The 227,281-nt window shown below is 61.3% G+C and carries 219 protein-coding genes, 1 tRNA gene, 3 pseudogenes and 1 riboswitch (2 of these 224 only partly in view); of the genes and pseudogenes, 92 read left to right on the forward strand and 131 right to left on the reverse strand.

All coding sequences use genetic code 11. From position 1 onward, the window contains the following. On the forward strand, positions 1-289 hold the 3' portion of the coding sequence (locus tag IMCC21224_RS17380; RefSeq protein WP_047996415.1) for a phosphodiester glycosidase family protein. Its footprint begins 461 nt before the window's first position; only the last 289 of its 750 coding nucleotides appear in the window; the start codon falls outside the window, past its left edge; its stop codon occupies positions 287-289. A 126-nt stretch (positions 290-415) separates the two neighbouring features. Next, on the forward strand, positions 416-1,093 hold the full coding sequence (locus IMCC21224_RS17385) for a hypothetical protein (RefSeq protein WP_047996416.1): 678 nt from the start codon (positions 416-418) through the stop codon (positions 1,091-1,093). Between the two features lie 98 nt (positions 1,094-1,191). Here IMCC21224_RS17385 and IMCC21224_RS27240 read toward each other — a convergent pair whose 3' ends face one another. The 3 genes from IMCC21224_RS27240 to IMCC21224_RS26640 form a co-directional block, all read right to left on the reverse strand. Further along, the gene (locus IMCC21224_RS27240; RefSeq protein WP_369796032.1) at positions 1,192-1,542 is read right to left on the reverse strand and encodes a PepSY domain-containing protein; all 351 of its coding nucleotides are present in this window, start codon (positions 1,540-1,542) and stop codon (positions 1,192-1,194) included. Between the two features lie 349 nt (positions 1,543-1,891). Continuing rightward, positions 1,892-2,374 (reverse strand): copper chaperone PCu(A)C, encoded by a 483-nt coding sequence (locus IMCC21224_RS17395; protein ID WP_047996417.1) that lies wholly within the window; start codon positions 2,372-2,374, stop codon positions 1,892-1,894. A 67-nt stretch (positions 2,375-2,441) separates the two neighbouring features. Beyond that, on the reverse strand, positions 2,442-2,861 hold the full coding sequence (locus tag IMCC21224_RS26640) for a hypothetical protein (protein WP_156178324.1): 420 nt from the start codon (positions 2,859-2,861) through the stop codon (positions 2,442-2,444). Positions 2,862-3,012: 151 nt separating this feature from the next. On the opposite strand from IMCC21224_RS26640, the gene IMCC21224_RS17405 reads away from it, so the two are divergent. After that, positions 3,013-4,359, forward strand: coding sequence for a TldD/PmbA family protein (locus IMCC21224_RS17405; RefSeq protein WP_047996418.1), 1,347 nt, complete (start codon positions 3,013-3,015; stop codon positions 4,357-4,359). Next, complete coding sequence (locus IMCC21224_RS17410) at positions 4,346-5,119, forward strand: 3'(2'),5'-bisphosphate nucleotidase CysQ (protein ID WP_047996419.1); 774 nt, start codon at positions 4,346-4,348, stop codon at positions 5,117-5,119. Before IMCC21224_RS17405 ends, IMCC21224_RS17410 begins: the two co-directional genes overlap by 14 nt. A 35-nt stretch (positions 5,120-5,154) precedes the next feature. Here IMCC21224_RS17410 and IMCC21224_RS17415 read toward each other — a convergent pair whose 3' ends face one another. Next, complete coding sequence (locus IMCC21224_RS17415) at positions 5,155-5,931, reverse strand: hypothetical protein (RefSeq protein WP_047996420.1); 777 nt, start codon at positions 5,929-5,931, stop codon at positions 5,155-5,157. Positions 5,932-6,143: 212 nt separating this feature from the next. On the opposite strand from IMCC21224_RS17415, the gene IMCC21224_RS17420 reads away from it, so the two are divergent. Genes IMCC21224_RS17420 through lpxK form a run of 3 tightly spaced genes read left to right on the forward strand, consistent with a single transcriptional unit; the run spans position 6,144 to position 8,584 of the window. After that, a complete protein-coding gene (locus IMCC21224_RS17420) occupies positions 6,144-6,383 on the forward strand; it encodes a DUF4170 domain-containing protein (protein ID WP_047996421.1) in 240 nt (79 codons plus the stop codon). Positions 6,384-6,386: 3 nt separating this feature from the next. Next, positions 6,387-7,598, forward strand: a complete 1,212-nt coding sequence (locus IMCC21224_RS17425; RefSeq protein ID WP_231582112.1) for a 3-deoxy-D-manno-octulosonic acid transferase — start codon at positions 6,387-6,389, stop codon at positions 7,596-7,598. Continuing rightward, positions 7,598-8,584 carry a tetraacyldisaccharide 4'-kinase gene (gene lpxK, locus IMCC21224_RS17430; RefSeq protein WP_047996422.1) on the forward strand — a complete coding sequence of 329 codons (987 nt, stop codon included), beginning with the start codon at positions 7,598-7,600 and terminating at the stop codon, positions 8,582-8,584. The genes IMCC21224_RS17425 and lpxK overlap by 1 nt, the downstream gene beginning before the upstream one ends. 10 nt (positions 8,585-8,594) lie before the next feature. Here lpxK and IMCC21224_RS17435 read toward each other — a convergent pair whose 3' ends face one another. Further along, positions 8,595-9,455 carry an N-formylglutamate amidohydrolase gene (locus IMCC21224_RS17435; protein WP_047996423.1) on the reverse strand — a complete coding sequence of 287 codons (861 nt, stop codon included), beginning with the start codon at positions 9,453-9,455 and terminating at the stop codon, positions 8,595-8,597. 145 nt (positions 9,456-9,600) lie between these two features. Here IMCC21224_RS17435 and IMCC21224_RS17440 point away from each other — a divergent pair. Both IMCC21224_RS17440 and ykgO read left to right on the forward strand, forming a co-directional pair. Beyond that, positions 9,601-9,675 (forward strand) — tRNA-Val (locus IMCC21224_RS17440). 85 nt (positions 9,676-9,760) lie between these two features. Continuing rightward, positions 9,761-9,886, forward strand: a complete 126-nt coding sequence (gene ykgO / locus IMCC21224_RS17445) for a type B 50S ribosomal protein L36 (protein WP_047996424.1) — start codon at positions 9,761-9,763, stop codon at positions 9,884-9,886. A gap of 168 nt (positions 9,887-10,054) precedes the next feature. Here the strand turns inward: ykgO and IMCC21224_RS17450 are convergent, their stop codons facing one another. The 10 genes from IMCC21224_RS17450 to IMCC21224_RS17495 form a co-directional block, all read right to left on the reverse strand. Then, a complete protein-coding gene (locus IMCC21224_RS17450) occupies positions 10,055-10,705 on the reverse strand; it encodes a 5-formyltetrahydrofolate cyclo-ligase (RefSeq protein ID WP_047996425.1) in 651 nt (216 codons plus the stop codon). Positions 10,706-10,779: 74 nt separating this feature from the next. After that, positions 10,780-12,459, reverse strand: coding sequence for a peptidoglycan-binding protein (locus IMCC21224_RS17455; protein WP_082135259.1), 1,680 nt, complete (start codon positions 12,457-12,459; stop codon positions 10,780-10,782). Positions 12,460-12,521: 62 nt separating this feature from the next. Beyond that, positions 12,522-13,742 (reverse strand): phenylacetate--CoA ligase family protein, encoded by a 1,221-nt coding sequence (locus IMCC21224_RS17460; protein ID WP_047996426.1) that lies wholly within the window; start codon positions 13,740-13,742, stop codon positions 12,522-12,524. A 29-nt stretch (positions 13,743-13,771) separates the two neighbouring features. Beyond that, entirely contained in the window at positions 13,772-14,167 is a 396-nt protein-coding gene (locus IMCC21224_RS17465; RefSeq protein ID WP_053079030.1) for a hypothetical protein, read from the reverse strand. Between the two features lie 25 nt (positions 14,168-14,192). Continuing rightward, a complete protein-coding gene (locus tag IMCC21224_RS17470) occupies positions 14,193-15,017 on the reverse strand; it encodes an ABC transporter ATP-binding protein (protein WP_047996427.1) in 825 nt (274 codons plus the stop codon). 71 nt (positions 15,018-15,088) lie between these two features. Beyond that, positions 15,089-16,387, reverse strand: a complete 1,299-nt coding sequence (locus tag IMCC21224_RS17475; RefSeq protein ID WP_047996428.1) for an ABC transporter substrate-binding protein — start codon at positions 16,385-16,387, stop codon at positions 15,089-15,091. 60 nt (positions 16,388-16,447) lie between these two features. After that, positions 16,448-17,524 (reverse strand): branched-chain amino acid ABC transporter permease, encoded by a 1,077-nt coding sequence (locus IMCC21224_RS17480; RefSeq protein WP_047996429.1) that lies wholly within the window; start codon positions 17,522-17,524, stop codon positions 16,448-16,450. A gap of 122 nt (positions 17,525-17,646) precedes the next feature. After that, complete coding sequence (locus tag IMCC21224_RS17485; RefSeq protein ID WP_047996430.1) at positions 17,647-18,600, reverse strand: branched-chain amino acid ABC transporter permease; 954 nt, start codon at positions 18,598-18,600, stop codon at positions 17,647-17,649. A gap of 16 nt (positions 18,601-18,616) precedes the next feature. Further along, complete coding sequence (locus tag IMCC21224_RS17490) at positions 18,617-19,429, reverse strand: ABC transporter ATP-binding protein (protein WP_047996431.1); 813 nt, start codon at positions 19,427-19,429, stop codon at positions 18,617-18,619. Between the two features lie 115 nt (positions 19,430-19,544). Then, complete coding sequence (locus IMCC21224_RS17495; protein ID WP_047996432.1) at positions 19,545-21,509, reverse strand: AMP-binding protein; 1,965 nt, start codon at positions 21,507-21,509, stop codon at positions 19,545-19,547. Positions 21,510-21,813: 304 nt separating this feature from the next. Between IMCC21224_RS17495 and IMCC21224_RS17500 the strand changes: the two are divergent. Further along, positions 21,814-22,069: pseudogene (locus tag IMCC21224_RS17500) on the forward strand (helix-turn-helix domain-containing protein); the annotation flags it as partial. Between the two features lie 6 nt (positions 22,070-22,075). Here the strand turns inward: IMCC21224_RS17500 and IMCC21224_RS17505 are convergent. From IMCC21224_RS17505 to fdhF, 4 genes are all read right to left on the reverse strand, one after another. Beyond that, positions 22,076-22,534, reverse strand: coding sequence for a DUF2383 domain-containing protein (locus IMCC21224_RS17505; protein WP_047996433.1), 459 nt, complete (start codon positions 22,532-22,534; stop codon positions 22,076-22,078). Positions 22,535-22,624: 90 nt separating this feature from the next. Further along, positions 22,625-22,783, reverse strand: a complete 159-nt coding sequence (locus IMCC21224_RS28260) for a hypothetical protein (RefSeq protein WP_197089221.1) — start codon at positions 22,781-22,783, stop codon at positions 22,625-22,627. A 76-nt stretch (positions 22,784-22,859) separates the two neighbouring features. After that, positions 22,860-23,855 carry an HNH endonuclease gene (locus tag IMCC21224_RS17510; protein ID WP_231582113.1) on the reverse strand — a complete coding sequence of 332 codons (996 nt, stop codon included), beginning with the start codon at positions 23,853-23,855 and terminating at the stop codon, positions 22,860-22,862. A 41-nt stretch (positions 23,856-23,896) separates the two neighbouring features. Further along, the gene (gene fdhF, locus IMCC21224_RS17515) at positions 23,897-26,683 is read right to left on the reverse strand and encodes a formate dehydrogenase subunit alpha (protein WP_047996435.1); all 2,787 of its coding nucleotides are present in this window, start codon (positions 26,681-26,683) and stop codon (positions 23,897-23,899) included. A gap of 249 nt (positions 26,684-26,932) precedes the next feature. Here fdhF and IMCC21224_RS17520 point away from each other — a divergent pair, with 249 nt between their 5' ends. The 4 genes from IMCC21224_RS17520 (at position 26,933) to IMCC21224_RS17535 (ending at position 30,547) form a co-directional block, all read left to right on the forward strand. Then, entirely contained in the window at positions 26,933-27,592 is a 660-nt protein-coding gene (locus IMCC21224_RS17520) for a histidine phosphatase family protein (RefSeq protein ID WP_047996436.1), read from the forward strand. A gap of 51 nt (positions 27,593-27,643) precedes the next feature. Further along, on the forward strand, positions 27,644-28,705 hold the full coding sequence (locus tag IMCC21224_RS17525) for a saccharopine dehydrogenase (protein WP_047996437.1): 1,062 nt from the start codon (positions 27,644-27,646) through the stop codon (positions 28,703-28,705). After that, a complete protein-coding gene (locus tag IMCC21224_RS17530; protein WP_047996438.1) occupies positions 28,702-29,841 on the forward strand; it encodes a saccharopine dehydrogenase C-terminal domain-containing protein in 1,140 nt (379 codons plus the stop codon). Before IMCC21224_RS17525 ends, IMCC21224_RS17530 begins: the two co-directional genes overlap by 4 nt. A 118-nt stretch (positions 29,842-29,959) precedes the next feature. Further along, a complete protein-coding gene (locus IMCC21224_RS17535; protein ID WP_047996439.1) occupies positions 29,960-30,547 on the forward strand; it encodes a PEP-CTERM domain protein in 588 nt (195 codons plus the stop codon). Positions 30,548-30,620: 73 nt separating this feature from the next. Here the strand turns inward: IMCC21224_RS17535 and IMCC21224_RS17540 are convergent, their stop codons facing one another. Both IMCC21224_RS17540 and IMCC21224_RS17545 read right to left on the reverse strand, forming a co-directional pair. Next, positions 30,621-31,799 carry a hypothetical protein gene (locus tag IMCC21224_RS17540; protein ID WP_231582114.1) on the reverse strand — a complete coding sequence of 393 codons (1,179 nt, stop codon included), beginning with the start codon at positions 31,797-31,799 and terminating at the stop codon, positions 30,621-30,623. A 235-nt stretch (positions 31,800-32,034) separates the two neighbouring features. Further along, positions 32,035-32,688: a peroxiredoxin gene (locus IMCC21224_RS17545; protein ID WP_047996441.1), complete on the reverse strand. Its 654-nt coding sequence runs from the start codon at positions 32,686-32,688 to the stop codon at positions 32,035-32,037. Between the two features lie 165 nt (positions 32,689-32,853). Between IMCC21224_RS17545 and IMCC21224_RS17550 the strand changes: the two genes are divergently transcribed. Continuing rightward, positions 32,854-34,293, forward strand: a complete 1,440-nt coding sequence (locus tag IMCC21224_RS17550; RefSeq protein WP_047997244.1) for an aldehyde dehydrogenase family protein — start codon at positions 32,854-32,856, stop codon at positions 34,291-34,293. Between the two features lie 221 nt (positions 34,294-34,514). On the opposite strand, the gene IMCC21224_RS17555 is transcribed toward IMCC21224_RS17550, so the two are convergent. The 7 genes from IMCC21224_RS17555 to IMCC21224_RS17585 form a co-directional block, all read right to left on the reverse strand. Further along, complete coding sequence (locus IMCC21224_RS17555) at positions 34,515-35,162, reverse strand: RluA family pseudouridine synthase (protein ID WP_047996442.1); 648 nt, start codon at positions 35,160-35,162, stop codon at positions 34,515-34,517. A 153-nt stretch (positions 35,163-35,315) separates the two neighbouring features. Next, positions 35,316-37,751 carry an FAD-dependent oxidoreductase gene (locus IMCC21224_RS17560; RefSeq protein WP_047996443.1) on the reverse strand — a complete coding sequence of 812 codons (2,436 nt, stop codon included), beginning with the start codon at positions 37,749-37,751 and terminating at the stop codon, positions 35,316-35,318. A 95-nt stretch (positions 37,752-37,846) separates the two neighbouring features. Continuing rightward, positions 37,847-38,470: a LysE family translocator gene (locus IMCC21224_RS17565; RefSeq protein ID WP_047996444.1), complete on the reverse strand. Its 624-nt coding sequence runs from the start codon at positions 38,468-38,470 to the stop codon at positions 37,847-37,849. A 3-nt stretch (positions 38,471-38,473) separates the two neighbouring features. Continuing rightward, positions 38,474-38,842 (reverse strand): GFA family protein, encoded by a 369-nt coding sequence (locus IMCC21224_RS17570; RefSeq protein WP_047996445.1) that lies wholly within the window; start codon positions 38,840-38,842, stop codon positions 38,474-38,476. A 4-nt stretch (positions 38,843-38,846) separates the two neighbouring features. Then, on the reverse strand, positions 38,847-39,467 hold the full coding sequence (locus IMCC21224_RS17575) for a LysE family translocator (RefSeq protein ID WP_047996446.1): 621 nt from the start codon (positions 39,465-39,467) through the stop codon (positions 38,847-38,849). After that, positions 39,467-40,039 carry a helix-turn-helix domain-containing protein gene (locus IMCC21224_RS17580; RefSeq protein WP_047996447.1) on the reverse strand — a complete coding sequence of 191 codons (573 nt, stop codon included), beginning with the start codon at positions 40,037-40,039 and terminating at the stop codon, positions 39,467-39,469. Before IMCC21224_RS17580 ends, IMCC21224_RS17575 begins: the two co-directional genes overlap by 1 nt. Before the next feature lie 126 nt (positions 40,040-40,165). Continuing rightward, positions 40,166-40,624, reverse strand: coding sequence for a GAF domain-containing protein (locus tag IMCC21224_RS17585; protein ID WP_047996448.1), 459 nt, complete (start codon positions 40,622-40,624; stop codon positions 40,166-40,168). 290 nt (positions 40,625-40,914) lie between these two features. Here IMCC21224_RS17585 and IMCC21224_RS17590 point away from each other — a divergent pair, with 290 nt between their 5' ends. The 3 genes from IMCC21224_RS17590 to IMCC21224_RS17600 all read left to right on the forward strand — a co-directional run bounded on the left by IMCC21224_RS17590 (position 40,915) and on the right by IMCC21224_RS17600 (position 43,697). Further along, entirely contained in the window at positions 40,915-41,253 is a 339-nt protein-coding gene (locus IMCC21224_RS17590) for an STAS domain-containing protein (RefSeq protein ID WP_047996449.1), read from the forward strand. After that, complete coding sequence (locus IMCC21224_RS17595) at positions 41,228-41,761, forward strand: ATP-binding protein (protein ID WP_231582115.1); 534 nt, start codon at positions 41,228-41,230, stop codon at positions 41,759-41,761. Before IMCC21224_RS17590 ends, IMCC21224_RS17595 begins: the two co-directional genes overlap by 26 nt. 358 nt (positions 41,762-42,119) lie before the next feature. Beyond that, positions 42,120-43,697: a gamma-glutamyltransferase family protein gene (locus IMCC21224_RS17600; RefSeq protein ID WP_047996450.1), complete on the forward strand. Its 1,578-nt coding sequence runs from the start codon at positions 42,120-42,122 to the stop codon at positions 43,695-43,697. A gap of 46 nt (positions 43,698-43,743) precedes the next feature. Here IMCC21224_RS17600 and IMCC21224_RS17605 read toward each other — a convergent pair whose 3' ends face one another. The 3 genes from IMCC21224_RS17605 to IMCC21224_RS17615 all read right to left on the reverse strand — a co-directional run bounded on the left by IMCC21224_RS17605 (position 43,744) and on the right by IMCC21224_RS17615 (position 46,439). Further along, positions 43,744-45,114, reverse strand: a complete 1,371-nt coding sequence (locus tag IMCC21224_RS17605) for a glutamate--cysteine ligase (protein ID WP_047996451.1) — start codon at positions 45,112-45,114, stop codon at positions 43,744-43,746. Between the two features lie 66 nt (positions 45,115-45,180). Beyond that, positions 45,181-45,717, reverse strand: coding sequence for a hypothetical protein (locus IMCC21224_RS17610; protein WP_047996452.1), 537 nt, complete (start codon positions 45,715-45,717; stop codon positions 45,181-45,183). Then, positions 45,714-46,439, reverse strand: a complete 726-nt coding sequence (locus IMCC21224_RS17615) for a 16S rRNA (uracil(1498)-N(3))-methyltransferase (RefSeq protein ID WP_047997246.1) — start codon at positions 46,437-46,439, stop codon at positions 45,714-45,716. Before IMCC21224_RS17615 ends, IMCC21224_RS17610 begins: the two co-directional genes overlap by 4 nt. 12 nt (positions 46,440-46,451) lie before the next feature. Between IMCC21224_RS17615 and ubiA the strand changes: the two genes are divergently transcribed. From ubiA to IMCC21224_RS17635, 4 genes are all read left to right on the forward strand, one after another. Further along, positions 46,452-47,420 carry a 4-hydroxybenzoate octaprenyltransferase gene (gene ubiA / locus IMCC21224_RS17620; RefSeq protein WP_047996453.1) on the forward strand — a complete coding sequence of 323 codons (969 nt, stop codon included), beginning with the start codon at positions 46,452-46,454 and terminating at the stop codon, positions 47,418-47,420. Positions 47,421-47,478: 58 nt separating this feature from the next. Beyond that, positions 47,479-49,392, forward strand: a complete 1,914-nt coding sequence (locus tag IMCC21224_RS17625) for an OmpA family protein (protein ID WP_047996454.1) — start codon at positions 47,479-47,481, stop codon at positions 49,390-49,392. Continuing rightward, on the forward strand, positions 49,379-49,705 hold the full coding sequence (locus IMCC21224_RS17630; protein ID WP_047996455.1) for a hypothetical protein: 327 nt from the start codon (positions 49,379-49,381) through the stop codon (positions 49,703-49,705). The genes IMCC21224_RS17625 and IMCC21224_RS17630 overlap by 14 nt, the downstream gene beginning before the upstream one ends. Positions 49,706-49,834: 129 nt before the next feature. Beyond that, on the forward strand, positions 49,835-51,052 hold the full coding sequence (locus tag IMCC21224_RS17635) for a TIGR03862 family flavoprotein (protein WP_047996456.1): 1,218 nt from the start codon (positions 49,835-49,837) through the stop codon (positions 51,050-51,052). Here the strand turns inward: IMCC21224_RS17635 and holA are convergent. The 3 genes from holA to leuS are packed head-to-tail and all read right to left on the reverse strand — an operon-like array spanning position 51,021 to position 55,094. Beyond that, a complete protein-coding gene (gene holA, locus IMCC21224_RS17640; RefSeq protein WP_047996457.1) occupies positions 51,021-52,046 on the reverse strand; it encodes a DNA polymerase III subunit delta in 1,026 nt (341 codons plus the stop codon). The two genes, IMCC21224_RS17635 and holA, sit on opposite strands and share 32 nt — an antisense overlap. Beyond that, complete coding sequence (lptE, locus tag IMCC21224_RS17645) at positions 52,043-52,543, reverse strand: LPS assembly lipoprotein LptE (RefSeq protein WP_047996458.1); 501 nt, start codon at positions 52,541-52,543, stop codon at positions 52,043-52,045. Before lptE ends, holA begins: the two co-directional genes overlap by 4 nt. Beyond that, complete coding sequence (leuS, locus tag IMCC21224_RS17650) at positions 52,530-55,094, reverse strand: leucine--tRNA ligase (protein WP_047996459.1); 2,565 nt, start codon at positions 55,092-55,094, stop codon at positions 52,530-52,532. Before leuS ends, lptE begins: the two co-directional genes overlap by 14 nt. Before the next feature lie 259 nt (positions 55,095-55,353). On the opposite strand from leuS, the gene IMCC21224_RS26645 reads away from it, so the two are divergent. Together IMCC21224_RS26645 and IMCC21224_RS17660 are read left to right on the forward strand one after the other, a co-directional pair. Next, the gene (locus IMCC21224_RS26645) at positions 55,354-57,468 is read left to right on the forward strand and encodes a CAP domain-containing protein (protein WP_082135260.1); all 2,115 of its coding nucleotides are present in this window, start codon (positions 55,354-55,356) and stop codon (positions 57,466-57,468) included. Between the two features lie 120 nt (positions 57,469-57,588). Next, a complete protein-coding gene (locus IMCC21224_RS17660; RefSeq protein WP_047996460.1) occupies positions 57,589-58,848 on the forward strand; it encodes a glycosyltransferase in 1,260 nt (419 codons plus the stop codon). A 37-nt stretch (positions 58,849-58,885) separates the two neighbouring features. Here IMCC21224_RS17660 and IMCC21224_RS17665 read toward each other — a convergent pair whose 3' ends face one another. Beyond that, positions 58,886-59,383: a DUF3576 domain-containing protein gene (locus IMCC21224_RS17665; RefSeq protein WP_047996461.1), complete on the reverse strand. Its 498-nt coding sequence runs from the start codon at positions 59,381-59,383 to the stop codon at positions 58,886-58,888. A gap of 269 nt (positions 59,384-59,652) precedes the next feature. Between IMCC21224_RS17665 and IMCC21224_RS17670 the strand changes: the two genes are divergently transcribed. From IMCC21224_RS17670 to IMCC21224_RS17680, 3 genes are all read left to right on the forward strand, one after another. After that, positions 59,653-60,624: a porin gene (locus tag IMCC21224_RS17670; RefSeq protein WP_047996462.1), complete on the forward strand. Its 972-nt coding sequence runs from the start codon at positions 59,653-59,655 to the stop codon at positions 60,622-60,624. A 73-nt stretch (positions 60,625-60,697) separates the two neighbouring features. Next, positions 60,698-62,167, forward strand: coding sequence for a sulfotransferase (locus tag IMCC21224_RS17675; protein ID WP_047996463.1), 1,470 nt, complete (start codon positions 60,698-60,700; stop codon positions 62,165-62,167). Further along, positions 62,158-62,823, forward strand: a complete 666-nt coding sequence (locus IMCC21224_RS17680) for a YggS family pyridoxal phosphate-dependent enzyme (protein ID WP_047996464.1) — start codon at positions 62,158-62,160, stop codon at positions 62,821-62,823. Before IMCC21224_RS17675 ends, IMCC21224_RS17680 begins: the two co-directional genes overlap by 10 nt. 96 nt (positions 62,824-62,919) lie before the next feature. On the opposite strand, the gene IMCC21224_RS17685 is transcribed toward IMCC21224_RS17680, so the two are convergent. The 6 genes from IMCC21224_RS17685 to IMCC21224_RS26650 form a co-directional block, all read right to left on the reverse strand. Continuing rightward, positions 62,920-63,480: a F0F1 ATP synthase subunit B gene (locus tag IMCC21224_RS17685; RefSeq protein WP_047996465.1), complete on the reverse strand. Its 561-nt coding sequence runs from the start codon at positions 63,478-63,480 to the stop codon at positions 62,920-62,922. A 4-nt stretch (positions 63,481-63,484) separates the two neighbouring features. After that, entirely contained in the window at positions 63,485-64,057 is a 573-nt protein-coding gene (locus IMCC21224_RS17690; RefSeq protein ID WP_082135261.1) for a F0F1 ATP synthase subunit B', read from the reverse strand. Positions 64,058-64,145: 88 nt separating this feature from the next. Beyond that, the gene (locus IMCC21224_RS17695; protein WP_047996466.1) at positions 64,146-64,370 is read right to left on the reverse strand and encodes a F0F1 ATP synthase subunit C; all 225 of its coding nucleotides are present in this window, start codon (positions 64,368-64,370) and stop codon (positions 64,146-64,148) included. A gap of 73 nt (positions 64,371-64,443) precedes the next feature. Then, entirely contained in the window at positions 64,444-65,214 is a 771-nt protein-coding gene (locus tag IMCC21224_RS17700) for a F0F1 ATP synthase subunit A (RefSeq protein WP_047996467.1), read from the reverse strand. After that, entirely contained in the window at positions 65,204-65,545 is a 342-nt protein-coding gene (locus IMCC21224_RS17705; protein WP_047996468.1) for an AtpZ/AtpI family protein, read from the reverse strand. Before IMCC21224_RS17705 ends, IMCC21224_RS17700 begins: the two co-directional genes overlap by 11 nt. Positions 65,546-65,849: 304 nt before the next feature. Then, positions 65,850-66,383, reverse strand: a complete 534-nt coding sequence (locus tag IMCC21224_RS26650; protein WP_304413793.1) for an OmpA family protein — start codon at positions 66,381-66,383, stop codon at positions 65,850-65,852. Between the two features lie 298 nt (positions 66,384-66,681). Here IMCC21224_RS26650 and IMCC21224_RS17715 point away from each other — a divergent pair, with 298 nt between their 5' ends. Then, on the forward strand, positions 66,682-67,017 hold the full coding sequence (locus tag IMCC21224_RS17715; RefSeq protein WP_047996469.1) for a metalloregulator ArsR/SmtB family transcription factor: 336 nt from the start codon (positions 66,682-66,684) through the stop codon (positions 67,015-67,017). A gap of 20 nt (positions 67,018-67,037) precedes the next feature. On the opposite strand, the gene IMCC21224_RS17720 is transcribed toward IMCC21224_RS17715, so the two are convergent. Beyond that, positions 67,038-67,937: a DMT family transporter gene (locus tag IMCC21224_RS17720; RefSeq protein ID WP_047996470.1), complete on the reverse strand. Its 900-nt coding sequence runs from the start codon at positions 67,935-67,937 to the stop codon at positions 67,038-67,040. After that, entirely contained in the window at positions 67,922-68,803 is an 882-nt protein-coding gene (locus IMCC21224_RS17725) for a LysR family transcriptional regulator (RefSeq protein ID WP_047996471.1), read from the reverse strand. Before IMCC21224_RS17725 ends, IMCC21224_RS17720 begins: the two co-directional genes overlap by 16 nt. Before the next feature lie 129 nt (positions 68,804-68,932). Between IMCC21224_RS17725 and IMCC21224_RS17730 the strand changes: the two genes are divergently transcribed. From IMCC21224_RS17730 to IMCC21224_RS17795, 14 genes are all read left to right on the forward strand, one after another. Next, the gene (locus IMCC21224_RS17730) at positions 68,933-69,514 is read left to right on the forward strand and encodes an FMN-dependent NADH-azoreductase (RefSeq protein WP_047996472.1); all 582 of its coding nucleotides are present in this window, start codon (positions 68,933-68,935) and stop codon (positions 69,512-69,514) included. 331 nt (positions 69,515-69,845) lie between these two features. After that, positions 69,846-71,333: a signal recognition particle protein gene (gene ffh / locus IMCC21224_RS17735; RefSeq protein WP_047996473.1), complete on the forward strand. Its 1,488-nt coding sequence runs from the start codon at positions 69,846-69,848 to the stop codon at positions 71,331-71,333. A 193-nt stretch (positions 71,334-71,526) separates the two neighbouring features. Next, positions 71,527-72,054 (forward strand): GNAT family N-acetyltransferase, encoded by a 528-nt coding sequence (locus tag IMCC21224_RS17740; protein ID WP_047996474.1) that lies wholly within the window; start codon positions 71,527-71,529, stop codon positions 72,052-72,054. Further along, positions 72,051-72,623: a GNAT family N-acetyltransferase gene (locus tag IMCC21224_RS17745; protein WP_053079033.1), complete on the forward strand. Its 573-nt coding sequence runs from the start codon at positions 72,051-72,053 to the stop codon at positions 72,621-72,623. Before IMCC21224_RS17740 ends, IMCC21224_RS17745 begins: the two co-directional genes overlap by 4 nt. Then, positions 72,623-73,228: a GNAT family N-acetyltransferase gene (locus tag IMCC21224_RS17750; RefSeq protein WP_047996475.1), complete on the forward strand. Its 606-nt coding sequence runs from the start codon at positions 72,623-72,625 to the stop codon at positions 73,226-73,228. Before IMCC21224_RS17745 ends, IMCC21224_RS17750 begins: the two co-directional genes overlap by 1 nt. Continuing rightward, positions 73,221-73,532 carry a chorismate mutase gene (locus IMCC21224_RS17755; protein WP_047996476.1) on the forward strand — a complete coding sequence of 104 codons (312 nt, stop codon included), beginning with the start codon at positions 73,221-73,223 and terminating at the stop codon, positions 73,530-73,532. Before IMCC21224_RS17750 ends, IMCC21224_RS17755 begins: the two co-directional genes overlap by 8 nt. A 48-nt stretch (positions 73,533-73,580) precedes the next feature. After that, positions 73,581-73,967, forward strand: coding sequence for a 30S ribosomal protein S16 (gene rpsP / locus IMCC21224_RS17760; protein WP_047996477.1), 387 nt, complete (start codon positions 73,581-73,583; stop codon positions 73,965-73,967). A gap of 199 nt (positions 73,968-74,166) precedes the next feature. Beyond that, on the forward strand, positions 74,167-74,529 hold the full coding sequence (locus IMCC21224_RS17765) for a DUF1428 domain-containing protein (protein ID WP_047996478.1): 363 nt from the start codon (positions 74,167-74,169) through the stop codon (positions 74,527-74,529). A 234-nt stretch (positions 74,530-74,763) separates the two neighbouring features. Continuing rightward, positions 74,764-75,567 carry a MipA/OmpV family protein gene (locus tag IMCC21224_RS17770; RefSeq protein WP_047996479.1) on the forward strand — a complete coding sequence of 268 codons (804 nt, stop codon included), beginning with the start codon at positions 74,764-74,766 and terminating at the stop codon, positions 75,565-75,567. A gap of 101 nt (positions 75,568-75,668) precedes the next feature. Then, the gene (rimM, locus tag IMCC21224_RS17775) at positions 75,669-76,181 is read left to right on the forward strand and encodes a ribosome maturation factor RimM (protein WP_047996480.1); all 513 of its coding nucleotides are present in this window, start codon (positions 75,669-75,671) and stop codon (positions 76,179-76,181) included. Further along, the gene (locus IMCC21224_RS17780) at positions 76,178-76,981 is read left to right on the forward strand and encodes a hypothetical protein (RefSeq protein ID WP_047996481.1); all 804 of its coding nucleotides are present in this window, start codon (positions 76,178-76,180) and stop codon (positions 76,979-76,981) included. Before rimM ends, IMCC21224_RS17780 begins: the two co-directional genes overlap by 4 nt. Before the next feature lie 111 nt (positions 76,982-77,092). Further along, the gene (locus IMCC21224_RS17785; protein WP_156178325.1) at positions 77,093-78,268 is read left to right on the forward strand and encodes a hypothetical protein; all 1,176 of its coding nucleotides are present in this window, start codon (positions 77,093-77,095) and stop codon (positions 78,266-78,268) included. Positions 78,269-78,654: 386 nt separating this feature from the next. Next, positions 78,655-79,212: a gamma-glutamylcyclotransferase family protein gene (locus tag IMCC21224_RS17790; protein WP_047996483.1), complete on the forward strand. Its 558-nt coding sequence runs from the start codon at positions 78,655-78,657 to the stop codon at positions 79,210-79,212. Then, positions 79,212-80,456, forward strand: coding sequence for a DUF2254 domain-containing protein (locus IMCC21224_RS17795; RefSeq protein WP_047996484.1), 1,245 nt, complete (start codon positions 79,212-79,214; stop codon positions 80,454-80,456). Before IMCC21224_RS17790 ends, IMCC21224_RS17795 begins: the two co-directional genes overlap by 1 nt. A 48-nt stretch (positions 80,457-80,504) precedes the next feature. Here IMCC21224_RS17795 and gltX read toward each other — a convergent pair whose 3' ends face one another. Together gltX and IMCC21224_RS17805 are read right to left on the reverse strand one after the other, a co-directional pair. After that, positions 80,505-81,842, reverse strand: coding sequence for a glutamate--tRNA ligase (gltX, locus tag IMCC21224_RS17800; RefSeq protein ID WP_047996485.1), 1,338 nt, complete (start codon positions 81,840-81,842; stop codon positions 80,505-80,507). Positions 81,843-81,906: 64 nt separating this feature from the next. Further along, entirely contained in the window at positions 81,907-83,235 is a 1,329-nt protein-coding gene (locus tag IMCC21224_RS17805; protein WP_047996486.1) for an MFS transporter, read from the reverse strand. Positions 83,236-83,309: 74 nt separating this feature from the next. On the opposite strand from IMCC21224_RS17805, the gene thpR reads away from it, so the two are divergent. Together thpR and IMCC21224_RS17815 are read left to right on the forward strand one after the other, a co-directional pair. Then, positions 83,310-83,852 carry an RNA 2',3'-cyclic phosphodiesterase gene (gene thpR / locus IMCC21224_RS17810; protein WP_047996487.1) on the forward strand — a complete coding sequence of 181 codons (543 nt, stop codon included), beginning with the start codon at positions 83,310-83,312 and terminating at the stop codon, positions 83,850-83,852. A 73-nt stretch (positions 83,853-83,925) separates the two neighbouring features. Next, positions 83,926-84,282, forward strand: coding sequence for a metallopeptidase family protein (locus IMCC21224_RS17815; protein ID WP_231582116.1), 357 nt, complete (start codon positions 83,926-83,928; stop codon positions 84,280-84,282). 28 nt (positions 84,283-84,310) lie between these two features. Here IMCC21224_RS17815 and IMCC21224_RS17820 read toward each other — a convergent pair whose 3' ends face one another. Together IMCC21224_RS17820 and IMCC21224_RS17825 are read right to left on the reverse strand one after the other, a co-directional pair. Then, entirely contained in the window at positions 84,311-85,351 is a 1,041-nt protein-coding gene (locus IMCC21224_RS17820; protein WP_047996489.1) for a glycosyltransferase family 4 protein, read from the reverse strand. 6 nt (positions 85,352-85,357) lie between these two features. Then, positions 85,358-87,019, reverse strand: coding sequence for an NAD+ synthase (locus tag IMCC21224_RS17825; protein ID WP_047996490.1), 1,662 nt, complete (start codon positions 87,017-87,019; stop codon positions 85,358-85,360). 157 nt (positions 87,020-87,176) lie between these two features. Between IMCC21224_RS17825 and IMCC21224_RS17830 the strand changes: the two genes are divergently transcribed. Both IMCC21224_RS17830 and IMCC21224_RS17835 read left to right on the forward strand, forming a co-directional pair. Next, the gene (locus tag IMCC21224_RS17830) at positions 87,177-88,577 is read left to right on the forward strand and encodes an MORN repeat-containing protein (RefSeq protein WP_047996491.1); all 1,401 of its coding nucleotides are present in this window, start codon (positions 87,177-87,179) and stop codon (positions 88,575-88,577) included. A gap of 278 nt (positions 88,578-88,855) precedes the next feature. Next, complete coding sequence (locus tag IMCC21224_RS17835; protein WP_082135262.1) at positions 88,856-90,484, forward strand: 2-isopropylmalate synthase; 1,629 nt, start codon at positions 88,856-88,858, stop codon at positions 90,482-90,484. Between the two features lie 120 nt (positions 90,485-90,604). Here the strand turns inward: IMCC21224_RS17835 and IMCC21224_RS17840 are convergent, their stop codons facing one another. From IMCC21224_RS17840 to IMCC21224_RS17850, 3 genes are all read right to left on the reverse strand, one after another. Further along, on the reverse strand, positions 90,605-92,140 hold the full coding sequence (locus IMCC21224_RS17840) for an alkaline phosphatase (RefSeq protein WP_047996492.1): 1,536 nt from the start codon (positions 92,138-92,140) through the stop codon (positions 90,605-90,607). 143 nt (positions 92,141-92,283) lie between these two features. After that, positions 92,284-94,080, reverse strand: a complete 1,797-nt coding sequence (ggt, locus tag IMCC21224_RS17845; protein WP_047996493.1) for a gamma-glutamyltransferase — start codon at positions 94,078-94,080, stop codon at positions 92,284-92,286. Positions 94,081-94,242: 162 nt separating this feature from the next. Further along, a complete protein-coding gene (locus IMCC21224_RS17850; RefSeq protein ID WP_047996494.1) occupies positions 94,243-95,229 on the reverse strand; it encodes a D-glycerate dehydrogenase in 987 nt (328 codons plus the stop codon). A 106-nt stretch (positions 95,230-95,335) separates the two neighbouring features. Between IMCC21224_RS17850 and IMCC21224_RS17855 the strand changes: the two genes are divergently transcribed. Then, entirely contained in the window at positions 95,336-95,869 is a 534-nt protein-coding gene (locus IMCC21224_RS17855; protein ID WP_047996495.1) for an SH3 domain-containing protein, read from the forward strand. A 16-nt stretch (positions 95,870-95,885) separates the two neighbouring features. On the opposite strand, the gene IMCC21224_RS17860 is transcribed toward IMCC21224_RS17855, so the two are convergent. Continuing rightward, on the reverse strand, positions 95,886-96,545 hold the full coding sequence (locus tag IMCC21224_RS17860; protein ID WP_231582117.1) for a dimethylsulfonioproprionate lyase family protein: 660 nt from the start codon (positions 96,543-96,545) through the stop codon (positions 95,886-95,888). A gap of 131 nt (positions 96,546-96,676) precedes the next feature. Further along, positions 96,677-98,128: a DUF6880 family protein gene (locus IMCC21224_RS17865; RefSeq protein ID WP_047996496.1), complete on the reverse strand. Its 1,452-nt coding sequence runs from the start codon at positions 98,126-98,128 to the stop codon at positions 96,677-96,679. A 126-nt stretch (positions 98,129-98,254) separates the two neighbouring features. Here IMCC21224_RS17865 and IMCC21224_RS17870 point away from each other — a divergent pair, with 126 nt between their 5' ends. Further along, the gene (locus IMCC21224_RS17870; RefSeq protein ID WP_047996497.1) at positions 98,255-99,730 is read left to right on the forward strand and encodes a PLP-dependent aminotransferase family protein; all 1,476 of its coding nucleotides are present in this window, start codon (positions 98,255-98,257) and stop codon (positions 99,728-99,730) included. Here the strand turns inward: IMCC21224_RS17870 and IMCC21224_RS17875 are convergent. Continuing rightward, positions 99,727-100,767 (reverse strand): FAD-binding oxidoreductase, encoded by a 1,041-nt coding sequence (locus IMCC21224_RS17875; RefSeq protein WP_047996498.1) that lies wholly within the window; start codon positions 100,765-100,767, stop codon positions 99,727-99,729. The two genes, IMCC21224_RS17870 and IMCC21224_RS17875, sit on opposite strands and share 4 nt — an antisense overlap. Before the next feature lie 64 nt (positions 100,768-100,831). Here IMCC21224_RS17875 and mnmD point away from each other — a divergent pair, with 64 nt between their 5' ends. Both mnmD and IMCC21224_RS17885 read left to right on the forward strand, forming a co-directional pair. Continuing rightward, positions 100,832-101,521, forward strand: coding sequence for a tRNA (5-methylaminomethyl-2-thiouridine)(34)-methyltransferase MnmD (gene mnmD, locus IMCC21224_RS17880; protein ID WP_047996499.1), 690 nt, complete (start codon positions 100,832-100,834; stop codon positions 101,519-101,521). After that, a complete protein-coding gene (locus tag IMCC21224_RS17885; RefSeq protein WP_047996500.1) occupies positions 101,518-102,384 on the forward strand; it encodes a DMT family transporter in 867 nt (288 codons plus the stop codon). Before mnmD ends, IMCC21224_RS17885 begins: the two co-directional genes overlap by 4 nt. On the opposite strand, the gene IMCC21224_RS17890 is transcribed toward IMCC21224_RS17885, so the two are convergent. Then, positions 102,381-104,342, reverse strand: coding sequence for a lytic transglycosylase domain-containing protein (locus IMCC21224_RS17890; RefSeq protein ID WP_047996501.1), 1,962 nt, complete (start codon positions 104,340-104,342; stop codon positions 102,381-102,383). The two genes, IMCC21224_RS17885 and IMCC21224_RS17890, sit on opposite strands and share 4 nt — an antisense overlap. 144 nt (positions 104,343-104,486) lie before the next feature. Between IMCC21224_RS17890 and dapA the strand changes: the two genes are divergently transcribed. Next, the gene (gene dapA / locus IMCC21224_RS17895) at positions 104,487-105,365 is read left to right on the forward strand and encodes a 4-hydroxy-tetrahydrodipicolinate synthase (RefSeq protein WP_047996502.1); all 879 of its coding nucleotides are present in this window, start codon (positions 104,487-104,489) and stop codon (positions 105,363-105,365) included. A 116-nt stretch (positions 105,366-105,481) separates the two neighbouring features. On the opposite strand, the gene IMCC21224_RS17900 is transcribed toward dapA, so the two are convergent. From IMCC21224_RS17900 to ribA, 10 genes are all read right to left on the reverse strand, one after another. Further along, positions 105,482-106,819, reverse strand: coding sequence for a pitrilysin family protein (locus IMCC21224_RS17900; protein WP_047996503.1), 1,338 nt, complete (start codon positions 106,817-106,819; stop codon positions 105,482-105,484). After that, positions 106,816-108,159 carry a pitrilysin family protein gene (locus tag IMCC21224_RS17905; protein ID WP_047996504.1) on the reverse strand — a complete coding sequence of 448 codons (1,344 nt, stop codon included), beginning with the start codon at positions 108,157-108,159 and terminating at the stop codon, positions 106,816-106,818. The genes IMCC21224_RS17900 and IMCC21224_RS17905 overlap by 4 nt, the downstream gene beginning before the upstream one ends. A 122-nt stretch (positions 108,160-108,281) precedes the next feature. Then, positions 108,282-108,806, reverse strand: a complete 525-nt coding sequence (locus tag IMCC21224_RS17910; RefSeq protein ID WP_082135263.1) for a DUF3035 domain-containing protein — start codon at positions 108,804-108,806, stop codon at positions 108,282-108,284. Positions 108,807-108,858: 52 nt separating this feature from the next. Further along, entirely contained in the window at positions 108,859-109,344 is a 486-nt protein-coding gene (lspA, locus tag IMCC21224_RS17915; protein WP_047996505.1) for a signal peptidase II, read from the reverse strand. Next, positions 109,341-109,493, reverse strand: coding sequence for a hypothetical protein (locus IMCC21224_RS27925; RefSeq protein WP_156178326.1), 153 nt, complete (start codon positions 109,491-109,493; stop codon positions 109,341-109,343). The genes lspA and IMCC21224_RS27925 overlap by 4 nt, the downstream gene beginning before the upstream one ends. 7 nt (positions 109,494-109,500) lie before the next feature. Next, on the reverse strand, positions 109,501-111,090 hold the full coding sequence (gene purH, locus IMCC21224_RS17920) for a bifunctional phosphoribosylaminoimidazolecarboxamide formyltransferase/IMP cyclohydrolase (RefSeq protein WP_047996506.1): 1,590 nt from the start codon (positions 111,088-111,090) through the stop codon (positions 109,501-109,503). A 24-nt stretch (positions 111,091-111,114) separates the two neighbouring features. Next, the gene (locus tag IMCC21224_RS17925; protein ID WP_047996507.1) at positions 111,115-112,866 is read right to left on the reverse strand and encodes a heparinase II/III family protein; all 1,752 of its coding nucleotides are present in this window, start codon (positions 112,864-112,866) and stop codon (positions 111,115-111,117) included. 174 nt (positions 112,867-113,040) lie between these two features. Next, on the reverse strand, positions 113,041-113,556 hold the full coding sequence (locus IMCC21224_RS17930) for a L,D-transpeptidase (RefSeq protein ID WP_047996508.1): 516 nt from the start codon (positions 113,554-113,556) through the stop codon (positions 113,041-113,043). Further along, on the reverse strand, positions 113,553-114,554 hold the full coding sequence (locus IMCC21224_RS17935; protein WP_047996509.1) for an LLM class flavin-dependent oxidoreductase: 1,002 nt from the start codon (positions 114,552-114,554) through the stop codon (positions 113,553-113,555). Before IMCC21224_RS17935 ends, IMCC21224_RS17930 begins: the two co-directional genes overlap by 4 nt. Positions 114,555-114,625: 71 nt before the next feature. Further along, positions 114,626-115,717, reverse strand: coding sequence for a GTP cyclohydrolase II (gene ribA / locus IMCC21224_RS17940; protein ID WP_047996510.1), 1,092 nt, complete (start codon positions 115,715-115,717; stop codon positions 114,626-114,628). 153 nt (positions 115,718-115,870) lie between these two features. Here ribA and IMCC21224_RS17945 point away from each other — a divergent pair, with 153 nt between their 5' ends. Together IMCC21224_RS17945 and IMCC21224_RS17950 are read left to right on the forward strand one after the other, a co-directional pair. Next, positions 115,871-116,557 carry a response regulator transcription factor gene (locus IMCC21224_RS17945; RefSeq protein WP_047996511.1) on the forward strand — a complete coding sequence of 229 codons (687 nt, stop codon included), beginning with the start codon at positions 115,871-115,873 and terminating at the stop codon, positions 116,555-116,557. Between the two features lie 268 nt (positions 116,558-116,825). After that, positions 116,826-117,914 (forward strand): transglutaminase-like domain-containing protein, encoded by a 1,089-nt coding sequence (locus IMCC21224_RS17950; RefSeq protein WP_053079034.1) that lies wholly within the window; start codon positions 116,826-116,828, stop codon positions 117,912-117,914. Between the two features lie 87 nt (positions 117,915-118,001). Here IMCC21224_RS17950 and pnp read toward each other — a convergent pair whose 3' ends face one another. Then, positions 118,002-120,146, reverse strand: coding sequence for a polyribonucleotide nucleotidyltransferase (gene pnp, locus IMCC21224_RS17955; RefSeq protein ID WP_047996513.1), 2,145 nt, complete (start codon positions 120,144-120,146; stop codon positions 118,002-118,004). 532 nt (positions 120,147-120,678) lie between these two features. Between pnp and IMCC21224_RS17960 the strand changes: the two genes are divergently transcribed. After that, the gene (locus IMCC21224_RS17960) at positions 120,679-122,076 is read left to right on the forward strand and encodes a hypothetical protein (protein ID WP_047996514.1); all 1,398 of its coding nucleotides are present in this window, start codon (positions 120,679-120,681) and stop codon (positions 122,074-122,076) included. Positions 122,077-122,577: 501 nt separating this feature from the next. On the opposite strand, the gene rpsO is transcribed toward IMCC21224_RS17960, so the two are convergent. The 4 genes from rpsO to truB form a co-directional block, all read right to left on the reverse strand. Continuing rightward, a complete protein-coding gene (gene rpsO, locus IMCC21224_RS17965; protein ID WP_047996515.1) occupies positions 122,578-122,847 on the reverse strand; it encodes a 30S ribosomal protein S15 in 270 nt (89 codons plus the stop codon). Positions 122,848-123,026: 179 nt separating this feature from the next. Next, positions 123,027-124,118 carry a calcium-binding protein gene (locus IMCC21224_RS17970; RefSeq protein ID WP_047996516.1) on the reverse strand — a complete coding sequence of 364 codons (1,092 nt, stop codon included), beginning with the start codon at positions 124,116-124,118 and terminating at the stop codon, positions 123,027-123,029. A gap of 103 nt (positions 124,119-124,221) precedes the next feature. Continuing rightward, positions 124,222-124,737, reverse strand: coding sequence for a DUF1643 domain-containing protein (locus IMCC21224_RS17975; RefSeq protein ID WP_047997254.1), 516 nt, complete (start codon positions 124,735-124,737; stop codon positions 124,222-124,224). 7 nt (positions 124,738-124,744) lie between these two features. Continuing rightward, positions 124,745-125,650 carry a tRNA pseudouridine(55) synthase TruB gene (gene truB / locus IMCC21224_RS17980; protein ID WP_047996517.1) on the reverse strand — a complete coding sequence of 302 codons (906 nt, stop codon included), beginning with the start codon at positions 125,648-125,650 and terminating at the stop codon, positions 124,745-124,747. Positions 125,651-125,840: 190 nt separating this feature from the next. Between truB and IMCC21224_RS17985 the strand changes: the two genes are divergently transcribed. Further along, positions 125,841-126,716: a bifunctional 2-polyprenyl-6-hydroxyphenol methylase/3-demethylubiquinol 3-O-methyltransferase UbiG gene (locus IMCC21224_RS17985; protein WP_047996518.1), complete on the forward strand. Its 876-nt coding sequence runs from the start codon at positions 125,841-125,843 to the stop codon at positions 126,714-126,716. Positions 126,717-126,719: 3 nt separating this feature from the next. Here the strand turns inward: IMCC21224_RS17985 and IMCC21224_RS17990 are convergent, their stop codons facing one another. From IMCC21224_RS17990 to IMCC21224_RS18020, 9 genes are all read right to left on the reverse strand, one after another. Continuing rightward, positions 126,720-126,905 (reverse strand): Trm112 family protein, encoded by a 186-nt coding sequence (locus IMCC21224_RS17990; RefSeq protein ID WP_047996519.1) that lies wholly within the window; start codon positions 126,903-126,905, stop codon positions 126,720-126,722. After that, positions 126,902-127,549: an LON peptidase substrate-binding domain-containing protein gene (locus tag IMCC21224_RS17995; RefSeq protein ID WP_047996520.1), complete on the reverse strand. Its 648-nt coding sequence runs from the start codon at positions 127,547-127,549 to the stop codon at positions 126,902-126,904. Before IMCC21224_RS17995 ends, IMCC21224_RS17990 begins: the two co-directional genes overlap by 4 nt. Before the next feature lie 27 nt (positions 127,550-127,576). Next, positions 127,577-128,491, reverse strand: a complete 915-nt coding sequence (locus tag IMCC21224_RS18000) for a co-chaperone YbbN (protein ID WP_047996521.1) — start codon at positions 128,489-128,491, stop codon at positions 127,577-127,579. 122 nt (positions 128,492-128,613) lie between these two features. Next, positions 128,614-129,402: an exodeoxyribonuclease III gene (locus IMCC21224_RS18005; protein ID WP_047996522.1), complete on the reverse strand. Its 789-nt coding sequence runs from the start codon at positions 129,400-129,402 to the stop codon at positions 128,614-128,616. Positions 129,403-129,516: 114 nt separating this feature from the next. Then, the gene (bfr, locus tag IMCC21224_RS18010) at positions 129,517-130,002 is read right to left on the reverse strand and encodes a bacterioferritin (RefSeq protein ID WP_047996523.1); all 486 of its coding nucleotides are present in this window, start codon (positions 130,000-130,002) and stop codon (positions 129,517-129,519) included. Further along, entirely contained in the window at positions 129,950-130,243 is a 294-nt protein-coding gene (locus tag IMCC21224_RS27245; RefSeq protein ID WP_082135337.1) for a bacterioferritin-associated ferredoxin, read from the reverse strand. Before IMCC21224_RS27245 ends, bfr begins: the two co-directional genes overlap by 53 nt. A gap of 84 nt (positions 130,244-130,327) precedes the next feature. Next, positions 130,328-130,843 (reverse strand): hypothetical protein, encoded by a 516-nt coding sequence (locus IMCC21224_RS18015; protein WP_047996524.1) that lies wholly within the window; start codon positions 130,841-130,843, stop codon positions 130,328-130,330. Positions 130,844-130,845: 2 nt separating this feature from the next. Further along, positions 130,846-131,010: a hemin uptake protein HemP gene (gene hemP, locus IMCC21224_RS27250; RefSeq protein WP_082135264.1), complete on the reverse strand. Its 165-nt coding sequence runs from the start codon at positions 131,008-131,010 to the stop codon at positions 130,846-130,848. Positions 131,011-131,012: 2 nt separating this feature from the next. Further along, positions 131,013-131,198, reverse strand: a complete 186-nt coding sequence (locus IMCC21224_RS18020) for a hypothetical protein (RefSeq protein ID WP_047996525.1) — start codon at positions 131,196-131,198, stop codon at positions 131,013-131,015. A 289-nt stretch (positions 131,199-131,487) separates the two neighbouring features. On the opposite strand from IMCC21224_RS18020, the gene IMCC21224_RS18025 reads away from it, so the two are divergent. Beyond that, positions 131,488-132,375, forward strand: a complete 888-nt coding sequence (locus IMCC21224_RS18025; protein ID WP_047996526.1) for an NAD(P)-dependent oxidoreductase — start codon at positions 131,488-131,490, stop codon at positions 132,373-132,375. Between the two features lie 61 nt (positions 132,376-132,436). On the opposite strand, the gene IMCC21224_RS18030 is transcribed toward IMCC21224_RS18025, so the two are convergent. The 3 genes from IMCC21224_RS18030 to tcuA are packed head-to-tail and all read right to left on the reverse strand — an operon-like array spanning position 132,437 to position 135,799. Next, positions 132,437-133,291, reverse strand: coding sequence for an oxaloacetate decarboxylase (locus IMCC21224_RS18030; RefSeq protein WP_047996527.1), 855 nt, complete (start codon positions 133,289-133,291; stop codon positions 132,437-132,439). Next, positions 133,288-134,394, reverse strand: a complete 1,107-nt coding sequence (tcuB, locus tag IMCC21224_RS18035; RefSeq protein ID WP_047996528.1) for a tricarballylate utilization 4Fe-4S protein TcuB — start codon at positions 134,392-134,394, stop codon at positions 133,288-133,290. The genes IMCC21224_RS18030 and tcuB overlap by 4 nt, the downstream gene beginning before the upstream one ends. Continuing rightward, a complete protein-coding gene (gene tcuA / locus IMCC21224_RS18040; RefSeq protein ID WP_047996529.1) occupies positions 134,384-135,799 on the reverse strand; it encodes an FAD-dependent tricarballylate dehydrogenase TcuA in 1,416 nt (471 codons plus the stop codon). Before tcuA ends, tcuB begins: the two co-directional genes overlap by 11 nt. 557 nt (positions 135,800-136,356) lie before the next feature. On the opposite strand from tcuA, the gene IMCC21224_RS18045 reads away from it, so the two are divergent. From IMCC21224_RS18045 to IMCC21224_RS18070, 6 genes are all read left to right on the forward strand, one after another. Beyond that, positions 136,357-137,439: a tricarboxylate transporter gene (locus tag IMCC21224_RS18045; protein ID WP_047996530.1), complete on the forward strand. Its 1,083-nt coding sequence runs from the start codon at positions 136,357-136,359 to the stop codon at positions 137,437-137,439. 79 nt (positions 137,440-137,518) lie between these two features. Beyond that, complete coding sequence (locus IMCC21224_RS18050) at positions 137,519-139,531, forward strand: tripartite tricarboxylate transporter permease (RefSeq protein ID WP_047996531.1); 2,013 nt, start codon at positions 137,519-137,521, stop codon at positions 139,529-139,531. A 10-nt stretch (positions 139,532-139,541) separates the two neighbouring features. Beyond that, the gene (locus IMCC21224_RS18055; RefSeq protein ID WP_047996532.1) at positions 139,542-140,642 is read left to right on the forward strand and encodes a 4-oxalomesaconate tautomerase; all 1,101 of its coding nucleotides are present in this window, start codon (positions 139,542-139,544) and stop codon (positions 140,640-140,642) included. 52 nt (positions 140,643-140,694) lie between these two features. Continuing rightward, entirely contained in the window at positions 140,695-140,961 is a 267-nt protein-coding gene (locus IMCC21224_RS18060) for a hypothetical protein (RefSeq protein WP_053079036.1), read from the forward strand. Between the two features lie 19 nt (positions 140,962-140,980). Next, on the forward strand, positions 140,981-142,657 hold the full coding sequence (locus IMCC21224_RS18065; RefSeq protein WP_047996533.1) for a thiamine pyrophosphate-binding protein: 1,677 nt from the start codon (positions 140,981-140,983) through the stop codon (positions 142,655-142,657). Continuing rightward, positions 142,654-143,643: an NAD(P)-dependent oxidoreductase gene (locus IMCC21224_RS18070; RefSeq protein ID WP_047996534.1), complete on the forward strand. Its 990-nt coding sequence runs from the start codon at positions 142,654-142,656 to the stop codon at positions 143,641-143,643. Before IMCC21224_RS18065 ends, IMCC21224_RS18070 begins: the two co-directional genes overlap by 4 nt. Here the strand turns inward: IMCC21224_RS18070 and IMCC21224_RS18075 are convergent. Beyond that, positions 143,609-144,550: a LysR family transcriptional regulator gene (locus tag IMCC21224_RS18075; RefSeq protein ID WP_047996535.1), complete on the reverse strand. Its 942-nt coding sequence runs from the start codon at positions 144,548-144,550 to the stop codon at positions 143,609-143,611. The genes IMCC21224_RS18070 and IMCC21224_RS18075 overlap by 35 nt on opposite strands. 65 nt (positions 144,551-144,615) lie before the next feature. Between IMCC21224_RS18075 and IMCC21224_RS18080 the strand changes: the two genes are divergently transcribed. After that, positions 144,616-145,380 (forward strand): sulfite exporter TauE/SafE family protein, encoded by a 765-nt coding sequence (locus IMCC21224_RS18080; protein ID WP_047996536.1) that lies wholly within the window; start codon positions 144,616-144,618, stop codon positions 145,378-145,380. 131 nt (positions 145,381-145,511) lie between these two features. On the opposite strand, the gene IMCC21224_RS18085 is transcribed toward IMCC21224_RS18080, so the two are convergent. The 7 genes from IMCC21224_RS18085 to IMCC21224_RS18115 all read right to left on the reverse strand — a co-directional run bounded on the left by IMCC21224_RS18085 (position 145,512) and on the right by IMCC21224_RS18115 (position 152,712). Beyond that, positions 145,512-146,531, reverse strand: coding sequence for an LLM class flavin-dependent oxidoreductase (locus IMCC21224_RS18085; RefSeq protein ID WP_047996537.1), 1,020 nt, complete (start codon positions 146,529-146,531; stop codon positions 145,512-145,514). 303 nt (positions 146,532-146,834) lie between these two features. Further along, on the reverse strand, positions 146,835-147,107 hold the full coding sequence (locus IMCC21224_RS18090; RefSeq protein WP_047996538.1) for an amphi-Trp domain-containing protein: 273 nt from the start codon (positions 147,105-147,107) through the stop codon (positions 146,835-146,837). 15 nt (positions 147,108-147,122) lie between these two features. Continuing rightward, positions 147,123-148,427 carry a metallophosphoesterase family protein gene (locus tag IMCC21224_RS18095; RefSeq protein ID WP_047997256.1) on the reverse strand — a complete coding sequence of 435 codons (1,305 nt, stop codon included), beginning with the start codon at positions 148,425-148,427 and terminating at the stop codon, positions 147,123-147,125. A gap of 27 nt (positions 148,428-148,454) precedes the next feature. Continuing rightward, positions 148,455-149,141 (reverse strand): histidine phosphatase family protein, encoded by a 687-nt coding sequence (locus IMCC21224_RS18100; protein WP_047996539.1) that lies wholly within the window; start codon positions 149,139-149,141, stop codon positions 148,455-148,457. Beyond that, positions 149,134-150,210: an HprK-related kinase B gene (locus tag IMCC21224_RS18105; protein ID WP_047996540.1), complete on the reverse strand. Its 1,077-nt coding sequence runs from the start codon at positions 150,208-150,210 to the stop codon at positions 149,134-149,136. The genes IMCC21224_RS18100 and IMCC21224_RS18105 overlap by 8 nt, the downstream gene beginning before the upstream one ends. Beyond that, positions 150,207-151,088 (reverse strand): GAK system ATP-grasp enzyme, encoded by an 882-nt coding sequence (locus IMCC21224_RS18110; protein ID WP_047996541.1) that lies wholly within the window; start codon positions 151,086-151,088, stop codon positions 150,207-150,209. Before IMCC21224_RS18110 ends, IMCC21224_RS18105 begins: the two co-directional genes overlap by 4 nt. Continuing rightward, positions 151,081-152,712 (reverse strand): aminoglycoside phosphotransferase family protein, encoded by a 1,632-nt coding sequence (locus tag IMCC21224_RS18115; RefSeq protein WP_156178327.1) that lies wholly within the window; start codon positions 152,710-152,712, stop codon positions 151,081-151,083. The genes IMCC21224_RS18110 and IMCC21224_RS18115 overlap by 8 nt, the downstream gene beginning before the upstream one ends. Positions 152,713-152,943: 231 nt before the next feature. On the opposite strand from IMCC21224_RS18115, the gene IMCC21224_RS18120 reads away from it, so the two are divergent. From IMCC21224_RS18120 to IMCC21224_RS18125, 3 genes and pseudogenes are all read left to right on the forward strand, one after another. Next, complete coding sequence (locus IMCC21224_RS18120) at positions 152,944-154,125, forward strand: GAK system CofD-like protein (RefSeq protein WP_047996542.1); 1,182 nt, start codon at positions 152,944-152,946, stop codon at positions 154,123-154,125. Between the two features lie 194 nt (positions 154,126-154,319). After that, positions 154,320-154,526 (forward strand): annotated as a pseudogene (locus IMCC21224_RS28570) (IS5/IS1182 family transposase); the annotation flags it as partial. Positions 154,527-154,837: 311 nt separating this feature from the next. Then, positions 154,838-156,208, forward strand: coding sequence for an aspartate aminotransferase family protein (locus IMCC21224_RS18125; RefSeq protein ID WP_047996543.1), 1,371 nt, complete (start codon positions 154,838-154,840; stop codon positions 156,206-156,208). 43 nt (positions 156,209-156,251) lie between these two features. On the opposite strand, the gene IMCC21224_RS18130 is transcribed toward IMCC21224_RS18125, so the two are convergent. From IMCC21224_RS18130 to glpD, 10 genes are all read right to left on the reverse strand, one after another. Continuing rightward, positions 156,252-157,403 (reverse strand): iron-containing alcohol dehydrogenase, encoded by a 1,152-nt coding sequence (locus tag IMCC21224_RS18130; protein ID WP_047996544.1) that lies wholly within the window; start codon positions 157,401-157,403, stop codon positions 156,252-156,254. Between the two features lie 5 nt (positions 157,404-157,408). Further along, a complete protein-coding gene (locus tag IMCC21224_RS18135; RefSeq protein ID WP_047996545.1) occupies positions 157,409-158,386 on the reverse strand; it encodes a class 1 fructose-bisphosphatase in 978 nt (325 codons plus the stop codon). 15 nt (positions 158,387-158,401) lie between these two features. Then, positions 158,402-159,889 (reverse strand): glycerol kinase GlpK, encoded by a 1,488-nt coding sequence (glpK, locus tag IMCC21224_RS18140; protein WP_047996546.1) that lies wholly within the window; start codon positions 159,887-159,889, stop codon positions 158,402-158,404. 147 nt (positions 159,890-160,036) lie between these two features. Further along, positions 160,037-161,758 carry an ABC transporter substrate-binding protein gene (locus IMCC21224_RS18145; protein ID WP_047996547.1) on the reverse strand — a complete coding sequence of 574 codons (1,722 nt, stop codon included), beginning with the start codon at positions 161,756-161,758 and terminating at the stop codon, positions 160,037-160,039. 70 nt (positions 161,759-161,828) lie between these two features. Beyond that, positions 161,829-162,101 (reverse strand): DUF2160 domain-containing protein, encoded by a 273-nt coding sequence (locus IMCC21224_RS18150; protein WP_047996548.1) that lies wholly within the window; start codon positions 162,099-162,101, stop codon positions 161,829-161,831. A gap of 21 nt (positions 162,102-162,122) precedes the next feature. Continuing rightward, positions 162,123-162,989 carry a carbohydrate ABC transporter permease gene (locus IMCC21224_RS18155; protein ID WP_047996549.1) on the reverse strand — a complete coding sequence of 289 codons (867 nt, stop codon included), beginning with the start codon at positions 162,987-162,989 and terminating at the stop codon, positions 162,123-162,125. Continuing rightward, complete coding sequence (locus IMCC21224_RS18160; RefSeq protein WP_047996550.1) at positions 162,990-163,862, reverse strand: carbohydrate ABC transporter permease; 873 nt, start codon at positions 163,860-163,862, stop codon at positions 162,990-162,992. Further along, entirely contained in the window at positions 163,862-164,956 is a 1,095-nt protein-coding gene (locus IMCC21224_RS18165; RefSeq protein WP_047996551.1) for an ABC transporter ATP-binding protein, read from the reverse strand. Before IMCC21224_RS18165 ends, IMCC21224_RS18160 begins: the two co-directional genes overlap by 1 nt. 10 nt (positions 164,957-164,966) lie before the next feature. Continuing rightward, positions 164,967-166,055 carry an ABC transporter ATP-binding protein gene (locus tag IMCC21224_RS18170; protein WP_047996552.1) on the reverse strand — a complete coding sequence of 363 codons (1,089 nt, stop codon included), beginning with the start codon at positions 166,053-166,055 and terminating at the stop codon, positions 164,967-164,969. Between the two features lie 25 nt (positions 166,056-166,080). Beyond that, a complete protein-coding gene (gene glpD, locus IMCC21224_RS18175) occupies positions 166,081-167,685 on the reverse strand; it encodes a glycerol-3-phosphate dehydrogenase (RefSeq protein ID WP_047996553.1) in 1,605 nt (534 codons plus the stop codon). A gap of 267 nt (positions 167,686-167,952) precedes the next feature. On the opposite strand from glpD, the gene IMCC21224_RS18180 reads away from it, so the two are divergent. Continuing rightward, on the forward strand, positions 167,953-168,738 hold the full coding sequence (locus tag IMCC21224_RS18180) for a DeoR/GlpR family DNA-binding transcription regulator (RefSeq protein ID WP_047996554.1): 786 nt from the start codon (positions 167,953-167,955) through the stop codon (positions 168,736-168,738). Here IMCC21224_RS18180 and fliP read toward each other — a convergent pair. Genes fliP through fliF form a run of 4 tightly spaced genes read right to left on the reverse strand, consistent with a single transcriptional unit; the run spans position 168,729 to position 171,988 of the window. After that, the gene (fliP, locus tag IMCC21224_RS18185) at positions 168,729-169,454 is read right to left on the reverse strand and encodes a flagellar type III secretion system pore protein FliP (protein ID WP_369796033.1); all 726 of its coding nucleotides are present in this window, start codon (positions 169,452-169,454) and stop codon (positions 168,729-168,731) included. The two genes, IMCC21224_RS18180 and fliP, sit on opposite strands and share 10 nt — an antisense overlap. An 8-nt stretch (positions 169,455-169,462) precedes the next feature. Next, entirely contained in the window at positions 169,463-169,756 is a 294-nt protein-coding gene (locus tag IMCC21224_RS18190) for a FliM/FliN family flagellar motor switch protein (protein ID WP_047996556.1), read from the reverse strand. After that, a complete protein-coding gene (locus IMCC21224_RS18195) occupies positions 169,749-170,354 on the reverse strand; it encodes an ABC transporter ATP-binding protein (RefSeq protein WP_047996557.1) in 606 nt (201 codons plus the stop codon). Before IMCC21224_RS18195 ends, IMCC21224_RS18190 begins: the two co-directional genes overlap by 8 nt. Continuing rightward, positions 170,354-171,988, reverse strand: coding sequence for a flagellar basal-body MS-ring/collar protein FliF (fliF, locus tag IMCC21224_RS18200; protein ID WP_047997258.1), 1,635 nt, complete (start codon positions 171,986-171,988; stop codon positions 170,354-170,356). Before fliF ends, IMCC21224_RS18195 begins: the two co-directional genes overlap by 1 nt. 122 nt (positions 171,989-172,110) lie before the next feature. Here fliF and IMCC21224_RS18205 point away from each other — a divergent pair, with 122 nt between their 5' ends. From IMCC21224_RS18205 to IMCC21224_RS18215, 3 genes are read left to right on the forward strand one after another with little or no spacing between them, the layout of a single operon-like run. Further along, entirely contained in the window at positions 172,111-172,608 is a 498-nt protein-coding gene (locus IMCC21224_RS18205; RefSeq protein ID WP_047996558.1) for a flagellar basal body-associated FliL family protein, read from the forward strand. Positions 172,609-172,622: 14 nt separating this feature from the next. Beyond that, positions 172,623-172,988 carry a hypothetical protein gene (locus IMCC21224_RS18210; protein ID WP_047996559.1) on the forward strand — a complete coding sequence of 122 codons (366 nt, stop codon included), beginning with the start codon at positions 172,623-172,625 and terminating at the stop codon, positions 172,986-172,988. Next, positions 172,985-173,635 carry a MotE family protein gene (locus IMCC21224_RS18215; RefSeq protein ID WP_047996560.1) on the forward strand — a complete coding sequence of 217 codons (651 nt, stop codon included), beginning with the start codon at positions 172,985-172,987 and terminating at the stop codon, positions 173,633-173,635. The genes IMCC21224_RS18210 and IMCC21224_RS18215 overlap by 4 nt, the downstream gene beginning before the upstream one ends. A 35-nt stretch (positions 173,636-173,670) precedes the next feature. On the opposite strand, the gene IMCC21224_RS28980 is transcribed toward IMCC21224_RS18215, so the two are convergent. After that, positions 173,671-174,042 carry a transposase gene (locus IMCC21224_RS28980; RefSeq protein WP_369796050.1) on the reverse strand — a complete coding sequence of 124 codons (372 nt, stop codon included), beginning with the start codon at positions 174,040-174,042 and terminating at the stop codon, positions 173,671-173,673. A 160-nt stretch (positions 174,043-174,202) separates the two neighbouring features. Here IMCC21224_RS28980 and IMCC21224_RS18230 point away from each other — a divergent pair. Further along, a protein-coding gene (locus IMCC21224_RS18230) for an IS3 family transposase (RefSeq protein WP_156178119.1) occupies positions 174,203-175,341 on the forward strand; the annotation gives its coding sequence in 2 pieces (ribosomal slippage) (positions 174,203-174,443 and positions 174,443-175,341; 1,140 coding nt in all). A gap of 422 nt (positions 175,342-175,763) precedes the next feature. Here IMCC21224_RS18230 and IMCC21224_RS18235 read toward each other — a convergent pair. From IMCC21224_RS18235 to IMCC21224_RS18255, 5 genes are read right to left on the reverse strand one after another with little or no spacing between them, the layout of a single operon-like run. Next, positions 175,764-176,933: an enolase C-terminal domain-like protein gene (locus tag IMCC21224_RS18235; protein WP_047996561.1), complete on the reverse strand. Its 1,170-nt coding sequence runs from the start codon at positions 176,931-176,933 to the stop codon at positions 175,764-175,766. Then, on the reverse strand, positions 176,930-178,348 hold the full coding sequence (locus IMCC21224_RS18240; protein ID WP_047996562.1) for a lyase family protein: 1,419 nt from the start codon (positions 178,346-178,348) through the stop codon (positions 176,930-176,932). Before IMCC21224_RS18240 ends, IMCC21224_RS18235 begins: the two co-directional genes overlap by 4 nt. Continuing rightward, complete coding sequence (locus IMCC21224_RS18245) at positions 178,345-179,700, reverse strand: adenylosuccinate lyase family protein (RefSeq protein ID WP_231582118.1); 1,356 nt, start codon at positions 179,698-179,700, stop codon at positions 178,345-178,347. The genes IMCC21224_RS18240 and IMCC21224_RS18245 overlap by 4 nt, the downstream gene beginning before the upstream one ends. A 28-nt stretch (positions 179,701-179,728) precedes the next feature. Beyond that, a complete protein-coding gene (locus IMCC21224_RS18250; RefSeq protein ID WP_047996564.1) occupies positions 179,729-180,715 on the reverse strand; it encodes a TAXI family TRAP transporter solute-binding subunit in 987 nt (328 codons plus the stop codon). Between the two features lie 20 nt (positions 180,716-180,735). Next, positions 180,736-182,853 (reverse strand): TRAP transporter permease, encoded by a 2,118-nt coding sequence (locus IMCC21224_RS18255; protein WP_047996565.1) that lies wholly within the window; start codon positions 182,851-182,853, stop codon positions 180,736-180,738. A 112-nt stretch (positions 182,854-182,965) separates the two neighbouring features. On the opposite strand from IMCC21224_RS18255, the gene IMCC21224_RS18260 reads away from it, so the two are divergent. From IMCC21224_RS18260 to metG, 9 genes and pseudogenes are all read left to right on the forward strand, one after another. After that, a complete protein-coding gene (locus IMCC21224_RS18260) occupies positions 182,966-183,682 on the forward strand; it encodes a GntR family transcriptional regulator (RefSeq protein ID WP_047996566.1) in 717 nt (238 codons plus the stop codon). A gap of 306 nt (positions 183,683-183,988) precedes the next feature. Further along, a pseudogene (locus IMCC21224_RS27255) lies at positions 183,989-184,852 on the forward strand (transposase); the annotation flags it as partial. A 277-nt stretch (positions 184,853-185,129) separates the two neighbouring features. Further along, positions 185,130-185,663: a diaminobutyrate acetyltransferase gene (gene ectA, locus IMCC21224_RS18275; protein ID WP_047996568.1), complete on the forward strand. Its 534-nt coding sequence runs from the start codon at positions 185,130-185,132 to the stop codon at positions 185,661-185,663. A gap of 46 nt (positions 185,664-185,709) precedes the next feature. Beyond that, positions 185,710-187,002, forward strand: a complete 1,293-nt coding sequence (ectB, locus tag IMCC21224_RS18280; protein ID WP_047996569.1) for a diaminobutyrate--2-oxoglutarate transaminase — start codon at positions 185,710-185,712, stop codon at positions 187,000-187,002. A 5-nt stretch (positions 187,003-187,007) separates the two neighbouring features. Continuing rightward, complete coding sequence (locus IMCC21224_RS18285; RefSeq protein WP_047996570.1) at positions 187,008-187,403, forward strand: ectoine synthase; 396 nt, start codon at positions 187,008-187,010, stop codon at positions 187,401-187,403. Beyond that, positions 187,404-188,828, forward strand: coding sequence for an aspartate kinase (locus tag IMCC21224_RS18290; RefSeq protein ID WP_047996571.1), 1,425 nt, complete (start codon positions 187,404-187,406; stop codon positions 188,826-188,828). A 366-nt stretch (positions 188,829-189,194) separates the two neighbouring features. Further along, on the forward strand, positions 189,195-190,424 hold the full coding sequence (locus tag IMCC21224_RS18300) for an MFS transporter (protein WP_047996573.1): 1,230 nt from the start codon (positions 189,195-189,197) through the stop codon (positions 190,422-190,424). Between the two features lie 71 nt (positions 190,425-190,495). Beyond that, positions 190,496-192,172, forward strand: coding sequence for a calcium-binding protein (locus IMCC21224_RS26660; RefSeq protein ID WP_053079037.1), 1,677 nt, complete (start codon positions 190,496-190,498; stop codon positions 192,170-192,172). Positions 192,173-192,334: 162 nt separating this feature from the next. After that, positions 192,335-194,053 carry a methionine--tRNA ligase gene (gene metG / locus IMCC21224_RS18310; protein ID WP_047996574.1) on the forward strand — a complete coding sequence of 573 codons (1,719 nt, stop codon included), beginning with the start codon at positions 192,335-192,337 and terminating at the stop codon, positions 194,051-194,053. A gap of 346 nt (positions 194,054-194,399) precedes the next feature. On the opposite strand, the gene IMCC21224_RS18315 is transcribed toward metG, so the two are convergent. The 3 genes from IMCC21224_RS18315 to IMCC21224_RS18325 all read right to left on the reverse strand — a co-directional run bounded on the left by IMCC21224_RS18315 (position 194,400) and on the right by IMCC21224_RS18325 (position 198,417). Further along, positions 194,400-196,577, reverse strand: a complete 2,178-nt coding sequence (locus tag IMCC21224_RS18315; RefSeq protein ID WP_047996575.1) for a peptidoglycan -binding protein — start codon at positions 196,575-196,577, stop codon at positions 194,400-194,402. A gap of 3 nt (positions 196,578-196,580) precedes the next feature. Next, on the reverse strand, positions 196,581-197,807 hold the full coding sequence (locus IMCC21224_RS18320; RefSeq protein WP_047996576.1) for a biopolymer transporter ExbB: 1,227 nt from the start codon (positions 197,805-197,807) through the stop codon (positions 196,581-196,583). 79 nt (positions 197,808-197,886) lie between these two features. Then, a complete protein-coding gene (locus IMCC21224_RS18325; protein WP_047996577.1) occupies positions 197,887-198,417 on the reverse strand; it encodes a gamma-glutamylcyclotransferase in 531 nt (176 codons plus the stop codon). A 66-nt stretch (positions 198,418-198,483) separates the two neighbouring features. Between IMCC21224_RS18325 and IMCC21224_RS18330 the strand changes: the two genes are divergently transcribed. Beyond that, entirely contained in the window at positions 198,484-199,461 is a 978-nt protein-coding gene (locus IMCC21224_RS18330) for a DUF2125 domain-containing protein (RefSeq protein WP_047996578.1), read from the forward strand. Between the two features lie 74 nt (positions 199,462-199,535). Then, on the forward strand, positions 199,536-200,807 hold the full coding sequence (locus IMCC21224_RS18335; protein WP_047997260.1) for an acetylornithine deacetylase/succinyl-diaminopimelate desuccinylase family protein: 1,272 nt from the start codon (positions 199,536-199,538) through the stop codon (positions 200,805-200,807). Between the two features lie 129 nt (positions 200,808-200,936). On the opposite strand, the gene panC is transcribed toward IMCC21224_RS18335, so the two are convergent. Then, positions 200,937-201,773 (reverse strand): pantoate--beta-alanine ligase, encoded by an 837-nt coding sequence (gene panC / locus IMCC21224_RS18340; RefSeq protein ID WP_047996579.1) that lies wholly within the window; start codon positions 201,771-201,773, stop codon positions 200,937-200,939. Beyond that, entirely contained in the window at positions 201,770-202,633 is an 864-nt protein-coding gene (panB, locus tag IMCC21224_RS18345; RefSeq protein WP_047996580.1) for a 3-methyl-2-oxobutanoate hydroxymethyltransferase, read from the reverse strand. Before panB ends, panC begins: the two co-directional genes overlap by 4 nt. Positions 202,634-202,841: 208 nt before the next feature. On the opposite strand from panB, the gene IMCC21224_RS18350 reads away from it, so the two are divergent. The 6 genes from IMCC21224_RS18350 (at position 202,842) to IMCC21224_RS26665 (ending at position 208,531) form a co-directional block, all read left to right on the forward strand. Further along, positions 202,842-204,278, forward strand: coding sequence for an ABC transporter substrate-binding protein (locus IMCC21224_RS18350; RefSeq protein WP_231582151.1), 1,437 nt, complete (start codon positions 202,842-202,844; stop codon positions 204,276-204,278). A 623-nt stretch (positions 204,279-204,901) separates the two neighbouring features. Continuing rightward, positions 204,902-205,402, forward strand: a complete 501-nt coding sequence (locus IMCC21224_RS18355; protein ID WP_047996582.1) for a YbjN domain-containing protein — start codon at positions 204,902-204,904, stop codon at positions 205,400-205,402. Positions 205,403-205,437: 35 nt separating this feature from the next. Beyond that, on the forward strand, positions 205,438-206,253 hold the full coding sequence (proC, locus tag IMCC21224_RS18360) for a pyrroline-5-carboxylate reductase (protein ID WP_047996583.1): 816 nt from the start codon (positions 205,438-205,440) through the stop codon (positions 206,251-206,253). Continuing rightward, a complete protein-coding gene (locus IMCC21224_RS18365; RefSeq protein ID WP_047996584.1) occupies positions 206,246-206,584 on the forward strand; it encodes a tRNA-binding protein in 339 nt (112 codons plus the stop codon). Before proC ends, IMCC21224_RS18365 begins: the two co-directional genes overlap by 8 nt. A gap of 144 nt (positions 206,585-206,728) precedes the next feature. Continuing rightward, positions 206,729-207,856 carry a beta-ketoacyl-ACP synthase III gene (locus IMCC21224_RS18370; protein WP_047996585.1) on the forward strand — a complete coding sequence of 376 codons (1,128 nt, stop codon included), beginning with the start codon at positions 206,729-206,731 and terminating at the stop codon, positions 207,854-207,856. A gap of 225 nt (positions 207,857-208,081) precedes the next feature. Then, complete coding sequence (locus tag IMCC21224_RS26665) at positions 208,082-208,531, forward strand: hypothetical protein (protein ID WP_053079038.1); 450 nt, start codon at positions 208,082-208,084, stop codon at positions 208,529-208,531. A gap of 98 nt (positions 208,532-208,629) precedes the next feature. On the opposite strand, the gene IMCC21224_RS18380 is transcribed toward IMCC21224_RS26665, so the two are convergent. Beyond that, the gene (locus IMCC21224_RS18380) at positions 208,630-209,829 is read right to left on the reverse strand and encodes a bifunctional 2-polyprenyl-6-hydroxyphenol methylase/3-demethylubiquinol 3-O-methyltransferase UbiG (RefSeq protein WP_047996586.1); all 1,200 of its coding nucleotides are present in this window, start codon (positions 209,827-209,829) and stop codon (positions 208,630-208,632) included. Positions 209,830-209,980: 151 nt separating this feature from the next. Further along, on the reverse strand, positions 209,981-211,540 hold the full coding sequence (locus IMCC21224_RS18385) for a bifunctional UDP-sugar hydrolase/5'-nucleotidase (protein WP_047996587.1): 1,560 nt from the start codon (positions 211,538-211,540) through the stop codon (positions 209,981-209,983). Between the two features lie 167 nt (positions 211,541-211,707). Here IMCC21224_RS18385 and IMCC21224_RS18390 point away from each other — a divergent pair, with 167 nt between their 5' ends. After that, positions 211,708-212,046, forward strand: coding sequence for a DUF952 domain-containing protein (locus IMCC21224_RS18390; RefSeq protein WP_047997262.1), 339 nt, complete (start codon positions 211,708-211,710; stop codon positions 212,044-212,046). After that, entirely contained in the window at positions 212,046-213,113 is a 1,068-nt protein-coding gene (locus tag IMCC21224_RS18395) for a quinone-dependent dihydroorotate dehydrogenase (RefSeq protein ID WP_082135338.1), read from the forward strand. The genes IMCC21224_RS18390 and IMCC21224_RS18395 overlap by 1 nt, the downstream gene beginning before the upstream one ends. 9 nt (positions 213,114-213,122) lie before the next feature. On the opposite strand, the gene IMCC21224_RS18400 is transcribed toward IMCC21224_RS18395, so the two are convergent. The 4 genes from IMCC21224_RS18400 to rpsA all read right to left on the reverse strand — a co-directional run bounded on the left by IMCC21224_RS18400 (position 213,123) and on the right by rpsA (position 216,491). After that, positions 213,123-213,785 carry a phosphoribosylanthranilate isomerase gene (locus tag IMCC21224_RS18400; RefSeq protein WP_047996589.1) on the reverse strand — a complete coding sequence of 221 codons (663 nt, stop codon included), beginning with the start codon at positions 213,783-213,785 and terminating at the stop codon, positions 213,123-213,125. Positions 213,786-213,889: 104 nt separating this feature from the next. Next, complete coding sequence (locus tag IMCC21224_RS18405) at positions 213,890-214,240, reverse strand: lipopolysaccharide assembly protein LapA domain-containing protein (RefSeq protein WP_047996590.1); 351 nt, start codon at positions 214,238-214,240, stop codon at positions 213,890-213,892. 4 nt (positions 214,241-214,244) lie between these two features. Then, positions 214,245-214,526 carry an integration host factor subunit beta gene (gene ihfB / locus IMCC21224_RS18410; RefSeq protein ID WP_047996591.1) on the reverse strand — a complete coding sequence of 94 codons (282 nt, stop codon included), beginning with the start codon at positions 214,524-214,526 and terminating at the stop codon, positions 214,245-214,247. A gap of 285 nt (positions 214,527-214,811) precedes the next feature. Then, a complete protein-coding gene (gene rpsA, locus IMCC21224_RS18415; protein WP_255347997.1) occupies positions 214,812-216,491 on the reverse strand; it encodes a 30S ribosomal protein S1 in 1,680 nt (559 codons plus the stop codon). 127 nt (positions 216,492-216,618) lie between these two features. On the opposite strand from rpsA, the gene IMCC21224_RS18420 reads away from it, so the two are divergent. Both IMCC21224_RS18420 and IMCC21224_RS18425 read left to right on the forward strand, forming a co-directional pair. Continuing rightward, the gene (locus IMCC21224_RS18420; RefSeq protein WP_047996593.1) at positions 216,619-216,972 is read left to right on the forward strand and encodes a hypothetical protein; all 354 of its coding nucleotides are present in this window, start codon (positions 216,619-216,621) and stop codon (positions 216,970-216,972) included. Positions 216,973-217,080: 108 nt separating this feature from the next. Continuing rightward, entirely contained in the window at positions 217,081-217,683 is a 603-nt protein-coding gene (locus IMCC21224_RS18425; protein ID WP_047996594.1) for a hypothetical protein, read from the forward strand. A 74-nt stretch (positions 217,684-217,757) separates the two neighbouring features. On the opposite strand, the gene IMCC21224_RS18430 is transcribed toward IMCC21224_RS18425, so the two are convergent. From IMCC21224_RS18430 to miaB, 11 genes are all read right to left on the reverse strand, one after another. Beyond that, on the reverse strand, positions 217,758-218,372 hold the full coding sequence (locus IMCC21224_RS18430; RefSeq protein ID WP_047997263.1) for a d(CMP) kinase: 615 nt from the start codon (positions 218,370-218,372) through the stop codon (positions 217,758-217,760). Positions 218,373-218,400: 28 nt separating this feature from the next. Further along, entirely contained in the window at positions 218,401-219,753 is a 1,353-nt protein-coding gene (gene aroA, locus IMCC21224_RS18435) for a 3-phosphoshikimate 1-carboxyvinyltransferase (RefSeq protein ID WP_047996595.1), read from the reverse strand. A gap of 104 nt (positions 219,754-219,857) precedes the next feature. After that, the gene (trmB, locus tag IMCC21224_RS18440; protein WP_047996596.1) at positions 219,858-220,571 is read right to left on the reverse strand and encodes a tRNA (guanosine(46)-N7)-methyltransferase TrmB; all 714 of its coding nucleotides are present in this window, start codon (positions 220,569-220,571) and stop codon (positions 219,858-219,860) included. Positions 220,572-220,663: 92 nt separating this feature from the next. Further along, entirely contained in the window at positions 220,664-221,845 is a 1,182-nt protein-coding gene (metK, locus tag IMCC21224_RS18445) for a methionine adenosyltransferase (RefSeq protein WP_047996597.1), read from the reverse strand. Between the two features lie 7 nt (positions 221,846-221,852). Further along, positions 221,853-221,900: riboswitch (SAM-SAH riboswitch) on the reverse strand. 40 nt (positions 221,901-221,940) lie between these two features. Next, positions 221,941-223,434 (reverse strand): apolipoprotein N-acyltransferase, encoded by a 1,494-nt coding sequence (gene lnt, locus IMCC21224_RS18450; protein ID WP_231582119.1) that lies wholly within the window; start codon positions 223,432-223,434, stop codon positions 221,941-221,943. Continuing rightward, positions 223,427-224,365, reverse strand: a complete 939-nt coding sequence (locus IMCC21224_RS18455; RefSeq protein WP_047996598.1) for a hemolysin family protein — start codon at positions 224,363-224,365, stop codon at positions 223,427-223,429. Before IMCC21224_RS18455 ends, lnt begins: the two co-directional genes overlap by 8 nt. Positions 224,366-224,390: 25 nt before the next feature. Continuing rightward, positions 224,391-224,903, reverse strand: a complete 513-nt coding sequence (ybeY, locus tag IMCC21224_RS18460; RefSeq protein WP_047996599.1) for an rRNA maturation RNase YbeY — start codon at positions 224,901-224,903, stop codon at positions 224,391-224,393. 55 nt (positions 224,904-224,958) lie between these two features. After that, positions 224,959-225,921, reverse strand: a complete 963-nt coding sequence (locus tag IMCC21224_RS18465) for a PhoH family protein (protein ID WP_369796034.1) — start codon at positions 225,919-225,921, stop codon at positions 224,959-224,961. A gap of 180 nt (positions 225,922-226,101) precedes the next feature. Then, positions 226,102-226,410 (reverse strand): hypothetical protein, encoded by a 309-nt coding sequence (locus tag IMCC21224_RS18470; RefSeq protein WP_047996601.1) that lies wholly within the window; start codon positions 226,408-226,410, stop codon positions 226,102-226,104. A gap of 12 nt (positions 226,411-226,422) precedes the next feature. Continuing rightward, positions 226,423-226,965: an OmpA family protein gene (locus tag IMCC21224_RS18475; protein ID WP_082135339.1), complete on the reverse strand. Its 543-nt coding sequence runs from the start codon at positions 226,963-226,965 to the stop codon at positions 226,423-226,425. Between the two features lie 290 nt (positions 226,966-227,255). Next, positions 227,256-227,281, reverse strand: the end of a protein-coding gene (miaB, locus tag IMCC21224_RS18480; protein ID WP_047997266.1) for a tRNA (N6-isopentenyl adenosine(37)-C2)-methylthiotransferase MiaB. Its footprint extends 1,312 nt past the window's final position; the window shows 26 of its 1,338 coding nt (coding positions 1,313-1,338); its start codon lies off the right edge, out of view — the gene reads right to left on this strand; its stop codon occupies positions 227,256-227,258.

Consider the following 227,281-nt stretch of genomic DNA (forward strand, 5'->3'; position numbering starts at 1 on the left):
GCTGGTCATCGACGGCAAACTGCACCCGCGGTTTCTGGTCGACAGCACATCGCGCTACATCCGCAACGGTGTCGGAACCAGCACCGACGGTCAGACCGCAATCTTTGCCATTTCAGAGCAGCCAGTGACGTTTCATCAGTTCGGGCGGCTGTTTCGTGACGTGCTGAAACTGCCACAGGCGCTGTTTCTGGACGGCAATATATCGCGACTTTACGCGCCGGACCTCGGCCGTTCCGATATCGGGCGCTGGATGGGGCCGATTGTCGGCGTGGTCACGCCGACCGAATAACGCCCCCTGCATGGGGTCTGGCGACGCGACAAAAGTCTCTGGTTCCTTCTCTCTCCACGTTATGGTCTTGTCCTTGTATCGAAGGCTGAACAACGGCCACATCACACGCACCACGGGAGAAGAGAATTGGATCAAAAGGTCATTGGCACGGGTATCGTCGCGCTTATCGTTGGATTTGCGCTTGGAAATGTCACTGCCCCACGCGGCGCGGATATGGATGCAATCGGCAGCCTCATCGACGACCGCCTGGCCACCTCAACCGAAGCCAATACAGCGCTGAGCGCAGGCGTTGATGGGCTGGGTGATCGGCTTACCGCGATCGAAACCAAGATGGCAGAAGGCGGCACCTCGGCGCTGGATGCGATCAGCAGTCTTGGCGGCTCCATCGAGACGGCGATTGCCAATCAAAGCGGCAGCATCGGTGATCAGCTTGCCGCGCTGTCCGAAAGCATAGCCAATGTCCCAGCAGCCCCCCCTGCCCCGAAAGCAGAAGCGGCACCCGAGAACACTCAAGAAGCTCCGGAACCAGAAAGCGCCGAATCCGCGTCCACCGCTGACGACGCCCCCGAAGCCGAAGGGTTCAGCGTCGGCCAGACCGCACTGTTTGACGACGGAAAGACGCGGGTGTTCGTTTCTGGAATCAGCGCCGACGGCGCATCGGCGCGCGTCGCGTTGAATGGTCTGACCCTCGAATCCGTGACGGCGGGTCAATCACTGCCGGTGGGCGATGACAGCGGCTGTTCGGTCACTATCGATAGCATTTCGCAGGGTCGCGTCGCATTGGGTTATGGCTGCGATTCCTGAACCGCAGGGCCCGACCGGGAAACGTCATCCCCGGACGGGCGCTGATTTCAAATGCAATGCAACAACCGCGCCGCCCCAAAGCAGGTCGGCGCGGTTGTTTAGTTGAGGATGCGCCGCATTGCAGGAATACGCGGCAGGATCAGAACATCCAGCACCAGCATCGCCAACAGCGTCAGACCCGCCAGCGGGAACGCCAGTGACACCGCGAGGCCGACCAGCACAGCACCCTGCCACAACGGCATGTCACGGGGCATCGGCGGTGCGGCCAGACGCGCAGCACCGGACGGGCGGCGCATCCACCACATCACAGCGCCGCTGAGACTGACAAAGATCACCGACAGACAGAACAGCGTGTTCAGGACGATGTTCCACCAACCCATATCGCCCTCGTGTAACGCGATCCCGACCGCCATGCCCTGCCCGTAAACCGAATAGTCGGCAAAGCGCACATCGGCCAAATTCCCGTATATTGATCAAGGTGAACGGTGCGGTCGTCAGTCGGGTGAATGCTGTCATTGCGCATCGAATCGCGCGAGATCGTCCAGACGCCATCGTCGCTCTGCGGCAGGTTCAACTGAAAGCAGTTCTCGAACCCGATCTGGTGTGCGAAACCCGCTACGGTGTCCAGCGTCACCGGGACAACCCCGTCACAGCCAGCATGATAAGGAACGGAATGACATAAAGCCCGGCATAGCAATGCCAGCGCCATACCGCGAAATAGAACTTCTGACCCCGGCTGCCGATTCGGCACGCCCCAGAATCTGTGGGGGATCGATGGATACCATCTCTGTCCCCGCCTCAGTGACCGGCGCCGTGGGCGCTGTGATCCATGTCATCAGAGGCACCACGTGCTTCGACGTTGAACATGACATCGAGGTTGCCCGCGTGCTCAAACACCAGCGTCGCTGGGATCTTTTCGCCGACCTCAAACGGATCACCGTCCAATCCCATGAACATCACATGCAGGCCACCCGGTTCAAAGGTCACCGTCGCTCCGGCAGGAATGACGATCCCTTCAACGTGGCGCATACTGGCCACATCGTTCTGCATATCCGTCGTGTGCAGCATCACACGCGGAAACGCCGCCTCGACGGCCAGCAGCCTGTCGTCCCCGGCCCCAGTGTTGGTGATCGACAGATACCCGCCGCCCGTCATTGCGGTTTTGGGCGTCGCAAACGCCATCGGATGTTCGATCACCAGATCGCCCACCTTGAAATCATGCGCCGATGCCGCATGCCCGATTACGATTGCAGCCGCGACTGCCAGAATACGTGTTGTCATGAGTGTTCTCCACACCTGCCGCCCTGCGGTGCAGGGCGCTATTGATTGATCCGAAAAGTGAGGGGGTTCAGATTGTTGGAGGTGCGCGGGCGGCCCGCGAAAGATCAATCCGCCCGGACGGCGGACGTTCGGCTGACACCCGGCACGGGCTGGCGGCGGATCGCAGGATCGGGCGTGTGATGTCGGCCTCAACCGGGGCAAGGACCGCAGCATGCACCAGACGACAGGCATCGCAGTTCTGTGACCCGCTATGCGACGTGTCGCCGGACTCTCCGCATAGGTCATCCAAAGATCCGCCAACCTGAACATAAGCCAACAGAGATGGATCAAGGTTGGGGGCCGAAAGGCGATGCGCAAAACCCGAGCTGGCCATCGCGACAAACGCAATGAGCACAAACAGCCTTGAGAGAACTCCGGGAATATGTCGCGTCATTGGGTTTTTATAGGCCGCGATGCGGCGTCCCGCCAGAGTTTCATAGTGCGGCATTCCGCCCGCCCGAAACATCCCATTCGGGCATCACATGTTGACCGCGCCTGCGCCAACCCAGCCGGTTACTCGGCCCGACACAGCCCTCGAACCCTTGCGCAGGGGCGGCAGTCGCCATAGGTCTGCGTCACAGAATTTTGCCGGAGCGCCCATGGCCCACGATCTTGCATCCCTCACCCACGCCTTGCTCGATGCCGCACGCAAGGCCGGCGCGGACAGCGCCGATGCCTTTGCCATTGACGGAACTTCGGTGTCGATCGACGTGCGAAACGGCGGGCTGGAACAGGCTGAGAGGGCCGAGGCCATCGACATCGGGCTGCGGGTGCTGATGGGCCAGCGCAGCGCCAATGTCTCGGCGTCGGACGTGCGCCCCGAAACGATGGAGGCAATGGCCCTGCGCGCCGTCGCCATGGCCCGCGAGGCACCCGAGGATCCGTATATCGGACTGGCCGAAGCAGACCAGTTGGCCCGCGACTGGGACGCAGACGCGCTCGAACTGTTTGACGACAGCCCGGAACCCGCACCCGCCGCGCTTGAGGACGACGCCCGCCGCGCCGAAGCCGCAGCCCTTGCTGTCACCGGCATCAGCCAGATCGACGGCGCATCGGCGGGCTATGGCGCACAGCGTATCCACCTTGCCGCGACCAACGGCTTTTCCGGCGGCTATGCGCGGTCGTCGCGATCCATCTCTTGCGTGGCCATTGCGGGCACCGGCACTGGAATGGAACGGGATTACGACGGCGACAGCCGGATTTTTCAATCCGACCTGCGCCTGCCCGAAGATATCGGCCGCACCGCCGCGGCCCGCACGCTGGACCGGATGTCCCCCCGCAGGCCAAAGACCGGCGCCTATCCGGTCCTGTTTGACGAACGGATCTCATCGTCGCTGATCGGTCACCTGCTGTCTGCCATCAACGGTTCCGCGATTGCACGCGGTGCGTCCTGGCTGCTGGACGGGATGGGAACTCAGGTCCTGCCCGCGCACCTCTCCCTGACCGAAGATCCGCTGCGTCCGCGCATCATGGCCTCTCGCCCGTTTGACGCCGAGGGGCTGGCCACCCGCCCCCGCACCATCGTCAAAGACGGCGTGCTGACCGGCTGGACCCTTGATCTGGCCAATGCCCGCAAGCTGGGGCTGCAATCCACCGCCAATGCCGCGCGGTCGACGTCGGGCGGGCCATCACCCGCGCCGTGGAATGTCGCCCTGACCCAGGGGAGCGAAAGCCGCGAGGAACTGATCGCCGCCATGGGGACCGGGTTGGTTGTGACCTCGATGATCGGTGCGACGATCAACCCCAACAATGGCGATTATTCCCGTGGCGCTGCCGGGTTCTGGGTCGAAAACGGTGCCATCGCCTATCCGGTGTCGGGCATCACCATTGCCGGAAATCTGCGCGACATGCTGCGCAGCTTGCGCCCGGCGAACGACGCCCGTCCCTGGCTGAGCCGCGTGGTGCCATCGCTGCTGGTCGAAGGACTGACCCTTGCCGGGGAATAGCGACCTCGATCTGCTGATCCATGCGGCACATGAAGCGGCTCGGGTTGCGACCACCTATATCGGCGGCCCGCTCGATGTGACTCACAAGGCGGATGACAGTCCGGTCACGGCTGCGGATCTGGCGGTGAACAGCGTGCTGCACGACATTCTGCGCCCTGCCCGCCCGGACTATGGCTGGCTGTCAGAAGAAAGCCCCGATGACTCCGCCCGACTGTCCGCGCCCCGGACCTTTATTGTCGACCCCATCGACGGCACCCGCAGTTTCATCGAAGGAGAAGAGACCTGGGCGCATTCACTAGCTGTGGCAGTTGGCGGGCAGATCACAGCTGCGGTGGTTTTCCTGCCGCTGCGAGACAAGCTTTATACAGCCAGCCGGGGCGCGGGCGCCGCATTGAACGGCACGCCCATCCGCGCGTCCGCGACCGATGCGCTGACCAACGCCCGCCTGCTGGCCACGCGGCCCAGCCTCGCGCCGCTGCACTGGCCACGCGGCGCGCCGGATGTGCGTCGCTCCCATCGCCCGTCTCTGGCCTACCGCATGGCCCTAGTCGCCGAGGGGCGGTATGATGCGATGCTCACGTTTCGTCCGACCTGGGAATGGGACATCGCCGCCGGCAGCCTGATCCTGTCCGAAGCCGGTGCCTGCGTCAGTGACCAACGCGGCGCGGCGCTCCAATTCAACAACGCACGGCCGCAGGCTGACGGCGTCGTGGCAGGTACGCCTACGGTCTGGACCGAGATTCACAGCCTCTTGCGCTAACAGTTTGGCCAGCCTCCTGCCAGTCGCGCGAAAAATCACCCCGGAAAGATCTTGCCCATCTCAGCGTCGAAATGTGCCCAGCTCATGGTCGCGCGGTTGCCCGCAAACCCGTGGTAGTGCGACTTGCCCGACGAATTGGGCAGCCCGGCCCAAATTTTCGCCAGATTGTCCATGAACTGATGCCGCTCCATCGCGCCGCTGCGCATCGCGATCAATCCCGCCTCGACCAGCAGCACATCCGCCAGCAAATCCTGCACCGGAGGCGAAAACACCTGTTGCAGCGACACCCCTTTTTTCGTCACCAGACGTTTCAGCGTCGCGGGAATGAACTGATACCGTCCGATGGCATGGGGCTGACCCGGCGTGTCGTCAATCCAGTCGTAAATCTCGGCGATGGTCATCTCGGTCGGACGTCTGGCCGGACGTTTCGTGGCCCCGTGCTGCACCGCGTTGTACCCGGCCTGACGCGATTCTGCATGGCCGATCAACTGGCGGATGCGCTCGACCGGGGTGCCGGACAGGGCCGAAATTCCGGCCCAGCCAGACGGTATCAGGCGCCTGGGCGAGCGCGCAAAAAGGCTGGCACCCTGCTTGTCTATAAACAGGCTCGACACGCGCCGCGCACCGTCCTCTGCCGCAGTCGGGCCGACATCCTTGATCAACGCCGAGCGCCGACCTGTCGCCGGGATCAGCGCACCGCGCGACCCGAGGAAACCATCATTTGCCAACAGCGAAACCCGGTCGGCCATTGCCGTATCGGGACCCACCAGGACCAGAAGAACCAGTAAAAACGCCATTCTTGGCAAAAACATCCGGACCTCATTCCAAAGGGGATCATTCTGTAAAGACCATGACGACCGATAGTTGAAATTTAGTTGCCCACCGCGCGGTCATTGGGGTCTACCCTGCAGAATACGTTGCAACCCTGAACAAAACGAATGCATGCGCGGCGCATGGTGGCACCATGGCTTGACCTGCGGCGCACCTTCGCTAAGGGTCGCTGTCAGTAGGATAGGAGACGCCCATGCAACGCCTGCATCTTGTGTTCGGAGGAGAGCTGGTCACGCCTTCGAAGAATCAGTTCAAGAATGTCGATGACATCCACATTGTCGGAATCTTCCCGAATTACGACAGCGCCTATACCGCCTGGAAGGCAGAGGCGCAGCGCACCGTCGACAACGCCCATATGCGGTATTACATTGCGCATCTGCATCGTCTGCGGGACGAAGAAACCGATGCGTCGGCCACCGAGAAGCTCGGGTAATCCTTGCCAGAAATTCCCTTTAATTTGCGCACATACCTGACATTTCAGCGGGGCAAGGCGCGTCTTGCCCCCGATCCCGGCTGGCCTTCGCGCCCCGCAGGCCCACTGCTTTGGGCTCATGCCGGGACCGAGCGTCAGCAGCGCGCGCTGGCCACGCTCTGTACCCGGATTTGCCATCAACGCCCGCAGCTCGGTCTGCTGATGACCCATCCCGGTGTCGCAGCAGAGAACACCCGGATCTGCACAGCACATCTGCCGCCAGAAACCCAGGCCGACACCGAACTCTTTGCCCGCCATTGGTCGCCGGATCTTTGTCTGTGGGCTGATCACGGGTTACATCCCGCGCTGACGTATTTCACATCAGCACATGGATGTTATCAGGCGCTGATTGATGCTGCGGACGCGCCATGGACCACCCCGGCGCAGCGCTGGCTACCTGACAGTGCACCGGCAACGCTGGCCCGGTTCGACACCATCTTTACCACAGATCAGGCCGCCGAGCGCCGATTGCGGCGCTTGGGCATCCCCGAGACCCGGTTCGAGCGCGCAGGGCCGCTGATCGAATCGACAATGACTTTGGATTGCTCTCACCGACAACATGCCGAAATGGCCGCGATTCTATCCGGGCGTCCGGTCTGGCTCGCTGCACATATGCGTCCGACTGAAATCGCGATTCTGTTGACCGCGCATCAGCGCGCCTCGCGGTTGAATCACCGGCTCTTGCTGTTCCTCTGCCCCGCAAACCCCCAGGAATACGAGGCGATCGACCTGCAACTGAGAAATTCAGGCATGCGGTTATGTCATTGGGAGGACGGAGAAACTCTGGACGAAAATACGCAGCTTGTGCTTGCGGGCGGACCGGAAGAGCTGGGCCTTTGGTTCCGGCTCTCGCCTCTGGCGCTGCTGGGCAGTTCGCTGGTGTCCGGCTACGGTGGCACCAACCCGCTGGATGCGGCGGCATTGGGATCGGCGATCCTGTACGGACCCAATGTGGGCAGACATCTATCCACGTATTCCCGGCTGGCCGAAGCAGGGGCGGCGCGCATCGTCAAGGATGTGGACACCCTGACCGCCGCAGTGTCGCAACTGATTGCCCCAGACCGCGCCGCCGCCATGGCGCATGCCGGATGGGATATTGTTTCGGCGGGTGCCGCGATGGCAGACAAGGTGGTTGACCTGGCGCTGGATGTGCTTGACCGGGCCGGAGCACACTGATGCGCGCACCCGCCTTTTGGGACACAACGCCAGACGCGCCAGACTGGCGCGCCAGATTGCTGGCGCCGTTGGGTGCGGCCTATGCCGCAGCTACGGCGCGCAGGCTGTCCCAGCCCAGCCTGCGTCTGCCAGTACCGGTAATCTGCGTTGGCAACATCAACGCCGGCGGCACCGGCAAAACCCCGACCGCGATTGCACTCGTCCAGCGCCTGATCGCGCGCGGCGCGACACCGCATGTGGTGTCGCGCGGACATGGCGGCACGCTGACTGGTCCGGTGCAGGTCGATTTCACGCGCCACGATGCGGCGCAGGTCGGGGACGAACCGCTGCTGCTCGCCGCCTTTGCACCGACCTGGATTGCGCGTGACCGTGCCGCAGGGGCACAAGCTGCCGTCGCCGCGGGGGCGCAGGTTATCGTGCTTGACGATGGGTTCCAGAATCCGGCGTTGCAGCAGGATCTGTCGCTGGTTGTGGTGGATGCGGTCGCGGGTTTCGGCAATGGGCGCTGCCTGCCAGCCGGCCCGCTGCGCGAACCTGTCGCGACGGGGCTGGCCCGCGCCGACCTGCTGCTGTCGATAGGCGCAGCGCAGGCGCAGACGCGCTTTGCCAACCTTTGGGGGCCGATGCTGACCCTGCCGCATCTGACTGGCGCGCTTGAACCGTTGCAGACCGGTATGGATTGGCATGGACTGCGTACACTGGCCTTTGCCGGCATCGGCCATCCGCAAAAGTTCTTTGCCACTCTGCGCGGACTGGGGGCCGATCTGATCCGGACCGAGGCGCTGGACGATCATCAGCCGCTGACACCCGCTCTGATGACCCGGCTGGAGAACGAGTCACGCCTGCTGTTCGCTCAGCTTGTCACCACTGAAAAGGACGCGGTCCGCCTGCCCGACAGTTTTCGATCAAAAGTCCTGACGCTGCCGGTGCGGCTGGTGATCGCAGATCATGCCCTGCTTGATGCCGCACTGGACCGGGTGCTTTAGGTCAACGGATCTATTCCGCCGCCAGCTGCTGATCTTCATTCCCGATTGAAGCAATCTCAGAAATCACGCCGCGCAGAAGTCGCCGGAAGGCATGAAAGTTATCATTTGGGCGAATCGCGACCTCGTCCATATAGATGGCGCGATCAATCTCGATCTGGACGGCATGCTGCCCGCGTGACGGACGACCGTAAGCCTGAGTGGTGTAGGCCCCCGCAAAAGGTGCATTGCGCGCGACCACCAGACCGGCGTCCGAAAACGCCGCTTCGATAAAATCAACGATCGCCATACCCGCTGACGCGCCGAACCTGTCGCCCAGCACAATATCCGGCCGTCGCACGCCCGAGCGCGCAACGCCGTCCACCGCCTCGTGCGGCATGGAGTGACAATCCAGTAGTATCGCCTCGCCAAAGGTCCTGTGCGCCTGGGTCAGCAAATCTTCGAGCTGGGCGTGATATGGTCGCCAGTAGCCACTGATTCGCCGCTCGGCCTCGCTCATTGGCAGCTTGCCGCGATAGATCGCACGGCCATTGGCCACCACACGCGGCACCACACCCAGCCCGCTGGCGACTCTGGGATTGTGGCTGCTGCGCCGTACCCCGTCGATCAGCGCGGGGTCCAGTTCGTCCGCGCTGCGGTTGAGATCAAGAAAGGCGCGCGGTGCACCAGCCTTGAGAAAAGGCGCGCCAAACTGCGGCGCGCAATCAAACAGCCTGTCAACATAGGCATCTTCGGACGAGCGGATCGAATGATCGTCCAGCAATGTGTGTCGCAGAAAGGACCACGGGTAGTCGCGTCCACTGTGCGGCGATGCAAAGACCACACGCGAGGTTAGTGCGTCTGGACGGTAAAGGTGGTAGGCGACCTTTGGCATTTGCGCTCCTCTTGACGGTAGCATAACGCTATTTATTGCAATGCCAAAAGCCCTTGATCCTTCCTGCGACTCCTTTTATAGCACGCGAACCGGCGCGGCTTTCCGCGCCCCGTTTGTTTACGGGGCAGGCGAACGTGACGGGCATGGGCGGTTAGCTCAGCGGTAGAGCACTTCGTTGACATCGAAGGGGTCACAAGTTCGAACCTTGTACCGCCCACCATGAGATCACCAATCCCGGACAAGATGTCCGAGATTAAACGCAACAAGTCAGGCGCTCGCGCGCCGCGCCAAGAGGAGAGACCACCATGAAGGTCAAAAACTCGCTCCGCTCGCTCAAGAGCCGCCACCGCGACTGCCGCGTTGTGCGCCGCAAGGGCCGCGTCTATATCATCAACAAGACGCAGCCCCGGTTCAAAGCCCGCCAGGGCTGAACCTGTCCAGGCGACGGGTTATGCGATCAAGCCACCCCTTGCCGGGTGGCTTTTTTCGTTTCGGCCATGCGTGATATCCAAAGCTGCCGGGCGGGATCGCGACAAATGCCCGCCCCGAATCACCAGCCTAAATGGCGCTGCTGGTTACAGCACGCCGTCGCTGCCGGACTATGTGCGGCACGATCCGTCCCCCAGCAGCACGGTCTGCATCCTGATATCCCAGCCTTGGGGAAAGATTGTCGGAATCCGGCAGAAATCCTGACCCACGGCAATTGTGTGTGGCAACGGATCGCTGGCGGCGAGCGTCATATCATAGTACCCGCCGCCGTTGCCCAGCCTGAACTGCGCCTCATCAACCCCGAGCAGCGGTACAATCACCACATCTGGACGCACAGCCTGCGGGTCCGCTGGCACCGGAATGCTCCAGTCCCCGCGCATCATGCGGCATCCCGGCGTCCAGCGGTGAAACGAAACCGGTGCGCCCCGCTGAACCACCACTGGCAACGCCAGATTTGCCCCACGGGCGGACATCGCTTTCATCCACGGGCGCAAATCCAGCTCGCCGCGAATCGGCCAGTACGCTGCGATCACCAGTCCCGAAGCATTCGGCAACAGCGCGTCCAGCCCTGCGTAAACCCTGTTCGTCTGCGCCGTCCGGTCCACCGATGTCATTCCTCGGCGCAGATCATAAAGCCGACTGCGCTCGGCCCGGCGAAAGCGGTCAAGATCGCGCCTGGTTGCCGCGTCGATCGCGTAACCACCCACCATCTCATCGGCAAAACAGGGCGGGGTTCCACCTGTGTCGTCGCTATCGTCCATCTATCACCTCGCCCCATGCGCACCACTTGCACCGATTTGACCGGCCGAGCGGACCGATCAAGCGCGACATCCAGTCAACGCAGCAGCGAATCCGCCAGCAGCCGCACCACCGTGCTCTGGTCGAGATACCCGGTCACCTGCAACTGGCGCGCCTCTTGATAGCGGCGAATGGCGCGGCGGGTCTTGTCGTCAAACTCGCCATCAACATTGCCGGGCTTCAGGCCCAACGCCTTCAGGCGGTCTTCGGCAATCCGTCGGGCGGCATTGTTCAGGTTCAGCGCAGCCTCAGCCGCCTCACCCCGCGCAATCAGTTCCTGTTCTTGGGACGGTTGCTGCAGCGCGTCGATTTCGGCCTGGGCCTGACCAGCAAAGGCACCCTGCGGAAACGCCGTCAGATAGGCCTGGAAATCGCCGACACTGCCACCCTGCCGTGCCTGATCCCACGCCTCGCGATCACGACCCGCGGCTTGCGCGCGCTGCTCTTCCTCAAATACCTCCAGCCGCTCCTGCGCCACTTCGGCAAAGACGCCGTCCGGGTAACGCCCAAGATAGGCGCGCAGCCCCGGCGCATCGCCGCGTGATCCGGTTTCGTCCCAATAGGCGCGGTCAAGGCGCTCCAATTCGGCCTGACGGGCTTTGGCCTCTTGCTCAAGCTCGGCGGCGCGGCGTTCGGCCTGCGCGTCAAGCCGGGTGATCTGCTCACGTTCAAGATAGCCGGATTGGTCAAACCCGTTGCTGGCCTGCCATGCCTTGACCGCGCCGCGCGTACCGGGCCCAAACAACCCGTCGATACCGCGCGTATTGTAGTCCAACAACGACAGATCGCGCTGGATTTCGCGACGGGCCTCGCGGTTCAGGCTCAGCGCCTCTTCGGCCAACCGCTCGGAACGGAACGGCTCGGACTCGATTGCGGCGACCAGATCACGAGCCTCGGCGGCATGTGCCCCGTTAGGAAAGGCCTGGAGGTAGGTGCGATAGCCAGACACATCATCGCGCGCGCGGGTGGTTTCCCACAGCCGTTCATCCCCGGTGCCATCGACGACCTGCGTCGGGGCCTGCGGTGCGGGCGCCGAGGTCTCACGCTCTGCCACCGGGACAAAGACATAGCCACCCGGCGCGTATCCATTCACGATCAACCCAGCCTCGCGCGCGGCACCCAGTACCTCTGCGCCCGGCTTCACCAGTTCACGTCGGGCAAAGCGGCCCAGATCGGACCCGTCACCGCGAATCACCGTCACGCCCTGCGGCACCTCAAACGCGCCAAGGCCTCCGCTCAGGAACCGACTATCCAGAACATCACTGTCACTTTCCCCCAGCATGAGCAGTGACTGCCCGGGATAAGCCGCCAAAAGACCCATCACCGACGACAGCGACAGTGCGTCACCCATCACCGCCGCTTCGTCCAGCGGGCTGGCCAGCTCGACCGGCAGAAGATAGCTGTCGGTCGCGGAATGCGCGAACCGACCGGCAAGGATCACTGCAACCCGTTCGGTCCCGTCATCCAGTCCAGCGACAAATCGGCCCAGCGCCTGACGCATCTGCGTGGCTGTGCCTTCGCCCAACTGCACCACGTCAAACCCCTGCGCCTCTAGCGGGGCAGTGGCGTCCATCACATCCGCGCCGCCACCAAACACATCCAGCATCGAATAGCGGCTGTTGCCGACAATCAGCGCCTCGCTTTGCGCCGCGGCATCGGTACCAAGGGCAAGCGTCAGCGCCAAACAGCCAACGCTGCCTCTGAGAAATCTGGTCATCGTGAACACTCCCTTTTCTAGTTATGTCAGGCACAACGCGCGAAAGGGGCGAAAGGTCCGCCTTAGTCGTAGCGTCGCGCATCCTCGATCACCAAACCATCGCGCGGCAGGGTGCCCGGGGCAACAATCTCGACCGTACCCTTGAGCTTGAGCAACTCAGCCACGCTGGCCTCAATCCCCGGAATATCGTCAGCTGCGGATTCAAGCTGTACGGTCATCACATCCATATCGCCCTGACGGATGGCCACCACACGGGCACGCTGCACAGTTGCGTGACGGGCCACAAGGGCGGCGACCTGTTCAGGGCGCACAAACATGCCCTTGATCTTGGTGGTCTGATCGGCGCGCCCCATCCACCCCTTGATCCGGGTGTTGGTGCGGCCACAGGGGCTGATCCCCGGCAGGACCGCACTCATGTCCCCGGTGGCAAAGCGGATCAGCGGATAATCGGGATTGAGGGTCGTGACCACAACTTCGCCCACCTCGCCCTCGGGGACAGGATCGCCGGTGCCGGGGGTCACAATCTCGACGATTACATGCTCGTCAAGGATCATCCCCTCCATCGCCTCACTCTCGTAGGCGATGCTACCCAGATCGGCTGTGGCATAACATTGCAGGCAGGCGATACCCCGCCCGGCGTAATACTCCCGCAGCGACGGGAACAGCGCGCCGCCCCCCACGGCGGCACGGGTGATGCCCAAAGTCAGCCCCATCTCATCGGCTTTTTCTAGGATCAGCTTGAGGTAATCCGGCGTCCCGGCATAGGCCGTCACACCGACATCCGCAGCTGCACGGACCTGCAATTCGGTCTGTCCCGTGCCCGCAGGCAACACCGCCGCCCCGACCGCGCGCGCGCCGCTCTCAAAGATCATCCCGGCCGGCGTCAGATGGTAGCCAAAGCAGTTCTGCACGATATCACCCGGCCCGATGCCGCAAGCATGCAGGAACCGGCCCATGCGCCACCAGTCGTGCTCGGTCCCGCCGGGTTCATAAATCGGCCCCGGAGACTGGAACACATGCGCAAACCCGGACGGCCCCCGCGTTGCAAAGCCCCCAAACGGCGCTGCCTCGCCCTGCGCCGCCCCAAGCGCCGACTTGCGCAGCACCGGCAAAGCAGCCAGCGCCTGAGCGTTCGTAACAGCAGCCGGGTCGATGCCGCCCAGCATCCCAGCGTACCCCGGCAAACCCTGCGCGCGGGCAATCTGCAGCGGCAACGCTGTGGCCAGTGCTGCAACCCGTTCATCCACGCTGCGTGTTTCCAGCGCATCGAAATAGCCCGTCATGTCCTGCTCTCCTTGCGCCGTGCCACCGCTTATTCGGCGAGTGTTTGAAACGGCTTGGTCTTGTCCACGATGTGGGTGGTGTAAATCGTGATCGGCATGTCGCCCGCCACGGTCAGCCCACCATGCACGACTCCCTCGGCAAAATTCAGAGGCGTATCAGCGGCAAAGGGCACCTCTTTGCCATTAGGCAGGATCACCTGCCCGCCCACCGCCACGACCGAGTTTTCGTCCCCCGGGTGGGTGTGCTTCGGGATATAGCCACCCGGATGAATCACCAGCTTGGCCAGCACAACCTCCATCACGTCCGACCCTGACAGCGGCTTACGGCTAAGTTCAGTCCGCTCGATCAGATCCTGAGCGCCCGCAGGCAGTGCCAAAATCACCGCAGCAACCAGTGCCGCACCTACAGTCACGATACGTCCCATCTCAAACCCTCTTGGTTACAGGGGATCACGCCAGCCAACGCTTGCGGCGGCGATAACTGCGCACGTCGCGGAATGATTTCCGCCCCTCGTCCGACATGCCCAGATAGAATTCCTTCACGTCTGGATTCTCGCGCAGATCCGCGGCCAGACCCTCCATCACCACCCGACCGGATTCCAGAATGTATCCTGTATGCGCAAACCGCAAAGCCACATTGGTATTCTGTTCGGCCAACAGAAACGATACCCCCTCATTTTCGTTCACCGACCGCACGATCTCGAAAATCTGCTCGACCAGTTGCGGCGCAAGGCCCATCGACGGCTCGTCCAGCAAAATCATCTCGGGGCGTGACATCAGCGCGCGACCTATGGCGCACATCTGCTGCTCGCCGCCGCTGGTATAGCCTGCTTGCGATCTGCGCCGCTCCCGCAAACGCGGAAAATATTCGTATACCATCTGCAGATCCGCCTCGACTGCCGCCTTGCCGTCGCGCCGTGTATAAGCCCCGGTCAGCAGATTCTCCTCAATCGTCAGATGTTGGAAACAATGGCGCCCCTCCATCACCTGAATCACGCCTTTGCGGACCAACTCGGCGGGGTCGCGCCCCTGCACCGTTTCGCCCTTGTACAGGATCGACCCCTTGGTCACCTCTCCCCGCTCCGACTTCAACAGATTGGAAATTGCCTTGAGCGTGGTCGTCTTGCCCGCGCCATTCCCCCCCAACAGCGCCGTGATCCCGCCCTTGGGCACCGACAGCGACACCCCCTTGAGGACAAGAATCACGTGATTATAGATCACCTCGATATTGTTGACCTCAAGCAGCGCGTCGCGGGTGGGGGCAGCGTCCAGCATGGCTCTTCTTCTCTTTAAAATACGCAAATACCCCGGCGGCGACGCAAAACCGCCGCCGGAGATGGCCCGCCTTAGCTATCCGCGTCGCATGTCTCGGACACGGCCCATGGTTCGTTTGCGACGGCGTACTCAGCCGCCTCCTGAGCCTCCAGCGGCGTGATCGCATCCGCCTCAGCCATCATAAGCTCACTGACCTTGACGAACTTTGCACCATCCCATTCCAGCATCCAGCCTCCGGAATGCCCGGTGTGATTGGCGCAGGTGGTCTGGAACGGCGGCACCATGCCGGTCATACCCAGCTCGGCCAGACGTTCATCGGTGAGGTTCAGGTTTTCAAGACCCCAGCGCAGATCCCCCGGCGAAATCTCGGCCTTTCCGGTGTGGTCCTGCGCGGCCTTGATCCCCTCGGCCAGGATCATCGAAATCACCAGCCCGCGCGAATAGAACACGCCCTGCATTTCCTCTTCGTTGGACAGGGTGTCGCCCGCGTCCACCACATGTTTCTTGATATCCGCCATCACCGGCGCGTCCAGAACCGGATAGCTAAAGCTGATCGACTTGTAGCCCTTGCCATCCTCACCAACGATCTTGAGATCGGCGTCATGCCCCGACCACCAGACGCCAACCATGTTCTCCATCGGGAACCGGGTCTTGACCGCTTCGGTAATGGCGCCGGCGTTCATCGCGCCCCAACCCCACATCACGACATAATCCGGGCGTTCGCGGCGGATCTGCAACCACTGCGCCGACTGGTTCTGCATCTCCTTGAGCCCGACCGGAATCGGCAACAGCTCAAACCCAAGCTCAGCAGCCTTTTTCTCCATCAGCGGCAGCGGCTCTTTGCCGAACGGATGATCAAGGTGCAGGAACGCGATCTTCTTGCCCTTAAGATCGCCTTCTGTCTCAAGATATTGCAAGATCATGCTGGCAGCATCCCAATACGACGCCGGTGTGTTGAACGCCCACTGAAACACCTTGCCATCGGCCATCGGACTGAACCCATAGCCGGGCGCGAGGATTGGTATTTCGTCAACATTGGTCTTAGGCAACACCTGCAGCGTGATGCCGGTTGACCAGGGTTGCGTCACCAACGCTGCCCCTTTGGTCTTTTCATAACATTCCACACCCTTTTCAGTGGAATACCCAGTCTCGCATTCCTCGAAATTCACCGGCACCCCGCCGATGCCGCCGTCGCGCGCGTTCAGCATCAGCATATAATCGCGCTGGCCGTTCATCAGCGGGATACCAGTCGCCGCAAATGGCCCCGTCCGGTAGCTAAGGTTCGGCGTATAGAGTTCCTGAGCCGCAGTGGACGACCCGATCACGGCGCCCATGGCTGCCACAGCTGCCAATTTCGCAAAGTGTCTCATCAAAGTTCCTCCCATTGATGCGTCTTGCCCCGCCTGGGGCAGGATCTTGTTCGGCCACCGCTAATGCGGGAATGGCCAGATAATGAGCTTCTCCCGGATAAGCGCCCAAAGACGCGCCAATCCATGCGGCTCGATAATCAGGAAAAAGACGATCAGCCCGCCGACTATCATCACATTCAGATGCTCGACCATGGCCGAGGAAACCGGAATACCCAACGCCTGCGGCAGCGTGCCCAGGACCACCGGCAACCCGACAATCAGAATGGCGCCCAGATAATTGCCCAGGATCGACCCCAGCCCGCCAATAATCGCGATAAAGAGGATGCGAAACGACAGCGGGATATCAAACAGATTCGGTTCCGCCGCACCGCGCCACATAAAGACGAACAGCGCCCCCGCAACGCCAACAATATAGGATGACACCATAAAGGCGGTCAGCTTGGATTTCATCAGGTTGATGCCGATCAGCTCGGCGGCGATATCCATGTCGCGCGTCGCCTTCCACGTCCGCCCCAACGTACCGCGTGTCAGGTTAATGCAAAGCACCGTCATCAGGCTAACGATCCCCAGCACGACAAAATACTGGGTGACGGAACTGGCCTGCGGTCCAGCGATGTAGACGCCGAACATCTTCAGGTTCGGCACCTGAATGGCCCCCGAAGCATTGTAATTATAAAGCCAGGCCCATTTCTCGAACAGCCATACAAGGAAAAATTGCGCCGCCAGCGTGGCAATCGCCAGATAGAACCCCTTGATCCGCAAGCTGGGGATGCCAAAGGCGACGCCAACCCCGGCGCTGAACACCCCCGACAACAAGATCGCCACCAGCGGGTTCATCCAGGGCATCAGCGTCACCATCTTGTAACACGCATAGGCGCCCACACCCATGAACGCCGCCGTTCCTAGCGAAAGCTGCCCGGCATAACCCGTCAGGAGATTCAATCCCATCGCCGCCAGCGCATAGATCAGGATCGGGATCAGCAAGGTCTGAAAGGCGAACTCACTCGCCAACAACGGAAAAATCACCCAGGCAAAAACCAGGATAATCCCCAACAACACCGCATCCTGGCGAACCGGAAACAGAGCCTGATCCGACTTGTAGCTGGTCTTGAATTGTCCCGCCGTTCTGTACAGCATCCGCGTCTCTCTCCCCCACCGCCCCAAAGGGCTCCTTGATCTTCTTCTCTTCTCAAATACGCGCCCGCCGCGGGCGTCCCGACATGCCCCTCAGAACCATCGGTGCAATCGGCAAAGCCCCCTTACACCCGCTCGATGATCTTCTCCCCGAACAGCCCCTGCGGCCGGAACAACAGCACAATCAAGGCAAGAACAAAGGCGAACCAGGTCTCGGTATTGCCGCCCAACAGCGGCTGTCCCCAATAAATCTCGAACAGCTTTTCCAGCATCCCGATCATCAACCCGCCAATGATCGCACCGGTGATGCTCTCCAGACCGCCCAGCATCAGCACCGGCAACGCCTTGTAGGCAATCACCTCCAACGCAAAGCTGACACCGGCCCGCGCGCCCCACGCAACCCCCGTAACCAGCGCGATGATCCCGGCGATGAACCACACCAGCACCCAGATCGTCTGGAGCGAGATGCCCACCGACAGGGCTGCCTGATGGTCGTCGCCCAGCGCGCGGATCGCCCGCCCCATCCGCGTCTTGTTCAGGAACAGCAGGAGGGCCACCACCAGCAGCGCCGCCACCGCAACGGCAGTGATATCCTTCTGCTCCAAGATCAGCAGCCCACCCCATGGCTCCAAAACAACAGAGCCGGTCGGAATGCCCAACTCTTCGGTGATCATCACCTTGTTCTCACCACCAAAGATGATCTCACCCAGTCCAATCAGAAACAGCGTAATCCCGATCGTCGCCATGAACAGAATGATATCCGGCTGCCCCACCAGCGGACGCAGCACCACCCGTTCAATACTTACGGCCAGCCCGAACATCACCGCCAGCGTCAACACCACCGAAATCCAGGCAGGCACCCCCTTCGCGTGCAGGCCCACCAGCGTCAGCGCGGCAAAGACCACCATGATCCCCTGTGCAAAGTTGAAAATGCGCGACGAGCGGTAGATCAGTACAAACCCCAGCGCGATCAGCGCATACAGGATGCCCGAAACCAATCCCTCCCACAGAACCTGCAACAGGAAATCCGGCGCCGCGAACATATCGGCAAACGGTTGGATGAAAATGTCGTTCAGCATGTCGTCTCCTCAACCGTCAATGTGCCACCCCAAGATAGGCGTCGATCACATCCTGATTGGCACGCACCTCATCGGGCGTGCCATCGCCGATCTTCTTGCCGTAATCCATCACCACAACGCGGTCGCTGATATCCATCACCACCCCCATGTCATGCTCGATCAGCGCAATGGTGGTGCCAAATTCGTCATTCACATCGAGGATAAAGCGGCTCATGTCTTCCTTCTCTTCAACATTCATTCCAGCCATCGGCTCGTCCAACAGCAGGATCGACGGCTCAGCCGCCAAAGCCCGCGCCAACTCCACCCGTTTTTTCAAACCATACGGCAACCGACCGACCGGCGTCTTGCGAATGCTCTGGATCTCAAGGAAATCAATCACCTTTTCGACCACCTCGCGATTGGCCAACTCTTCGTCACGCGCCTTGCCCCACCACATCGCCTGCGACAGAATCCCCGCGTGCATATGGGTCAGCCGCCCGGTCATGACGTTGTCCAACACAGTCATACCCTCAAACAATGCGATATTCTGGAACGTCCGCGCGACACCCATCCGTGCCACCTCATAAGGTTTCATCGCCGGACGACGGGCGCCCTTGTACCAAACCTCCCCCTCGCTTGGCGTGTAAAACCCCGAGATGATGTTCAGCATCGACGATTTGCCCGCCCCGTTGGGACCGATGATGGCGCGGATCTCCCCCTCGTGAATATCGAACGAGATGTCCTCAATCGCCACCAACCCGCCAAACCGCAGGGTGATGTTGTGCATCTCCATCAACCTGCCGCCAATTTGACGACCATCCGCGGTGACGTATCCCCCGGTATCCTTCATCCGCATTTCTTCTCTTCCAAAATACGCAAATCCGAACGCGCAACCCGAACGAACGGAAACATCAAATCCCCCACGGGATGGCGGGTGGGGCGTCGCCGGCAGGCGCGCGTCCCCGTCATTGCGCAGCCATCAGGCGCGGCGCGACCGGCATGACCTTTGCATCGCGGATCATCAGCGTCGCCTTGATCAGGCCCTTGCGTCCGTCCTCATAGGTCACTTCGGTCTCGGTATAGACATTGTCCGCCCCACCAAAGAGCGCCGACACCAGATCCCCGAACTTCTCGCCAATGATCTTGCGCCGCACCTTGCGGGTTCGGGTCAACTCGCCGTCATCCGCATCCAACTCCTTGTGCAGCACAAGAAAGCGGTGGATCTGACAGCCCGACAACATCTGATCCTGCGCCACGCTGGCGTTAACCTCTTCCACATGGCCCTGAATCGCATCCAGCACCTGCGGATGCCCCGCAAGCTCCTGATAAGACGCATAGGCGATGTTGTTGCGTTCGGCCCAGTTGCCCACAGCCGTCAGGTCAATGTTGAGAAAGGCGCAGCAATGATCGCGCCCCGCCCCCATCACCACGGCTTCCAGAATATTGGGATAGAATTTCAGCTTGTTTTCAACGTATTTTGGCGCAAACAGCGCACCATCCGCCATCGCGCCCACGTCCTTCGCCCGGTCAATGATCCGCAGATGGCCGGAACTTTCCTCGATAAAGCCCGCATCCCCCGTCGCGACCCAGCCCTCGGCATCCTTGGTGTCCGCCGTGCTGTCGGCGTTTTTATAATACTCCACAAAAACGCCGGGCGAGCGGTAAAATACCTCGCCATTCTCCGCGATGCGGATCTCGACCCCCGGCGACGGCACCCCTACGGTATCCGACCGCACCTGCCCGTCAGGTTGCTGGGTGATGAACACCGATGCTTCTGTCTGTCCATAAAGCTGTTTCAGATTGATCCCCAGCGCCCGATAGAAATCAAAGATTTCCGGCCCGATCGCCTCACCGGCGGTATAGCCGACGCGCACCCGGCTCAGACCAAGCGTGTTCTTGAGCGGACCAAAAATCAGAAATTCGCCCAGCCGGTATTTCAAACCGTCCATTACCCCGACTGTGGCCCCGTCCAAGAGGCTTGGCCCAACCTTACGGGCATGCTCCATAAAGGACCGGAACATCCACTGCTTGAACGCCCCCGCATCCTCCATCCGGATCATGATGCTGGTCAGCTGCGTCTCAAAGACGCGCGGCGGCGCAAAGTAATAAGACGGCGCAATCTCGCGCAGATCCGTCATCATCGTCTCGGCGCTTTCGGGGCAGTTGACGCAGAACCCCGTCCAATAGGCCTGCCCGATGGAAAAGATAAAATCCCCGACCCAGGCCATCGGCAGATAGGCCAACACCTCTTCGCCGACCTTTAAATGGTCAAATTCCGACGACGCCTTCGCCGTCTCAATGATGTTGCGGTTGGACAGCACCACGCCCTTGGGCTTACCCGTCGTTCCGCTGGTATAAAGCATCACACAGATGTCGTCGTAGCCCAGCCGATCGCGTCGCCGGTTCAGCTCTGGCTCGAGTTTTGCGCGGGCCACGCGACCTTGTTCCTGTACCTGACGATAGTCATGCAGATGCGAATGATCGTATTTCCGCAACCCACGCGGGTCGAGGCAGATCATCTGTTCGAACTGCGGCAGCGCATCCTGCACTTCGATCACCTTGTCGACCTGCTCCTGATCGGCGGCGATGACGATCCGGGCACCGCAATGTTCCAGCACATAGGTCATCTCTTCGGCAGAGGCGTCCTGATAGAGCGGCACAGGCACGGCCCCCACCATTTGTGCCGCCGCCATCGACCAATACAGATAGGGACGGTTGCGCCCGACCACAGCGATAAAATCGCCGGGCGCCACCCCCATCTGCAACAACCCCAGCGCCAGCGCCTCGACCTCGCTCTGGGTCTGGGCCCAAGTCCAGGTCTGCCAGATGCCGTACTCCTTTTCGCGATAGGCCGACGCAGTGCCGTGCAACATCGCATTGCGCCGCAACAGCGCCGGAATCGACCGCAGGCCCTCTGTGCCCTCGGACATATACGCCAAGTTGTCTCCTCCCAGATGCCCGGTATCCAGACGATCCTTCTGTGTCCGTTTTCGGACGATGATCGCTGTTGCGCGATTCTGAATCCATTTGGACAGGGTCCAGCGTGGCGGTCAACTTTTTCCTGATCATTTCCCAATTCTTACGCATTGTACCAGCTCTTACGCATTGTACCAGCTCCTCCCCGACCCTTTGTGCCGGGTCATGGGGATGCTAGCCGTATCTGTGCGTCTCTTGGCGTGACAAGGATCTGCGCGCATTCGCGCCCGCCTGCGCGGCCAGCGGCAAAATGCAACCGGCACCGAGACACCGTTTTCCCATGCCCAAGGCGAGGTCTGCGGCTGTTCCTGCAAAGCCCGAACCGCATGATCTCGCGCGCGTTCATGCAGGAAAATCTGAGGGGGGGGCGACCGGGGACAGCTTTGATCGAGCAATGGATGCGCGGATCTCGCGGTTGCATTCCAAGCTGCGCGTAGACCCGAAAAACCCGCGCCCGATCAAGACGATCTACGACGCGGGCTATCTGTTTCTGGGCGACGTCACCTGGTCCTGAGAGGAGTCAGCCGATCTGCCGCGTATCGTCCAGCAAATCCTGCAATTCACCGCGCATCGCACTGACGTCCCGATGATGGTGCCCTTCGGGAAGATAGGTCAGCGCCGCATCAAAGCCGTTGAGCACCTCGGCCTCGTTCTCGCGGATGCTGCCCATCACATCGGCGTCGATTTCCTCGAACAGCGAACGAGTCACAACTGCCGCCTTGTTCACCGTCGCCATCACGCCACCATCGGTGTCCGGTTCAGCGCCCAGCGCTGTCAGGATCGCGGCCAGCCGGTCGGTATGCTGGTAATGCGTCTCGCGAAACTTGAGAGCGGTGCTGCGGAATCCCGGCGCGGCCTTGTCGACCATGGCGTCGAATCCTGCGCGGGCGTCGACGGTGCGCGACAGCACCTCTTGCAAGGCAACGATCTGCGGGTTGGTTGCCGGCGCGGGGACGACGGTCAGGTTTGTGGTCTGCATCGATCTTTCCTCCTTGGGTCACATGACCCGACAAGGAAACACCGCCACCGCCGATCCTGTTCCGCGCCCCGTTGCGCAATCCGGCGGGTTTCAGCCGATCATCTGGCGCAACAGCGGCAAAACCGTCACCGCAAAGATCCCCACAATCACCCCGATAGCGAACCGCACCGGCGCCCGCCCCAATCGTGGCCCGGCCCATCCCAGCCCGCCGCAGACCAACGCATAAAACACCAGTGCAATCGGATCCATTCCAGCCCCTCAGCCATCGTTTTATTTAAGACTAAGCCAAAGGATACCTATCTGAAAAGGCCGCGGTTGACCTGCATCAGTGCACTTGCCCAAAAATATGTTCGCGATGATAGCTCAGATAGTCGGGATGTGGCCGGTGCCTCGGATCTTCGGGCAGTAACAAACGCTGTTCCGGCGCCAGCAGACGACGAACCGTTTCAACTGGAACCTTATTGTGTGACACGAGGATACGGTGATCCTCGGAAACCGAGATCAGTCCGCGATCGAACATCCAGTGCAGTGTGCCCGACAGCGCCAGACCGTTGCGCACAACATCGGCCCCCCCGTCGCTGACTGGGCGTATGTGCGCCGCCTCAACCTCGGGCCGCCCATAGCCATTGGTCAGCGACAATCCCGAAATGGCACAGCGCCCGGCGTAGGCCGCCTTGACCTGCCGCGCGAACGAAGCGTCCCGATATTTCCGCGACGCCAGCACATCCCTACGCGCATAATCGACCGGAGCATCGTCAAAGATCGTGCCAGGTTCGGCAAAACCCGTCGACGCAGACACGGGCAGCGGCCCGGTGCGGGGAAACGTGACAGGCATGTCGAGCGGACGCAAACCCGCGTTAATGATCGCGGCAAATTCCGTGTCCGGCAAACGGCGCACCGCCAGCGTGTTTGCCCCTGCCCGGAACGGCTTGCCTGTGACATCGCGCAACATGCTTTCAAAGGTCAGCCCGACGGGGTCCAGCCTTGGCACGACCCTCTCGAATCCCCATAGTGTTGACCGGTCCATGACCGCAAAATACCAGCCTGCACGAGAAGGATCCTCGATAACATCGGCGACTTTCTGAACCGCCACATAACCAAATGCGCCCTTTCCGCTCTCATAGAAAATTACCCAATCGCCAATCGTTTCACGTACTTGCTCAAGGTACATTTTGGGGAAATTATAAACTTCGCCCGGTCGATCCGCGTAGATCGAGTCAGAATTCTGGATGAAAATCGCCTTGGACATACGCGCAATAATGAGCCTGTCACGCAGCCCTGCCAAGGGGCGCTTGTGACCAATCGCGCAGCTTCTAGACAAGGGAGTATCGTGGCAGGAGACACTTTGCCCCTGCGGACGCCTTACTCCGCCGCGACCTCGTCTGCTTCGACGACCCGTTCCACTTTCACCGCCGAGAATTTGAACTCGGGGATCTTGCCATAAGGATCCAGCGCCGGGTTGGTCAGGATATTGGCGGCCGCTTCGACATAGGCAAATGGCAGGAACACCATGTCGGGCGATACCGCCCGGTCGGACCGTGCCATCACTTCGAGCGATCCGCGCCGTGTCGTCAGACGCACATGACCGCCCGGCGCGACCCCCAGCTTGCGCAGGGTGCTGGGATGCAGCGAACAGTTCGCCTCGGGCTCGACCGCGTCCAGCACCGACGCGCGCCGCGTCATCGACCCGGTGTGCCAATGTTCCAACTGACGACCGGTGGTCAGGATCATCGGGAACCGTTCATCCGGCATCTCAGCGGGTGGTGTGACGCGCGCGGGCGTGAACTTGGCCCGCCCAGCGCGGCGCGGAAAGCCATCGCCAAAGACCACTGACTGGCCCGGATCGTCGGGACCAGTACAGGGATAGGTCACGGCCCCTTCACCCATCAGACGGTTCCAGGTGATGTGATGCAGCGACCGCATCGACATCTTCATTTCGTCAAACACTTCGCGCGGATCGTCGTAATCCCAATCAAGGCCGATACGCCGCGCCAGATCAATCGTGATCTGCCAGTCTTCGCGCGCCTCGCCCGGTGGCGGCACGGCCTTGCGCGCCATCTGCACGGTACGGTTGGTGTTGGTCACGGTTCCGGACTTCTCGGGAAAGGCCGAGCTGGGCAGGATCACATCGGCAAACATCGCGGTTTCGGTCAGAAAGATGTCCTGCACCACAAGGTGGTCCAGATGCGCCAGCGCTTTGCGGGCGTGTTCTACATCCGGGTCGGACATGGCGGGGTTTTCCCCCATGACATACATGCCCTTGATTTCGCCGCGATACATCGCGTCGATGATTTCGACCACAGTGAGGCCCGGATGATCCTCGATCTCTGTGCCCTGCCAGATGTGACGGAAGAGGTCGCGCACGGCAGGGTCCGTGACCGACTGATAGTCCGGCATCACCTGCGGGATCAGCCCGGCATCGGACGCACCTTGCACGTTATTTTGTCCACGCAGCGGATGCAGACCGGTGCCCGGCCGCCCGACCTGACCGCAGAGCAGCGCCAGAGAAATCAGGCAGCGCGCATTATCAGTGCCGTGGATGTGCTGACTGACGCCCATCCCCCAAAAGATCATTGCCCGCGACGCGCCCGCATATTCGCGTGCGACCTGGCGGATCGTCTCGGCGGGAATGCCGCACAGCTCGGCCATACGCTCGGGCGCAAAGGCCCTGATATGGTCGCGGAACTCAAAGAAGCCTTCGGTGAAGCCCTCGATATACTGCCGATCATAAAGCTTTTCCTCGACAATCACGTGCATGATTGCGTTGAGCAGCGCGACATCCGTACCGGGACGGAATTGCAACATATGGTCTGCGTGGCGTTTGAGGCCAACCCCACGCGGATCCATGATGATCAGCTTGCCGCCACGCTTGGCGAACTGCTTGAAAAAAGTGGCGGCGACCGGGTGATTCTCGACCGGGTTGGCACCGATGACAATCGCCAGATCGGCATTCTCGATCTCGTTGAAACTGGCTGTGACGGCGCCCGATCCAACGTTTTCCTGCAGGGCCGCGACCGACGAGGCGTGGCACAGCCGTGTGCAATGGTCGACGTTGTTGTGCTTGAACCCCTGACGGATCAACTTTTGAAACAGATACGCCTCTTCGTTGGTGCATTTGGCAGACCCGAAACCGGCCACAGCATGACCGCCGTAAAATGAGCGCAGATCGACCAACCCTTTGGCAGCGAACTCCAACGCCTCGTCCCACGTCGCTTCGCGGAAATGGGTCAGCACATTGCCGGGGTCGACGTTCAACCCCTTTTCCGGCGCATCGGCGCGACGGATCAGCGGTTTGGTCAGGCGGTGCGGGTGGTGGATGTAATCAAAGCCGAACCGGCCCTTGACGCAGAGGCGACCTTCGTTTGCGGGGCCGTTGATACCCTCGACATTGCGGATCTTGCCGTCCTTGATCTTGAGGCTGACCTGACAGCCGACACCGCAGAAAGGGCAGACAGAGTTCACCTCTTTGTCGAAATCCTTGCTGTCGCCCTGTTGCTGGGCATCGACCACCGTGGCGGGCATCAGCGCGCCGGTCGGACAGGCCTGCACACATTCGCCGCAGGCGACACAGGTGCTGTCACCCATCGGGTCATCCAGATCGAACACCGGGTAGGCGTCGTGACCACGTCCCGCCATGCCGATCACGTCGTTGACCTGCACTTCGCGACAGGCGCGCACGCAAAGGCCGCACTGGATGCAGGCATCAAGGTTGACGCGCATCGCGATATGGCTGTCGTCCAGCAACGGAATGCGTTCGGGTTCGATCGTCGGCAGGCGACTTTCGCTGACGCCATTGGCGTCGGCCATGTCCCACAAATGCGACGACCGGTCATGCGCTGCCTCGCGGTCTGGCTGATCGGCGAGCAACATCTCGACCACCATCTTGCGCGCCGTCTTGGCGCGCGCGGACTGGCTGACCACAACCATGCCGTCAACGGGTTCGCGGATGCACGAGGCGGCCAGCACACGCTCGCCCTCAATCTCGACCATGCAGGCGCGGCAATTGCCATCGGGGCGGTAGCCCGGGGCCGGTTTGTGGCACAGGTGCGGGATCACCAGGCCACGGCCATGCGCGACCTCCCAGATCGTCTCACCCTTGCGGGCTTCGACCGCTTCGCCGTCCAGGGTGAATCGGATGGTATCGGACATTTTGCGCCTCCAGAGCTTTGGTGCAGGTTAGACCATGCCCCCCTGCGCCAGAGATCGTCAATCGCGACTCCTTGCCTAGAAAACGCGCCACAAGGTTTCCGATCCGCGCCCCGATGGCCATGTATCGCAACACCAAGCGGACAAAACAGTTATATCCGACCGCATCGGCGGGGGCGCCTGCGTCCTGTTGCGTCATCCTTTCCATTTTTGCGACCCGCCCCTAGACCGGTGACCAAAAAGGGGCACATCATGAGCCACATTACCCTCGTGCGTCACGGACAGGCCAACACCCAGGCGCGCGACGAGGCCAGCTATGACCAGCTCAGCGAACTGGGCTATCGGCAGTCACGCTGGCTGGGCACGCATCTGCGCAACAGCGGCGACGTTTTTGCCCGCGTCTACACCGGCACCCTTATCCGCCACGTTCAAACCGCCGAGGCCGTCGCCGCCCCCTGCGCCGATCCCCCCGTGCAGGACGCCCGTCTGAACGAGCTGGAGTATTTTACCATGGCGCAGATCATGCTGCGCCAGCATGACATTCCCGTGCCGACGGATCGCGAAAGTTTTCTGGCGCATCTACCCTTGCTCCTGACGCTCTGGCGCGGAGGGCAGTTGAAAGACGCGCCCGAATCGTTTGCCGCCTTCGAAGCGCGGGTATCCGCAGTTTTGACCGAAATCGCCGCCGGGTCAGGGCGCGCGTTCGTGGTCACCTCGGGTGGGCTGATCGCCATGTCGATGCGCGTCTGCATGGGGCTGAGCATCTCGGCGCTCGCCCATGCCAGCCTGATGATCAAGAATACCTCGATTCACCAATACCAGCCGCTTCCCGGCGGCCTTGCCCTGACGCTGTTTAACGCCACTCCGCATCTTGATGCGCCGGACCGACACACGGCGCAGACTTTCCTTTAAGTAGGGTCCAAGGCGGGTTAGCTTGCGCGCCAAGACAGGGGTATATCTGCCATGACACATCTGTGGGTGCGCGCCGAACAGCGCCAGAACGAAGAACGGATCGGAATCACCCCCGAGGGGGTCGCAGACCTGATCGCCCTGGGCATCAGCGTCACCGTCGAACATAGCCACCAGCGCGCCATCCCCATCGAGGGCTACCTTGCCGCAGGGGCCACCCCTGCCCCCGAAGGCAGCTGGACCAGTGCCCCAGACGACGCAATCATCTTTGGCCTCAAGGAATTGCCGACCGATGGCACGCCGCTGCGCCACCGTCACATCCTGTTTGGCCACGCGTTCAAGAGGCAGCCCGACGGAGAGGTGCTGCTGCGCCGCTTTGGTGCCGGGGGCGGAACCCTGTTTGATCTGGAATACCTCACCGATGCTGACGGTCGCCGGGTTGCGGCGTTTGGCTACTGGGCGGGCTATGCCGGCGCCGCGGTGGCGCTGCGCTGCTGGATTGCACAGCAGCAGGGGGCGTTGTGCGCCCCGCTGCGCACCCTTCCCAGCGCGGCTGCGCTGCGGGCAGAGCTACAGGATGATCTGGCCGCGCTGGGGAGCAAACGGCCCGACGCCATCGTGATCGGTGCGCTGGGCCGCGTCGGAACCGGCGCCACAGATCTTTGTACCCAGATGGGCATGACAGTTACGGGATGGGACATGGCCGAAACGGCGCATGGCGGCCCGTTTCCCCAAATCCTGGACCACGCGATTTTCCTCAATTGCATCCTCGCGCGTCCCGGCACACCGGTCTTTGTCCCGGCCACGGTCACAACCGCCGCGCGGGCCCTGCGCGTTATTGGCGACATCGCCTGTGATCCCGACAGCGCGTTTTCCCCGATCAAGGTTTACGACCGCACAACAAGCTGGGACAGCCCTGCATTGCGGGTCCATGATGCGCCGCCGCTCGACGTGACGGCGATCGACAATTTGCCATCACTGCTGCCGGTCGAATCGTCACAGGACTACGCCGCGCAACTGCTGCCCACCCTACGCACACTCGGCACGCTAGACGCGCCGGTCTGGCAGCGTGCGGCTGAGCTCTTTCGCAATCACCTGACCGGGACAAAGCCATGACCATCCACTGGTGCGGCACCGGCCCCCTCGCGGTTCCGGGTCTGCGTCGGTTGATCATCGCCGGACACGAGGTCACAGTCTGGAGCTGCTCGCTTGATCAGGCCGAGGACGCGATCGGCGCACTGACCCAGCGTATCCACGAATATGAACCCGACGCGCTCGGAACCGAATTGCAGCCCGGTGACGTTCTGGTGTCGCTGCTGCCTGCCGCGCATCACGCGGCGCTGGCTGAGCTGGCGCTGACGCGCGGCGCGCACTTTATCTGCGCCTCATATCTCACACCCGAATTGCGCCGCCTGCACGCGCAGGCCCAGCTCAAGGGGGTGTGCCTGATGGCCGAGGTCGGATTGACCCCCGGCGTTGACCACCTGCTGGCCCATGCGCTGGTTGCCGGCTACCGCGCCAGTGCCGACTACGATGCCAGCAACCTGCTTTCGTTTTCGTCGTGGTGCGGAATCCTGCCCCGGTACAGCAATGCCTTTCGCCACAAATTCCGCGGCCAGGCCCAATCGGAGCTGGACGCATTGCGCACCCCCTCGCGATCAATCCGGCAATTCACGTCACTGGACATGACCCGCCCATGGGAGGCGCTGACGCGCTACAGCGCGCCGCTGCCTCAGCCGGAAACCTTTGAGGTTTTTCCCAGCGGCGATTCGCTGCCATATCTCGATACCTACGCGTTTGACCCCACCTGGAAGGTGCGCAACTTTGCCCGTGGCACATTGCGTCTGTCAGGCTGGGCGGACGCCTGGAACGAGGTGCTGGCCCGCATCACAACCTTGGACCAAACCACAGACGACGACCTGCGGGATCTGTCGCAAGCCCTGACACGCGATCACAGTTTTGCCCCGGAGGAGCCGGATCGCGTTGTCCTCTGCGTGTCGCTTTTGGCCGAGGCCGAGGGGCGCGCGGTCTGGCACCAAACCTATGTGATTGATGCCTGGGGGGATACACGCGGCCCAGCAGAGGCTAGGCTGGTCTCGACATTGGTGTCGCTGGCAGCAGAGGCGGTAATGGCCCGCCAGATCGCGCCCGGTATTTCAGCCGCCCCGGCCGATCCCCGTTTGGTCATCCGCTGGCTGGACGTCGTCGACAGCCAAGCACAGCATATGATGTTGAACAACCACATCACCTAAATTTCTGGCGCCGCGCGATTTGCGCCACATTTGTGACTTTTTATTTAAATACACCGCTTCTGTAAATCTGAAGTGGGCCTTTTTGGCCGCCCCCCCCTGTACTGAAAGAGATACCTATATGAAACATTCCTTCCGCTCTGCACTATTTGCCGTAACGCTATTGGCCGTTGCCGCCCCCGCCCATGCCGCTGTCGTCAAATATGGCGGCACCGGATCGCTGGGTGCCGGAAACATCACCTTTGAAGGTGGCGGCGCGACCACCGACTGGGACAGCAGCCGTCCCGGGGTCTGGACCGACGCGGTGACCGACCCGGCATCGGACTGGGTTCATCTGGATGGCACCGCAGGCACGTTTGTGTTTGAATTCGACCTGTCTGGCTATGACCTGTCGACCGCATCGGTCCAGGTCGACTGGAGCGCAGACAACATCGGGGTCGCCTATCTGAACGGCAATGACGTGACCGGTGAGTACACTGACTACACCGCGATTTCGTCCTTTACCCTCGATGACGATGCGCTGTTCGCCTCTGGCGCCAACCTGATGCGGTTCGTCGTCACAGGTGATGGCCGCACTGACGGTTTCCGTGCAGCCATCGCGGTCACTGCGGATCTGGCCGCTGTACCGCTGCCCGCGTCACTGCCCCTGCTGTTGGGTGGCTTGGTGCTGGTCGGCGCACGGCGCAGAAAATCGCGCGCTGCCGCCTAAGACATTTGCGCCCGCCAACAGGATAAGCTTCTTTTGGCGGGCGTTTTTTGGCCTGTGGCCACATCAAACCAATCTATTCGACCGGACGTCCGAACAGGACGATACAAAGACCCAGAAGGCTGAGGGCAAAGTATCCCGACGCCTTGATCCTTGCGCCCCTGGCCTGTGCGCTGCGGGCCGCGATCAGCGCTTGAAGTCCATAATACAGCGCAAACGCCCGCGAGGCGTAGGCGATGATCTGGAACACATCCGCGCTCCACGTCAATGCCAGACCAACCCCGACCAGCAACACATATCCCTGACGATGCGTGACCCGGCCATGGGTCAGTTCAGCGATCAGACCGCCCGATCCGCTGGTGTCAGCCACCGCCGCGCTGAATTGCGCCGCAAGCGCCGCCGCCACCAGCAATACGGGCAGGACCGGGGCGACAACGCGCATCATATCGATGATCGCCGTCTCTTCCAACGTTACGCTGCCTGCCGGAAAGACATAGGCCAGCAGCAGCATGTAGACCATGTAGATCAGCGTCGCGAGGAGCTGCGCCAGCCGCATCGACCGGATTCGCGTCGACGCATCATAGCTTGCTCCAAGATAGCGCGATGTCTCAAACCCCTGCACCGTCACGATCAGTCCGAATGCCAGCGTCAGGGCACCCAAACCGGACACCGTTGGCGACGTCCACAGCAGCGCGTCGTCGGACACACGATCAGCAAAATACCATGCCAGACCGACCAATAGCCCTGCAATGATGGCCAGTTTGATGCCGACCGTGACCTGCTCCATCCGCTCAAGTGCGGAAAAGCCGCGCAGCCAGCCCACACTCAGGATCAGCAACAACATTGCGGTGGTCAGCAACCGCGCGTGCAGCGGGTCGTTCCACGAGGTCAGACTGACCCCAAACGAGCCAAAGAGGTTCAGGTAGTAGGCCACCGACACAAAATAGGCAAAAGCCAGCGCCCACGAGGCCGCCGTTTCGATCCGCTGCTCACCCAGGGGGCGTTGCGGGCTGTGGTCGATTTCAGCAATGTTGCGACGGATCGCCGCCCCAAAGGCCCAGGCCACAAGGCACAAAACCACCATTATCAGCGGAGCGGCCCAGCCGTAGGATGCATTCAGGATCGGTCCCAGCACCAGAAACCCGCTGCCGATGATCGAGGCCAGAGGCGTGATCGTCGCCCGCCAAGTCACCGATTGCGCCAGCCGGGGCCACAGCAGCACACCAGCGGTCGCCAGCACGGCCAGTAATATCAAAGCATTTTCCATGGTGACCCTCGCAGCACCGACATTGCGATGCGCATCCGCGTATCTGCCATGCAACTTACCTGCCTGCCACATGTTTCCCCGACATGGGCAGACCGCAAGATCCCGCCGAACATTCAAGGCCGCCCCAGAGTCGAACCGGGGCGGCCCTGCTTGATCTTTTCAAATTTTCGGAACGCGCGACCCGCTGAATATTATTCTGAGCGATTCAGCGCACACTGCGCGCTTAGTCGGGCAGCTTTGCCATCCGCAAATAGGGCAATACGGTATCGAACGTGCCAAATTTTGCGGTGGCATCCTCGGCGCTGACCGTCGCGGGGATCACCACATCCTGACCAACCTGCCAGTTCGCCGGCGTCGCCACCGTGTACTTGGCCGCTGTCTGCAACCCGTCAAGCGCGCGCAGCACCTCAGCAAAGTTCCGACCGACATTCATCGGATAAGTCATCGACAACTTCAGCTTCTTATCGGGGCCGACGATAAACACCACACGCACCGTGGCGGAATCGTTGGGTGTGCGGCCATCGGGCAAATAGGCCTCGGCCGGGAGCATATCGAACGCCTTGGCCACCGCCAGCCCGTCATCAGCGATAATCGGGAAACCCGCCTTTGTCCCAGCGACCTTTTCGATATCGCCCTTCCATTTCTTGTGATCCTCGACCCCGTCGACCGAAATCCCGATCACTTTGGTACCACGTTTTTCCCATTCGTCCGCCAGTTGCGCCACAGCGCTGAATTCCGTGGTGCAGACGGGGGTGAAATCCTTGGGATGCGAGAACAGGATCGCCCAGCTGTCGCCGATCCAGTCATGCAGTTTCAGCGTGCCCTGGTCAGTTTCAACCGTCAGATCGGGAATCGTGTCGTTTATGCGCAGGCCCATGATCAGCCCTCCATGTTTGAGTGTCTCTGACACAACCTAGTGACACTTGCGCCGCTTTGCATCCCCCTTGAAGCAGCCCCGGCGCAGTGACAATATATGATCAAATTCCTGCATGCTGGGCCGATCCGCCCCTGCGCGCACCATCTCACATACGGGAGAACCGAGATGATCGAGAAACGCCAGTTCTACATCAACGGCGCCTGGGTCAATGCCATCGACGGCACCGACCATCAGGTAATAGACCCCTCGACTGAAGACCCCTGTGCGGTGATCGCCCTCGGTGGGCAGGCCGACTCCGACGCCGCCGTGGCCGCAGCCAAGGCCGCTCTGCCCGGCTGGATGGCCACCCCACCGGCCGAGCGGATCGCGCTGGTCGAAAAGCTGCTCGAGGTGTACCAATCCCGCGCCGAAGAGATGTCGCAAGCGATGAGCCTTGAGATGGGTGCGCCCATCGACATGGCCCGCTCGGACCAGACCGGCGCCGGGTCCTGGCACCTCGCCAATTTCATCACAGCCGCCAAAGCATTTGAGTTTGAGGCACCGCTGAACGATCATAGCCCCAACGACCGTATCATCCACGAGGCGGTGGGCGTTGCAGCGCTGATCACGCCGTGGAACTGGCCGATGAACCAGGTCACGCTCAAGGTCGGCGCCGCCGCCGTCGCGGGCTGCGCCATGGTGCTGAAGCCGTCCGAGGAATCGCCGCTCAACGCGCTGCTCTTTGCCGAAATGATGGACGAGGCCGGATTTCCGCCGGGAGTGTTTAACCTGATAAACGGCGATGGCACCGGCGTCGGCACGCAACTGTCATCGCACCCTGATGTCGATATGGTCAGCTTTACCGGTTCGACTCGCGCGGGTAAGCTGATCTCGAAAGCTGCAGCCGAAACACTGAAACGCGTGCACCTTGAGCTGGGCGGCAAGGGTGCCAACCTGATCTTTGCCGATGCCGATGCAAAGGCAGTGAAACGCGGCGTGCGTCATATGATGGAAAACACCGGGCAATCATGCAACGCGCCATCACGCATGATGGTCGAGGCGCCGGTCTATGACCGCGTGGTGACCGAAGCCGCCGAGATCGCCACCGCCACCAAGGTTGGCCCGGCCTCCGAACCCGGTCGCCACATCGGCCCAGTGGTGAACGCCCTGCAATGGGGCAAGATCCAGGATCTGATCCAGAAAGGCATCGACGAAGGCGCCCGCCTTGTCGCTGGCGGCACCGGACGTCCCGAAGGACTGAACCGAGGTTTCTTTGTTCGCCCCACGGTATTTGCCGACGTGACCCCGGATATGACTATCGCACGCGAGGAGATCTTTGGCCCGGTCCTGTCGATCCTAAAGTTCGACACCGAAGAAGAGGCGCTGCGCATCGCCAATGACACCCCCTATGGCCTGACCAACTACGTCCAATCGGCGGACGACGCCCGTCGCAACCGCCTCGCCCGGCAGCTGCGCTCGGGTATGGTGGAAATGAATGGCCAATCCCGCTCAGCCGGGGCTCCGTTTGGCGGCATGAAACAGTCCGGCAATGGCCGCGAAGGCGGGAGCTGGGGCATCGCCGACTTCCTCGAAGTCAAGGCCGTCTCGGGCTGGGCCGCCGAGTAAGCTGACCGCGCGGCGCAAAACAACTGCGCCGCGTAGAGCCCGAGCTTGCAATGCGTATTTAAAAAGGGAAGAAGCCTAAAAGAGAGGTCAGCGGGCCAGCTATGGCTGCCTTAACGATACGGAATAGTAGCGTTTCGACCCAACGTTAGATCCGGTCCATTCCGCCTTGGCTTCTTCTCTTTAAAAATACGCTCTTTCGCCCCGTCGCGGTAAAGCAGCGTTCAGAATGGCGCGGGACAACGAAACCGGATGCCTTCGCCGCCATCCGGATGACGCAACCGCAGTTCCTGCGCATGCAGCATCATCCGGGGGTAGGCCCCGCTCGTTTCAGGCGCATATAGCGGATCGCCCAAAATAGGGTGCCCCAACGCCACCATGTGCACCCGCAGCTGATGACTGCGCCCCGTATGCGGCATCAGCTGCACCCGGCTTTCGTCGTCCCCCGCCCGTAGCACGCGCCAGTCAGTAAGCGCTGCGCGCCCTTCGGCGTGGTCGACCTTTTGAAGCGGCCGGTTCGGCCAATCGGCGCAGATCGGCAGATCCACGGTGCCGGTCTTTGGCTCCAGCCGCCCGGCCACCCGCGCCAGATAGGTCTTTTTCGCTGTCCGTTTTTCAAACTGAAGCCCGAGGTGGCGCTGCGCATGCCGCGTCAGCGCAAACACGATGACACCCGAGGTATCGCGGTCGAGCCGATGCACCAGCAGAACCATGGGAAACGCCTCTTTCAGCCGCTCGATCAGGCAATCGGCCAGACCCTCGCCCTTGCCCGGAACGGACAAAAGCCCCGCGGGTTTGTCGACCACCAGGATTTCGTGATCGTCATGTAGCACCCGGATCGGGTCCTGCGGCGGGTCATAATGCGTGTCCATCCGCCCCTAGTGGCAAAAGCAGCCGGTCCCTGCAAGGGCAAGCGAACGCCCCCTGGCCCGGTCCATCAGCTCAGAGCCCCGGCGTTAGCGCGACGAGCAAAAGCGGTGGCGACCGAAACCAGCTTCGACCAGCCTGCGGCTAGGCACGCCGCGTCACGCCCGGAGGCCAATGTTTTCTGGGTCCCAGAGCGGCTGGCCCGGTTGCACCACGGCACTGTAGCGCTGGCCGTAAATCTCGACTTCCAGCTCGGTGCCCGCCACGGCCAGATCCGCCCGCAGCATCCCCAACGCGACTGAGGCGCCGACGCGGTAGCCCCACGCGCCGCTGGTCGTCTCGCCGACTACAGCGTCGCTGTGCCAGAGGCTGGACATGTAGGGCGCATCGCAATCCCCTGCGTCGATCAACAGCGTCACAAACTTTTTGGCAGATCCCTGCTGCTGTTCCGCCTGCAATGCCGGTTTGCCAGGAAATTCCTTGTCCCAACGAATGAACCGGTCCAGCCCGCCTTCGAGCAAGGAATAGTCGGTCGAGAGGTCCCCCTTCCATGCGCGGTACCCCTTTTCGATACGCAGGGAATTGAGGGCAAACATGCCAAAAGGTGTCGCCCCTGTCCCCGTCACAGCATCCCAGATCACCGGAGCATCGTCGGTCATGCAGTGGACTTCCCACCCCAGTTCCCCGGCGAACGACACCCGGAGCAGCACACACTCGCACCCGCAAACCTGGGCCTGCTGAAAAGACAGCCACGGCAAGGTCAAATCCGCATTCGTAAGTGGTGCGAGAGTATCGCGCGCCTTTGGGCCGGTCACCAGCAGGCATTCGTATTTGTCACTGCGGTCATCGACCTTGACCCCATCCGGCAACCCCCGCTGCAACACGTCGCGGTCATGCCATTGCGCCACTGCGGCAGTGATCAGCCAGATGCTGTCATCCGATTGCGGGATCACCGACATCTCGGTCAGGATGCGTCCTCTGTCATCGGGGAAATACGCCAGCCCGACGCGACCCGGCTTGGGCAGATGCGAACAGGTCAGCCGATCGATATGCGCCCGTGCGCCGGGTCCTTCTACAGCCAGCCGGGTAAAGCCGGATATCGCGAGGATGCCGCAAGTGTCGCGCACAGCCTCGCATTCTTGTTGCACCCGCGCCGCCCAGGGGCCGTTTCGATCCCATGTCTGACTGGCCGCTTCTGAGGTGTCGTCGCCTGGGGCCGCAAACCAATTCGCACGTTCCCAGCCGTTGTAGGCACCAAACTGCGCCCCGACCCGTTCCAATCGGGACTGCAGTGGCGAGAGGCGTTTGTTCCGGCCTGCGGGCCACGTATGATGCGGAAAGTGCATCGCATATTCATGGCCATAGGTTTCGACCGCTTTGGCGTTGCAATAATCCTGATCGACATAGCCAGTGTAGCGGCGCGGATCGACAGCCCACATATCCCATTCGGTGCAGCCTTCGGTGATCCATTCGGCCAGCACCTTGCCCGCGCCCCCTGCCTGCGTGATGCCAAAGGTAAAGACGCAGGCCTCGTAGGCGTTTGGCACGCCGGGCATCGGCCCGATCAGCGGCAGACCGTCGGGCGCATAGGGGATCGGCCCGTTGATGACCCGCCCCACGCCAGCCGTGCCCAGGATTGGAACGCGGGCCATCGCATCCTCGATATACCATTCCAGCCGGTCGAGGTCGTCGGGGTACAGTTGAAACGAAAAATCCTCGGGCATGGGATCGTCGGGCGTGACCCAATGCGGTTTGCAGTTTCTCTCGTACGGGCCAAGGTTCAGGCCAAATTTCTCTTGCCGCAGGTAATAGGAACTGTCCACGTCGCGCAGCAGCGGCAACTTGCCGTTTTCTTTGGACCAGGCCTCAAGCTCGGGCACGGGTTCCGTCAGGAAATACTGGTGGCTCATCACGGTCATCGGCACGGTGCGGCCACCGTAGGGTTTGAACCACTCACCAACCTTTTGCGCATAATAGCCCGCCGCGTTGACCACCTTGTCGCAGCGGATTTCGCCTTTTTCCGTCTCGACCACCCATTCGTCGCCTTCGCGGCGCACGCCGGTTGCAGGGGTGAACCGCAGGATCTGCGCGCCCATCTGACGCGCGCCTTTGGCCAGCGCCTGTGTCAACTGTGCGGGGTCGATGTCACCATCGTCGGGATCATAGAGCGCCCCGGCCAGATCGTGGGTCTCCATAAACGGATAGCGGTCCTTGAGGTCCGAGATCTGCATCATCTCAAGATCCAGACCCTGATACCGTCCCATACCGCGGGCCCGTTCAAACTCCATCACCCGCTCTTTGCTGTGGCCCAGCCGGATTGACCCCGAGACGTGGTAGTTCATCGGGTAATCAACCTCTTCCCCCAGGGTGCGATACAGTTCCAGCGAATAGCGCTGCATATTCATCACCGCCCAGGAGGTGCTGAAGGATGGGCAGTTGCCCGCGGCGTGCCACGTGCTGCCGGCTGTCAATTCGTTCTTTTCCAGCAGGACACAATCGCTCCAGCCCGCCTTGGCCAGATGATAGAGCACCGAAACGCCCACCGCGCCCCCGCCGATAATCACCACGCGGGCTGTCGTCGGAAAATCTGCCATGGTCCTGATCTCCTGTCCGTCGCCGGAGCGCTTTGTGGCCACCGGGATTGTTTAGGGTGTTGTAGTCTGTACGCGTATCAAAGCGGCGTTCGGGGTCAGTTCACAGCCAGCCGGGCTGCCAGACCGCCAAAGATCACAGCCGATATCCGGTTCATCCGGCGTGCATTGCGCCGCACCCGCGCGGCGAGCAATCCGGCAAAGATCCCATAGAGCCCGTCCGTCACCACCCCGCCCAGCGTCAGTAGCGACCCCAATATGATGATCTGATGCCAGACCGGTCCAATTGCCGGATCGGCAAATTGCGGCAGAAAGGCCAGAACAAACAGCCCGACCTTGGGGTTCAGGATATTGGTGACAAAACCACGCCGGAACGCACGCAGGATATCGGCGCGTCCCGCACGTTCGGGCAAGGCGCCGGTGTCGGTCCAGGCCTTCCAGGCAAGCCATGCCAGATAGGCAGCCCCGGCATAGCGCACCACATCCAGCGTCGCAGGCGAGGCCGCGACCAGCGCGGCCAGTCCCGCCGCCGCCATCATCACATGCACCAGTACGCCAAGGGAAATGCCGCAGGCCGCTGCAACCCCTGCGCGCGGGCCACCCGATACCCCGCTGGCGATGGTGAACATCATGTCCGCGCCGGGCGTCAGGTAAAGCAGCATCGACGCCCCCATAAAGGTCACGATGGTCCAGAACTCCATTCCTAGGGCCGTCTCAATCATCGCTTAGTCCTTTTGTGGCAGGCCGTCCGACAGGGTGTAATAGTCCCCGCGATCTGAGGTGAAGATATGCTTTTCCAGCGCCAGCCCGGTTGGCCCGTCGATGGCGCCCAATGCAAAACTTATCATGGTTTCGCCGGTGCCCTGCCAGAACAGGAACGCGCCGCAGGTCGGGCAGATGCCGCGCCGGGCGCGGGGGCTGGCGTGGAACCATGTAACCGGTCCCGCGATGATGATCTGGTCCTGTGGCACCTGCGCTGAGGCCCAGATATGACCCGACATCTTGCGACACTGGCGGCAATGGCAGGCCGACGCGCCTGTCGGCGCTGCGTTGACCGTAAAGGCGATGTTTCCGCAGCAACAGCTTCCTCGCATTGGTCTACCTCCCTAGCGGCAGGGCACTGGCGCCCAGCAACAGCCCATAGATTATAAAGCACCCCGCCATGATACGACGCACAACGCGGTTGCCGACCGCCCCCAGCGCCGCCCGCCCCAGTGCTGCACCCAGCGCAGTATAGGTACAATAACTGGCGGCTGTGATGCTTAGTGCCGTTGGCACGATAACCCACATCTGCGTCATCACCGGCACATCCGGCTGCACAAATTGCGTGAACGCCGCAAGGTAGCCCGCAACTGATTTCGGGTTGATCGTGGCGATGGCCAGCGCCCGGAGATAGATCTGGCCCGCCGGTGCCTCTGTTGCCCGGAACGGCGTTTCGGCCGCGATCCAGCCGCGTACACCCATCCAGATCAAAAAGCCCGCGCCGATAATCTTGGCCACCAGAAACCCGGTCGGAGAGGTGGTCAGCAGTGCCGTCACCCCCACCGCCGACAGGCTGAGGAACAGCAGCGATTGCGTGAGGATTGCCGCCACGCCCCACAGGGCGCGGACAAAGCCCAGCCGCATGCCGTTCTGGATGCAGTTGACTGCGTTCGGTCCGGGTGAGGTGACAAAGACCACCCAGAACAGCGCAAAAATGGTCCAACCCTGAAATGACATCAATACACCGGCGGCGCGATGACCCAGATCGCCACGGCGGGGTCATCATAAGGGTTGATCCAGCGAAACGGCTCGCCTCGGATGCGGAAACTGTCGCCGGGGCCAAGGGTGAAACGGCGCGGCCCGACTTCAAGGTCGAGCCGCCCGGACAACAGATAGCCGACCTCTTGGGTCGGGCGGGTGACGGGTTCATCGATTGCGGAATGTGGCTCGAACGTGGAATGCACCATTTCGAAATCATCCGTCAAATCGGGGGACAACAATTCCTCGATCAATCCAGCGCCGCGCGATCCTATGGCCCGGCGTGCCCCCTTGCGCACGACCCACCCGGCCTCGTCCGCGGAGGCCTGCGTCTGTCCGAAAAGCATCGAGACCGAGATATCCAGCGCAGCCGCGATGTGGCGCAGATCAGTCACAGAAGGCTCCGAGAGATCGCGCTCTACCTGGCTCAGCCATCCCACCGAGCGGCCAAGACGAGTTGCGAGATCCGCCAGTGTAAAGCTCCGTGCCTTACGCAGGGTCCGCAGATCGGCCCCAAGGCTGCGCGACAGGTCAGGCTGGCTATGCTGCATCCGGCGATTCCCGTGAAAATGTAACTCACATTTTCAGGTTGCGCGATGTCTCGTGAAATTTCAAAGGAAAATTTCACGAGCCGTGCAGGTTTTGATGTTGCCTGCCTGAAAACCCGTCATGTCGGCTCAGATTGCATTCCGAAAGCAGTCAGTCAGAATAGCGCTCAGAGCGTCGGCATCGCGCTGTGTGAATGCATCGGGCTGGTTGCTGTCAATATCGAACACACCCAGCAATTGACCCGCATTATTCAGCACCGGCAGCACCAATTCCGAACGCGTGGAACTGGCGCAGGCAATGTGGCCGTCAAACGCTTCGACATCAGAAATCAATTGAACAGAGCGCGTGCGCGCCGCCGCACCACAGACGCCGCGCGAAAAAGGGATCACCAGACAGCCATGGCCACCCTGATAGGGACCGATTTTAAGCGTCTCGGGCCCTGTGACGCGGTAAAAACCTGTCCAATCGAACCGATCGTCGGAGTGATGCACTTCGCAGGCAACGGTAGCCATCAGGGCCACGCTGTCTGTTTCGCCTTTGGTGAGGGCAGCAATGGTTTTTGCCAACATCGGGTAATCAATTTTCATCCTGTGCGCCTGCTGCATCGTGGTGACATTGCGTATTTCGAAAGAGAAGAAGCGCAGAGTATCGCAGATGTCCAGATCCGCTCGATGGCAAGGGCTGTGCCGTCGACGCACAAGGCTAAGTCTCCGCGCCGCAGATTGCAGGATTTCAATGCGTTCATCTGGGGCACGTTGATCCACACCGCATCTTTGATCACCATGCAGTGCATGAATCTTTCCGTCACTGACTGCTGCATACTGATTGGTAAGGTTTGCGGCATAGCCTGCAACCTGTTTGCAACGGGATGGACGTCATGGACCTTATCAGCAGCCGAATCAACGAGACCCAAGTTGTCACGGTCAACGGATCCCGTATCGACGCATCAGTCGCGATCCAGTTCAAGGACAGGATGCGTGAAATCACCGCGGAGTCCGACGGGCGAATTGTGCTGGACCTGCACAAGGTGGCATTTATCGATTCCAGCGGGCTTGGCGCAATCGTTGCGGCGATGAAGCAATTGTCGAACAAACAAAAGCTTGATCTGGCCGGTCTGACACCAACCGTGGACAAGGTATTTCGTCTGACTAGGATGGACACCATCTTTGCAATTCACGCCGACGCCATCAGTGCCACAGACCACCGTGCCGTGTGATACATCCTGTGGTGCGCCCCGGACAAACGCCGAGCCCGTCGGCTCAAGCGCGCCGGAACCGGCAGATGAGCCGGATATCCTCGCGCTGGAGCTGATCCTGAACACCTGTAACACCGATGTTCGCGCGTGCCTGGTACACGTGGAGAGCAAGCTGAGCGCGGCCGGGCTGCCCCCAGATGTTGTCGGCAAGGTTGAGGTCGCCCTGGCCGAGGCGCTCAACAATATTGTCGAACATGCTTTTCCTGATGAGGCCCATGGGAAAATCCGTCTGCATCTGTCACTCGCCGGGGCCACGTTGACGATTGCCCTTCGGGATGACGGCGTACCTCTGCCGGGCCTGACCCTACCGGCGGGCAAGGCCGCCCAGATTGATGTGCCCCGCGAAGATCTGCCTGAGGGCGGATTTGGCTGGTTCCTGATCCGATCACTCTCAAGCGGCGTGACCTATACCAGACAACGAACGCAGAATCACCTGACCATCCGCTTTGATCTCGGCAATTCCGGATAGGTCTCTATCTGATCGGTTTCGATGCTGATACTTTCGCCCCCTTTCAATAGAACCTTATAGACTTCAATATGTTATTGAATTCCAGATCTGTAGCAGAGCTCAAAAGCTTTGCCGAGCGCCTTTAAATCGCCTTGATCCGTCCTGATTCAAGCCCGAAACAGACGTCATACATAGCCTTGTAGCTGCAAATAGCTTCCCTCGGCGTCGCGCCTTAACAGCCCCCACCCAGTGTGCGACGTCGAGGAACTTATCTATTCAGCGGCTCCTGATCTTTCCCCCACAACTTGGCATGGACCAAGATTGACCTTCGCGGTGCGCGGCCTATTCTTGCCGCGACCAAGGCAAGGACACTCAAAACATGCGCGACTTTCACTTCCCCGGCCGTTCCGCCGTGCTGGCAACCAATGGCCTTTGCGCCACATCGCACCCACTCGCCGCCGAAGCTGCCGTTGGCATTCTGCGGCAAGGCGGCAACGCGATGGACGCAGCCATTGTCGGCGCAGTGCTGCTGGGCCTGTGCGAACCGCAGATGACCGGAATCGGCGGCGACTGTTTTGCGCTGATCTCGCCCGCTGGGAGCGACGACATCATTGCCGTGAACGGGTCGGGCCGCGCGCCTGCCGGGGCCAACGCCGCCGCATTGCGCGACGCAGGCCATGCAACCGTAGCCATCGGCGGGCCCGAGGCAGTGACCATCCCCGGCGCGATGGATGCCTTTTGCACCATGTCAGACACCTGGGGAAAACTCGGGATTGCTGACGTGCTTGCCCCGGCGATTCGCTACATGGACGACGGTGTGCCGGTTGCGCCGCGTGTCGCGTTTGACTGGGGTAATGATGTCGGCACGCTTCAGGGTCACGGGCGCAAACATTTCCTGATGGATGGGGCTGCGCCAAAGGTTGGTGACATCTTCCGCTTGCCCGGTCAGGCCGAGGTGTTGCGCCGCGTCGCAGCCCAGGGGCGTGATGCGTTTTACACCGGTGAGGTGGCCGAGGACATGCTGGCCGCATTGAACGGCATGGGTGGTGTCCACAGTCCCGACGATTTTGCCGCCGCAGCGACGACCACTGCCGACGCGATCAGCGGCACCTACAAGGGGCGCGAATTGTGCGAGCATCCGCCAAACGGTCAGGGTGCGACGGCAATCCTGCTGCTCAATATCCTGTCGCAGTTCGACATTGCATCAATGGACCCGTTTGGTGCCCAGCGCGCCCATATCGAGGCGGAAGCGACCAAGCTGGCCTATGACACCCGCAATCGCTTTGCCGCCGATCCGCAGGCGATGACGCGGCTGGACCACATGCTGTCGATGGAAACGGCCGAACAGCTGGCGGCGCTGATTGACCCGAAACGCGCCATGCCCAGCGCCACCACGATTTCCGAGGCAGTGCACAAAGACACGATCTATATCACCGTGGTCGACCGCGAACGCATGGCCGTGTCGCTGATCTATTCGATATTTCATGGCTTTGGCTCGGGCATCGCGTCCGAGAAATTCGGCATCCTGTTGCAGAACCGCGGCGCCGGATTTTCATTGACGCCCGGCCACCCGAACGAAATGGCCCCGGGCAAGCGTCCAATGCACACGATCATTCCTGGCATGATTCGCGACTCCGGCCGGGTGTCGATGCCGTTTGGCGTGATGGGCGGACAGTATCAATCCTGCGGCCACGCCCGCGTGGTTAGCAACACCACCGATTTCGGCCTCAGCCCGCAAGAGGCGCTGGATGCACCCCGCTGCTTTGCCGAAAATAATGAATTGAAGGTCGAGCGCGGCTATTCCGACGCGGTGCGGGCCGAACTGTCGGACATGGGCCACAAAGTGGTGATTCCCGACACCGCCATCGGTGGCGCGCAGGCGATCCTGATCCATGAGTCTGGCGTGCTCGAAGGGGCGTCGGACCCGCGCAAGGACGGATGCGCCATCGGCTACTGAACAGTCAATGCCCCCGGACTTGCACCGGGGGCATACCTGCCAAAGCTCAGTAGCTGTATTCGCCGTAGATGCGATTCAAATCGCCGTTCCAGTCGCCATGGTAATGGTCGAGCAGTTCGTCAGCAGGTGTCTTGCCCGTCTCAAGGCTTTCCTTGAGCGCGTTGAGGAAATGCGTCTCGTTCGGGACCAGACCACCGGCACCCGTCCGCGCGCGGGCCTTCAGACCCTCGTCGGACAGCGCGACAACTTCGCGTGCGAGGTCGTGCATCTTTATGTCGCCGACAACCGCCTGCAATCCCTGTTCCGACGCCGCGACACGCAGCGCCTGACGGGTTTCAGCGTCCCAGCCCTTGGCAATATCCCAAGCTGCATCCAGCGCGCCCTGATCGTACATCAGACCAACCCAAAAGGCGGGCAGCGCACAAAGCCGCCGCCACGGGCCACCATCCGCACCGCGCATTTCGATGTATTTCTTGACCCGTGCTTCGGGGAACAGGGTTGTCAGGTGATCAGCCCAGTCAGACAGAGTCGGCGTTTCACCCGGCAGAGCGGGCAGTTCGCCTTTCAGAAAATCGCGGAACGACTGACCCAACGCGTCGATATATTTTCCGTCGCGGTAGACAAAATACATCGGCACATCCAGCGCGTATTCCACCCAACGCTCAAAGCCAAAGCCGTCCTCGAACACAAAGGGCACCATGCCGGTGCGCGCAGGGTCGAGATCACGCCAAACCCGGCTGCGCCAGGATTTGTGACCGTTTACCTTGCCCTCAAAGAACGGTGAATTGGCGAACAACGCCGTGGCGACCGGCTGTAGCGCGATAGCTACGCGCATCTTCTGCACCATGTCAGCCTCGGACCCGAAATCCAGGTTGACCTGCACGGTGCAGGTGCGACGCATCATCACCCGGCCCATGGTGCCAACCCGCTGCATGTAGCTGTCCATCAGCTTGTAACGCCCCTTGGGCATCAGCGGCATGTCTTCGTGCTGCCAGACGGGCGCGGCCCCCAGACCTATGAAACCGACACCCACCGCGTCTGCGATATCCTTGACCTCGGCCAGATGCTGATTCACCTCGTCGCAGGTTTGGTGAATGGTTTCGACCGGTGCGCCCGACAATTCCAGCTGCCCGCCCGGTTCGAGCGACACATTGGCGCCGTCCTTGACCAGCCCGATCAGATGCCCGCCTTCAACCACCGGCTCCCAGCCGTGGCGGTCGCGCAGCCCCTCAAGAACCGCCCGGACAGATCTTTCGCCCTCGAACGGAATGGGGCGCAGGGTGTCCTTGCAATAGCCGAATTTCTCGTGCTCGGTGCCGATGCGCCAGTCATCGCGCGGCTTGCAGCCGTCGGCCATGTATTCGGCCAGCTGCGAATGATGTTCGATCGGGCCGCCGCCGGATTGAGGAATGGACATCTGGGGTGCTCCGCTCTGCTTGGATCTGTTCTGGTCGGTCAGGGATGGGCGGAAACGCCCGGGGTGTCAATGCAGCCACTTGGCCGACGTATCCGCCCGCGCACTGCGCCAGATCAGCACCGTCGCGGTTGCCTGCCGCTGCAATTGCCGCAGCATATGTTCGGTCCGGATGCCGGGCAGCGTCGCAAAGGCATCAAACAGCGCATCCGCCCCGGTGGCGGTCACGGGAATGTGCAGTGGCGCCTGCCCCGGCTGGACCAGCACCCAATGGGCAGGTCGCTCAGATGGATCAAGGCTCAGGGCGTCCAGTTCGCTTAGTGCGACAACACCACCGTTGAGCGGGCCAAAATAGCTGATCCGGCCTTCGGTGATATCGACGATCCCCGGCCCGCCGCTGCCGCCCGCACGGCCAAAGCGCAACCGCTGGAGCCCGGCAAGGATCATTGCAACGCCGCCCAGCGCCACGGCGTACCCCACCCAATGCAGCAGCCCGCCGCCGGTGAAAAAGCCCCAGTAAAGCCCCAGCAGCAGCACCGCGCCCCCCGCCATAACGTCGCGCCAGCGCATCAGGGCTTTGGAGGCTTCGGGGCGGATCAGGCTCATTGCCAGTCTCCCAGCGTCGTTTGCCACAGGGTCAACGCCGCCACTGCCGCTGTGTCCGCGCGCAGGATTCGCGGACCCAGCGCCACAACCGCCGCGCCCGGATGTGCCGTCAGGCGCGCCCGCTCGGCTGGGGAAAATCCGCCTTCAGGCCCGATCAGGATGGCCCAGGGGCTGCCCGGCTCACCGTTCAGCGCCGCTACACCGCGTCCCGCCGCACCTTCGTCACAGAACATCAGCCGCCGGTCCGCTGGCCAGTCCGCCAACAGCCGGTCGAGCTTTTGCAGCGCCGTCACTTCGGGCACAAAGGTGGCGCCGCATTGCTCGGCGGCCTCAACCGCGTGGGCTTGTAGGCGGTCCTGTCGCAGCCGTTCGGAATTGGTATAGTCGGTTTGCACCGGCATCACCCGAGCCGCGCCCATCTCAACCGCCTTTTCAACGATGAAGTTGGTGCGCTCTTTTTTGATCGGGGCAAACACCAGCCACAGATCCGGCGGCTGCATCTGTGGCGCGGCCTGTTCCTCGGGCACCAGAATGCCACCGCGCTTGCCCGCCTCGGCCACACGTGACGTCCATTCGCCGTCGCGCCCATTGAACAGTGCAACGCGCGCATCAACCTCAAGTCGCATAACCCCAAAGAGGTAATGCGCCTGTTCCCGCGTCAGGGGAACCGGTTGTGCCGGGGCCAGTGGGTGCTCTACAAACAATCTGATTTTTGCTCTCATGAGGCGCAACATATGACCGAGCTTCCGACAACGCCAGAGGTCGGCACAGGACAAGTCGCGGATGCTGTGACTGGCAACTGGGTCGATCGTCTGGCCCCTGCGGCGACGCGCCCCTATCTGCGCCTTAGTCGCGCCGACCGGCCCATTGGCACCTGGCTGCTGTTGCTGCCCTGCTGGTGGGGTCTGCTGCTGGCGATGCTGCACGACGGACAGGCCAGGTGGGAGGATCTGTGGATCTTTGTCGGTTGCGGAATCGGCGCATTCCTCATGCGTGGCGCCGGCTGCACCTGGAACGACATCACCGACCGCGGCATCGACGGCGCGGTGGCACGCACCGCATCCCGGCCGATCCCGTCGGGGCAGGTGACAACGGTGCAGGCACTTCTCTGGGCGATCACTCAATCGCTGATCGCCTTTACCATCCTGCTGACATTCAACGTGCCCGCGATTCTACTTGGCGTGTTGTCGCTGCTCCCTGTCGCGATTTACCCCTTTGCCAAACGGTTCACATGGTGGCCACAGGTCTTTCTGGGCGTTGCGTTCAACTGGGGCGCGCTGTTGGCATGGACTGCCCACACCGGCCGACTGGAGGCACCTGCTGTGCTGCTATACCTTGCCGGCATGGCGTGGACGCTGTTTTACGACACGATCTACGCCCATCAGGACACCGAAGATGACGCGCTGATCGGGGTGAAATCAACCGCCCGACTGTTTGGCGACAACTCTCCGCGCTGGCTGGCGTGGTTTCTGGTCATCACCGTAGCGCTGATGGGATTCGCGATTATTGGCGCTGTACCACGGGGCGAAATCCTGATGCTGGTTCTGTGCCTCGCCGGGCCGTGGGCGATGGGCTGGCACATGATGTGGCAGCTGCGCCGCCTGAAAACCGATGACACCGAACGCCTGCTGTCGCTGTTCAGATCCAACCGCGACGCGGGCCTGATCCCTGTGCTCTTTTTCGCCGCCGCACTTTTCGCATGATTGCGCCCCCCGTCCTTGCGGCGTATCAGAGGTCAACTTTGACGGAACCGGAGCGCCCATGCGCCTCTCTTCGCTCTTTACCCTGTTGGGAACATTTGTACTTGCGGCAGTGCTCAGCCTTGTGGCCGCGTTCTTCGCGGTCCGCCTGATCGAGGACAGTTCAATGATCGGCGTGCGCGCCGAACTGGACCGCGACGGGCTGACCTGGACCCAGGTGGACGCCAACGGCCTGCAACTTTTCGTGATCGGCACCGCCCCCTCCGAGGCGCTGCGTTTCCAGGCGCTCAGCGCTGCAGGCCGGGTCGTAGACACCACCCGCATCATCGACCAGATCAACGTCGAGGACAAAACTGCTGCGGCGCCGCCCCGGTTTTCGATCGAGATCCTGCGCAATGACGCGACTGTCTCGCTCATTGGTCTGGTCCCTGCCGACACAGACCGCGAGCGGCTGATCGCGGATATCACCCGGCTTGCCGGAACAGACCCGTTGGTGTCGGATCTGTTGGAAACGGCTGACTTCCCGGAACCCGAAGGCTGGGACGACGCGCTGCATTTCGCCGTCACCGCGCTGCGCAACCTGCCCCGCTCCAAGATATCGGTGACCGCCGGCGAAGTTGCCGTCAAAGCCAGCACCGACAGCGAAGAAGCCCGCCGCCGGTTGGAATCCGATCTGGCCCGCCGCGCCCCTGATGGGCTGAAGCTGGCAATGGCACTGTCCGCCCCGCGCCCCGTCATCACCCCATTCACGCTGCGGTTTTTGATCACGCCGGACGGCGCGCGGTTCGACGCGTGCTCGGCCAACACAGAAGAAGGCCGCAGCCGCATTCTTGCCGCAGCGGCGCAGGCGGGGCTGCAAGGCAAGGCCACGTGCACCATCGGACTGGGTGTGCCGACCCATCGCTGGGCCGAAGCGGTCGAAATGAGCATCGCGGCCCTGGCCAAGCTCGGGGGGGAGTCGCTGACCATCTCAAACGCGGATGTGACGCTGATCGCACCCGAAGGGACCGACCCGGACCTGTTTGACCAAACCATCGGCGGGCTTGAAAACGCGCTGCCGCCGGTTTTTGCACTGAACGCAGTGCTGCCAGAAATCCCCGAGGTCAAGGCAGATCAGGGCCCCCCGGAATTCACCGCGACGCTCAGCCCAGAAGGTGCAGTGCAGCTGCGAGGGCGGATCAATTCCGAGATCGCCCGCACCACCGCTGAAAGCTATGCCCAGGCGCGGTTCGGCTCGTCCGTTGTGCGCACCACGGCCCGGGTCGACACCGATCTGCCGCAGGACTGGTCGATGCGCGTGCTCGCCGGACTCGAGGCGCTGGCAATGCTGAACAATGGCGCAATGACCGTGACGTCCGAAGCCGTGGCAGTCTCAGGCAATACCGGCAATTCCAGCGCCGGGGCCGAGGTCGCGGGCCTGCTGTCGGAAAAACTGGGCGAAGGTGCAGAGTTCAATATCGCCGTGGTCTATCAGGAAAAGCTGGATCGCTCGCTTGGCATTCCCACACCCGAAGAATGCGAAGCCAAGATCGTCGAGATCATCGGCGACCGCAAGATCACCTTTGAGCCTGGCGCCGCGACGCTCGACGCCTCTGCCAAGGATATCCTCGACGAAATCGCCGAGCTTCTGCAGCTTTGCGGCGATATCCCCCTTGAAATTCAAGGACATACTGACAGCCAGGGCCGCGAAGTGATGAACGAACTTCTCAGCCAGGAACGGTCGCAGGCGGTTCTGGACGCGCTGCGCACCCGCCGGGTGCTGACTGCGTCCTACCGGGCGCGCGGCTATGGCGAAGATCAGCCCATCGCCGACAATGGCACCGAATCAGGCCGCGAGGCAAACCGCCGCATCGAATTCCACCTGATCCGGCCCGACCCGGTGCCGGAGACGGAAACCACACTCGAAACCATCGAAGATGAGGCCGCGGTCACCGAAACGCCCGCCACAGAGGACACCCCGGATGAACAGAACTGAGTTTGTGGTCGCAACGGCTATCATCCTGTTTGTGGCTTTTTGCTTGGGGTGGTTCGCCAATTGGCTGATCCACCGCTTTACCCGCGTCAGTCAGGCCGATGTCGATCAGCTCGAACGGATGAGTCAGGAACTGCACGAGGCCGAGGAAACCCGCGATCAGGCGATCACCTACCTGCAACAGCGCGAGGCCGAGCTGACCAACCAGCTAGCCCAGACCGAAGCCGAGCTGACCGCGGCGATGGAGGGGTTGCGCGACGCCCGCTACGAGGCCGAAGAACTGCGCGCCTATGTCGAAAAGTACAGCGCCAGCTAAGCCCGATTCTGGCCGCCGGCCTGTCGGGCGGCTTGCGTCGCCGCGAACCCTGTCGGAAAATGCCCAAAGAGACGCCGAGAACGTGGGGACGCTCTATGTCAGTGAACACTCGCGCCACGATAGATCACCATGACTGACGCGCTTGTCATCGGCGGCGGGCCGGCCGGGCTGATGGCAGCGCAGGCGCTTCTGGAGGCTGGCCGCAAGGTGATCCTGACCGAGGCCAAGCCGTCTCTGGCGCGCAAACTTCTGATGGCTGGCAAATCGGGCCTGAACCTAACCAAATCCGAGGCCGCCGATCAGTTTCTAACCGCTTACGGCAGCGGCGCGGAGCGGCTGGCGCCAATGCTGGCTGCGTTCGGTCCGGCGCAGGTTTCGGAGTGGGCCACAGATCTGGGTCAGCCGCTCTTTACAGGGTCGACTGGACGAGTCTTTCCATCGGCGATGAAGGCATCGCCGTTGCTGCGCGCCTGGCTGCTGCGCCTGAGTGGGCTGGGGTTGCAGACGCGCACCCGGTGGCGCTGGACGGGTTGGGACAACAACACGGTCATGTTCGACACTCCCGACGGCGTTGAGATGCTGCACCCCGCGGTCACGGTGCTGGCTTGCGGCGGCGCGAGTTGGGCGCGCTTGGGATCAGACGGCGCTTGGGCGGATTGGCTGCGATCGGCGGGGATCGACCTTGCACCGTTTCAATCGGCCAATTCCGGGCTGTCCGTGGCGTGGTCCGGACATATGGCAGCGCATTTTGGCAGCCCGCTCAAGAATATCGCGCTGCATGCAGGGGATATGTCCAGCACCGGCGAGGCGGTGATTTCATCCCGTGGGCTTGAAGGCGGAGGGGTTTATCCCCTGTCCCCGGTGTTGCGACAAGGGGCAGCGCTGATGATCGACCTCGCGCCCGCGCTGGATCACGCGGCATTGACGACCCGCCTGTCCCGGCCACGCGGCAAACAAAGCCTATCGAACCACCTGCGCAAAACCCTGCGTCTTGGCCCTGCGGCGCAGGCGCTGGTGCAGGAATGTGCCCGTCCGCTGCCGTCAGAACCCGCAGTGCTCGCTCAGTTACTCAAGGCGCTACCGATGCCGCATCAGGGCCTGCGTCCGCTGGACGAGGCAATCTCGACCGCCGGAGGGGTGCCATTTGAGGCTATGGATGACAGCCTGATGCTGAATACCCGTCCCGGCACCTTTTGCGCCGGGGAGATGCTGGATTGGGAGGCGCCGACCGGGGGATATTTGCTCACTGCGTGCCTTGCCACTGGCTTCTGGGCCGGGCGACATGCCGCTCAGTACGGGTTGGCCAACGGCCGTGTCAGCGCCGCGCCAGCATCGACAGCCGGATAAAGGCCCGTTCGACCAACGCCATTGTCGGCGCGTGCTGCCCGGCGGAACGCAGCTCAAGATCTGTATCGGTCAGCACGCCCAACGCCATCTCAAGCTTGGTCATACCCCACCCCTGCGCCTGACGCTGCATGACTTCGCGGCGGGGACCAAAAATCGGCGGGCGGGCACGGGCAATGCCCTGCGCCGGACCGCCGGGATCCGACGCCGCAGCATATAGCGCCCGAAAATGCCGAATCGCCATGATCACCAGCGTCACCGCATTGCTGCCCTGCGCCTGTAGCCGTGCCATCACCGGCCCGATCTCGGCGGTGCGGCCTTCGGCGACGACATTCAGCACCTCATCCACCGCCGCCTCGGTCGAAGACGGCGCACATAGCGCCACCTCGGTCGGAGTCAGCGGTGCGGTATCTCCTAATTTATAGAGCGCGACCTTTTCCACCGTCTGGCGAAAGTCACCGGGATCAAGCGTGCGCGCCAGCGCCGTCAGCGCATCCATGGCGCTGCGGTCGACCTCGCGGAGGCCAGAGCGGGCCAAATCCGCCTCGATTTCGGCACGAGATGGCGGATCGTTGTAAATCCCGACGGCATAGGCCGTTTTGTGCCCCTCGAACAGCTTGCGCAGGGCAGACGTCGCCTTGAGCGCGCCCGCCGTAACAATGATCTGCGCATCGCCGGGCTGCCAGTCCTCAAGCGCGGCAGCGACAGGTTTGGCCAGACCATCAGCGGCATCTTCAACAAAGGCAACGCGGGGACCGGGGAAAAAGCTCTGTGCCTTGACCGCGTCAAGCAGCATCGCGGGATCTTTGCGCAAATCACCTCCGAGGAGTCTGGTCAGCCGCATTTCGGTTTCGCCCTCGGGACCGATCAGGGCCGCGATGACCTGCTGACGTTTCAGGGCGACACGCATCGCATCCTCGCCATAGATCAGCAGGCCGGTTTTGTCCGGATCAGGCCGCGCGAAATAGGCGGGCGCATCACGGGGGCTCAGCTTCATGTCGACCCGTCAGTTCCGGTCAGATCGGGCGACAGCAGAATCAGCTGGTCGATGATCCGATCTGCCAGCATCACCATCAACTGCGCTGTCGCATTGCGCTGCGAGGCCAGAATAGACACATTCGACCCGGTGGCGGAATAACCGGTAAAGGCGACGATCTGACGATCCGCCAGTGCAACACCCGTGGCATCGCGCAGAGTGTAATTCGCCCGCCCCAGCAGCCGCGTCCGAGTCGTCGATCCGTCCGAGGCGATGGCCTGCCCTTCGCTGTCGACTTCGATCACAACCGACAGCGTATAGCGCCCGCCGGTGCTGCGACCCAGCCGCTCTTCGATCCGCTGGGTCAGCAAATACGCCTCGTGGGTGTCGGGGGCGTCGACCAGAACCTGCCCCTGCAACCGATGTGCCGCCCCTTGCGGACCATAGGCAGGCGTGAACCCGCAAGCCCCCAGAGCCAGCGCAGACAACAGGAACAGGCGGCGGTTAGATGACGACATTCACAATCCGTCCGGGCACAACGATCAGTTTCTTGGGCTGGGTGCCGTCCAGCGCCTTGACCACAGCATGATGCGCCAGCGCCAGGGTTTCAACCTCGGCCTTGGGCATATCGCGGGGCACGGTGATTTCGCCGCGCCGTTTGCCGTTGACCTGAATCGGCAGGGTCACGCTGTCTTCGACCATCATTGCAGGGTCCGCCTGCGGCCATGGTGCCTTGGCCACCAGGCCCTCTCCACCCAGAAGCTGCCAGATTTCCTCGGACAGATGCGGGGTCATTGGCGCCATGAGCTGTGCCAGAACCTTGGCGGCTTTGCGTTTGGCAATCGCGCCGGCGTCAGATTTCTGCAAGGCGCTGGTAAAGGCATAAAGCCGCGCGATCGACGCGTTGAAGCCAAAGGATTCGACCCCCATCGTGACATCGTGGGTGGCCTTGTGCATTTCACGCAGCAACGCCTCGTCCTCACCGGGTCTGCCTTTGGTGTCACCTACCGCGGCGATCTCGGACGCGATACGCCAGACACGGGCCAGATGTTTCGAGGTCGCCTCTGCCCCGGCGGCGGTCCATTCCACATCCCGTTCGGGCGGGCTGTCGGACAGCACGAACCAGCGGGCGGAATCCGCGCCGTACTGGCTGATGATTTCGACCGGATCGACCACGTTGTTCTTAGACTTGGACATCTTGGCCGAGGGGATCACCTGCACCTCCGCGCCGCTGTCCTTCAGCACCATCTTGCCGTCACGCGGTTCAACCTCTTTGGGATAGTGATACTGCGGGCGGCCATCGTCGCGGGTGGTCTGGTAGATCGCGTGCGTCACCATGCCTTGGGTAAACAGCGCGTCGAACGGTTCAACCGCCGAGGCGGGCAGATGCCCAGTCTTGTGCATCGCGCGGGCAAAGAACCGGGCATAAAGCAGGTGCAAAATCGCATGCTCGACTCCGCCGATATACTGATCAACGTTCATCCAATACGACGCCTCATCCGGGTCGGTCGGTGTGGTGGCGTTGGGCGATGTGAAGCGGGCGAAATACCACGAGCTGTCGACAAAGGTGTCCATCGTGTCGGTTTCACGCTTGGCCGGTTTGCCACAAGCCGGGCAGGCGCAGCTGCGCCAGGCGTCGTGCCGATCCAGCGGATTGCCGGGGATGTCGAAACTGACATCGTCAGGCAGCTTGACGGGCAGATTTTCCTTTTTCTCAGGCACCACGCCACAATCGGCGCAATGCACCACCGGAATCGGGCAACCCCAGAACCGTTGCCGCGACAGGCCCCAATCGCGCAGGCGGAATTTTGTCACGCCTTGCCCGACGCCGTTCGATTCGCAAAATGCAATGGCGGCGTCGATGCCTTCGGTCCCGGTCTGCCAGGCCTCACCAGCAAAGCCTTTGACATAAAAGACCTGTTCAGTCTTGGTCGGCACATACGCGACTTGCAGTTCGGTCGGGCTCTCCTCGGACGGCAGATAGGTTGCGACGATGGGCAGGTCATATTTGGTGGCAAAGTCGAAATCGCGCTGGTCATGCGCCGGGCAGCCAAAGATCGCGCCGGTGCCGTAATCCATCAGGATAAAGTTCGCCACGTAGACCGGCAATTCCCAAGCGGTGTCAAAGGGATGACGGACACGCAAGCCAGTGTCAAAGCCGCGCTTTTCGGCTTTTTCCATCTCTTCCTCGGACGTACCCATGCGGCGGCACTCAGCGTTGAACGCGGCCAGTTCGGCGTTGTCCTTTTCAAGCTGCTTGGCCAGCGGGTGGTCCGGCGAGATGCCAACAAAGGATGCGCCCATCAGCGTGTCGGGACGTGTGGTATAGACCTCAATCCGGTCAAAACCCTCAGGCGCGTCGATGGTGGAAAAGGCGAATTGCAGCCCGCGCGATTTACCGATCCAGTTGGCCTGCATCAGCTTGACCTTGGCCGGCCAGTTGTCGAGCCCGTCGAGCGCAGTCAGCAGATCATCGGCCATGTCCGAGATTTTAAAGAACCACTGCGTCAGTTCGCGCCGTTCCACAACGGCACCCGACCGCCAGCCGCGCCCATTCTCAACTTGTTCGTTGGCCAGAACGGTCATGTCGACCGGATCCCAGTTCACCACCGCGTTCTTGCGGTAGACCAGCCCGGCATCAAGCATATCAAGGAAAAGCGCCTGCTGCTGGCCGTAATATTCCGGGTCACAGGTCGCGAATTCGCGGCTCCAGTCCAGCGATAGGCCCAGTTTTTTGAACTGCGCCTTCATCGACGCAATGTTGCCGTAGGTCCAGTCACCCGGATGCACATTGCGCTCAATTGCGGCATTCTCGGCCGGCAGGCCAAAGGCGTCCCAACCCATGGGATGCAGCACGTTGTGCCCGGTCGCCAGTTTGTAGCGCGCCACGACATCGCCCATCGTGTAGTTGCGCACGTGGCCAATGTGCAGATTTCCCGACGGATAAGGGAACATCTCGAGCACATAGTATTTCGGTTTGTCGTCAGACCGGCGGGCCTGAAAGGTCAGGGCATCATCCCAGGCCTTTTGCCACTTCGGCTCGATCTCGGCGGGGTCATAGCGCGACATCATTTTTCCTTTGCTGCGCAACAGGCATCGGTGCTGGCCCCGGTTGATAGGTGGATGCGCCCCCATCGTCCAGTGCCTAGCGCCGCTTAGACGCCCCCGGTCCGCCACCATGCGTGCATAATTTGGTCAAACTTGACCGCTATCCAACAAGGGTTGCGGATCGTTCCCGTGACAATCAAGGTAATGTGACTGGTCGGCCTGGCGTTCCCACCGCCGCGCGACCCCCCCAAAGGGCACGCGACAGGAAAGAAATGACAGTATGATGTACCCCTCTGCTTTCGAACAATACCTGCTTGAGCTGACCAATCAGGCGCGGATAGATCCGCAGGGTGAATTCGACCGACTGATCACCGATGCCGCGAATCAGGTTGGAGTGACGTCCGAGATCACTGCGGCGTTGCAGTATTTCGATGTCGATATGGATGTGCTGGCGACGCAGTTTGCCTCGCTCACTCCTGTGGCCCCGCTGGCCTGGAGCAGCGCACTCGCCACGGCCGCGGACGGCCATACCGCGCTACTGATCACGACGGACAGCCAGACCCACCAGACCCCTGGCGAAGCTGGCATTCTGGCGCGGGCGCAGGGCGCGGGATTTTCGGCCAACTACGTCTCTGAGAACGTCTACTCCTACGCCTATGATGCGCTATTCGCCTATGCCGGGTTCTTTATCGACTGGGGCAACACCGCGACCGGGATTCAGACAAATGTCAGCCACCGGGTGAATATCATGAACCCGAGTGTCTATGAGGTCGGCATAGGGGCACGGGCTGAAAACGACAGCGCCACGGCCGTTGGCCCCTTTGTCGTGACCCAGGATTTTGGCCGCAACAACTCTTATCAGGCGCAGATCGTTGGCGTGGTCATTGATGACGCGGATGGCGACGCCTTCTACGATATCGGCGAGGGGATGGGCGGCGTCACCGTCACTGTGACCCCAACCACGGGCAACGGCGGCAGTGTGACTACCTCCACCTGGAGCAGCGGAGGCTATCAAATTCAGGTCAGTGCCGGCACGTATACGGTCACCTTTTCCGGCGGTGGCCTGCTGGGACCAGTATCCGAGACCGTCACCATCGGCGCATCCAACGTCAAGGTCGACGCGCTGGCCCCCGATACAGCCCCCGAGCCTGAGCCCGAAGACCTGAACCCCACCCTCAGCGTCAGCACCCGGACGGTCAGCGTGGCTGAAAACAGCACCGGCGCGCTTTTATCCCTCAGCGCAAGTGACCCTGAGGGCGGCGCGCTAAGCTACGCCATTTCCGGCGCCGATGCAGACCTGTTCCGCATCACCGGCAACACATTGTTCTTTTTGGCCGCTCCTGATTACGAATCGCCTCAGGATACTGGCGCAAACAATATCTACAACGTCACCCTCAGCGTGACGGACCCCGGCGGTAACAGCGCCACTGCGGCTGTGGCCATCAGCGTGACCGACGCTGTCGAAATTGCTCCGACCCCGGTCACAAACCCCACGCCGATCAACCCGGACCCGAAAGAGGCCGCAGGCCAGGTCGACCCTGTTCTACTAGCCGGGGACAATGGCCCGGACACTCTGATCGGCGGCGAGGGCGACGATACCCTTGCCGGTGCAGGCGGCAACGATGTGGTCAGTGGCAACGGTGGCAATGACAATATCTCTGGCTCGGACGGCAATGACACATTGTCGGGCGGCGCGGGTGACGACCAGATCGGCGGTGGACTGGGGAACGACAGCATCACCGGTGGCACGGGCAACGATGCCATCGGGGCTGGACAGGGCGACGACTTTGCCGCGGGCGGCGAAGGGAACGATGTGGTCAATGGCGGTGCCGGGGATGACACGATCTTTGGCGAGGCTGGCAATGACACCGTTGGCGCCGGATTCAACGACGATGTGGTGTCGGGCGGCGCGGGTGATGATTCCCTTGGCGGCGGTTCCGGGCGCGATACGCTGTTCGGTCACGCCGGACGCGATGCCATCGGCGGCGGCGAAGGCGATGACGAGATCGACGGCGGCGCCGACAACGATTTCCTCGCAGGGGGTGGGCGCAACGACATCGTGCGCGGCGGCACCGGGCAAGACACGATCAATGGCGGCGAGGGCAACGATACCCTGACGGGCGGCGCCGGGGCGGATGTCTTTGTGTTTAACAACTTCATCGCGGACGAAGTGGACCTGATCACCGATTTCCAGACCGGTGTCGACATGTTCCGTCTCAGCGGCATCGCCAACGCGCCGGGTAGCGGTCTGGCAGGCAAACTGGACGCGCTGGACGTGAGCGACATGATGATCAACGGGGTAGACGGGGCGTCGTTTACCTATGACGGCCACACAGTGCTGATCGCAGGTGTGTCCGCCGCGTCGCTTAGCCTCGACGATTTCATCTTTAGCTAAGCACAGCCAGGTTGGGCGCAAATGCGTCATGGGGGCAGCCGCAATCTGCTGTCCCCCGCTTGGCCCCGGACGCATGCTGTGCCACAACCTGTTGGCACCCGGCAAAAAGGGCCCCCGGCGATGAAAATCCTTTGCATTCACCAAAATTTTCCCGGCCAGTACAAACATTTGGCCCCGGCGCTGGTTGCGTTGGGCCATCAGGTGGTGGCGCTGACCCCAAAAGTTGACAAGCCCTCGCGCTGGAACGGCGTCGCGATCGTACCCTACAAGATTTCAGGCCGCAGCACCCCTGGCATCCATCCCTGGCTTCAGGATTTCGAGACCAAGCTGCTGCGCGGATCAAGCTGCTATCAGGCCGCGCTGGCCCTGCGTGCCAAAGGGTTCATGCCCGATGTCATCCTCGCCCATCATGGCTGGGGCGAGAGCCTGTTTCTCAAGGATGTCTGGCCCGAGGCGCGTCTGGGTCTGTATTGTGAACTCTATCATCTCTCGACGCCGCCATTCATGAACTTTGACCCGGAATTTCCGACCAAGGCCCCCGAACTCGACGCGTTGCGGCTGCGACTTAAGAACCTCAACAACCGCTTGCACGAAGAGGTCATGGATGCCGGAATCAGTCCAACCCGGTTTCAGGCGTCGACCTTTCCGAATAAATTTCAAGACCGGATCACCGTGGCGCATGACGGCGTCGACACAGATCTTGTCGCGCCTAACCCGGATTCCCAGCTGACCGTCACCGACGGCCGAGTCCTGACGCGCAATGATGAGGTTGTGACGTTTATCAACCGCAACCTCGAACCCTATCGCGGCTACCACATCTTTATGCGCGCCCTGCCAGAGATCCTAAAGCGGCGCCCCAATGCCCAAGTCGTGCTGCTGGGTGGCGATGAGGTCAGCTATGGCGCCAAGGCCCCCAAGGGCCAGACCTGGAAGCAAATCTACATCGACGAGGTGCGGGGCCAGATTTCCGACGCCGACTGGGCACGCGTGCATTTCCTGGGGCGCGTGCCCTACGCACAGTTCCTATCAATGATGCAGGTCAGCCGGGTACATGTTTACTTGACCTACCCGTTTGTGCTGTCGTGGTCCCTGCTCGAAGCGATGAGCGCCGAATGCGCGATCCTTGCCAGTGATACCGCCCCGGTGCGTGAAGTGGTGAACGAAGATGAAAACGGCTGGCTCACGGATTTCTTTGACCACGCGGCCCTGACAGACCGGCTTTGTGCCCTGCTGGACGATGCTCCGGCGCGGGTGCGGATGGGTAAGGCCGCCCGCGCCTTTGTTCGGGAACGCTATGATCTAAAGTCAGTCTGCCTGCCGCAACATATTGCCTGGGTGGACGCACTGGCCGGAACTATACCGCGCCCGCCTTGCGATTAGCGCCGATTGCGCGACGCATCCATTCAGGCAATCTGTTTCAGAACCGCGAATCTGCTTCGCGCAACTGGCGCGCTCGCGTCAGGATCGCATCCTCGACCGCACGGACCGTGGCGGCGTCCGCCGGACCGGACTGGGTCTGAATCGAGATATTCAGCGACCGTGCGTCAAGCGCCGGGTCCGACACCAGAATCGTCGCACGGTAAGACCTGCCGCCCCCCGGCGGCGTGCCGAATCCGGTGGTGATCACCCCGGTAAAGGGATCGACCGACTGCACCGGCAGGAAATTCAGCACTTCAAGCGATGCGTTCCACAGATATTTGTTTACCGACCCAATCTGGCCGAAATCAGGGCGCTCGCGGAACAGGTCAAGAAATGTCGATTTCGGGCGGCCCTTGTCGCCATAGACGATATCGTCCGCAATCTCGGACGCGGGCCGCGTCTCAACTGGTGTTAGGTCCGGCCCCTGCGCGCAGCTGCTTAGCACCAACAGGACAACCGGCACTATACCGAGCGATCTGATCCGCAAACTGTCCATGATATTCCACTCCTGCCGGTCTTTTAAATCTGACAATTCCATACCTGCCCTGCTACCCTGCGACAAGCCGAAGTTCTTGTCCATCGCATGGCCACCATGAGGCATCCCCATACCGGTCAAAGGCTTGTGGCAAATGCGCACCACTGAAGCACTTGTTGGACAGCGGCTTTTTGGATTGCTTGCAATGACCACACCACGAAGAGCATAGAGCTTGTATCAAGGCCGGGTATCCGGATTGGTACGTGCCTTACGAACACATGAGGGAAACAATGAAAAAGATTCTTTTTGCTACCACCGCGCTGGTTGCATCCGCCGGTATCGCATCGGCACAAGACCTGGGCGTTGCAGTGTCCGGCTTTGCTGAAATGGGTATCTACAACCCGAGCACCGAATTCTCGGACACTCAGTTCTTCACCACGATCGACGTAACTTTCCGCATGACAGGCGAAACCGACAACGGTTTGTCCTTCGGTGCGACCATCGATCTGGACGAAGCTGCTGACCGTAACAACGTCGGTCGTTTTGAGCGTCCCTTTGAGCAGGGCGGCGAGAACATGTTCGTGTCCTTCGGCGGCGCAACCCTGACCATGGGTGACACCGACGGCGCATACGATCGCATCGTTCCGGAAATGAACCTTGCCGGTGCTGGTTCGATCGCCGATGACGAAACCACTCACGTTGGCTTCAACGCCGGCGCATTCCTCGACGGTGGCGTTCTGGGCTCCGATGGCCAAATCGCTCGCTTTGACTATGCTTACAGTGCCTTCACCTTCGCTCTGTCGCTCGAGCAGGTTGCCGACGGCGCAAAAGTTGCCGGCGCTGGCGAAACCATCATGGGTCTCGGTGTGGGTTACTCGGGTGAGTTCAGCGGCGTAACTGTTACCGCCGGTCTGGGTTACCAGTCGCTGGAAGACTTCGCTTCTGAAACCGGTGTTGGCGTTGTCGCTGGCTTCTCCAACGGTTTCTCGGCTGGTGTGACTTACACCAAGTACGAAATCGATGGCGGCACCGACTTTGACCACGTTGGTCTGGGTGTAGGTTACTCGATGAATGCTCTGGCAGTCGGCCTGAACTGGGGTCGTTTCGAGGATGACAACGGCGTAGAGGAATCCGGCTACGGCCTGGCAGTCAACTACGATCTCGGCGGCGGCATGGTTGCTCAGCTTGGCTACAGCCACGACGAGTACTTCAACAGCACCGAAGACAACCGCTGGTCGCTCGGTGTGGCTATGTCCTTCTAATCTCATCTGAGATAGATTTAAGGGAAGAGCGGGCTTCGGTCCGCTCTTTTCTTTTTTCAGGAGACTGCTTTCCATGCTGCCGCTATCCACCCCGCAGAAAGCTGGCCTGCAACGTCAGGCCCAAGCCGCAATCGCCCGGGCAAACTGGCCACAAGCGCGCAACGCCTTGAAACAATTGGCTCTGGCCGAACCGCATCGCGGCGACTATCCGTATCAGCTTTCGCAAATCGCGTTTGAAGAGGGTGATCGCGCTGCCTGCCTCACCCTGCTTGGCAAGGCGCTGGCCCTCGCTCCGACGAACACGACGCTGCTTGCCGCGGCAATTGATCGGTATCGCCATTTCGATTTGCCGGACAAGGCACTTGCCGCATATGACAGACTTATCGACGCAGATCGCAGCGCGACCAAACCGCGGGCAGACAAGGCGCATTATCTCCAGCTTCTTGGCCGCTTTGACGAGGCCGAAACACTATTCCGCAAGCTGATCAAACAGCACCCGCGTGAAACAGAACTTTACCGGATTTTCCTTGGCACCAAAAAGCTGGCTCTTGGCGACCCGATTGTTCGCGCGATGGAGAAGCTCTGGGCGGTTCGGGAGCTCGATGACCGACGTCGCATGAACCTTGGCTTTGCGCTAGCCAAGGTGATGGAGGATACTGGGCAAACCGCCCGAGTCTTCGCGTATCTGCGCCGTGCCAACGACCTGCAACGCAAGGACGCGCCCTTTGACCGCAGCGCGCAGGCGCGCGAATTCGCAAAGGTTCGGGCCGCACAAAACGCTCTTCCAACCGCTCCTGTGGGGGCTGACCTACCCATGCGTCCGGTTTTTGTCACAGGTATGCCGCGCTCCGGTACAACGCTGGTTGAACGTATCCTCGCCGCGCATTCCCAGGTCACGGCGGGTGAGGAACTCGCCCTCGCGCTCAAGCTCTCTTACCGCATGTTCGGTGCAGGCGAGGCGATGCGCCCGCTTAACACAGAGCCGCGAGAGCGCCTGCGCCACTTTGCCGAGAGCTATGTAAAGCTGGTCGGCCGCGATCTGGGTGAGGCAACCCCGGTCTTTACTGATAAATCCATCCAGAACCACCTGATCTACGGGCTGCTGAACGCGACGCTTCCGGGAGCCCGGATCATCGTGGTTCACCGCGACCCGCGCGATATTGCGCTGTCGATCTACAAGAACCACTTCAACACCGGGACGCATCGCTATTCGAGCAATCTTGCGGACATCGCCGAGGTTATCAAACGCTTTCGCGATAGCGTGGCCCATTGGAAAACCCAGCTTCCCGGCGTCCTGCATGAAGTGCATTACGAGGCGCTGACAGCTGAGCCGGAGGCGCAATCACGTGCGCTGGTCGCTGCTGCCGGACTGGACTGGGAAGACGCCTGCCTTGACTTTCACAACGCCGGCGGCACCGTTCGCACACTTAGCGTCAGTCAGGTCCGCCAGCCGATCTATCGCGGCTCGTCACAGGCATGGCGAAAATATGAAACCGAACTGGCGCCATTTTTTGACGCCTGGGGAGATACACCATGGGACTGAGCGAGATTCGTGACCGTCTGGCCAAAGCCGAGGCCGCGAGCGGCCGCGATCCTGGTTCGGTGCACCTGATTGCCGTATCCAAGGTCCAGCCTGACAGCCGCGTCCTAGCGGTGCTGGAACAGGGCCAGCGGCTGTTCGGCGAAAACCGGGTTCAGGAGGCTGCGGGCAAATGGCCGGAATTTCAGAACATATATCCAGACGCCAAGGTTCATCTGATTGGCCCTCTGCAAAGCAATAAGGCGCGACAGGCGATGACGTTGTTTTCCGCGATCCATACGCTCGACCGGCCCAAACTGGCGAGTGCCCTGGCCCGTCTGGCGCAAGAGTTGGGCACCTGCCCCGATCTGTTTGTCCAGGTCAACACCGGCGAAGAGTCTCAGAAAGCAGGCGTTGCCCCCGCCGACACCGATGCCTTTGTCGCGCAATGTCGCGTGCTTGACCTGCCGCTGGCCGGGTTGATGTGCATCCCCCCTGCCGAGGAAACACCATCGCTACATTTTGCGCTGCTGGCCAAGCTGGCGGAACGCAACGGGTTGGCTGGTCTCTCAATGGGAATGAGCGCCGATTTCGAAGAAGCCGTGAGCTTTGGTGCGACTCATGTCCGCGTAGGCTCGGCCATTTTTGGGGATCGGACCACCGACAGCGATCCGCACTAATCTTCGGCGCGGATCGCCCGGCACCCACCAACAGATCTAGAAGGCAAAAGGCCCGTCATCGCTGCCGGGCCTTTTCTATTCCAACGAAACCGCGCGTCAGTGCAGCTTGGCGCCCACTTCGGCAATCGCGTCGTCGATCAGCTTGGATGCGTCTTTTGTGCTCATCTGCTTGGCGACCACGTCCTTGGCGGCAGCCACGGCCACAGTGATGGCACGATCGCGGACATCTTTGACAGCCGCAGCCTGAGCCGAGGCGATCTGATCTTCGGCAGCCGCGAGACGGCGTGTCAGAGTTTGCTCGACATCGGCTTTGGCCTGAACGGCGGCCTCTTCAGCCTCGACACGGGCATGGGCCACGATGCGATCCGCCTGATCCTGGACTTCACGCTGTTTGCGCTCGTACGAGGCCAGAAGCGACTGCGCCTCTTCGCGCAGGGCGCGGGCTTCGTCCAGCTCGCTGCGGATACCGTCGGCACGCTTGTCCAGCATGCCGCCCATCAACCCGGGCACCTTGTAGTAAATCAGGACGGCGATGAACAACAGAAATGCCAGCAGCACAATAAAGTTGGTATTGTGCAACGAAAAGAATGCGTCACCGGCAGCAAAGGCCGGAGTGGCCAGCAGCGACAGGGTAAGGCCGGTCAAAAGTTTACGCATGGCGTTATCCCTTCATCCGATTGGCGACGGCATCAGCAACGGTCGCGGTGTCTGCATTGCTGCCCATGGCGGCGACCAGCGCCTCCGCAGTGTCTTTGGCCACCACTTCGACGTTTTCCATTGCAGAGGCTCGGATCTCGGCAATCGCCTTGTCGGCTTCGGCGGTCTTTTCGGCGATCTTTCCATCCGCTTTGGCCAGTTCGACCGCGGCGGCTGCCTTGATCGAATCGCGCGTTTTGAGCGCGATGGCCTGCGCTTCGATACGCGCGTCGGACAGCGCCTTTTCGTAGGCCTGTTCCGCCTCGGTCGCCTGACGCCTGAGGTCTTCGGCCTTGGCAATATCGTTGGTAATGGTGCCCTGACGCTCGGCCAGAACGGCCGCAATGCGCGGCAGCGCAATGCGCGAGAGGACAAAGTAGATGGCCAATAGCGCGAGGACCAGCCAGAAGATCTGGTTGCCCCAGTGGTCGAAATTCAGCTGCGGCATGCCGGGCGCAGATGCAGCGTCATGAGTCTGAACGCCCATCGCGTCGGCCAATCCGTCACCGGCGGCGCTGTGTGTGTCTTCGGTTGCCATGATGTCGTCCTCTGTCGGAAGCTGTCTCTACAACGGGCGGCCTGCATCTCTGCGAAGCCGCCCGAGCGTAAGGATGCGTTTCCGCGTCTTAGACGGCGAACATCAGCAGAAGGGCGACGAGGAACGAGAAGATCCCCAGCGCTTCTGCAAACGCGATGCCGATGAACAGCGTGGCTGTCTGGCCGGGAGCGGCCGAGGGGTTGCGCAGCGCGCCGGCAAGGAAGTTGCCTGCTACGTTGCCCACACCGATTGCGGCTGCGCCGGAACCGATTGCTGCCAGACCTGCGCCGATATGTGCGAGTTCGCCTTCCATGAGATATCTCCTTACGATTGGAAGTTTGAGTATAGGGTTGTTGCGGTGGGCAGGGTGGCGAACCACCCCACCATCAATGGCTTGGGTGCAGCGCATCCTTGAGATACACGCACGTTAGGATCGTGAATACGTAGGCCTGGATAAAGGCCACCAGAACTTCGAGCCCGTACATCGCCGAGATCGCCACAATCGACAGCGGCGAGATGGCCGCGATCGCGGCAAAGCCCGCGAACACCTTGATCACCGCGTGGCCGGCCATGATGTTGCCAGCGAGACGAATGGAGTGGCTGACCGGACGTACAAAATACGAGATCAGTTCGATGATCGCCAGGACCGGGCGCAGCGCCAGCGGCGCGCTCGACACCCAAAACAGACCCAGGAAGGCGGTGCCATTCTTGATAAAGCCAAGCACGGTGACAGTCAGGAAAACGGCCAGCGCCAGCACAACCGTCACGGCAAAGTGCGATGTCGTCGAAAAGGACATAGGCAGCAGCGCAAGGAAGTTGGCGAAGACAATGAACATGAACAATGTCATGATATAGGGGAAATATTTCAGGCCATCCTTGCCCGCGACATCCTCGACCATCTTGTAGACAAAGCCATACGCCAGCTCGCCGATTGATTGGGTGCGCGTCGGCACGATTGACCGCTTGGACGATCCCATCACCATCAGGGCGATAACCGCCAGAACGGTCAGTGCCAGCCACAGCGTAGCATTGGTGACAGTGAACATTCCGACCACACCGTCGCCGAACAACGGCTTGACGATGAACTGGTCCATCGGGTGGAATACCAGTCCGCCGCTTTCGGCTGCGTGCTCTACACCTTGCGCTTCAGTCGCCATTGCGGTTTCCCTCATCCTGTCCGGCCGTTTCGACCAGTTTCGTCTTCTGGATCTCTTGGGCGCTGCGGATCATCGTTTTGACCCCGGCCGCCAGACCCAACATTGTGAACAGCACCATCAACCAAGGCAACGTCCCCAAAAGAGTATCGAGCCCGTATCCGATGCCAAAGCCGATCCCAAGACCGGCCACCAATTCTATCACCATCCGCCAGGCTAGATTTGCCTGTGAATAATGCTCCTCCTGATGCGGAGTTTGAGCCGTCGCAGCCTTGGCGGCTGCAATCCGCGCGTCCAGATCGGCCAGTCGCCGCGTTGGATCGGGATCACTCATTCTCATCGCCCCTTTCGGACCTTGGCGTTGTGCTACGCGGCAGGCGCGCCTGAGTCAAGTCGCCCATACGATCCCATAGAAGACTGTAATAAAACAATAATTCCAGGCGAAGCGCGGTCAGAACTGGCGACAGACACTACAGAGCATATTCAACCCAACGGTTGAGCATCGCACCAGCCACTCACAGCAGCCGCCCATCAAAAAGGCGCGCCTAAATTGACGCGCCTTTCATATTTTACCTAGGCCGCTTCCGAAAGGTGATGACTACTGTCATGCCTCCAGCTTGAGTGGCCCGAAAGCCCGATCAGTTACCGGTGGATGTCCCGGTCGTGGTGGTGCCACCACCGCTACCGTCACCGCCAAGCGCTGCGGCAAGGCCCAGCGCACCAACAGCTGCTGCTGCGGCCAGACCGCCGCCTGCAAGCGGCGGCACCGAATAGAGGCTGGCACATGCGTCACGCACGACTTCGACGCGACGGTTTGCAGCATCTGCCGGACCAGTTGTGCCCGGACGGGTCGATTCACCTGCGCCAGTGGCCGATGCGATCGTCAAGCCAGACAATGCGTCTGCAACGCTCTGCGCACGGCGCTGCGACAGGGCAAGGTTGTATTCCGAGCTGCCGAGCGAGTCGGTATACCCGACAAGATTGTAAGTCGCGTCCGGGTATTTCTGACCCAACGCTGCGATCTGAGCCTGAGTTTCCGCACTAAGCTGGAACTGATTCAGGTTAAAGAATACGATTAGACCGCATTCCCGGTTAACTTCTTGCGCCATGGCCGGTGCGGCCATCCCGGCTGCAACGGCTGCCGACATCAATATTGTTGTGAAACGGTTCATCTTCACTACCCCTTCTGCATGAATCTGACCCGCCTGGCGCGAGCCACTCATCTCATGTACGATTCTTTAGACGCAATGACACCTGAAATCCATCGCAAATGCAGTCTATCCGGCGTGATTCCGCCAGTTTTTACAGCGATCCGGGGGGTGGATGGGGCTTTTTGTGCGGAAATAATATGCTGGTGACCAAAATTCGGGCGAGAGCAGTGCTAACGCGCCGCAACGTTTCCGCAGCGCAGAATCATTTGAGGTACGACGCGCGCTTGACGGCGAGGAACTTAGGCCGCTTAAGAGTGACATGAGCACCGATCTGGACACCGTTTTTGCCGCCCTCGCCGACCCGACACGGCGGCGCATCCTGGCAATGCTGCTCGAAGATGACATGGCCGTGACCGACGTGGCGGAACCGTTTGAAATGTCACTGGCCGCAATTTCAAAACATCTTGCAATCCTTGCTGCCACCGGGTTGATTTCACGCGAGCGGCGCGGGCGACTGAACTGGTGCAAGCTTGAACCCGACGCTCTGCGGTCGGCTTCGGTATGGATGCAGGGTTTCGGTCAGTTCGAGCCGGTGCATCTGGAGGCGTTCGAAAGGTTCCTGCAACAGGAATTGCCCGACCCCGATGTCGCCTAACCCATTGCCGTGCCGCGCAGTTACACCCGCTCTTCATCCTTGAGCAGCAGTACCAAGGCCAGCACAGTCATTGTCACACCGATCAACACCAGCCCATCTGGTACGCCGTGGCCCAGCGCTATTTCCCAGATCAATACCCAGCTTGGCGTGAGATAGGTATATGCCATCACCTTGGCCGCAGGCAGCCGTAGCGATCCATAGCGCAGCAAGGTAAAGGTCAGCGCCGTCGCAACACAAGCGGTGTACAAAATCGTCAGCCAGACGATCCCCGGCAGTGCCATCCAATCGGTCTGCAACAGCGCGGGTCCACCATAAATCAACAGTAGCCCTGCCCCGGACACCAGCACTCCGGCGTTGAACATCAAAGCGCCCTCGCCCCGGTTGAACTTTCGCAGCAGCGGCGCATAGAGCGCATGTGCGATGCAGCCCCAGAAATACACTGCTTCGCCGCGCCCGATCTCGAATGCGCGCAGGGCGGACCAGTCAGCGCGAAAGATCACCCACAGGGCACCCACGCCGCCGATCGCCAGCGCTACGGCCATGCGTGGCGTCGTGATCTGCCGCATCAGCAGCCAGCCAAAAATCCCAGCGAGGATCGGGTTCAGGGTGAACACCGCTGCCATGCTGACCGGCGCGGCGGTTTTCAGGCCCTCGAACATCGCGACAAAGTAAAACACAAAAAGTGCGGCCAGCAGGACATAGCGCCACGGTGCCTCAAGCGCCTTGCGCGTCACAGATCCGGTAAGCCACGCCGCCAGCCCCATTCCCGTACCGGCAATGACAAAACGCACGGCATTCAGCGCCTCGGGTGCAATAAAAGGCGCCGCCATAGAACCAAGCGAGAATGAGCCCGCCACAAGCGCCGAAAAGCACAGCATCGCCAGATGGCCTTTGACCGCTTCGGTCACTGCCGGGTACATCCAGCCGCATAACTCTTGATATGGCTCAGAAACGCCTGAACTTTGGCGGTCCGGTGCAGATCCACATGCGTTACCAGCCACAGCGGCACAGACCACTCATCGCGCGGTGCGAGGATCGGTACCAGCTGAGGATGCAGCGCGGCCTCATGGGTGCCAAAGAACCCCATGACCGCGCCCTCAAGCACCGCGCGCTCCAGCGTCCGGTGATCGGTGCTGCGAAACACCACCTGCTCGGCCGGGACCGTTGCGTTGAGCCAGCGCTGGAACGGTGCGCGGCTGTCATGATCATCGAGTCCGGCGAACCGGTGCCCGGCAAATCCGTCCTCCTCGCGCGCCAATCCGTTGCGCTCCACATAGCTCTGGGTTGCATATAACCCCATCTCGGCCCGGCCAAAGTCCTGCACGACATTGTCCGGCTCTGCCGGAGCAGCACCGGCCCGCAGAGCCACATGCGCCTCGCCATACTCCAACCGAAAGACACGCTCGTCCGTCAGGTAACGCACCACGACATCTGGGTATTGCTCCTGAAACGACACCAACGCCGACACCAGCAGCGGCGAAAAATTGATCAGCGACGTGACCAGCAACTCTCCCGACACGTCTGAACCCCGGCCTTTGATCCGTCCGGCAAGCTGGTGAAACTGATCGTCCGTGGTCTGGCCGACACGCGACAGATCCAGTCCGGCCTCGGTCGCGGTGTAGCCACGCGCATGGCGTTGGAAAAGCTTGACGCCCAGCCGCTGTTCCAACGCATCTATATGGCGGATCACTGTGGCATGATGTACCCTCAGGACCTCGGCCGCGCCGCTGACCGTACCCAGTCGCGCCACCTGAAACGCGGTGCGGATTTCATCCCAGTTGTCCATTGTGCCCTCTGTGCGCCTAATCACATGCACTGTGTATTTGGGTAGATTGAGTGCGCATTTGCAAGGGGTATATTCTGCGACAGAGACACTATCCGCCCCCTGAAATCCACTTCCGAAAGGATCCCGCCCATGACCACTCACGTTTTGCGCATCGACTCTTCTGTCCGAAACGACGATTCCGTTTCCCGCGCCCTCACCACCCGGATCATCGAACGTCTGGCCCCTAAAAAGATCACAACCCGTGATCTCGCCAATTCTTTGCCGCTGATTGATGCCACTTGGATCGGCGCAAACTTCACCCCCGCCGACGACCGCACGGACGACCAGCGCGAAACGCTGGCCCTGTCCGACGCCCTGATCGCCGAGGTTAAGGCCGCTGATACCCTGGTGATCGGCCTGCCGATCTACAATTTCGGCACCCCTGCCGGATTCAAGGCCTGGGTCGACATGATCGCCCGCGCCGGCGTCACATTCAAATACAGCGAACAAGGCCCCGTTGGCCTGCTGGAAGGCAAGCGTGCGATCCTCGCCGTCGCCTCGGGCGGGACCGAGGTCGGGTCGGCATATGACCACGCCACAACCTATGCCCGCCAAGTTCTTGGGTTTGTCGGTATCACCGACGTCACAATCGTTGCTGCTGACCGGCTGATGGTTGATGCAGATGCGTCACACAAGGCAGCAAACGAACAGATCGCAGCACTGGCAGCCTGATCATCCCCTGTGCCGGGGCGTTACTGTCCCGGCACAGACCGCTAACCGACAGCCAGTTGGCTTGTGCAGGCATCTTTCTGTCGCCACGCACCCTCCTTTGCCCCCGACATCTTCGCCCACAGGCTTGACTCCGCGGCCGCGCAGGCGTAAGTGCGCGCCGATATCCCGGAAGTTTTAGCCTTCCGGTCCCTTGGGCATAGCCCGGGATCGCCCTCCGTCAGCGCGTTGCGCCCACGGGGGCATCTCTGCTTTGGCCTTTCGGGTTTGTAGTTTGCGCCGTTGCCCCCTACGTCAGGGTCAACACCTGTTAACCGGCTAGGAGGCCGAAGGCATGTTTGAAAATCTATCCGAACGCCTTTCCGGCGTCTTTGATCGCCTAACAAAACAGGGCGCTCTGTCCGAGGATGACGTCAAAACCGCCCTGCGCGAGGTGCGCGTTGCCCTGCTAGAAGCAGACGTATCGCTGCCCGTTGCGCGCGATTTCGTCAAGGCAGTGCAGGACAAGGCCACCGGCCAGTCGGTCACAAAATCAGTCACCCCGGGACAGCAAGTCGTCAAGATCGTCCATGACGAACTGATCCACGTCCTGCGCGGCGAAGGCGAGCCCGGTGCCCTGCGCATCGACAGCGCCCCCGCCCCGATCCTGATGGTCGGCCTGCAGGGCGGCGGCAAAACCACGACCACCGCCAAACTCGCCAAACGACTGAAAGAGCGTGAAGGCAAAAAGATCCTGATGGCCTCGCTCGACGTCAACCGCCCCGCCGCGATGGAACAGCTCCAAATCCTCGGCGTCCAGATTGGCGTCGACACCCTGCCCATCGTCAAGGGTGAAAACCCAGTCCAGATCGCCAAACGCGCCAAGACTCAGGCATCTCTGGGTGGTTACGACGTCTACATGCTGGATACCGCCGGTCGCCTGTCGATCGACGAAGAGTTGATGCAACAGGTCAAGGCGGTGCGCGACGTCGCAAACCCGCGCGAAACCCTGCTGGTGGTCGACGGCCTGACCGGTCAGGACGCCGTACACACAGCACAGAATTTCGACGACCGGATCGGCATCACAGGTGTGGTGCTAACCCGGATGGACGGCGACGGACGCGGCGGCGCCGCGCTGTCGATGCGCGCCGTCACCGGCAAGCCGATAAAATTCGTCGGTCTTGGCGAAAAGATGGACGCGCTCGAAACATTCGAACCCGAACGCATCGCGGGCCGCATCCTCGGCATGGGCGACATCGTCGCGCTGGTCGAAAAGGCGCAACAGACAATCGAGGCTGAACAAGCCGAACGCATGATGCGCCGCTTCCAGAAAGGTCAGTTCAACATGAACGACCTGCGGATGCAGCTGGACCAGATGATGAAGATGGGCGGCATGGAGGGCATGATGTCCATGATGCCCGGCATGGGCAAGATGGCCAAACAGATGGACGGCGCCGGCATCGACGACCGCATCCTGAAACAACAGATCGCCCTGATCAACTCGATGACAAAAAAGGAACGCGCCAACCCGGCGCTGCTCCAGGCCAGCCGCAAGAAACGCATCGCAGCCGGTGCCGGCATGGACGTCTCAGACCTCAACAAACTGATCAAAATGCACCGCCAAATGGCGGACATGATGAAAAAGATGGGCAAAATGGGCAAAGGCGGCATGCTGAAGCAAGCGATGAAAGGCATGCTCGGCAAAGGTGGGATGCCCGAAGGCATGGACGCGTCGCAAATGGACCCCAAAGCCATCGAAGCCGCCGCCAAGGCGATGGGCGGCCTTCCCGGCATGGGCAGCGGCCTGCCCCCCGGCCTGAGCGGCTTCGGCAAAAAGAAATGACAGCCCCGCGCATGCCCCTCTCGATCCAATCCCCAACCGCCCCTCTGGCGGCAAATCCTGGCGCGCGCACTTCTTCTCTTCTCAAATACGCACAGTCCACGGCCACCACCCGCGCAGCCTCCGGGCAGGCGCGTTGCCTCACAACCGCAGACCAGAAACCTGTCGCGCGTCAGCGCGTCCGCGAGGTCACGCCATGGGCCTGACCAATGCACCAGTTCTCAAATCCGACAGGGTAATTCTGCGTGGGCCACAAATGGCGGATTTTGACGCCTTTTCCGCCTTTCACGCTGACCCTGATCGTGCGCCCGGGTTTGGCCCGGTCTACCGACGCGATGAATCCTGGCGCTGGTTTGCGCTCAACATCGGCCATTGGCACATTCACGGCTACGGCTATTTCACCATCGCTGACCCGGTGACGGATGCCCCGATCGGCATATCAGGCATCTGGAATCCCGATGGCTGGCCTGAACCCGAACTCGGATGGGTCGTCTATGCCGGGCACGAGGGCAAAGGTATCGCCTTTGAGGCCGCGACCCGCGCCCGAAAATGGGCTTATGAGGACCTTGGTTTTACCACGCTAACCTCGAATATCGTGCCGGGCAACATCCGCTCCATCGCGCTGGCTGAACGGCTCGGCGCCACGTACGAGCGGACATACAACAACGTCCACATGGGCGAGGATCTGCTCTATCGTCACCCAGGACCTGAGGCGCGGACATGACCGCCGCGGCAGAACAACACCGCCCCGGTCCGGGATCGCGACTGGCCGTGCGCACCGCCGGTCGGCTACCGGTGCTCGACACCACGCGGCTGCAACTGCGCGCCCCACGAATCTACGACTTTGACAATTACGCCGCGATCCTCTGCTCGGACCGTGCGGCCTTTATGGGTGGATCGGTCAGTCGCGCGGATGCGTGGCTGAATTTCACCCAATATGTCGCGCAATGGTTGCTGCACGGTCACGGACTCTGGACCATTGATGCAGAAACCCGCCCCTCGGCTGGCTTTGTCCTGCTGGGATACCAGTTTGATGACCCAGAGGCCGAGCTGCGCATTTTCCTCACCGACACCTCCGAGGGTCAGGGCTATGCGCTTGAGGCCATGACCGCCGCGCGCAGCCATGCCTTTGACGAACTGGGCTGGAGCAGCGTCGTGTCCTACGTCAACAAGGGCAACGAGCGCGCGCGCAAACTGATGCAGGCTCTGAACGCCAAACGCGACCGCGCCGCAGAAGAGGCCCTGGGTGGCGCCGATGTCTGCGTCTACCGCCACCGGCCAGAGGTGGCGTGATGACATCCAGCAACATCCCAGAACTGCAAACCCACCGCCTGTGCCTGCGCGCGCCGCAGGCAGCGGATTACCCTGATTTCAAGGCCACTTTTGCCTCGTACCGGTCGCGTTTCATGGGCGGGCCGCTGAACGCTTACGAAGCCTGGATCTTGTATGCCGCAGAAATCGGACATTGGGATATCCGCGGCTTTGGCATGTGGATGATCCATCTGCGCGACACCGGTGAAACTGTCGGAATGGCGGGGGGCTGGTTTCCCGCGAAATGGCCCGAGCGCGAGATCGCCTGGATCATCTGGCCTGACAAGGCCGGGAACGGCTTTGCCCTCGAAGCGACATCCAAGGTGCGGCGCCATTTCTATGACCAGCAGGGCTGGGACGGCGCGGTCAGCTATATCGACCCCAAGAATCTGGATTCAATCCGCCTCGCCGAACGGCTGGGCGCGAAAAAAGACCTGAACGCCGCCACTGTGGACGGATCGGACGCCTGCTATCGCCATCCCACACCAGCGCAACTGCGTGACACCCAGATCGCCCACGGGATCGAGATGGAGATCCAGAACTATATCAATCCGCTCTTCAAACCGAAAGGCTGGGCCCTTGACTGACACAGCATCCCAAGACCCCGTCGCCCGCGCGGCCCAACTTCTCAAGGGCCACCGCGAGAGCATCGACCGACTGGACGCCATTCTGGTGTTCACCTTGGCCGAGCGGTTCAAACACACCCAGGCGGTTGGCGTCCTCAAAGCGCAGCACGACCTGCCCCCCTCTGATCCGGCGCGCGAAGAGAAACAGATCGCACGTCTGCAGGACCTTGCGACCCAGGCCGACCTCGACCCGGAATTTGCCACGAAATTCCTGAATTTCATCATTCAGGAAGTCATACACCACCACGAACAACACCAATCATAGGCCGTGCCCGGCACAGCCTGACCCCAGCCATTACAAGGAGATATCACAATGGCCATCAAACTTCGTCTCGCCCGCGGCGGTTCCAAAAAGCGCCCCCATTACCGTATCGTTGCTGCCGACAGCCGCATGCCGCGCGACGGCCGTTTTATCGAAAAGCTGGGCACCTATAACCCGTTGCTGCCGAAAGACAGCGAAGTCCGCGTCGTGATGGACCTCGAGCGGGTGCAGTACTGGCTGGGCCAGGGCGCGCAGACCACCGACCGCGTTGCCCGTATGCTTGAGGCAGCTGGCGTTGTCCCGAAAAAGGACCGTTCGAACCCGACCAAAGGCACCCCCGGCAAGGCCGCGCAGGAACGCGCCAAAGCCAAGGCCGACAAGGCACAGGAAGCCGCCGACGCTGCAGCTGAACCCGCCGAAGAAGCTGCTGCCGAATAATCGATCCGCCTAGCGGACTGAAGCCACACGGCGCGCGGGGCGACCTGCGCGCCGTTTCCGTTTCCGGCATCCTGCCAGCCAGACCGCAGGTCGCAACCCGGATCACACGCGCGCCCGCCACGCGTCACGAAAGTTACGTGGATATCGCAGCACAACCCTGTCAAGCTGATGACAAGAATCACTGACAGAGGGATTTGAAATGACTTATTTTTGCGGCTGCCTGATTCCGGTTCCGACCGCGAACAAGGCAGAATACAAGGCGATGTCCGAGAAGATGTGGGCGGTTTTCAGCGATCTTGGCTGTCTTGCCCAATACGAGACATGGGGCGTCGACACCCCGGACGGAGAGGTCACGTCATTCCCGATGGCCGTCCAGAAGAAAGACGACGAAACAGTTGTCCTGTCCTGGCTCGAATGGCCTGACCGCGACACCTGCGACACCGGGATGCAAGCCATGATGTCCGATCCGCGTATCACCGAAATGGGGCCGATGCCGTTTGATGGCAAACGCATGATATGGGGCGGTTTCGAAGAGCTTTTTAGCACACGCAAAGCACAGTAAGCATCGACAGCCCCATCCCTAACGGGCGGACGCACTGGACGCCAGTTAGGTAGCACTGACAAACACCCGGACAAGCTGAATCCTTGCCCGGAGAAACGCGCCATTTTCGCCACGTCGAACGCCTATTCTGACGGCGCACTATGACGGCCCACGAATCCGCTATAATCAGGGTTCCGATACAACAGGTTCAGAACGCGCTGCCCGTGGCGTTCAGCCCCCGAAAGGATCCCAAAAATGAAACCCCTTGTCCATTTTGCCTCGGTTCTGGCTTTTGCCGCCGCTGCTCCGGCGTTTGCCGACGATGCAGCAACCGGCCCCGTAGTTTCCAGTCAATCTGCCGGTGGTCCGGCTTTGGTGTTTTCGCTGCGTGGCGGTGTTGCCGGAGCGCCGGCCTATTTCGGGTCGGAAAAGATGGAAGCGGCTCCGGATCTGGGGTTCAACTTTCATTTCCTGCGTTTTGGCGACCGTGAATTCGGTAACCCCGATCCCTGGCAGGACAGCCTTGGCTTTGGCGTCCATGGATCGTTCCGATACATCGGCGAACGCGATTCGAGCGATCACAGCAAACTGCGCGGCCTTGATGATGTCGACGCGGCGCTCGAACTTGGTCTCGGCGTTGGCTATGCCACCGAGAACCTCTATGCTTTTGCGGATGTCCGCCGTGGCTTTGGCGGTCACGAAGGCACCGTGGCCGAAGTCGGATTTGACGCTGTGATACGCCCCAACGACCGGCTGCGCCTTGCCTTTGGCCCGCGTTTCTTTTGGGGCAATGATGAATATGCCGACACCTATTTCGGCATCACACCCGCCGAATCGAGCGCATCTTTGCCGACCTACGATCCTGATGGCGGCCTGCTGAGTGCCGGTGTGGAATTCAGCGCCCGCTACAAGATCAACGATCTTTGGGGCATCGAAGGCGCTGTGAACTATAACCAGCTTAACGACGATGCCGAAGACAGCCCCATCGTCCGCAATGGCGACCGTGACCAGTGGGCTGTTCGTATCGGTTTCACCCGTGTCTTCAGCATCGGCGGCTGATCGAACCCTTTTACCGCGACGCCTGATATACCGGGCGTTGCGGTCCCTGCCCCGGTTGGTCTATGGCTCGATAACGGAACCGGCAAAGGGAGGAAGCGCCAGTGAGTGATGATCTGATTTGTGTCGGCGCCATTGCCGGTGCCTTTGGCGTCCAGGGCGAAGTCCGCCTGAAAAGCTTTACCGCAGATCCCGAGGCGCTGGCCGATTACGCCCCCCTCACCACCGAGGATGGCAGCCGCAACTTTGACGTCCAGATCACCCGGACCATCGCCGCGGGCTTTGCCGCGCGCCTGTCCGGCGTGCGCAGCAAGGAAGAGGCCGACGCCCTGCGCGGCACCCGGCTTTTTGCGCCGCGCGACCGGTTGCCGTCGTTGCCCGATGACGAATATTACCACGCGGACTTGATCGGCCTCGAGGTCTGCGACACCGGCGGCGTGGTCATCGGCATCGTGCGCGCGGTTCTGAACCATGGCGCGGGCGACCTGTTGGAAATCGCCCTTCCCGGTCAAAGCGCCACAATCCTGCTGCCCTTTACACTGGCGGCGGTGCCCACCGTTGACCTGAGTGCCCGCCGTATCGTCGCCGACCCACCCGAAGGTCTGTTCGAACCATGACACGTCTGGTCATCCACGCAGGGTTTCACAAGACTGGCACCACCAGCGTTCAAAGCATGATCGCCGCCAACCGCGACACGCTGGCCCCCCTGACCCGATGCTACCTGCGCGATGACTTTGCCAATCTGACCGAGGCCGCGCGGCGGTTTTCCATTTCCCCGGATGCTACCGCCCTGGAAAATGTCCTGGATGCAGCAACCGAATTCTTTGACAATCTTGACCCACAGGACCCGCGCGCCATTCTGATGTCGTCCGAGGATCTGTCGGGCCACCTTCCTGGGCGCCATGGACTGGACCGCTACGATGCCGCTGCGCTGATTCTTTCGCAGGTGGCCGAGGCGGCACATACCCGGTTTGGCGCCACACTCGACCTGACGTTCCATTTTTCCACCCGCAGCGCCGACGCCTGGCTGCGCAGTACCTGGTGGCAAAACCTGCGCAGCACCCGCATGACGCGCGACCTTGACGACTATGCCCGGACCATCGCCGCCGCCGCCGACCACAGCGCCATTCTGCAGGACGTTGCCTCTGCGGTGGCCCCCGACGCCGTGACCTGTCAGCCGCTCGAAGAGACGGGGGCACTGCCGCAAGGGCCACTGACGCCGCTGCTCGATCTGTTGGGGATCGACGCTGCGACCCGCGCCACGCTGACGGTGCTGCCACCCAACAATGTGCAGCCCGATATCGGGTTGGATCAGGTGTTTCTGGCACTTAACCGCAGTGGTCTGCGCCACAAGCAAGTGAAAGAGGCGAAACGAAGCCTGCGCCGAATGGCCGAGCATACCTCACCCAAAGGCTAGAACACGTCATAGATGCGCCTTTACATCTTTCCGATCCGGCCCGGATTTTGACATAATCCCCGGGCACACTTCCTCAAAATCGGGACGTATTTTTGCGGGGGGAAGATTCTGGTGCAATTAAATTTCCAACGTATGGCCTTGGGCGGCCTTGCTTTCAGCCCGGCAATTGCAGTCCTGTTCTTGCCCGAATCCTACAAACTGTCGATGCTGGCGACATTGGGACTGCCGCTCGCAACGGCGCTGATTTGCCTGATCGGCTTCTTCACCACCAAAATAGCCAGCCAAAGCCCCACACGCCGTGGTGTCAGACCCAGAATTTCGAGCGGGCTGCTGCGCCGCAATGCGCTGCGTCGCCCAGCAATCAAGGTCCCCGCGCCCCAAACCCTGCGCGCCTATCTTGGGGCCGTGCTGACGCCTGATAGTGCCGAATCGCAACGCGCCGCCCGTACCGGGCCAGAAACCGTTGACCATGCTGTGGCACGCGCCATGCTTCGCATCCTCGACAGTTGGGGGATGACTGGCGACAGCCCAATTGCCACACTGCCTGATGATCGGCTGGCAGAACTCTATCTCTTTGATCAGCTCATGCGTGGGACACCGGATCTGGCGGGGGCATTGGCGCAGCAATTCCGCAGCCCGGATATCCTGCTGGCGCTTCGTGACCAGATTGGCACCATCGCCACGCGCCGCGCCACGTTCGAGCGCCAGCGCCATGCCTTCGATGCAACCCGCCGCGCCTGGGACAACCAGTCACGCAAATTACGCCCCTCGGCGCTGCTAACGGCGCTTCAGGCACTAGATTGGCCCGATTCCGATTTGTGGCACAAAGTTGTGATGGAGCACGACCCAACCGACCCCGCGCAACGCGAGGCGGCGCTGTGGTGTGCATTGCAGCCCTCTTGCGACCGGACCACCGTGGCCGCCTACCTGGCCAATCTGACCATCGACGGGCATCTTGATGCCGGCCTGCAGCGTCGCGACCATAGCTGGCTGGCAGGTGTGCAGACAGTCATCGAAAATTGGAACGACGGGCATTACACCCGTCAGCTACTCGCACTGGATCCCCCCGACGCGGTGAGCGCGGTCGCACCACATCTGTCTCAGATTCTCGACCAGATGGCGACCACAACGGGGCAAGCGCGCTGGCCCGATCCGCGTGGGCTGTTTGCCGAATATCATGGCCGCGCACCGCGCCCGCGTGACAACTGGTGCCTTCAGTCTGGCCAACTCACCGCCCCACCGACATTGCGCGATTACGTTGAGGTACCAGCGCGTGACGTCGCCTGAGCGTATCCTCGGGCACTCTTCTCATGTGAAGCTGTGGCGTCTTGCGGCGTTGTCCAGAACCGAAAGGTTGGCGCAGCGCCCCGCTGCCAGACAGCCCACATGGTTTGCAGGTGCAACCCTCGTCGGGCAGTAGAGCACCCGAATTCAGGCCACCCCGGTTTTGCACTGAAACAATCCGCGCGTTCTTTGCCGTCTCGCCACACCCCGCCGCCACGCGAATTCTGCGGCAAGCGCCCGCAAAATCCCGACCGGTTTCCGCCTGGGCGGTCAGTTTCATTCCACTTGGTCTCTTGCATCTTGGACTTGCGCCGGGTCACGGTGCATCCAACCCGAAGACAGTGTAAAACTGTGTTCGGCGGACATAGCTGGAAGGCAGAAACAGAGGCATGGCAGCAGAATATTTCTTTGGCTACGGATCTTTGGTCAACAGCCGCACCCATATCTACGATCCGGTTCATGTCGCCCGCGCAACCGGTTGGCGCCGCATCTGGTGCCACACCGGCGCGCGCGAACTGGCTTATCTGACGGTACTTCCCGACCCTGGCTGTGCCATAGACGGTCTGGTCGCCCCCGTGGACGGCGACTGGAGCGCACTCGACCTGCGCGAGACGGCTTATGACAGACTCGACGCCAACGGCAGCGTCAGTCACAGGGCAGATCATGGTCCGGTCGCCATCTATGCTATCGCGCCCGAAAACCGGCAATTGCCCGACGATGACCACCCGATGCTGCTCAGCTATCTCGACGTGGTGCTTCAGGGATACCTCGAAGTGTATGGAACTGGCGGCGCGGATCGGTTTATTGCTACCACTGCCGGCTGGGACACGCCGGTCCTCGATGATCGTGCGCGGCCGCGCTACCCGCGCGCGCAGGATCTGGATGATAGCCAACGCGCCTATGTCGACGCCGCACTGGCGTCTCTTGCCTGCCGGGTTCTGGTCTGATGCTGTCGCGGCCCTTTATGCTGATCCTGCGGGCGACCCGGCGGCTGGGGGTGCGGGTGCTGTTCCTGTCGCTACTGGCTGTGGTCGCCGCGGTGCTGGCGCCGCAGTTCGATTCGCTGATCCCGGACGCGCTCAAGGACCGGTTCGGGCAGGACGCAGTGCTGCCGATCCTCAATATTCTTGCCTCATCCATGTTGGCCGTCACCACGTTTTCGCTGGGCGTCATGGTGTCGGCCTTTCAGGCGGCGCAAAGCCAGGCTACCCCCCGCGCCTACCGTGTGCTGATGCAGGACACCACGACGCAGACGGTGTTGGCGACCTTTGTCAGCGGTTTCCTGTTTTCGCTCATCGCGCTGGTGATGTTTCAGGCCGAACTTTATGACGACGCGGGCGCTGTGGTGGTCTTTGGCCTAACCCTGATCAACATCCTGCTGATCGTGGTGGCGATCCTGCGCTGGATCGACCTGCTCAGCCAATTGGGCAGCATGCATCATACGCTCTGGATGGTCGAAGACGCCGCCCATAACAGCCTGTCGCAACATGGGCGGACCCCGACTTTGGGCGCCCGTTCGATCAATCAGGCTGACCCGCCGCCACAGGGCGCTGCGCCCGTGCGCGCGCCCTGTTCCGGGCATGTGCAATTCATAGATGTTTCGAAACTGCACGACCGGCTTGAAAAAGAGGACGCCCGCCTGTGGCTGACCTGCCAGCCCGGCGCCTATGTGCTGCGCGGCGAAGTGCTGGGCCACGTGGCCGGTGGCCCGGCTGAACTGGCAGACGAAATCCGCGACCACATCACCTTTGGCGCCGAGCGCACGATGGAGCAGGACGCCCGTTTTGGCGTCATGGTCCTGAGCGAGATTGCCGTGCGCGCGCTGTCCCCCGGCGTCAACGATCCGGGAACCGCCATCGACGTCATTCACCGATTGCAACGGCTGCTGTGGGAATATGCCGCTGATCGCGACAGCCAGGCCGAGGTACGGTATCCGCGCATCCAGCTGACCTGCCTGACGGTGGCGGATATCGTCGACGATGCTTATGGCGTGATCAGCCGCGACAGCGCCGGGCGGATCGAAGTCATCCGGCAGGTGGTACAGGCGCTCCTGAGACTAGAGCAGGCCAAGGCCGCCGATCTGGCCTCAGCCGCACGAGACGCGCGCAACTACGCGCTGGCCCATGGTGACGCCGCGCTTAGCCTCGACAGTGATCGCGCGGCACTGCGGGAATTGGCACCCAGAAAATAGCCCCTGCGCCTGAGACCGTTTGGCGCACCTGCCGCTGCAAGTGCAGGTTCAGCCCCGCGCCAGCGACCGCGCCCGGATCACCTGCATCAGCGGCAGAACATCAGCCATTTCCGGCCCACGCTGCTGACCGGTGACAGCCAGACGCAGCGGCATGAACAGACCCTTGCCTTTGCGGCCTGTTGCCTCTTTGACCGCTGCTGTCCACTGACCCCAACTGTCGCGGTCAAGGGGTCTGTCGGGCAGCAGCGCCATGGCCTGAGCGATGAATTCCTGATCCTCGTCCGCGACCATGGGTTCCGCCCCTTCCGAGAACAGCGTCCACCAGCCCGCCAGATCACCGCGCACGGTGATATTTTCGCGTGCGACGTTCCAGAACGGCTCGGCCTTGTCGTCCGGCACACCCAGCGCCGCAATCTCGACCTTTACGGCGTCGAACGGCAAGGCGTGCAGTTTGCGCGCCGTCAGCGGAAACAAGTCCTGCACATCAAATTTGGTCGGCGCGGACCCGAATTGCGACAGGTCGAACCCCTCGGCAATCTCATCCAGCGACATCCGCAGTTCGACCGGCTGGGACGAGCCTAGCCGCGCCATCAGGGACAGCAGCGCCTCGGGTTCGACGCCCTGCGCGCGCAGATCCTGCAAGGCAAGCGAGCCGAGGCGTTTCGACAGCCCCTCGCCCTGCGGACCAGTCAGCAGGGAATGGTGTGCAAATGCAGGCGGCGTGCCGCCCAGCGCGCGGATAATCTGGATCTGGGTCGCCGTGTTGGTGACGTGGTCGGACCCACGCACCACGTTGGTCACCCCCATGTCGGTGTCATCAACGACTGACGCCATGGTATAGAGGTTCTGACCGTCCGCCTTGATCAGGACCGGGTCAGACAGGCTGGCTGCATCAATCGACAAATCACCAAGGATGCCGTCGGTCCACTCGATCCGCTCCTGATCGAGCTTGAAACGCCAGACGCCCGCGCCGCGCTCGGCGCGCAGCGCATCCTTCTCAGCATCCGTCAGGGCCAGTGCGGCGCGGTCATAGACCGGCGGTTTGCCCATGTTGAGCTGCTTCTTGCGCTTCAAGTCCAGTTCCACCGGCGTCTCAAACGCCTCGTAAAAGCGGCCCATGTCGCGCAACTGGTCCGCCGCCTCGGCATATCGATCAAGCCGCTCGGACTGGCGCTCGGTCCGGTCCCAGGTCAGGCCCAGCCATTCCAGATCACGCTTGATTGCGTCGACATATTCCTGCTTGGACCGTTCGGGATCGGTGTCATCGATCCGCAAGATAAAATTGCCGCCAGCCTTGCGGGCGATGAGATAATTGAACAGCGCGGTGCGCAAGTTGCCGACGTGGATGAAACCGGTGGGCGATGGGGCGAAACGGGTGGTGGTCATGGGTGTCTCCTGTTGCGCGCTGGCATTTCACAATGGCCGGGCTTTGTCCACCGAAACGGGGCGCTCAGGAGTTGTGCGGCGCACGCGGATGCAGTTCGTCGATGACCACTGGGTGAGCATGCGGACCCGCAATGGCAGAGGCCAGGTGCGGATGATCGGCGGGCAGGTCGGGATGCTGATGCGCCACCGCGTCGTCCGCAGATGCGGGCCAGAGCCGCAGCGCCAGGATCACACCGACCGCCGCCATCAGCGCCAATATCCCCAGCGCCGGACCCATGCCCAGCGCGACGCCAGCCCATCCAGCCAGTGGATAGCTTAGCAGCCAGCAGACATGGCTAAGCGCGAACTGCGCCGCAAAGACGGCGGGCCGGTCCGATGGATGCGAGGAGCGGCGCAGCAGTCGGCCCGACGGTGTCAGTATCCCGGAATAAAGCCCGCCCATAACCGCCCATAGCGTCAGGAACACGCCCCAGCGCGGCAGCCCCCGCAGCATCAACCACAGCGACAGCGCCGCCATGACCACGGCCAGCACCAATGCAGCACCCAGCATGACCGGGCGGTCCGGCACCCGGTCCAGCACCCAGGGCAACGCAAGCGCCACCGCCATTGACCCCGCGCCATAAGCCGCCAGCGCTGCAGCCAGCGCGCCCTCGTTTCCGCCGTAACCTGCGCGCACCAGCACCACGGTATTGACCAGCACAAAACCGCTTGCTGACGCCGCCGCCAATGTCAGCGCCAAAAGCCCGCGCAGACGCGGCGTAAAAAGGTAGATTCGCAGTCCCCGCGTCAAACGTTCGCGGAATGGCCGTGGTGCTGTCGCCACCAGCACCGGCAAGGCCGCTGACCAGACCAGCACCGCCGATCCCAGAAACCCCGCTACCGTGCCCAGAAACAGCGTGGAATAACTCATCACGCCCAGCAAAAGCCCCGCCAGCGCCGGGCTTGTCAGGTTTTCGAGGTCATAGGCCAGCCGCGACAGGGACAGCGCGCGGGTATAGTCGCCTTCGTCTGGCAGCACGTCGGGCAACGTCGCCTGATAGGCCGGGGTGAAACAGGCCGAAGCCGCCTGCAACACAAAAATCAGCAGATAGACCTGCCAGACTGCATCGACAAATGGCAGGCACAGCGCCACGCCCGCCCGCAGCAGATCGGCCCCCACCAGCACCGCCTTGCGCGGCCAGCGGACGGCCAGCGCCTGTGCCACCGGGCTCAGACCGACATAGGCCAGCATCTTTATCGTATAGGCCACGCCCAGAACCGCGCCCGCCTGTGGCCCGGCAAGGTCATACGCCAACAGGCCCAGCGCCACGGTCAAAAGCCCGGTGCCGGTCAGCGCCACGATCTGGGCGGCCAGAAGCCGTGCATAAACCGGGTTGCGCAACAGGGTGATCATGCGGCAAGCCTAGCTCTATTGCGGTGCGGGTCAAGCGGCCCGTTCGCGCGTTCCTGACCTGCCCGAGGCCACCCATGCGCTGCTTTCTTGCCCTGCCGCTGCCGCCCTCGGATGCCGCCGTTCTGGTCGCGCTGCAAAACCGCCTGCCAGTGGGCCGCACCGTGACCGAGGATAACCTGCACCTCACGCTGGTCTTTCTGGATGATCAGCCAGAAGACACCCTGCAAGACATCCACGAGGCGATGGAAACCCTGCATGCGCCACCCGTGACGCTCACCCTGTCCGGGTTCGAAACGACGGGGGGCAAAGGCGGCCATGCACTGGCCGTGATTGGTGATGGCGGCCCCGCGCTGCGCGATCTGCAAGGCCGTATCCTGTCGCGGTTGCGCGGAATTGGTCTGCAACTCGACCGGCGCCGGTTCCGCCCGCATGTGACACTGGCCCGCCTGCCTGCGCAGCTATCGCCCGAGGGGCAGGACCGCATGGCCCGGTTTCTGACCAGCGAAGGAACCTTCAGCCTGCCCGATATCCGTATCACGCGTTTTGCGCTCTACCAGTCGTTTCTGCGCCGCGACGGTGCGGAATACGAGGAGCTGGCCAGCTATCCGCTGGTCTGACCTCTTTGCGTCGCGCCCCCTCTATCACCATATAGCTGAGATGCAGGTACCCGATCTTTCCGCATTCGAAACGATGGCTCGCGATGCCATTGAGGCCCTGCCCGAGGTGTTCCGCACCCCGGCCCGCGCGATACTGCTGCAAGTCACCGACTGGCCGGACGCCGCGATGCTGGCCGATCTGGAGATTGACGACGCACTGAACCTGACCGGGCTGTATGACGGCATCCCGATGACCGAAAAGGCGCTGAGCGATCCGTCACCATGGCCTGATACCATCTGGCTGTTCCGCGAACCGATCTTGCAGGAGTGGCGCGAGCGGGGGAATGTCGAACTGTCCGAGCTGATTGCCCATGTGGTGGTGCACGAATTGGCGCATCACTTTGGCTGGTCCGACGATGATATCGCCCGGATCGACCGATGGTGGGAATGACCCGCGCCGTGGTCCGTCGCAAGCACCCCTAGCCCCGTAAAAGCGCCTCGACCCGCTGCACGAAACGTTCTGGCGAAAGCTCGGTTTCAGCCGTATGCCGGGCCGCAGCCGACATCGCGGCGCGCCGGGCGGATGAGGTCACAAGAGGCTCCAGCGCAGCGCGCAGCGCGCCCGGCTGCTCCATATCCACCCGCATCCCGTCCTGCCCGTCAGTCAGATAGCCCGCACTGCCGCTTTGGGTCGAAATCACCGGGATGGTGCCGTAGGCCATGCCTTCGACCGGGGCGATGCCCAGCGGCTCCCCAACCGAGGGCAGAACGCAGATGTGGCTGGCAGCATAGAGCCGCGCCATATCGGCAAAAGGCAGATCGCTGCGGATCGTGATCCAGTCATGGCGGGCTGCGGCGGCATTCAACGCAGCGAAATGCGCGTTGTCAGCGCCGCTGATTGCCCGACTGGTGGACCCAACCAGCGTCAGCCGCACGTCGGCCCCGCCGCCCAGCGCCACAAGCGCCGCAATCAGCTTGTCCTGATTCTTGCGCACCTGTGCCAATTTGCCAACGCAAAGCACTTGCACCGGACGAGCCGTCATATCCCGCGCGGCCCCGTCGGGCAGCGGCAACGCGGCAGTGGGCCATGGCAAATAATGCGCGCCCGCATCCAGCGACGCCTGCGGATCAAGGCCGCGCACCGGAGTGACCCGCTGATAGGGCCGCCCCTGCATCCACAGCGACAGGCGTTTGCGCAAGGACCGGCACTGCGTCAGAGGTTTGAGATCATAAGCCAGAAGGCGCAGCCCCTGTCTGCGGGCCTCGCGCCCCACAACCTTGGACAGGCCACCAGAATTGCGCAGCAGCAACAGATCGGGCCGGTCCCGCGCCAGCAGGTCTGCAACCACCGCCCGGTCCGGGGTGTCGCCCAGCACGGCAGGCTCTAAAATCGAATGATCCTCAAGCTCGGACGCTGTCACGGCCAACACCGACACGCGGTGCCCGGCCTGAACCAGCGCACGGGTGGCAAAGAACAGGTTGGTGTGAAACCGCGGCACGACAAACAGGATATGTGCCATGCCGCGTCAGCTTTCGTCGCGCCAGCGGTTCACCATCGGATAGCGACGATCCAGCCAGAACGCGCCCTTGGACAGACGCGCGCCGGGGGCGGACTGGAAGCGTTTGTATTCGCTGATGTAAATCAAATGCTCGACCTGTTTCGCATCGGCGCGGTCATAGCCCGCTGCGACGCAATCAGCGATGGACCCGTCGCGGTCGATCAGGATTTCCAGAATGCCGTCCAGCACCGGGTAATCAGGCAGCGAATCGCTGTCTTTCTGATCCTCTCGCAGCTCGGCGCTTGGCGGTTTGTCGATGACACGGGGCGGGATCACCTCACCCGCCGGGCCCATCATCCAGTCGTCGCGGTGATTGGCGTTGCGCCAGCGGCAGGCAGCAAAGACGCGGGTCTTGTACATATCCTTGATCGGGTTGTAGCCGCCCGCCATGTCGCCATAGATCGTGGCATAGCCCACGGCGACTTCGGATTTATTGCCGGTGGTCAGCAGCATCTCGCCGAACTTGTTGGACATCGCCATCAGCAGCAGACCGCGCAGACGGGATTGGATGTTCTCTTCGGTCAGGTCGGGCTTTAGCCCCTCGAACAGCGGTGCAAGCGTGTTGGTGATCGCCGCGCGCCCCTCAGAAATCGGAACGTAGTCATAGCGGCAGCCCAGCGCCTCGGCCACGGCCTTCGCATCATCCAGCGACGCCTGCGAGGTATATTCCGACGGCAGCATCACGCAGCGCACGTTTTCGGCCCCGATTGCATCCACGGCGATGGTCGCGACAATGGCGCTGTCGATGCCACCCGACAGGCCCAGAAGCACCTTTTTGAACCCGGTCTTGCGCAGATAATCGCGCAGGGCCGTGACCATGACGCGGTAGTCCTGCTCCAGACTGTCGGGATGGTGGGTGAATGGCCCCGGCAGACAGCGCCAACCATCATCTCCGCGCTCAAGATCCACATGCGCCACAATGGCATCAAACACGGGCAGTTGCACAGCAATCTGTCCGCCGGGGTTAAGCACAAAAGACCCGCCATCGAAAACCTGATCGTCCTGACCACCCACCATATTGAGGTAGATCAGCGGCAGGCCGGTTTCGACCACCCGCGCGACCATGTGGTTCAGCCGTGTTTCGTATTTGCCATGATAATAAGGTGACCCATTGGGCACGAGCAGGAATTCAGCCCCGGTCTCAGCCAGCGTCTCGGCCACATCCTCGTGCCAGGCATCCTCGCAGATCGGGCTGCCGATGCGGGTATTCCCCACCGAATAGGGCCCACCCAAAGGACCAGAGTCAAAGATCCGAACCTCGTCGAACACCGTCTCGTTCGGCAGATGATGCTTGAGCACGGTCGAGGCGATCTTGCCGCCCTTGCAGATGAAATAGGCGTTGAACAGCTCGGTCCCTTCGACCCAAGGACCGCCGATGGCCAGCGCCGGGCCGTCGGCGCATTTGGCAGCCAGTGCGCGCACCGTCTGAATCGCATCGGTGTAAAACGCAGGCTTCATGACCAGATCCTGGGCATTATAGCCGGTGATGAACATTTCGGGCAGGGCCACCAGATCGGCTTCGGCCGCGCGCCCCTGTTCCCAGGCGTCGCGCGCCAGTGCCGCATTGCCCGCCAGATCGCCAACCGTGGGGTTCAGCTGTGCCAGTGTCACCCGGAAACGCGTCGTCATGCCCGCCCGCCTATGTTTCAATTCCGCGTGTCCACATAACAGAACCGCGCCCGAGTGAAAGCACCCGAGGCCAAAAGAGATTGTATCAGCTGCCCCTGTCCCCTAGATTTCAGGCAGTTTCAGCGAGTGGGACGACAGTTTGGGGGCGAACGGGCAAATGACGGACACAGCGCGACTTGGGACGGCACTTGCGGCGGCGCTGATTTTGGTCGGCCCCGCATTGGCCCAGACCAACGAGATCGTGACCAAGCAATACGACGATGGCGGGGTGTACGAAGGCACGTTTCTGAACGGATTGCAGCACGGCACCGGCACCTACCGCCTGCCCAACGGCTATGAATACACCGGCGACTGGACCGACGGAGAGATCCGCGGCCAGGGCGTCGCCCGCTTTCCCAACGGTTCGGTTTACGAGGGCAGCTTTGCCAAGGGTAAACCCGAAGGCGTCGGCAAGATCGTCTTTGCCGATGGCGGCACCTATGAGGGCACTTGGCTGGATGGCAAGATCACCGGACAGGGCGTGGCGATCTACGCCAACGGCGTGCGCTTTGAGGGATCGTTCCGCAACGCGCTGCATCACGGGCGCGGCACCATGGTGTCCCCCGGCGGCTATATCTACGAAGGCGACTGGGTCAATGGCCTCAAGGAAGGCAACGGCACCATCACCTATCCCGACGGATCGCTCTATTCCGGCCGGGTTGCAGGTGGCGCGCGCGAAGGCGAGGGCAAGCTGACCATGCCCGACGGCCTGATCTATGAGGGCATGTGGCACGACAACCAGATCGAGGGGACCGGCAAGCTGTCGCAGCCCAATGGCGATATCTACGAGGGCGAGCTGGTGGCCGGTCGACGCGAAGGCAACGGCAAAGTCACCTACGCCAATGGCGACATCTATGACGGCGAGTTCGCCGCCGATCAGCGGCAGGGGCAGGGCACTTTTACCGGCGCTGATGGCTACCGCTACACTGGCGCATGGGTCGCGGGTCAGATCGACGGTCAGGGCTCTGTCGCCTATCCCGACGGGTCAATCTACACCGGCGAATTTCATGGGGATCTGGCCAATGGCAAGGGCAAGATCGTCTATCCAGACGGCTCAACCTATGACGGCGACTGGGTAGAAGGCGTGATCGAAGGTCAGGGCCGCGCCACCTATACCAGCGGTCTGGTTTATGAGGGCGGTTTCAAGAACGCGCGCAATGATGGTTACGGCGTGATGACATATGCCGATGGTTATAAATACGAAGGCGAATGGCAGGACGGCCAGCGCCACGGTCAGGGCACCGCCACCTATCCCGACGGCACCGTTTATGTAGGCACCTTCACCAACGGCCAGCGTGACGGCAAGGGCGAGATTACCATGGCCGACGGTTTTAAATACGTCGGTGACTGGGTCAACGGAGAGATCAACGGCACGGGCGTCGCAACCTATACCAACGGCGATGTCTACGATGGCACCTTCAAGAATGGCAAACGCGAGGGCCCCGGCACGATGCGCTATGCCACCGGCGAAGAAGCCACAGGCGCATGGATCAACGGCGCACTGACGGACGACGGCTAGCCCGGGACCACAGCCCGGGGTTCATAACGCCGACCCTGTCCTCATCCATTGCAGACCGGGACATTTTCCGGCTTTTCATTTCGGCTCGTCCGCCTATACTGCGCATCATGAACACAAACGGCCATAGCGTGACCCCTGCCCGCCTTCCGGCGGCGGTACTGCTGCGTGGCCTGCTTCTCCTAATCCGCCTCTGAGCGTGCCGTCACGGCGCGACCGCTCAGAGGAGGCAACGTTCAGCGCCGAACGACACCCGGAGAAGAATTAGAGAGATTTCAGACATGACCGATACGACAAATTCCCCAGCCAAGGACCACGTGTCACCGCAGGCAGCCAAAGACGTCTCACCAGCGGTGAGCAAGGACAGGGTCGTCATTTTCGACACCACCCTGCGCGACGGTGAACAAAGCCCCGGCGCAACCATGACCCACGCTGAAAAGCTTGAAATTGCAGATCTGCTTGACGACATGGGCGTCGATATCATCGAGGCCGGATTTCCCATTGCCTCCGAAGGTGACTTCCGCGCCGTGTCCGAGATTTCCAAGCGCAGCAAAGGCGCCGTGATCTGCGGCCTCGCCCGCGCGCAGATTGGCGATATCGACCGCTGCTGGGAGGCCGTGAAACACGCGCGCCAGCCGCGTATCCACACCTTTATCGGCACCTCACCGCTGCACCGCGCCATTCCCAACCTCACCATGGACGAGATGGCAGAGCGGATCCACGATACCGTGTCCCACGCGCGCAACCTGTGCGACAACGTGCAATGGTCGCCGATGGACGCCACGCGGACAGAATGGGATTACCTCTGCCGCACGGTCGAAATCGCGATCAAGGCCGGGGCCACCACCATCAACATCCCCGATACCGTGGGCTACACCGCGCCAGTCGAATCTGCCGACCTTATCCGTAACCTGATTGCCAATGTTCCGGGCGCGGACGATGTGATCTTTGCCACGCATTGTCACAACGACCTTGGCATGGCGACGGCCAACTCGCTGGCCGCGGTGGCTGGCGGTGCACGGCAAATCGAATGCACGATCAACGGCCTTGGCGAACGCGCCGGCAACACGGCCCTCGAAGAGGTGGTGATGGCCCTGCGCGTGCGCGGCGACATCATGCCGTTCGAGACCCGGATCGACACCCGCAAGCTGATGCACATTTCGCGCCGCGTCGCGACCGTGTCCGGCTTTGCCGTGCAGTTCAACAAAGCCATCGTTGGCAAGAACGCCTTTGCGCATGAATCAGGCATCCACCAGGATGGCATGCTCAAGAACGCTGAGACGTTCGAGATCATGCGCCCCGAGGATGTCGGCCTGACCGCGACCAACCTTGTCATGGGCAAACATTCGGGCCGCGCCGCATTGCGCGATAAACTGCGCCAGATGGGCGTCGAGGTCGGAGACAACCAGCTCAAGGACATTTTTGTCCGGTTCAAGGAACTCGCTGATCGCAAGAAGGAGGTCTACGACGACGACATCCTCGCCCTTGTGACGGCCACGACCGAAGGCGACACTGACCGGCTTCAGATCATCAACCTGCGTGTCACCTGCGGCACCGGCGGTCCCGCCGAAGCGCAGCTTGAGATGGAGATTGATGGTCAGGACGTGTCGGCCACAGCGCAGGGCGACGGCCCGGTGGATGCAACGTTCAAAGCGGTGCGCGAACTGCACCCCAACGCCGCGCGGCTTCAGCTGTATCAGGTAAACGCAGTGACAGAAGGCACGGACGCTCAGGCCACCGTGTCGGTCCGGCTTGAGGAAGACGGCATGATCGCCACCGGCCAGTCGGCAGACACCGACACGGTCGTCGCCTCGGCCAAAGCTTATGTGAACGCGCTGAACCGTCTTCTGGTGCGGCGCGGAAAATTTGGCAAGGACACCAAGGAAATCAGCTACAAAGACGTGAGCTAAGCCATCAGTTCACCGACCCCTAGAAACCGCAAAGCCCGCAGGACGACGCTGCGGGCTTTGCTTTTTGCGCGGAACGTTCCTGCGGGGCAGCCCTGCGCGGGCCACCCCAATCGGATAAGATCAGGCCGTTTTCGGCTCAAGCTCGACCGACCACAGTTCGACATCTGCACTGTCCATCAGCCGCACGGTCATGATGCCGGTATCGCCAGCAATATCCACCTTGCCAAAGAATTGCAGACCATCGCTGGGCGGCAGGTTGGCCTGACCCGGCTCGGGATGTTTGGCATAGCGGACTTCGGGACCAAACGTGTTGTCGTAATCCGACGGACCAAAGGTACCCGAGTGTAGCGGACCCGAAACAAATTCCCAGAACGGTTCAAACTCTTGAAATACCGCGCGCTCGGGTGAATAGTGATGCGCGGCAGTATAATGCACATCCGCTGTCAGCCAGACCGTGTTGGTGATCTCAGCAGCCTTGATAAAGGACAGCACCGCCGCGACATCCTGTTCACGGCCCAGCACCGGACCGTCGCCATTGGCACCGTTTTCCATGTTGGTGTCACCGTCGCGCACCATCATGCCAATCGGCATATCGGCGGCGATCACCTTCCATGTGGCGGTGGAATTCACCATCTCACGCTTGAGCCAGGCCAGCTGCTCGGCGCCCAGGAACGGCGTGCCGCCCTCTTCGCGGTTGGCTGTGTTGTCACCGCGATAGGTGCGCATGTCGATGATAAAGATGTCCAGCAGCGGGCCGTAGGACACCTTGCGATAGACGCGCATCGGCTCGGACAGGAATTGCCGGGTCGGCATCATCTCGTGAAAGGCGCGGGCGGCACGTGCCGACAGCGTTTGCAGCGACTTCACGGTATAGCGGTCGTCCGACGACAGCATCTCGTTCGGGTACCAGTTGTTGGTGACTTCGTGGTCATCCCACTGTGCAATCATCGGCACGGCAGCGTTAAACGCCTGCACGTTCTTGTCCATGAAGTTGTAGAGGTGCTGACCACGGAATTCGTCCAGCGTCTCGGCGACCTTGGACTTGGCCGGGGTCACGATATTTTTCCAGATCGTGCCATCGGCCAGCTCGACCTCTTCCTTTAGCGGGCCATCGGCATAGACCGTGTCACCGGAATGCAGAAAGAAGTCCGGGCGGTGGTTCAGCATCGTGCCATAGGTGGTCATGCCGCCGCGATCTTCGTCGATGCCCCAGCCCTGACCGGCGGTGTCACCCGACCAGACAAAGCTGATATCGCGGCTGCCCATCGGCGCGGTCTTGAACTGGCCCATCACCGGGTCAGACAGGGTGTTGTCCGCCAGATCCGACATGGTGACGCGATAAAAGATGTCCTGATCGCTGGGCAGACCGGTCAGCGCCAGCTTGCCAGTGTAGTCGGTGGGCGTGCCCACGGCCAACCCGGGAACGGCACGGGCATCAGACATGTTTTCTGTGGTGGCCCATTCGACCAGCATCTTGGCTTCGCGATCCGCGCGGCCCCAGATCATTGCGCCATCATGCGCCACATCGCCAGACATGACACCATGGGTGATCATCGGACGCGACTGGGCGCGCGACAGCGACGGCACGGCAAGAGCCGCGCCAAGGGCGGCACCACCCAACAGGGTCTGACGGCGGGTAAAGGAAATGCGTGGCATATGAGAGCTCCGTGGATGCAGTTTACATCCGGCGACACTCGGGACCTGCTGTAACGCAACGACTGCGGATCAAAGAAGGATTGGTGAAGATATCATGACAGTCAGGCACCTCCGGCAGCGACGCAGGTGCCTGTGCCGCCGGGTCACTCGCCCAGCGCGATCCCTTCGCGGCGCGGATCGGCGCCGCCCTCAAGCCCGTCCGCTGTCAGGGCAATCGCGTGCAGCCCGGAATTCAGCTCGCGCACCGACACCTCGTATCCCAGCGTCTCAAGATCCGGGGCAAGCGTGGCCAGACCGGTGCCTTCTTCGATGTCGAAGGCGCCAAAGCGGTTGACGCCATGCGGCATTGCCACCGCCTGTTGCACATTCATCCCCCAGTCGACCATGGCCACAATGGCCTGCGCCACATAGCCAATGATACGGCTGCCGCCCGGACTGCCCACCACCAGCACCGGCCGCCCGTCCTTGCGCACAATTGTCGGGGCCATCGACGATCGCGGCCGCTTGCCCGGCTCAACCCGGTTGGCAATCGGCACGCCCTGGTCATGGCTGCGAAACGAGAAATCCGTGAGTTCGTTGTTCAATAGAAAACCGTGGGTCATCAGCCGCGAACCGAACTCGTTCTCGATGGTCGTCGTCATCGACAGCGCGTTGCCATAAGTATCCACGATCGAGATATGCGAGGTCGAGGGGAATTCGATACTGTCGTCATCTGCCCAGCGCTGTGCGTGATCAAATTCCGGCGCGCCGGCGCTCACCTCGGGTAGGGCGTCGTCGCCCGTCAGCAGTTGCGACCGTTCGGCCAGATAGGCCGGGTCCACAAGCCCGGCGGTCGGCATCGGGACAAAATCACTGTCGGCCATGTAGCGGCCACGGTCCGCAAAGGCCAGCCGCGAGGCGTCGCCGATCAGCCGCCACGCCTCGGGATCGCCAGCCATCGGCATCTCGTGAGGCTCAAGCAGGCCAAGGATCTGCCCGACTGTTAACGCACCAGAGGATGGCGGCCCCATGCCACAGACCTCGTGACCACGATAAGGGACACAGACGGCGGGACGTTCCTTGGCCGTATAGACGGCCAAATCCGCCGCCGTCATCACACCGGGATTGCCCTCGGCCCCCTGGACGGTGGCGACGATATCGGCCGCGACAGAGCCGGTATAGATCGCGTCCGCGCCCTCATCTGCCATGCGGCGCAGCAAAGCGGCATAGCCGGGGTTTTTCAGGGTGGTTCCAGCCTGCAACGGTGCGCCGTCGGGCAGGAAATAGGCGGCAGTGACCGGGAATCGCGCCAGCCGCTCGGCATCGCCCGCAACCAAAGACGCCAGACGTGGGCTGACGGAAAATCCGCCCTCGGCCAGCGCCACAGCCGGATCGAACAGACCGGCCCAACCCATTTGGCCCCATTTGTCATGTGCCATCTGCAACAGCGCCGGCGTCCCCGGTACACCAACCGACAGGCCGCCCACCACAGCGTCAAAAAATTTGAGCGGCTCGCCGGTATCGTCCTGAAACAGTTGCGGGGTCGCTGCCATCGGCGCGGTCTCGCGGCCGTCAAGCGTGGTAATCTCACCGCTTGTGGCATCGTGCCAGACCAGGAACGCGCCGCCCCCCAGACCCGAGCTTTGCGGCTCGACCAGGCCCAGCACCAATTGCACGGCCACCATCGCGTCCGCAGCTGATCCACCGGCCCGCAGCACCTCAGCACCGGCGGCGACTGCATGTGGATTGGCCGCAGCGACCATCCAGTCCTGAGCCAGAACTGGCTGTCCCGCCGTCTTGGCGTCAAGCGCGGCACTGACAGCGGCAGACAACCCGGCAAAGCTGTCATCCGGGGTCGCAACAGCACCGGATTCAGGGGCCAGCGCATCCGCCTCTTGCTGCGCCGTCACCGGGCAGGCGATCAGCACCGCTATCACCAGACCCAAGCCAAACCGTGCCATATACTGTCCTCCGCTAACCGGCGTTCGCGGCGAAGACTATCACGCGCCCCGGATATTGCTGCATAAATCTCGGGGCCAACCTGACGCCACTTAGCGTCAGCATGCAACACAAAACCTCATCGGCTGCCGTCGGCCAGCGGTAGCCTCCTGCGGGCGCACCTCTCAGAGCATCGACGGCACAACCTGATCCGGCGGGCGATGCCCATCGGCAAAGGTCTTGATGTTCAGCAACACCTTTTCGCCCATTTCGACACGGCCCTCGACGGTGGCGGACCCCATATGCGGCAACAGCACAACATTGGTCTGCGCCCGCAGATCCGGGTTCACGGCACCGCCCTTTTCGTACACATCCAGCCCCGCGCCGGCCAGTTCCCCGGCCTTGAGCATGCGCGCAAGGGCGTTCTCGTCGATCACCTCACCGCGGGAGGTGTTGACCACCACCGCCGTAGGCTTCATCAACTTTAGCCGCCGAGCGTTCAGCAGGTGAAACGACGAAGGCGTGTGCGGGCAATTGACCGACACAATGTCCATCCGCGCCAGCATCTGGTCAAGACTTTCCCAATAGGTCGCCTCGACCTCGGCCTCGACCTCGGGGCGCAGACGACGGCGGTTGTGATAGTGGATTTGCAGACCAAAGGCCCGGGCGCGTCGCGCCACAGCCATTCCGACCCGCCCCATGCCGAGAATGCCCAGACGCCGCCCACCCAGACGGCCGCCCAAAAAGGCTGTCGGCGCCCAGCCAGACCATTCACCCGCCTGCATCACCGCCAGCCCCTCGGGAATACGACGTGTCACGGCCAGCATCAGGGCCAGCGTCATGTCGGCGGTGTCTTCTGCCACCACACCGGGGGTGTTTGACACCAAAATACCACGCGAGCGGGCTGTTCCGACGTCGATATGATCCACACCTGCGCCATAATTCGCGATCAGCCGCAGCTGCGGCCCCGCCTGTCCGATCAGGCCGCCGTCGATCACATCAGTGATCGTCGGCACCAGAACATCGGCGCCCTGCATTGCCTGCGCCAGCTCGGCGCGGGTCATTGGCGTGTCATCCGCGCGCAACTGCACGTCGAACAATTCACTCAGCCGGGTTTCGACGACTTTGGGTAAGCGTCGCGTGACAACAACACTCAGACGTTTTGATGTCATACCAGCCCTCCTTGGGCTATCTCTGCGACCACTTTGTCGGCACAGTGCGATATGTCAGGACGGGGCACAAGAACTCCGCCGGAAAAACTCTGAGCAGGACAGCAGAATGATCGGAAAACCTAGGGGACCGGGGCGTCGATTCGCCCTTGCGCTGGTCGCGGCGCTGGTCACGGCAACATCTTTGGCCGCAGCCACGGCCCAAACCACGCATGAGCGCGGACCAGTGACCAATTTGCCGCTGCCGCGCTTTGTCTCGATGAAAGCAAGCGAAGGCAATGTGCGCCGCGGTCCGTCGCTGACGCATCGGATCGATTGGATCTATACGCGCCGCGACATGCCGCTGGAAATCACCGCCGAATACGGCCATTGGCGCCGGGTTCGCGACCGTGACGGCGCCGGCGGCTGGGTGCATTATTCGCTGCTGTCGGGGGTGCGCACCGTGATCGTCGAAGATCCGATGCTGGACCTGCACAGCCGCCCCAACATCGCCGCCCCGGTCGAGGCGCGTCTGGCCGTTGGTGTTATTGCCCGGCTGGGCGACTGCGAATCCGAGTGGTGCGAAATCTCTAGCGGTGGCTATGACGGCTGGGCGCGTCGCACCGCACTCTGGGGTGTGATGCCAGACGAGTTCCCGGAATAACACGGCGGGCCGACCTTTACCGCGCCTTGCGCGATGCGGAAAAGGTCATGCCCGGCGACACCAGCCGTTCGGACGGGCCGATCCAGGCATAGGCCAGCAAACAGGGATCCTGCGGGCCGGTGGTAATCCGGTGCTCGACCGCGGGCCGGTTCAGGATCAGCGACCCCGGCGCATAGACCGCCGCATCATTTTCGGACCAGGCCCCCGCGACCGAGACATAGCTTTCCTCGATGTCGGTGTGGCTGTGCTGCGGATAGGTGGTATTCGGCGCAAACAGCACAAACCCGAGGATGATCCGGTCAGACCGCACTGGCCCCTTGGGGCCGAGCACCTCGCAATAGGCATATTTGCGCTCTAGCGTCCGGGGCACCCGTTCATAGCCGTATTCCCAGCTTAGTTCGCCACGCACCCGTTCCAGCGCCCGGCTGAACCCTTCGAGAGCGTTGCGTTTTCCCAGATCCAATGCGCGGTCCAGATGCGCCACAACCGGCTTGGTTTCGGGCGCGCGGTCTTCGATGGACGGGTTGCCGGCGATCACCGCAGACAGCATTTCGCGCACCCGCTTGCGATGACTGCGGATCGCCTTGCTGCCACCAGCCGATCCGTTGCGGTAAAGCGTCTCGAACTCACGCACCAAATAGAGCCAGTTCGGACAGTCAGAGAGCATTTGGGTCATTGGCGGACTGTCTTCCATCGCGCGGCCTACTTGGGCGCCATTGAGACAGATATCGTACAAATCTTTTGCGAGCCGCGTATTCGCGCCAAATCAGCGCACAATGGCGACACTGCGCCGCTTTGCCCGGCCCCTTAGTCAGGTCCGCCTACCCGGTCCCAGAACGACGACTTGCGGGCATGTGTGCTGCGCAGTCCCTCAAGGTATGTCTGGTGCGTCGGCAGGGTGCCATATTCCGCGATCCCAGCGTCCAGCGCCGTGCAGTCGTTCAGGTGGTCCGCAGCATGACCATAGCGACTCGAACGCCCCCGAAAAAGCGCAAAGTCGATCATCCGCCGCCACAACAACACCGCCGCCAGCGGATAGCGGTCACGCAGCGCCTCGGCCGCCGGGGTCAGAATGTGGTAGAAATCCCCGTCCAGCTCAGCCGCGCGGGTTGTGACCAGTTGCGCGGCCGACGCAAGGTCCGGCCAATCGATGAAGAACGCCAGCGCCACATGCGGATCATCAAACGCCATTGCAACGGCACGGGCGCGATCCTCGGCCTCGATATCGTCGAAATCCGGCAGCGCCTTGAGATAGGCCCGCAGATACCGCGCATCCAGCCTGACGGTAAAGCATTCCCAACGATGCGCCTGGGCGTCGTCGCCGCGACCCAGGGCCGTCAGACAGGCGACATATGCCGCATCCCAATCTGCCTGACCCTGACCGTAGGTTCGGGATTTGCCGGTTGGCCGCTCTGCCGCGCCCAGAAAACTCAGCGCGTCCTGGTCGCGGCCTTCCGCCAGCAATCGCTGGGCGACGTCAGCAGCAATACCGGGACGCGCCAGCTGCTCGGCGGTGAACTGCGCGGCATAGGCATCGGTATCGCCCTGCGCTTGGGCAATCTCGCGCAGCATCAGGCGCACAAACTGCGCCTTGCGCTCGGCTAAATAATCGCTGCTCTCGATGCGCAGACGGCGCAGAATGTGTATCGCCTCGTGCGTTTCGTCGGGTTCGGGTGGGAGTTGCGCATAGGCTTCGACCTGCACCTTAAGGTGCCGCAAGCCCGTGTCGCCCAGCACTGGGGCCAGGATCGCTATGATCCCGTCCCATTCACCATAGCCGTTGTTCTGAAGCGCGTCCCAGATCCGATCCGCCATTGGCTCGGGTTTGAGGCCGGCGCGCGGGCCGATATCCGCGAAATGCAGCAGCGCCGCGCGAAAGACATCCCCCACCTCGCCCCGGCTGTCATCGACCCGCTCATAGACCGTCCCGGCAAGGTCGATGAACTGCCACAGCAGATCGAACGCCTCGACCGGCTCTTCGGGCGCGATCCGCTCGGTGATCATTTCTGCCTGCGTTTGCAAGTCGGCAACCAGCGTCCGGCGCTTGCGCCAACTGACATGACTGCGCGATTTTCGCAGCGACACCAGCCGCTTGCGCACGTCCCGGGCCAATTCTCCTGCCCCCAGATTGTGGCTAAGTTCCAGTCGCAAACGACGCTGGATTGTCGCGTTCCCGGTGCTGACCTCAATCAGCAAGGCCGCCAAACGGTCGCCCCCAAGCGTCGCAAGATTGGTCTGATTCAAGGTTTTCTTAGACATATCCCGAGTCTGGCACCGCGCAGCCAGAATGTTAAGCAGCGATCTGCCGCCAGACCCGCTTTTGACCTATCGGGTCATCGGTCCAGATTGCGCCTGACATAAGACCAGCCTAGAATTCGAGGCACTATGGCGATTCCCGTTGAAACCTTTTTCCTTAGCCCGCAGACACAGGGCACGTTGCAGGCCCGCATCCAGCAAATGGTGGCCGAAGGTATTCTGTCGGGCCGTTTCCGGCGGGGGGAAAAGCTGCCCTCGTCCCGCAAGCTGGCCACCCATCTGGGCATCAGCCGGATCACTGTGACGCTGGCCTACACCGAACTTCTGGCCAATGACTACCTGACGTCACGCGGTCGGTCTGGATACTATGTATCTGATAATGCACCGGAACCTCACAGTTTTCCGCCCCGGCCAGACCCTGATCCCGCTGCCCGTGTTGACTGGTCACGCGCCATCGGCCAGCGGTTTACCGGGGGCGCGACGCCGGTCAAGCCGCTCGACTGGTCGCGCTATCGCTATCCCTTTGTTTATGGCCAAACCGACCCGGCGCTGTTTGATCACGCGAACTGGCGGCTTTGTGCGATGCAGGCGCTTGGGGTGCGGGATTTTAACGCGCTGACGCAGGATTACTATGATCAGGACGATCCGGAACTGGTCGAATTCATCGCGCGGCAGACCCTGCCAAGGCGCGGCATCGTGGCAGGCCCCGATGAGATCCTGATCACCATGGGGGCGCAGAACGCGCTTTGGCTGACTGCGCAGGTATTGCTGACCCAGCGCCGCAGCGCCGCGATTGAAAACCCATGTTACCACGCCCAACGCGACATTCTGGTGCAATCGCGCTGTCGTCTGCTGCCGATCACCGTCGACGAAGATGGTCTGCCACCCGACGCGATTCCCGCCGATACTGACGTGATCTTTACCACCCCCAGCCACCAGTGCCCGACCTCCGGCACCATGCCGCTGAAACGACGCGAGGCGTTGCTGGCACGGGCGCGTGCACTCGATGCCCTGATCGTCGAGGATGATTACGAATTCGAAATGGCCTATCTGCAACCGCCGATGCCCGCGCTCAAGAGCCTCGATACCGATGGTCGCGTGATCTATGTGGGCAGCTTTTCCAAATCACTGTTTCCCGGCCTGCGGCTGGGCTATCTTGTCGGCCCTGCCGAATTCATCCGCGAAGCGCGGGCGCTGCGTGCGTCGGTGCTGCGCCACCCGCCCGGGCATATACAGCGCACTGCCGCCTATTTTTTGCGCCTTGGGCATTACGACGCGCTGATCCGTCGCGCCGCGCGCAGCCTGACCGAACGCCGCCGCGTGATGGAAGAGGCGATTGCCAGCCATGGCCTGACGATCGCCGGGCGCGGTGCGCATGGCGGCTCGTCCTTCTGGATGCAGGCCCCGCCCGGCACCGATACCGAAGCGCTGGCCCTGCGGCTGCGGGAAAAGGATGTGCTGATTGAACCGGGTGGACCATTTTTCAGTGGCGCAGAGCCGCCTGCGAACTTTTACAGGCTCGCTTACAGTTCGATCCCTGCTGCGCGTATCGCGCCGGGGATCGAACGCATCGCTGCTGCTATCGGGGCTTTGCCGACAGGTTAGAACGACGCTGCCACCTCAAATCCCATAGGTACTGTGTCGCGTCCGTCCAGCATCAGATCCGCCATCACCTCGGCCACTTTCGGGGCCATGCCAAAGCCGATCTTGAAGCCGCCATTGGCGATGAAATGCCCGGCCCGATCAGGCCATGCACCCAGCATCGGCGCACGGCTGCGCGCCCTTGGGCGCACTCCCGCCCAGCGCTGAATCACTTCGGCTCCGTGCAGAACCGACAGTGCCGCACAGGCGCGTTCATGCAACAAGTCACAGGCGGCGTCCACTGAGGTGGGATCATCGAAATCCCGTTCACTGGTCGACCCGATCGCCACAGTGCCATCGTCATGCGGGATGATGTGCAACCCATCGACGAATAGCTGCGGCACCGCGCCCGCGTCGTGGCGCAACAGCACCGCCTGCCCCTTGACACCCGCGCCGACGACGCGCGCACGACCCTCGGACAGCGTCTCAAGTCCGCGCCAGCCTGTGGCCCAAAGCACCTGCCCTTCGTCAGCAGCGTCTGCGACAACCGACACGCCGCGTACCTCCAGCGCCGCCACAAGCGCGGCGCAGGCACGGCGCGGGTGAACGCGTGCGCTCAGAGTGTCGTGAATGTGCCAGCCGCTCGGGCTTTGCGGCGCCCAGGGGCCCACGTCGGCAGACGTCACCACGCGCCATTCTGCCGCGCCGCGCCACAGCGTTGCGGCCCCCCGCGCGCGCGACTTCGCCAGGTCCAGCCCTGCCGCATCCGCCACCGGCTGCAACCGCCCCAGCCGGGCGTATCCCGCCGTAACGCCGCCCGTCGCCTCGACCTCTGACCAGAACGCCTGGGACATCAACAGGCTGTCCAGTTGGAACGCCTTTTTCGGATTCCACTGTTCCGGCACATGCGGCGCGAGCGCACCGACGATGCCGCCGCTGGACCCCGCGCCCGGACCGAATGGGTCGATCACCTGCACCCGCGCCCCGCGCTGCACACAGGCCCAGGCCACCGAGAGGCCGAAAATCCCCGCTCCGCGCACTGTCACGTCGATCCTTGCCATTCCTGCCCGCCCTCTGCATGGTCTGCCCGACCTTTGTCACCCCGGACACCTAGAGTATCCCACCATGCACGACCAGAACGCGCTAAGCTGGCGCGACGGGCAAGTCCCCGTCTCGACCCGTTTTGACGATCCTTATTATTCGCTCGCCGGTGGGTTGGCCGAGACGCGGCACGTCTTTCTGGCGGGCAATGATCTGCCGCAGCGCTTGCGGGATGGGTTCCACATTGCAGAGCTGGGATTTGGCACCGGGTTGAACCTGCTCGCCGCACTGACGATGTGGCGCGAGAGCGCGACACCCGGTCGGCTGCATTTCACCACGTTCGAGGCGTTTCCGCTGACCGCCGACGACATGATCCGCGCGCAGTCGGCCTTTGAGGAACTGAAACCGCTGGCCGACGAACTGGCGCCGCATTGGCAGGCTGGCACCACATTTTTCGACCTGCCCGATCTGCGGTTCGAAATGATCCCCGGTGACGCCCGCGACACCCTGCCCAACTGGTCTGGCACGGCGGATGCCTGGTTTCTCGACGGGTTTTCCCCCGCCAAGAACCCGGAATTGTGGGAACCTGCGCTGCTGGACACCGTTTCCCGCCATACCGCCGCCGACGGCACTGCGGCGACCTATACCGCCGCCGGTCACGTGCGCCGGGCGCTGGACGCCGCCGGGCTGGTTACTGCGCGCGTGTCCGGGTATGGGCGCAAACGCCACATGACCATCGCCCGCAAAACCCCTGTTCAAGAGGACAATACATGACCCGCAACGACACAAAGCTTGGCATATGGTTGATGGTGGCCACCACTTTTGTCTTTTCGGTGCAGGACGTCATATCCCGGCATCTGGCGGGCGAATACAATGTCTATATGATCGTGATGATCCGCTACTGGTTCTTTGCGGCTTTTGTGATCGCCATTGCCGGACGCCAGGCGGGCAGCATTGCCAATGCCGCGCGGACCAAACAGCCCCTGGTGCAGGGCTTTCGCGGCGCGTTGCTCGCGGCCGAGATCATGGTGATGGTCGCTGGCTTTGTGCATTTGGGCCTGGTCGAGAGCCACGCAGTCTTTGCCTGCTATCCGCTGCTGATCGCCGCCCTGTCCGGCCCCGTCCTGGGCGAACATGTGGGCTGGCGGCGCTGGACCGCAATCGGCGTTGGCTTTGTCGGCGTGCTGATCATTCTGCAACCTGATGCAGGGGTCTTTTCGCCGTTCGCCGTCATCCCACTGATCGCCGCGCTGATGTTCGCGCTGTATGGTCTGCTGACCCGCTATGTCGCCCGGCGCGACACCGCCGCGACCAGCTTTTTCTGGACCGGCACGGTGGGTTGCGTCCTCGCCACTGCGATCGGCATGTGGTTCTGGCAGGCGATGACCAGCCCGGACTGGATCTGGATGGCGATCCTCTGCGTTGCCGGGGCGCTGGGGCATTACCTGCTGATCAAGACTTACGAGGTCGCCGAGGCCAGCGCGGTGCAGCCGTTTGCCTATCTGCAACTGCTCTTTGCCTCGACCATGGGCATCATGGTGTTTGGCGAAAGCCTGCGCACCAATGTGATCCTTGGCGCGGGCCTGATCGTGGCTGCTGGCATTTTCACCCTGATCCGCGCCCGCAAGAAAGGTTAATCCCCGGCCTGCGCCATCAGCGTTGATCCGGTCAGCTCCTGCAAGAACGGCACCGGCAGCGGATCGAGGCCCAGCCGCGCGCGATAGACCGGCAGGCTTTCGGCGACGCGCATGACGTAGTTCTGCGTCTCGCGGAACGGGATGAACTCGATGAAATCGACCACATCAACCTCGCCCTTTCGCGGGTCACCAAAGCGCTCCATCCACGACACCGGGCGGCTTGGCCCTGCGTTGTATCCTGCCGCAATCATCACCACATTACCGTCAAACTGCCGTGCCAGAGACGCCAGATATGCCGCGCCGAGCCGGGCATTGTAAGCCGGATCATCCAGCAGACCAGACAGCGAGAACGGCTCGTCTATCCAGCCCGAAACTTCTTCTGCGGTGCGCGGCATGACCTGCATCAATCCGCGCGCACCAACGCCCGAAACCACCCGCGGGCTGAATTCCGACTCGCGGCGCGCGATCGCCAGCACCAGTTCGGTTGGCACGGGATGATTCACATTGATCAATGGATGCAGCGCGTAATAGGGGCCCGGCACCTCGATCCCGGCCTGTGCTGCACGTTTGCCCAGCATCACCTGAATATGCGGCTGCCCCATCTGCGCCAGCATGTCGCCCATCTGGCCAATCTGCTGGCGATCCAGCGATTCCGCCAGATGGGTAAAGAACCGCGTCGCCAACGTCATCTCACCCGAGGCAAGCAGCAACACTCCGGCCTTGAACACCGATGACGCGGTAAACGCGGCCTCTTGCCATGGCGGAAAATCTTCGCGACCTGAGAGCGTCGAACTGACCGGCACACCGCCACGGTCCGCCGCCAGGAGGCCGTAAAACGAGGTCTGGTATTGCGCGCCAAAACCATATGCCTCTTTCGCGGCGGAATCATTGCCCAGCGCCTCGTACGCCCGACCGATCCAGTACCCGGCCCGGCCCAATGAAATCGGGGAATCGACACCAGCCCGCAAGTGCTGGAAATGCTCAAGTGCCAGTTGCGGCTTTTTCAGGAACCGCAGCGCCAGATAGCCCGATAACCATTCCAGATCGGCGTAATCAGACCCTTCGCTCAGAAAATGGGTCGAAGCAATGCGATAGGCCTCTTGCGTATTACCCTCACGCATCCGATCCCGCGCCAACGTCCGCCTGCGCCCGGCCCAGGCCCAGGGTTCGCCCAGCAATTTAGGATTCTCCGACCGTTCCAGCAGCAGGGCAACAGCATCGATATCGCGACCCTTGCGCATCCGCCACTCAAAGCGATCATGCGCCAACCCCGGATCGTTCTGCAATGCCTCGGGCACCCGCGCGATCAGCGTATCGACCCCCGCCGCTTCGTTCTGAAGTGCAAGCCGCGCCTCGGCCAGTGCCCGCTGACCATCGTCGACCAGCCCCAGCACCGCGCGTGCATTGCTTTCCCAGCCCTTCCACAGTGCCATGTCCAGCCGCGCCGCATGGTGCGGCTTTAGCAGCGTTCCGTGCTCCGACAAAAATGCTGCGCGCTCCTCAGAGGACAGCGCAAGGGTGCGCCAGGCCAAAACCAGCTCCGCATCCGCAAGACCACCCTGTCCGTCAGCCCGGTAGGCCCTTGCCAGCGACAGCGCTCCGGCCCCGGTCTGCGGCAGTGCCCCGTCGTAAAACGCCCGCACATCCACATGCGGCGCCTCGACCATGGCGCCTTCGCTTTTCTCGCGCAGATAATCCATGCCGGGCCAGTCCGGGTTGCGCGCGACAAACGCCTGCACCTGCCGCGCATCCCCCTGTCCCGCTCGCAAATAATGCCACAGGATCACGTCCAGCGCCGCCTGCCCGTCACCTCGCGCGGTGATCTGCGCCGCCGCCCAATTGCCCGACCGCATCTCGTCCATCGCGCGGGCCAGTGGCCTGTCCGCCTGCTGCGCCGACGCAACACCCGGTGCGACAGCGGCAAGAACAACAAAGAACAAAGCCAGAAGGCGTGACATACGCTTGCAATTTCCCCGATGAAAATGGATAGACAGCGCCCAGAGGATACCGTGCGCCCCAGTAGCAGCAACTCACTTTCTCGGGAAACGGCGGAATTCTTGTCACCGGTCCAGATAGGACCAGAAACAACAAAGGAGCGTGTCATGTTCAAAGGCTCAATGCCTGCCCTGGTCACGCCGTTCGCAAAGGACGGCACAGTGGATTTCGACACGCTCAAGAAACTTGTCGACTGGCATGTGGACCAGGGCAGCCGCGGACTTGTTCCCGTCGGCACCACCGGCGAAAGCCCGACGCTGTCGCATCGTGAACACGAAGCCGTGGTCGAGGCAGTCGTCACCGCCGCTGCCGGGCGCCTGCCGATCATCGCAGGGGCCGGGTCCAACAACACGGTTGAGACAATGCGCCTGATGCAGCACGCCCACAAGGTCGGCGCTGATGCCGCGCTGGTGGTCACACCCTATTACAACAGGCCGACCCAGGCCGGGCTGATCGCGCATTTCACCATGGCACACGACTGCTGCGACCTGCCGATCATCATCTACAACATCCCCGGTCGGTCAGCAGTCGACATGACGCCCGCAACCATGGGTGAACTTGCAAAACTGCCGCGCATTATCGGAGTCAAGGACGCCACCGGCGATCTGGCCCGCGTCTGCATCCAGCGCATCACATGCGGCCCCGATTTCCTCCAGATCTCGGGCGAGGATGCGACCGCGCACGGCTTTAACGCCCAGGGCGGTATCGGCTGCATCTCGGTCACTGCCAACGCCGCGCCGAAACTCTGCTCGGACCTACAAGAGGCAACGCTGCGCGGAGATTACGCCACCGCACTGACGATCCAGGACCGGCTGATGCCGCTGCATCATGCAATCTTTGCCGAACCGGGGCTGTGCGGGGTAAAATACGCCATGTCGCGCCTTGGCCTGTGCGCGGAAACCGTGCGCCCGCCGCTGGTCACGCTAACAGACGCGACCAAAGCCAAAGTTGATTCAGGCCTGCGTCACGCCGGTCTGCTGAACTAACCCCTTGGCGCACAAACGCAAGAAGCAGGGAACGCCCCCTGCTTCTTCTCTTTCTAAATACGCACTTTGCAAGATCTGCGTCGACTGACCGGCGCCGATGGTCAGGCTCCGGGGGGTCATTGCCCCGGCACGACCTCATCCGTAGCCTCAAGGCCCTCGGGTTGACCAACGACGACAAAGCGCAGCGCCTCGGGGTCCAGCAGCCGCGCCGCAACCTGCTTCACATCGTCCAACGTCACCGCGTCGACCCGCGCGTTGCGTGTTTTCACATAGTCGATCGGCATGTCGTCCATCTGCATCCCCACCAGAATATCGGCGATCGGCCCATTGCCGTCGAATCGCAGCGGATAAGCCCCGGTCAGATAGGTCTTGGCCTGATCCAGTTCGCCCTGTGTCACACCCTCAGCCGCCATCTTGGCCCATTCATCCTGAATGACCGATATCGCCTCGGCCACACGGTTGTTTGCTGATGCGACCCGTCCGGCGATCACCTCGGTATGATCCTTGGTCGACAGATAAGAGTAGACGCCATAGGTCAGACCGCGTTTTTCGCGCACCTCATGCATCAACCGCGCCTCGAATCCGCCGCCGCCCAGCACGACATTCATAACATACGCCGCAAAGAAATCCGGATCGTCCAGCGCGATCCCCGGCTGCCCGAACAGCGCCACCGCCTGCGGCGTATCAAACGGCACCACGGTCACACCGGCGGTTGTCGTCACATCCAGATCAGCCGGCATCGGCAAACCGGTCGCAGGCAGATCACCCAACAATTTATCCAACAGGGTGCTCAGTTCCTCAGGCGAAATGTCGCCCGCAGCGCTGACATAGATCCGGTCATGCGCCATGGCACCCCGATGCGCTGCTTGCAGATCTTCGCGCGTCAGCCCCGCGACGGTTTCCAGAGTACCCTGATAAGACGAACCATAAGGGTGATCGCCGAACAACACCTGATCGAACACCTTGCTGACAATGGCATCCGGATCGGTTGCGTCGGATTTGAGCCCCGAGATCACCTGCGCCCGCACCCGCTCGATCGCATCCTCGTCAAATCGCGGCGCGATCAGGCTGTCGTGCAACAGCGTCATCGCCTCGTCCTGTGTTTCGGTCAGGAATTTCGCGGAAACGCTGATCGCATCGTCATAGGCGCCATAGCCAAAAGACGCCGCGATGCTTTCCCCGGCTTCGGCAAAACCACGCGCATCAAGATCCCCGGCCCCCTCTTCCAGCAGGCCCACCATCAGGTTGGTTGCACCGCGTTTGCCCGGCAGGTCCAGCGACGCGCCGCCCCGGAACCGGATTTCCAGCGCCACAAACGGGATTGACGGCTCTTCGACCAACCATGCGGTGATGCCGCCGGGCGATGTGACTTCCTGAATGTCGATATCCGCCTGTGCCGCCAACGCAGGCAGTGACAGCAGCAAGCTCAGGATCATAGTGGCCATGCTCTTCATTGGGTCATCTCCTGCGCACCCATCAGCCAGCCGGTTACGCTTGTCTCGCGCTGGAATACTTCTTTGGCAACTTCCAGAATGTCCTCAGCAGTCACGGCCTGCAACACGTCCGGCCAGGCCTGAATATCGGCGATGCTCAGCCCCGCAGTCAGCGCCCCGCCATAGCGCCGCGCGATCCGGTCGGCACTGTCACGGGCATAGATTTGCTGCGCCTTCATCTGGAACTTGATCCGATTCAATTGGTCGGCATCGACGCCTTCCGCCATGAATTCGGCCACGGCGGCATCCATTGCGTCTTCGGCCTCTTGCAGAGACGTGCCTTCGCTCGGCACGATCACAAGGCCAAAGGTCGTGTCATCCAGCGCGGTCGCGTCGTAGAACGCGCCGGTGTAAACGGCGGTCTGGGTCTCGAATTCCAGCTTGCGCTTGAACACCGACGTCTGCCCACCACCAAGGATCTCGGACAGCATCACCAAAGCGGCTGCCTTTTCCTGCTGTCCGGGGTCGCGCGCTGGGGCCAGGTAGGTGCGCATGACATAGGGTTGCGCCACCCGGGCATCGCGAAACAGCAGACGCCGTTCTGCGGTTTGTGGCGGCTCTTGGGGGCGCATTCGTTCACTCAGTTCGGGGTTGGCCGGGATCGGGCCATAATGTTCCTCGGCCAGCGCGCGAACCTGTTGCGGTGTCGCATCGCCGGCCACGATCAGGATCGCGTTGTTAGGCGCATAGTTGCGATGGTAAAACGCCAGCGCCTTATCCAGATCCAGCTCTTCCATCTCGTGACGCCAGCCGATGATCGGGACGCCGTAGCGGTGGTTGAGGTACTGCGCCGCGCTGCGCTGTTCGGAAAACAGCGCGCCGGGATCATTTTCAACCCGCGTGTTGCGCTCTTCGATGATCACTTCGCGCTCGGTCGCGATGTCTTTATCATCAAGGCGCAGGTTGACCATGCGATCCGATTCCATCTGCATCATCAGCCCCAGCCGGTCCGAGGCAACGCGCTGAAAATAGCCGGTGTAGTCAAAACTGGTAAAGGCGTTGTCGCTGCCACCATTGGCCGCGACCACCTTGCTGAATTCACCCGGCGCCAGCGTGTCGGTGCCCTTGAACAGCAGGTGTTCCAGAAAATGCGCCACACCCGAGGTGCCCGCCGTCTCATCCGCCGACCCGGCGCGATACCACAGCATGTGAACCACGGCCGGGGCGCGGTGATCCTCGATCACCACAACGTCCAGCCCGTTGTCGAGCGTGAATGTCGAAACCGCGTCTTCCACCGTCTGCGCCTGTGCGGTCGCTACCGCCACCGCGAATGCCACGGTCAAGCCTGCCAGTCTGAGCATAGGCACAAATCCTCCTGAAACGTCAGCAGCAACCTACGGTGCGACGACAAGAGATCAAGTCACTATGGTGCTGAACCCATATACAAGTCTGTAAGGTTCGCCCGTGCGAACAGTTTTAAGGCTCAGTTCGCGGCGGGCGGGGCCGACGGAGTCGGAACCCCGAGACGGCGAAAGCGCAACAACTCCTCGCCCGCGTCCAGTCGCTCGCGGCGGTAGGCATTGTTGTATTCATCTTCCTTGAACAGCTTCCAGGTAAAGATCGACCGGCGCTTGCGGAATTCCAGATCTTCTTCGGCCAGAACCTCGCGGATATTGCCCTGCGTGCCAAAGCGTCCGGCGCTGCTCAAAAGCGCACCGTCAGAGGCCGACACCGAAGCCACGGTCAGCCGCGACGGATTGCCACCCAGCGCCGCAACGGCATCCCCCAGCGGGGTCTGGTCGGTGCGGTTTGCCGCGCCTGGGGTTGGCTGCGGTAACTGATTCAGCGTTTCCGGAAGCTCAAGCTGCTTGCGCGGCACGATTGCGAATTCCTCAGGCGTGCCGCGATTGGTCCGCAGATCCCGCAACCCGATATCCCGCTCGTACCCGCCACAGGACGCCAGCACTGCCAGCGCCAATATAGCCATTATTCCGCGCGACACGTTCATCGCCTGCCTCCATCGTCTTCGCGACCAGCTTTAGCCCATGATGCCCGCAAGGTCACGGGGCCTTTTTGCGCCGTGGCACCTTGTGCCCCGGAAACAGCACGAGTCCAAGCGCCCCGGCAAAAATCGCAATATCCGCAACGTTGAACGCATACGGATTGTCAAAACCGCAGCACGACATATTGAGAAAATCCGCCACCGCGCCATACAGCAACCGGTCGACCACATTGCCCAGCGCCCCGCCGATCAGCAGCCCGCCGGCGATCATCCCATAGCGCCCCGGCGGGTCGCGCCGCATCCACACCAGGACGAACAGCACGATTCCAACCGCGACTGCAACCAGCACCCAACGCGTCATATCCTCTTGTCCGGACAGCAAGCCAAAGTTGATGCCGTAATTCCACGCCATGCGAAAGTTCAGGAACGGCGGCAGGACGATGATTTCGCCCAGCGACCGCAGGTCGAGCAAATGCACCACCAGCCACTTGCTTGCCTGATCCGCCAAGAATGTCCAGAAACTGACCCAGAAAACCAGCCTCACCTCGACTTCTCCGAAGCCTGCACCGCCTTGCGGGATGGTGCGCCGCGTACCAGCCGTGCGAGACCCAGCATCAGCCGGGCACCCGGTGTCGGACGACGGCCGCCAACCCCAAAAAGCAGCACCCGGACCGGGCGAATGAACCGTACCATTGGACCCTCAATGCCTGAAATGCCGCATACCGGTGAACACCATGGTCAGTCCGGCTTCGTCAGCTGCGGCGATAACTTCTTCGTCGCGCATCGACCCACCGGGCTGAATCAGCGCCACGGCGCCTGCCTCGGCCGCAGTGATCACACCGTCGGCAAAGGGAAAGAACGCGTCCGATGCAACAACCGACCCCTGGGTCAGCGGCGCGTCCAGTCCCAGCGCCTCGGCCATGTCGAGCGATTTGCGCGCCGCGATCCGTGTGCTGTCCACCCGGCTCATCTGGCCTGCGCCGACGCCGACGGTTGCGCCGTCCTTGACGTAGACAATGGCGTTCGATTTCACATGCTTGGCCACAGTCCACGCAAAGAGCAGATCCGCCATCTCGGCATCGGACGGCTGGCGTTTGGTCACAACCCGCAGCGCGTCACGGTTCAGCATATGCGAATCGCGATCCTGCATCAGAAACCCGCCCGACACTTGCCGGAACGCCAGCCCACCCAGATCGGCCCCAGCCAGACCGGGTGTCACCAGCAGGCGCAGGTTCTTTTTCTTGGCAAAAATCTCGCGCGCGGCATCATCCGCACCGGGGGCGATCACCACCTCGGTAAAGATCCCGGCAATCGCCTCGGCGGTTTCACCGTCCAGCGGCTGGTTCAGCGCGATGATTCCCCCGAACGCCGAGGTGCGGTCGCAGTCGAACGCGCGGCCATAGGCCTCTTTCAGCGTCGCGCCGGTGGCCACGCCACAAGGGTTGGCATGTTTGATGATGGCGCAGGCGGGGCCGTCTGCCGCCGCAAATTCCGACACCAGCTCAAACGCGGCGTCGGTATCGTTGATGTTGTTGTAGGACAGTTCTTTGCCCTGCAACTGCTGTGCGGTGGCAACCCCGACGCGGGCTGAGCCATCGGTATAGAACGCCGCCGCCTGATGCGGATTTTCGCCGTAGCGCAGCGATTGTGCCAGTGTCCCGGCCAGCACGCGGCGGCGCGGTGTCTGTTCGCCAATTGCGGCGGCCATCCAGGTGCTGACGGCAGCATCATAGGCCCCGGTGCGGGCATAGGCAATCTGCGCCTGCCGTTGTCGGAACGCCAGACTGGTCTGACCGTCATGTACGTCAAGCTCTGCCAGCAGCGGCGCGTAATCCTCAACATCCACCACAACGCTGACAAAGCCGTGATTCTTGGCCGCCGCGCGGATCATCGCCGGGCCACCAATGTCGATATTTTCGATGCAGGTGTCATAATCCGCGCCCTTGGCGACGGTTTCCTCGAACGGATACAAATTCACCACCAGCAGGTCGATGGCGCCGATGCCATGTTCCTCCATCGCGGCGACATGATCGGAATTGTCGCGCAGCGCCAGCAACCCGCCATGCACCGCCGGATGCAGCGTCTTGACCCGACCATCCATCATCTCGGGAAAGCCGGTCACATCGGCCACATCGCGCACCGGTAGGCCCGCATCACGCAGCGCAGCCGCCGAACCGCCGGTGGACAGAAGTTCAACGCCGCGGGCGGACAGGGCGCGGGCCAGATCCACCAGTCCGCTCTTGTCAGAGACGGAAATCAGGGCGCGGCGCAGGGGGCTCAGATCGGTCATAAGGTCAGGTCGCTTTCAGGTCAGTCAGTCGGTTTTCATCTCAGTCTCGTCGCGCGCAAGATCGCGGATCGCGATTGCAGTATCCTGCGCCTTGGCCAGGGACCAGCGGATGCGGGTCGCATACTCCATCGCGCGACCGGATAAAACGATCTGTTTTGCTGCGCGCGGTCGCAGGCGGCCTTTTTCCAGATAAACCGACGGATCGACCGCTAGGTCCATCACACCTTCGTGCCGGAACACCCAGATTTCGCCCGATCGCAGCGCCATCGACACCGCCGCGCCACCCAGATCCAGTTCAGCGTCCACGTCCGGGTGCAGATGAAACCGGATCTGATAGGGAATGCCCGCCAGTTTTACGTGGTCCATGCGTCGGTCGAACCGCTTCTTGTCTGCATTTTCGATCGCCACCAGCATATCTTCGCCGACGACCCCGCGCCCGTCAAAGGTCAGTGCCAGCGATCGCGCCTGCGTCAGCCCGTGCGTGCTGACATAGCCATCATGCCCGCCCTCAAAGGTGAGCCCGTCAGGGGCCCGGCTGATCTGGACCGGCACCTTTTCCGGCGCATCCTCCAACATCTCGCGCGTGGCGCGCTCAATTGTTCCCGGCTTGCCCAGCCGGGCGCTGGAATAGCCGTCAAGGCAAAGCGCCGAATGCGATGGCGTTGCCCGCCCGGCCCGGCGCCAGTCGACGCCAAACACCGCGCCCGAACCACAATTGACGATCAGCGGCCGCCGACCCGACGTCAGCTCGAACGCGAGGGTCGAGGCATGGGCGTTGTACGACGCCTTGCCCACCGGAGGAGGAGCCGCATCAACCAAGATGCTGGTACGTCCCGCCGACAGCCGCGCATAGCCCATCGCCAGCCCGTCGGCGTGAAACTTGCGGATACCCGATGCGGCCAGCGTTTGATCCAACTGTCCGTCCAGCCCGCGCCCACCGCCGTGGAATCGCGCCAGCCCGCCATCAGAATGGCGCAGCGTGCGCAGCGTCGGGGCAATCCGGGCTATGGCAGCCAGATGCGCCGGGTCGGGTTTCAAATCCGCCTCTTCCAGTGCGGTTCGCGCCCAGATCAATAGGGTAAAGACCCGCAAAAGATCCTCGGGGTTGCGTGTCGGCAGGCCACCTTGCGCGTCGATTTGGCGCGCACATTCCGCGCCCAACGCGCGCCGCGCCGGCTCGGCATGTGTTTCCATTCCGCTAAGCGACAGGCCAGCATAGATCAGCCCGGTCAGCGCCTCGAATCGCGGCAGTCCGGGCGGTGAGGCGTGCCAGCGCCGTCCCAGAAAGACGGTCTGCTGCGCCAATGATCGGTAAAACGCTATCGACAAGGCAGACTCCTGCCCCCGCAACAAAAAGATCGCATGATGAATCCAGCGGATCAACCGCCGCCCGGTCAGTTCCGGCGTCCAGCCCGGCCCTTTGCCACCGCCATAGCGTGCGATCCAGCCCCACAGCCAGGCCTGCGCCACCTTGCGCGTTGCGGGTTCGCCGACAGCGGCCAGATCGTCGAGCCAGATAAAACCATGGAGTTCGTCCTCGTAGGCAGTGTCCGGCGGACTCAGATCCCAGGGCAGCGCATTGGGGGCCTCAATCAGATGGCCTGCAAACATCAGATTACCGGCACAAAGCTGCCGCCCACGCGCAAAACTGCCAATGGTTCGGGGCTCGGGTTGCGACACAAAACCAGTCGCAGGACGCGCGCGCGCGGCAAGGCGCGCGTGAAAACGGTTCATCAGACGCGTCCGCGTCGCCTGCCAACTTTCCCGTTCGGCCATCTGCCCGCCTCTTGCCCGCCATTTCGGCGTGTCTTTGGCAAAAGATACCCCGCGTGTGCCACAAAGTCACCTTGGAAAAGCAGCGGAGCAGCCCGCATCGCCACACTGCGCGCCGCTTTCGGCGCCAGATGCCCGCAAATCCCACCGTCCGCAAACCGCATCCGGTGAACGTCGTTAACCCAAGGGCACCCCCAGCGCCGGTACGATCAGTCGGGACTGCGGCGTGATCATCCCGGCGATGCGCTGCAAATGGTCACGGCGGAATGCAACGCAGCCTTCGGTCGGATAGCCTTTGCGGCGCTGCTGATGCAGGAAGATTGCCGACCCGCGCTCCGGCACCACATCGGGCCAATTCCAATCGGTAAGCAACACCAGATCATAGAGCGGATCGGCCCGGCGCAGCATCTCGTGACTGTGTGGATACGGCGCGCGGACCATCTGGTTGTAGTCGGCATCACCGCAATCGTCTGACCACAGATCACCGGGTCGGATCGGGTCTGCCCAAGAGGTCGGCCGCGCGATCCGGTCCGGGCGGTAGAGCATGCCGATAATCCGGTGGCAGCCGATGGGCGTTGCGCCGTCGCCTTCACATTTGGTCGCCGACACGCCGCCGCGCCCAATGGTGCAGGGCCAATAGCGGCCGCGAAACCGCAGGCCCCGGCGTGTCAACACAAGATCGGCAGGTGTCACGCAACCAGCCCGGTGTCCAGATTGCGCATCGCCCCGGCGGCAATCTCGAATGACCGCATGCGCGCAGCGTGGTCGTGGATCTGTCCGGTCAGAATCACCTCGTCTGGCTGATGCCGCGCGATCAGCTCGGTCAACTGACGGCGCACTGTTGCGGGGCTACCCACGGCAGTGATCCGCAGCGCCTCATTCACGGCGCCAAGGTTCGCGGCGGGGATCACATCCTCGATCCGGTCCACAGGACGCGGCAGCTGACCCGGCTGGCCGGTGCGCAAGCGGTAGAAGGCCTGCTGCATTGAGGATCGCAGCCGCACGCCTTTGGCATCGGTGTCAGCGGCAAAGACGTTCACTGCCAACATGAAATGCGGCTTTTGCAGATGATCCGAGGGCTGGAATTTCTGGCGGTAAATCTCGGCAGCCTGTTCAAGCGCGGCAGGTGCAAAATGCGAGGCAAAAGCATAAGGCAGCCCAAAATGCGCCGCAACCTGCGCACCGTACAGCGATGAACCCAGCATCCACAGCGGCACGTTTGTGCCCTGCCCCGGATGCGCGGAAACTACGGCGCCCGGCATCTCTGGTCCGAAATATCCCATCAGCTCAGCGACATCGTCGGGAAAGCGGTCACCCGCGTCCTGGCGCAACCGCAGCGCCCGCATCACCGCCATGTCGCCGCCCGGCGCACGCCCCAGCCCCAGGTCAATGCGACCGGGATAGAGCGTGGCGAGCGTGCCGAACTGCTCAGCCACGGCCAGCGGCGCATGATTTGGCAACATGATCCCGCCAGCACCGACGCGAATGCGCTGCGTCAGGCCTGCGACATGGCCGATCAGCACGGCGGTCGCGGCACTGGCGATGCCTTTCATGTTGTGATGCTCAGCCAGCCAGTAGCGGTGATATCCCAACGCCTCAGCGTGGCGGGCCAGTTCACCGGTGTTGCGCAGCGCCGTGGCGGCATCAGCCCCTTCGGGCACCGGAGCGAGATCGAGAACAGAGTATTTCATCGGCAGGTATCCTTGCTGTTGCAAGGGAAGCTAAGCATCCCGAGCGCCGGTGCAAGGTCAGCGCCCTCGAGTCAGAGCAGATGCCCCGACTTGGCCGCCTTGGTCGCAAGATAGGCGCTGTTGAACGCCGTTTCCCCGACCTTAAGTGGCACGCGTTCCGCCACCTCGATCCCACTACGCTGCATCATCTCGATCTTGCGGGGGTTGTTGGTCAGCAACCGCACCCGCGAAAACCCCATCCGGTCCAGGATCAGCGCGCCTAGGCGAAAGTCGCGCTCGTCATCCTCGAACCCCAGCCGGTGATTGGCCTCGACGGTATCAAACCCCTGATCCTGAAGCGCATAGGCCCGCATTTTATTGGCCAGGCCGATGCCGCGCCCCTCTTGGTTGAGATAGAGCAAGACGCCCGCGCCTTCCTGCCCCATCTGCATCAGCGCGGCGTTCAGTTGCGGCCCGCAATCACATTTCAGACTGCCCAGAAGATCACCGGTAAAACAAGCTGAATGCAGACGGGTCAAAACCGCGGCCTCGCGGTCGGGGCGGCCAATCTCGATTGCGTAATGCTCTTCTGATCCATCCTCTGGGCGGTAAATATGCAGCCGCGCCTGTTCGGCGGCGCGCAACGGAACGCGGGCGGAAATCACGTGATCCAGCGCCCCCAGCGCCAGCACATGGGGAGCAGCGGCCACGGCATCAACGCAGGTCAGCCCGTGTGTTCGGGCAAAATCAGCCCCCTGCTCCATCGGAACAATCAGTGCGGCAGGCAGCAGTCGCGCTGATTTCGCCAGCGTCAGCGCTAGCCGGTGCAACGCCGCGTCGCCGTCACGCCGGGACTGTAGCGGCCCCTTCATCGGCACAGCCAGATCATCGGCAGGGTCGGCCAAACTTTGAACCCACGCCAGATCCGCATCCGACGGCAGAACCACCCGCGCCACATCCCCGTCATAGGCCCGCGCCTTGAGCGTTTCGGCCCGCCGTCCGGTCAGCGCCAGGTCCGCAGGCAGCGTCAGATCCTGCACATCACGCAACCGCGCCGGGCTCAGCGTCTCGGTGGCAAGCACCAGCGCAGCGGTTGCACCAGCATCCAGCACGATCGGCACCCCCATGCGCAGATCAGCGCGCGCGCGGGCCAGAATTTCGGTCAGATCAGGGGCAAAGGACATATGCGGCCTGTTATCGGGGCCAGACGGTTACAGATCCGGCGGATTTTTGTAACAAATGCCCTGCTGGGACACGAGACCGTGAGCAGAGTGCAGCAAATCTTGCCACAGCGCCCCCGCACCTACATTTGCCATCAAAGACAAGGAGAAGGCAACATGGCGCAACTCAAGAATATCCTGCTGGTCGACGACGACGACGATCTGCGCGAGGCCCTGGCCGAGCAACTGATCATGACCGAGGATTTCGAGGTATTCGAAGCTGAGAATGGTGCCGCTGCCATGGCGCGCGCGCGTGAGCAGAATTATGATCTGATCATTCTGGACGTCGGCCTGCCGGACACCGATGGGCGCGAATTGTGCCGTCTGATGCGCAAACAGGGGGTCAAAGCGCCGGTCATCATGCTCACCGGGCATGATTCCGACGCAGATACCATTCTGGGTCTCGATGCTGGCGCCAATGACTATGTGACCAAACCGTTCAAATTCCCCGTCCTTCTGGCCCGCATCCGCGCGCAACTGCGCCAGCACGAGCAATCCGAAGACGCGGTGTTCACGCTTGGGCCGTACACGTTCAAGCCGGCGATGAAGATGCTGATCACCGAGGACGACAAAAAGATCCGCCTGACCGAGAAAGAGACGAATATCCTCAAGTTCCTTTACAGGTCCACCGACGGCATCGTCGCCCGCGATATCCTGCTGCACGAGGTTTGGGGTTACAATGCAGGCGTGACCACCCACACGCTGGAAACCCACATATATCGGCTACGTCAAAAGATTGAGCCCGACCCCTCAAACGCCCGGTTGCTGGTCACGGAATCCGGCGGATATCGGCTGGTGTCCTAAGGTCTCAGTTTAATTTGCACGCCTTGGGAACTAGTTTGGATCCAAGGCGTTCGATACCGAACCCCGTTGCATGTGCGGGTTATCACATGCACCTCCCTGTTGGACTGGCCCGGGCTCTGCCCGGGCCTTTTTTCAAGCATATCGCCCAGGCCAGGCGGCGCCTCTGCGATCCCGAACGCTTTCCGCCCGAACACCATGCGCGGCCTTGTCCAGACCCGGTCAACCGATTATTCAGACCGCAACCCAATACAACGCAAGGAAATGCCAGATGGCCCTGAACAGACGAACTGCTATGAAACTTGGCGGTGCGGCGGCGCTACTGACGGCTGTGCCCCGGCTGGCCGCGGCGGCTTTTGCACCCCGGCCCGACGGATGGCGCCAGTTCGAGATGCGCACTTCTGTGCAATTGCAGCGTGCAGGGGCCATGGCGCAAGCTTGGGTTCCGGTGCCTGCAGTCACCGAAAGCGACTGGTCGAAGGCCGGAGACACCCGCTGGACGTCGAACGCCGATCAGATCTCGCTTGAAACCGACGCACATGGTGCGCGCTTTGTCCATGCTATTTGGGAATCCGGTGACGACGACGCCCTGCTGGACGTCACATCCCTGGCCTCAACCCAGAACCGCCGGGTTGACCTGAGCAGCCCCGGAACGGCGCCTGCGCTCTCTGCAGAGGACAGAGCATTGCTTACGGCGCCGACCGACCTGATCCCGACCGATGGCATCGTACGCGACACCGCAGAGCAGATCGTCGCCGGGGCCAAGAGCGATGTCGAAAAGGCTCGCCGCATCTATGACTGGGTGGTCGAAAGCACTGAACGCAACCCCGAAACCCGTGGCTGCGGATTGGGGGACATCGCCTCGATGCTGACAATGGGCGATCTCACTGGCAAATGCGCCGATCTCAACACGCTTTATGTCGGCCTCGCCCGCGCCGCCGGGCTTCCGGCGCGCGACGTTTACGGGCTTCGCGTTGCGCCGTCGGCCTTTGGCTACAAGAGCCTTGGCGCGGGGTCGAGCGACATCACCAAGGCACAGCACTGCCGCGCGGACGTATTTCTGGAAGGCCACGGCTGGGTGCCGGTCGATCCGGCAGATGTGCGAAAGGTCGTGCTCGAAGAACCACCCAAGACGCTGTCGCTGGGCGATCCCGAAGTGCAGGATGTCCGCGACGAACTGTTCGGCGCCTGGGAAGGCAACTGGGTCGCCTTGAACTTTGCCCATGACGTCGACTTGCCCGGATCGGACGCGGACCGCCTACCATTCCTGATGTACCCGCAGGCCGAAATTGGCGGGATACGCCGAGACGAACTCGACCCGGCGAGCTTTGTCTATTCGATCGCCGCTCAGGAAGTCTAACGCACCGCAAGTTCCTTGGGATGACCCTGAACAAAAAAGCCCCCGCGTAACGGCGGGGGCTTTTTCGTTTTCATATGTTGAAGCCGATCAGCTTTCGGCGGCTTCTTTCTGCTCTTCGGCGGTCATCTCGACGCCGGTCTCCTGGTTGACGACCTTCATCGACAGGCGAACCTTGCCGCGATCATCAAAGCCCAGCAGCTTGACCTTTACGTCCTGACCTTCCTTGAGCACATCCGACGGATGGTTCAGGCGGCGGTTTTCGATCTGGGACACGTGCACCAGACCGTCACGTTTGCCAAAGAAGTTCACGAAGGCGCCAAAATCGACGATCTTCACGACCTTGCCGTCATAGACCTGACCCTCTTCGGGCTCGGCTACGATGGACCAGATCATGTCGTAGGCTTTCTTGATGGCTTCGCCGTTGGGCGAGGCGATCTTGATGATGCCTTCGTCATTGATATCGACCTTGGCACCCGACACTTCGACGATCTCGCGGATGACCTTGCCGCCCGATCCGATGACTTCACGGATCTTGTCGGTGGGTATCTGCATCGTCTCGATGCGCGGTGCGTGAACGCTGAATTCCTGCGCGCCGGTCAGAGCTTTGGACATTTCACCCAGGATGTGCAGACGACCGGCCTTGGCCTGCGCCAGTGCCTTTTCCATGATCTCGGGCGTGATGCCAGCGATCTTGATGTCCATCTGCAACGACGTGATACCGTTTTCGGTACCTGCAACCTTGAAGTCCATGTCGCCGAGGTGATCCTCGTCGCCCAGGATGTCGGACAGAACCGCGTAGGATCCGTCCTCTTCGAGGATCAGACCCATGGCCACACCAGCCACGGCGGATTTCAGCGGCACACCTGCATCCATCATCGACAGCGATCCACCGCAGACCGACGCCATCGAGCTGGAGCCGTTGGATTCGGTGATCTCGGACACCACGCGGATGGTGTAGGGGAAATCGGTGGCCGCAGGCAGAACCGCCTGAAGCGCGCGCCAGGCAAGTTTACCATGGCCGATTTCACGACGACCCGGAGGGCCCACGCGACCCGCTTCGCCAACCGAATAGGGGGGGAAGTTATAGTGCAGCAGAAAGTTCGACTTGTACATGCCCTGCAGGCTGTCGATCATCTGCTCATCGTCGCCGGTGCCCAGCGTGGTCACAACCAGACCCTGCGTTTCACCACGGGTGAACAGAGCCGAACCATGCGTACGCGGCAGCAGGCCGGTTTCACAAACGATGGGACGGATGGTATCGAGAGCGCGACCATCGATCCGCTTGCCGGATTTGACCACGTCACCGCGCAGAACCGACGCTTCGAGCTTCTTCATGGCGGTGCCGAGGTTCTCGTCCGCCTGCTGCTCTTCGGTCAGGGCGTCCTTGATGGCGGTCTTGGCGTTGGACAGGGCGGTTGTGCGCTCCTGCTTGTCCATGATCGCGTAAGCGGCGCGGATCTTGTCTTCGCCTGCGGCTTTGACAGCCGCGAACAGGTCGGAATAATCGGCAGGCTGGAAATCGAACGGCTCTTTCGCGCAGGCTTCGGCCAAGTCGATGATCAGGTCTACAACCGGCTGGATCTGCTCGTGGGCGAATTTCACCGCACCCAGCATTTCCTCTTCGGTAAGCTCGTACGCTTCGGATTCGACCATCATCACGGCGTCTTTGGTGCCGGCGACAACCAGATCAAGGCGCTGATCGGGGTTGTCCTTGAGCTTGTGCATGTCGTCGATTTCGGGGTTCAGGATGTAGTTGCCACCCTCATAACCCACGCGGCAGCCGGCGATTGGCCCCCGGAACGGTGCGCCCGAAATCGTCAGTGCGGCCGAGGCAGCGATCATCGCAACCATGTCCGGGTCATTGACCAGATCGTGGGACAGTACGGTGCACATCACCAAAACTTCGTTCTTGAAGCCGGGTACGAACAGCGGGCGGATCGGACGGTCGATCAGACGCGCGGTCAGCGTCTCTTTCTCGGTCGGGCGCGCCTCGCGCTTGAAGAACCCACCCGGCACTTTACCGGCGGCATAGTATTTCTCTTGGTAGTGGACGGTCAGCGGGAAAAAGTCCTGACCTTCCTTTGCCTTTTTGGCAAAGGTCACGTTGGCCATGACAGAGGTTTCGCCCAGAGTGGCGATAACCGAACCGTCGGCCTGACGGGCAACCTTGCCCGTTTCCAGTGTCAGCGTCTCTTCGCCCCACTGCATGGATTTCGTCGTAACGTTGAACATCTAGCGTATCCTGTAAGGGAGCAAGCCCGGCCCTCCGGGTCTCCCGTTCCAAATGGCGGCCCCATTGCCGCCGACCCCATCATCATTTCTCTCACGGCGCGGGGACCCGCGCGCCACGTCTCAGATGGCTGGCCCTTACAGCAGATTGGGGGGATTTGAAACAGGTAAGGTGGCAGCGAAATCAGCACATCTGCCGCGTCCGGCCATTGGCAGCTGACAGCTTGATCACCAAACCATTCGGCGAAAGCGCAACCCGAACGCAGCAACCGTCTGAAACAACCTCAGGAAAGGGCAGTCGCACCGCAGCCGTCAAGATGACACAATGTTTGCCCGACCTTACCTTTATTCCGCTGCGATTTTACGCGAGTTTGTCTAAATGTACGTAAGATCTCTGAACTCTCCTTCTGGATTGCGCGCTGTGGTGCCAGTGTTGCAAAAATATCAGGCCATTGCGTCAGATCTATCCGAAGGACCAAAAGAAGTGTATGCATTTAAATGGTCGCTCGTTGTCTGGGCGATTTAGGTAAAAATTATGCGAAACTTTCGCCGTGTGTCAGTATTGTTGGTTTTAGAGTTTGGGGCATGCTTCTATGCAGCCTCTGGGCAGGCTGCCGTTTACTCTGACGCCATCGTTGCCCAGAAATCCGCAGGGGTTCCGGTCAATCAACGATTCCTCGACAGCGGCGCTTCGATCGTAGCGACGGCAGATGCAAAATCCTGTGTCGTCAGTCGGCGTGTCGAAATCGAAAACTCTTCTTATTTGACCTCTGGTGGCGATTCAGTGCCATTTGATGAAATCGTCCGCAGCCCGGCCACGTCGATTCAGGCCGTTGCCGGTGCGGATGGGGCAATCTCTTTTCGGATTCAGCTAAAATATAGCCTTGTGCCACAAACACCGGTGTCGCTGATGATCGGTGACACGATCGTTGATGTGCGTGACGCGCTGGAGCGCAGCACCGACAGTCTTTGGCTTGTCGGACAAACCGCGACGGATCTCGAAACCGCGTTTCGTGACGGGGTCGACGTACGGCTGGCGGCGACATCAGTCGACACCAACCATCAGGTCCAGGACAGCATCCTCGCACCTGATTTCCCGGCGCTGACGGATTGTGTCGCCGATCTGGCAACCGATGAGCTGCCCGAAGGCCGGATCAGCAACGACGTCCGCCTGATGTTTCACGCCGATCCGGCAACTACGCCACTGGCGACGCTGCCCGAACTGCGCGCCTGCCGGATGAAGGACGAACCGGGTGAACTTTACCTCGCCAAGCTGGACGAGGTCGGCGGTTTCTTTTCCCAGACCAACGAAATCTTTGTGTCCTTTGGCGAAAATGGGACGCTGGCACGCGCCTACATTCCGGGAATTTTTGACGGCAATTTCAGCGGTTACAGCGAAACTGCCCGGCTGAGCCGCGCGGCGGACGCGAACGTGCCCGACGCCCCGAATGACGTCAAAGGTTGCCTCGGCTCGGCCGAGATTTCGATCTGCACAATCAGTTCCGAAGACGGCAATCACGTTTTGGCACCATGCAATTACATGCAGATGCTATCGCTCACCACAGGTGACACCGACGACGATCCCACGTCGCCTACTGTCTTTACACCGACATTTGTGGGCGGAACCCCCGGCCAGCCGCCAAGAGTGTTCGGCAATACGCCGGTTCAGACCGCGAGCAGCTCCCCCCCCGGGACGACGAACTTTAGCCCCGTTACCGGAGGTGGCTCGTCGAATAATGGCTCACCCCCCGATTCAGGCACGCCTTTCTTTTACCCGCCAACAGGCGGCGGAGGCGGCACCAGCGACCCTGGAGCTCCGATCGCGCCGGCTCCTCCAACTGTTCCACTGCCGGCATCGCTGTATTTTATCGGGGCGGCGTTGTTGTCGCTCTTTGGGGCCCGTCGGTTGCGACGCAACCGGGCAAACGCCTGACACCAAGGTTGTTGGCGACGGCGTCATTTGATCAGCCCTCGCTCAGACGAAACGTATGTGATCACCTGATTTTGAGTTTCTCCATCAGGTCATCATGGATTGTGGCTGCGCGGAGGGTTTTCATCACATCCCCAGCATTCTGTGTGCCGCTGGCACCGATACTACGTCACATCGCTTTCGGCGGCAAATTATCCAACGCTGCACGCTAGTCCCCGATATCTGCCTCAGTGCCGTGGCTCGATTCGGAATGCCCGGAGATCGCAAGTCGCTTAACGCCGCCCGACCGCGCAGCAGCACCAGCCAGATCTTGATCACTTTCTCGAAGACGACGAGCATCTCGATAGGAGCAGGTGAACCAACACCTGACATGCGCAACGCAGCAGGGATAACCGTCGCCATAGCGCAAGCTGACCGACATGAAATTTCGGGCCCCAAACGGAAAACGCCCGCTTATGTCAAATGACAAGCGGGCGTTCTTTTCCGGTCAGCGCAGAGGTCGACTTAGCGACGGATGCCAAGACGCTTGATCAGGTCCTGATAGCGCGCGTCATCTTTGGCCTTGGTGTAGTCCAGCAGCTTGCGGCGCTGAGCGACCATCATCAGAAGGCCACGACGCGAGTGGTTGTCCTTCTTATGGGTCTTGAAATGTTCGGTCAGGGTAGTGATCCGGCTGGTGAGGATAGCAACCTGAACTTCGGGCGAACCGGTATCGCCTTCTTTGGTTGCGAATTCTTTCATCAGGCGGTTTTTTTCTTCGGCAGTGATCGACATCGGGATCTCCTTTGACGGACTAAGGGTGATGGCGCAGGCCGGGATGTCGTCCAGCACAGGCCCATGGAGGTATCCACCCCAGAGGTGGATGCGCGCATATAGGGTGATTCCGGCGGGATTGAAAGCGAAATTCACCGTGGCTGCCCCCGCGCCTCACCTCGGCGGCAAGGTCCGGTGACTCAGAGCCCGAAAGAGTGCGCCATGCTGGATCCGACCATGACCACATTGCCAACCTGCGGTGCCGCGTCGGCGGGAAGCACGGCCAGTACCGTGCCATTGACCACGATCTGCATCATCTGCGGATTGTCCTGATCCGTCACAATGTCCAATTCTGCATCCTCGGCGCCGTCGCTGTCATCATAAACCACCATCAGACGATCCTCGGCCTGATCAAAATCCGCCAGCGACGCAGACGCGTTTTCCATGATCCAGTCGCCCAGCGCAAAGGTGTCATGCCCAGCGCCACCGGTGGCGACGTCATCCTGGCCGATGATCATCAGATCGTCGCCATCCCCGCCGTTCAGAAAGTCGCCAGCATCCGTATCCGCTCCACTGGCGTCCAACACGACGCCATTCAGCCGATCATTTCCGTCGCCGCCGAATAATGCGTCCGTGCCGGTTCCGCCATCCAGCAAGTCAATGCCTTCGCGCCCGTGCAACGAATCCGCGCCCGCGCCGCCGTTCAGCGTATCGTCCCCCTGACCGCCGTTCAGGCTGTCGGCGCCTGCATCCCCCCAAAGAGCGTCATCACCATCGTGGCCAAACAGAACATCTGCGCCGTCGCCACCAGCCATCGAATCGTCACCAGATTCGCCATGCACGGTGTCGTTGCCGCCGCCGCCGTCCAGCGTGTCCTGGCCATCACCGCCCATCAATTCGTCGTCACCGTCCAGCCCGTCGATCAGATCGTCACCGGCGGCACCGCCTAACAGATCGGTGCCTGCCCCCCCAATCAGGCTGTCGCCCGCGGCGGCACCCTGGGCAATGGTGTTCTCTGGGAGAGTGTCTGCGAAGTCTTCCGACAGGTTTGTCATTTTGCCCGCCAGCGCTGCGATTTCTTCCGGCGGCACTTCGCCAGACGTCGCATCCCCAGCGTCGCCCGGCGCGAGTTTGGACAAAAGGCCGTCCATCACCCCGGCTGCGGCGTCTAGCAGTCCCTGACCGTCCGCATCGCCATCGTCGTCATACTCGCCATCATCCTTGAGAGGTGTGGTCACGACCGCAACCGATCCCAACACCATCATTCCCATCAAACCCGCTAACCAGAACATCACACCAACCCTAACGCACCCCGACAGGGATGTTCAGCCAAAGCCGATCACCAATCAACGTTATTCGCGATCAAAGGTTAACGCGGACGCCTGAGGCGGCAGATCACCCGGCGTAGCGCTCGGCCTCTGGCCAGAGCTGCAACCTGGTCTGATATGAGACATAAAGCGGATGGCGAGGATGCCCGTCTTTGGTCAACCCCAGATGCCACAACCGCCCGAGTTGCTGCGCCAGCGCCGGGCCACGCTCTAACAGGGCACCATGCGTGCCCCACGCCGCAATTACGCAGGCCGCGCGGGACGCCAGATTCCACAGCACCGCATCATTCTCGGGGCCAATGGGGTCCGGCGCCGCCTTTAGATCCGCAGGCTTTGTCGCGCGAAAGGCAAAGAGATTGGCGATCGACACGCCGCCATACCCCATTTGCCGCGCCCGCCGCTCGCATCGCTCAATTGTCGGATCGTTGCGCAGTTCGGTCGCAGTTGACGGGTTGAGCATCACAAACGCGACCGTCTCTGCAGCGGGATCCCAAATCCGCGACAGGCTGTAGCGATAGCGTTCACAGGGGCTATACATCGCGTCCGAGCGGTGATCGTCACACAGATGTTCGCGCCGGATCACGCCGACTTCAGCCAACGAAGACGCGGATCGGGTGCAACTCTCCGGCTTTGTAGATCCCTACCGCCACGGCGCGACCGTCATGGGCGGCCCAGCATTCGTCGCCGAATTCCACATCCGAAGCGATCACCATGGCGGGGTTGCCGTTGCGCAGCTTTGCCGCCGATTCGGCACTGCACGGCAGTTGCGGCAGATCGGACAATCCCTCTTCGAGGGGGCGGACAAAGCTGTCCAGCTCGGGGGTGCGGGCCATCCGGTTGATGTCGTCCAGGCTCAGGCCATCGTCCGACTCGAACGGGCCGGACCAGACCCGGCGCAATTCGCGCACATGCCCATGGCAGCCCAGAACAGCACCCAGATCACGCGCGATCGAGCGGACATACCCCCCCTTGCCGCAGATCATTTCCAGGACGACGTGATCGGCATCGGGGCGTTCAACCATGCTCAGTTCTTCGACCCAGAGCGGGCGGGCCGCAATCTCCATCGCCTCTCCGTCGCGGGCACGTTTGTAGGCCCGTTCGCCATCGATCTTAACGGCGGAAAACTGCGGCGGCACCTGCATGATGTCACCGACGAAACGTGGCAGCGCCGCGCGGATCGCATCATCGTCAGGGCGCAGATCGCTGGTCGCGATCACTTCGCCTTCGGTGTCATCGGTATTGGTGCCCTGCCCCAGCCGCACCGTAAAGCGGTACGCCTTGAGCGCGTCGGTGATGTAGGGGACCGTCTTGGTCGCCTCACCCAGCGCGATCGCCAGAACACCGGTCGCCTCTGGGTCCAGCGTGCCGGCATGGCCTGCCTTTTTCGCGTCCAGCGCCCAGCGCACCTTGTTCACCACAGCGGTTGAACTGATGCCTGCCGGTTTGTCCACCACCAGCCATCCCGAAATGTCCCGACCTTTGCGGCTGCGTCCCATGATCCCACCCTCTTTAACTGAGCGCGGGGACGTATCAGCGCGCCCGCAGGCTGTCAATTCGCCCCAACCAGATCGCGTGACCCTGGCGGTCTCGCATAAGCCCGGCGACGTTGGCGGATTGCCCGAACTATTCTTGCATATTCTTCTGCGCTGCGGCAGGTTTTCCATATATTTAAGAAGGAGCGCCATTTTGACTTCGCCCGCCGACCTGCGCCGCGCGCATTTTTTGTCGCAATTTGATCTTGCCACCCGCACCGGCCTTGAAATCGGGCCCTTTGACCGACCGATCTTTTCCCGCGCCGATTTCCCGAACATATTGTATGCCGACGTCAAGGACACCGCCGAACTGCGTCGGCTTGCCCGCGCCAGCCCGACACGGACCGAAGCCGACGTGGTGCCGGTCGATTTTGTACTGCTCGACAAACAGCTGGACGAAGTGGTGCCGCAACAATCGCTCGACTTTGTGTTTTGCGCCCATGTTCTGGAACATGTGCCGGACCTTGTTGCTGTCCTGAACAGTGTTGAGGCGATTCTGCGCCCCGGCGGGCTGTTTCTGATCGTCTACCCGGACCGCCACTACACCTATGACATTGACCGTCCGGCGACCAGTTTGGCGCAGTTCCGTGACCGTCACACGCGCCGGATCTCTCGCCCTGACCCCGAAACAGTGGAGGAGCATTTTTTGAACCACCGCAAGGTGATGGTTGGGCGGCTCTGGCAGGGTCTGCCAGATTCCAAAGGTCCGCGGGTGTTTACCCCCGAACAGGCCCGCAATCGCGCCGACACCGCCCGCACCAGCTATATCGACGTGCATTGTAATGTGCTGAACGCGCGGGAATTCGGAAATGTCATCAAGGCGCTAAGGGACGACGGCCTGACCGGTTTCGAAATCGCCGATATCGACCCCACTCGCGCACCGTTGAACGAATTTTATGTAGCCCTGAAAAAACCCGGCGCCAAAGCTGCGGTACGTCCGGTGAACCAACTGGCTGAACGCTCGCGGCGCATTCTTGAGCGGACACGGCGGGTTTTGGGCCGCGCAAGGCGGTCTCTGGGTCTGCTCTGACAGTCAGTCGTCGATCCGGCGCGCCTCGTCGATCAGCATGACAGGGATGCCATCGCGGATCGGAAAGGCAAGCTGCGCACGCTGACTGATCAGTTCCTGCGCAGAAGCATCATAGTCCAGCCGCCCATGGGTCTGCGGGCAAATCAGCGCTTCGAGCATATGCCGGTCGAAATCTGGTTTGTCGCTCATTGCATCAGTCCTTCGTCGTCCCCGCCGCGCAGGGCATATTCGATCAGCATCACCAGCGTTTCGCGCCGTGTGCTTAGCGATGGTGCCTCAAGCAGCGCCTGTTTGTCCTCGGGGTCGAAATCCAGAAGCATCGACAGGGAATTCACCAATAGCTCGTCTTCGGCCTCTTTCAGTGTATCCCAGTCTGCCGACAGGTCGCGCGCGGTAAAATAGCGGTCCAACAGAGCCAGAAACGCCCCGCGATTAAAGGTATCGTCGGCCTCGGCTGCGGGTCTGCGATCCGCCTCGAACCCGGCCCAACTGACATCGCACCGACGGTAGGGGCTAAATCCCTCGACCTCGGATTGCACACGAAACCGCGAAACCCCGGACAGAGTGACCATATAGCGCCCGTCCTCGGTTTCCGAAAACTGCGTGATGCGACCAGCGCAGCCGATACGTTGCAGGCCGATCCCGTCGCGCCCCGGCACAGCGTTGGGCTGGACCATCCCAATCAGCCGCGTGTCGGTTTTCAGCGCGTCGTCCAGCATCTGAAGATACCGCGGCTCAAACAGGTGCAACGGCAGGCGTGACCGGGGCAGCAGCAATGCGCCGGGCAAAGGAAAGACCGGGATCACATCCGGCAGATCGGGAAGGTGTTTCATGTCATCCCATCTAGCCCGCGCCATGGGTCAGGCAAATATAAGCGAGCTAAGCTTGCGCCGTCCGTTCAAAACCACTGGGTCATTGGGCTTGAGCGCCTCGAAGATGGTGAAAAGCTGTGCCTTGGCAGCACCTTCGTTCCATTCGCGATCCCGGCGAAAGCTTTCGAGAAGTTGATCAACCGCGCCCTGCGCGTCACCATCAGCATAGAGCGCCTGCGCCAAATCCAGACGCGCCTGATGGTTGGCCGGATCGGACTCGACCGCCGCGGTCAATTCAGCCACCGGACCTGCGTTCTCAGCCTGACGCGCCAGCATAAGCTGGGCATGCGCCGCCTCAAGTTCGGCACTGCTGGAAATCTCGGCCGGGGCGCCGTTCAGGATCGCCTCGGCCTGGTCCAGCTCGCCCATAGCCAGATGGGCGCGGACCATGCCGCCATAGGCGCCGGCGTGGTTCGGCTCTTCCCCTAGGATCGCGCTGAAAATCTGCGCCGCGTCCGTGGCAGCCCCCTGTTCAAGCATCTCTTCGGCGGCGGCAATCGCCTCGTCCAGACCACCGCTGGCATCGCCACCCGACTGGGCGACCACGCGTTCAACGAACGCCTTGACCTCGGAATGTGGCACTGCGCCCTGAAACCCGTCGATCGGCTGGCCGTTGAAAAAGGCATACACCGTCGGGATCGACTGGATCTGCAACTGGCCGGCAATACCTTGCGCCTCGTCGACGTTGACCTTGGCCATCCGCACCGCGCCTTTGGCCGCGTTCACCGCCTCTTCGAGCTGTGGACCAAGCGTCTTGCACGGGCCGCACCAAGGCGCCCAGAAATCAACGATGACCGGCACCTCGCGGCTGGCCTCGATCACCTCTTTCAAAAAGTCCTTCTCGGCCACGTCCTTGACATAGCTTTGTTGCGGCTTGGCAGCGCCCGTTCCCAGTTCGATCATCGGATATCCCCTCTTGCCCGGCCTTTGACCGGCATTGGCTGTTGTCCGTTTAGATGGCGCAAGGCCCCCGATGTTGCAAGGGGGCGCCCCGTGTGCAGAGCGGGGTTTGCCCCCGCGCCGCCTCACAAATCGAAGGTGGCCAGCACCGGCGCATGGTCGCTTGGCTGTTCCCATCCGCGCACAGCGCGCAGCACCCGGCTCGAATGCCCGGCATTCGAGATGTCTGGCGTGGCCCAAACGTGATCCAGCCTGCGCCCCTTGTCCGCCGCATCCCAATCCTTGCTGCGGTAGGACCACCATGAATACAGGTTTCCATCGGGAATGTCCTGACGGGTGATATCCACCCAGCCGCCGGCATCCTGGGTTTCGGCCAGCTGAGCGACCTCGACCGGGGTGTGGCTGACCACCTTGAGCAGCTGCTTGTGGTTCCAGACATCATCCTCGCGCGGCGCGATGTTGAGATCGCCGACAAGAATGGATTTCTCTGGGCGCTCGACATGAAACCAGTCGCGCATCTCGGTCAGGTAATCCAGTTTTTGACCAAACTTGATATTCTTTTCGCGGTCCGGGATATCGCCGCCTGCGGGCACATAGAAGTTGTGGATCGTCACACCATTTTCCAGCCGCGCCGCCACGTGGCGGGCGTGGCCCAGCGCAGCAAAATCGCGGTCGCCCACATCCTCGATTGGCAGTTTGGACAGGATCGCAACCCCGTTATACCCCTTTTGCCCCCGCGCCACGACATGGCTGTAGCCAAGTGCCGCAAAATCAGCGAGCGGCATCTTGTCGACCGGGCTCTTGCATTCCTGCAGGCAGAGCACATCCGGTGCTTCGTCGTGTAGCAACTTTGCGACCAGAGCCGCGCGCAACCGTACCGAGTTGATGTTCCAGGTGGCTAGGGTAAAGGGCATGATCAGGTCTCCGCGCCGGGGTTTCCCCCTCTTTGCCCGCAAAGCTGCGCCTGGCACAACCCCGCCTGTCGCCCGACCTATCGCCGGACGACATACCCAGAGCTGCGAATAGGTTTATTCGGCTTCGTTCGCTGGTTTCGCGTTGAGCAGGCCATAACGCTCTTCACCCAGAGAATCGTACAAACCGATCTGGGTTTCGAGGAAGTCGATATGACCTTCCTCGTCCGCGATCAGTTCCTCGAACAGGTTCTTGGTAACGAAATCGCCGACCTTGTCGCAATGATTGCGTGCCTCAATATACAGCGTCCGGGCGTCGTGTTCACCAGCAAGATCGCTGTCCAGCGTTTCGCGCAGGGTTTGACCGATCCGCAGCGGGTCCAGCTTTTGCAGATTTGGATGCCCCTCAAGAAAGATGATCCGCGTGATCAGTTTGTCCGCGTGGTTCATTTCCTCAATGCTTTCGGCGCGGGATTTGTCGGCGATGCGACCGTATCCCCAATCCTCTTGCAACCGGTAGTGCAGCCAGTACTGGCTGACCGCCGTGAGTTCACTCCGCAGCGCGCTGTTGAGATATTCGATGACTTTGGCGTCGCCCTTCATGTGTCTTTTCCTGTGTCATGGCCTGGCGCAATCCGCGCAGCTGTGGGGGAACACCAAGGCTATCGCAGCCTTGCATGGTGTCAAGGAAAAGCGGCAGGCAGCCACCGCAATCCGGGCGTTTACCAAGGGCGCGGTAAACTTTGCCCGGCGTGATCAGAGTGGTCGCATCCGACGCCCGCATCCAGTCAACGGCAGCGCGGATTTCATGGTCGGAAATGGCGTTGCAATGGCAGACGATCATGATTTCTCCTTGCAGGAACAAAGACATGGTGGGGGATCTGGTGTGGCGGCGCCCGCCAGAACAATACGCATTACCGCCATCCCATCAGTGCCGAAACTGCGACGGGGATGGTTGATCCATCGCCAGTCCGGCCGGCGCCACCGAGTTTGATATCCGCAAAAACATTGGCCCCAGCGCCCGCGCCATACGCACCACCTGGAACGCGGCATTGGCGTTCAAAAGATTGCAGGCGAACAGCATCGCCTCATCCGTATCCTGCACTGCGGCGGCCGCGACCATGTTGGCAAATGCACTTTCATCGCCGCCAAAGCACTTGCAGTTCACAGCATGGCGCATCAGCGGCCGCCGTGCTCCGCCCAAGGTGGTGCGCATCAGTTCGTCGAATTCAGTCACGGCCGTCCAGGCATCACCCTCGCCCAACATCTGCCGGAAATCACTGGTGATCCGTTCTTTTGCCGCGCCGCCTTCGCACCAGGACCGCATATAGAGGATGGCGGCCAACTCTGGCCCCGCGAGCTCCTGAAGAAACCCGACAGGTGCTGCGCCCCGTGGCGGGGCTGGCTTTGACGGCGCATCCACGTCCTGGAAATCGAACCGCATCCTCATTTTGTCAGGATCAGCTTGCCTGCGCGGGTGATCCGCAATGTGTAGACTTGCCCGTCGAGCACAATGCGCGCCTGATCGCCGTTCTGGGTCAGCATCCGCGCGTCGTACGCCGGAAGCGAGAACGATTCGGTCGCCAGCGGGTCGGCGATTATCCTGTCCATATTCATGATTTCCGCTCCACCCGGTCGAACAAGGCTTCGAGCCGCAGCTCGCCCGGTATTGCGCATTCCAAGGCAAGCTCGGCGATTTCTCGGCGGCACAGCGGGGGAATCCTGTTGAAATCCTGCGGGGTGGCAAAGTCTGCTCCGTCGCTTGTCTCGCTTTGGCGCAGGGCTGTCGGATGTGTCACGAACGACCTCCTTGGGTTGTCTGATCCGGAAGTGATGTGATCCGGGCTGCCTGCACAGGGTGGCTTGGACACTTTTCTCAAAACTGATCGAAAGAGTCGGATATGTCAATCTGAACTTGAGTAAATGAGTCGGATACCTCCGATCGCCAGATTTGCCGACCGATCACGCGCATTATTTACCAACCGAACACGCACTCCAAACCACGGTCTGCGTCATAAGCTGAGGCTATACCCTATGGCGCCACGCACACACTTCTGGCAAGTTCTGCACAAATTGAAGGAGGATAGAATGACCGAACGTACCAACCGCCCGGACCGGGTCGCCTTCGTTGGCTTTGGTGAAGCCGGAACAGCCTTTGTATCCGGATGGGGCCAGGCGCGCCCGACCAGCCTACGCGCCTATGACGCAAAAACCGACATGCCGGAAACCCGCGCGGCGCTGGTCGAACGGTACGGCAAACATGGCGTCGACGGGCTGGACACACTGGCTGCGGCGCTTGATGGGACCGAGGCGGTATTCTGCGTTGTCACCGCCGATCAGGCCTTTTCCGCCGCCGCAGCCGCTGCCCCGCTGATTGCACCGGGCACCCTGTGGTTTGACTGCAATTCTTGTGCACCGGGCACAAAACGCCGCTCGGCTGCGGTGATTGACGCCGCAGGCGGGCGCTATGTCGATGTGGCTGTGATGTCACCAGTTTATCCCAAACGCCATCAGGTGCCGCTGTTGATCGCAGGTCCACACGCCGACGCAGGTGAGGCGGTTCTGAGCGCGCTCGATATGAAACCCAAGCGGGCGGGGAACGAGGTCGGGCGCGCCTCGTCGATCAAGATGCTGCGGTCAGTGATGATCAAGGGGATGGAGGCGCTGACTGCCGAGTGTTTCCTTGCAGCCCGCCGCGCCGGAGTCGAGGAAGAGGTGATCGGATCGCTCGAAGCGTCGGACCCGGACATCAAATGGCGTGACCGCGGGGCCTATAATCTGGAACGGATGATGGTACACGGCACCCGCCGCGCCGCCGAAATGCAAGAGGTGGCAATCACCGTAGACGAGCTGGGGTTGGGTGGCGGCATGTCCGCCGCCGCTGCAGCATGGCAGGCGCTGATTGCCGATCTCGGGGCTGAGCCGGGCGAGGCTGATTTATATGCCCGCACGGACACCATCCTAGCCCGCCTGTAAGGTGAACTGCGATCAGGCGGCGCGACGATGCGCCGCCGACAAACAGGGGGCATACCGCGCGTCAGGTTTGCGATAGATAGCGCGCGATACGCGCATCATAGTCGGCGGATTCGCTCAGATCCGCCATCAGATTGTCGGGGCGCGCCACATTCTGTGCACCCGGCGTCGCCGCCAAACTGTCCCACGCTGCGCCCATCGCGGCAGGTAGCGTGCGATGCGGTGTCAGGCAGATTCGCACACCCAGAGCGGATAAATCCGCTTGCGCCAGTGCGCCTTTGGGTTCCGGCATCACCAGCGGCAGGCCCGCCGCCTGCTGCGCCTGCGTGACCACATCCGGGTCCTGCGCACCGGTGATGAATAGCGCATCCGCCCCCGCCGCGCCAACGGCACGGGCGCGTGACACCAGAGAATCTGCATCCTGTAACCGCGCATCCGTACGCGCGACGATGACAAAGGCCGGATCGCTGCGGGCGGCAAGCGCCGCCTCCAGCTTGGCCACGGCTTCGCCTTGCGTCACAAGCGCCGCGCCGGTCGCGCCATAGGGACGCGGCAGGCAGGTATCTTCGAGCGTCATGCCCGCGACACCTGCCGCCTCAAGCTCTTCGACTGTGCGCATCGCATGCAGCGCCGCGCCAAACCCGTGGTCCGCGTCGACGATTAGCGGCAGCGCCCCCGTTCGGCAGATGCGGCGGCAGAGCCCGGCGAATTCGTCCAGCGACAGCAACGCATGATCCGGCGCACCCAGCACCGCCAGCGCCGCGACCGATCCGCCCAGCATCCCAAGCGGAAACCCCAGCCGCGCGGCAGCGCGGGCAGTCAGCGCGTCATAGACCGACGCCGGACGCACGCAAACGTCGCCCTGGAGGATGGCGCGCAACCGGGCGCGCGATATTTGAGGGCTGAGTGGCTTGGTCATGTCCGTGCCTTTTTGTCCTGCGCCTCGCGCACAAGCGCGGCAAAGCGATAGAACCCGTGCGCCATCTTGGAATAGGGCGTCACCAGAAAGAATGCCAGCACTGCCCCCAGATGCAGCGCCAGAAGCGGGCCGGTCAGCCCGGTGCCCCGCACCGCATACAGCGCAAGCCCGGACAACCCGGCAAAGCCAAGCAGCCAGATGAACCCACGCTCGCCTGAACTGCGCCCCGGCGCGCCCAGCGCTGGGTCCGCCTGACTGCGTAGCATCAGCATGCCGGCACAGCCCGCCACTAGAAGGATGCCGCCCGGCACCCCCAGCAGCTTGGGCAGCGACCAGAACCCGTAGGGCGCTTGCATGTCAAAGACATAGTGCAGGATCGTACCGGCTGATGTGGCCGCGAAACACAGCAGAAACCCATACATCACCGCATGATGCACATGGCGGCGGGCATCGGAAAACCGCGTGCCTTTTTCAAAGTTGCAGCCTTGACCCTGCCCGCCCGACAGGTTTTTCATCTGGCCGGCAGACTGCACGGCATCGCGCAGATCAGCCCAGGTGACGCGCGCCCCGCCGACCTCGTTCCAATAGCGCCGCAATCCTACCGCGACCGCGACCAGAGGCAGCAGAAAGGCGGGCAGAAAGATTGCAACCATCGCGCCATGACTGAGCCAGGCATAGAACCCCGCGCCACCGCCCGGCAACGCGGCAATCGCGGCGAACATCAACGCGAATCCCGCGACCAAGGCAGCGGCCAGCGCCTCGCCTCGCGCCTGAAACAGCCGTGCGGGACCATCGGGCCAGGCGAACCGTTCCCAGCTATCGACCCGCGCCGCAGCCAACGCTCGCGGCAGGTTCAGGTCGAATTCATGCGGCGCAGTGTACTGGCAGGCATAATAGCAGCCGCGGCAGTTGTGGCACAGGTTGGCAAGCTGGGTGATGTCGCCATCAGCAAACACCTTGTCGCGCGTGATTGCGGGGAACACCGAACAGAACCCTTCGCAATAGCGGCAGGCATTGCAGACCTCGATCTGGCGGCGGGCCTCGGCCACGGGATCGTCCAGGATCAGGCCCGGATCGGTCTGAAGAGTTACATCAAGCGACATATGCGGCGGCCTCCTGCCCTGCGATACGGCCAAAAACGGTGCCGATGGTCATGCCGAATCCGGCAAGATAGCCCTGCCCAAGAATGGAACCGGCCATCATCTCACCAGCGCTCCAGATATTGTCATAGCGCCCACCGGGGCCGGTGGCGCGGGCGGATTGGTCCACCTTGAGCCCAAGATAGGTAAAGGTTACGCCCGGGCGCAGCGAATAGGCGTAGAACGGCGGCTCGGCGATCCGCCGGGCCCAGTTCGTCTTGGGCGGGGTCAGCCCCTCGGTGGCCACGCCGTCCAGTTGTTGCGGCTGAAAGGTTCCCGGTCGACAGGCCGCATTGAATTGGGCCACGGTGTCGCATAGCGCCTCGGGTGGCAGACCAAGCTTGCGCGCAAGTTCCTCGATCGTGCCTGCAGAGATCGGCGGATAAACCGACGGCATAAACAGGTCAATCGCGCGGCTGTCGATGATCGAATACGCCACCTGATCGGGCTGTGCCGCAACGAGCCGCCCCCAGATCGCATAGCGTTTGGGCCAGACATCCTCGCCCTCATCATAAAACCGGTCGGCGTTCTTGTTGACCACCATCGAAAATGGCACACAATCTAGCCGCGTGACGATCCCGCCGTCGAATTTTGGCGCGCGTCCGTCGATTGCGACAGCATGGCACTGCGTCGGATCACCCACCGTGATCGCCCCCTGATCGACCATATCCTTTAGGACGACACCCCGGTTGTAGGGTGTGCCGCGAATGAGGAAATTGCGCGCCGCCGGCCCCCAGGCCCGCGCGAGCCAGTCAAGGTCGGCCTGAAACCCACCCGATGCCAGGACAAAGGCGCGCCCTTTGATGTCATGGAGTGTTTCGTCATCACCAAAGGTGGCTGTAAGATGCGTGGCGCAGGCACCGTCGATCGCAACGTGGCGCACCTGCGCATCATAGGCGACGGTGACGCCCAAATCCTGCGCCGTCAGGTAGTAGGCGTTCACCAGCGCCTTCCCCCCGCCCAGAAAGAATGCGTTAGTCCGGTCGAGTGACAACGTCCCGGCCAGAGACGGCTGGAACCGCACACCATGCGCCTGCATCCACGGCAGACATTCTGCCGAGGTCCGGATGGCATGACGGGCAAGTGCCTCGTCGGTCTTGCCCGCAGTGACGCGCAGCAGATCCTGCCAGAACTCGTCCTCGTCATAGGTTTCGATCAACGGACCAAGCGCGCCATGATGCATGCAGCGGAAATTACGGGTGTGGCGCGAATTGCCGCCGCGATAGGCCTCGGGTGCGCCTTCTAGGATCAGCACACGCGCGCCCGCCTCTGCCGCTTCGATTGCGGCGCACAGCGCCGCATTTCCGCCGCCGACGATCACCACATCCCATGTTTCGGCAGTCAGGTATTTCGGATCCGTCCGTGTCATCGCTGTCCCATGGTTTCTGACCAAAGCAGGAAAGTATTTTGATGCTTCAGCTCAGCGTTAAAAGGTTTTGAGTCCGCCGTCCCGACAGGCGCGCACCGCAACCGCAACCGGCAGGGCTGGGTCGCGAGGCTGACCACTGTTCGAATATTTTTGGTGCTCATGAATCTATATGTATACAATTGCGTACAGAGACGTCAAGCCAAGTTTGCAATCCATCAAATATGCCTCAACCAAACTGAAATGCAGCGCCTGCATTGCTTACCTGCCCAAGCGGTCGCCACCGACCACACCCCGTAAAACGTGCAGGGCGGGCGAATGAATACCGCCAGAGTGGTCGCCAGCAGCCTCCTCCGCCATCAATCCTCACATGCCCTCAACGAAGGCGTGTCGGAAACCCAACAGCAGGTGGCTATTGGGTGAATATTTTGCATGATATCTTTCCTTAAATGCATTTGATTTATGCCACCCGCGCTGACATTCTGCCGCCGAGGCCGAATTCTACGGCCCTGCCATAGACGGTCCACAGGACCGCGACGGCTATCCAAGGGAGGAACACCATGAAACGCCAATCCATCATCACCACCGTTGTTGCGGGCCTGATCGCCGCAACAGGACAGACCGCCATCGCGCAGTCCTTTGACGGTGCCACCATCGAATACACCATTCCGTTCTCGGAATCCGGCGGCTCGGCCAAGTGGGCCAACTTCTACGTGCCCCGTCTGTCCGAAGCACTGCCCGGCAAGCCGACCATGGTGGTGCGCTACCGCCCCGGTGCCGGTTCGACCGAAGGCGCGAACTGGTTCCAGACACAGCAAGACAAGGGTGACGGCCTGACCATCTTTGGCGATTCTGGATCGACCAAATTTCCCTATCTGCTCGGTGATCCGCGCGTGCGTTACGAATACGCCGAATGGACCCCGATCCTGGCCTCGGGGACGGGCGGTGTGGTCTATCTGCCGCCAGAGCTGGGCGAAAAGTTTGACGGTGACATGGATGACCTGAAGGAAGAATTCTACCTTTATGGCAGCCAGGGCGCGACAACGCTCGACCTCGTGCCGCTGCTGGCGTTCAAAATGTTGGGCCTGCAGGTCGATCCGGTCTTTGGCGTCGAAGGGCGCGGCGATGGTCGCCTGATGTTTGAACGCGGCGAAGCCAATATCGACTACCAGACGTCGTCCGCCTACCTTGCCAATGTGCAGCCGCTGGTCGATGACGGGCTGGCCGTGCCGATCTTTTCCTGGGGATCGCTGGATGAAGACGGCGTGATAGTGCGCGACCCGACCTTCCCGGACATGGCGTCGTTCAAGGAAGTCTGCGAAGCGACCGAGGGCTGCGAAACCGAAGGCGTCGCCTGGGATGCCTACAAGGCGTTCTTTGTCGCCGGGTTCGCCAACCAAAAGACCATCTTCCTGCCGTCCTCGGCATCGCAAGAGATTGTCGACACCTATACCGAGGCTCTGCGTACCGTGGTCAAGGCCGATGGGTTCATGGATGCGGCTGGCGAAGTTCTGGGCGTTTATCCGCAGCTTGTGGGTGCGTCGGCGATTGAGGCAACCAATCAGGCGACCTCGATCTCGCCCGAGGCCAAGCAGTACGTTCTCGACTGGCTCAAGGCGGACTACGGCATCACCATGGAGTGATCTGAGAAAGCTTATCAAAGCCCGCTGCCCGGACACACCGGGCGGCGGGCGCTTTCACCTCTAGCCGTCGGAGATTGATTTGGACCTGTTCATGCAAGCCATGCCGGAACTCGGCAAGGCGCTTTACCTCATATTCCAGCCGATCCAGTTGCTTTATCTCATGGGCGGTGTGCTGCTTGGTCTGTCTATCGGCGTGCTGCCGGGGCTGGGCGGTATTGCCGGGCTCGCGCTGGTTCTGCCGTTCTTGTACGGCATCGAACCCGTTGCCGGGCTGGCTCTGATGGTTGGCTTGATTGCAGTGATCCCGACTTCGGACACGTTTTCGTCGGTGCTGATGGGCATCCCCGGATCTTCGGCCAGTCAGGCCACCGTTCTGGACGGGTTTCCCCTGTCCAAACAGGGGCACGCGGCGCGGGCGCTGGCGGCGGCCTTTGCCTCATCCCTGTTCGGCGGCTTGTTTGGTGCGGTAATCCTGACATTCTTTATCCTGATCGCGCGGCCCCTGATCCTCGCCTTTGGTCTGCCCGAGATGCTGATGATCACTATCTTGGGCCTGTCGATGGTTGCCATCCTTGCTGGGCGCATACCGCTCAAAGGGGTGGTCGCGGCCGGGTTGGGTGTGATGTTCGCAACCATCGGCGCAGCACCTGCGGGTGGCAGCCTGCGCATGTCGACTTATGACCTGCCCTACCTTGTTGACGGCTTTCAACTGGTGATCGTTGGGCTTGGCATTTACGCGGTGCCCGAAATCGTTTCGCTGCTACGGCAGGACCGGGCGATTGCCGACGGAGGGTCGTTGGGCGATGGCTGGACACAGGGCCTGCGTGACTGGTGGCAACATAGGTGGCTGTCGATGCGCTGTGCCACCATCGGCGTGCTGGTCGGGGTGATCCCCGGCCTTGGCGGATCGGTGGTCGATTGGCTGGCCTATGGATCGGCGGTCCAGACGGCCAAGGATAAGTCGATGTTCGGTCAGGGTGACATTCGCGGCGTGATCGCCCCCGAGAGTTCGAACAACGCCAAAGAGGGCGGTGGCCTGGTCCCAACGCTGATCTTTGGTATCCCCGGCTCCGGGTCGATGGCGATCTTTTTGGGCGGGCTGGCCCTGCTGAATATGACGCCAGGGCCGCAGATGGTGCGCAACAACCTCGACGTCACTTATACCATCGTGTGGTCGCTGGCGCTGGCCAACGTCTTTGGGGCGGGGCTGTGCATCATTCTGTCGAAATATATCGCCAAGATGACCGCGATCCGCTTTACCGTGATCGCGCCCTATCTTTTCATGATCATCGCCTTTGCCGCGTTCCAGTCACGCCAGTCGGCGCTGGATCTGGCGGCGCTGGTCGGCATCGGGATTTTGGGCATCATGCTGCGACGGTTCGATTTCTCGCGACCCGCGTTTCTGATCGGCTTTGTCCTGAGCACCCAAACCGAGATTTTTGTCAATCAGGCCTATCAGATCGCCGGATCACGTTTCCGCCGCTCTACCGAGGCAGGTTTTGATTATATCCTGTCACCGATCACCATCGGCCTGCTGATACTGACCATCGTGTCGATCATCGTTGGCATCAAGGCGTCCAAGAACATCCGCGAGAACATCGACGCGCCCACTGCAACCAAGGCCGCGCCGGCACTGTTTCTGGGTCTTGCAGTGGTTTACCTCGTTGCCTCGAACCTAGACTCGCTGGGTGTCGGCCGGTTGCAGGACAAGATCTTTCCGCTGGCGATTGGCACGGTGACGCTGATGGGCGGGATCGCGCTGCTGGTGCGGATGGTACTGAGACCGGCCTCGGATGACGTGTTCATCGACCTCGAAGCGGGTGACGAAGGCAAGGCGCCTCACGGCTTGTGGTCGACGCTGAGCTGGTTCGTTGCTCTGGTCATAATGACGTTCGTTGTTGGCCTGATCCTTGCACTGGCGGTATTCCTGATCGCGTTTTTCCGTGTGCGGGGCCGGTTCGGATGGGGCCGCACGATGCTGGCGTCCGCCATTGGGCTCGGCTTCATCATGTTCCTCGCCTACATCCTTGGGCGCGATTTCCCACCGGGTCTGTTGCAGGCACAATTCGACCTTCCCTGGCCATTCACCTGAGGGCGCTGACATGACACAAACAGCCATTCCCTATCTCTTCCTTCGCGGCGGCACGTCGCGGGGGCCCTATTTTCTGCGCGCGGATCTGCCAGAAGACCTCGACACCTTGTCCGAGGTGCTGATAGCTGCCGTCGGTGCCGGTCATCCGCTCAACATCGACGGGATCGGCGGCGGTAACGCGGTGACAACCAAGGTCGCCATGCTGAGCGCGTCCGAGCGTGACGATTGCGATGTCGACTATTTCTTTGCCCAGGTCACGGTTGAAAAGCGCGAGGTCGATTATCGGCCCACCTGCGGCAACATCATGGTTGGCGTCGGCCCTGCCGCGATCGAATTGGGGCTGGTCGCGGCGCAGGACGGTGAAACCCCCGTGCGCATCCATGCCGTAAACACCGGCGCCGTGGTCGAAGCCGTGGTGCAGACCCCTGGCGGGCATGTGCTCTATGACGGGGATTTCGCGATTGCCGGCGTGCCGGGGACTGCTGCGCCGATCCGCCTTGGCTTTATGGAGACAGTCGGCTCGGTCACCGGGGCGCTGTTGCCGACGGGCAATATCCGCGACGTGATCGACGGGGTCGAAGTGACTTGTATGGATGTCGCCATGCCCGTGATGATGGCGCGCGCCAGCGACTTTGGCCTGACGGGATATGAGACGCAGAAAGAATTGGACGAGAACCGCGCCTTTTATGACCGCGCCGAGCCGATCCGCCTGAAAGCCGGCGAATTGATGGGGCTTGGCGATGTGTCAAAATCGGTGACGCCCAAGATCACGTTGTTGGCAGAACCACGCAATGGTGGATCGGTAACAGCACGGTATTTCATGCCCTGGACCTGCCATCCGTCAATGGCCGTCACTGGCGCGCAATGCATCGCCGCCTGCGCGATTCTGCCCGGCACGGTGGCGGATGGCCTGTCCGAGGGGCTAGCCGGGCAATTCGCGCCACTGACCGTCGGGGTCGAACATCCAATGGGCACCTTCGAGGTGGTCGTTGATTTCGAACATCAGGGTGACGGCGTTGCGATCCGTTCGGCCGGAGTCGTGCGCACTGCGCGGCTTTTGGCGCGAGGCGAGGTGATGGTGCCGTCACGTGTCTGGAAAGGCTTTTCCTGACACGATTTAACGTATACTATTGCATACATTGATCCGAGTCATGTGAGGTCCCATGTCTGCACAGACCATTCCCCCTGCAAACCCGATCGGGGCAAACACAGATTCGACCCAGCCAACCCTTTCGCCAATTTCCCAGGCCGAGGCCGCGATCACTGCTGCGTTGCGCCAAATTCACACCAAGATCGCAGAATACCCCGGCCCGATTGCCGGCTGTGACGCTCAGTTCAACCACTTGCTGGAATCTCGGCGGCGTCTGGAACGCGCCCGGACCGAACTCGGTTGCTCCGGGTTTGTTCCACCGTCGCGACACCACGCCTGACCAAAAGGATTTGCCGCCGATGGCCCTTCATATGTTCGAAACCCTCGCTGACAGCTTTGTTGCCGAAGGGATCGAGACCTGTTTTGCCCTGCTTGGCGACGCCAACATGAACTGGGCCACAGCGCTGTCCGAACGCGGTGTGCGGATGATCTATGTGCGGCACGAACACTGCGCCGTCGCCGCGGCCACCGCCTATGCCCGCAAGACTGGCAAAGTGGGCATCGCAACCGTCACCTGCGGGCCGGGGGTCACGCAGATACTGACCGCCCTGCCCGCCGCCGTGCGGGCACGAATACCCTTGGTGATCTTTGCCGGGGAATCGCCACTGGGGGCAGCGTGGTACAATCAGGAACTGGATCAGGCCCCGCTGATCACAGCCACGGGTGCGATCTATCGTCAATTGCACCACATCCCGCGCATGACCACCGAAATCCGCGACGCGTTTGCTACCGCGCAAGAACAGCGCTGCCCGGTGGTGATCGGTGTGCCCTTGGATTTGCAGTCGAAACCCGCGCCAGACGCCGCCGCCCCGCCTGCATCGTCAGACGCGATCCTGCCCCGAACCACTGCGCTGCGGCCCAATCCGGCGGATGTCACGGACCTCACCGATCACATCGCGCAGGTCCGGCGGATCGTGGTGATGGCGGGACTGGGGGCGGCTGGTGCGGTCGATGCCTGCCGGGCGCTGGCGGACAAGACTGGCGCGTTGCTGGCCACAACTCTGCCCGCGCGCGGGTTGTTTCACGGCGATCCGTTTTCGGTCGGGATCGCTGGCGGCTATTCCTCTACGTTGGCGCGGGCGCTGTTCGCCGAGGCCGATCTGGTGATTGCTGTCGGTTGCCGCCTGTCGCAGCACACCCTGGACAAGGGCAAGCTGTTCCCCGGTGCGGAAATCCTCCAGATCGACACCGATCCGCGCGCACTAAGCCAGGGCATGGCGGCGGCCAATCGTCACCTGTGCGGCGACGCAAAACTGGCCGTCGAGGCGCTGACACAGGCGATGCCGCAGCAGCCGGGCTGGCGCAACGATCGACTGGCGGCAGCTATTACCGATGCCCCGTCCGACACCGCCGAATTTCCTCCGGAACCAAATGTGCTCGACCCGCGCGACGTCGTTGCCGCGCTGGATGCGGCGCTGCCGCAAGACTGGCAGATGGTCAATTCCTCGGGGCATTGTGCATTCTTCAGCGCGCATATGAACCGCCCCTTTGCGACATTCCTGACGATCCGCGAATTCGGCGCCATCGGCAACGGCATCTCTTATGCCATGGGCGTTGCTGCGGCCCGTCCCGACGATACGGTGGTGCTGTTCGACGGCGACGGATCTCTGCTCATGCACGTGCAGGAACTTGAGACGATCCGCCGCCACGGGCTGAACATTCTGATCTGTGCGCTCAACGATCGTGCGTATGGGTCCGAAATCCACAAGCTGCGCGACGAAGGGCTGTCGGATGCCGGTGCCGTCTTTGGTGCCACCGATCTGGCGTCAATCGCACGCGGGTTTGGTATCGCGGGGCACCGTGTGGATGACCTGACGCAACTTCCGGCACTTGTGGCAGAGTTTGCTCGCAGTGGCGGCGCGGCGGTCTGGGATTTTCCGATTTCCGACCATGTCGCATCGCCAGTCATCCGGCGGGCCCACCCCACCGGGCATTCGGGCACCGAACGCCCCATCGACATAAAGGCACTGCTATGAAGGTTCACCTGCTTGACGACTGGTACGATACCCTGCGCGGCCTGCCCTGTTTCAAACTGCTCGATGGTCACGACGTAACCGTGTGGACAGATCGCGCACCGGACGAGGCGACACTGGCGCAGCGCATTGCCACCGCAGACGCCGTGGTGCTGTACCGTGACCGAACCGCGATCACTGACACCCTCGCCGCTCGTCTGACCGGTCCGCAGCTGATCGCGATGCGCGGTCAGCACAACCACGTCGACGCCGAGGCGCTGACCCGCGCCGGCATCCTGTTCTGCTCGCATATGGCCAAAGACGGTCCCTCGACCTCGACCGCCGAGCTGACCTTTGGCCTGATCCTGTCGGCCCTGCGCTATCTGCCGGAACAGATCGCCTCGGCCCGCGCGGGTCAGTGGCAGGGCGGCGCGCCTCTGGGGCGCAATGTGGCAGGCAAGCGGCTGGGCCTCTATGGCTATGGCGCGATCTCGAGCGTTGTCGCAGATTTTGCCCGTGCCTTTGGGATGGAGGTGCAGTTCTGGGCCTCGGACTCAGGTGTGTCGCGGGCCCGTGCCGATGGTGCCCCGGTCGCACAAAGCCGCACCGATTTCTTTGCCACCTCGGATGTGGTGAGCATTCACAAACGCCTGACACCGGCGACAAAGTCCGAGATCACGCTGACCGATCTGATGGCGATGGGCCCGGGTTCGATCCTTGTCAACACTTCGCGCGCGGGGCTGATCGAGGCGGATGCCGTGCTCGCCGCACTCAATGCCGACCGGATCGGGCGTGCGGCGATTGACGTGTTCTCGGCTGAGCCGATGCTCGACCCGGGGGATGCGCTGCTGTCGCATCCACATGTGATCCCGACGCCGCATATCGGCTTTGTCACCGCCGAAGAGTTGAACCGCCAGTTCACTGACATCTTCACCGTCGTCAATGCCTATGCGGCGGGTGCGCCGGTACAGATGATCAACCCCGCGGTCTGGACAGACGGTCAGAGCTGAGAGCAATATGGGTACGAAAGTTTTCGAACAGTTCGGTTTCGATACGGGCCAAAAGATCGGCGGCGGTGTCCGACATCGGCACGCCGCGCCGCGACACAACGCCGAGTGTGCGTTGCAATCGCACCCCGTCGAATGGCACCGAAACCAAAGACGAGGGCGCCATAGCAATGGCGGATTCCGGCAGGATCGTCATCGCCGCCCCGCGTGCAGCCAACCGCATTGCCATGGTCGCATTCTGCACCTCAAACTGCCAGCGGATGCGATCACGCATGTCGCCAAACGCCACGTCAAGCAATTCGCGGTTCTTGGATTGCGACCGAATCCGCGCCAGTTTGACCCCTTCGATATCCGCCAGTGTCACAGAGTCACGAGTGGAATAGGGATGATCGTTGCGCATGAACAGACGGTAATCCTCGTCCACCAAGGGGCGCAGACGCAGGTCGGACAGTTCGGCAGACACGATGGTCAGACCGAATTCCGCCGAACCGCTGCGTACCGCTTCGGAAATACGATCCACCGGAATATCGAGCAGCTCAAACGCGATTTGCGGGTGCTCTTCCGACATTTTCATCAGGACCGGGGGCAGCACCGAATTGGCAATCGACGGCAGGCACGCAAAAGCCAGCCGCCGTGCCTGCCGTTGGGCCCCGGCGCGCACGGATTCGTAGATGTCCTGCAAAGCCTTGAGTTGCTTGCGTGCCTCGGGCAACAGACCCTGACCGATCTGGGTCAGCGACACCTCGCGGCTGGACCGGGTCAGCAGCGCCGATCCCAGATCCTGCTCGATCTTGCGCAGCCGGTGGCTGAGCGCAGCCTGCGACAGGTGCAGCGACTCAGCGGCGCGCTGAAACGATCCGTAATCGGCAATCGCGACAAAGGCTTCGAGGCCAAGGTAGTCCACGCGCATCGGATCGACTCCTGTCCATTGGGTTGCGCCACGCTAGCGGGCACACCCGCCGGAGCAAGCCCAAGATGATCCTACCGCAGATCCTGTTGCCTGATGGCATGACCGAGATGGTGTTTGCCATATTGGTCACCACCAGTTTTGTGGCGTCCCTGATTACCGTGGCCTTTGGGATCGGGGGCGGCGGCGTGATGCTGGCGGTGATGGCTACTCTGGTGCCGCCGGCTGCGCTGATCCCAACGCATGGGGTCATCCAGGTCGGGTCGAACCTGGGGCGGGCGCTGGTGACTTTGCGGCATATCTTTTGGCCCGCGGTTCCCGCCTTTGCGCTTGGCTCACTGATCGGGGCCGCAATGGGCGGCGCGTTGGTGATCAATCTGCCGCCTGAATGGGTGCAGATCGGCGTCGGCGCGTTTGTGATCTGGTCCGTGCTGGGGCGTCCGCCACGGGGCGTACGTGACTGGCCCGTCGTTGTCGGCGCTGTGTCGAGCTTTCTGACGATGTTCTTTGGTGCAACCGGGCTGTTCGTGGCAACGTTTACCAAATCGCAGAACCTGCCGCGCCATGCCCATGTCGCCACACACGCGACGCTGATGACGGTACAGCACGGGGTTAAATCCCTGACCTTTGGTCTGCTTGGCTTTGCTTTTGCCGATTGGTGGCCCTTTATCATCGTGATGATTGCAGCCGGTTTCTGTGGCACGCTTGTCGGCAAGACGCTGCTGAATCGTATTGACGATCGCCGCTTCAAGATCGCGCTTGATGTGATCCTGATCCTGCTGTCGCTTCGTCTGATCTACAGCGGACTGCGCCAGCTGTTCACCGGCGCCTGACATGCGGCCCGGACCGCCGAAATGCGCGACGCCTCGCCAACGGCGCATAACCTCGGATTTCTGATGTCCGCGCTTGGCTGAACGCGGACATCTCTGCGGATGCCCGAAACCGGGTCAGCTCGCGCCTGATACTACCTCCACCCCAGAGCTGGGGCGACATGGGTCAGGATACTTTCGATCACATGGGTGTTGTAGTCGACCCCTAGCATATTGGGCACCGTCAACAGCAAGGTGTCGGCCTCGGCAATACCCTCGTCCTGACGCAGCTGCGCAATCAGCTTGTCCGGCTCTTCGGCATAGCCGCGCCCAAAGACGGCGCGCGTCTGGTCAAGGATGCCAAACTGATCACCCTCTTTGCCGCCGCGCCCGAAATACAGCCGATCGCGGTCGTCCATCAGCGCAAAGATCGACCGGCTGACCGACACGCGCGGGGTCCGCTTGTGGCCCGCCGCCGCCCAGGCCGCACGATAGGCGCGGATCTGTTTGGCCTGCTGAACGTGAAACGGCTCGCCGGTTTCATCGTCCTTCAGCGTTGAGCTTTGCAGGTTCATCCCCATCTGCGCCGCCCATTCCGCAGTGGCGTCGGACCCGGCCCCCCACCAGATACGCTCTCGCAACCCTTCTGAATGCGGTTCAAGCCGCAACAGACCCGGGGGATTGGGGAACATCGGCCGCGGGTTCGGCTGAGCAAAGCCTTTGCCCTCGAGCTGGTCCAGAAACACCGCCGTATGCCGCCGGGCCATGTCAGCCGGGCTTTCGCCATCGTCCGGCCCATAGCCAAAGTGGCGCCAGCCATCAATCACCTGTTCTGGTGAACCCCGGCTGATGCCCAGTTGCAGGCGGCCCCCTGCGATCAGATCGGCGGACCCAGCATCTTCGACCATATAGAGCGGGTTTTCGTACCGCATGTCGATGACACCGGTGCCGATCTCGATCTTCGACGTGCGCGCACCCACGGCTGCCAACAGCGGAAATGGCGACGCCAACTGGCGTGCGTAGTGATGGACACGGTAATAGGCACCGTCCAGCCCAAGCTGTTCGGCGGCGACCGCCAACTCGATAGATTGCAGCAGGACGTCGGAAGCGGAGCGAACCTGCGAGCCGGACTCAGCACTCCAATGTCCGAAGCTGAGAAAACCGATATGTTTCATGGCAAACCTCTTAGGAAATGGCAGGCAAGTAGCTGGCCTGGATACTCCAAAGCTAGGAGCGCCGACAGACCGGAACAAGGACAAGCGCATGTCAGCCAAAGCACAGGGTCTGTGCACAGAGCGATGCAGTCTCCAAAGGCGCAAACCGATAGGATACGCCTTTGGCCAAGGTCAGGGCGATACGGCCCCGCAGCGTGCAGCATCGATCCGATTCCAAAGAACGGCGAGACGTGGTTCTCCGCCTTGAGTAGACCTGTATTCACTACCTCCGCGCAGCCCTCTTGCCACCAAGCGGACACCGGATCAGCTCTCGATCCGAGGTGTTCCCTTGCGCTCAGATGGCTCGGAAGGGTCGGACCAGTAAACTCTGAGGCTGATTTCGCATCGCCCATCTTCGCGTTCCGCCTTGATCCTGACGTTCATCAGACCGGCGGTTTCGAGGATCAGTTCACCGTCATCATCGCCAAGCGTCATCTTGCCTTTTGCGAACCCCTTGGCCAGCGAGGACAGCAAGCTCTTGATTGTTTTTGCGTCTTGCAAGGACTCGTGCGTGAAACGTTTGTTCTGTTCACCCATGTGCCAGCTCCTGTTTCAGATCATGCGATCCGGCGCAAAATGCTTTGCCCACGGAAAGTCCCTGCTCAGACCGATCACATCTCCGGTCGGAAAGATCAAGGTTGCGCCAGCGCCGATCCCATCCAGCCCTTCGAGCTGCCGGGACGCGCGGTCCAGCGTCACATCACCTTCGAGATGCAGCAGCCCGCGTTTGGCCAGCAGACGCTGGCCCTGATGATTGTTGACATGCCCCTGTACCACCATGTGGAATCCGGCCTCATGCAATGCGGTGACACCGCGTTCGGTCAGCTTGCAATCCGAGTTGCGGTATTTGGTACGGACGAGGTTGGCCAGCGGCCCAAAATAAAACCCGAGCGCGGCGCACTCCGCCTCGGCGCGATAGCGGGCGTTGACCGCGTCGGGACCGCCCGTCACCAGCAGATCGCACATGCTGTCACACAGACCCGCATGGACAAACAGAACCGATCCGCTGTGCGCCACGACATCCATCGCCTCAAAGAACCACGCATAGGTGCCACCCGGTTCAAAGAACACGTCCTGACACTTCAGGGCGGCGGCCAGAATCTCGCGGTTGGTCATGCCGACCCGGTCGCATTGGCGGTCGAATTTTCCCAGCTTCTCGACCAGTTTGGCGATTTCCTTTTTGATGACCTTAGGACGCAACTCGGCCTGCGCGGCGGCGGCGAAACGCGTGGGCCAGTCAGGGCCAGGCAAAAGCCGCGCCTTACAAGTCAGCTCGTCCGGCAGGGCATCCAGATCGGCGGGGGTGACAAAACGGTCGAACACTTCGCGCAGCGCCGGAAGGATCTTGCGCCCCATTCGCACGAACAGATGTTCCTTGAGCGCGGTGCGCGGCCCGCGCAGCGCCGCGACGGCCATGCGCATCCGCAGATCGTGGTTCCCCGCCAGAATGTGCATGTCTGCCCCCGTAGCACGCAGCGCGGCGATCGCATCCAGCAGGGCGAGGTTGCTCGGCCCCTTGTCGAAACTGTCGCCGCCCAGCACGATCCGCGCCTGTCGGCCAAATGCTGTCAGGGCGATCTGTGCATCATCGCGCCGGATCACGCCCGCCGCACTGAGCGAGCGCAAAAAACCTTCGGCATCGGCGTGCGGGTCAGAAACAAAGATGATCGGGCGATCCGGCCAGCGCCAGCCACCATGACGGCGTGCCCGTTCGAGGCAGGCGGAAATCTGCGGCTGCGTCCCCGCCCCTGGCCACGGTTTGATCACACGCGGCAGATCGGCCAGCCGGGCATCTGCATCAAACACCGGTGGCAAGAGGTGCCAGTCCGCGCCGGGGTCGTGTGGGATGTAATCCAAGATCAAGCCTTTCGATACGGGCAGGCCTCAGTCGATCGGGTCCTCTTTAGGTGACCTGACCTTCCACTTCCCAGCCAAATGACGCCAACTACCATGACCATTGTGACAGAGTAGTAACGGTCGGGCATGAAACATCGAGAGTTTGGCAATCTCGGCCCGATGCAGCAGTCCAAGGTGATGACAGGCATGACGAAACGACGCCCCGTGACCGACATGGATCGTCAGCAAACCCGGCTGAACCGTCTCTTGCAGGTGACGGGCGACGCGTAGGCCGGCGTCCATCAGACTCTCGGCATCCTCAAGCGGCAGGCGATAGTCGCTGTCGGATTTCCAGCCCTTTGGTGGCGGGCCGTGGCGTGGATCGTCGCGCAACACGGTCTCGATTTCCTCTGTCGTCAGGTTCGCCGCGCTGCCCATCCCGCGTTCCGCCAGCGCCGAGGTCTGTTCGATCCTGTCCAGCGTGTAGCCGTGTTCGCGCAAACCCGACAAGATCTGTTCAGCCGTCTGCCAGGCACGCAGTTGCCGCGAGCAGTGAAGGACAGGCGCCAACCGCAGATCATGGTCCCGGATCATCTGCGCCACGTCCCCGGCACCAGCGCGGGCCTGCACCTGACCTTGTTCGGTCAGGGGAAATGGCTGGCGGGCCGAAGGGGTGCCGCTGCGTTGGTGATAGGCGCCGTGACGCAGAAAGGCGACGTAGCCCGGTTCAGTCATCCAGCAATTGCCGCCCGTGTTCAGCCAGAACGTCGAAATCGACACGGCCCGAGACCTCGGACACCCGCACATCGCCCAGTGCGGTGAGGTAGGCGGCGGGATCAGGGGTGGCACCGTTCGGTTCAAAACGCCCGTCGCGATGCTGATAGAATGGGCCCGGACTTTTCATGATTGCGCTCAGCAGATCCGCGCGCTCAGTCAATGTGACCTCGGACACAGCGGTTGGTGCATTGGTCGTGTGGCTCCAGTTCAGCACCCAGAAATCCGTCAGCGCCGCGCCATAGCAGATCCGGTCCGGCCCATAAATCTGGGGGATGAACAAATCGTGCTTGTCCTCAAGCGACCATAGATCGGCGAGCGGCATCGCCTCCAGTTCGGCCCGCCTGGCGGGCGACAGCATTCCGCGCAAGCGTGGATTGCCAATGATCGTACCCGGATTGATGCGCGGATGTTTTGGGATGCCGAGCGCCTGCGCCGGGGTGCCAGCGCGTATCAAAACCCGGTCATTGCTCATGAACTGCGCGCCGGAGATATCCATCATCCGCAGGATCGAGGTAGATTTCCCCCCCCCCGACAGACCCGAAATCGCCAGCGTGCGCCCTTGGCGCGTCACCGCTGCCGCATGGGCCAACTGCCAGCCGTCGCGCAGACAGGCTGACAGGATCTGCGTGTTCACAAAGTTGATCACCGTGCTGACGTTCTGCCCAAGCGCCCCAAAGGCGACGGCCACGCCCGGTGCCTGAAGGAAGGTCACGCCGCTGCGGACCTTACGAACGAGTCGGGCGTCGTCAAGATCGCAGGTTGCATCCTTGCGGCCAGCCTTGCCCGGATCGCGCTGCCAGTCGGCCCATGTCGGCTCTGGCGTCAGCGTCTGATCCGGCAGCAGGTGAACGACAATGTCGCCGGGCGCCTCTGCCAGAGCGTCGGCGAAATACGCCATCAGTTCGGCGCGAAGGGGTCCGGGGCACAACACAGTGACCGCGATTGGCCCGACGGCGATGTGAAACGGGTCGGACCCCTGCGCGGGCGCAAGATCCAGTCGGGCCAGAACATCGGCGGCTGTCTTCATTGCGACACCTCTTTGACGACATGATCGGCCACCAGAGCGGCAGCATCAATCCCACATCCCTTTTGCGCGCCGCTGTAGCCGCCAAAGGCCGAGACCTCGAACACGATCGGCCCGTTGGGCGTCAGCGCGATATCGACCGTGGTAAAGGTCAGGCCAAACGGCGCCTGTGCTTTGCGACCCAGCTCGATCAGCTCTGGCGATGGCGTAAAGGGCGCGTATTTCCCGCCGGAATGGATCGTCGTGTTCCAGCTGCCGGACTGGCTGACGCGCGCATAGGTGCAAAGGTAGGCGCCGTTCAGAAACACCATACCAAGGTCTTCGCCCGACAGTTCGGCCTTTTGCTGGATATACATCACCGGGTTGGCCACCTTGAACGCCGATATTTGCGCCGCGGCGTCCGGGGCGTCGTGATCCAGCAGGACCATCCCGCGCGCTTTGGTCGAAAACAACGGCTTGAGGACGGCCGAGCCATAGCGGTTCAACGCCGTGCGCGCGGCGGTCACATCTTCGGTGATCGTGGTGGCGGGCATCGGGATATCCGCAATGCGCAGGGTCATGGTGCAGGCCAGCCGATCCATCAGCCGCAGAACATTGACCGCGGGGCTGAAAATCCGCGCGCCTGCCGCTTCGGCCATGCGCAACATTTCCAGCCGGTCGAGCGCATCGGGGCTGTAATCCTCGGCGATTTTCTTTAGCACCAGCCCGTCCATCTGGCACAGATCCACCCCGTCGCAGATCAGCGTTCCCGCCTCAAAGTCCAGTACCGTGTTCGCCATGTCGATCACCTGGCGATAGCCCGTGCGGGACTCAATCGCATCGGCCAGCGCCTCGGTCGACCACTTGCCTGGGGTTCCGATGACCCCGATCCTTTTAGTCACTGAACAGCATCCTTATGGGCAGTTTGAACCGCGCTTCGCGGCCTTCGGGCACGGCCAGCGCGGATTCGAGGACATAGCGGGCCCGCAGGATCATCCGGCGCGCGTGGTCCTGATCGACAACAAAGCGGGTCGAACTGGCGAATGATCGCGCCAGCCCCAGCGCCAGCCGGTATTCAAAGGTCTGGTCCTTGTTGCGGCGGGCGAACTTTGCCGACATGCCGTGCATTTCGGTCGCCACAGTCGCGATCCGCGCGCGGGTTGCGCTGTCCAGCACCTGAAGCCGGTAATTCGACACCATAAACACCGACACATCCTGCACGTAATCCATATAGCGCGAGCGGTGCAGGTCGATGAACCGGATTTTCCGGGCGACGGAATCATAGATCACGTTATCAAGATTGAAATCGCCGTGAATATAGACCGAAAACGGCGCGATGATCCGCGCTTCACGCTGCGCGGCGGCGATGATCAGTTGATCCAGACTATCGATCGTCACACCGTTCACAGTCTGTGTGCTACGGGCATACCGGCGGTGCAGCCGATAGACATCCTTTATGCGTTTGGACAATTGCTCCATCGCCTTCATCTCGGCAGGCTCATCGGTGCGGGTCTGACACCAGATATCGGCAACGGTCTTGTGCAGGGCCTTCTGCGCCTCGGCCATCGCATCGTCACTGCCGCCAAGCACGATATCCTCAAAGGTTTCGCCCTCCAGATGCTCGATCAGCAGGGCGGCGGATTTTCCGCGCCGTTCATAGGACAGGATTTCGGGCGCGAGACCGGGATAGACAGAATTCCAGCTTTTGACGCCAACCCGCTCTTCCTTGACCTTGCGCCGCTCTCCGTCCTTGAAAACGGCTGCGACGGTTTCGCCCTTGGCATTGCGCAGGTTCACGCTCGAAATGGCACTGCCCGAACGGGTTTCAGCCAGCGGTTGCAGCTTGACCTCTTCGTCGCGTTTGACGCCGTCAAGCACACTGCGCAGCGTAAAATACCGCTCGAACTGCACCGGCTGGCCGATATTGATCGACAGCAGCGCCTCGCTGATTGCCAGCAGTGCCTCGCCCATGCGGTGGATTTCATTCAGGGTCAACAGACCATGCGCCAGATCTTCGGTATGTTTTGTACCGTGCATGTCCCGCGTGTAGGTCCGGAACAACCGGTCATGGAATTCCCCCAGTTCCGCGCGGGATTGGCCTATCTCAACCGCCAGCTTGCTATTGCGGGCCTCCATCGCCTCGGAAATGCAGGCCACCCGCTTGCGAACTCGTTTGACCGGGGCGACATAGGCGTCTGTTCGCAGCAGCTTAGGCCGTTCGGTGCGTTCGGCATGTTCGACAGCGCGCCGCCCCAGACGTGATAACAGGTCAAGATTGCGGGCAATCGTGTCGATGCCCTGCAGCCTTAGTTTCAGCGCCTCTCCGGGTTTGCCACGCATCATTCCGGCAAGGCAGGCCTTGCGCACCCGCGCAGACAGGTTGGTGGAATAGCCCGCCCGCTGGACCAGACTTAGCGCCGTATCCGTGTCGGGGGCCTCAAAATAGTCAGTCAGGCGCGACAATTGCCCGTCAAGTTCAGCAAGCAGGAAAGACATGTTCTCTTCGACAGCGTCAGGAAGTGCCACGGTTCAGCCCATCCGTTGCGCCTGACGCGACGCCGTTCCCGCCCGGTCGGTCCCGCGTGCGGTGTTCCAGCGACCACGGTTTCAGCAGCACAGGCCGCAGACCCTTGCGGATGACAGCGCGCACCGTCGTACGTATGTTGTGTTCGGGCACCATGGTGGCATATGCGCCCCATGCGCTTGGAATTCCAAGGTGGAATCGGGACAGTTTGGCCAGCCGGAGATGAAATTTCTATGACATCCATGCATGTAGAGCGCGAACTGCGCCTTCCGGACGACCTGCGGGTTGCGCGCTCGCAGAGTGCCCCGCACCTTGGACCGCGCATCCTGTTCTTCAGCGGCGGAAGCGCCCTGAACGGCATTTCCCGCCAGCTCAAGCACTACACCTTCAACTCCATGCACCTGATCACACCCTTCGACAGCGGTGGCAGTTCGCAGGTGTTGCGCCGTGCTTTTGACATGCCCGCTGTGGGGGATCTGCGTTCGCGGCTCATGGCGCTGGCGGATGAATCCGTGTTGGGCCAGCCCGATGTCTATGCGCTGTTCAGCTACCGCCTGTCAAAGGAGGCGCCCCAAGACAAGCTGCGCGCTGAGGTCGCGCGCATCATCACGGGTAATCATCCGCTGATATCCGCCATCGCCAAGCCGATGCGCCAGTTGATCCAGTCACTCTTAAAAAGTTTTGCGGATGAGGTGCCCGACGCGTTCGATTATCGCAATGCCAGCATCGGCAACCTGATCCTTGCCGGTGGATATCTCAGCAACGGGCACGCGCTAGAGCCGGTGCTGTTCCTGATGTCAAAAATGGTGGACGTGCGTGGCACGGTACGCGCCATCGTTGACGAAAACCTTCAGCTTGGCGTCGACCTTGCTGATGGACGCCGCATCATCAGTCAGCGTCTGATCAGCGGCAAAGAAGCCCCGCCGATCGACAGCCCGATTGTGCGATGTTTTCTGAGCGACGGCGAAAGCGCGATGCCGTCAGATCTGGTTCCGTTGCCAAAGCGGAATAGGAAGCTGATCGAACAGGCGGATGTGATCTGCTACCCACCCGGAAGCCTGTATTCCAGCGTCGTCGCCAATCTGCTGCCTGCGGGGGTCGGCAAATCCATCACCGGGCGCCGCCTTCCCAAGGTGTATCTACCCAGCCTCGGACAGGATCCCGAGGCACTCGGGCATGACCTTGCCGATCAGGTGTCAGCCATCATTACCCCGCTGCGCGCCGATGCCGGTCCTGACGTGGCGCCACGCCAGTTGATGACGCATGTGTTATGCGACACCACATGGTCACAGTCGCAATGCGCAAATGTCACGAAACAGCACGGCATTCCCTGCCTTCGCCTTCCTCTCGGCCTTGCCGATGAGCCAAAGTACGACCCGCAAAAGGTCGCGCGGATACTCGTTTCTCTTGATTGAGGGGAATGCCCGGAAGCCGAAGTCGCCGCGAGAAGCCCGCTCACGGCTTGCCACGCTCCGGTCGACCGCGCAGGCGCCCCCCTGCCCGGACATCTAAAAGGACGCTGAATTCGTCCGATTTGATCGATGATTTAGGAACATGAGTCCCGCTTGGAAGGAGATCGGCGGGAGGCAATGCGCTTGCCAATCCACCTGATGATCAGCCGACCCGAACCGAGCCCCACGCCAGTCACCGCAATCGCAACACCACTGTCGGCTTCAAGGACGCAAAGCGTTTGAACGCGCCCCATGCCTTGGCCACCGATCCGAAGGCTCGGATTTGCAAAACATCTTCCGGCACCGGCGCGGTGCTGTCTTTCATGGGGCATACTTTGATGGAAAATTGGCACGGGCTGGTTGTTTAGGGCGACGTGACGCAGACCTTTATCGCCGGATTGCTGTGCAAGCGCATGTCCCGTTGCACGGCAGGGCATTGAAAATGCCCGAGAGGAGGCGGTGGGCGGCCACCGTGCCATCCATTGGTGCTGCAAACTGTTGGGGTGTGGAACCACAGGGACTCGAGCCTTTTGCCGAGTTCAGGTATGTGTCCCGAATGGGGCATGATACGAGGTTCCAGCAGGCAAAAATCTTTCGAGAAAGATTTTGGCGCAAGAGTTTTCGTACGAAAACTCTTGCGCCAGCCCCAACTGGATTCTGAAGAAAGGAAATGACTATGCTGAAAAATGACATGTTGGAGCAGTGGGATCGGGAAAACTTTTTCCACCCGTCAACGCATCTTGCCGAATTTGCACGTGGCAACGTTCCACAGCGGGTAATCACTGGCGGACAGGGTTGCCATATCGAGGATCGCGAGGGCAACCGGCTGCTCGACGCCTTTGCCGGCCTCTATTGTGTCAACGTCGGTTACGGACGGCAAGAAATCGCGGAAGCCATCGCAACGCAGGCCCGCGAGCTGGCCTATTACCACGCGTACGTTGGCCACGGCACCGAAGCCTCGATCACCCTGGCCAAAATGATCCTTGACCGGGCACCCGATCACATGTCCAAAGTCTATTTTGGCATGTCTGGATCAGATGCCAACGAAACGAACATCAAACTGGTTTGGTATTACAACAACATCCTGGGACGCCCAGAGAAGAAAAAGATCATTTCGCGCTGGCGTGGATACCATGGTTCGGGACTGGTCACCGGATCGCTGACCGGGCTGGAACTTTTTCACAAAAAGTTCGACCTGCCGCTGAGTCAGGTGGTTCACACCGAGGCACCTTATTACTTCCGTCGTCCGGATCTCGGCATGAGCGAAGCGCAGTTTTCTGCGCATTGTGCTGCTGAACTGGAGGCCCTGATCGTCGCACAGGGGCCTGACACCATCGCCGCCTTCATCGGCGAGCCGGTCCTGGGAACCGGGGGAATCGTGCCGCCACCTGAAGGATACTGGGCCGCGATTCAGGCTGTGCTGGACAAGTATGACATCCTGCTGATCGCGGATGAAGTTGTCACAGGTTTTGGTCGGCTTGGCACGATGTTCGGATCCGAACATTACGGGCTAAAGCCGGACTTGATCACAATCGCCAAAGGCCTGACCAGCGCCTATGCGCCACTGTCGGGGTCCATCGTGAGCGAGAAGATGTGGAGCGTGCTGGAACAGGGCACGGACGAGAATGGTCCGATCGGCCATGGCTGGACCTATTCGGCCCATCCCATTGGTGCGGCTGCGGGTGTGGCTAACCTCAGGCTGCTCGACGATCTAGATTTGGTGCGCAAAGCGGGCGAGAATGGGGCCTACCTCAACAAGGTCATGTCCCAGGCACTGGGCGATCATGCCCATGTCGGCGAAATCCGGGGCGCGGGCATGATGTGTGCCATCGAATTCGTCAAGGATCGGGATAGCCGGACCTTCTTTGACGCGTCCGAAAAGGTGGGGCCGCGCATCGCTGCCGCCCTGATGGAAGAAAACGTAATCGGACGCGCCATGCCTCAGGGGGATATTTTGGGTTTTGCGCCGCCATTCTGCCTGTCAACAGAAGAGGCCGATGAAGTTGCAGACAAGACCGCGCGCGCGGTGCGCAAGGTTCTGGGCTGATCCAGCAACGACCTGTGCCCTCGCATTCGGGGCACAGGTCAGGTCATCCAGATAACTCGGTTGCCAGCAATTGCTCCAGTCGATCTTTGGCCAGCGGCACCGGATTAGCCCGCATGGACGACGCAGCGGTCGACTCTTCAGCGATCTGGCCCACGTCAGCCTCTGACGCCATCAGAGCCCGCAGCGTGGGCAAACCGTGCAATGTGGCCCAACATTCCAACGTATCAAAAGCGTCGGCAGGGTTTCCGCCCAGCTCAGTCGCAATCCAGACACGAACCTCAGCAAAGCGCATGGTGTCCAGGCCCGCCTCTGCAACCTTGACCTCGTTCAAGCGCAAAACTGGGGCAAGAAGCCGACCACAGATCGCGCCATGCGGAGTTGCAAACCGACCACCGATCACTCCGGCCAGTCCATGCACCGCACCAAGCCCGGCATTGGCCAGCGCGATCCCGCCGAACAGGCTCGTCAACGCCATATCATCGCGCGCATCGGCGTCTTCGTCCGACATCAGTCGTGCCAATGCCCGCAGCCCTCGGGGGATCGCGTCGCGGCAAAGCGCGTCGGTCAGCGCATTGGCACGGCAGGACAGATACGGCTCGATCACTTGCGTGATGGCATCGAGGCCAGAAGCCAGCGTGACGGCACGCGGGCAATTGTCCGTCAGTGCCGGGTCGACCAGCGCCAGTACGGCGAGCATCCTGTCGTCGCGCAGGCTGACCTTGCGCCCGTGTGACGGCACGCCGATTACGGCATTTTTCGTCGCCTCGGCACCAGTGCCCGAAGTGGTCGGGCAGGCAACAAACGGCAGCGGTTCGGCATCCAGGGGCTGACCACCTCCGACCCCTTCGAGATAGATCAGCGGTGGACGCGAGGCAGGCAACAGAGCCGCCAGCGCTTTGGCCAGATCGAGCGTCGCGCCGCCACCAATGGCCAGAACACAGTCCGGACGATCATCTCTGTACCGCGCCAGCGCCGCTTCGATCTGCGGCAGGTCCGGCTCACCCGCGGAGTGCAGAACCGACACGGTACAGCCGAGATCGCGCAATAACGCGGTGCAGGTATCCGCCCATGCAACGGATCGGCCGCGCACCAAAAGCACGCGCCTTCCGCGCGCGGCAACCTCTTCGGGCAGCCCAGCGGCACGACCCCGGCCAAAGATAATCCGCGTGGGAGTGTTCAGCGCAAACGGCACCATATCCGTCAGGGCGTTGCGGCGTGTTTAGCCTCGACCCGCCAAACCTCGTCACTGGCACCAAGGATCGCCGGGACACGTTGATGCGGCTCGGTCGGCACCAGATCCATGATCCGCTCGCGTCCGGTCGAGGCAGCGCCGCCTGCGGCCTCGATAATTTTGGCCATCGGCGCCACTTCGTACAGCAGCCGCAAACGTCCCCCCATATCCCGGTTCTTTTCGTCCAGCGGATAGAGGAACACGCCGCCGCGCATCAGAATGCGATGAACTTCGGCCACCATCGACGCGACCCAACGCATGTTGAAATCCACGCCACGCGGCCCATCCTTGCCCGCCAGGCAGTCATCGACATAGGCCCGCATCGGCGGCTCCCAGAAGCGCTGGCGCGAGGCATTGATCGAAAATTCAGCCGTCCCCTCGGGGATCTTCATATCGGCATGCGTCAAACGGAAGATACCAGAGCCCTGATGCAGCGTAAAACTCTGCACACCCTTCCCTGCGGCCAGCACCATCATCGTGGCGGGGCCATACAGCGCATAGCCCGCCACCAATTGATCAGAGCCGGGGCGCAACACGTTGCGGTCGCCATCCTCGGCGACTTGCATGATCGAAAAGATCGTGCCGACGGACAAATTTGTATCCAGGTTCGATGATCCATCGAGCGGATCGAAAAACAGCAGATAATCGCCTTTTTTCGGCTCTTTCAGCCAGACCACCTCTTCGATCTCTTCCGACACCAGCGCGGCAAGACGGGGAGAATTGGCACAAGTTGCCAGAAAAATGTCGTTGGCGATGATATCGAGCGGCTTCTGATCCTCGCCTTGCACATTGGTGCTGCCCGCGACGCCCAGATTGCCCTTGAGCGGGCCGTTGCGGACCTCGTAGGCGGTGGCGCGGCAGGCCGACGCGATGTCTTCGAGCAGAAAGATCAGGTCGGAATCGTGCCCGGCATCGGTCAGATGGCGGCGAAGAGTGATGGAGGTCATTTTTGGCCTTTCAAATCAAAAACTCATCGCGGCGGAAACCGCGCGTTTCCACGCGCCGTATTTCGACGCGCGATCTTCGTCGGACATACCGGGGTCAAAGCTGCGGTCGAGCCGCCATTTTTCGGCAAATCCAGCCATATCCGGGTACACGCCGACGCGCTGACCGGCAAGCCATGCCGCCCCCAGCGCCGTCGTTTCCAGCACCTGTGGCCGATCAACCGGCGCTCCGATGATATCCGACAGGAATTGCATTGCGTAATCGGAGGCAGACATGCCGCCATCGACCCGCAGCGTCTGATCACCGCCCTGCGGGGTCCAGTCAGCGTGCATCGCCTCAAGCAGATCGCGGGTCTGATACCCAACGGATTCGAGCGCGGCGCGTGCAAACTCCTCGGGACCGGAATTGCGCGTGAGGCCAAATATTGCGCCACGGCATTCAGCGTTCCAATATGGCGCACCCAGACCGGTGAACGCCGGGACAAGGACAACATTCTGCCCAGCATCGGCATTTTCAGCGAGCGGCTGCGTTTCCTTGGCATCCCGGATGATCTTCAACCCGTCGCGCAGCCATTGCACCACTGCCCCTGCGATAAAAATCGACCCTTCGAGAGCATAGGTCGGTTTCCCGTCAAGCTGATAGGCGATGGTGGTCAAAAGTCGGTTCTTGGACGCAACGGGCGTGTCGCCGGTGTTGAGCAACGCAAAACAGCCGGTGCCATAGGTGGATTTCAACATTCCGGGCTGAAAACAGGCCTGCCCCAGCGTCGCCGCCTGCTGGTCACCCGCAACGCCCAGAATGGGTATTTCGCGACCAAAGAGGTCGGGCCGCGTCATGCCAAAATCGGCGGCGCAATCCTTGACCTCGGGGAGCATCGTGATCGGGATATCCAGCAGGTCACAAATGGTCTGCGACCAGCGTCCCTTGCGGATATCATACAGGAGGGTCCGCGCGGCATTGGTGGCGTCGGTGACATGCGCCGCCCCGCCGGTCAGTTTCCAGATCAGGTAGCTGTCGACGGTGCCGAACAGCAGCTTGCCCTCGCGCGCCTTGTCCCGCGCCCCGTCTACGTTATCGAGAATCCATTTCAGCTTGGTTCCCGAAAAATACGGATCCAGCAGCAGGCCGGTCCGGTCGGTGAACATCGCCTCGTGACCTTCTTCACGCAACGCGGCGCAGATGTCCGAGGTACGCCGATCCTGCCAGACGATGGCCTTGTGAATGGCCTGCCCGGTGTCGCGGTCCCAGACGATCGTGGTTTCGCGCTGATTGGTGATGCCGATCGCGGCGATGTCCCCGGCCGAGATCGCCGCGCGCTCAATAACCTGGCGACAGGTGCCCGCTGTGGTCGACCACAAATCCGACACGTCATGTTCGACCCATCCTGAGGCTGGATAATGCTGTTCGAACTCTTCCTGTGCGACGGCAGTGATTTTCATGTCTGCGTCGAACAGGATCGCGCGGCTGGATGTGGTGCCTTGGTCGATGGCCAGGATATAGCGCACGGCCTCTCCTCTCATGCTGTAAAGTTCTTGGACGAAACGGGAGGCGATGTAAAACCCGCCGCCCGTTTGGTGCAAGACTTCGGACGTCTGTCCGAGAGATAAGCACAAAAAAGCCGGAGCCCCAAGCAGGGCCCCGGCGGTCGTGTCTTACTTCCAGGACGCGATCAGCTCGTCATAGCTGACGGTCTTGGGCTCTTCGTCCTCGTTCGCAAGCTTGGGCTTGGGTGCACCCGGCTGCTCGAGCCAGTACTCGGCGGTCTCTTCGGGGTTCATCTTGGGGCCGATGTCGCCCTGGATGCCTGCCCGCTCAAGACGCTCCATCACCGATTCCATGTCACCGCAGAGGCTGTCGAGTGCTTCCTGCGAGGACTTGGCGCCGGACATGGCGTCACCGATGTTCTGCCACCACAGCTGTGCCAGCTTGGGATAATCCGGCACGTTCGTACCGGTCGGCGACCACTGAACGCGGGCCGGCGAGCGGTAGAATTCCACCAGGCCGCCCAGTTTCGGCGCGCGGTCGGTGAAGGACTGGTGCTGAACGGTGGATTCACGGATGAAGGTCAGACCTTCGTGCGCTTTCTTCACATCCACCGTCTTGGAGGTCACGAACTGGGCATAGAGCCAGGCCGCCTTGGCACGATCCACAGGTGTGGATTTCATCAGCGTCCAGGAACCCACGTCCTGATAGCCGACTTTCATGCCCTCTTCCCAGTATGCGCCGTGCGGCGAGGGGGCCATGCGCCATTTCGGCGTGCCGTCCTCATTCATCACGGGCAGGTCAGGCAGCACGGTCGCCGCAGTGAATGCGGTGTACCAGAACATCTGCTGTGCGACATTGCCCTGCGCCGGGATCGGGCCGGCTTCGGAAAAGGTCATGCCCTGCGCGGCGGGCGGCGAGTAATCGTTGAGCCACTTGATCGCTTTGTCCACGGCATAGACTGCGGCGGGCGAATTGGTGGCACCGCCACGGGTCATGCAGGCGCCGACGGGCTGCGAATTTTCGTTGACGCGAATGCCCCATTCGTCGACCGGCAGGCCGTTGGGTTCACCCTTGTCGCCCATTCCGGCCATGGACATCCACGCGTCGGTGTAGCGCCAGCCCAAGCTCGGGTCTTTCTTACCGTAGTCCATGTTGCCAAAGACGTCACCTTCTACACCCAGACGCGACAGGTCGCGGCCGGTAAAGAATTCGGCGATGTCCTCATACGCGGACCAGTTGACCGGAACGCCCAGATCGTAGCCATATTTCGCTTTGAAATCGGCCTTGTTCTGTTCATCGTTGAACCAGTCGTAGCGGAACCAGTAGAGGTTCGCGAACTGCTGATCGGGCAGCTGGTACAGCTCACCATCGGGGCCGGTGGTGAACGATGTGCCGATGAAATCGTCGAGATCGAGACCGGGGTTGGTCACGTCCGAGCCTTCGTTCGCCATCCAGTCGGTCAGGCTGCGCGCCTGCTGATAGCGCCAGTGGGTGCCGATCAGATCCGAGTCGTTGATATAGGCGTCATAGATGTTTTCGCCCGACTGCATCTGTGTCTGCAGCTTTTCGACAACGTCACCTTCGCCGATCAGGTCGTGGGTCAGATTGATCCCGGTGATCTTGCTAAACGCCGCGGCCAGGACCTTGGATTCATAGCTGTGTGTGTCGATAGTTTCCGACACGACCTTGATGTCCATGCCCGCGAACGGGGCAGCGGCATCAATGAACCACTGCATTTCGGATTCCTGCTCTTCGCGGGTCAGGCTAGAGAGATCGCCGATTTCGCTGTCGAGGAATGCCGTAGCGGCATCCATGTCGGCGAACGACGGGCTGGCGAAACACGCCAGTGCCGCAGCCACCGCTGTGGTGGATTTAAGATTCAGGTTCATGTGGTTCCTCCCATTATTGAACCGTTCTTGTCGTATCCGAGATCTCCTCGCGCCCCGGATGCGCTGTGATCTAGACGAAGCGGAACACCGCGACGGCATAGATCAGGCAGGCGATCAGCGCGTAAGGTTGGTTCGCGCCGACGATCCCGAGCCAGGCCAGATTGATAAAGGCCGAGCCCAGAAGAGTGATGAAGAGGCGGTCGCCCCGTGTCGTTTCGATCCTGAGCACGCCAACACGCGGCGTCTCAGGAAATTTGATTGCGAGCACCGTGAAGGTGATCAGTAGCAGAGCGATCACCCCGAAAAAGGTGGCGGTCGGCCAGGTCCATGCCATCCATGCCATTGTGTTCACTCCTTTTTCATATCAAACGCGGCCCAGGGCAAAGCCCTTGGCGATGTAGTTGCGCACAAAATAGATCACCAGCGCGCCGGGCACGATTGTCAGGATGCCAGCGGCCGCCAGCACTCCCCAGTCGAGGCCGGAGGCCGACACTGTGCGGGTCATGGTAGCGGCGATGGGCTTGGCATTCACCGAGGTCAAAGTCCGCGACAGCAGCAGTTCCACCCACGAGAACATGAAGCAGAAGAACGCCGCCACACCAATGCCGGACGCAACCAGCGGCATGAAGATTTTCACAAAGAACCGCCCGAACGAATAACCGTCGATATAGGCCGTTTCGTCGATCTCCTTGGGGACGCCGCGCATGAAGCCTTCCAAAATCCAGACCGCAAGCGGAACGTTAAACAGGCAATGCGCCAGCGCGACCGCGATATGCGTGTCGAACAGCCCGACTGACGAATAGAGCTGAAAGAACGGCAGCGCAAACACGGCCGGCGGGGCCATCCGGTTGGTCAGCAGCCAAAAGAACAGATGCTTGTCGCCCATAAAGCTGTAGCGCGAAAACGCATAGGCCGCAGGCAGCGCCACGGTGATCGAAATGACAGTGTTGATCACCACGTAGATCAGCGAATTGACGTAGCCCATGTACCAGCTCGGGTCCGTCAGGATGGTCGTATAGTTCGCGAAGGTCAGATTGCGTGGCCAGAGCGAGAACGCTCCGAGGATCTCGGTATTGGTCTTGAGGCTCATGTTCAGCAGCCAGTAGATCGGCAGCAACAGGAACAGCAGATACAGGCCCATTACGATGGCTGACCCTTTGATCAGGGTCCGCTTTTTCCCGCGCCCAGAGGTCAGGTTGCCGGGGATGCTGGTTGTGGTTGCGTCAGTCATTTACACACCGTCCCTTTTGTCGAGGTTGACCATGACCGTGTAGAACACCCATGAAATCAGCAGGATGACGAGGAAATACATCAGGCTGAACGCCGCTGCCGGCCCCAGATCAAACTGGCCCAGCGCCATCTTGACCAAATCAATCGACAGAAATGTCGTGGCGTTCCCGGGTCCGCCACCAGTGACGACAAACGGTTCGGTGTAGATCATGAAACTGTCCATGAACCGCAACAGGATCGCAATCATCAGCACGCCCGTCATCTTGGGCAGCTCGATGTAGCGGAACACCGCCCAGCGCGACGCCTGGTCGATCTTGGCCGCCTGGTAATAGGCGTCGGGGATGGATTGCAAGCCGGCGTAAGCCAGAAGCGCCACCAGTGAGGTCCAGTGCCACACATCCATGACAATCAGCGTGCTCCACGCAGCAAAGAAACCTTGGGTATAGTTGTAGTCGATACCAAGAGACGCCAGCGTATAGCCCAGCAGACCGATATCGACCCGGCCAAAGATCTGCCAGATTGTGCCAACCACGTTCCACGGAATCAGCAGTGGCAACGACATCAGCACTAGACAGAACGATGCCCAAAAGCCCTTTTTCGGCATGTTCAGCGCGACAAAGATGCCCAGAGGCACCTCAATGGCGAGGATGATCGCGGAAAATGCCATCTGGCGACCCAGCGCGTTCCACATCCGGTCAGAATGCAGCAGATCGTCGAACCACGAAATGCCGGCCCAGAAGAACTGATTCTGACCAAAGCTGTCCTGCACCGAATAATTAACCACGGTCATCAGCGGGATGACGGCGGAAAATGCCACAAGGATCAGCACCGGCAGGACCAGGAACCATGCCTTTTGATTGACGGTCTTTTCCATCAGGCGGCCTCTCCCATTTTTGTGCTTTGCGGCGTCACCAGCCAGTCATCGGCGTAAACATTCACATGCGCCGGATCAAAGATGACACGGGTCATTTCAGGGCCGATGTTGTCCCCCTCATCCGCGATGATATTGATATCGTGACCAAAAAGGCTGGCGCGTACGATCTTGTGGCGGCCCACATCCTCGACCCGGCGGATCTGAACCGGCAGGCCTTCGGTCGCGGACAGGGTGGCATATTCCGGACGCACGCCAATCTCGACCTTGCCACCCAGCGCGCCATACCCCTGCGTCAGAGCCAGTTCCGAGCCGTCAATATAGGCGACCGCACCGTCGATCCGGGCCGGAATCACGTTCATGCCGGGTGATCCGATGAAATAGCCAACAAAGGTATGCGCCGGTTTTTCGAACAGTTCTTCGGGTGTGCCAATCTGAACGACGCGGCCATCATACATCACCACCACCTTGTCGGCGAAAGTCAGCGCCTCGGTCTGGTCGTGCGTGACATAGATCATCGTGTGGCCAAATTCATGGTGCAGCGATTTCAACTGCGTGCGCAACTCCCACTTCATATGAGGGTCGATCACGGTCAGTGGCTCGTCGAACAGCAGGGCGTTCACATCCTCTCGGACCATGCCGCGCCCCAGGCTGATCTTTTGCTTGGCGTCAGCCGTCAGACCGCGCGCCTTGCGATCCAGCGTTGCCTCCATCCCGATCATCGCGGCGATCTGCTGCACGCGCTGCGCCACATAGGCCGGGTCCGCCCCACGATTGCGCAGCGGAAAGGCCAGATTGTCGCGCACGGTCATCGTGTCGTAGACCACCGGAAACTGGAACACCTGCGCAATGTTGCGTTCGGCCGTCGGCGCGTGGGTCACATCCTTGTCGTCGAACAGGATACGCCCCTGCGACGGCTGCAGCAGCCCCGAGATGATGTTGAGCAGCGTAGACTTGCCGCAGCCCGAAGATCCGAGCAGCGCATAAGCTTCGCCATCGACCCAGTCGTGGTTCAGCTCCTTGAGCGCAAAATCCTCTTCGGATTTCGGGTTCTTGAGGTAGGAATGGGCGAGGTTATCGAGAGTGATTTTGGCCATGGACCCCTCCTCAGGCGGCTTGCGCGTAGGCGGCGGGGGCAACAAGACTGCCATTCTCGCCAAAGATGTAGATGTGCCGAGGGTCGAGATAGACTGGCAGCTCTGCGCCCAAATTCAACTTGTGAACCCCGTGGATCAGGCCGACCCAGCGTTCGCCGTGATGCTGCAAATGAACAAAGGTTTCCGAGCCAGTCAATTCGGTCACAACCAACCGGGTGTTGAACGTAAGCGCATCGTCGGCAAGTCTGTGAATTTCGACATGGTTCGGGCGAAAACCGGCGGTGTAAGTTCCATCCGCCAATTCGGCCAACTTACCGGTGGCGACTGCACTCTGACCGTCGCCAAATTGCAGGATGTTGCCCGCCTTTGACATCGTCAGGAAATTCATCGGCGGATCGCTGAACACCCGCGCCGTGGTCGCATCGACAGGTTGGCGGTAGACGCGCGGCGTCGGACCGAACTGGGTCACACGCCCTTCCCACAGGGTCGCGGTGTTCCCACCCAGCAACAACGCCTCTTCGGGTTCGGTGGTGGCATAGACGAATATGCTGCCCGCCTCTTCAAAGATCTTGGGAATCTCGATCCGTAATTCTTCGCGCAGCTTGTAATCAAGGTTGGCCAGAGGTTCGTCCAACAGCACAAGCCCGGCATCCTTGACCAGCGCCCGCGCCAATGCGCAGCGCTGCTGCTGCCCGCCAGAAAGTTCAAGCGGTTTGCGTTGCAGCATCGGACCCAGCTTCATCAGGTCAGCAGCCTTGAGCACCGCGGCGTCGATCTCTGCCGATGTTTTGCCAAGCAACCGCATCGGCGACGCGATGTTGTCATACACGGTCATCGACGGATAGTTGATGAATTGCTGGTAGACCATCGCCACCTTGCGATCCTGCACCCGCATCCCGGTCACGTCCTTACCCTGCCAGTGAATCGTGCCGCTGTTGGGCACATCCAAGCCGGCCATCAGCCGCATCAACGACGTCTTGCCCGACAACGTCGGCCCCAAAAGCACGTTCATCGTCCCCTTCTCGAGGGTCAGATCCGTCGGGTATATATGTGTCTGGCCGTTGACGACCTTCGAGACCCCTTGCAAAGCAAGCGTCATCGCGTTCCCCCCAGTTTGGTCCGGACTATTCTGCGGCGTCTGCGGCCGCTTTTGCCCGAACGTCCTTCATCCATGTTTCAAGTGCCGAGATCTGATCGCCTGTCATGCGCAACCCAAGCTTCGAACGACGCCAGACCACATCCTCGGCGGTGCGCGCGTACTCGTTCCGCATCAACCACTGCACTTCATTCTCCGTCAAACTTCCGCCAAAGTCCCGACCCAAATCGACAGCCGCACTGGCAGAGCCCAGAATTTTCCGCGCCTCGGTGCCATAAGCGCGGATCAACCGCTGCGCCCAAGGACCGGTCAGAAACGGAAAATCATCTTGTAGCGCCTGCATCTGAACCGGCGCGTCACCGACCGGAAAATCTCCGCCCGGCAACGTCACACCCGCCGTCCATTTGCCCGGCAAATCCGGAAAATACGGCGCAATCCGATCCAGCGCGCTTTCCGCCAACCGTCGGTAAGTGGTGATCTTGCCGCCAAAGATGTTCAGCACCGGCGCACCGCCCGCATCGTCAACCTTGAGCGTATAATCCCGGGTCGCTGCTGTGGCGCTGCTGGCACCGTCATCGTACAGCGGACGCACACCCGAATAGGTCCAGACCACATCGGCACGCGTCACTGGCGTCGCAAAATACTTGGACGCAAAGGCGCAAAGATATGCCTGCTCTTCATCTGTGCAGATTGGTTTGACAGCTGGGTCGTGATGTTCGGCATCCGTCGTGCCGATCAGGGTAAAGTCCTGCTCATACGGGATCGAAAAGATAATCCGCCCATCTTCACCCTGGAAAAAATAGCACTTGTCGTGATCATACAGCTGTTTCGTCACGATATGGCTACCCCGGACCAGTCGCACACCTTCCTTTGAGTTGCTGCGGATCTTGGTACGGATGATGTCGCCGACCCAGGGGCCACCGGCGTTGACCAGCATCTTCGCACGGACGGTGCGTTGCGCACCCGTCCCGGTATCCTCCAGCGTGATGTGCCACAGATCATCGACCCGCTCAGCCGCCAGAACTTTGGTTCGCGTCATCACCTTTGCGCCGCGTGCTTCTGCGTCGCGGGCATTCAGCACGACCAGCCGCGAATCTTGCACCCAGCAATCGGAATATTCATACGCCTGCCGGAATTTGTCGTTCAGCGGCACACCTTCCGGCGCATCTGACAGGTCCAGCGTACGTGTTCCAGGAAGTATCTTTCGCCCGCCGAGGGTGTCATACATAAACAGACCCAGGCGGATCAGCCATGCCGGACGGCGTCCCTTCATCCACGGCATCACCGTATTGAGTAGCCGCGATGTCGGCGTTTCGCTCTCGAACCGCATATCCTTGTGGTAAGGCAGGACAAATCGCATCGGCCAGCTGATGTGGGGCATCGCACGCAACAGGGTTTCCCGCTCGATCAGCGATTCCCGCACGAGGCGAATCTCGAAATACTCCAGATACCGCAACCCGCCGTGAAACAGTTTGGTCGAAGCCGATGAGGTGGCCGAAGCCAGATCGTTCATTTCGGCCAATGCGACAGACAGCCCCCGACCAGCCGCGTCACGCGCGATTCCGCAGCCGTTGATGCCGCCGCCGATGATGAAGAGGTCCAGCGCTGATTGGGTCTGATCGTCAGCAGACATAGGCTCCCCCCAGATAAATGTTCGCTTTTCGGAATTATGGCATCACTTCGCGCCTTTAGAAAGGTTTTTGTGTTCGATTTTTTTCGCTTTCCGAGGGCTGGCCCTATCATACTGAAAGAAATAAGTAAAATTCTTAGCTCATCGCATCGATCTGACTAAAAATCCAAAAAACTTGCTGCACCTTATGATCATTTTCACGCGTTCCTGTGCGATACTGAGCGCGAATCACGTACCGGGTGAGCCGCAGCACAGGCCTAAAGGAAACCTATGTCGCAAACTTTCCGACAGCCTGAAATCCTCGACATGGCGCGCCGCGAGGGCAAAGTATCCGTCGAACGGCTCGCCGAATATTTTGGCGTCACCCATCAGACGATCCGCCGCGACCTGACCGATCTTGCCGATGCCGGGCGTCTTGAGCGTGTCCACGGCGGCGCGGTTCTGCCCTCTGGCACTTCGAACATCGAATACGAGGACCGGCGCGCGCTAAATGACGCCGCCAAGGCCGCGATTGCTCGCAATTGCGCCGCGCATATCCCAGCTGACAGTTCGGTATTCCTGAACATCGGAACGAGCACGGAAGCCGTCGCGCGCCAGTTGCTGGCACACAAAAACCTGCTGGTCGTGACCAACAACATGAATGTCGCCAATATCCTCATGGCGAATCCTGATTGTCAGATTATCCTTGCGGGTGGATCTCTGCGTCGCTCCGACGGTGGTTTGATGGGCAATCTGACCACGCAAACGATCCGCCAGTTCAAATTCGACCTCGCTGTTATCGGCTGTTCGGCCCTCGACCTGGACGGCGACATGCTCGATTTCGATTTTCAGGAAGTCGGGGTGAGTCAGACCATCCTGCAACAATCCCGCAAGACCTTTCTGGTGGCAGATGCTTCCAAGTTTAAGCGCAGCGCACCAGCGCGGATCGCGTCCATTGCGGAAATTGATACCTTCTTTACCGATGCGACACCGCATCGGCGCCTTGGTGCCCTTTGCCGCGAATGGGGCACTGACGTAAAAGTAAGCCCACCATCCCCGGAGCCGTTTCAGAAATAGCTGCGGACCAGCGCGCCGGCCAGCAGCGACCAGCCATCCGCAACAACAAAAAACGCGAGCTTGAACGGCAATGACACTATCGACGGGGGCACCATCATCATCCCCATCGACATAAGGACCGCAGCGACAACGAGGTCGATGATCAGAAACGGCAGGAAGATCAGAAACCCGATCTGAAATGCGCGCGAAATTTCGGACAAGATAAAACTCGGGATCAGAACCGACAGCGGTGCATCCCGAGAAAGCTCGGTTCCCGTTGCGTCGGGTCTTAGGTCCGCCATGGCAGCGAAGGTATTGCCGTCGGTCCGCGCCGCCATAAAGTCCTGAAACGGCGCGATCCCACGATCGAAAGCTGTTTCCACGTCAATTTCCTCATTGATCAAGGGTTGCAGTCCCAGTTCCCAAGATGTCGTGAACACTGGCTCCATTACGTAGTAGGTCAGGAACAATGCGAGGCTGACAATCAGCATGTTCGGCGGCGATTGCTGCAACCCGATGGCCTGGCGAAGAATGGAAAGCACCGTCACGATGAACGGAAAGCAGGTCACGGTGATCACGATGCCCGGCGCGAGGCTGAGTACCGTGATCAATGCGATCAGTTGCATACTGGTGGCTGTGACCGACCCGCCCTCACCCAAATCGAGTGAGAGCGCTTGCGCAGCTGCCGCACCCGGCAGCAACAGCAAAGCCAACCCCGTGAGAGTTCCCGTGAACAAACGCATCCTCAGGTCGGGGCCTGAAAATCAACAACTTCGGTCAGGCGCACGGCCAGCATACCCTTGCCATCCCCATCGACCACTTCGAGGGCGCCAATCCCAATCAGGCGGTCACCTACATAAAGCTCGACAGGATCCTCAATCCGCTTGTCCAAAATCAGAACCGATCCCTGATCGAGTTTGAGAAGGTCGCGAACCAGTGGTCGTGCACGCCCCACCGACACGGTGATTTCGATTGGCACTGATGTCAGGGGCGTTGCGCCTTCGGCGCGGGATGCCGCTTCGCGGGCAAGATTATCCATTGGCGATTTTCCTCTGATTTTCATGCACAAAGCCTTGCAAGGCCTGATCAACGCCGACGAGAACTTCGCTCAAGTCGATACGTTGCTCCATGTTCCCGAACCTTATGTCGGCTTGCCCGTCGGCCATGCTGTCGTCTTCGACCAGTTGCAGCGGAAAGCCAAAGTCCTGTGTCAGACTGACCTTCACGGCCTCGATACATTGCGGCGAAACGACAATTTCGACGTCTAGCGCACCAATATCGCGGCTCTTGGCCCGCAATTGTTCGAGAATGTGGAGGCCAAGCGAATTCTGCGCGAATTTCGGCAGAACCGAATTGACCATCTCCTCTAGCAGCGGAGTCATCGCGCTCAGGACTTGGCTATAGGCCTCGTGATAGGTGAACGACAGATCCTGAAGATTCTGCGCGAAATCGCTCGAAATGCGAGTGCGGTCGTCGGATTGGGCCTTGATTGCATCGTCCCATCCGGCCCGATACCCTTCTTCGAAAGACTCGAGCTTTTCGCCCTCAAGATCGATTGCTGGACCGACCGGAGTTGCCAAGCCAGAGAGAGGCGCCCGGAATCCCTCGAAATCCTCAAGGAAATCGACAAGTTGCATCAGTTTACCTCCTGTGAATCATCGAGCCAGCTGCGCAGGATCTCTACCGTTTCGTCCCGTCTCTGGTCGATCAAACCACGCAATCGCTCGACTGGGTCCTTCTCGGTCGACCCATCAAAATCGACCATTCCCATACCAGGAAAATCACTGCTCCCGAATTCGCCGTTACTCGCCAGGACTGGCAGGTTATCGAATTTGTCGTCCGGATCGATCTCCCCGGTCAGAGCGTCGGACACCCTGTTGTCTCCCAACGCCAAAGCACTTCCTCCGGACGTCGCAGGCAACGCCTCGACTGGCCGCCCAGCGAAGATTGGGCGCACAACAAACAGTCCCAGAATCAGTGCCACCAGCGCGAGAACGCCCATCTGAATCATCGAAAGCGGGTCAAGATTTGACGCAAACCAGCTCTCCGTCACCGCTTCGGTTCCCAGTCCGCCCGGTTTTTCGAACGCGAGTGACCGAATGGTAATCGCGTCACCCCGTGATTCCTCGTACCCGACTGCCGAAGCGACGAGATCTCGAAGTGCCGTCAATTCCGTCTCGGGGAGTGGCACAAAAACCTGCGCACCCTCTGCATTTGGAGCAAAGCTGCCATTGACCAGCACCGCAACGGTCAGGCGCTTGATCGCTCCGGCTGCGCGTGTGATTTCACGCGTGGTTTCGGACACTTCATAGTTCATACGTTCTCGGGTTTCGCTGTTCTGGCTAGTGGAGCTGTCACCGCCACCCCCAGCGCCGTCAGGCAAATTCGATGCAACGGTCACATCACCGCCGCCAGCATCCTGTGACTGATTGCTTCGCTCTTCGGTGTCAGAACTGATCACAACCCGGTTTTCGGGATCAAACCGACGCTCAAGAATTGATTCGGTCTCCGTGACCGTATCCACGCTCACCTCGACCACCGCGTTGCCCGATCCAACACGCGCCTCGACCAAACGTTGGACTCGGTCACGTAGTTGATCAGCCTTGTCGTCCGCAATGCTCCCACTGGCTGATTCATCGTCGAGCCCGATCAAGCCCCCCTTGCCGTCAATAACGGCAACGCCCTCGGGCACGAGCCCGGGAACCGCGGACGCCACCAGATATTTCAGCGCCCGCGCCTGTGTGGCCGAAATCACCGCCCCAGTGGTACCAACCGAGATCGAGGCCGAGGGTGTCACATCCCGCTGAAACGGATTGGCCGAGCTGTTCGCGATATGCACCCGCGCCGACGCAATCAGCGGGTTCGAAACAATCGTACGGGCAAGCTCCCCTTCCTTAGCACGCCAGTACGCAGCGTCGAACATCTGTGATGTGGTACCGAACCCGGACAGAGAATCCAGCAATTCGTATCCCTGATTGCTGTTTTCCGGCAGACCTTCGGCGGCCAATGTCATACGCAATTCGTCGCGCGAAGCAGCAGGCACAAAGATCCCCCCACCCCGCACTTCGTAAACGCTCCCTCGTTGTTCAAGCGCCCTGACCACATCGCCCGCTGCGCCCGATTCGAGACCCGCATACAACAGCGCCATATTGGGCTGAGACGCCATTCGCGACATCGCGAGAATCGCGGCAAACATCGCCAGGGTGGCCCCGACCACAAGAACGCGACGCCCCGCGCTAAGTGCTTTCCACACTGAGAGAATCTGCTGCAAAAAACCAACCTCCGTCTGTCGGAACCCACCGTTCCGCTCGAGGTATGTTTGGCCGATCAGCCTTAACAATCAGTTAGTTCATGTCGACTATAAATGAGTGCAAGACAGCGAAAGGATAACGAATGACTGACGCGACCGTACAAAGGGCAGAACCTCCACAAACGTCTCGGAAACTGCCGATGATTATTGGATTGGCCCTGGCCTTGGCCGGGGGGGGCGGCGGATTTTATGCCGTATCGTCCGGACTAATTTTTGGTAGCGGCAACAGCCATGCCCTTTCGACCAGCGCGGATCACGCAGAAGAGAGCGCGCCGGTGGATGACGTGACTTTTGTATCGCTACCGCAGCTCATCGTGTCACTCGGACCCGGCGCACATAGCGAACATCTGATATTTCGCGCGGACCTTGAGGTGCCCAGTCGGCATGCCAGTGAGGTTGAAGGAATTCTGCCACGAGTGGTGGATGTTCTTAACAGCTATCTCCGCGCGCTCGAGAATCGCGATATCGAAGCTCCGGGGGCACTGATCAAACTGCGATCGCAGATGCTCCGAAGGGTGCAGCTTGTCACAGGACCGGAACGTGTCGAGGATCTACTCGTCATGGAATTCGTTCTAAACTGAGAAAGGGAATTCTGATGGATCTCATTGCGGATATCCTACTTGTTGCCGGAGCCCTCGGGGCTGGACTTTACTGTTTCATTCTTGCCCGTCGCCTGACCCGTTTCAACGATCTGGAAAGCGGTGTGGGAGGTGCGGTTGCGGTGTTGTCCGCCCAGGTTGATGACCTGACGCGTACGCTTGCGGCAGCGCAAAAAACGGCCGGGGCGTCAGCCACGTCGCTGACCCAATTAACCGCTCGGGCCGAGGAGGTCGCAAAGCGGCTCGAACTCATGGTGGCATCCATGCACGATCTGCCCCCAAATCAGGCCACGTCAGAAACTTCGGAACCATCGGCCGGACCCGTTTTTTCACGACGCTCACAAAATGGATTTGGCCGATGAAGCTACCCACATTCTGCAAGACAAAGCCATCCCACAACGAAAATGCTGCAAAGCCAGTAAGTAAATGGCGGCGCAATCGCGGTGCGCTGGCGCTAATCGGGGGGTTACTTCTGACGTCGGCCTTTGTACGCGTTGGCTCGGGGACCGGACAGGCGATGGCCAAAGAGTTGAGCGGCAATGTCGCCTATGCTGAATCTGGTGCAGGTCACGACCGACCTACGGTCAGCTGCACTGCAGAAGAGGATATTGCACCCGTTCTGGCCGCGCTTACTTTACGGGAAGGCCGCATTCGCAAGAGCGAGACGGACATCCGGACACGCATGCAGGCCCTTTCGGTTGCCGAAATCGAGATCGACCGAAAGATGACAGCTTTGGAAGAAGCGGAAACCAAATTGAGGGGAACCCTCGCCCTCGCGTCAACCGCAGCCGAAGACGATCTGACGCGACTGACCGATGTCTATGCAAACATGAAACCCAAGCAAGCCTCCGCCCTTTTCGAGGAGATGACCCCCGAATTTGCCGCTGGGTTTCTCGGAAGGATGCGGCCGGACGCCGCTGCCACTATCATGGCCGGGCTAAGTCCAAAATCGGCTTATACCATCAGTGTCGTCCTGGCGGGCCGCAATGCGGAGGTGCCGAAAGAATAGAGGATACTTGCTAGCAACTGTGTCTATCGGTTGGGCTAAAGCTGCCAAGGTATGCCGGTTTTGACGATCGCGTTGGCGATTGTGACCAGCCTTCGTGCGATTGCGATAATGACGAGTTTATGTGGTTTTCCGCGCTCTTTGAGACGTTTTGCGACCGGTTTGAGAACTGGATTATGACAAGCTGCGGCGAGCGCAGCTTGGAACAGCACATGTCGCAGCGATCGTCGCCCGCCAGAAATCGTTCTGCTGCCTCGCATTGCCCCGCTGTCATGTGGGACCGGCGCCAGGCCAGTCACGGCAGCGGCTTCGCCTGACGTCATCCGACCGAGTTCAGGCAATTCGGCGATCAACATCGCCGCAGAGACGGGACCAATCTCCCCATTTTTAACGGGGTTCTGTCGTAGAATTTACGCGGCCATTTTCAGTTTCTGTGCGGGTGTGATGCCGCCGATGCCCATGTTCGGGCGGTCCGCTGCCCGGCAAGGACGCAGGACGCGGTTTGCCTGGACTTGTCGCGATTTAGTTCCGGTCTCTTTCGAGCGATATTCGCAATGAAGGAGACACAAATTGGCACCAAGATACAGCGACGAGTTCAGACGTGATGCGGTTCGCATTGCAACAAGCAGTGGACTGACGCGACCTCAGATTGCGTCTGATTTAGGGGTTGGTGTTTCGACACTGAACAAGTGGGTTCAACACCATCAGAATGATGACCTGATGTCCGGCCCGCATGAGGATGTGGAGAAGGAGAACGCCCGCCTTCGCAAAGAGAACCGGCTACTCCGCGAGGAGAGGGAAGTGTTAAAGAAGGCGACGATCTTCTTCGCAGGCCAAAAGGCGTGAGGTTTGCCTTTATCGACACCTGGAAGAAGATCTGGCCCATTGAGTTTCTATGCCGCGTTTTGCGGGTAACTTCCCGTGGGTTTCGCGCCTGGAAGATCCGCCCTATCAGCCGAAGCCAGCGAGATGACATGGTGCTGTTGGCCCATATCAGAGAACAACACCGCCTTAGCCTGCAAAGCTACGGCCGACCTCGCATGACGGAGGAACTGCGCGATCTCGGTCTTGTTGTCGGGCACCGCCGGGTAGGCCGGTTGATGCGTGAGAACGCGATCAAGGTTATTCGAACCCGTAAACATAAAGTCACGACTAACAGCAATCACGCCTTCAATGTCGCCCCCAACTTTCTTGATCAGGACTTCTCTGCTGATGGCCCAAACCAAAAATGGGCAGGGGACATTTCCTACATCTGGACGAGCGAGGGATGGCTGTATTTGGCCGTGATCATCGATCTTTACTCCCGCCGGGTCATTGGCTGGGCGGTCAGTAACCGGATGAAGCGGGACCTGGCCATCAAGGCATTAGACATGGCAGTAGGGCTGCGAAAGCCACCCAAAGGCTGTATCCATCATACGGATCGTGGCTCTCAATACTGTTCAGGTGACTATCAGAAAAGTCTGAAGCAGCATGGATTTCTGGTCTCAATGAGCGGCAAGGGAAATTGTTATGACAATTCCATGGTCGAGACCTTCTTCAAATCTCTGAAAGCCGAACTGATCTGGCGTCAGAAATGGGCGACCCGCAGACAAGCAGAAGGAGCAATATTCCAATACATCAATGGGTTCTACAACCCGCGAAGACGGCATTCATCCCTTGGCGGGAAAAGTCCCTTGGCTTTCGAGAGACGGCCTCCTAACATGAGCTGAGAGACCGGAACTTTTGCGTGGCAAGTCCAGCTTGGCTCACGTGAGCTTTGTGCCGAGCTGCTGCACATCGTCCGAAACGCTGGGATACTTGCGGCTGGACACGCATGTCAAAAAGCGCTTGACTGAGAGGTCACCGTTACCGAAGTCCAGACCCTAGCGCTGCTACCGCACCTGACTTACCGCGTTCGCTGGGCTGATACAGCGAAACAGATCCAAGTTGCGTGTGTGTTCTGCCGCTGTTGGCGCCACGCGATACAAAAGGCCACCGCAGTCGAAAATGGCACGACCTTGTGGATCTGTATCCCACCGGCCCAAATCAACAACCTGGAAGTTGTCCGGGCAATGTTTCGGCGCGGCATTTTGTAACGCGTTAGGTGATCCCGAAATACGCCTTTCAGACGATCCACCACCTCCAGCAACGATCATCCAGTCGGAAACGTCTCCCGCAGCCAGCGCCAGAGTTCGGATTTCAACTCAAGACCAATCCCCGCCACGTCCGGCAACGACACGCGCCCGTCCTCGACCTTCTGGTCATCGGCGAAGCCGCCGAGAGGCTGGAAGACGCCGGGGTAGCTTTCGTTGCCGCCCAGGCCCAGACCAGCGGCGATGTGCAGCGACATCTGGTGCCCCCCGTGCGGATGCAATTGCCTGCGGGACCAGCCCATCCGGTCCATGATCGCGAGCGTCTTCATGTAATCCGACAAACCATAGGAGAGCCCGGCGTCAAACTGGACGATGTCCCGGTCCGCCCGCATTCCCGCGTACCGAAAAAGGTTGCGCGCATCCTGGTGCGAGAAAAGGTTCTCGCCCGTCGCGAGCGGACCTTCGTAGTCTTCGGCCAGCACCGCCTGAAGACGGTAATCCAGCGGATCGCCGGCTTCTTCGTACCACCGCAACCGGTAGGGCGCGATGGCGCGTCCGAACGCCAGCGCGTCCTCGAGGGTGAAGCGACCGTTTGCATCGACCGCGAGGCGGGCGCCGTCATGGTCGAGCAGGGCCAGCGCGGCCTCAATCCGGGCGATGTCCTCAACCAACGGCACGGCACCAACCTTGATCTTGACCTCCCTGTAACCCTTATCGAGATACGACCGGATTTCGTCCTTGAGGCCCTCCCGACCGGCATGGCCGTAGTAGCCTCCCGCAGCATAGACCGCGACATCCGTATCCGTCACGCCTTCGTGGTAGCGGTCGGCAAGAACACGGTAGAGAGGGCGGCCCTCGGCCTTGGCCACAAGATCCCACAGCGCCATATCTAGCGCGCCCATGGCCGCCGCCCTGCCGCCGTGGCCGCCGGGTTTCTCGTTCCGCATGGCGACCTCGGCGCAGCGGACGGGGTCTATCATATCGCGTTCGTCCAGCAGCGCCTCTGGCTTTTCTGCGGTCAGCCGGGGGATCAGGCGCCCCGTCAGCACGCCACCTTCCGCCCATCGCCCGATCGACCCGAAACCATACCCCACCAGCGGCATACGGTCCCGCGTCTGGTCGGTCACCACGGCGACGGCACTGGTTTTCAGCCCTGCGAAATCGACAACGGCGTTCTTGCCTGGCGAGCTGATCGGCAGGTCGGCCTGATGAATAGCGACGATCTTCATTGGCTATCCTCCATCAGGCCTCCCCGCGCCATCCGCGCGGGGTCGATCAACTGGTCATATTCCTCTGGGCTCAGCAGACCTTCGGCCAAGCACGCCTCGCGCAATGACATCTCATCCACCTCCGCTTTCCGGGTCAGCTTCGCAACGGCGTCATAACCCAGCCTCGGTGTCAGGGCGGTTGCCACCATGAGCGACATGTCCACGTTGCGCGCCATGCGCGCCAAGTTCGGTGTCAAGCCAACCAGACAGCCGCTCCGAAACGCCTCCAATCCATCCGCCAGCGTTGACACGCTTTCCAGCAGGGCGTGGATAAGGACCGGTTTTGCCACGTTCAGCTCGAACAGGCCCGAGGCGCCGGCGGCGACCACTGTCGCATGATTCCCGAGTGTGCGATGGCAGATCTGGATCAGAGCCTCGGCAAGGGTCGCATTGCGCTTTCCGGGCATAATCGACGACGACAGGCCGTCATCTGGCAGATCCAGCTCTCCCAACCCGGCGCGGGGACCAGAGGCGAGAAACCTGATGTCGTTCAGGATGTGGATTAGCGACACCGCCACCCCCTCGCAGACCCCGGAGGCAGCGACAATCGCGTCATGGGCCGCCATCCCCTCGCCCGGAACAGGCAGGGGCGTGAAAGGCGCGCCCGCTCGCCGCGACAGGGCCTTGCAGAACAGCTCGGCGAAACGATCCGGCGCGTTCAGCCCCGACCCTGCCGCCGTTCCGCCTTGCGGGAGGCGATGAAGATCCGGCAAGGTGGCCTCGATCCGCTGCTGTGCCCGCACGATCTGCCAAGTGTAGGATGCAAAATTCTGCCCCAGCGTGACCGGTACGGCGTCATTGAGATGGGTGCGGCCCAGTCGGACGACACCCTCATAAGTGTGCGCCTTTTCCTGCAGCGTCTGGTGGAACCGCGAAAGGGCAGGCAGCAGACGCCCTGTGATTGCCTCCACGGCGGCGATCTGCATGACCGTCGGGAAACTGTCGTTCGAAGACTGGCTACGATTGACATGGTTGTTGGGATGCACCGGCACACGCGTGCCAAGTACCTGCCCGGCCAATTCGTTGGCACGGTTCGCCAGAACCTCGTTCGCGTTCATGTTGGTCTGCGTCCCGCTGCCGGTCTGCCATACGGGAAGCGGGAAATGATCGTCGAAACGACCTTCGTGCATGTCGTGTGCCGCCCGGAGGATCAACGTGGCGACATCGTCAGGCAAAACGCCGAGTTCGCGGTTCGCCTCCGCCGCCGCCGCTTTCTGCAGCGCGAAGGCCCTGATGATGCCCACGGGCATCCGCGGTCCCTCGATCGCGAAGACGGCCAGCGCCCGCTGGGTCTGTGCGCCCCAGTAGCGGTCGACGGGGATCGTCACCGGACCGAGGGAATCCGCCTCCTGTCGCGTGCCCTCGGACACGGTCATCGCCCAGCCAGGACGCGGTCGACCATCGTCGGCGCTTCGCCGAGGTAGTTGCGCGGTTCGGTCAGCGCCTTCAGCTCCTCGGTCCCCAGATGGGCCGTCAGCGTGGCGACGTCCTTGAGGGCATCGAACAAGGTGCATTCCTTTTCGACCGCCAGACGGCAGCCCGCGTAGACGATATCATGTGCCTCCTTGCGCCCAGTATAGGGGGCCAACGCCATCATAACCGCCTCGGCCGCGATCAGCCCCCGCGAATGATCTAGGTTGCGGCCCATGTTCTCGGGGTAGACCCGCAGCCCCCCCAGCATGAACTCGGCCTGTGCCAGCATCCCCGAAATCGTGGAAAAGCCTTCCGGCACGGACGAGAATTCAAGATGCCAGGGTCCGGTGGCGCGCTCGTGGTCATGGATCATCGCATCAAGCATCGTCGAGGCATGGTTGCGCATCAGCCGTGCCGCCGCGAGGATTAGCTCGCACGAGATTGGGTTGGCCTTCTGCGGCATCGTGGAGGATGCGCCGCGATGACGGACGAAGGGCTCCGCCACCTCGCTGAGTTCGGTCGTCATCATGATCGACACGTCGCCCGCAATCTTGGCAAGGCTACCGCCGATCAACGCCAGGGTCTGGATCGTCTCGGCGATGCCATCGCGGATCGAATGCCAGGTGATGGGCGGAACGCCAAGGCCTAACTCGGCGGCCAGCGCGGCCTGCGTGTCCAGCCCCCGCCCCGACAGCGACGCCAGAGTGCCCGCCGCGCCGGAGAACTGGACGTTCAGCACGCGGGGCGACAGCTGTTCCAGCCGCTCGGCGTGGCGGTCGAAGCCCGAAAGCCACGTCGCCGCCTTGTACCCGAAGGTCACCGGCAGGGCATGTTGCATATGGGTACGACCCGCCATCGGCGTATCGCGGTGAGTCCGTGCCAGCACGGCGAGCGCGCTGCGTACCGCCTCTACCCGGCGCTGGACGAGGGTCAGGCCGTCCCGGATCTGCAAAACCGTCGCCGTATCCATGATGTCCTGGGTCGTCGCCCCCCAATGAAGATATTTGCCCGCCTCCCCCGCCGTGGCGGAGAGCTGCTCGACGATCGGCAGGATCGGATATCCGACGATCTCCGTCTCCCGCGCCAGCCTTTCGTGATCCAGCGGATTGGACGAGGCGGCAGCGATTCCTGCGGCCGCCTCCTCTGGGATCAACCCCAGACCGGCCTGCGCCCGTGCCAATGCCACCTCGACCTCGACACAAGTCGCGAGGTAGCGTTCCGAGCAGAAGATCTCGCGCATCTCGTCATCGACGAAGCTGCGGCCCCATATCGGAGAATCGAGCGCGGTCACGCTGTGTGGCATTGTTTTTGGCACGGATGCAGTTCCTTCGGTCATTGTTGTCTTACTCCGCCGGTTTCACGGCAGCAGGAACCTCGATACCTTTTTCTTCGAAGTACCGGATCGCGCCCGGATGGTAGGGCATCACCGAATTCATCGAGACGTTCTCGAGCAGCGTTTCCTTTGCCGCGCCATGCGTGGCCAGCAGGGCACCATGGTTTTCGAAGATCGCCTTGGTAATCTCGTAGGCGAGGCTCTCGGGCATGTCCTGTGACGCAAAGGCGATGTTCCACATGCCGAGAGTTTTCACTGGCACGCTGATCGAGGAATAGGTCTCGGCAGGGATTTCCATGATCTGTGCATAGGGCACGCGTTCCTGGAGCACCGCAAGCTCGTCATCGCTTAGCCCAAAGATGACGGAAGGTTGCAGTGCCTCGAGCTCCGAGAAGGCGGACATGGGCAGACCCGCGGCAGTCGCGACCGCATCCAGACGGCCATCGGCCAGCTGCGAGGTTTGGTCGCCGATGGGACCGTTCTGCACTTCGACATTCAGGCCAAGCGCTTCGAACCAGCGCTCCCAGTACGTGCCGCCCGTGCCACCCTTGGGACCCGTGCCGACGGTCTTGCCGTCGAAATCCGAAACCTTTACGATCCCCGACCTCTGAAGCGATGCGGCCTGGAACGGGGTGACGTACATCGGGAACAGCGCCCGCACGTCCTCATACTTGGTGCCGGGGTCCATTTCCATCTCCCCCTGGATCGCCTCGTAGGCCGGTCCAAGCGTGGTCAGGCCCACATCGACCCGCTTCTTGTTGACCAGCACAAGGTTCTGCAGCGGACCCTGCGTCTGCTGGGTCGATGCGGGAACCCCGAGCGCGTTCGAGATGACGCTGGCCACACCCTGTCCGTAGACAGCATATGTCCCGCCAGGCGACGCTGTGGCGACAACGATGTTGCCGGGCCAGTCACTGCGGTCGGCGTCTTGGGCAAAGGCGGTGGTGCCTGCCATCAGTGCGGCCAGTGACAGGCCGATAAGGTTTCTGCGTTTCATGGATAGCCTCCCTTTGGATTTCAAACAGTCTTGATCCCGCGCCCCGTCCGGCCCGTCTGGACCAGCCTGAGAGCGATGAGCGCCGCGCCGATGGCGACACCCGCGAGGTCGGTGTAGATATCGCCGGCGATAAGCAGCAGCGAGGTCACGCCGAAGCCGATGCGCCAGAGCGGACCCAAAGCGCCAGCGAACCAGCCGCCGCTGGCGGTGGCAAGCGCCCACACGCCCAGTGCGGCAGTGGCTGTCGTGCGCGCGATTTCCCAGACGGACCCCTCCATCAGGACCCCTTGGTTGTGGATGAAGAGGAACGGCACGATGAAGGCGGCCAGCCCGTATTTCACTGCCTTGAAGGACGTCTTCCAGGGATCCCCCCCCGCCAGTGCGGCGCCCGCGAATGCCGAGAGGGCAATCGGGGGCGTGATGGTCGAAATCACCGCATAGTAAAAGATGAATAGATGCACGGGCAGGACGTCCAGCCCGATCCGCTGCAGGGACGGGGCGACCACGGATGCCGCGATGGCATAGGCCGCGGTGGTCGGCATGCCCATGCCCAAGATGAGCGAGATCACCATGGCAAAGATAAGGGCTAGGAATTCGCTCTGCCCCGCAACACCGAGAAGCATGGCCGAGAACCGTCCACCGAGGCCAGTCAGTCCGATGACGCCAACGACGATCCCGGCGCATGCGCAGACGGCGGCCAGTTGCAGACATTGCCGCGCGCCGATGCTGAAAGCCTCGAGGATGTCGCTCACGGTTCCGCGCATCGCGCCGGTGAAACCCTTAACGCGCGCGGCCAGGGCCGCCCCGGCCAGCGCCACGCACCCCGCCCCCATCGCGATGCTGCCATGGGTGTTCGCGGACAGATACGGCGCCGCCAGGATGGTGATGAGCACCGTGGCGACCGGCACCGCCAGCAGCCGGCTGTCCAGCCCGATGCGTTGCTGCAGCATCACGAGAACCGCGATAGCGATCCCCCAGGATCCGGCGGAAATGATCGAGAACCCGGCGAACAGGAAGATGATCAGCAAGGCGAGCGGCGCTAGCATGAAAGCGTCCTTGGCCATCGGCCTCAGCTCGGGCAGTTCTGAGCTCGGCAAGCCCTCGATCCCCTCCTTGCGCGCCTCGAGGTCGATTTGGATGTAGACCGCGAAGTAATAGAGCAGGCAGGGGATCAAAGCCGCCACGATGATCTCGGTATAGGGAATGCCAGTGATCTCGGCCATGATGAACGCGCCCGCACCCATGATCGGTGGCGTCAGTTGCCCCCCGGTAGATGCTGCAGCTTCGATCCCGCCCGCACTCGTGGGTTTGTATCCGACGCGCTTCATGACGGGGATGGTGAAGGTCCCCGACGCAACCACGTTCGCCACGCCGCTGCCCGAGATCATGCCGAACAGGATCGAACCGAACAGCGATACCTTCGCCGGCCCGCCCCGCATGCGCCCGAAACAGGCGAAGGCCAGGTTCATGAAAAAGTCACCTACCTTCGAGACCTGGAGGAAAGCCGCGAACAGGACGAAAAGCACGATGTACTTCGCCGCCGCCGCGGTGGCGATCCCGAATACCCCCTCCATCGAATAGACGAAGGTTGAGAATTCATCGACGCCGAATCCCCGGTGATACAGAACACCCGGCAGCCATGGCCCCACAAAGCCGTAGACGATGAAAATGCCCGCCAGCACCGGCAAGGCCAGTCCCGCCGTTCGCCGAGTGAACTCTATGATCACGATAATTCCGGCGAGGGCCGCCGCCACGTCTCCCGTGGTCGGCAAGACCCCGGTGCGGACGATCAGTTCGTCGAGGTTCCACCAGATATAGAACGACGCAAAAATCGCCAGACCCGAGAGCAGGAAATCAAAGGCCGGCACCCTTTCTCCGCCTTTGCCGAAAGGCGCATAAAGTGCGAATGCGATGACGGCCGCGATGTTTACGTGCAGGACACGAAACACCCAGGCATCAAGCTGGACGAAGTTCAGGACGACAAGGTGAAAGACCGAATAGAGTACGCACAGCGCCGTCACCATGGCTGCCTGCCAGCCGAGGAGATCCCGGACCTTCGAACCGAAGTCGAAGCTTTCGGCATCCTTTGAGGCGCTATCGACGACAGTATCTGTCCGCACCGATTTTTGCTCGGCCATCGACCTTTCCCTCCCTCTTCGCATGTCTCGACAATACATGTCCGGACATACTAACTTGTCCGGACATACTATGGGTCTGGAATTGAGTCAAGTCTCGGGGTAAGGAGCTTCAATGTCTCGTCAACCGATCTATTCCGTCCTCGCCGATGAACTGGTACGCGACATCGGCGCGGGCCGTTATCCGCTTGGATCGTTACTACCGCCGGAAATGGAGATGGCCGAGGAACGCGGACTTTCCCGCGCCACCGTCCGTGCCGCCCTCGGACGGCTGGTACAACTGGGGCTGGTGACGCGGCATAAGGGTGTGGGGACTCGAATCGCGGCTGTCCAGCCCGGAAGCTACAACCCCTCGACCACCTCAATCGAGGAATTGGCACATTTCGGAGCGGCCACCCACCGCACGTTGCTCGATATCGACGAGGTGACACTCGACCTGGACCTTGCAAAGCGCCTCGGCGTTCAGGCAGGCAGCCGATGGTTTCGGGTCCGTACACTGCGGTCGGATATAAAGACCGAAGCCTTACCAATCTGTTTCACCGAAAATTACGTGGACATCGAACTGTCGGACGTCATCCACGATATCGGCGACTACTCGGAACTGATCGCGACCCGGATCGCCAGCCGCTACGGACGGGTCGTCGACGAGGTACGCCAAGTCATCCGGCCGCGCGTACTGGACCCCGAACTATGCGACCTGCTGCGTACCGCCCCGAACGAACTGGCGCTCGAGATCCGCCGCCAATATTGTTCAGCGGGGCGGCTGATCTACGTCAGCCTAAGTCAGCATCCTGCGGACAGGTTCGAATACCACATGTCCCTTCACCGATAACGCAGAGCAGCGACTCCGGCCTTCGAGAGCGGCCCATCTGCCGGATCCGCTGAACCAAGGGTCCAACCATGCCTCTAAGACCAACATGAAGCTCCCCCACCAATCACGTATCTGCATGCCCGCCTTGCCGTGTTGAATGCGATGGACGGTCACGTCGACCTTCAGGCGGCAAAGTTCCCACTTGTTTAGTTCGGCTTGAACAACTGCCATGTAGCTGAATCACCGAGATAAATCGGATATTTTTCCGGCTTCGAACTGCAGGAATCCGTAGAATCCAATTGAACAGGCTGCAGTTTGGATCCTGCCATGAAGCACCGCTCGCGTCCTGAGGAACAGGATGATCTCCTCCGCCCCCGATTGGTCGACATGATCGACATGCGCCACGAGCTTGTAAAGCTGGCAGACTTGATCGACTGGGAGGTCTTCGAACGGGAGTGGGCTGGTTTCTTCCCGTCGGCGACAGGGCGGCCTGCGACGCCGCCACGGTTGGTGGCGCCTCATGTATCTGCAGCATGCCTATCGGCTCTCGGACGAGGCCGTGATCGCCCGCTGGGTGGACTCCCCGTATGTCCAGCATTTCACAGGCGAGACGTTCTTCCAGCATCAGCCGCCGATTCATCCGTCCTCGCTCAGCCGCTGGCGTGATCGCATCGGCGAAGAGGGCGCGGAGTGGCTGCTGACCAAAACGATTCAAGCGGGCCGGTCTGTCGGTATCATCGACGACGACAGCCTGGCGCGCGTCTCCGTCGACACCACCGTGATGGAAAAGAATATCGCGTATCCAACCCCCTCCCGGCAGCATCCTGCGGATGCGCCTGCCGGGCAATGGACGCCCGGCTCTACGAGAAGGCGCGGGTGAAGTTGGTCGCGCTGGCAAAGGACCTCGCCGCCCGGACCTCGCCGTCGTGGACCGCGGCTACCGTGGACACGGTGTCGGAACAACCTGTGTTGATCTCCGGAATGCGTCGCGGGCTGACGGATGGGCTGAAAGCGCAGCTCCGAAGGCGCAGTGCGATCGAGCCGGAGATCGGCCACATGAAGACCGATGGCCGCCTCGCGCGCTGCCCTCTCAAAGGGACCAAGGGCGATGCGCTCTTCGCTGTCCTGTGCGGCTGCGGGCACAACATCCGCAAGATCCTGGCCCGCCTGAGGGCCCTTTTGGTCCTGTTGTTCGAGGGCCTGTCACGGGCGCCGCGCGCGATCAACGCCTTCACCGTCCGATCAATAGCACTGCAAATCGCCGCGTAGGTGTTGTTCAACGTCGACGGATTACGTTCAGCGCTGTCAAATCAGCCCGGCTTTATTTCTTAGCCTAACTTAGCAAAATTTTCACTAAATTTACCTAAAGGCGGAACCAAGCCGCCGTTCATGCGCTGTAGCATTGATGGTTGAAATTTCACAGACTTTAACTTACTTAGTCAATCGAAGCAAAAAGAGTTGAGAACCTATGCCGAAAGACAGTGACACCACCCGAACCCGCATGCCCCGCCTGCGCAAACCTGACGCGACGGACGGGGCCGCAATCTGGGAGCTGGTGAAAGCCTGCAAGCCGCTCGACGAAAATTCGATCTATTGCAATCTGGTCCAGGCCGATCATTTTCGCGAAACCTGCGTGGTGGCCGAAATGAACGACGAGGTCGTGGGCTGGATTTCCGGCCATATGATTCCCGACCGCAACGAACTGTTCGTCTGGCAGGTCGCGGTCAGCCCCAAGGCGCGCGGCTTAGGTCTGGGCAAGAAGATGCTGATCGAGCTGATCGAACGCGATGCCTGTGATGACGCGACCCGGCTCAAAACGACGATCACCAAAGACAATGACGCCTCCTGGGCGCTCTTTCGCGGCTTTGCCCGCGCCATCGGTGGCGCGTTGAATGACAAGCCGTATTTCGAGCGCGAGGCGCATTTCGAAGGTCGTCATGACACCGAACACATGGTGACGATTGCGCTGCCCGAGACCTATGCATTGGTGCGCGCAGCCTGATCCCGGCCTGATTCCAACACAAATTTTATCCCTGAAAGGATGTTTCATGCACAAGGACATGAGCGAACCCCGCGCGATCTTTGACCGCCGTGAGAGCGAAGCACGTTCCTATTGCCGCGGCATGCCCGCGATCTTTGCCACTGCCAGCGGTTCCGAGCTGACCGATAAAAACGGTCGGACATGGATCGATTTCCTGGCCGGCTGTTCTTCGTTGAACTACGGCCACAACGACCCGGATATGAAGGCGGCGCTGATCGCGCATATTTCCGGCGACGGAATTGCCCACGGGCTTGACCTGCACACCGAAACCAAAGCGGATTTCCTCGCTGCGTTCGAACAGCATATCCTCGCGCCGCGCGACATGGACCACAAGGTGATGTTCACCGGGCCAACGGGGGCCAATGCCGTCGAGGCGGCGATGAAAATCGCCCGCCGTGTGACCGGACGTACAAATATCATCGCCTTCACCAACGGATTTCATGGTGTGACGACGGGCGCGCTGGCCGCGACCGGCAACGGCTATCACCGCGGTGGCGCGGGTATGGCATTGGGGGGCGTCACGCGGATGCCCTATGACGGGTATTTCGCCGGATCAACCGACACCGCCGACTTTCTCGAAGCGATGCTGGACGACAAGTCGAGCGGCATCGACGCACCCGCCGCGATTATCCTTGAGACGCTACAAGGCGAAGGCGGCCTGAACGTGGCTAGCCCGGAATGGGTCCGGCGGATCGCTGAACTGGCGAAAACGCACGGCGCGCTTTTGATCATCGACGACATCCAGGCCGGTTGCGGTCGCTGCGGTACTTTCTTCTCGTTCGAGGAAATGGGCGTGAAACCGGATATCGTGACCATGGCCAAATCGCTTTCGGGTTTTGGCTTGCCGATGGCAATGCTGCTGGTGCGCCCGGAACATGACGTGCTTGGCCCGGCCGAGCATAACGGCACCTTCCGCGGCAACACCCATGCCTTTGTAACTGCCAGGGTGGCGATCGAAAAATTCTGGTCCGATGACCGTTTCCAAAAGGAGCTGGCCGAAAAATCTGGCTTGATCCACGATGCCCTGGCAGAACTGGCCGCCATGGTACCCGGTGCGACACTCAAGGGTCGCGGCCTGATGCAGGGCGTCGATGTCGGCTCGGGCGAGCTTGCCTCTGATATCTGCGCCCGTGCTTATGAAAAAGGGCTGGTGATCGAAACCTCGGGCAACGAGGATCAGGTGGTCAAGGTACTGGCGCCACTGACGACGCCAAAGAATACCCTTCGCAAGGGGTTCAATATCCTGCTTGATGCTACGCGTGACGCGCTCAGCCAACCGGCAACGATTGCGGCGGAGTAACGGACATGATCGTAAGAGATTTGAACAAGATCCTCGACAAAGAACGTGACCGCGTGGTCTCGGATGCTCAGTGGACAAGTGCGCGGTTGCTGCTGGCCGATGACAAGATGGGATTTTCGTTCCACATCACCTTTCTTAAGGCAGGGTCCGAACACACGTTCGAATACAAGAACCACTTTGAAAGCGTCTATTGCATGCAGGGCACCGGGTCGATCACCGATCTGGCCACCGGGGAAACCCACAAGATCGTGCCAGGCGTGATGTATGCGCTGGACAAGCACGACCGCCACACCCTGCGCGCCGACGAGGAACTGGTTATGGCATGTTGCTTTAACCCGCCCGTCACCGGCACCGAGGTCCACCGCGAAGACGGCTCCTACGCGGCACCCGAGGAGGTCTGATTGACCCACACAGTCGAAAAGATCGGCGGGACATCAATGTCCCGCATCAATGAGTTGCGCGATACGCTGTTCATTGGCGAACGGCAGGAAAACGACCTGTACGGGCGTGTGTTCATCGTGTCCGCGTTCGCCGGGATCACCAACCTGCTTCTGGAACACAAGAAGTCCGGTGAGCCCGGCGTCTACGCGCTCTTTTCCAATGACGACTCCAATCACAGCTGGCACGACAAACTCGATCGCGTCGCGCAGGCAATGAAATCTGCGCACGCGGACATTCTTGGGCATCGTGGCGACATCCGGCAGGCCGACGCCTTTGTCGACGAGCGTGTGGATGGCGCCCGCAATTGCCTGATAGACTTGCAACGCCTGTGTTCTTACGGCCATTTTCGCCTGTCCGAGCACATGGGCCACACGCGCGAGTTGCTGTCCGGCCTGGGCGAGGCGCATTCCGCCTTCGTCACCACTCTGCTGCTGCAGCGCAGCGGCCTGAATGCCCGATTTGTCGATCTTTCAGGCTGGCGCGACGAAGATGTCCTGTCTCTTGACGAACGGATTCTGCAAGCGTTCGAGGACGTCAACCCGCAGACGGAAATGCCCATCGTCACAGGCTATGCCCAATGTCAGGAAGGTCTGATGGGCGAATATGACCGTGGCTATTCCGAGGTGACGTTCTCTCGTCTTGCTGCACTTACAGGTGCATCTGAAGCGATTATTCACAAGGAATTTCACCTGTCCTCGTGCGATCCGAAACTGGTCGGCCAAGCGGCAGTTAAAAAGCTGGGCCGGACCAACTATGACGTGGCTGACCAGCTTTCAAACATGGGGATGGAGGCCATCCATCCAAAAGCGGCCAAGACGCTCAGGCAGGCGGACGTGCCGCTGCGGGTCACAAATGCATTCGAGCCGGGCGATCCCGGAACGCTGATTGACGACCAGCGCGCAGAAGAGCCGGCAGCCGAGATCGTCACCGGCCTCGACATTGTGACCCTGGAAGTGTTCGAGCAGGATATGGTTGGGGTAAAGGGGTACGATTCCGCAATCCTCGACGTTCTGACGCGCCACAACGTGCGGATCGTTTCGAAAGTGTCTAACGCCAACACCATAACGCATTACCTTGATACCTCGCTAAAAGCGATGCGGCGGGTCGAAAAGGACATCGCGCGGCTTTATCCTGCGGCGGAAATTTCCACGCGCACCATGTCGATGGTGTCGGTTATCGGTCGCGATCTGGCAGGGTTGTCGGTGTTGTCGCGCGGATTGCGCGCCATTGCCGACGCCGGACACGAAGCCATCGGAGCGAGCCAGGGCCCGCGAAATGTGGATGTGCAATTTGTTGTCAACCGCGAGTCACTCGTGCCAACGATCAAAGCGTTGCATGCTGAATTGATTGAGCGCGCCCCAGCGTGCTTGTCGCGGGCCGCTTAGCTGCCATCCTAAGTCGATACTGCGGCAGGTGCCTCATATCGGATGAGTTAGCGTACGGAAAGCGATCTGAGGGCGGCGGACACGCCGCCCTTTTTTCCGTTATCAGATGCCCCCTGATTCAAACTCCTGACGGGCCGCGTTCCTCTCGCACAGGCGGACGCAGACCCGGCCACGGACAGCGCTAGAATCCCTCCACCGAATCCGGCAGGTTTTTCAGAACTGCTTTTGCAATAGGCTTTTGCCAAACATTCGGGGCGTCGCACGTTCTGTGTTCAGCACTAACAAACAGAAACAAGCTAGCGAAAAACACCTTCCTTGTCGCATCCTCCCTCGACAAGATCTGGATCTCGTGACCTAACGGCATACATGCGCCTGCCCTTGTCCTTTGTTGCTCTCTTTCTGTCAGTTATTCTGCTGCAACTGTCGTCTGGCGGGGTCGGTCCACTTGATGCACTGTCGGGGTTCGCGCTCGGCTTTAGCACGGCCGAAATTGGGATGCTCGGATCGGCCCACTTTCTGGGCTTCTTTGTCGGATGCTGGTTTGCGCCGCGCCTTATGGGGTCGGTCGGGCATGCCCGCGCCTTTGCTGCGTTCACAGCGTCGGGCGCCATCGGTCTGCTGGCACATATGCTGGTGCTTGATCCCTATGCCTGGGCGCTGATGCGTGTGGCGTCGGGCCTTTGCGTCGCGGGCTGCTACACAGTGATCGAAGCATGGCTTCAGGCCGAAGTCACAAACGAAACCCGTGGGCGAACGATGGGCAGCTACCGCGTGGCTGACATGGGGGCATCGCTGGTGGCGCAGTTATTGATCGGCGTTTTGGAACCGGCCCATTACGTCAGCTACAACCTGCTGGCGTTGCTCTGTTGTGCCGCATTGCTGCCGATGACGCTGACCACTTCGCGCCAACCCGACACACCGCAGGCACCACGTTTGCGCCCGCGTCTGGCCTGGGACCGCTCACCACTGGCGGTTGCGGGCGTCATCGTCGCGGCGCTCTCATCCGCTTCGTTCCGCATGGTCGGGCCGATCTATGGTCAGGGCGTCGGACTAAGCGGCGATCAGATCGGTTGGTTCCTCGCCGCCTTTGTTCTGGGTGGTGCTGTCTCGCAATACCCTGTCGGCTGGCTGGCGGACAAGTTTGATCGCCGCAACGTGCTGATCTGGCTGTCTGCGGCCGCAATCCTCAGCTGTACCGCAACAGCCATGCTGACCGATCTCTCAACCACCGGCATCATGATCATGGCGCTGATCTTTGGCGTCACGACCTTTCCGATCTATTCGGTCGCGGCGGCTCACGCGCATGATTTTGCCTCCAGTACTGAGCGGGTGGAACTGTCTGCGGCGCTGATGTTCTGGTACGCCGTTGGGGCCATCGCCGCACCCTATGGCGCGTCGCTGCTGATGAACGCCTACGGACCGCCGGCGCTGTTTCTGCTGATCTCGGTCGGACATGCCGGGCTTGTGGTGTTCGGTCTTGTGCGGATGCGGGCCCGCCCCGCCGTTGCCGAGCGAACCCCTTATGTCTATGCCCCGCGCACGTCGTTTCTGATCGGCCGGTTGCTGGGGCGCAGCCGTGACGGGCGTGACGACTAATATTGAGGATGGTCCGGCCTAACCCTCCATGCTAGGCTGACCGCAGCCTCATTTGCTCCGGGAACAGCCCCATGACCGACCTGACAATTGGCTCTGGCATCGTCACCGCACGGATCCTTGCCGGTCAGCAGTTGATTTCACTGTCGCTGAGCCAGTTCGGCACTCAGATCGCCGACACCAGCCTGCCCTATGATCTGGCAAGTGTGCCGACGCAACTCGCCCTCTCACCCACCGACGGCACCCCGGCATATGTTTTTGACAATCTCGTCGGCCAATATCTGAACACCCCCGAAAGCAGTATTCGCCTGACGGCGGATGGGGTGGGCGGTTTTTGGGTGATATTTGCACGCGCCTACCGCTATCTTGTCGAGGATGACCTTGATTATTTTGACCGCACCAAGGCGGTCGAGTACGTGGTCCAGCATTTCGATGCCGACTTGACGGCAGTCAGCCCTGCAGTCGCGCTGAACCCGGTGCTCGACAATCCGCCGGGCTTTCTCGCCGCAACCCTCGCGCAGATCCTGCCTGACACTGGTCTGCCGGGGACGTTTGGCGGTGACCTGGCACTGTTTTACGGAACTTCGTCATCGGGCGAATTTGACGCTCTGCCGCTCGGCTATGCCCGCGTCGATGCAACCACGGGTGAGGTTCATCAGACTGACCTTGGACTGCGCGCCGCCCCCTATGTGGTCACGCCTGTCGTCCTTGATGGGGTCCAAGTGTTGCGCCTGCGGTCTTATTTCTACGACACCACCTCTTTGTTCTATGACAACCGGTTTAGCCTGATCACCGACCATGACATCGCCACCGGGGCCGTGATCCGGGTCGTGGCCACCGGATCACCGATCGTACCGAGCACCATTGTCGGCTATATCACAGACGACCGGATCGAAGGCACCGATCAGGCCGATCTGATCGCAGGGCTGTCCGGCGATGATTCGATCCCCGGACGTGGCGGCGACGACACCATTGATGGCGGGGATGGCAACGACATGCTGGCCGGGGCGGCAGGAAACGATTCCCTTCAGGGCGGCAAGGGCGATGACGTGATCGGCGGCGGGCCGGGCGACGATACCTTGCGCGGTGGCTTCGGAAATGATGAACTTCGCGCGGGCCAGGGCAATGATCGGGTTCTGGGCGACACCGGCAACGACTCGCTTAGTGGCGGGCCCGGCAATGACACCATATTTGGCTTCCATGATGACGACGAACTGGCCGGCGGGCCGGGTGATGACATGCTTCGGGGGCAGTTCGGCGATGATCTTATGGGCGGCGGTGCGGGCAATGACACGCTGATCGGCAGCCTTGGCGACGATACCCTGTTCGCCGGTATTGGCGACGATATCCTCATGGGGGATGACGAAGGCGATTCGACGGCACGCGGCAACGATGACCTTAACGGTGGGCGCGGCAACGACACGCTCTTTGGCGGGCTTATGGATGACACGCTGAACGGCGGTTTCGGTGATGACCTCATGACCGGGGGCGATGGTTTCGACGTCTTTGTGTTCGCCCGCCTGACCAACGGGGAAACCGACATCATCACCGATTTCACCAAATTCGAGGATCGCATTTCCCTGACCGGCGTTCCCGGCCTGACCGACGATGACCGGCTCTCCGCGATCAGTGTCACAGACACGGTGACGGATGGCGTTGCTATGGCCTCCATCAGCTATGCTGGCCATACCATCCTACTTCAGGGATATATGGCGGACGACATCACAATCACCGACTTCCTGTTCGTCTGAACAGCTCTACCTGGGTCCATCTTGCGGCTCTGGTCGCTGTGGCGCGGGCATCGTCCTGCGCCAAGGCGTCAATGTCCGGGTACAAAGGGCGTCACCCTACCACTGGCAACGCCGCGCAACATCGGCTAAAGCACTGGAAAACAACCCCACGGGGACGATATCATGGCGCGCCACCTCATCACTTCTGCGATTCCCTATATCAATGGAATCAAACATCTCGGCAATCTGGTCGGCAGCCAACTGCCCGCCGACCTGTTTGCCCGCTACCAGCGTGCCCGCGGCAACGAGGTGCTGTTTCTCTGCGCCACCGATGAACACGGCACCCCGGCCGAACTCGCCGCCGCCAAGGTCGGCAAACCGGTGGCTGAGTACTGCGCCGAAATGCACGCCGTCCAGGCCGAAATCGCCAAGGGGTTTGGCCTCAGCTTTGACCATTTCGGCCGGTCCTCGTCGCCGCAGAACCACACGCTGACACAGCATTTCGCCGGTCGGCTTGCCGATGCGGATCTGATCCGCGAAGTCAGCGAAAAACAGGTCTACAGCCATGCCGACAAACGCTTTCTTCCCGACCGTTATATTGAGGGCACCTGCCCCAACTGCGGCTACGACAAGGCGCGGGGAGATCAATGCGAAAACTGCACCAAGCAGCTCGACCCGACCGACCTGATTGACCCACGCTCTGCAATCTCGGGGTCCACCGACCTTGAGGTGCGCGAGACCAAACACCTATTCCTGCGCCAATCTCAGATGCGCGACAGGCTCAACGCCTGGATCGACAGCAAGGGGGACTGGCCGATCCTCACCACGTCAATCGCGCGCAAATGGCTGAACGATGGCGACGGGTTGCGCGACCGTGGCATCACCCGGGACCTCGACTGGGGTATTCCCGTGCGCAAGGGCACCGAGGACTGGCCGGGCATGGAAGGCAAGGTGTTTTACGTCTGGTTCGACGCCCCCATCGAATACATCGCCTGCGCCAAGGAATGGACCGACGCGGCGGGCGCGCCTGATGCCGACTGGGAACGCTGGTGGCGCACGGATCGCGGCGCGGCAGATGTGCGCTATACCCAATTCATGGGCAAGGACAACGTGCCGTTTCACACCCTTAGTTTTCCGGCAACGATCATGGGCGCGGCCGAGGACTGGAAACTGGTCGACTACATCAAGTCGTTCAACTACCTGAATTACGATGGCGGCCAGTTCTCGACGTCGCAGGGTCGCGGCGTGTTCATGGATCAGGCGCTGTCGATCCTGCCAGCCGATTACTGGCGCTGGTGGCTGCTGTCTCACGCCCCGGAATCCGCCGATTCAGAATTTACATGGGATAACTTCCAGACCTCGGTGAACAAAGATCTGGCCGATGTACTGGGTAACTTTGCCTCGCGCGTGACGAAATTCTGCCGCTCAAAATTCAGCGAAGCCGTGCCCGCCGGCGGCAGCATGACCGACCGCGAAGCAACCCTGATCAACGACTTGCAGACCCGCCTGACCGAATATCAGACGCAGATGGACGCGATCGAGGTGCGCAAGGCCGCGGGCACGCTGCGCGCGATTTGGGTGCTGGGCAACGAATACCTTCAGGACGTCGCCCCCTGGACCACGATCAAGACCGACCCGGCGCAGGCCGAGATGCAGACCAGATTGGGTCTGAACTTGATCCGTCTTTATGCCATTCTGTCGTCGCCGTTCATCCCCAATGCCAGCGCCGAACTTCTGGCGGCACTTGACGCAACGCAGGACGATTGGCCCGACGATATCGCCACCGCCCTGACAGCCCTGCCCGCTGGCCATGCCTTTACGGTACCCGAAGTGACCTTCCGCAAAATCACCGACGAAGAACGGACTGACTGGCAAGCACGCTTTTCAGGCATCCGAAGCTAGGACGTCGGCCGATCTTTCAGGCCGGTGCCACGCGGCATCGCCTGGTTCTTTTGAATGAATCCCGGCTGGTGAATGTCGCTTGCAACCGGCTCGGGACGCACCCCCATCTACCGAAACGGGATCTCGTCGGTGACATTGTCCCGGCGTGACCGAAACCTATACCCCCAACCAACACCATCGGTCGCTTATGCCCACCACAGCAGCAACCTGGACGCCGCCAAAAACTTTGATCCATTCGATGGAAAGCAGGGCGTTTCGCCCAAATCAAGGCACCCCTTCCAACTTCTTCTCTTCTCAAATACGCAAAATTCAACCCTGTCCGCCCGCGCGGCGCCGGTAGATGACACTACTTTTCGGTAAACTTCAGCTCAATTCGCCTGTTCTGCGCCCGCGCCTCATCCGTATCTGCAGGGTTCACCGGCTGGTATTGGCCAAAACCGTTGGCCGCCAGCCGGTTCGGCGGAATCCCCAGAAAGTCAATCATGTAGCGCACAACGGACAGCGCGCGCGCCTGACTCAGCTCCCAATTGTCGGCGAATTCGCCAAAGCCCGAAAGCGGCACGTTGTCGGTATGCCCATCCACCCGGATAACCCAATCAATGCCCGCTGGGATGTCATCCGCCACCGACCGCAAAATCCCGGCGACCTTGGCCACTTCACCCTGACCGGCTCTGGACAGCGATGCAGATCCCGGCTGGAATAGCACTTCGGATGAAAACACGAATCGGTCGCCCTCGATCCGCACACCATCCTGCGCCCCCAGAACGTCGCGCAGACGACCAAAGAATTCCGACCGGTAGCGCTCAAGATCCTGCGTCTGCGCCTCAAGACGCTTGCGTTCCGCTTCTTCCAGTTGTCGACGCCGCCGCTCTTCCGCCGCGACCCGGGCCAGCGCGGTGTTCAGTTCTGAACCAAGGTTCTGCACCTGCACCTGCGACTCGGCATCGCTGGCGCGCGCCTCGTTCAGCAACCCCCGAAGCGCAGACAATTGCTGGCGCAATGCCGCAACCTGCTGGTTCAGCAATTCGGTTTGCTTTTGTGCCTCGCTGGCGCGGGCGTTCTCTTCGCCAAGTTCGGTCTGCGCCGCCTGCAACAGCGCCGCACGGGTTTCAGCCTGGGTCAGCGCATCGGCAGCGCGGCTCTGCGCCGCCTCCTGTGCGGCCAAAGCCGCCGTCAGCCGTTCACGTGTCTCAGCAACTGAGGCTTCAGCCGCCATTCGCGCCGCCAGCGCCGCGGCCAGCCGTTCCTCCAACGACTGCTGGTCATCCCCCTGTTCGGCCGCAATCGATTCGGCCCGCACCAAACGCGCGCGCAGATCATCGATCAGTGCCCGCTGGCTGGCCGCAGACGACTGACCGTCCTCTAGCTGCGTTGTCAGAGACTCGTTCTGCGCGCGCAGCGCCTCGGTCTCTTGGATTCGGACAAGCGCGGCGGTCAGTTGCGCCTGAAGACTGCTCAGTTCCGTTCGTACGCCCTGCGCCTCGCTCAGCGCCTGTTCGGCGTCAGCCCGCGCCCGTCGCTCTGTGCTCAGATCCTGCTCCAGCCCGGCAATCACACCGGCGCTGTCGCTCTGCGCCACCTCAGCGGCGTCTAGCTGCGCCGCCACCGCGTCGAGTCGTGTGCGCAACTCCTGCGCCTGCTCCCGACCCTCTAGCAGCGCGGCCGCCAGTCGGGCATTCAGATCCTCTTCGGCCGAACGTGACGCCGCCAGCAGGGTCAGCGTCTCTTCGGCGCGGGCGCGCTGTTCCTCGAGCGCCATGGTCATAACCGTGAGTTCGGTATCGGCCGTTTCCAACCGCGCACGCAGCGCCGCTGCTGCTTCGGCCTCGGCCAGCCGTTGCGCCTCTTCATCAGAAAGCGCTGCGGCCAGATCATCGACCCGTGCGCTCAGTGTCCCGACCTGATCGGTGACGTCCGCATTGCGGACGCGCAGATCCGCAACCAGCGCCTCCATCGCCTCGCGCCGAGCTGCGGCCAGACGCGCCGCTTCGGCCTGGGCATCGACCTCTTGCCGCGCCGACGCCAGCGCAAGGCTCAGCGCGTCCTGCTCACTCAGTAATTCTGACTGCGCTGTCTCAAGATCCGCCACCTGCGCACGCGCCGTGTCGCGGTCGATCAAAAGGCCCGCGACCTGATCCTCAAACGACGCGATGCGGGCATCCGCCGCGTCAAGTGCCGCCGCCTGACGGTCGCGGGTCGCCGTCAGGGACGAAATGATGGATTGCTGTTCGGCCAGCCGCTGCGCACTGTCATCCAACGTCGCGGTCAGCGCCCCCAACCGGGTTTCCAACGCCTGATTGCGCCGCTGCTGTAGCCCCAGCGCCTGTGCCAGCGCCGAAATCTCGGACGACAGAGAGTTCAGCTCGGTTTCTTGGCCGCTGATCGTCTCGCGCAGGACAAACTGCACCACCATAAAAATGGTCAGCACGAACATCAGCACCAGCAGCAGGCCGGTCATTGCGTCCACGAATCCCGGCCAGATCGAGGCCGGGACACGCCCGCTGCCGCGCCGGGACAACGCCATGGCTTAGCCCTCTCCGCCGGGCTTTACGACCTTGGGCCGACCCGGGCGCGGGTTTGGCGACAGTGGTGCGCCCGTCGCCTGACGCCCCACCTGACCCATGACCCGGCTCAGAGCCGTCAGGTCAGTGCGCAACTCGGCCATGCTTTCCTGTCGCCCCGCGCTCATTTCTTCGAGGATACGCAACATCTGCACGTCGATCGACCGCAAGCGCATCCGGCTTTCCGCGTCCAGCCCCTCAGAAGCCTCTTTGCGCGACAGCACGTCGATCAACCGCTCTTGCCCATCAGCGATCCGTGCCAGCGCAGTGGAACTGGGCGCCGTCGCCTCAAGCCGCTCGGTCATCCGCTCGACCGCATCAGCGAGTTGCCCCAGCCGCCCCTCGATCTCGACGCGGCCCTCTTCGCCACGGGCAAAGATCAGTTGCAGCGTTTCCATCTGGTCAGCCATCGCGTCCAGCGCCACGCCGGTCGCACCCATTTCGCCGGAACCCTCACCCTCCCCACTGGAAAATCCAAGCCGGGTGATCGAGCTGAGCCATTCCTCAAGCTCGCGGTAGAACCGGTTCTGGCCATGCCCCGCGAACAGTTCCAGCAACCCGACGATCAGCGATCCGGTCAGGCCCAGCAAAGATGAGGCAAAGGCCACCCCCATACCGCCCAACTGGTCCTGCAATCCCTCCATCAATCGTGAGAAGACCTCGGTCCCGGATTCGCCATCCTGCGGCGCAAGGCTGCGTATGGTATCCACCAGCGCTGGCACGGTGGTGGCCAGGCCATAAAACGTCCCCAGAAGGCCAAGGAAAATCAACAGACTGACGATATAGCGCGTAATCTCGCGCGCCTCGTCAATGCGTTCAGCCACGGAATCCAGGATCGACCGGGTCGAGGTGGTGGTGATCTGCATCCGCTTGCCACGTGTGCGTAGTAGCGTCGCCAGCGGTGCCAGCAGCGGCGGTGCCTTGGCTCCGGCCTCTCGCTCCTGAACAAAGCTCTCGATCCAGCGGACCGAGATGATCATCTGCACGACCTGCCAGAAACAGGCAATCACGCCCAACAGGAACACAAAAAAGATAAAGCCGTTCAGATAGGGGTTCGCTTCGAACACCGGCAGCACCCGCGGCAGCGCCACCACAGCGCCCACGGAACACAGCACCAGAACCGCCACCATGAGCAGGACCTGACGGACGGGTTGACTAAAATGCGGCTCGCCCTTGCGGCCTGGCTGATCCATATGGGGACCGCTCCTGACACTGGAATTACACGGTTTTTCAGGCCCGACCCTAGAGCCTATCCAAAGTCAAGCCAAGCGGTTAAGCGCGCAACGCCTCGACGCGACCAGTCAACCATTGCAGTTCTGCATCCGGAATGCCCAACTCGGTCAGATGACGGGCCGTATTGAACAGATATTCAGCATTCGGCCCGCGCCCACCCGCGGCATTTGCTATGATCTGCGCCTGCTCTTCGAGCGGCAGGCCACCACAGTACTGCACATGGTCCGCGTCAATCACATAGGTCACCGCCTGCACAGTGCGTTTGTCCGATAGTTCTATGTCCAATATCCGCTCCAGATAGGCCGATGAGATCAATTCGCGTTCGCGCAGATAGTCCAGCGTCTGCGCCTCGGTCCCCTCGATCACGCGCAGCGCAAGCCCGTCGCAGAACGCATCCGGTGCCTCATCCAGCGCCAGTACAAGGCCCGGAACAGCCACAGTGCCGCGATGGTGGATCGAACGCATGCAGAAACTGCGTGAATATCGCGGCAGTCGTGCCGCGACCTGCTCGGCCACCCCAAAGCCGGGGTTCCACAGCAGCGATCCATATCCGAATACCCAAAGCGTCATCATTCTGGTCCTTCGTTCCTGATCGCTGTAAACACCATCCGGACAGGTATCAAAAGGGCCCACACGATGAAACGGCTTGCAATTGCGATCATTCTCGCAGGGCTCGGCTGGTCCCTGTGGTGGTTTTGGGCGGCTCACGCCCTGCGCGGCGAAACGATTGCATGGTTCGACGCACGCAGAGATGCGGGATGGCAGGCAACCTATGACGATCTGGTGGTGCGCGGGTTTCCCAACCGGCTCGACACCACGCTCAGCGGCCTCACTTTGGGGGATCCACAGCGCGATACGCTGTGGCAGGCACCATTCTTTCAGATCCTGCAACTCAGCTACACACCTGACCACCTGATTGCGGTCTGGCCCGAAAGCCAGACCCTGACGCTGGACGGTGAAAGCTATGGCATCAGCGGCGACGGACTGCGGGCCAGCATGGTTCGCGACAGTGACGACATCCTGCTGCGCGTAAATGCCGAGGCGCAGACACTCAACATCTCCAGCGCTTCCGGTGCTGTGGCGGTTGCCGGCCTTAACGCCGCGCTCCATGTTATCGAAGACCGGCAAAATACCTACCGCTTGTCGCTTGTCACCGACGCCGTGGCGCGTTCGCAATCCGCGCTCGCGCCGCTGACCGGCGACAATCTGGATGTGCTGCGGGCCAACGCCATTGTGACCTTTGACCGCCCCTGGATCAGCGGATCGCTGCCGGCATCCCGACCGCAACCGACCCGGATCGACCTTACTCTGGTCGAATACCGGGTCGGCACGCTTGAGGTCAAGCTCGCCGGCAAGGTTGAATTGGACGATCAGGGCGCGATGACCGGCAAGCTGACCTTTAAGGCGGTGAACTGGCGCGACCTGCTGGACCTTGCCCGCGACGGCGGCCCGATTTCCGACAGCCTTGCCTCCACACTAGAGCAAGGCCTGTCGCTGATGGCCGGCCTGAGCGGCAATGCAAAGACACTGGACCTGCCGCTGACCCTGAAAGACGGGCAAATGTCGCTGGGACTGATACCGCTGGGTCAGGCACCGCGAATCCGCCTGCCCTAAAGCAGAGCCACGCGTCGGGCGCTTGAAACCCCCGCCGATCCCGGAAACACTGCGCTGACTCCGGGAGCATGCTCATGTCCGACGCCCTTAGAAACCGCATCCAGGACAAACGGGACGATCTGATCGCCCTGACCCAGGCCCTGATCTGCGTTCCGACGCTGAACCCGCCTGGTGCGCATTACGACGCGATCTGCGACCTGCTGAAACAGCGGCTCGCGCCGCGCTTTGACTGCACCCTGATCCGCGCCCACGGCACCCCGGGCGATAGCGATCAATTCCCGCGTTGGAACATCATAGCGCGGCGCGATGGCCCCCGCCCCGGTCCGTGCGTGCATTTCAATGGCCACACCGATGTGGTTGAGGTCGGCAATGGCTGGTCCCGCGATCCGTTCGCAGCCACGGTCGAAGGCGACCGCATCTACGGCCGTGGCGCCTGCGACATGAAAGGTGGCCTCGCCGCCGCGATCATCGCCGCCGAAGCGTTCATCGAAGAATACCCGAACCATGCAGGCGCAATCGAGATATCCGGCACCGCGGACGAGGAATCGGGCGGCTACGGCGGTGTCGCCTATCTGGCTGAACATGGCTGGTTTGATCCGGCGCGTGTCCAACACGTGATCATCCCCGAACCACTGGGCAAGGGCCGAATTTGCCTTGGCCATCGCGGCGGCTGGTGGGCCGAGATCGAGACAAAGGGGCGTATCGCCCACGGCTCAATGCCGTTTCTGGGGGATTGTGCGGTGCGCCATATGGGGGCAGTGCTGCAAGCATTCGAAGATACGCTCTATCCAGCGATGGCCGCACGCCATACCGCCATGCCTGTGGTGCCGAACGGTGCGCGCGCCTCGACCATGAACATCAACGCGATCCACGGCGGTCAGCCCGAGAACCCGCCTGGCTACGACGGCCTGCCAGCCCATTGCGTTCCGGACAGCTGTCGCATCACCATCGACCGCCGCTTTCTGGTCGAAGAGCCTATCGACACCGTGTCGGGCGAAGTGATTGCCCTGCTTGATGACCTCAAGTCCCGGCGTCCGGACTTTGACTATTCCCTGCGCGAACTAAACCGCGTGCTGCCGTCGATGACCGACAAATCCGCACCAATCGTCACCACCGTCGCCGCAGCGATCCGCGATACGCTGGGGCAGGACACAACCTATGTCGCGTCGCCGGGCAGCTACGACCAGAAACATATCGACCGCATCGGACGCCTCAAGAATTGTATCGCCTATGGTCCGGGCGAATTGGAACTGGCCCACCAACCGGATGAGTGGATCGGCATTGTCGACATGCTCGACAGCGCCTGTGTCATGGCATGCAGTCTTGAGGCACTGCTCCTCACCTGACGCCGCGCCGGTTGCAAATGTCGCTTTTGCGTATTTAGAAAGAGAAGAAGTCCAAGGCGCGCTTCGCCCACACTTCTCTTCTTTCCAAATACGCAGCTCTGTTTTCACGCCACGCCCGTTGTTGTGTCGTTACCCGACTGCAATGTTGTCGATCAGACGCACCCCGGCCAACCAGGCCGCAGCCAAGAGCCGCGCGGGACGGTCAGGAGTCTCCAGAAGGCTGAGGTCGTCGCAGGCCCGCAGGTCAAGATATTCCACCTTGGTGAATCCCGCCCGGTCCAAACGCGCCTTGGCTTGCATATGCAGCAGGGTGGGATCTTTGCCCGCAATCAGCCCTTGCGCCAGTTCCTTCATCGCGCGATGCAGTTCTGGCGCGTAGACACGGGCGCGGTCAGACAGCAACAGGTTGCGCGACGACATTGCCAACCCGTCCTCTTCGCGGATCGTCGGGCAGGCCACCACCGCGATCGGCAGATCCAGGTCGCGCGCCAGTCGCGTGACCACCTGCACCTGCTGGTAATCCTTTTCGCCAAAATAGGCGCGATCCGCCTGTGTCTGGGTGAAGAGTTTGGTCACCACCGTCGCTACCCCGTCGAAATGCCCGGGTCTGTTCGCGCCACAGAGCACATCTGTCAGCCCACCTACAGAGACCGTAGTCGCAAATCCCTCGGGATACATCTGCGCGCCGTCGGGCACATAGACCACATCGACTGCGAGGGGGGCGAGTTTGCGCGCATCTTCGATTTCCGTACGAGGATAATTCGCCAGATCCTCGGGCGAATTAAACTGCCTGGGATTCACGAAGATGGTCACAATCACCCGATCACAGGCTTGCTTGGCGGCGCTTACGAGCGACAGGTGTCCCTGATGCAGCGCGCCCATGGTCGGAACGACGCCCACAGATTCGCCCGCGCGTTTCCAGGCTGCGACCTGCGCGCGCAGGTCCGCCAACGTGCGCAGGATCACGCTGTTTGCTCCGGCGTCGTTTTTGCCGGTCCTGTTTTCACCGGTGCCTTGTCCGCGAACACATGCTCAGGGCCGGGAAAACGGCGATCATGCACCTCATTGGCGTAGTCCTGGATTGCGGCGCGAGCCGCTTCACCTAGATGCGCATAGCGTTTGACGAACTTGGGCTTGAACGCGGTAAAAAGCCCCAGCATGTCGTCCACCACAAGGATCTGCCCGTCGCAGCCACTTGATGCGCCAATACCGATCGTCGGGATTGTCACTTCGGAGGTAATCCGGTTTGCCAGCGTTTCCGGCACCTTCTCAAGCACAACGGCAAAGGCACCGGCCTGTGTCACTGCCCGCGCATCGGCCAGCAGTGCCTCGGCCTCGGCGCCGCGCCCCTGCACGCGGTAGCCGCCCAGCGTGTTGATCGACTGCGGCGTGAGCCCGATATGGGCCATCACCGGAATGCCCCGTGCCACGAGAAAGGCAATCGTGTCGGCCATGGCGACCCCCCCCTCAAGCTTGACCGCCCCTGCTGCGGTTTCCGCCATGATCCGCGCGGCATTGCGACAGGCCTGTTGCGGGCTTTCCTCGTAAGATCCGAAGGGCATGTCCATGACCAGCATCGACGCCTTGAGACCGCGCCGCACCGCCTGCCCGTGCAAGATCATCATTTCCATCGTCACGCCAAGGGTCGACTGCAGACCGTGCAGCACCATCCCGACGGAATCACCCACCAGGACAAAATCGCAGATCCCGTCCATCAGTTCGGCCATCGGCGTGGTGTAGGCGGTCAGCGATACAATCGGCGTGCCGCCCTTGCGGGCGCGAATGTCGTCTGGCAGCGGCGCAGATTTGCGGGCTGTTGCGCTCATGTCTGGGGCCTCCTCACAGGCTTGATGCGTGATGCTCCTAGCAATTCCTTAAGTCGGCTACCAGTGTTTCGCTCGGTGCAAGATGCCACTGAGGCTTGCGACCTGGGCGATTCCATCCGACAGTTGCGCCTATTCGCCGCCACGCCCCTCTTTCAGGAGACCTCATATGAATCACCGGATCTTTGGACCCGTCGCCGTTGCCTGTCTGATGACAGCATTTGCGGCGCAGGCGCAGCAGACCGACCTTACCATCGCCGTACAGCTTGAGCCGCCGCACCTGGATCCGACATCTGCTGCGGCCGGGGCTATTGATTCTGTGGTCTATTCCAACGTGTTCGAGGGGCTGACCCGCTTTGCGCCAGATGGCGCGGTCATTCCCGGCCTCGCCGCAAACTGGACAATCAGCGACGACGGGCTGACTTATACGTTTTCCCTGCAGGATGGCGTCACCTTTCATGACGGTTCTACGATGGACGGCGAAGACGTCAAATTCAGCCTGGATCGCGCCCGCGCCGACGACAGTGTCAACGCGCAAAAGGCGCTATTTTCTGATATCGCGGATGTTGTCGTGATCGACCCGCTGACCGTTCAGGTCACACTTAGCCAGCCGAATGGCGCGTTTCTGTTCAATATGGCCTGGGGGGATGCCGTCATTGTCGCCCCGGAATCGATTACCGATATCAAGACCGCGCCGATCGGCACAGGTGCCTTTAAATTCGCAAACTGGGTGCAGGGGGACAGGATCGACCTGGTGGCCTACCCCGGTTACTGGGGGGCCAAACCCGCGCTGACCAACGCCACGTTCAAGTTCATTTCCGACCCAACCGCCGCGTTTGCCGCGATGATGGCACAGGATATCGACGCCTTTGTCGGCTTTCCCGCCCCCGAGAACCTGCCACAATTCGAAGCGGATCCCCGGTTTCAGGTCCTTATCGGGTCGACCGAGGGCGAGACGATTTTGGCGATGAACAACGCTGAGCCGCCGTTTGACAACGTCCTGGTCCGCGAGGCGGTGGCCCATGCGATCGACCGTCAGGCAATCATCGACGGTGCGATGTTTGGCCTAGGCACCCCGATTGGCACCCATTTTGCGCCGCACAACCCTGACTACGTTGATCTGACCGGAATCTCGCAATTCGCCCCTGATCTGGCCCGCACCCTGCTGGCCGATGCCGGACTGGCCGAAGGCTTCAGCACAACGCTGAAATTGCCGCCGCCGTCTTATGCCCGGCGCGGAGGCGAAATTATCGCCGCACAACTGGCCGAGGTTGGGATCACCACAGAGATCACCAATCTGGAATGGGCGCAGTGGCTTGAGGAAGTGTTTCGCGGCAAAGACTTTGGCCTAACCATCATCAGCCACACCGAACCCGCCGATATCAACATCTACGCCCGGCCCGAATATTACTTTCAGTACAACAATCCGACATTTCAACAGCTGATGCAGACCCTTACCGCGACAACCGATCCCGCGGAACGCTCGGGTCTGATGACGCAGGCCCAAGAGATCATCGCCAAAGATTACGTCAACGCCTATCTGTTTCAGCTGGCCTATCCCACGGTCGCCGACGCGCGTCTGCGCGGTCTGTGGCTGAATCAGCCGACCCAGGCGACGGACCTGACCGGCGTGAGCTGGTCAGAGTAGCAGCCGGTTTTCAGCTGATTTACCACCTCTGGGTCTGTGGGTTTGTCGCGCGACGTTCGGTCTGGGACCTAGGGTACAATTCCTAGACCTGCGGGCCGCGCGCCATTACGCCTCACTTGAACGACCTAGTCCAGTAGTTGTCGCGGCGCGCAGGCCAAATGCAGGTGGGTCGACACGCCGACGCTGACGGGGGCCACCTGTCCGCGCTTTGGAACGGGCACTGGGTGCTCCACCGGGCTTGGGCCCGAATCGTCCCGCAGTTCGAGAGGTCGGATCATGGTCCGACAACCGCAACCGGATCGAGAGATCCTGCAACTAAGAGACTGAAAACAAGCCTGCCGAAAATATCCGTGTCGAACTGTGAGGGTTTGCCTGTCACGCTATATTGCGGCTCACCCGGCAGAATACCTACCGCTTATCCACATTCAGGCCGGATGTTGGGCATACCTTCGTTTCATCCACAACTTATTGCGGCATTCACAAAAAAATCGCTTTACAGGTCACGGCCTGGACTGCCACCATATATGGTAAGGGTCGCGGGGCCTTCCCCGCACCCTAGAGCAGGCACCTAGCGATTGGGGCGGTGCCAACCCCCAACGCTACACAACAAACGAGGTGGCGCCATGGCGATATCAGAGCAGTACCTGGAAGACGAGGTTCATCCCATCGACATCGTCGAGCATCTGGCCGAGCACAACGAATGGGACTTTGACCGCGTCGGGGATGACCAGATTGCCATGGCCGTTGAAGGTCAGTGGCGCACATATTCCATCACCCTAGCCTGGTCCAGCTATGACGAAACTCTGCGGATGATCTGCACCTTTGAAATGGAGCCGCCAGAGGATCGCCTGCCCGCGCTTTACGAAGGCCTCAATGCCGTCAACGATCAGTGCTGGGCCGGGGCGTTTTCGTACTGGGCCGCGCAAAAGCTGATGGTGTACCGTTATGGTCTGGTTCTGACAGGCGGTCAGGTGGCAAGCCCCGAGCAGATCGACACGCTGATCACCGCTGCGGTGCTGAGCGCCGAACGCTACTACCCGGCATTCCAACTGATGGTCTGGAGCGAACAGACCCCGGTCCAAGCGCTGCAGGTCGCCATTGCAGAAGCCTACGGTCGCGCGTAGTCCTGTTCCCCGTTACACAGGCGGGGGAAATTTCGATGCAAGATACTGAACTGGCACGACGCGGGCTTGTCCTGCTGGGATGCGGCAAGATGGGATCGGCTATGCTGGCGGGTTGGCTGGCACGTGGGCTGCCCGCAGGATCGGTCTGGGTGCAGGATCCGCACCCCTCGGATTGGGTCCGGGCGCAGGGGGTACACCTCAACCAGGAACTGCCTGCTTCGCCCGCGGTCGTATTGGTGGCAGTCAAGCCGCAGATGATGTCGGATGCTCTTCCCGCACTTCGTGCTCTAGGCGGGGGCGGCGCCGTGTTCCTGTCGGTGGCAGCGGGCATCACCATCGCAAGTTTCGAAACATTGCTGGGCGCGGGTACTCCTATCATCCGCGCGATGCCCAATACGCCCGCCGCCGTCGGTCAGGGCATCACAGCGATCATCGGCAACGCGCATGTGAACGATGACGCGATGCTGCAAGCCGAGGTATTGCTGGGCGCGGTGGGCGAAGTTGTACGTCTTGACGATGAAAGCCAGATGGACGCTGTGACCGGCGTCAGCGGCTCGGGTCCGGCCTATGTGTTTCACATGATCGAATGCCTTGCTGCCGCGGGGGTGGCCCAGGGGCTGGCCCCGACGCTGGCCTTGCAACTGGCGCGGGCGACTGTGGCGGGCGCTGGGGCGCTGGCGATGCAAAGCGGTGAAGATCCCGGCCAGTTGCGCGTCAACGTGACCAGTCCCAATGGCACAACGCAGGCTGGACTAGAGGTTTTGATGGACGCGGATTCCGGTTTGCCACCTTTGATGCGGGCAACTGTCGAAGCGGCGGCAGATCGGTCGAGGGCGCTGGCCCGTGGCTGAAATCTCATTTGATGATTTTTTAGCGGTCGATATTCGCGCCGGGCGCGTGACGCGCGCCGAACCCTTTCCAGAGGCACGCAAACCCGCAATCAAGATGTGGATCGATTTTGGCCCTGAGTTGGGTGAGAAAAAAACCAGCGCTCAGGTCACTGTCCATTATACACCCGAAACGCTGGTCGGGCGGCTGGTGATGGCAGTAGTGAATTTCCCGCCGCGCCAGATCGGGCCGTTTATGTCAGAGGTGCTTGTTCTGGGGGTGGCGGACGCAGATGGTGCGATTGTGCTGCTGGCGCCAGACAAGGGTGTGCCGCTGGGCGGCCGGATGCACTGACCGGACGGCGGTGCGGGTCGCGAACGTTCTTTTTGCGTATTTAGAAAGAGAAGAAGGCAGGGCGTCACAGTCCCGATTGCGCAGCGTTCCACTTGACCCCACAGGCAGCGTGAGGTGAGGTCGGGCGCAGTTAAGGAGTACAGCATGTTTCAGCCAGCGATTACCGGAAGCGGTGTGTTTACGCCCGAACTCACCATCACCAATGATGAACTTGTGGTGGCGTTCAACGCCTATGCGGATCGGTTTAATGCGGAACATGCGGCAGAAATTACGGCGGGGGACGTGACCGAGATCGGGCCGTCGAGTGCCGATTTCATCGTAAGTGCAAGCGGCATCGAACAGCGGTATGTGATGGACAAGGACGGTATCCTTGACCCTGACAGAATGTATCCCCGTCTGCGGCAACGCTCGGATGACGAGCCCGGAATCATGGCAGAAATGGCGCTGGATGCCTGCACCAAGGCGCTGGCAGAGGCCGGGCGCGCCGGGCCCGACGTCGATTTGGTGATCTGCGCCGCATCCAACCACGAGCGCGCCTACCCCGCCATTGCAATCGAGATCCAGCAATCGCTGGGGGCGGGCGGTTTTGCCTTTGACATGAATGTGGCCTGCTCCTCGGCCACATTCGGCATACAGGCGGCGGCTGACATGATCCGCGCGGGATCGGTGCGCTGCGCGCTGGTGGTCAACCCCGAGATCTGCTCGGGCCATCTGGAATGGCGCGACCGCGACTGCCATTTCATTTTTGGTGACGTCTGCACAGCTTTGGTGATCGAGCGGGCCGAGGATGCAAGCGGCGCGCATTTCATTGTCCGTTCGACCCGTTGCGCCACGCAGTTCTCGAACAACATCCGCAACAACAACGGCTTTTTGCGGCGCACGCGACCAGACGGAACCGCAGACCGGCGCGACATGCAGTTCATGCAGAATGGTCGCAAGGTGTTCAAAGAGGTTTTACCGATGGTGTCGGCGCATATCGTCGCCCACCTTCAGGATGAAAATATCACGGCAGATGACCTGCGTCGGCTTTGGCTGCATCAGGCCAACAAGACGATGAACGATTTCATCGGGCGCAAGGTGCTGGGACGCGAGCCGGAGCCGGGTGAGCAACCCAACATCTTGCAGGATTATGCCAATACGTCGTCCGCCGGGTCGATCATCGCCTTTGCCAAACACTCCCGCGACCTCACGCCCGGTGATCTGGGGCTGATCTGTTCCTTTGGCGCAGGCTATTCTGTCGGTTCCGTGCTGCTCGAACGCGGTGTCCCATAGCTTTCGGAAATAGGGCCGACGCTGTGGCTCATATATCGCTGCCCTGTCAGTCCTAGCGCACGCGGACCCCAACGGGCAACGCCGCGCCCCCGGAGCACAGGCATCTGTGCGTGACACCGTAGCGCCCACATCACGTAAAATGCGCCGCAATTTTGCCAGAATCGGAGGCTATCTCCCAACTAACCGACACGGGTGGGGCCGTCGACTAAAACCAAGGAGCATGTCATGCTGCGCAAAACCGGTCTTTATTCCGTTCTGGTCCTCGCCAGTCTTACGGCACCGCTGCACGCTGAGGAACATTATGTCGTCATGCTGGGAGAAGGCTATTTCCCTTCGACCGTCTACGTCCTTCCTGGCGATACTGTGCGATTTGTCAACCAAGACCCAATCCCCATGGCGGCGACCGCAACTGACAGCACCTGGACCACCGGGCTTTTGGCAACGAATGGCTCCTTCGTGCTGGAAGTGGTTGACGGGATGCAGTCTGCTTATGACAACCGCCTTCTTGACCTCGGCGGTCTCCTGACTGTTAGCACCAATTCGGAAGTGGTCGACGCGGCCTCTGGTCTAATTGACTATGTCAATCCGGCACCCGTCGATCTGGGCTCAGATGGCAAACCCACAAATACCGATTCTGAAACGGTGGGTGGCGATATCCCGACCCCGACGAACTAATCACGCCCTGCCTAGCGGCTTTCCACGGCACCCACATCGGCGCATGTCTGGTTGTTCAGTGGCCCCTGCTGCGGGGTCACGGAGCCAGCTCGACACCGTCAGCGCGTGCCGTCCAGCGCAGAATACAGCAGGACACCCCAGTCGGCCAGCTCTGCCCCGAGCCGCCCCCAGGTTGCGCCAAAGCTGATCGGGTCCAACCGGATTGCGGTGGCAATTTGCGCAAGTGAACGCCGTCCGTCGATCTGCGCCAGCACTGGGGCGGATGCCGTTGGCAAGGTCAGCCGCGTCTTTAATCCACCGAGCGACAACGGCAGAGCTTTGCCCCGCGCCACGGCCTGCGCCAACGCCTGAGGGGCCACGCCGCGCAGATGCGGGATCAGCGCGCGGTCGGCACCGCCCGCCACTTTGCGAGTATCGCCTCTTGGCACCGCATAGGCCACATGCATCTTGATCGTTCCGTTCAGCTTTTCCGCCAGTGCCCTTGCGGTCAGTGGCGGCATCCCTTTGGGCACCGGCGCATAGCGCGCCAGATCGTAAAGCGCGGGCGTCGCAAAAGACAACAACTGCCAGCCGCTGTCCTGCAGAACCGTGTTGAGCCCGATAACGTCATAGGCCCGGTCCTGACTGTGCAGCAACAGATCATAAAACCCGGCATCGCTCTGCTGATGATCCGTGAGGTTTTTGTTGGCGCGGAACGGATGGCTTTCGGGCAGATCAGCCACGATCTTGCGGGCGCGGGCCAGACGTTCGGCCGGGGGCAGATCGCCCAACAATGTGCCAAAGGCTTCTTGCAGCGGATAGACACCCGAACGACCATAAGGCGCATAGACCATAAACCCCAGTCCGCCCCCCGGTGCCAGGGCCGCCCGTAGCGCCGCAAAACCTGCCGCGGGATCTGGCAGGTGATGCAGCACGCCGCAGCAATCGATATAGTCGAACTGCCCATGGTCCGGCGCATCGAGCAGGCTGCCAGTGACAAAGGTGATGCCGTGTAATCCGCGTGCCTTCGCCCGCGCCTCGGCGATCGCACGCGAGGCTTTGGACAGGTCAAGGTAGGTGATCTCATACGGGCGTCCGGCGCTCGTCAACACTTGCGCGAGCTGGACCAAACCATCGCCGGTTCCGCCCCCCGCTACCAGTGCGCGCAACGGTTTCGACCAGTCGCGGCGTCCCTGAAACAGGAAATGGTCGATTTCAAGCGGGTGCGACGGCGAGCCGGTGATCAGCCGCTTGGCTTCGTCCGCCGGATCGCGTTCGGGATAGGGGTAGGCTTCGTATTGTTCCTGAACCGTGACCATCCGCCTTGCCCGCCCTGCTGCATCCGCTGAGTTTTACCGCAAACAAACTGGCACGGGCAGCGCAGGAAGCCAAGCGATGCCGCGGCAGGGCAAACCGCAACCGGGCGCACCCCTCGCAGGATGCGCCTGGTCATTAGGGCCCTAAGGCCGGTTATTTCAGCGTGATGCGGCCATCGGTGTAGGGCGTGTACGGTGCATTTTCCGCCAGATATTCTGCGGTGACATCGGCAAGGTCCGGACCGAAATCATAGGCGTCCGTGGCGTCTACGAACATCTTGAAACCGTCACCACCATTGCGGACATAGTTGTTCGACACCAGTCCGTAAGTCGCCCCGAGGTCAATCGGCGCACCAGCCACCATGACATCGGATACGCGGCTGCCCGGCTCGGCTGCCGGATCAATCGTCAGCGTAATGCCTGCCACCTGCACAAAACGGCCGGCGCCTTCTTCGATCTGACTAGCACCGTTTTCCAGTGCGTCGATCACGATCTGACCACTAACAAAGAATGTCGACAGCGTGTTCTGGAACGGCAGCACCGTCAGCACTTCGCCCATCGTGACCTCACCGGCGTCAATCGACGCCCGCAGACCACCCGAGTTGGCGATGGCGATCTGGATGCCCTGATCGGCAACCCGTGCCAGCATCGCATCCGCCACGAGGTTGCCCATCGAACATTCCATCGCACGACAGACATCCCGGTCACCGACAATCGCTTCGGCGGATTCGGCGACCACTTTGTTGCGGATTTCTTCCAGCGGCGCGGCAGCTTCGGTTATGCGGGCGACGGTGCCTTCATCCTCGGCAACGCCTCCGTCTAGTACAATCGGCTCTCCGACGGCCTCGGTGATCACACCGTCGTCGTCAAAGGTCACATTCAGTTCGCCCAGGAATTTGCCATAGGCATAGGCCTGCACAATCGCGGTGTCGCCGACCATGACAGGATACGGACCCTTGGCACCTTCGATGGTATTGGACAGCAGCGAATTGTCATGCCCGCCGACGATCACATCGACGCCGGTTGTTTCAGCAGCGACGCGTTCATCCACTTTCAGGCCGGAGTGCGACAGCACGATGATCTTGTTCACGCCCTCGGCGGTCATCTTATCGACCTCACCCTGCACGGCAACCACGGGATCGGAAAAGGTCACGTTCGGGCCGGGGCTGGCCAGTTCATCGGTGTCCTGCGGCGTCAGGCCAATAAAGCCGATCTTTTCGCCGCCCTGTTCGATCACGGTCGATTTCATCAGCTTGCCAGCCAGCATTTCCTCGCCCGACACATCAGCATTGGACATCAGGATCGGGAAATCCAGCGCATCCATAAAGCCGCGCAGCACCTCTGGGCCGTCGTCGAATTCGTGGTTGCCCACGGTCATCGCCGTATAGCCCATCTTGTTCATCATTTCGGCGGCAAGCTTGCCCTTGTAATAGGTATAAAACAGCGTGCCCTGAAACTGATCACCGCCGTCGACAAGGATCGAATTGTTCGACCGCGCCCGCGCCGCCTCGATCGCCGTCACCAAGCGCGCCGACCCGCCAAAGCATTCGCCAGCAGTGTTGTCCTCGGCCGAACAACCCGAATCGTATTTGCTGATCGGCTCAAACCGGGCATGAAAATCATTGGTGTGCAGAATCGTCAGCGAATAGTCGGCGCTGGCGGCACCAGCGCTTAGTGCCAGCACCGCGGCGCTGGTCATAAGACGAAAAGACATTGGATTTCCTCTCTGTGGGGTCACTCTGGCGGGATGTTGCAACGCAGCGCGAAGGGAGTCAAAGCCTATGCAATGCCCATCGCGGCGACGCCAAGGAAAGCAGTCGTGCGATGTTGCCGCCTGACCGCTTGACGCGCGCCATCCCACACGGCAAGACGATGGCTATGATCCTGATCTACAAATTATTCCGTGCCGCCGAATATGATGCCCTTGTCGCCGCTGGTGAGACGGCTGGCGCGCCTGTCGATCTTGCTGACGGCTATGTGCATTTCTCGACCGGTGATCAGGTCGCCGTGACCGCTGCCAAACATTTCGCCGGAGTGGGTGGGCTGAAACTGCTCGCCATCGACGCCGACGCGCTGGGCGATGACCTGAAATGGGAGGTGTCGCGCGGCGGCGCGCTGTTCCCTCATCTCTACCGAAAGTTGCGGGTGGCGGATGTGGTCTGGGTACGGGACCTACCGCTTCAGGACGGACAACACCAATTCGACGGTGTGACGCTGTGATCGTTGAGCGCGCAGGCCTCGCGGTATTGCACCGGATCAATCCGGAAATCGCGCATGGCCTTGCGCTGCGGGCACTGCAAACCGGGCTGGTGCCGCTGCCGGGACTTGTGACCTCGGCGCGGCTGCGCACAGAACTGGGCGGCTTGTCGCTGGCCAACCCCATCGGCCTTGCCGCCGGCTTTGACAAGAACGCCGTCGTGCTGGCACCGCTCAGCCGTGCTGGCTTCGGATTCGTCGAGGCAGGGGCCACAACGCCGCGCCCGCAGCCCGGCAATCAACGACCAAGGCTGTATCGTCTGGGCAAAGACCGCGCAGTGATCAACCGCTTTGGTTTTAACAACAACGGGATGCAGGCGATGGCCACGCACCTCGCCATGCGCCCGAAAGATGCAGTGATCGGCCTCAACCTTGGTGCGAACAAGGACAGCGCCGACCGGGCCGGCGATTTTGCCCGTGTGCTGGCGCATTGCGGTCAATGGCTCGACTTTGCGACGGTAAATGTCAGCTCGCCCAATACCGAACGTCTGCGCGATCTTCAGGGCAAGGCGGCGCTGGCCGGTCTGCTCGACGGTGTGATGACCGCGCGCGACGGAGTGTCGCGTGATAATCAGAGCGGGCCGCTGCCAATCTTTCTCAAGATCGCGCCGGACATGGAGCTTGGCGCGCTCAAGGATATTGCCGATGTTGCCATGGGCTCGGGCATATCGGGCATCATCGCCACCAACACCACGCTGGATCGTTCTGGCCTGCGCTCGGCGCATGCGGCTGAACCGGGTGGGTTGTCCGGTCAGCCGCTGTTTGACCGCTCGACACGGGTGCTGGCGCGGCTGTCGTTGCTGACCAAGGGCCAGATGCCACTGATCGGCGTTGGCGGCGTAGGATCCGCGGAACAGGCCTATGCCAAAATTCGTGCCGGGGCTTCGGCTGTGCAGCTATACACTGCGCTGATTTATTCAGGTCTGTCGCTGGTGCCAAAGATCGCGCGGGGGCTGGACGATCTGCTGGCGCGCGACGGGTTTGAAACGGTGGCTGAAGCCGTGGGAACCGACCGCGAAAGCTGGCTCTGACCCATCGGATCAGAGCTTCGGCACAGCCAGTTCAATGCGTGCGGCGGCAACAAAATCGCGGAACAGCCCAGCGTCCTTGACCCCCGGCGCGGTTTCCACGCCAGATGAGACATCGACCTGTCGCGCGCCGGTCAGCGAAATCGCCTTGGCCACATTGGCAGGCGTCAATCCCCCGGCCAGCATCCACGGCACAGGCCAGCGCCGCCCCGCGATCAGCCGCCAGTCAAACGCCAGCCCATTGCCGCCGGGCAATTCTGCGCCTTTTGGTGGCCGCGCATCGACCAACAACTGGTCGGCGACTTTGCCATAGATGTCCAGCGCAGGCAGGTCTTCGGATGCGGCAATCCCCACGGCTTTCATCACAGGTAAACCATAGCGCGCCTTGATCGCCACCACCCGCTCCGGGGTTTCGCGTCCATGCAGTTGCAACAGGTCCAGAGGCACCTGGGCGACAATCTCGTCCAGCAGGGCATCATCTGCATCGACCACCAACGCGACCTTGGCTAATCCCACTGGCGCCAATATGGCGAGTTCACGCGCCTGAACCATGGTCACGTGGCGCGGCGATTTCGGAAAGAATACAAACCCTGCATAAGCCGCCCCGGCTTGCGCAACCGCCGTCACATCGGACGGCTGCCGCAGCCCACAGATTTTCACACGTATATCAGCCATGAGGGCCTCTGTTCCATCATCTGCGACAAACGTCCGGTCGTGCGGGTCGCGAGCAAAGACAGGCAACCCAAGGAACCACTCGGGCGTTACGTCAGTCCGACGCCTCAGCCTGCCTCGTCCAGCAGGGCAAGAACCTCGTCCTTGTCCTTGTCCCGCTGGCCTTTAACCCGGCGCAATTCTCGTTCGAGTTGCTTGACCTCGGACTGGCGGCGGCTGGCTTCGGCGCGGTGCTTGTGCTCGCGCAGCCATTCCCAGACAAAGCCGATCAGAAGACCCGCAACGATGCCGCCAAAGATCACCAAGAACATCGGCAGCTGGATCGTCTCCTGCATACCCAGCAGGACCGACAAGTCCCCCGGCAGCAGCTTTAGCGTGACAAGCTCCCGGTTGGCCAGCGCAACCGAGATCAGCACAATCGCAAGGGCCGCCAAAAAGGCATAGCGGATGTAACGCATCAGTTTATTTTCCGTTCAGTCTGTCGCGCAGCAGTTTTCCGGTCTTGAAGAATGGCACATGCTTTTCCTCAACTTCGACCGATTCCCCGGTGCGCGGATTTCGTCCCACCCTGGCATCACGCTTCTTGACGGAAAAGGCGCCAAAACCGCGCAACTCCACCCGGTCGCCACGTGACATGGCATCCGTAATCTCGTCAAAGATCGTGTTTACGATCCGCTCTACATCCCGCTGGTATAAATGCGGATTGTCGTCAGAAATCTTCTGGATCAATTCAGACCTAATCATGGTCTCGCATCCCCCTCAGCGCCCTTCGGGCCATTTCTTATGCCCAGACTATACGTTGATATCCTCAAAACAGAAACCTGATCCACGCAGGAAAACCCATTAATTGCAAGCGCTTTGCGCGACGTCCACTGTAATGTGCCGCAATCGGCGCGCAATTGCGCATCTGAATCGGCTTGCGGGGCGTCTACTCGCTGATCTTCCGCACTGCGGCGATTCGGTTTTAAAACGCAAAAAGCCCCGGCATTTCCGCCGGGGCCTCTGCTTATTTAATGTGTATTTGCCGGATCACTCGTCGCGTTTGAGCGCCGCACCAAGAATGTCGCCCAGCGACGCACCCGAATCGGACGATCCGAATTGCTCGACGGCTTCTTTCTCTTCGGCGATTTCGCGCGCCTTGACCGACAGACCCAGACGGCGGGTCTTCGCGTCAACATTGGTCACGCGCACATCGACCTTGTTGCCAACCGAGAACCGCTCGGGGCGCTGCTCGGCACGATCACGCGACAGGTCGCTGCGGCGAATAAAGGACTTCATGCCCTCGTACTCGACCTCGATGCCACCATCTTCGATCGCGGTGACTTCAACCGTCACGATCGAGCCGCGCTTTACGCCGCCAACCGCTTCGGAGAACTTGTCGCCACCCAGTGCCTTGATCGAGAGCGAGATACGCTCTTTCTCAATGTCGACTTCCGAGACAACGGCCTGAACCACATCGCCTTTGCGATAGTTCTGGATCGCCTCTTCGCCGCGCTCGTCCCAGCTGAGGTCGGACAAGTGCACCATGCCGTCGATTTCGCCTTCGAGACCGATGAACAGACCGAATTCGGTGATGTTCTTGACCTCGCCCTCGACCTCTTTGCCCTCGGGGTGTGTTTCTGCAAACACTTCCCATGGGTTGCGCATGGTCTGCTTGAGACCCAGTGAAACGCGGCGCTTGGCCTGGTCGATTTCCAGAACCATGACCTCAACCTCTTGCGAGGTGGACACGATCTTGCCCGGGTGCACGTTCTTTTTGGTCCAGGACATTTCCGAAACGTGAACCAGACCTTCGACACCGGGCTCAAGCTCAACAAATGCACCGTAATCGGTGATGTTGGTGACGCGACCAGTGTGCGACGATTCCAGCGGGTACTTGCCGGCAACCATGTCCCACGGATCTTCCTGAAGCTGCTTCATGCCAAGGGAGATACGGTGCGTCTCTTTGTTGATCTTGATGACCTGAACCTTGACCGTCTCGCCGATCGACAGGATCTCGGACGGGTGGTTCACACGGCGCCACGCCATGTCGGTCACGTGCAGCAGGCCGTCTACGCCGCCAAGGTCGACAAATGCGCCGTACTCGGTGATGTTCTTGACAACGCCGTCAACAGCCTGACCTTCGGTCAGATTGCCGATAACTTCGGCACGCTGCTCAGCACGGGATTCTTCGAGGATCGCGCGACGCGATACAACGATGTTGCCACGGCGACGGTCCATTTTGAGGATCTGGAACGGCTGCTTGAGACCCATGAGCGGGCCTGCATCGCGCACGGGGCGCACATCAACCTGCGAGCCCGGCAGGAACGCAACAGCGCCCCCCAGATCGACGGTAAAGCCGCCCTTGACCCGACCAAAGATCGCACCTTCGACGCGCGCGTCGTCGGCATAAGCCTTTTCGAGACGATCCCAAGCTTCTTCGCGGCGGGCCATTTCACGCGAAATGACAGCTTCACCGCGCGAGTTTTCGACCTGACGCAGAAACACTTCGACGGTATCGCCGACGGAAATGTCGGGCTGTTCGCCGGGATTCGCAAATTCCTTGAGCTCGACACGGCCTTCCATCTTGTAGCCGACGTCGATGATGGCTTGTCCCGCTTCGATGGCGATGACCTTGCCTTTGACAACCGATCCCTCATCGGGGGTGTCCATTTCGAAGCTTTCGTTAAGGAGGGCTTCGAAATCCTCCATTGATGCTTTAGCGCACATACGTTTGTGTTTTCCTATCTTTACGTCTGTTTACTGGCCATGCGGTTGTCTCCGCCGGTCTTGATTGGCTCCGCCTGGGGCGGATGGGATGTGTCGTAGCGATCACAAAACACGAAAGGGGCCGGTGATGTTCCAACCCCGCCTGTTCTTCTGGTTCTGCGGCATTATTCGCCTTGTCGACGGGGGCGCTATAGCGCTTGAGGCGGATCATGGCAAGGAAGCAATGTGGTGGACTGCTCTTGCAATTGGCAAAATGGGCCGTGGGATCGACATCCATCGCCCGACCCAGGCGCGCTTTGCGGTGCACGGGTCGCCTTGGCTGACATCCTGCAGGGTACGCCGCGAGGTGAGTGATGTTCTTTCGCTCCACGAATTGACGCCAAGCGGCGTCTATTTGCCCAAAAACAGAATATCAATAAAATTTTATTCCGTAACCACTCGTAAATACTTAGCAAATTTTCGCTCAGATCGCTCAACCTAAGCGAAAGCTTGCCTATCATGCACAACCATCACCTTGCAACCCAAGGTGGAACTGTTAACCTTAGGTTGTGATGACTGGGTCGGGGGCTCGACGCGAGGAATCATGAAAATGTCACGGTTGCAAAGGAACCTTCCATTCAGCCAGTTTTCTTTTGACGAGTTTCAACAAACTTCAAACTACCGGGTCGCGAATGCTTGGCGCAACCCGGATGCGCACATTCCGCTGCGCGGCGGGCTGGACGGGATAAATGTGTCCGACCAGCTTTTCGATACGTTCGACAAGAAAATGGACGATCGAATCCAAAATGAGTCTGGAACCATGTCGCACATGGACCTGATTCTGCTGCACGGCAAGAACTTGGGATTGGGGTCGATTTTTGACAGAATCGGCAGCGAATTCCGTGCGTATGATATGTATCGCTCCAAGTCGCTGGCGTTTAGTGCGGCAAGTCAGGGAACAGGGCACAAGACGGTTTTCGCCGTTGATCTGGACGCGTTGGGATATGTCGACAGGGCACTCCCCAAACTGATCAGGCTGCGCAAGAGGAATCCTCTTTTGACTGTGTTGATCCTGTCCTCTCATTTCAACCGGGATGACCTTTCCGGAGAGAGGGCTGCCATAGCGGACGCTTCAATCAAGCTTCCGTCAAACGCGTCTGGTATCATGCGAGGCATCGGGTATGCGGTGCATAACGCACACAAGCGCAACTGACCTTGGTCAGGGGTTCCGACGATTACGAACCGTCGGAACCCGCCTTACCGTCGGCAAATACGCAATCAGAGAATTCAGTCGGATCGGTGCGCCCGGTTGACGGCGTCTATGGCCTGCGCCACAGCCGCGTCGATGTCGATCTGCGATGTATCGATCCGCACCGCATCCTCTGCCGGACGCAACGGCGCGTCGGCGCGACCCATGTCGCGCGCATCACGTTCCCACACATCCGACAGCACTCGGTCGAAATCGGTGCGCACCCCATCGGCGACCAGTTCGGCAAAGCGGCGCTGCGCACGCACTTCGGCGCTCGCGGTGATGAACAACTTGGCCTCGGCCTCGGGGCAGATCACGGTGCCGATGTCGCGTCCGTCCAGCACTGCACCGCCGGACCGGCGGGCAAACGCGCGCTGGAAATCCACCAATGCGGCGCGCACTTCCGGTAGGACCGCCACCTTTGATGCTGCCTGCGCCACTTCGGGACTGCGCAAATCATCGGCCAAAAGATCCTCGGCGACCAGGACAGTCGCCGCGTCTATCGCTTTGATCCCGTCCAAAGTCCGCCGCCCGACCGCGCGATAGAGCAGCCCCGTGTCCAGGTGCGCAAAGCCGAAATGCGCCGCCACGGCCCGGCTGATCGTGCCCTTGCCCGCAGCTGCCGGGCCGTCGACTGCAATTGTGAACGCCATATTCATCCCTCCAGTTCAGGCCTCCGGTTCAGGCCTCGTCGCGTTTTATGTGCGCGCCCAGCGCCTCCATCAGCGGCTCGAAGATCGGAAAGGAGGTGGCAATCGGACTGCCATCATCGACACTGACGGGGCGTTTACTGGCCATACCAAGGATCAGGAACGACATCGCAATGCGGTGATCCAGATGGCTCTGAACCTGCGCGCCGCCCGGCACTTCGCCCTGGCCCCGCCCCTCGACGATCCACCAGTCCGGACCATCCTCGACCGTGACACCGTTCAGCCGCAGGCCGCTGGCCATGGCGTCGATGCGGTCGGATTCCTTGACCCGCAATTCTTTGACGCCGCGCATCACGGTGCGCCCCTGCGCATTCGCCGCCACAACCGACAGGACCGGGTATTCGTCGATCATGCTGGCGGCACGGTCGGGCGGTACCTCAATCCCTTTGAGATCGGGCGAGAACCGGGCGCGCAGATCGGCCACTGGCTCGCCTCCTTCTTCGCGCAGATTTTCGAACACCAGATCGGCGCCCATCTCCTGCAAGGTGGTGAACAGCCCCGCACGCGTCGGATTCAGCCCGATATTCGGCACCAGAACGTCCGAGCCTTCGACGATCAGCGCCGCGCAGACCGGAAACGCTGCCGAACTGGGATCACGCGGCACGACAATGGTCTGCGGTTTCAGCTCGGGACGACCTTTGAGGGTGATAACCCGGCCTTCGTCGGTGACTTCGGTCGAGATCTCTGCGCCAAAGCCAGCCAGCATCCGCTCGGAATGGTCGCGCGTCGCTTCGCGCTCGATCACGACCGTCTCGCCGGGGGCATTCAGGCCAGCCAGCAGCACTGCCGATTTCACCTGAGCCGAGGGAACGGGCACGGTGTAGCGAACCGGCACCGGATCGGTCGCGCCCAGAATGGTCATCGGCAAACGACCGCCCGAGCGACCAAAAGCCTGCGTGCCAAACAGCGCCAGCGGATCCGTGACCCGCGCCATCGGTCGTTTGTTCAGACTGGTGTCGCCGGTAAAGGTCGCAACAATCGGCGAGGTCGCCATCGCCCCCATGAGCAATCGGACACCCGTGCCTGAATTGCCGCAGTCGATCACATTCCCCGGCTCTGAAAAGCCGCCAACACCAACGCCGTTCACGGTCCAGACTCCCGCGCCGTGATCTGTGACCTCAGCACCAAAGGCGCGCATCGCAGTCGCCGTGTCCAGTACATCCTGCCCTTCGAGCAGGCCGCTTACTCTGGTTTCACCCACAGCCATCGCACCCAGAATCAGACTGCGGTGCGAGATCGACTTGTCCCCCGGCACATGCGCCTGCCCCTTCAGCGGGCCAGAACGTTCGGCGGTCATCGGAATGGGTGTGCCATGTGCGGACATTGCGTGTTCCTCTGTGAATTCCACTGCGTGATAGCAACCCGCCCCGACAGCGTCCATTGCCGACTTTGCCGACGCAGCGGTCGCTCAACGCGCAGGACCCGCGATCAGACCCGGCGGAACGTTAGGTAGTGCGGCACCCGGTCTTCGCGCAGCGCCTTTTTCTCGTATCGCGTCGGAATCCAGTCCTTCCAGGGGTCGCGCCAGTCCTGTGGCCCCTCGGCAAGCCACTCAAACCCGGCCTTTGGCACCTCTAGCAAGGTCTGGCGAACGTAGTCTGGAATATCCGTTGCCACGCGGAATTCTGCCCCCGGCTTCAAAACCCGATGCAACGGATCCAGGAATTCCTCCGTCACAAACCGCCGCCGATGGTGACGTTTTTTGGGCCAGGGATCAGGATACAACAAAAACGCCTTGTCGATGGTCCCATCCGGCAGCACGTCAAAAAGGTTGCGCACATCGCCGGGATAGAGTCGCAGATTCTGTACCTCGGCCTTGCGCACCTTGCCCAACAGCATCGCCACGCCATTGATAAACGGCTCGCATCCGATCAGACCGACCTGCGGGTTGGACTGCGCCTGATGCACCAGATGTTCGCCCCCGCCAAACCCGATCTCGAGCCAGACCGGCGCGCCGTCAAAGACTGGCGTCAGATCCAGCGGCGCCCGCCCGGGGTTTTCCTCCCAACCGATGGGACCCGGCGACAGCGCCTCCAGATCCTCGTCAAGATAGATTTCCTGACTGGGCCGCAGGGTCTTGCCCTTGAAGCGTCCATAGAAATTGCGCCACGGCGCGCCTGATGAGTGTGTGTCCTGCGTCATGCCGGTGCGTTTAACCGCCCCTTGGGTTCGGCGCAACGCCCGACCCGTGGCGGCAGCGCCGCGCGCATCAGACTGCCGTGGAGACCTGCGCTCTAGATCGCGTTTTTCAGCGCCTCGGCCAGATCGGTACGCTCCCACGAGAAACCGCCATCGGCCTCGGGCGCGCGCCCGAAATGGCCATAGGCGGCAGTGCGGGCATAAATCGGCTTGTTCATGTCCAGATGGGTGCGAATACCGCGCGGCGTCAGATCCATCACCTTGGGAATGGCGCGTTCGATCTGCGCCGGATCGACTGCGCCTGTGCCGTGCGTGTCGGCATAAATCGACAGCGGACGCGCCACGCCGATGGCATAGCTCAGCTGAATGGTGCAGCGTTCCGCCATGCCCGCCGCTACGACGTTCTTGGCCAGATAGCGCGCGGCATAGGCCGCCGAGCGATCCACCTTGGTCGGATCTTTGCCCGAGAACGCGCCACCGCCGTGCGGGGCCGCACCGCCATACGTATCAACGATGATCTTGCGCCCGGTCAGGCCGGCGTCGCCGTCCGGTCCACCGATGACAAAGGTGCCCGTGGGGTTGACCCACCATTCGGTGTCGGCGGTGATCCAGCCGTCGGGCAGAACTTCGTGAAAATAGGGTTCGACGATGGCACGGATATCATCGCTCGACTGGCTTGAATCGGCATGCTGGGTCGACAGCACGATCGAAGAGACGCCAACCGGCTTGCCGTCCACATACCGCACCGAAAGCTGCGATTTGGCATCTGGGCGCAACAGCGGCTCTGCGCCGGATTTGCGTACTTCGGCCAGGCGGCGCAGAATCGCGTGGGAATACTGGATCGGCGCAGGCATCAGCGCCTCTGTCTCGTTGGTGGCATAGCCAAACATGATACCCTGGTCGCCGGCACCTTCGTCCCGGTTGCCGCCGCCGGTGACCCCTTGGGCGATATGCGCCGACTGTTCGTGCAACAGGTTGGTGATCTCGCACGTCGCGTGGTGGAACTTGTCCTGCTCGTACCCGATGTCTTTGATACAGGCGCGCACGATATCCGGCACCGCCTCCATGTACTCGGCGAGTTTGTCCTGATCCGTCAGACCAACTTCTCCGCCTACGACAACGCGATCTGTTGTGGCAAAGGTTTCGCAGGCGACACGCGCCAGCGGATCCTCAGCCAGAAAGGCATCAAGGATCGCATCCGAAATGCGGTCGCAAACCTTGTCGGGGTGCCCTTCCGAGACGGACTCGGACGTAAACGTGTAGTTCTTGCGTGACATGGGGGAGTGCTCCGGTATTGTTTGTCGCCACGTCAGGAAGCCGTTGTGACGAATTTTTCTTGTCCCGAAGGACTTACGCGCCCGCAGAGGCGGGATCAATCGGAATCCCTGCGCCGGGTCAGCAGTGCCCCACCGATCAACAGGAACAACAGTAGAAAGACCGGCAAATCCCCGGTCCGGCTATAGATCGTGGCCGGTTCCGGCGCGGGCAACCCCCAGTCGAGATATCCCGCCTCGTTCAGCGGCAGACTCGCCAAGACCCGCCCGCCGCCGTCGATCACCGCCGAGACACCGGTATTGGCGGCGCGTACCAGCGGCAGGCCCTGCTCAATCGCGCGAATCCGGGCCTGCGCCAGATGCTGATACGGGCCGGACCAGCTGCCAAACCAGGCATCGTTGGTGATTTGCAACAGCAGGTCAGGACGATAGCCGGCGGCGTAGACATCCTGAGCAAACACCGCCTCGTAACAGATCAGCGGCAGCGCCGTGCCCACAGCCCCAAGATCAAGCCTGCCGGGACCATCGCCGGCGGAATACCCCCCTTCAGCCCGCGACGCGAGGCCAAGGACATTAAACCGCGCAAACAGATCTGCGACCGGCATGTATTCCCCGAACGGCACCAGATGATGTTTGTCATAAAGCTGGTCAAAACTGCCATCCGGCGTGGTAACGATCAGCGAATTGTAATAATTATCGCCGTCGCTGCGCTGAATGCCCAGCACGACAGGCACATCACCTGCGGCCTGACTGATCACGAACAGTGCGTCACCCGCGTTCTCCAGCAGCATCGGCAGGGCAGTTTCCGGCCAGACAATCAGCGAAGGCGCGGCCTTGCCAGCCGTTGGCGGAGCCGCTGTGTAGTCGACCTGACGATCAAAAAACATCGGGACGCGGTCGCGATCCCATTTTTCGGTCTGCGGCGCGTTGGGTTGCACCAGCCGCACCACGGGCCGCCCCGACACATCCCACGCAGGCGGCTGCAATAGAAAACCACCGATCAACAGGACAAACCCCGCCAGCACCGCAACAATCCCCTGCCACCATAAACGCCCAGCTACGGCATGGCCCGCAAACGCAGCCAGCGCCAGCGTGGCCAGGCCCAATCCATGCGCACCAATCAGTGAAACCCACTGGATCGCCGGTGACGGTGCCCAGACATAGGCCACATGGCCCCAGGGAAATCCGGTCAAGACATAGGCGCGCAGCAATTCCGCCGCCGCCCAGAATGGCACCAGATGCCAGAACCGTCCGGTCTGCTGCGCACTCCAAAAGGCCATTGCCCAGAACAGCGCCAGCCCCGCCGCGATCCCGATCAGCGCAAACGGCGCCATCCAGCCGGTCGCCGCCGCGTCCACCTGAAACGGCTCGACAATCCAGCCAAGCGACAATCCGAAATAGCCCAGACCAAAGGCCCAGCCGGTGCTTATCCAGCTCTTGGGATATACCCGGATCAGCGCGAACACTGAGATGAGCGCCAGTATCGCCACATAGCACAGATCGAACGGCGCCTGCCCCAGTGCATAGATCAGCCCCCCGCCGAGTGCCAGCGGCAGCCGCAAGGCAGAGTGCCAGCTGCGTGGCTCAGGCACGCCCGGCCTCGACCGTTCCTTTGGCAGCGGCGGTGGCAGTCGCGGCTGCGGTACCGGGGCTGCCCGGCATCCGCACACGCAGCCGTTTGATCCGGCGCGGATCGGCATCGACCACCTCGAACTCCACCCCCGAAGGATGCGGAACCATCTCACCACGGGCCGGGACGTGCCCTGACAGCACAAACACCAGACCGCCCAGCGTGTCGATCTCTTCGGCGTCGATCTGATCATCATCGGTCAGCTGCATACCGATCTCAGCTTCGAATTCATCAAGCGGAGTCTTGGCCTGCGCCAGATAGCAGCCCGCTTTTTCCTGCTTCCAGAATTCGCCCTCGTCGGTGTCGTGCTCGTCCTCAATATCCCCGATGACCTGTTCAATCAGGTCCTCAATCGTGACCAGCCCGTCAACACCGCCGTATTCGTCGATCACCAGCGCCATGTGGCGGCGTTCGGTCTGCATCTTGGTCAGCAATACACCGATAGGCATGGACGGCGGCACAAACAGCAGCGGTCGCGCCATCTTGGCCAGATCAAATGGCGTCTTCCCGCCATTAAACCCGTGCATCAGCGCAAAATCCTTGAGATGCGCCATGCCGATCGGCGTGTCCAGCGTACCGGAATAGACCGGCAGCCGGGTCATGCCCGTGGTGCGGAACACCTTGACCAGCTCATCTTTGGTAATGGTATCTGGCACGGCCACAATCTCGGCCTTGGGGATCGACACATCCTCGACCCGCATCCGACGCAAGTTCATCATGCCATGTGTCGCCAGCGGCATCAGGCTGAACGCCGATCCGTTGGTCTCTGATCCCGTGGAATCCGTTGGGCTCAGCACCCCTACGATGCGCCGGAAAAATCCCGGAGCTTTCGTGTCGTCTTCTGTCTCACGCGCGCCAGGCGCTGCGTTAGACGAGCCGTCGCTCTCGTCCATCCTATCCTGTCCTGTTGGCGGGGCGTCAGGCCCCATCGGTCGTATATGGGTCAGGCAGACCCAGTTTGCCAAGTATGGTGGCCTCAAGCCCTTCCATCAGCGTGGCATCCGGGTCACGGATGTGGTCGTACCCCAAAAGGTGCAGCACGCCATGAACGATCAGGTGCGTCACATGGTCCGTGAGCGGCTTACCAGCCTCCTCCGCCTCTTTTGCGCAGGTTTCCAAGGCGATAGCAATATCGCCCAGGGCCTCGGGATCATCGTTTGCGCCCGCTGGCGGCGCGGCCGGTGTATCGCCCGCCACGTCAGACCCCAAATCAAAGCTCGGCCAGCTCAGCACATTTGTAGGCACGGGCTTGCCGCGAAAATCAGCGTTGAGCACCGCAATCCGCGCATCATCACAGGCCAGAACTGCAATTTCATACCCTACGGGATCAAGCTTCAAATGCACCAAAGCCGCCGCCGCCGCGGTTTCTGCCAGCGATTCGATGTCGCAAACCGCCCAGGCTTTGGCGTCTATGATGGTGTCTGTCAGCATGATTCCCGCAGATCGCCCCCCGGCCCCCGAGATATCTATTGGTCAAAATCACCTATCAGGTGGCTTCCTCGTCCTTCTCATAGGCTTCGATGATCGCGGCCACAAGCGGATGGCGCACCACATCCTTAGACGTGAAGTAGTTAAAGCTGATCTTGGGGATCGCGTTCAGCAGTCGTTCAGCATCCCGCAAACCCGATGCGACACCACGCGGAAGGTCGATCTGGGTCCGATCGCCAGTGATGACCATGCGCGACCCTTCGCCTAGGCGGGTCAGGAACATCTTCATCTGCATCGAGGTGGCATTCTGCGCCTCGTCCAGAACCACAAAAGCATTCGACAGGGTACGACCGCGCATAAAGGCCAGCGGCGCGATCTCGATCACTTTTTCTTCCATCATCTTGGCAAGCTGCTTACCCGGCAAGAAATCGTTCAGCGCATCATAGAGCGGCTGCATATAGGGATCGACCTTGTCCTTCATATCACCAGGCAGGTAGCCCAGCTTTTCCCCCGCCTCGACCGCCGGACGGCTCAGGATGATCTTGTCGACCTGACCGGTGATCAACAGGTTCACCCCGACGGCCACAGCGATATAGGTCTTGCCCGTACCGGCCGGGCCGATGCCAAAAGCCAGTTCGTTCTGGAACAGCGCCCGGACATAGGCCTTTTGCGCGTCGGTGCGCGGCTCGACCAGCTTCTTGCGAGTCTTGATCTCAACCTTGCCGCCCGTGAACATTTCGAGCTGACCAACCGGACCGGGTGCGTCTGGGGCCACACGGAACTGCCGGTCGATATCGCCCTGCCCCACGGGGCGGCCCTGTTCGAGACGGCTATAAAGTGCATTCAGCACGTCGCGCGTCTCGTTCTGCGCTGCGGATGGGCCCAGAATCACCAACTGATTGCCACGACGCAGGATCTGTACGCCCAGCCGGGTCTCGATATCGGTTAGATTACGGTCAAACTCTCCGCAAAGCTCGATCAACAAGCGGTTATCGGGGAATTCAATGAGGGCTTCGGCCACGGGGGGCTCTTGGGTGCCTGTATTCACGCATGTCTCCGGCGCATTATGTCACAGATATGGTGCCAACCCCGGCCGCTGATGGCAAGGGATTGCCCCTGATTGTCACAGGACTGAAACGCAAAAGACCGCGCAGCAGGCAGCTGCACGGTCTGAAACGTGATGTGCACACTGGCCATGCGGTCAGAGTGGGTCACCGATGATGCTGGTCGAACCCTGCTTGAAATCGCCGTGGATATAGGTTGGCGATGCCACACCCGAGCAGACCGGCTTACCGTATTTGTCGATTCTGGCCGAAAGATACCCCTCGACACCGTCGTCGATGATCCAGTGATCGCAGCCCGTGGGATCGACCCAGATACCGGCCTTCATGCCGCTCAGATCGTCACGGTCGAAAAAGCTTTGGTCATGGCTCTTGTCTGGCCCGACCGGGGCACAGGCTGACATTGCTCCGATCAGGGGCAGCACCAGAAGAGATTTTGAAAATGTCATGTCTCTGGTCCCTTACTGGATGCAAATGATTTCGACGCGGCGATTCTTGGACATGCCAACGGTTGTGGCGTTGGTCGCCGCTGGCTGGCGTTCGCCGTAACCGCGCACGTCCACGATATTGGCGCCGACACTTTTGCCCACCGCAGCAACCGCGTTGGCGCGATTGTAGCTGAGCCGCATGTTGTATTCGTCAGACGCACGACTGTCGGTATGACCCGCAATCACAAACGCAACCGCCGAGGATGACTGAAAGAATTGGGCCAGCCGTTGACGCCCGGCTGAATGGATCTTGTATTTGTCGGTGGCGAAAAACTGATCGGTGTTCATCACACCGCAGACATTGCTCCGACGGCAGACCGGAATACCCTGACGGGTGACATGCGGCGTCATGAACCCTTCGACGCCATCATCCATGACCCAATGCTCACACCCGTCGGGATCGACCCAAATGCCAGGAATATACTGCTCACCCGAGCCACGGCTCTGGGTCGAAATGAACGGAGTGTTCGCGTCCACAGACGCCCCGTCGGCATAAGCGGGGGTCAAAAATGACATCCCCACAGCGGTTGCCAGAACCGCGACCGAAAGTGCGGCGCGGACGGCTTTGGAAATACGATAACCCACAGCCAATGTCCCTCTTGCTGTTTCCCCCACTACGCCACGGACAGCGTCCCCGTCACGCAACGCAAACTTACTATAATCAATACATTAGCAAACATTCGGCGTGTGTGAAGCAAAAACTACCAGATATTGTGGCCTTTTGAGAAACAGTGACTAGTTCCGCCCGAGGCATTGATGCAAAATCGTGTAAATATCTTGAGATTCAGCGATTTGCGCCCGGACTCTCAGACCGCATCATCTGAAGGGAACA

The sequence above is a fragment of the Puniceibacterium sp. IMCC21224 genome, from assembly GCF_001038505.1.
Lineage (GTDB): Bacteria > Pseudomonadota > Alphaproteobacteria > Rhodobacterales > Rhodobacteraceae > Puniceibacterium.

Excerpts from the sequence above, each read along its gene's own strand:
- ihfB (WP_047996591.1), bottom strand. The coding sequence starts at position 214,526 with ATGATTAGGTCTGAATTGATCCAGAAGATTTCTGACGACAATCCGCAT.
- IMCC21224_RS17770 (WP_047996479.1), top strand. The coding sequence starts at position 74,764 with ATGAAACCCCTTGTCCATTTTGCCTCGGTTCTGGCTTTTGCCGCCGCT.
- IMCC21224_RS18350 (WP_231582151.1), top strand. The coding sequence starts at position 202,842 with ATGACAGCATTTGCGGCGCAGGCGCAGCAGACCGACCTTACCATCGCC.
- IMCC21224_RS17745 (WP_053079033.1), top strand. The coding sequence starts at position 72,051 with ATGACCGCCGCGGCAGAACAACACCGCCCCGGTCCGGGATCGCGACTG.
- IMCC21224_RS17885 (WP_047996500.1), top strand. The coding sequence starts at position 101,518 with ATGACCCGCAACGACACAAAGCTTGGCATATGGTTGATGGTGGCCACC.
- IMCC21224_RS18215 (WP_047996560.1), top strand. The coding sequence starts at position 172,985 with ATGAAGCTACCCACATTCTGCAAGACAAAGCCATCCCACAACGAAAAT.
- IMCC21224_RS17690 (WP_082135261.1), bottom strand. The coding sequence starts at position 64,057 with ATGGCAACCGAAGACACACACAGCGCCGCCGGTGACGGATTGGCCGAC.
- IMCC21224_RS17875 (WP_047996498.1), bottom strand. The coding sequence starts at position 100,767 with ATGGCAAGGATCGACGTGACAGTGCGCGGAGCGGGGATTTTCGGCCTC.
- IMCC21224_RS17850 (WP_047996494.1), bottom strand. The coding sequence starts at position 95,229 with ATGACATCAAAACGTCTGAGTGTTGTTGTCACGCGACGCTTACCCAAA.
- IMCC21224_RS18260 (WP_047996566.1), top strand. The coding sequence starts at position 182,966 with ATGTCTCGTCAACCGATCTATTCCGTCCTCGCCGATGAACTGGTACGC.
- IMCC21224_RS18205 (WP_047996558.1), top strand. The coding sequence starts at position 172,111 with ATGACTGACGCGACCGTACAAAGGGCAGAACCTCCACAAACGTCTCGG.
- ribA (WP_047996510.1), bottom strand. The coding sequence starts at position 115,717 with ATGTCCTTTGCCCCTGATCTGACCGAAATTCTGGCCCGCGCGCGCGCT.
- IMCC21224_RS17525 (WP_047996437.1), top strand. The coding sequence starts at position 27,644 with ATGACACATCTGTGGGTGCGCGCCGAACAGCGCCAGAACGAAGAACGG.
- tcuB (WP_047996528.1), bottom strand. The coding sequence starts at position 134,394 with ATGTCGCTTGATGTAACTCTTCAGACCGATCCGGGCCTGATCCTGGAC.
- IMCC21224_RS18190 (WP_047996556.1), bottom strand. The coding sequence starts at position 169,756 with ATGGATAATCTTGCCCGCGAAGCGGCATCCCGCGCCGAAGGCGCAACG.
- IMCC21224_RS18065 (WP_047996533.1), top strand. The coding sequence starts at position 140,981 with ATGGCCCTTCATATGTTCGAAACCCTCGCTGACAGCTTTGTTGCCGAA.
- IMCC21224_RS18470 (WP_047996601.1), bottom strand. The coding sequence starts at position 226,410 with ATGACATTTTCAAAATCTCTTCTGGTGCTGCCCCTGATCGGAGCAATG.
- IMCC21224_RS18475 (WP_082135339.1), bottom strand. The coding sequence starts at position 226,965 with ATGTCATTTTTGACCCCCGCTTATGCCGACGGGGCGTCTGTGGACGCG.
- IMCC21224_RS17435 (WP_047996423.1), bottom strand. The coding sequence starts at position 9,455 with ATGCCAAAGGTCGCCTACCACCTTTACCGTCCAGACGCACTAACCTCG.
- IMCC21224_RS17730 (WP_047996472.1), top strand. The coding sequence starts at position 68,933 with ATGACCACTCACGTTTTGCGCATCGACTCTTCTGTCCGAAACGACGAT.
- IMCC21224_RS28260 (WP_197089221.1), bottom strand. The coding sequence starts at position 22,783 with ATGGATCCGATTGCACTGGTGTTTTATGCGTTGGTCTGCGGCGGGCTG.
- IMCC21224_RS17905 (WP_047996504.1), bottom strand. The coding sequence starts at position 108,159 with ATGCTCAGACTGGCAGGCTTGACCGTGGCATTCGCGGTGGCGGTAGCG.
- glpD (WP_047996553.1), bottom strand. The coding sequence starts at position 167,685 with ATGTCTGCTGACGATCAGACCCAATCAGCGCTGGACCTCTTCATCATC.
- IMCC21224_RS17820 (WP_047996489.1), bottom strand. The coding sequence starts at position 85,351 with ATGGCACATATCCTGTTTGTCGTGCCGCGGTTTCACACCAACCTGTTC.
- IMCC21224_RS17630 (WP_047996455.1), top strand. The coding sequence starts at position 49,379 with ATGAACAGAACTGAGTTTGTGGTCGCAACGGCTATCATCCTGTTTGTG.
- panB (WP_047996580.1), bottom strand. The coding sequence starts at position 202,633 with ATGAGCGCAACAGCCCGCAAATCTGCGCCGCTGCCAGACGACATTCGC.
- IMCC21224_RS17720 (WP_047996470.1), bottom strand. The coding sequence starts at position 67,937 with ATGTACCCGGCAGTGACCGAAGCGGTCAAAGGCCATCTGGCGATGCTG.
- IMCC21224_RS17695 (WP_047996466.1), bottom strand. The coding sequence starts at position 64,370 with ATGGAAGGCGAACTCGCACATATCGGCGCAGGTCTGGCAGCAATCGGT.
- IMCC21224_RS17480 (WP_047996429.1), bottom strand. The coding sequence starts at position 17,524 with ATGCTGTACAGAACGGCGGGACAATTCAAGACCAGCTACAAGTCGGAT.
- IMCC21224_RS18030 (WP_047996527.1), bottom strand. The coding sequence starts at position 133,291 with ATGACCAAGCCACTCAGCCCTCAAATATCGCGCGCCCGGTTGCGCGCC.
- IMCC21224_RS17795 (WP_047996484.1), top strand. The coding sequence starts at position 79,212 with ATGCTGTCGCGGCCCTTTATGCTGATCCTGCGGGCGACCCGGCGGCTG.
- bfr (WP_047996523.1), bottom strand. The coding sequence starts at position 130,002 with ATGAAGGGCGACGCCAAAGTCATCGAATATCTCAACAGCGCGCTGCGG.
- IMCC21224_RS17830 (WP_047996491.1), top strand. The coding sequence starts at position 87,177 with ATGACGGACACAGCGCGACTTGGGACGGCACTTGCGGCGGCGCTGATT.
- IMCC21224_RS18370 (WP_047996585.1), top strand. The coding sequence starts at position 206,729 with ATGTTTCAGCCAGCGATTACCGGAAGCGGTGTGTTTACGCCCGAACTC.
- IMCC21224_RS17615 (WP_047997246.1), bottom strand. The coding sequence starts at position 46,439 with ATGAGAGCAAAAATCAGATTGTTTGTAGAGCACCCACTGGCCCCGGCA.
- IMCC21224_RS18060 (WP_053079036.1), top strand. The coding sequence starts at position 140,695 with ATGTCTGCACAGACCATTCCCCCTGCAAACCCGATCGGGGCAAACACA.
- IMCC21224_RS18400 (WP_047996589.1), bottom strand. The coding sequence starts at position 213,785 with ATGGCTGATATACGTGTGAAAATCTGTGGGCTGCGGCAGCCGTCCGAT.
- IMCC21224_RS17570 (WP_047996445.1), bottom strand. The coding sequence starts at position 38,842 with ATGCGAGGAAGCTGTTGCTGCGGAAACATCGCCTTTACGGTCAACGCA.
- IMCC21224_RS18430 (WP_047997263.1), bottom strand. The coding sequence starts at position 218,372 with ATGGCGTTCACAATTGCAGTCGACGGCCCGGCAGCTGCGGGCAAGGGC.
- IMCC21224_RS18155 (WP_047996549.1), bottom strand. The coding sequence starts at position 162,989 with ATGACTGACGCAACCACAACCAGCATCCCCGGCAACCTGACCTCTGGG.
- IMCC21224_RS17550 (WP_047997244.1), top strand. The coding sequence starts at position 32,854 with ATGATCGAGAAACGCCAGTTCTACATCAACGGCGCCTGGGTCAATGCC.
- rpsP (WP_047996477.1), top strand. The coding sequence starts at position 73,581 with ATGGCCATCAAACTTCGTCTCGCCCGCGGCGGTTCCAAAAAGCGCCCC.
- IMCC21224_RS17485 (WP_047996430.1), bottom strand. The coding sequence starts at position 18,600 with ATGCTGAACGACATTTTCATCCAACCGTTTGCCGATATGTTCGCGGCG.
- IMCC21224_RS17395 (WP_047996417.1), bottom strand. The coding sequence starts at position 2,374 with ATGACAACACGTATTCTGGCAGTCGCGGCTGCAATCGTAATCGGGCAT.
- gltX (WP_047996485.1), bottom strand. The coding sequence starts at position 81,842 with ATGACCACCACCCGTTTCGCCCCATCGCCCACCGGTTTCATCCACGTC.
- IMCC21224_RS18150 (WP_047996548.1), bottom strand. The coding sequence starts at position 162,101 with ATGGCATGGATGGCATGGACCTGGCCGACCGCCACCTTTTTCGGGGTG.
- IMCC21224_RS17535 (WP_047996439.1), top strand. The coding sequence starts at position 29,960 with ATGAAACATTCCTTCCGCTCTGCACTATTTGCCGTAACGCTATTGGCC.
- IMCC21224_RS26650 (WP_304413793.1), bottom strand. The coding sequence starts at position 66,383 with ATGAACCGTTTCACAACAATATTGATGTCGGCAGCCGTTGCAGCCGGG.
- fdhF (WP_047996435.1), bottom strand. The coding sequence starts at position 26,683 with ATGTCCGATACCATCCGATTCACCCTGGACGGCGAAGCGGTCGAAGCC.
- IMCC21224_RS26660 (WP_053079037.1), top strand. The coding sequence starts at position 190,496 with ATGACCGACCTGACAATTGGCTCTGGCATCGTCACCGCACGGATCCTT.
- ffh (WP_047996473.1), top strand. The coding sequence starts at position 69,846 with ATGTTTGAAAATCTATCCGAACGCCTTTCCGGCGTCTTTGATCGCCTA.
- rpsA (WP_255347997.1), bottom strand. The coding sequence starts at position 216,491 with ATGTGCGCTAAAGCATCAATGGAGGATTTCGAAGCCCTCCTTAACGAA.
- IMCC21224_RS17590 (WP_047996449.1), top strand. The coding sequence starts at position 40,915 with ATGGACCTTATCAGCAGCCGAATCAACGAGACCCAAGTTGTCACGGTC.
- IMCC21224_RS18180 (WP_047996554.1), top strand. The coding sequence starts at position 167,953 with ATGTCGCAAACTTTCCGACAGCCTGAAATCCTCGACATGGCGCGCCGC.
- IMCC21224_RS17605 (WP_047996451.1), bottom strand. The coding sequence starts at position 45,114 with ATGTCCATTCCTCAATCCGGCGGCGGCCCGATCGAACATCATTCGCAG.
- IMCC21224_RS18025 (WP_047996526.1), top strand. The coding sequence starts at position 131,488 with ATGACCGAACGTACCAACCGCCCGGACCGGGTCGCCTTCGTTGGCTTT.
- IMCC21224_RS17555 (WP_047996442.1), bottom strand. The coding sequence starts at position 35,162 with ATGGACACGCATTATGACCCGCCGCAGGACCCGATCCGGGTGCTACAT.
- IMCC21224_RS17575 (WP_047996446.1), bottom strand. The coding sequence starts at position 39,467 with ATGTCATTTCAGGGTTGGACCATTTTTGCGCTGTTCTGGGTGGTCTTT.
- IMCC21224_RS17935 (WP_047996509.1), bottom strand. The coding sequence starts at position 114,554 with ATGAAATACTCTGTTCTCGATCTCGCTCCGGTGCCCGAAGGGGCTGAT.
- IMCC21224_RS17465 (WP_053079030.1), bottom strand. The coding sequence starts at position 14,167 with ATGGGACGTATCGTGACTGTAGGTGCGGCACTGGTTGCTGCGGTGATT.
- IMCC21224_RS17560 (WP_047996443.1), bottom strand. The coding sequence starts at position 37,751 with ATGGCAGATTTTCCGACGACAGCCCGCGTGGTGATTATCGGCGGGGGC.
- IMCC21224_RS18425 (WP_047996594.1), top strand. The coding sequence starts at position 217,081 with ATGTCACGGTTGCAAAGGAACCTTCCATTCAGCCAGTTTTCTTTTGAC.
- IMCC21224_RS18000 (WP_047996521.1), bottom strand. The coding sequence starts at position 128,491 with ATGATCGAACTGGGAACGGGCGCTGCCAAGCCGCAACAAAGCTATGTC.
- metG (WP_047996574.1), top strand. The coding sequence starts at position 192,335 with ATGGCGCGCCACCTCATCACTTCTGCGATTCCCTATATCAATGGAATC.
- IMCC21224_RS18325 (WP_047996577.1), bottom strand. The coding sequence starts at position 198,417 with ATGACGCTTTGGGTATTCGGATATGGATCGCTGCTGTGGAACCCCGGC.
- purH (WP_047996506.1), bottom strand. The coding sequence starts at position 111,090 with ATGACCGATCTGAGCCCCCTGCGCCGCGCCCTGATTTCCGTCTCTGAC.
- IMCC21224_RS18355 (WP_047996582.1), top strand. The coding sequence starts at position 204,902 with ATGGCGATATCAGAGCAGTACCTGGAAGACGAGGTTCATCCCATCGAC.
- IMCC21224_RS17950 (WP_053079034.1), top strand. The coding sequence starts at position 116,826 with ATGGCCCTGAACAGACGAACTGCTATGAAACTTGGCGGTGCGGCGGCG.
- trmB (WP_047996596.1), bottom strand. The coding sequence starts at position 220,571 with ATGACGCAGGACACACACTCATCAGGCGCGCCGTGGCGCAATTTCTAT.
- IMCC21224_RS17675 (WP_047996463.1), top strand. The coding sequence starts at position 60,698 with ATGCTGCCGCTATCCACCCCGCAGAAAGCTGGCCTGCAACGTCAGGCC.
- IMCC21224_RS17960 (WP_047996514.1), top strand. The coding sequence starts at position 120,679 with ATGCGAAACTTTCGCCGTGTGTCAGTATTGTTGGTTTTAGAGTTTGGG.
- thpR (WP_047996487.1), top strand. The coding sequence starts at position 83,310 with ATGCGCTGCTTTCTTGCCCTGCCGCTGCCGCCCTCGGATGCCGCCGTT.
- IMCC21224_RS18385 (WP_047996587.1), bottom strand. The coding sequence starts at position 211,540 with ATGTCTTTTCGTCTTATGACCAGCGCCGCGGTGCTGGCACTAAGCGCT.
- IMCC21224_RS27925 (WP_156178326.1), bottom strand. The coding sequence starts at position 109,493 with ATGGTACGGTTCATTCGCCCGGTCCGGGTGCTGCTTTTTGGGGTTGGC.
- IMCC21224_RS17490 (WP_047996431.1), bottom strand. The coding sequence starts at position 19,429 with ATGAAGGATACCGGGGGATACGTCACCGCGGATGGTCGTCAAATTGGC.
- IMCC21224_RS17680 (WP_047996464.1), top strand. The coding sequence starts at position 62,158 with ATGGGACTGAGCGAGATTCGTGACCGTCTGGCCAAAGCCGAGGCCGCG.
- IMCC21224_RS17545 (WP_047996441.1), bottom strand. The coding sequence starts at position 32,688 with ATGGGCCTGCGCATAAACGACACGATTCCCGATCTGACGGTTGAAACT.
- IMCC21224_RS17580 (WP_047996447.1), bottom strand. The coding sequence starts at position 40,039 with ATGCAGCATAGCCAGCCTGACCTGTCGCGCAGCCTTGGGGCCGATCTG.
- mnmD (WP_047996499.1), top strand. The coding sequence starts at position 100,832 with ATGCACGACCAGAACGCGCTAAGCTGGCGCGACGGGCAAGTCCCCGTC.
- IMCC21224_RS18070 (WP_047996534.1), top strand. The coding sequence starts at position 142,654 with ATGAAGGTTCACCTGCTTGACGACTGGTACGATACCCTGCGCGGCCTG.
- IMCC21224_RS17890 (WP_047996501.1), bottom strand. The coding sequence starts at position 104,342 with ATGTCACGCCTTCTGGCTTTGTTCTTTGTTGTTCTTGCCGCTGTCGCA.
- IMCC21224_RS17840 (WP_047996492.1), bottom strand. The coding sequence starts at position 92,140 with ATGCCACGCATTTCCTTTACCCGCCGTCAGACCCTGTTGGGTGGTGCC.
- ectB (WP_047996569.1), top strand. The coding sequence starts at position 185,710 with ATGCACAAGGACATGAGCGAACCCCGCGCGATCTTTGACCGCCGTGAG.
- IMCC21224_RS17565 (WP_047996444.1), bottom strand. The coding sequence starts at position 38,470 with ATGATTGAGACGGCCCTAGGAATGGAGTTCTGGACCATCGTGACCTTT.
- IMCC21224_RS18320 (WP_047996576.1), bottom strand. The coding sequence starts at position 197,807 with ATGGATCAGCCAGGCCGCAAGGGCGAGCCGCATTTTAGTCAACCCGTC.
- IMCC21224_RS17725 (WP_047996471.1), bottom strand. The coding sequence starts at position 68,803 with ATGGACAACTGGGATGAAATCCGCACCGCGTTTCAGGTGGCGCGACTG.
- IMCC21224_RS18255 (WP_047996565.1), bottom strand. The coding sequence starts at position 182,853 with ATGGCCGAGCAAAAATCGGTGCGGACAGATACTGTCGTCGATAGCGCC.
- holA (WP_047996457.1), bottom strand. The coding sequence starts at position 52,046 with ATGAAGCTGAGCCCCCGTGATGCGCCCGCCTATTTCGCGCGGCCTGAT.
- IMCC21224_RS17600 (WP_047996450.1), top strand. The coding sequence starts at position 42,120 with ATGCGCGACTTTCACTTCCCCGGCCGTTCCGCCGTGCTGGCAACCAAT.
- IMCC21224_RS18315 (WP_047996575.1), bottom strand. The coding sequence starts at position 196,577 with ATGGCGTTGTCCCGGCGCGGCAGCGGGCGTGTCCCGGCCTCGATCTGG.
- IMCC21224_RS17870 (WP_047996497.1), top strand. The coding sequence starts at position 98,255 with ATGGCGATTCCCGTTGAAACCTTTTTCCTTAGCCCGCAGACACAGGGC.
- ectA (WP_047996568.1), top strand. The coding sequence starts at position 185,130 with ATGCCGAAAGACAGTGACACCACCCGAACCCGCATGCCCCGCCTGCGC.
- IMCC21224_RS18160 (WP_047996550.1), bottom strand. The coding sequence starts at position 163,862 with ATGGAAAAGACCGTCAATCAAAAGGCATGGTTCCTGGTCCTGCCGGTG.
- IMCC21224_RS17865 (WP_047996496.1), bottom strand. The coding sequence starts at position 98,128 with ATGTCTAAGAAAACCTTGAATCAGACCAATCTTGCGACGCTTGGGGGC.
- ggt (WP_047996493.1), bottom strand. The coding sequence starts at position 94,080 with ATGGCACGGTTTGGCTTGGGTCTGGTGATAGCGGTGCTGATCGCCTGC.
- IMCC21224_RS18300 (WP_047996573.1), top strand. The coding sequence starts at position 189,195 with ATGCGCCTGCCCTTGTCCTTTGTTGCTCTCTTTCTGTCAGTTATTCTG.
- IMCC21224_RS17660 (WP_047996460.1), top strand. The coding sequence starts at position 57,589 with ATGAAAATCCTTTGCATTCACCAAAATTTTCCCGGCCAGTACAAACAT.
- IMCC21224_RS17970 (WP_047996516.1), bottom strand. The coding sequence starts at position 124,118 with ATGTTCTGGTTAGCGGGTTTGATGGGAATGATGGTGTTGGGATCGGTT.
- ybeY (WP_047996599.1), bottom strand. The coding sequence starts at position 224,903 with ATGCTGACAGACACCATCATAGACGCCAAAGCCTGGGCGGTTTGCGAC.
- IMCC21224_RS18055 (WP_047996532.1), top strand. The coding sequence starts at position 139,542 with ATGACACAAACAGCCATTCCCTATCTCTTCCTTCGCGGCGGCACGTCG.
- IMCC21224_RS18085 (WP_047996537.1), bottom strand. The coding sequence starts at position 146,531 with ATGAAACATATCGGTTTTCTCAGCTTCGGACATTGGAGTGCTGAGTCC.
- IMCC21224_RS17520 (WP_047996436.1), top strand. The coding sequence starts at position 26,933 with ATGAGCCACATTACCCTCGTGCGTCACGGACAGGCCAACACCCAGGCG.
- IMCC21224_RS18135 (WP_047996545.1), bottom strand. The coding sequence starts at position 158,386 with ATGACCTCCATCACTCTTCGCCGCCATCTGACCGATGCCGGGCACGAT.
- IMCC21224_RS18145 (WP_047996547.1), bottom strand. The coding sequence starts at position 161,758 with ATGAACCTGAATCTTAAATCCACCACAGCGGTGGCTGCGGCACTGGCG.
- IMCC21224_RS17855 (WP_047996495.1), top strand. The coding sequence starts at position 95,336 with ATGATCGGAAAACCTAGGGGACCGGGGCGTCGATTCGCCCTTGCGCTG.
- IMCC21224_RS18080 (WP_047996536.1), top strand. The coding sequence starts at position 144,616 with ATGATCCTACCGCAGATCCTGTTGCCTGATGGCATGACCGAGATGGTG.
- IMCC21224_RS17470 (WP_047996427.1), bottom strand. The coding sequence starts at position 15,017 with ATGCTGGACGCTGCCCCCACCCGCGACGCGCTGCTTGAGGTCAACAAT.
- IMCC21224_RS18165 (WP_047996551.1), bottom strand. The coding sequence starts at position 164,956 with ATGGCCAAAATCACTCTCGATAACCTCGCCCATTCCTACCTCAAGAAC.
- IMCC21224_RS18420 (WP_047996593.1), top strand. The coding sequence starts at position 216,619 with ATGTTCCAACCCCGCCTGTTCTTCTGGTTCTGCGGCATTATTCGCCTT.
- IMCC21224_RS18285 (WP_047996570.1), top strand. The coding sequence starts at position 187,008 with ATGATCGTAAGAGATTTGAACAAGATCCTCGACAAAGAACGTGACCGC.
- IMCC21224_RS17415 (WP_047996420.1), bottom strand. The coding sequence starts at position 5,931 with ATGTTTTTGCCAAGAATGGCGTTTTTACTGGTTCTTCTGGTCCTGGTG.
- IMCC21224_RS18210 (WP_047996559.1), top strand. The coding sequence starts at position 172,623 with ATGGATCTCATTGCGGATATCCTACTTGTTGCCGGAGCCCTCGGGGCT.
- IMCC21224_RS17910 (WP_082135263.1), bottom strand. The coding sequence starts at position 108,806 with ATGAACGTGTCGCGCGGAATAATGGCTATATTGGCGCTGGCAGTGCTG.
- IMCC21224_RS17925 (WP_047996507.1), bottom strand. The coding sequence starts at position 112,866 with ATGGCCGAACGGGAAAGTTGGCAGGCGACGCGGACGCGTCTGATGAAC.
- IMCC21224_RS18130 (WP_047996544.1), bottom strand. The coding sequence starts at position 157,403 with ATGGTGCCGTTTGCGCTGAACACTCCCACGCGGATTATCTTTGGCCGG.
- IMCC21224_RS17995 (WP_047996520.1), bottom strand. The coding sequence starts at position 127,549 with ATGAAACACCTTCCCGATCTGCCGGATGTGATCCCGGTCTTTCCTTTG.
- IMCC21224_RS17780 (WP_047996481.1), top strand. The coding sequence starts at position 76,178 with ATGACACGTCTGGTCATCCACGCAGGGTTTCACAAGACTGGCACCACC.
- lpxK (WP_047996422.1), top strand. The coding sequence starts at position 7,598 with ATGCGCGCACCCGCCTTTTGGGACACAACGCCAGACGCGCCAGACTGG.
- IMCC21224_RS17700 (WP_047996467.1), bottom strand. The coding sequence starts at position 65,214 with ATGGCGACTGAAGCGCAAGGTGTAGAGCACGCAGCCGAAAGCGGCGGA.
- IMCC21224_RS17625 (WP_047996454.1), top strand. The coding sequence starts at position 47,479 with ATGCGCCTCTCTTCGCTCTTTACCCTGTTGGGAACATTTGTACTTGCG.
- IMCC21224_RS17715 (WP_047996469.1), top strand. The coding sequence starts at position 66,682 with ATGAGCACCGATCTGGACACCGTTTTTGCCGCCCTCGCCGACCCGACA.
- IMCC21224_RS17405 (WP_047996418.1), top strand. The coding sequence starts at position 3,013 with ATGGCCCACGATCTTGCATCCCTCACCCACGCCTTGCTCGATGCCGCA.
- IMCC21224_RS17705 (WP_047996468.1), bottom strand. The coding sequence starts at position 65,545 with ATGAGTGATCCCGATCCAACGCGGCGACTGGCCGATCTGGACGCGCGG.
- IMCC21224_RS17455 (WP_082135259.1), bottom strand. The coding sequence starts at position 12,459 with ATGACCAGATTTCTCAGAGGCAGCGTTGGCTGTTTGGCGCTGACGCTT.
- IMCC21224_RS17815 (WP_231582116.1), top strand. The coding sequence starts at position 83,926 with ATGGCTCGCGATGCCATTGAGGCCCTGCCCGAGGTGTTCCGCACCCCG.
- IMCC21224_RS17835 (WP_082135262.1), top strand. The coding sequence starts at position 88,856 with ATGACCGATACGACAAATTCCCCAGCCAAGGACCACGTGTCACCGCAG.
- proC (WP_047996583.1), top strand. The coding sequence starts at position 205,438 with ATGCAAGATACTGAACTGGCACGACGCGGGCTTGTCCTGCTGGGATGC.
- IMCC21224_RS26665 (WP_053079038.1), top strand. The coding sequence starts at position 208,082 with ATGCTGCGCAAAACCGGTCTTTATTCCGTTCTGGTCCTCGCCAGTCTT.
- rpsO (WP_047996515.1), bottom strand. The coding sequence starts at position 122,847 with ATGTCGATCACTGCCGAAGAAAAAAACCGCCTGATGAAAGAATTCGCA.
- IMCC21224_RS17990 (WP_047996519.1), bottom strand. The coding sequence starts at position 126,905 with ATGAGCGACAAACCAGATTTCGACCGGCATATGCTCGAAGCGCTGATT.
- IMCC21224_RS18405 (WP_047996590.1), bottom strand. The coding sequence starts at position 214,240 with ATGCGTTACATCCGCTATGCCTTTTTGGCGGCCCTTGCGATTGTGCTG.
- IMCC21224_RS17670 (WP_047996462.1), top strand. The coding sequence starts at position 59,653 with ATGAAAAAGATTCTTTTTGCTACCACCGCGCTGGTTGCATCCGCCGGT.
- IMCC21224_RS17450 (WP_047996425.1), bottom strand. The coding sequence starts at position 10,705 with ATGGACGATAGCGACGACACAGGTGGAACCCCGCCCTGTTTTGCCGAT.
- pnp (WP_047996513.1), bottom strand. The coding sequence starts at position 120,146 with ATGTTCAACGTTACGACGAAATCCATGCAGTGGGGCGAAGAGACGCTG.
- IMCC21224_RS17420 (WP_047996421.1), top strand. The coding sequence starts at position 6,144 with ATGCAACGCCTGCATCTTGTGTTCGGAGGAGAGCTGGTCACGCCTTCG.
- IMCC21224_RS18015 (WP_047996524.1), bottom strand. The coding sequence starts at position 130,843 with ATGCGGTTCGATTTCCAGGACGTGGATGCGCCGTCAAAGCCAGCCCCG.
- IMCC21224_RS18330 (WP_047996578.1), top strand. The coding sequence starts at position 198,484 with ATGAAACGGCTTGCAATTGCGATCATTCTCGCAGGGCTCGGCTGGTCC.
- leuS (WP_047996459.1), bottom strand. The coding sequence starts at position 55,094 with ATGTCGCGCTATGACCCCGCCGAGATCGAGCCGAAGTGGCAAAAGGCC.
- IMCC21224_RS18005 (WP_047996522.1), bottom strand. The coding sequence starts at position 129,402 with ATGCCCTTTACCCTAGCCACCTGGAACATCAACTCGGTACGGTTGCGC.
- IMCC21224_RS17740 (WP_047996474.1), top strand. The coding sequence starts at position 71,527 with ATGGGCCTGACCAATGCACCAGTTCTCAAATCCGACAGGGTAATTCTG.
- IMCC21224_RS17685 (WP_047996465.1), bottom strand. The coding sequence starts at position 63,480 with ATGCGTAAACTTTTGACCGGCCTTACCCTGTCGCTGCTGGCCACTCCG.
- IMCC21224_RS17495 (WP_047996432.1), bottom strand. The coding sequence starts at position 21,509 with ATGTCCGAGGGCACAGAGGGCCTGCGGTCGATTCCGGCGCTGTTGCGG.
- IMCC21224_RS17585 (WP_047996448.1), bottom strand. The coding sequence starts at position 40,624 with ATGAAAATTGATTACCCGATGTTGGCAAAAACCATTGCTGCCCTCACC.
- IMCC21224_RS18455 (WP_047996598.1), bottom strand. The coding sequence starts at position 224,365 with ATGGACGAGAGCGACGGCTCGTCTAACGCAGCGCCTGGCGCGCGTGAG.
- dapA (WP_047996502.1), top strand. The coding sequence starts at position 104,487 with ATGTTCAAAGGCTCAATGCCTGCCCTGGTCACGCCGTTCGCAAAGGAC.
- IMCC21224_RS18235 (WP_047996561.1), bottom strand. The coding sequence starts at position 176,933 with ATGAAGATCGTCGCTATTCATCAGGCCGACCTGCCGATCAGCTCGCCA.
- IMCC21224_RS17825 (WP_047996490.1), bottom strand. The coding sequence starts at position 87,019 with ATGACGACGCGTTTCCGGGTGACACTGGCACAGCTGAACCCCACGGTT.
- IMCC21224_RS18240 (WP_047996562.1), bottom strand. The coding sequence starts at position 178,348 with ATGACCGTGTCCGAGGGCACGCGACAGGAGGCGGATTCCCTCGGTCCG.
- IMCC21224_RS17790 (WP_047996483.1), top strand. The coding sequence starts at position 78,655 with ATGGCAGCAGAATATTTCTTTGGCTACGGATCTTTGGTCAACAGCCGC.
- IMCC21224_RS17610 (WP_047996452.1), bottom strand. The coding sequence starts at position 45,717 with ATGAGCCTGATCCGCCCCGAAGCCTCCAAAGCCCTGATGCGCTGGCGC.
- IMCC21224_RS17900 (WP_047996503.1), bottom strand. The coding sequence starts at position 106,819 with ATGAAGAGCATGGCCACTATGATCCTGAGCTTGCTGCTGTCACTGCCT.
- tcuA (WP_047996529.1), bottom strand. The coding sequence starts at position 135,799 with ATGACACGGACGGATCCGAAATACCTGACTGCCGAAACATGGGATGTG.
- IMCC21224_RS17665 (WP_047996461.1), bottom strand. The coding sequence starts at position 59,383 with ATGGACAGTTTGCGGATCAGATCGCTCGGTATAGTGCCGGTTGTCCTG.
- IMCC21224_RS17945 (WP_047996511.1), top strand. The coding sequence starts at position 115,871 with ATGGCGCAACTCAAGAATATCCTGCTGGTCGACGACGACGACGATCTG.
- IMCC21224_RS18195 (WP_047996557.1), bottom strand. The coding sequence starts at position 170,354 with ATGCAACTTGTCGATTTCCTTGAGGATTTCGAGGGATTCCGGGCGCCT.
- ubiA (WP_047996453.1), top strand. The coding sequence starts at position 46,452 with ATGACCGAGCTTCCGACAACGCCAGAGGTCGGCACAGGACAAGTCGCG.
- IMCC21224_RS17765 (WP_047996478.1), top strand. The coding sequence starts at position 74,167 with ATGACTTATTTTTGCGGCTGCCTGATTCCGGTTCCGACCGCGAACAAG.
- IMCC21224_RS18335 (WP_047997260.1), top strand. The coding sequence starts at position 199,536 with ATGTCCGACGCCCTTAGAAACCGCATCCAGGACAAACGGGACGATCTG.
- IMCC21224_RS17475 (WP_047996428.1), bottom strand. The coding sequence starts at position 16,387 with ATGAGACACTTTGCGAAATTGGCAGCTGTGGCAGCCATGGGCGCCGTG.
- metK (WP_047996597.1), bottom strand. The coding sequence starts at position 221,845 with ATGTCACGCAAGAACTACACGTTTACGTCCGAGTCCGTCTCGGAAGGG.
- IMCC21224_RS18075 (WP_047996535.1), bottom strand. The coding sequence starts at position 144,550 with ATGCGCGTGGACTACCTTGGCCTCGAAGCCTTTGTCGCGATTGCCGAT.
- IMCC21224_RS18090 (WP_047996538.1), bottom strand. The coding sequence starts at position 147,107 with ATGGGTGAACAGAACAAACGTTTCACGCACGAGTCCTTGCAAGACGCA.
- IMCC21224_RS27245 (WP_082135337.1), bottom strand. The coding sequence starts at position 130,243 with ATGATCGTCTGCCATTGCAACGCCATTTCCGACCATGAAATCCGCGCT.
- IMCC21224_RS18105 (WP_047996540.1), bottom strand. The coding sequence starts at position 150,210 with ATGAAGACAGCCGCCGATGTTCTGGCCCGACTGGATCTTGCGCCCGCG.
- lptE (WP_047996458.1), bottom strand. The coding sequence starts at position 52,543 with ATGTCGTCATCTAACCGCCGCCTGTTCCTGTTGTCTGCGCTGGCTCTG.
- IMCC21224_RS18100 (WP_047996539.1), bottom strand. The coding sequence starts at position 149,141 with ATGACTGAACCGGGCTACGTCGCCTTTCTGCGTCACGGCGCCTATCAC.
- IMCC21224_RS26640 (WP_156178324.1), bottom strand. The coding sequence starts at position 2,861 with ATGCCGCACTATGAAACTCTGGCGGGACGCCGCATCGCGGCCTATAAA.
- IMCC21224_RS17505 (WP_047996433.1), bottom strand. The coding sequence starts at position 22,534 with ATGCAGACCACAAACCTGACCGTCGTCCCCGCGCCGGCAACCAACCCG.
- IMCC21224_RS18045 (WP_047996530.1), top strand. The coding sequence starts at position 136,357 with ATGAAACGCCAATCCATCATCACCACCGTTGTTGCGGGCCTGATCGCC.
- IMCC21224_RS17460 (WP_047996426.1), bottom strand. The coding sequence starts at position 13,742 with ATGACGGGCTATTTCGATGCGCTGGAAACACGCAGCGTGGATGAACGG.
- IMCC21224_RS17530 (WP_047996438.1), top strand. The coding sequence starts at position 28,702 with ATGACCATCCACTGGTGCGGCACCGGCCCCCTCGCGGTTCCGGGTCTG.
- IMCC21224_RS18250 (WP_047996564.1), bottom strand. The coding sequence starts at position 180,715 with ATGAAACGCAGAAACCTTATCGGCCTGTCACTGGCCGCACTGATGGCA.
- IMCC21224_RS18125 (WP_047996543.1), top strand. The coding sequence starts at position 154,838 with ATGCTGAAAAATGACATGTTGGAGCAGTGGGATCGGGAAAACTTTTTC.
- IMCC21224_RS18380 (WP_047996586.1), bottom strand. The coding sequence starts at position 209,829 with ATGGTCACGGTTCAGGAACAATACGAAGCCTACCCCTATCCCGAACGC.
- IMCC21224_RS26645 (WP_082135260.1), top strand. The coding sequence starts at position 55,354 with ATGATGTACCCCTCTGCTTTCGAACAATACCTGCTTGAGCTGACCAAT.
- IMCC21224_RS17860 (WP_231582117.1), bottom strand. The coding sequence starts at position 96,545 with ATGACCCAAATGCTCTCTGACTGTCCGAACTGGCTCTATTTGGTGCGT.
- ykgO (WP_047996424.1), top strand. The coding sequence starts at position 9,761 with ATGAAGGTCAAAAACTCGCTCCGCTCGCTCAAGAGCCGCCACCGCGAC.
- hemP (WP_082135264.1), bottom strand. The coding sequence starts at position 131,010 with ATGGACAGGATAATCGCCGACCCGCTGGCGACCGAATCGTTCTCGCTT.
- IMCC21224_RS18170 (WP_047996552.1), bottom strand. The coding sequence starts at position 166,055 with ATGACGCTTGCTTTGCAAGGGGTCTCGAAGGTCGTCAACGGCCAGACA.
- truB (WP_047996517.1), bottom strand. The coding sequence starts at position 125,650 with ATGGGACGCAGCCGCAAAGGTCGGGACATTTCGGGATGGCTGGTGGTG.
- IMCC21224_RS17805 (WP_047996486.1), bottom strand. The coding sequence starts at position 83,235 with ATGATCACCCTGTTGCGCAACCCGGTTTATGCACGGCTTCTGGCCGCC.
- aroA (WP_047996595.1), bottom strand. The coding sequence starts at position 219,753 with ATGTCCGCACATGGCACACCCATTCCGATGACCGCCGAACGTTCTGGC.
- IMCC21224_RS17635 (WP_047996456.1), top strand. The coding sequence starts at position 49,835 with ATGACTGACGCGCTTGTCATCGGCGGCGGGCCGGCCGGGCTGATGGCA.
- IMCC21224_RS18120 (WP_047996542.1), top strand. The coding sequence starts at position 152,944 with ATGACATCCATGCATGTAGAGCGCGAACTGCGCCTTCCGGACGACCTG.
- IMCC21224_RS17750 (WP_047996475.1), top strand. The coding sequence starts at position 72,623 with ATGACATCCAGCAACATCCCAGAACTGCAAACCCACCGCCTGTGCCTG.